Annotated in this window: 205 protein-coding genes and 1 pseudogene (2 of these 206 running past the window's edge); 105 read left to right on the forward strand and 101 right to left on the reverse strand. The window is 61.9% G+C overall.

The genetic code is table 11. The features are described 5' to 3' along the window. From hflC to cfaB, 7 genes are all read left to right on the forward strand, one after another. Positions 1–837: the 3' portion of a protease modulator HflC gene (gene hflC, locus ACZRMO_RS05815; protein ID WP_463972216.1), read on the forward strand. It extends 153 nt beyond the left edge of the window; only the last 837 of its 990 coding nucleotides appear in the window; the start codon falls outside the window, past its left edge; its stop codon occupies positions 835–837. Beyond that, positions 834–1868, forward strand: a complete 1035-nt coding sequence (gene hflK, locus ACZRMO_RS05820; protein ID WP_463972217.1) for a protease modulator HflK — start codon at positions 834–836, stop codon at positions 1866–1868. The genes hflC and hflK overlap by 4 nt, the downstream gene beginning before the upstream one ends. Further along, positions 1865–3751: a heavy metal translocating P-type ATPase gene (locus ACZRMO_RS05825; RefSeq protein ID WP_463972218.1), complete on the forward strand. Its 1887-nt coding sequence runs from the start codon at positions 1865–1867 to the stop codon at positions 3749–3751. The genes hflK and ACZRMO_RS05825 overlap by 4 nt, the downstream gene beginning before the upstream one ends. A 106-nt stretch (positions 3752–3857) precedes the next feature. Then, a complete protein-coding gene (bufA2, locus tag ACZRMO_RS05830) occupies positions 3858–4109 on the forward strand; it encodes a BufA2 family periplasmic bufferin-type metallophore (protein ID WP_207040262.1) in 252 nt (83 codons plus the stop codon). 60 nt (positions 4110–4169) lie between these two features. Further along, positions 4170–5015, forward strand: coding sequence for an MNIO family bufferin maturase (gene bufB, locus ACZRMO_RS05835; RefSeq protein WP_463972219.1), 846 nt, complete (start codon positions 4170–4172; stop codon positions 5013–5015). After that, the gene (locus ACZRMO_RS05840; protein ID WP_463972220.1) at positions 5006–5815 is read left to right on the forward strand and encodes an HvfC/BufC family peptide modification chaperone; all 810 of its coding nucleotides are present in this window, start codon (positions 5006–5008) and stop codon (positions 5813–5815) included. The genes bufB and ACZRMO_RS05840 overlap by 10 nt, the downstream gene beginning before the upstream one ends. 64 nt (positions 5816–5879) lie before the next feature. Next, positions 5880–7064: a C17 cyclopropane fatty acid synthase CfaB gene (gene cfaB / locus ACZRMO_RS05845; RefSeq protein WP_463972221.1), complete on the forward strand. Its 1185-nt coding sequence runs from the start codon at positions 5880–5882 to the stop codon at positions 7062–7064. 150 nt (positions 7065–7214) lie between these two features. Here the strand turns inward: cfaB and cls are convergent, their stop codons facing one another. Continuing rightward, on the reverse strand, positions 7215–8654 hold the full coding sequence (gene cls / locus ACZRMO_RS05850) for a cardiolipin synthase (protein WP_463972222.1): 1440 nt from the start codon (positions 8652–8654) through the stop codon (positions 7215–7217). Between the two features lie 130 nt (positions 8655–8784). On the opposite strand from cls, the gene ACZRMO_RS05855 reads away from it, so the two are divergent. Then, positions 8785–9306, forward strand: coding sequence for a DUF3617 domain-containing protein (locus ACZRMO_RS05855; RefSeq protein WP_257782906.1), 522 nt, complete (start codon positions 8785–8787; stop codon positions 9304–9306). On the opposite strand, the gene ACZRMO_RS05860 is transcribed toward ACZRMO_RS05855, so the two are convergent. Genes ACZRMO_RS05860 through folE2 form a run of 7 tightly spaced genes read right to left on the reverse strand, consistent with a single transcriptional unit; the run spans position 9303 to position 14922 of the window. After that, positions 9303–10640, reverse strand: coding sequence for a dihydroorotase (locus tag ACZRMO_RS05860; RefSeq protein WP_463972223.1), 1338 nt, complete (start codon positions 10638–10640; stop codon positions 9303–9305). The two genes, ACZRMO_RS05855 and ACZRMO_RS05860, sit on opposite strands and share 4 nt — an antisense overlap. A gap of 3 nt (positions 10641–10643) precedes the next feature. Next, complete coding sequence (locus ACZRMO_RS05865) at positions 10644–11204, reverse strand: gamma carbonic anhydrase family protein (protein WP_348055711.1); 561 nt, start codon at positions 11202–11204, stop codon at positions 10644–10646. Next, on the reverse strand, positions 11201–11614 hold the full coding sequence (hisI, locus tag ACZRMO_RS05870) for a phosphoribosyl-AMP cyclohydrolase (RefSeq protein ID WP_463972224.1): 414 nt from the start codon (positions 11612–11614) through the stop codon (positions 11201–11203). Before hisI ends, ACZRMO_RS05865 begins: the two co-directional genes overlap by 4 nt. Continuing rightward, a complete protein-coding gene (locus ACZRMO_RS05875) occupies positions 11611–12489 on the reverse strand; it encodes a metal ABC transporter substrate-binding protein (protein WP_463972225.1) in 879 nt (292 codons plus the stop codon). The genes hisI and ACZRMO_RS05875 overlap by 4 nt, the downstream gene beginning before the upstream one ends. 11 nt (positions 12490–12500) lie before the next feature. Further along, entirely contained in the window at positions 12501–13367 is an 867-nt protein-coding gene (locus ACZRMO_RS05880; RefSeq protein ID WP_207040271.1) for a metal ABC transporter permease, read from the reverse strand. Beyond that, entirely contained in the window at positions 13367–14035 is a 669-nt protein-coding gene (locus ACZRMO_RS05885; protein ID WP_463972226.1) for a metal ABC transporter ATP-binding protein, read from the reverse strand. Before ACZRMO_RS05885 ends, ACZRMO_RS05880 begins: the two co-directional genes overlap by 1 nt. Further along, a complete protein-coding gene (folE2, locus tag ACZRMO_RS05890) occupies positions 14032–14922 on the reverse strand; it encodes a GTP cyclohydrolase FolE2 (RefSeq protein WP_463972227.1) in 891 nt (296 codons plus the stop codon). The genes ACZRMO_RS05885 and folE2 overlap by 4 nt, the downstream gene beginning before the upstream one ends. A 128-nt stretch (positions 14923–15050) precedes the next feature. On the opposite strand from folE2, the gene ACZRMO_RS05895 reads away from it, so the two are divergent. After that, positions 15051–16253, forward strand: a complete 1203-nt coding sequence (locus ACZRMO_RS05895; RefSeq protein WP_463972228.1) for an N-acetylmuramoyl-L-alanine amidase — start codon at positions 15051–15053, stop codon at positions 16251–16253. Here the strand turns inward: ACZRMO_RS05895 and ACZRMO_RS05900 are convergent. Then, positions 16250–16618, reverse strand: a complete 369-nt coding sequence (locus ACZRMO_RS05900) for a glutamine synthetase (protein ID WP_463972229.1) — start codon at positions 16616–16618, stop codon at positions 16250–16252. The genes ACZRMO_RS05895 and ACZRMO_RS05900 overlap by 4 nt on opposite strands. A 126-nt stretch (positions 16619–16744) precedes the next feature. On the opposite strand from ACZRMO_RS05900, the gene dksA reads away from it, so the two are divergent. From dksA to ACZRMO_RS05920, 4 genes are read left to right on the forward strand one after another with little or no spacing between them, the layout of a single operon-like run. Further along, positions 16745–17149, forward strand: coding sequence for an RNA polymerase-binding protein DksA (dksA, locus tag ACZRMO_RS05905; RefSeq protein ID WP_257782897.1), 405 nt, complete (start codon positions 16745–16747; stop codon positions 17147–17149). Positions 17150–17174: 25 nt separating this feature from the next. After that, positions 17175–18383, forward strand: a complete 1209-nt coding sequence (gene zigA, locus ACZRMO_RS05910; RefSeq protein WP_463972230.1) for a zinc metallochaperone GTPase ZigA — start codon at positions 17175–17177, stop codon at positions 18381–18383. Next, a complete protein-coding gene (locus ACZRMO_RS05915) occupies positions 18383–19027 on the forward strand; it encodes a DUF1826 domain-containing protein (protein ID WP_463972231.1) in 645 nt (214 codons plus the stop codon). The genes zigA and ACZRMO_RS05915 overlap by 1 nt, the downstream gene beginning before the upstream one ends. Before the next feature lie 44 nt (positions 19028–19071). Further along, positions 19072–20034: a CobW family GTP-binding protein gene (locus ACZRMO_RS05920; protein ID WP_463972232.1), complete on the forward strand. Its 963-nt coding sequence runs from the start codon at positions 19072–19074 to the stop codon at positions 20032–20034. Here the strand turns inward: ACZRMO_RS05920 and ACZRMO_RS05925 are convergent. Beyond that, on the reverse strand, positions 20028–20423 hold the full coding sequence (locus tag ACZRMO_RS05925; protein ID WP_017737585.1) for a DUF3301 domain-containing protein: 396 nt from the start codon (positions 20421–20423) through the stop codon (positions 20028–20030). The genes ACZRMO_RS05920 and ACZRMO_RS05925 overlap by 7 nt on opposite strands. Positions 20424–20540: 117 nt before the next feature. Between ACZRMO_RS05925 and pdxY the strand changes: the two genes are divergently transcribed. After that, on the forward strand, positions 20541–21413 hold the full coding sequence (gene pdxY / locus ACZRMO_RS05930) for a pyridoxal kinase PdxY (RefSeq protein WP_026136886.1): 873 nt from the start codon (positions 20541–20543) through the stop codon (positions 21411–21413). A gap of 155 nt (positions 21414–21568) precedes the next feature. On the opposite strand, the gene ACZRMO_RS05935 is transcribed toward pdxY, so the two are convergent. Next, positions 21569–22045: an acyl-CoA thioesterase gene (locus ACZRMO_RS05935; RefSeq protein ID WP_017739034.1), complete on the reverse strand. Its 477-nt coding sequence runs from the start codon at positions 22043–22045 to the stop codon at positions 21569–21571. A gap of 291 nt (positions 22046–22336) precedes the next feature. On the opposite strand from ACZRMO_RS05935, the gene ACZRMO_RS05940 reads away from it, so the two are divergent. Continuing rightward, positions 22337–24100, forward strand: coding sequence for a cation:proton antiporter (locus ACZRMO_RS05940; protein ID WP_124526986.1), 1764 nt, complete (start codon positions 22337–22339; stop codon positions 24098–24100). Between the two features lie 139 nt (positions 24101–24239). On the opposite strand, the gene ACZRMO_RS05945 is transcribed toward ACZRMO_RS05940, so the two are convergent. From ACZRMO_RS05945 to uvrD, 8 genes are all read right to left on the reverse strand, one after another. Then, positions 24240–24647 (reverse strand): SMI1/KNR4 family protein, encoded by a 408-nt coding sequence (locus ACZRMO_RS05945; RefSeq protein ID WP_017739032.1) that lies wholly within the window; start codon positions 24645–24647, stop codon positions 24240–24242. 119 nt (positions 24648–24766) lie between these two features. Continuing rightward, positions 24767–26224: a surface lipoprotein assembly modifier gene (locus ACZRMO_RS05950; RefSeq protein ID WP_463972233.1), complete on the reverse strand. Its 1458-nt coding sequence runs from the start codon at positions 26222–26224 to the stop codon at positions 24767–24769. Positions 26225–26358: 134 nt separating this feature from the next. Further along, entirely contained in the window at positions 26359–27120 is a 762-nt protein-coding gene (locus ACZRMO_RS05955) for a Slam-dependent surface lipoprotein (RefSeq protein WP_463972234.1), read from the reverse strand. Between the two features lie 88 nt (positions 27121–27208). Continuing rightward, positions 27209–30322: a TonB-dependent receptor domain-containing protein gene (locus ACZRMO_RS05960; protein WP_463972235.1), complete on the reverse strand. Its 3114-nt coding sequence runs from the start codon at positions 30320–30322 to the stop codon at positions 27209–27211. A gap of 144 nt (positions 30323–30466) precedes the next feature. Next, positions 30467–31441 carry a FecR family protein gene (locus tag ACZRMO_RS05965; RefSeq protein WP_463972236.1) on the reverse strand — a complete coding sequence of 325 codons (975 nt, stop codon included), beginning with the start codon at positions 31439–31441 and terminating at the stop codon, positions 30467–30469. 43 nt (positions 31442–31484) lie between these two features. Next, positions 31485–31982 (reverse strand): RNA polymerase sigma factor, encoded by a 498-nt coding sequence (locus ACZRMO_RS05970; protein WP_124526981.1) that lies wholly within the window; start codon positions 31980–31982, stop codon positions 31485–31487. 174 nt (positions 31983–32156) lie between these two features. After that, positions 32157–33029, reverse strand: a complete 873-nt coding sequence (locus tag ACZRMO_RS05975; RefSeq protein ID WP_124526980.1) for a Tim44 domain-containing protein — start codon at positions 33027–33029, stop codon at positions 32157–32159. 284 nt (positions 33030–33313) lie between these two features. Continuing rightward, positions 33314–35497: a DNA helicase II gene (uvrD, locus tag ACZRMO_RS05980; RefSeq protein WP_463972237.1), complete on the reverse strand. Its 2184-nt coding sequence runs from the start codon at positions 35495–35497 to the stop codon at positions 33314–33316. A 246-nt stretch (positions 35498–35743) separates the two neighbouring features. On the opposite strand from uvrD, the gene ACZRMO_RS05985 reads away from it, so the two are divergent. From ACZRMO_RS05985 to ACZRMO_RS05995, 3 genes are all read left to right on the forward strand, one after another. After that, positions 35744–38617 carry a putative bifunctional diguanylate cyclase/phosphodiesterase gene (locus ACZRMO_RS05985; protein WP_463972238.1) on the forward strand — a complete coding sequence of 958 codons (2874 nt, stop codon included), beginning with the start codon at positions 35744–35746 and terminating at the stop codon, positions 38615–38617. A gap of 162 nt (positions 38618–38779) precedes the next feature. Continuing rightward, on the forward strand, positions 38780–39646 hold the full coding sequence (hexR, locus tag ACZRMO_RS05990; protein ID WP_017739023.1) for a transcriptional regulator HexR: 867 nt from the start codon (positions 38780–38782) through the stop codon (positions 39644–39646). A gap of 208 nt (positions 39647–39854) precedes the next feature. Further along, positions 39855–40052, forward strand: coding sequence for a PA3496 family putative envelope integrity protein (locus ACZRMO_RS05995; protein WP_463972239.1), 198 nt, complete (start codon positions 39855–39857; stop codon positions 40050–40052). Here the strand turns inward: ACZRMO_RS05995 and ACZRMO_RS06000 are convergent. Beyond that, positions 39982–40956: a LysR family transcriptional regulator gene (locus ACZRMO_RS06000; RefSeq protein WP_463972240.1), complete on the reverse strand. Its 975-nt coding sequence runs from the start codon at positions 40954–40956 to the stop codon at positions 39982–39984. The two genes, ACZRMO_RS05995 and ACZRMO_RS06000, sit on opposite strands and share 71 nt — an antisense overlap. A gap of 196 nt (positions 40957–41152) precedes the next feature. On the opposite strand from ACZRMO_RS06000, the gene ACZRMO_RS06005 reads away from it, so the two are divergent. Further along, positions 41153–42568, forward strand: a complete 1416-nt coding sequence (locus ACZRMO_RS06005; RefSeq protein ID WP_003213442.1) for an acetyl-CoA carboxylase biotin carboxylase subunit — start codon at positions 41153–41155, stop codon at positions 42566–42568. An 11-nt stretch (positions 42569–42579) separates the two neighbouring features. Beyond that, positions 42580–44388, forward strand: a complete 1809-nt coding sequence (oadA, locus tag ACZRMO_RS06010) for a sodium-extruding oxaloacetate decarboxylase subunit alpha (RefSeq protein ID WP_463972241.1) — start codon at positions 42580–42582, stop codon at positions 44386–44388. Between the two features lie 126 nt (positions 44389–44514). Here the strand turns inward: oadA and ACZRMO_RS06015 are convergent, their stop codons facing one another. Continuing rightward, positions 44515–45729, reverse strand: a complete 1215-nt coding sequence (locus ACZRMO_RS06015; RefSeq protein WP_463972242.1) for an autotransporter outer membrane beta-barrel domain-containing protein — start codon at positions 45727–45729, stop codon at positions 44515–44517. 269 nt (positions 45730–45998) lie between these two features. Between ACZRMO_RS06015 and ACZRMO_RS06020 the strand changes: the two genes are divergently transcribed. Next, positions 45999–47324, forward strand: coding sequence for a type II toxin-antitoxin system HipA family toxin (locus ACZRMO_RS06020; RefSeq protein WP_463972243.1), 1326 nt, complete (start codon positions 45999–46001; stop codon positions 47322–47324). Next, the gene (locus ACZRMO_RS06025; protein ID WP_463972244.1) at positions 47321–47599 is read left to right on the forward strand and encodes a helix-turn-helix domain-containing protein; all 279 of its coding nucleotides are present in this window, start codon (positions 47321–47323) and stop codon (positions 47597–47599) included. Before ACZRMO_RS06020 ends, ACZRMO_RS06025 begins: the two co-directional genes overlap by 4 nt. A 3-nt stretch (positions 47600–47602) precedes the next feature. Here the strand turns inward: ACZRMO_RS06025 and ACZRMO_RS06030 are convergent, their stop codons facing one another. Then, the gene (locus ACZRMO_RS06030; RefSeq protein WP_124526973.1) at positions 47603–48427 is read right to left on the reverse strand and encodes an amino acid ABC transporter permease; all 825 of its coding nucleotides are present in this window, start codon (positions 48425–48427) and stop codon (positions 47603–47605) included. Then, a complete protein-coding gene (locus ACZRMO_RS06035) occupies positions 48424–49245 on the reverse strand; it encodes an ABC transporter substrate-binding protein (protein WP_463972245.1) in 822 nt (273 codons plus the stop codon). The genes ACZRMO_RS06030 and ACZRMO_RS06035 overlap by 4 nt, the downstream gene beginning before the upstream one ends. Positions 49246–49357: 112 nt before the next feature. On the opposite strand from ACZRMO_RS06035, the gene ACZRMO_RS06040 reads away from it, so the two are divergent. Beyond that, the gene (locus ACZRMO_RS06040; RefSeq protein WP_463972246.1) at positions 49358–50254 is read left to right on the forward strand and encodes a homocysteine S-methyltransferase family protein; all 897 of its coding nucleotides are present in this window, start codon (positions 49358–49360) and stop codon (positions 50252–50254) included. 114 nt (positions 50255–50368) lie between these two features. Here ACZRMO_RS06040 and ACZRMO_RS06045 read toward each other — a convergent pair whose 3' ends face one another. Genes ACZRMO_RS06045 through ACZRMO_RS06055 form a run of 3 tightly spaced genes read right to left on the reverse strand, consistent with a single transcriptional unit; the run spans position 50369 to position 52144 of the window. Next, a complete protein-coding gene (locus ACZRMO_RS06045; RefSeq protein WP_463972247.1) occupies positions 50369–51052 on the reverse strand; it encodes a GNAT family N-acetyltransferase in 684 nt (227 codons plus the stop codon). A 10-nt stretch (positions 51053–51062) separates the two neighbouring features. Further along, entirely contained in the window at positions 51063–51509 is a 447-nt protein-coding gene (locus tag ACZRMO_RS06050) for an N-acetyltransferase family protein (RefSeq protein ID WP_463972248.1), read from the reverse strand. Further along, positions 51506–52144 (reverse strand): FMN-binding negative transcriptional regulator, encoded by a 639-nt coding sequence (locus ACZRMO_RS06055; RefSeq protein WP_463972249.1) that lies wholly within the window; start codon positions 52142–52144, stop codon positions 51506–51508. The genes ACZRMO_RS06050 and ACZRMO_RS06055 overlap by 4 nt, the downstream gene beginning before the upstream one ends. An 87-nt stretch (positions 52145–52231) precedes the next feature. On the opposite strand from ACZRMO_RS06055, the gene pdxR (ACZRMO_RS06060) reads away from it, so the two are divergent. Continuing rightward, positions 52232–53788 (forward strand): MocR-like pyridoxine biosynthesis transcription factor PdxR, encoded by a 1557-nt coding sequence (gene pdxR, locus ACZRMO_RS06060; protein ID WP_463972250.1) that lies wholly within the window; start codon positions 52232–52234, stop codon positions 53786–53788. Here pdxR (ACZRMO_RS06060) and ACZRMO_RS06065 read toward each other — a convergent pair. The 5 genes from ACZRMO_RS06065 to aspA form a co-directional block, all read right to left on the reverse strand. Continuing rightward, the gene (locus ACZRMO_RS06065) at positions 53768–58378 is read right to left on the reverse strand and encodes a dermonecrotic toxin domain-containing protein (RefSeq protein WP_463972251.1); all 4611 of its coding nucleotides are present in this window, start codon (positions 58376–58378) and stop codon (positions 53768–53770) included. The two genes, pdxR (ACZRMO_RS06060) and ACZRMO_RS06065, sit on opposite strands and share 21 nt — an antisense overlap. 133 nt (positions 58379–58511) lie before the next feature. Next, positions 58512–63107 carry a dermonecrotic toxin domain-containing protein gene (locus ACZRMO_RS06070; protein WP_463972252.1) on the reverse strand — a complete coding sequence of 1532 codons (4596 nt, stop codon included), beginning with the start codon at positions 63105–63107 and terminating at the stop codon, positions 58512–58514. 105 nt (positions 63108–63212) lie between these two features. Then, positions 63213–64190, reverse strand: coding sequence for an asparaginase (locus ACZRMO_RS06075; RefSeq protein WP_463972253.1), 978 nt, complete (start codon positions 64188–64190; stop codon positions 63213–63215). Positions 64191–64267: 77 nt separating this feature from the next. Then, positions 64268–65713 carry an alanine/glycine:cation symporter family protein gene (locus ACZRMO_RS06080; protein ID WP_463972254.1) on the reverse strand — a complete coding sequence of 482 codons (1446 nt, stop codon included), beginning with the start codon at positions 65711–65713 and terminating at the stop codon, positions 64268–64270. Positions 65714–66093: 380 nt separating this feature from the next. Then, positions 66094–67518: an aspartate ammonia-lyase gene (gene aspA / locus ACZRMO_RS06085; RefSeq protein WP_017739004.1), complete on the reverse strand. Its 1425-nt coding sequence runs from the start codon at positions 67516–67518 to the stop codon at positions 66094–66096. A 182-nt stretch (positions 67519–67700) separates the two neighbouring features. On the opposite strand from aspA, the gene ACZRMO_RS06090 reads away from it, so the two are divergent. From ACZRMO_RS06090 to ACZRMO_RS06120, 7 genes are all read left to right on the forward strand, one after another. Further along, on the forward strand, positions 67701–68630 hold the full coding sequence (locus ACZRMO_RS06090; RefSeq protein WP_124526963.1) for a LysR substrate-binding domain-containing protein: 930 nt from the start codon (positions 67701–67703) through the stop codon (positions 68628–68630). Positions 68631–68820: 190 nt separating this feature from the next. Further along, positions 68821–69186, forward strand: coding sequence for a helix-turn-helix domain-containing protein (locus ACZRMO_RS06095; RefSeq protein ID WP_256659315.1), 366 nt, complete (start codon positions 68821–68823; stop codon positions 69184–69186). Beyond that, positions 69183–70487 (forward strand): type II toxin-antitoxin system HipA family toxin, encoded by a 1305-nt coding sequence (locus ACZRMO_RS06100; RefSeq protein ID WP_124526961.1) that lies wholly within the window; start codon positions 69183–69185, stop codon positions 70485–70487. Before ACZRMO_RS06095 ends, ACZRMO_RS06100 begins: the two co-directional genes overlap by 4 nt. 196 nt (positions 70488–70683) lie before the next feature. Continuing rightward, positions 70684–71175 (forward strand): 5-(carboxyamino)imidazole ribonucleotide mutase, encoded by a 492-nt coding sequence (purE, locus tag ACZRMO_RS06105; protein WP_003176980.1) that lies wholly within the window; start codon positions 70684–70686, stop codon positions 71173–71175. Positions 71176–71186: 11 nt separating this feature from the next. After that, positions 71187–72272 carry a 5-(carboxyamino)imidazole ribonucleotide synthase gene (locus ACZRMO_RS06110; RefSeq protein ID WP_015886586.1) on the forward strand — a complete coding sequence of 362 codons (1086 nt, stop codon included), beginning with the start codon at positions 71187–71189 and terminating at the stop codon, positions 72270–72272. 105 nt (positions 72273–72377) lie between these two features. Then, positions 72378–72623, forward strand: a complete 246-nt coding sequence (locus tag ACZRMO_RS06115; protein WP_017739000.1) for a GlsB/YeaQ/YmgE family stress response membrane protein — start codon at positions 72378–72380, stop codon at positions 72621–72623. 81 nt (positions 72624–72704) lie between these two features. After that, the gene (locus ACZRMO_RS06120) at positions 72705–73241 is read left to right on the forward strand and encodes a DUF3299 domain-containing protein (RefSeq protein ID WP_463972255.1); all 537 of its coding nucleotides are present in this window, start codon (positions 72705–72707) and stop codon (positions 73239–73241) included. Between the two features lie 102 nt (positions 73242–73343). Here the strand turns inward: ACZRMO_RS06120 and ACZRMO_RS06125 are convergent, their stop codons facing one another. Continuing rightward, positions 73344–74243: a D-hexose-6-phosphate mutarotase gene (locus ACZRMO_RS06125; protein WP_463972256.1), complete on the reverse strand. Its 900-nt coding sequence runs from the start codon at positions 74241–74243 to the stop codon at positions 73344–73346. A 56-nt stretch (positions 74244–74299) separates the two neighbouring features. Further along, positions 74300–74704 (reverse strand): acyl-CoA thioesterase, encoded by a 405-nt coding sequence (locus tag ACZRMO_RS06130; protein WP_003176975.1) that lies wholly within the window; start codon positions 74702–74704, stop codon positions 74300–74302. A 243-nt stretch (positions 74705–74947) separates the two neighbouring features. On the opposite strand from ACZRMO_RS06130, the gene ACZRMO_RS06135 reads away from it, so the two are divergent. From ACZRMO_RS06135 to ACZRMO_RS06180, 10 genes are all read left to right on the forward strand, one after another. Next, positions 74948–76237, forward strand: coding sequence for an MFS transporter (locus ACZRMO_RS06135; protein ID WP_463972257.1), 1290 nt, complete (start codon positions 74948–74950; stop codon positions 76235–76237). A gap of 346 nt (positions 76238–76583) precedes the next feature. After that, positions 76584–77570 (forward strand): phosphate ABC transporter substrate-binding protein PstS, encoded by a 987-nt coding sequence (locus tag ACZRMO_RS06140; RefSeq protein ID WP_017738996.1) that lies wholly within the window; start codon positions 76584–76586, stop codon positions 77568–77570. A 430-nt stretch (positions 77571–78000) separates the two neighbouring features. Next, positions 78001–80034 carry an ABC transporter permease subunit gene (locus ACZRMO_RS06145; protein ID WP_463972487.1) on the forward strand — a complete coding sequence of 678 codons (2034 nt, stop codon included), beginning with the start codon at positions 78001–78003 and terminating at the stop codon, positions 80032–80034. Between the two features lie 15 nt (positions 80035–80049). Next, positions 80050–81720 carry a phosphate ABC transporter permease PstA gene (pstA, locus tag ACZRMO_RS06150; RefSeq protein WP_463972258.1) on the forward strand — a complete coding sequence of 557 codons (1671 nt, stop codon included), beginning with the start codon at positions 80050–80052 and terminating at the stop codon, positions 81718–81720. Positions 81721–81906: 186 nt separating this feature from the next. Further along, positions 81907–82740: a phosphate ABC transporter ATP-binding protein PstB gene (pstB, locus tag ACZRMO_RS06155; RefSeq protein WP_017738993.1), complete on the forward strand. Its 834-nt coding sequence runs from the start codon at positions 81907–81909 to the stop codon at positions 82738–82740. A gap of 70 nt (positions 82741–82810) precedes the next feature. Beyond that, positions 82811–83572, forward strand: a complete 762-nt coding sequence (phoU, locus tag ACZRMO_RS06160) for a phosphate signaling complex protein PhoU (RefSeq protein WP_017738992.1) — start codon at positions 82811–82813, stop codon at positions 83570–83572. A 168-nt stretch (positions 83573–83740) separates the two neighbouring features. Continuing rightward, entirely contained in the window at positions 83741–84649 is a 909-nt protein-coding gene (locus ACZRMO_RS06165) for a response regulator (protein ID WP_463972259.1), read from the forward strand. Between the two features lie 187 nt (positions 84650–84836). Further along, positions 84837–85160 (forward strand): type II toxin-antitoxin system RelE/ParE family toxin, encoded by a 324-nt coding sequence (locus ACZRMO_RS06170; RefSeq protein ID WP_463972260.1) that lies wholly within the window; start codon positions 84837–84839, stop codon positions 85158–85160. A gap of 3 nt (positions 85161–85163) precedes the next feature. Further along, a complete protein-coding gene (locus ACZRMO_RS06175; RefSeq protein WP_448185717.1) occupies positions 85164–85463 on the forward strand; it encodes a helix-turn-helix domain-containing protein in 300 nt (99 codons plus the stop codon). Between the two features lie 63 nt (positions 85464–85526). After that, positions 85527–86189 carry a M23 family metallopeptidase gene (locus ACZRMO_RS06180; protein WP_463972261.1) on the forward strand — a complete coding sequence of 221 codons (663 nt, stop codon included), beginning with the start codon at positions 85527–85529 and terminating at the stop codon, positions 86187–86189. Between the two features lie 3 nt (positions 86190–86192). Here ACZRMO_RS06180 and ACZRMO_RS06185 read toward each other — a convergent pair whose 3' ends face one another. The 3 genes from ACZRMO_RS06185 to phoB all read right to left on the reverse strand — a co-directional run bounded on the left by ACZRMO_RS06185 (position 86193) and on the right by phoB (position 89896). Further along, positions 86193–87533 carry a hemolysin family protein gene (locus ACZRMO_RS06185; protein ID WP_017738989.1) on the reverse strand — a complete coding sequence of 447 codons (1341 nt, stop codon included), beginning with the start codon at positions 87531–87533 and terminating at the stop codon, positions 86193–86195. A gap of 302 nt (positions 87534–87835) precedes the next feature. Beyond that, positions 87836–89122, reverse strand: a complete 1287-nt coding sequence (gene phoR, locus ACZRMO_RS06190; RefSeq protein ID WP_463972488.1) for a phosphate regulon sensor histidine kinase PhoR — start codon at positions 89120–89122, stop codon at positions 87836–87838. Positions 89123–89206: 84 nt separating this feature from the next. After that, entirely contained in the window at positions 89207–89896 is a 690-nt protein-coding gene (phoB, locus tag ACZRMO_RS06195; protein WP_003231714.1) for a phosphate regulon transcriptional regulator PhoB, read from the reverse strand. A 153-nt stretch (positions 89897–90049) separates the two neighbouring features. On the opposite strand from phoB, the gene ACZRMO_RS06200 reads away from it, so the two are divergent. Beyond that, complete coding sequence (locus tag ACZRMO_RS06200) at positions 90050–90427, forward strand: COG4315 family predicted lipoprotein (RefSeq protein WP_305431876.1); 378 nt, start codon at positions 90050–90052, stop codon at positions 90425–90427. Between the two features lie 140 nt (positions 90428–90567). On the opposite strand, the gene ubiA is transcribed toward ACZRMO_RS06200, so the two are convergent. Beyond that, positions 90568–91458: a 4-hydroxybenzoate octaprenyltransferase gene (gene ubiA / locus ACZRMO_RS06205; protein WP_017738986.1), complete on the reverse strand. Its 891-nt coding sequence runs from the start codon at positions 91456–91458 to the stop codon at positions 90568–90570. Continuing rightward, a complete protein-coding gene (locus ACZRMO_RS06210) occupies positions 91458–92021 on the reverse strand; it encodes a chorismate--pyruvate lyase family protein (protein WP_463972262.1) in 564 nt (187 codons plus the stop codon). Before ACZRMO_RS06210 ends, ubiA begins: the two co-directional genes overlap by 1 nt. A gap of 196 nt (positions 92022–92217) precedes the next feature. Between ACZRMO_RS06210 and ACZRMO_RS06215 the strand changes: the two genes are divergently transcribed. The 3 genes from ACZRMO_RS06215 (at position 92218) to ACZRMO_RS06225 (ending at position 94037) form a co-directional block, all read left to right on the forward strand. Beyond that, complete coding sequence (locus ACZRMO_RS06215; protein WP_015886569.1) at positions 92218–92385, forward strand: rubredoxin; 168 nt, start codon at positions 92218–92220, stop codon at positions 92383–92385. 36 nt (positions 92386–92421) lie between these two features. Then, positions 92422–93570 carry an NAD(P)/FAD-dependent oxidoreductase gene (locus ACZRMO_RS06220; RefSeq protein ID WP_463972263.1) on the forward strand — a complete coding sequence of 383 codons (1149 nt, stop codon included), beginning with the start codon at positions 92422–92424 and terminating at the stop codon, positions 93568–93570. 191 nt (positions 93571–93761) lie between these two features. After that, on the forward strand, positions 93762–94037 hold the full coding sequence (locus ACZRMO_RS06225; protein WP_003213368.1) for an HU family DNA-binding protein: 276 nt from the start codon (positions 93762–93764) through the stop codon (positions 94035–94037). Between the two features lie 484 nt (positions 94038–94521). On the opposite strand, the gene ACZRMO_RS06230 is transcribed toward ACZRMO_RS06225, so the two are convergent. Next, complete coding sequence (locus tag ACZRMO_RS06230) at positions 94522–94698, reverse strand: hypothetical protein (protein ID WP_463972264.1); 177 nt, start codon at positions 94696–94698, stop codon at positions 94522–94524. A 68-nt stretch (positions 94699–94766) separates the two neighbouring features. Here ACZRMO_RS06230 and ACZRMO_RS06235 point away from each other — a divergent pair, with 68 nt between their 5' ends. Further along, positions 94767–95360, forward strand: a complete 594-nt coding sequence (locus ACZRMO_RS06235) for a type III secretion effector protein (RefSeq protein ID WP_463972265.1) — start codon at positions 94767–94769, stop codon at positions 95358–95360. Positions 95361–95450: 90 nt separating this feature from the next. On the opposite strand, the gene ACZRMO_RS06240 is transcribed toward ACZRMO_RS06235, so the two are convergent. The 13 genes from ACZRMO_RS06240 to tssA form a co-directional block, all read right to left on the reverse strand. Next, positions 95451–96050 (reverse strand): hypothetical protein, encoded by a 600-nt coding sequence (locus tag ACZRMO_RS06240; RefSeq protein WP_463972266.1) that lies wholly within the window; start codon positions 96048–96050, stop codon positions 95451–95453. A gap of 103 nt (positions 96051–96153) precedes the next feature. Next, complete coding sequence (locus ACZRMO_RS06245) at positions 96154–96600, reverse strand: hypothetical protein (RefSeq protein WP_463972267.1); 447 nt, start codon at positions 96598–96600, stop codon at positions 96154–96156. Positions 96601–96612: 12 nt separating this feature from the next. Continuing rightward, positions 96613–100950 (reverse strand): RHS repeat-associated core domain-containing protein, encoded by a 4338-nt coding sequence (locus tag ACZRMO_RS06250; RefSeq protein WP_463972268.1) that lies wholly within the window; start codon positions 100948–100950, stop codon positions 96613–96615. Positions 100951–100962: 12 nt separating this feature from the next. Further along, complete coding sequence (locus ACZRMO_RS06255; RefSeq protein WP_463972269.1) at positions 100963–101394, reverse strand: DcrB-related protein; 432 nt, start codon at positions 101392–101394, stop codon at positions 100963–100965. 15 nt (positions 101395–101409) lie between these two features. Then, positions 101410–103350 carry a type VI secretion system Vgr family protein gene (locus tag ACZRMO_RS06260; protein WP_463972270.1) on the reverse strand — a complete coding sequence of 647 codons (1941 nt, stop codon included), beginning with the start codon at positions 103348–103350 and terminating at the stop codon, positions 101410–101412. Between the two features lie 159 nt (positions 103351–103509). Next, on the reverse strand, positions 103510–106173 hold the full coding sequence (gene tssH / locus ACZRMO_RS06265) for a type VI secretion system ATPase TssH (RefSeq protein WP_463972271.1): 2664 nt from the start codon (positions 106171–106173) through the stop codon (positions 103510–103512). Further along, the gene (tssG, locus tag ACZRMO_RS06270) at positions 106166–107209 is read right to left on the reverse strand and encodes a type VI secretion system baseplate subunit TssG (RefSeq protein WP_463972489.1); all 1044 of its coding nucleotides are present in this window, start codon (positions 107207–107209) and stop codon (positions 106166–106168) included. Before tssG ends, tssH begins: the two co-directional genes overlap by 8 nt. After that, positions 107173–109032, reverse strand: coding sequence for a type VI secretion system baseplate subunit TssF (gene tssF / locus ACZRMO_RS06275; protein WP_463972272.1), 1860 nt, complete (start codon positions 109030–109032; stop codon positions 107173–107175). Before tssF ends, tssG begins: the two co-directional genes overlap by 37 nt. Next, positions 109029–109544, reverse strand: a complete 516-nt coding sequence (gene tssE, locus ACZRMO_RS06280; protein ID WP_005792513.1) for a type VI secretion system baseplate subunit TssE — start codon at positions 109542–109544, stop codon at positions 109029–109031. The genes tssF and tssE overlap by 4 nt, the downstream gene beginning before the upstream one ends. A 78-nt stretch (positions 109545–109622) precedes the next feature. Further along, on the reverse strand, positions 109623–110111 hold the full coding sequence (locus ACZRMO_RS06285; protein WP_017735732.1) for an Hcp family type VI secretion system effector: 489 nt from the start codon (positions 110109–110111) through the stop codon (positions 109623–109625). A gap of 144 nt (positions 110112–110255) precedes the next feature. Beyond that, positions 110256–111752, reverse strand: coding sequence for a type VI secretion system contractile sheath large subunit (gene tssC / locus ACZRMO_RS06290; RefSeq protein ID WP_017735733.1), 1497 nt, complete (start codon positions 111750–111752; stop codon positions 110256–110258). Positions 111753–111754: 2 nt separating this feature from the next. After that, positions 111755–112261: a type VI secretion system contractile sheath small subunit gene (gene tssB / locus ACZRMO_RS06295; protein WP_003195557.1), complete on the reverse strand. Its 507-nt coding sequence runs from the start codon at positions 112259–112261 to the stop codon at positions 111755–111757. A gap of 54 nt (positions 112262–112315) precedes the next feature. Next, positions 112316–113335 (reverse strand): type VI secretion system protein TssA, encoded by a 1020-nt coding sequence (gene tssA / locus ACZRMO_RS06300; protein ID WP_463972273.1) that lies wholly within the window; start codon positions 113333–113335, stop codon positions 112316–112318. A 394-nt stretch (positions 113336–113729) separates the two neighbouring features. On the opposite strand from tssA, the gene tagH reads away from it, so the two are divergent. The 13 genes from tagH to ACZRMO_RS06365 all read left to right on the forward strand — a co-directional run bounded on the left by tagH (position 113730) and on the right by ACZRMO_RS06365 (position 131121). Continuing rightward, a complete protein-coding gene (gene tagH, locus ACZRMO_RS06305) occupies positions 113730–115001 on the forward strand; it encodes a type VI secretion system-associated FHA domain protein TagH (RefSeq protein WP_463972274.1) in 1272 nt (423 codons plus the stop codon). Between the two features lie 54 nt (positions 115002–115055). Then, positions 115056–115565 carry a type VI secretion system lipoprotein TssJ gene (gene tssJ / locus ACZRMO_RS06310; RefSeq protein ID WP_463972275.1) on the forward strand — a complete coding sequence of 170 codons (510 nt, stop codon included), beginning with the start codon at positions 115056–115058 and terminating at the stop codon, positions 115563–115565. 18 nt (positions 115566–115583) lie between these two features. Next, on the forward strand, positions 115584–116918 hold the full coding sequence (tssK, locus tag ACZRMO_RS06315) for a type VI secretion system baseplate subunit TssK (RefSeq protein WP_463972276.1): 1335 nt from the start codon (positions 115584–115586) through the stop codon (positions 116916–116918). A gap of 6 nt (positions 116919–116924) precedes the next feature. Next, complete coding sequence (locus tag ACZRMO_RS06320) at positions 116925–118214, forward strand: DotU family type VI secretion system protein (RefSeq protein ID WP_463972277.1); 1290 nt, start codon at positions 116925–116927, stop codon at positions 118212–118214. Further along, on the forward strand, positions 118211–121711 hold the full coding sequence (gene tssM, locus ACZRMO_RS06325; protein WP_463972278.1) for a type VI secretion system membrane subunit TssM: 3501 nt from the start codon (positions 118211–118213) through the stop codon (positions 121709–121711). The genes ACZRMO_RS06320 and tssM overlap by 4 nt, the downstream gene beginning before the upstream one ends. Beyond that, the gene (gene tagF / locus ACZRMO_RS06330) at positions 121708–122361 is read left to right on the forward strand and encodes a type VI secretion system-associated protein TagF (protein ID WP_463972279.1); all 654 of its coding nucleotides are present in this window, start codon (positions 121708–121710) and stop codon (positions 122359–122361) included. Before tssM ends, tagF begins: the two co-directional genes overlap by 4 nt. Beyond that, positions 122362–123081, forward strand: a complete 720-nt coding sequence (locus ACZRMO_RS06335; RefSeq protein ID WP_463972280.1) for a PP2C family protein-serine/threonine phosphatase — start codon at positions 122362–122364, stop codon at positions 123079–123081. It begins immediately after the preceding gene. Beyond that, positions 123078–126020, forward strand: a complete 2943-nt coding sequence (locus ACZRMO_RS06340; RefSeq protein ID WP_463972281.1) for a serine/threonine-protein kinase — start codon at positions 123078–123080, stop codon at positions 126018–126020. The genes ACZRMO_RS06335 and ACZRMO_RS06340 overlap by 4 nt, the downstream gene beginning before the upstream one ends. Continuing rightward, on the forward strand, positions 126020–126724 hold the full coding sequence (locus tag ACZRMO_RS06345) for an ABC transporter ATP-binding protein (protein WP_463972282.1): 705 nt from the start codon (positions 126020–126022) through the stop codon (positions 126722–126724). The genes ACZRMO_RS06340 and ACZRMO_RS06345 overlap by 1 nt, the downstream gene beginning before the upstream one ends. Next, entirely contained in the window at positions 126724–127902 is a 1179-nt protein-coding gene (locus ACZRMO_RS06350) for an ABC transporter permease family protein (RefSeq protein WP_463972283.1), read from the forward strand. Before ACZRMO_RS06345 ends, ACZRMO_RS06350 begins: the two co-directional genes overlap by 1 nt. Further along, positions 127895–129604: a formylglycine-generating enzyme family protein gene (locus ACZRMO_RS06355; protein ID WP_463972284.1), complete on the forward strand. Its 1710-nt coding sequence runs from the start codon at positions 127895–127897 to the stop codon at positions 129602–129604. Before ACZRMO_RS06350 ends, ACZRMO_RS06355 begins: the two co-directional genes overlap by 8 nt. Positions 129605–129687: 83 nt before the next feature. After that, the gene (gene tagQ / locus ACZRMO_RS06360; RefSeq protein ID WP_207040331.1) at positions 129688–130623 is read left to right on the forward strand and encodes a type VI secretion system-associated lipoprotein TagQ; all 936 of its coding nucleotides are present in this window, start codon (positions 129688–129690) and stop codon (positions 130621–130623) included. 123 nt (positions 130624–130746) lie between these two features. Next, on the forward strand, positions 130747–131121 hold the full coding sequence (locus ACZRMO_RS06365) for a hypothetical protein (RefSeq protein ID WP_003195530.1): 375 nt from the start codon (positions 130747–130749) through the stop codon (positions 131119–131121). Between the two features lie 119 nt (positions 131122–131240). On the opposite strand, the gene ACZRMO_RS06370 is transcribed toward ACZRMO_RS06365, so the two are convergent. From ACZRMO_RS06370 to exbB, 6 genes are all read right to left on the reverse strand, one after another. After that, positions 131241–132641 (reverse strand): aminoacyl-tRNA deacylase and HDOD domain-containing protein, encoded by a 1401-nt coding sequence (locus ACZRMO_RS06370; protein WP_463972285.1) that lies wholly within the window; start codon positions 132639–132641, stop codon positions 131241–131243. A gap of 77 nt (positions 132642–132718) precedes the next feature. Further along, positions 132719–134794, reverse strand: a complete 2076-nt coding sequence (gene recG, locus ACZRMO_RS06375) for an ATP-dependent DNA helicase RecG (RefSeq protein ID WP_257781775.1) — start codon at positions 134792–134794, stop codon at positions 132719–132721. Between the two features lie 8 nt (positions 134795–134802). Continuing rightward, complete coding sequence (locus ACZRMO_RS06380) at positions 134803–135723, reverse strand: LysR substrate-binding domain-containing protein (protein ID WP_463972286.1); 921 nt, start codon at positions 135721–135723, stop codon at positions 134803–134805. A 185-nt stretch (positions 135724–135908) separates the two neighbouring features. Next, positions 135909–136655 (reverse strand): TonB family protein, encoded by a 747-nt coding sequence (locus tag ACZRMO_RS06385; RefSeq protein ID WP_463972287.1) that lies wholly within the window; start codon positions 136653–136655, stop codon positions 135909–135911. Continuing rightward, positions 136652–137077 (reverse strand): TonB system transport protein ExbD, encoded by a 426-nt coding sequence (gene exbD / locus ACZRMO_RS06390; RefSeq protein ID WP_017735752.1) that lies wholly within the window; start codon positions 137075–137077, stop codon positions 136652–136654. Before exbD ends, ACZRMO_RS06385 begins: the two co-directional genes overlap by 4 nt. 6 nt (positions 137078–137083) lie before the next feature. Next, the gene (exbB, locus tag ACZRMO_RS06395; RefSeq protein WP_463972288.1) at positions 137084–138073 is read right to left on the reverse strand and encodes a tonB-system energizer ExbB; all 990 of its coding nucleotides are present in this window, start codon (positions 138071–138073) and stop codon (positions 137084–137086) included. 187 nt (positions 138074–138260) lie between these two features. Between exbB and ACZRMO_RS06400 the strand changes: the two genes are divergently transcribed. After that, the gene (locus tag ACZRMO_RS06400) at positions 138261–139112 is read left to right on the forward strand and encodes an SDR family oxidoreductase (protein ID WP_463972289.1); all 852 of its coding nucleotides are present in this window, start codon (positions 138261–138263) and stop codon (positions 139110–139112) included. Positions 139113–139237: 125 nt separating this feature from the next. Here the strand turns inward: ACZRMO_RS06400 and ACZRMO_RS06405 are convergent, their stop codons facing one another. The 7 genes from ACZRMO_RS06405 to ACZRMO_RS06435 form a co-directional block, all read right to left on the reverse strand. Continuing rightward, entirely contained in the window at positions 139238–139960 is a 723-nt protein-coding gene (locus tag ACZRMO_RS06405; protein WP_463972290.1) for a hypothetical protein, read from the reverse strand. A gap of 73 nt (positions 139961–140033) precedes the next feature. Next, positions 140034–140777, reverse strand: coding sequence for a hypothetical protein (locus ACZRMO_RS06410; protein ID WP_463972291.1), 744 nt, complete (start codon positions 140775–140777; stop codon positions 140034–140036). A 56-nt stretch (positions 140778–140833) separates the two neighbouring features. Beyond that, positions 140834–141214 carry a RidA family protein gene (locus tag ACZRMO_RS06415; RefSeq protein ID WP_003176922.1) on the reverse strand — a complete coding sequence of 127 codons (381 nt, stop codon included), beginning with the start codon at positions 141212–141214 and terminating at the stop codon, positions 140834–140836. Between the two features lie 39 nt (positions 141215–141253). Then, positions 141254–143359: a bifunctional GTP diphosphokinase/guanosine-3',5'-bis pyrophosphate 3'-pyrophosphohydrolase gene (spoT, locus tag ACZRMO_RS06420; RefSeq protein WP_017735756.1), complete on the reverse strand. Its 2106-nt coding sequence runs from the start codon at positions 143357–143359 to the stop codon at positions 141254–141256. Between the two features lie 60 nt (positions 143360–143419). Then, the gene (gene rpoZ / locus ACZRMO_RS06425; RefSeq protein ID WP_017735757.1) at positions 143420–143683 is read right to left on the reverse strand and encodes a DNA-directed RNA polymerase subunit omega; all 264 of its coding nucleotides are present in this window, start codon (positions 143681–143683) and stop codon (positions 143420–143422) included. 167 nt (positions 143684–143850) lie between these two features. Beyond that, positions 143851–144471 carry a guanylate kinase gene (gene gmk, locus ACZRMO_RS06430; RefSeq protein ID WP_124526918.1) on the reverse strand — a complete coding sequence of 207 codons (621 nt, stop codon included), beginning with the start codon at positions 144469–144471 and terminating at the stop codon, positions 143851–143853. A 10-nt stretch (positions 144472–144481) separates the two neighbouring features. Continuing rightward, positions 144482–145345 (reverse strand): YicC/YloC family endoribonuclease, encoded by an 864-nt coding sequence (locus ACZRMO_RS06435; protein ID WP_017735759.1) that lies wholly within the window; start codon positions 145343–145345, stop codon positions 144482–144484. 176 nt (positions 145346–145521) lie between these two features. Between ACZRMO_RS06435 and rph the strand changes: the two genes are divergently transcribed. Beyond that, on the forward strand, positions 145522–146244 hold the full coding sequence (gene rph / locus ACZRMO_RS06440; RefSeq protein WP_017735760.1) for a ribonuclease PH: 723 nt from the start codon (positions 145522–145524) through the stop codon (positions 146242–146244). A 23-nt stretch (positions 146245–146267) separates the two neighbouring features. After that, positions 146268–146636: a DUF4870 domain-containing protein gene (locus tag ACZRMO_RS06445; protein ID WP_463972292.1), complete on the forward strand. Its 369-nt coding sequence runs from the start codon at positions 146268–146270 to the stop codon at positions 146634–146636. A 58-nt stretch (positions 146637–146694) separates the two neighbouring features. On the opposite strand, the gene ACZRMO_RS06450 is transcribed toward ACZRMO_RS06445, so the two are convergent. Then, positions 146695–147474: an exodeoxyribonuclease III gene (locus tag ACZRMO_RS06450; RefSeq protein ID WP_003195493.1), complete on the reverse strand. Its 780-nt coding sequence runs from the start codon at positions 147472–147474 to the stop codon at positions 146695–146697. An 82-nt stretch (positions 147475–147556) separates the two neighbouring features. Here ACZRMO_RS06450 and pyrE point away from each other — a divergent pair, with 82 nt between their 5' ends. Next, positions 147557–148201, forward strand: coding sequence for an orotate phosphoribosyltransferase (gene pyrE / locus ACZRMO_RS06455; RefSeq protein WP_057723313.1), 645 nt, complete (start codon positions 147557–147559; stop codon positions 148199–148201). 203 nt (positions 148202–148404) lie between these two features. On the opposite strand, the gene argB is transcribed toward pyrE, so the two are convergent. The 4 genes and pseudogenes from argB to coaBC form a co-directional block, all read right to left on the reverse strand. Further along, on the reverse strand, positions 148405–149310 hold the full coding sequence (gene argB, locus ACZRMO_RS06460; protein WP_017735763.1) for an acetylglutamate kinase: 906 nt from the start codon (positions 149308–149310) through the stop codon (positions 148405–148407). A gap of 22 nt (positions 149311–149332) precedes the next feature. Beyond that, positions 149333–150751: pseudogene (locus ACZRMO_RS06465) on the reverse strand (phosphomannomutase/phosphoglucomutase); the annotation flags it as partial. Between the two features lie 240 nt (positions 150752–150991). Then, a complete protein-coding gene (dut, locus tag ACZRMO_RS06470) occupies positions 150992–151447 on the reverse strand; it encodes a dUTP diphosphatase (RefSeq protein ID WP_463972293.1) in 456 nt (151 codons plus the stop codon). Positions 151448–151452: 5 nt separating this feature from the next. After that, complete coding sequence (coaBC, locus tag ACZRMO_RS06475) at positions 151453–152661, reverse strand: bifunctional phosphopantothenoylcysteine decarboxylase/phosphopantothenate--cysteine ligase CoaBC (protein WP_463972294.1); 1209 nt, start codon at positions 152659–152661, stop codon at positions 151453–151455. A 145-nt stretch (positions 152662–152806) separates the two neighbouring features. Here coaBC and radC point away from each other — a divergent pair, with 145 nt between their 5' ends. Next, on the forward strand, positions 152807–153481 hold the full coding sequence (radC, locus tag ACZRMO_RS06480) for a RadC family protein (protein ID WP_207040342.1): 675 nt from the start codon (positions 152807–152809) through the stop codon (positions 153479–153481). Positions 153482–153509: 28 nt separating this feature from the next. Here radC and ACZRMO_RS06485 read toward each other — a convergent pair whose 3' ends face one another. Next, a complete protein-coding gene (locus ACZRMO_RS06485) occupies positions 153510–155102 on the reverse strand; it encodes an ABC transporter substrate-binding protein (protein WP_463972295.1) in 1593 nt (530 codons plus the stop codon). A gap of 458 nt (positions 155103–155560) precedes the next feature. Between ACZRMO_RS06485 and rpmB the strand changes: the two genes are divergently transcribed. After that, complete coding sequence (gene rpmB / locus ACZRMO_RS06490) at positions 155561–155794, forward strand: 50S ribosomal protein L28 (protein ID WP_019410280.1); 234 nt, start codon at positions 155561–155563, stop codon at positions 155792–155794. 11 nt (positions 155795–155805) lie between these two features. Next, complete coding sequence (gene rpmG, locus ACZRMO_RS06495) at positions 155806–155961, forward strand: 50S ribosomal protein L33 (RefSeq protein WP_003176906.1); 156 nt, start codon at positions 155806–155808, stop codon at positions 155959–155961. Between the two features lie 125 nt (positions 155962–156086). Here the strand turns inward: rpmG and ACZRMO_RS06500 are convergent, their stop codons facing one another. After that, positions 156087–156449, reverse strand: coding sequence for a cupin domain-containing protein (locus ACZRMO_RS06500; RefSeq protein WP_463972296.1), 363 nt, complete (start codon positions 156447–156449; stop codon positions 156087–156089). Between the two features lie 230 nt (positions 156450–156679). On the opposite strand from ACZRMO_RS06500, the gene ACZRMO_RS06505 reads away from it, so the two are divergent. Together ACZRMO_RS06505 and ACZRMO_RS06510 are read left to right on the forward strand one after the other, a co-directional pair. Beyond that, positions 156680–158173, forward strand: coding sequence for an aldehyde dehydrogenase (locus tag ACZRMO_RS06505; RefSeq protein WP_463972297.1), 1494 nt, complete (start codon positions 156680–156682; stop codon positions 158171–158173). A gap of 157 nt (positions 158174–158330) precedes the next feature. Next, on the forward strand, positions 158331–159473 hold the full coding sequence (locus ACZRMO_RS06510) for an MFS transporter (RefSeq protein ID WP_463972298.1): 1143 nt from the start codon (positions 158331–158333) through the stop codon (positions 159471–159473). Between the two features lie 125 nt (positions 159474–159598). On the opposite strand, the gene ACZRMO_RS06515 is transcribed toward ACZRMO_RS06510, so the two are convergent. Both ACZRMO_RS06515 and ACZRMO_RS06520 read right to left on the reverse strand, forming a co-directional pair. Beyond that, positions 159599–161158: a phospholipase D family protein gene (locus ACZRMO_RS06515; RefSeq protein WP_463972299.1), complete on the reverse strand. Its 1560-nt coding sequence runs from the start codon at positions 161156–161158 to the stop codon at positions 159599–159601. A 62-nt stretch (positions 161159–161220) separates the two neighbouring features. Then, positions 161221–162645 (reverse strand): aminotransferase-like domain-containing protein, encoded by a 1425-nt coding sequence (locus ACZRMO_RS06520; protein WP_463972300.1) that lies wholly within the window; start codon positions 162643–162645, stop codon positions 161221–161223. 166 nt (positions 162646–162811) lie between these two features. Here ACZRMO_RS06520 and ACZRMO_RS06525 point away from each other — a divergent pair, with 166 nt between their 5' ends. Then, positions 162812–163036, forward strand: a complete 225-nt coding sequence (locus tag ACZRMO_RS06525; RefSeq protein WP_463972490.1) for a DUF1127 domain-containing protein — start codon at positions 162812–162814, stop codon at positions 163034–163036. On the opposite strand, the gene ACZRMO_RS06530 is transcribed toward ACZRMO_RS06525, so the two are convergent. Beyond that, positions 163037–164329, reverse strand: a complete 1293-nt coding sequence (locus ACZRMO_RS06530; protein ID WP_463972301.1) for an NAD(P)/FAD-dependent oxidoreductase — start codon at positions 164327–164329, stop codon at positions 163037–163039. It lies immediately after the preceding gene. Positions 164330–164444: 115 nt separating this feature from the next. Between ACZRMO_RS06530 and ACZRMO_RS06535 the strand changes: the two genes are divergently transcribed. Continuing rightward, positions 164445–164798: a YkgJ family cysteine cluster protein gene (locus ACZRMO_RS06535; RefSeq protein ID WP_124405656.1), complete on the forward strand. Its 354-nt coding sequence runs from the start codon at positions 164445–164447 to the stop codon at positions 164796–164798. 144 nt (positions 164799–164942) lie between these two features. Here ACZRMO_RS06535 and ACZRMO_RS06540 read toward each other — a convergent pair whose 3' ends face one another. Beyond that, positions 164943–165431 carry an Lrp/AsnC ligand binding domain-containing protein gene (locus tag ACZRMO_RS06540; protein WP_003176896.1) on the reverse strand — a complete coding sequence of 163 codons (489 nt, stop codon included), beginning with the start codon at positions 165429–165431 and terminating at the stop codon, positions 164943–164945. 155 nt (positions 165432–165586) lie between these two features. Here ACZRMO_RS06540 and dadA point away from each other — a divergent pair, with 155 nt between their 5' ends. From dadA to ACZRMO_RS06570, 6 genes are all read left to right on the forward strand, one after another. Then, complete coding sequence (gene dadA, locus ACZRMO_RS06545; protein WP_463972302.1) at positions 165587–166888, forward strand: D-amino acid dehydrogenase; 1302 nt, start codon at positions 165587–165589, stop codon at positions 166886–166888. Next, complete coding sequence (locus tag ACZRMO_RS06550; protein ID WP_463972303.1) at positions 166860–167213, forward strand: RidA family protein; 354 nt, start codon at positions 166860–166862, stop codon at positions 167211–167213. Before dadA ends, ACZRMO_RS06550 begins: the two co-directional genes overlap by 29 nt. 76 nt (positions 167214–167289) lie before the next feature. Beyond that, positions 167290–168363, forward strand: a complete 1074-nt coding sequence (gene alr, locus ACZRMO_RS06555; protein WP_463972304.1) for an alanine racemase — start codon at positions 167290–167292, stop codon at positions 168361–168363. Positions 168364–168479: 116 nt separating this feature from the next. Continuing rightward, positions 168480–169028, forward strand: a complete 549-nt coding sequence (locus ACZRMO_RS06560) for a cupin domain-containing protein (protein ID WP_003176893.1) — start codon at positions 168480–168482, stop codon at positions 169026–169028. A gap of 181 nt (positions 169029–169209) precedes the next feature. Beyond that, positions 169210–169620, forward strand: coding sequence for a c-type cytochrome (locus ACZRMO_RS06565; protein WP_026136673.1), 411 nt, complete (start codon positions 169210–169212; stop codon positions 169618–169620). Between the two features lie 137 nt (positions 169621–169757). After that, the gene (locus tag ACZRMO_RS06570) at positions 169758–171680 is read left to right on the forward strand and encodes an acetyl-CoA hydrolase/transferase C-terminal domain-containing protein (protein ID WP_463972305.1); all 1923 of its coding nucleotides are present in this window, start codon (positions 169758–169760) and stop codon (positions 171678–171680) included. A 138-nt stretch (positions 171681–171818) separates the two neighbouring features. On the opposite strand, the gene ACZRMO_RS06575 is transcribed toward ACZRMO_RS06570, so the two are convergent. Both ACZRMO_RS06575 and rep read right to left on the reverse strand, forming a co-directional pair. After that, positions 171819–172391: a xanthine phosphoribosyltransferase gene (locus ACZRMO_RS06575; protein WP_124526902.1), complete on the reverse strand. Its 573-nt coding sequence runs from the start codon at positions 172389–172391 to the stop codon at positions 171819–171821. A gap of 57 nt (positions 172392–172448) precedes the next feature. Then, positions 172449–174458: a DNA helicase Rep gene (gene rep, locus ACZRMO_RS06580; protein WP_017737724.1), complete on the reverse strand. Its 2010-nt coding sequence runs from the start codon at positions 174456–174458 to the stop codon at positions 172449–172451. Between the two features lie 255 nt (positions 174459–174713). Between rep and ACZRMO_RS06585 the strand changes: the two genes are divergently transcribed. Continuing rightward, a complete protein-coding gene (locus ACZRMO_RS06585; protein WP_207040354.1) occupies positions 174714–176378 on the forward strand; it encodes a putative bifunctional diguanylate cyclase/phosphodiesterase in 1665 nt (554 codons plus the stop codon). Positions 176379–176522: 144 nt separating this feature from the next. Here ACZRMO_RS06585 and ACZRMO_RS06590 read toward each other — a convergent pair whose 3' ends face one another. Next, positions 176523–177926, reverse strand: coding sequence for a NorM family multidrug efflux MATE transporter (locus ACZRMO_RS06590; protein WP_463972306.1), 1404 nt, complete (start codon positions 177924–177926; stop codon positions 176523–176525). 152 nt (positions 177927–178078) lie between these two features. On the opposite strand from ACZRMO_RS06590, the gene ACZRMO_RS06595 reads away from it, so the two are divergent. Both ACZRMO_RS06595 and ACZRMO_RS06600 read left to right on the forward strand, forming a co-directional pair. Then, on the forward strand, positions 178079–178996 hold the full coding sequence (locus tag ACZRMO_RS06595; RefSeq protein ID WP_463972307.1) for a LysR substrate-binding domain-containing protein: 918 nt from the start codon (positions 178079–178081) through the stop codon (positions 178994–178996). Between the two features lie 180 nt (positions 178997–179176). Beyond that, positions 179177–181153, forward strand: coding sequence for a methyl-accepting chemotaxis protein (locus ACZRMO_RS06600; protein WP_463972308.1), 1977 nt, complete (start codon positions 179177–179179; stop codon positions 181151–181153). 42 nt (positions 181154–181195) lie between these two features. Here the strand turns inward: ACZRMO_RS06600 and pdxR (ACZRMO_RS06605) are convergent, their stop codons facing one another. Further along, the gene (gene pdxR, locus ACZRMO_RS06605) at positions 181196–182695 is read right to left on the reverse strand and encodes a MocR-like pyridoxine biosynthesis transcription factor PdxR (RefSeq protein WP_463972309.1); all 1500 of its coding nucleotides are present in this window, start codon (positions 182693–182695) and stop codon (positions 181196–181198) included. Positions 182696–182800: 105 nt separating this feature from the next. Here pdxR (ACZRMO_RS06605) and ACZRMO_RS06610 point away from each other — a divergent pair, with 105 nt between their 5' ends. Continuing rightward, complete coding sequence (locus ACZRMO_RS06610; RefSeq protein ID WP_463972310.1) at positions 182801–184030, forward strand: benzoate/H(+) symporter BenE family transporter; 1230 nt, start codon at positions 182801–182803, stop codon at positions 184028–184030. A 10-nt stretch (positions 184031–184040) separates the two neighbouring features. Here ACZRMO_RS06610 and ACZRMO_RS06615 read toward each other — a convergent pair whose 3' ends face one another. Both ACZRMO_RS06615 and ACZRMO_RS06620 read right to left on the reverse strand, forming a co-directional pair. Continuing rightward, on the reverse strand, positions 184041–185549 hold the full coding sequence (locus ACZRMO_RS06615) for a YifB family Mg chelatase-like AAA ATPase (RefSeq protein ID WP_463972311.1): 1509 nt from the start codon (positions 185547–185549) through the stop codon (positions 184041–184043). A 217-nt stretch (positions 185550–185766) separates the two neighbouring features. Beyond that, positions 185767–186030, reverse strand: a complete 264-nt coding sequence (locus ACZRMO_RS06620; RefSeq protein WP_124526893.1) for an accessory factor UbiK family protein — start codon at positions 186028–186030, stop codon at positions 185767–185769. A 422-nt stretch (positions 186031–186452) separates the two neighbouring features. Here ACZRMO_RS06620 and glnK point away from each other — a divergent pair, with 422 nt between their 5' ends. The 3 genes from glnK (at position 186453) to sutA (ending at position 188847) form a co-directional block, all read left to right on the forward strand. Further along, positions 186453–186791, forward strand: coding sequence for a P-II family nitrogen regulator (gene glnK, locus ACZRMO_RS06625; protein ID WP_002555808.1), 339 nt, complete (start codon positions 186453–186455; stop codon positions 186789–186791). A 34-nt stretch (positions 186792–186825) separates the two neighbouring features. Further along, complete coding sequence (locus ACZRMO_RS06630; RefSeq protein WP_017736993.1) at positions 186826–188163, forward strand: ammonium transporter; 1338 nt, start codon at positions 186826–186828, stop codon at positions 188161–188163. 348 nt (positions 188164–188511) lie between these two features. Further along, positions 188512–188847 (forward strand): transcriptional regulator SutA, encoded by a 336-nt coding sequence (gene sutA, locus ACZRMO_RS06635; protein ID WP_463972312.1) that lies wholly within the window; start codon positions 188512–188514, stop codon positions 188845–188847. Positions 188848–189041: 194 nt separating this feature from the next. On the opposite strand, the gene ACZRMO_RS06640 is transcribed toward sutA, so the two are convergent. The 6 genes from ACZRMO_RS06640 to lptM are packed head-to-tail and all read right to left on the reverse strand — an operon-like array spanning position 189042 to position 193624. Next, positions 189042–189737 carry an HAD family hydrolase gene (locus tag ACZRMO_RS06640; RefSeq protein WP_463972313.1) on the reverse strand — a complete coding sequence of 232 codons (696 nt, stop codon included), beginning with the start codon at positions 189735–189737 and terminating at the stop codon, positions 189042–189044. Further along, complete coding sequence (gene xerC, locus ACZRMO_RS06645; RefSeq protein WP_124526891.1) at positions 189734–190633, reverse strand: tyrosine recombinase XerC; 900 nt, start codon at positions 190631–190633, stop codon at positions 189734–189736. Before xerC ends, ACZRMO_RS06640 begins: the two co-directional genes overlap by 4 nt. Before the next feature lie 2 nt (positions 190634–190635). Next, positions 190636–191352, reverse strand: coding sequence for a DUF484 family protein (locus ACZRMO_RS06650; RefSeq protein ID WP_017736988.1), 717 nt, complete (start codon positions 191350–191352; stop codon positions 190636–190638). Between the two features lie 13 nt (positions 191353–191365). Beyond that, positions 191366–192196 carry a diaminopimelate epimerase gene (gene dapF, locus ACZRMO_RS06655; RefSeq protein ID WP_463972314.1) on the reverse strand — a complete coding sequence of 277 codons (831 nt, stop codon included), beginning with the start codon at positions 192194–192196 and terminating at the stop codon, positions 191366–191368. A 3-nt stretch (positions 192197–192199) separates the two neighbouring features. Further along, complete coding sequence (gene lysA, locus ACZRMO_RS06660) at positions 192200–193447, reverse strand: diaminopimelate decarboxylase (RefSeq protein WP_463972315.1); 1248 nt, start codon at positions 193445–193447, stop codon at positions 192200–192202. 9 nt (positions 193448–193456) lie between these two features. Further along, positions 193457–193624, reverse strand: a complete 168-nt coding sequence (gene lptM / locus ACZRMO_RS06665) for an LPS translocon maturation chaperone LptM (RefSeq protein ID WP_017845169.1) — start codon at positions 193622–193624, stop codon at positions 193457–193459. A 238-nt stretch (positions 193625–193862) separates the two neighbouring features. On the opposite strand from lptM, the gene cyaY reads away from it, so the two are divergent. The 3 genes from cyaY to rnk all read left to right on the forward strand — a co-directional run bounded on the left by cyaY (position 193863) and on the right by rnk (position 194961). Beyond that, complete coding sequence (cyaY, locus tag ACZRMO_RS06670; RefSeq protein ID WP_027608321.1) at positions 193863–194195, forward strand: iron donor protein CyaY; 333 nt, start codon at positions 193863–193865, stop codon at positions 194193–194195. Between the two features lie 2 nt (positions 194196–194197). Beyond that, on the forward strand, positions 194198–194416 hold the full coding sequence (locus tag ACZRMO_RS06675; RefSeq protein ID WP_463972316.1) for a DUF1289 domain-containing protein: 219 nt from the start codon (positions 194198–194200) through the stop codon (positions 194414–194416). 131 nt (positions 194417–194547) lie between these two features. Next, positions 194548–194961 carry a nucleoside diphosphate kinase regulator gene (gene rnk / locus ACZRMO_RS06680; protein ID WP_124526885.1) on the forward strand — a complete coding sequence of 138 codons (414 nt, stop codon included), beginning with the start codon at positions 194548–194550 and terminating at the stop codon, positions 194959–194961. Here rnk and ACZRMO_RS06685 read toward each other — a convergent pair. The 3 genes from ACZRMO_RS06685 to ACZRMO_RS06695 form a co-directional block, all read right to left on the reverse strand. Further along, complete coding sequence (locus ACZRMO_RS06685; protein WP_463972317.1) at positions 194958–197798, reverse strand: class I adenylate cyclase; 2841 nt, start codon at positions 197796–197798, stop codon at positions 194958–194960. The two genes, rnk and ACZRMO_RS06685, sit on opposite strands and share 4 nt — an antisense overlap. Positions 197799–197967: 169 nt before the next feature. After that, complete coding sequence (locus ACZRMO_RS06690) at positions 197968–198222, reverse strand: TIGR02647 family protein (protein WP_014720451.1); 255 nt, start codon at positions 198220–198222, stop codon at positions 197968–197970. Between the two features lie 96 nt (positions 198223–198318). Further along, a complete protein-coding gene (locus tag ACZRMO_RS06695; RefSeq protein ID WP_010207441.1) occupies positions 198319–198603 on the reverse strand; it encodes a hypothetical protein in 285 nt (94 codons plus the stop codon). Positions 198604–198729: 126 nt separating this feature from the next. Between ACZRMO_RS06695 and ACZRMO_RS06700 the strand changes: the two genes are divergently transcribed. Beyond that, positions 198730–199389, forward strand: a complete 660-nt coding sequence (locus tag ACZRMO_RS06700) for a glutathione S-transferase family protein (RefSeq protein WP_463972318.1) — start codon at positions 198730–198732, stop codon at positions 199387–199389. A gap of 109 nt (positions 199390–199498) precedes the next feature. Here ACZRMO_RS06700 and argH read toward each other — a convergent pair whose 3' ends face one another. After that, positions 199499–200893 carry an argininosuccinate lyase gene (argH, locus tag ACZRMO_RS06705; protein ID WP_207040368.1) on the reverse strand — a complete coding sequence of 465 codons (1395 nt, stop codon included), beginning with the start codon at positions 200891–200893 and terminating at the stop codon, positions 199499–199501. A 502-nt stretch (positions 200894–201395) separates the two neighbouring features. Here argH and ACZRMO_RS06710 point away from each other — a divergent pair. The 7 genes from ACZRMO_RS06710 (at position 201396) to ACZRMO_RS06740 (ending at position 207784) form a co-directional block, all read left to right on the forward strand. Then, positions 201396–202142 carry a LytR/AlgR family response regulator transcription factor gene (locus ACZRMO_RS06710; RefSeq protein ID WP_463972319.1) on the forward strand — a complete coding sequence of 249 codons (747 nt, stop codon included), beginning with the start codon at positions 201396–201398 and terminating at the stop codon, positions 202140–202142. A 138-nt stretch (positions 202143–202280) separates the two neighbouring features. Beyond that, a complete protein-coding gene (gene hemC / locus ACZRMO_RS06715; RefSeq protein WP_017736979.1) occupies positions 202281–203222 on the forward strand; it encodes a hydroxymethylbilane synthase in 942 nt (313 codons plus the stop codon). Then, a complete protein-coding gene (locus tag ACZRMO_RS06720; protein WP_463972320.1) occupies positions 203219–203977 on the forward strand; it encodes a uroporphyrinogen-III synthase in 759 nt (252 codons plus the stop codon). The genes hemC and ACZRMO_RS06720 overlap by 4 nt, the downstream gene beginning before the upstream one ends. An 18-nt stretch (positions 203978–203995) precedes the next feature. Beyond that, complete coding sequence (locus ACZRMO_RS06725) at positions 203996–205111, forward strand: uroporphyrinogen-III C-methyltransferase (RefSeq protein WP_463972321.1); 1116 nt, start codon at positions 203996–203998, stop codon at positions 205109–205111. A 5-nt stretch (positions 205112–205116) separates the two neighbouring features. Further along, positions 205117–206358: a heme biosynthesis HemY N-terminal domain-containing protein gene (locus ACZRMO_RS06730; RefSeq protein ID WP_463972322.1), complete on the forward strand. Its 1242-nt coding sequence runs from the start codon at positions 205117–205119 to the stop codon at positions 206356–206358. A gap of 237 nt (positions 206359–206595) precedes the next feature. Beyond that, positions 206596–207111 carry a disulfide bond formation protein B gene (locus tag ACZRMO_RS06735; protein ID WP_463972323.1) on the forward strand — a complete coding sequence of 172 codons (516 nt, stop codon included), beginning with the start codon at positions 206596–206598 and terminating at the stop codon, positions 207109–207111. Between the two features lie 214 nt (positions 207112–207325). After that, positions 207326–207784 (forward strand): Rsd/AlgQ family anti-sigma factor, encoded by a 459-nt coding sequence (locus ACZRMO_RS06740; RefSeq protein WP_017736974.1) that lies wholly within the window; start codon positions 207326–207328, stop codon positions 207782–207784. 54 nt (positions 207785–207838) lie between these two features. Here the strand turns inward: ACZRMO_RS06740 and ACZRMO_RS06745 are convergent, their stop codons facing one another. Then, positions 207839–208516, reverse strand: a complete 678-nt coding sequence (locus tag ACZRMO_RS06745) for an FKBP-type peptidyl-prolyl cis-trans isomerase (RefSeq protein ID WP_463972324.1) — start codon at positions 208514–208516, stop codon at positions 207839–207841. 192 nt (positions 208517–208708) lie between these two features. Here ACZRMO_RS06745 and ACZRMO_RS06750 point away from each other — a divergent pair, with 192 nt between their 5' ends. Continuing rightward, entirely contained in the window at positions 208709–209863 is a 1155-nt protein-coding gene (locus ACZRMO_RS06750; RefSeq protein WP_463972325.1) for an AlgP family protein, read from the forward strand. Here the strand turns inward: ACZRMO_RS06750 and ACZRMO_RS06755 are convergent. Beyond that, positions 209860–210321 (reverse strand): TIGR02444 family protein, encoded by a 462-nt coding sequence (locus tag ACZRMO_RS06755; protein WP_463972326.1) that lies wholly within the window; start codon positions 210319–210321, stop codon positions 209860–209862. The genes ACZRMO_RS06750 and ACZRMO_RS06755 overlap by 4 nt on opposite strands. 50 nt (positions 210322–210371) lie before the next feature. On the opposite strand from ACZRMO_RS06755, the gene ACZRMO_RS06760 reads away from it, so the two are divergent. From ACZRMO_RS06760 to ACZRMO_RS06770, 3 genes are all read left to right on the forward strand, one after another. Next, on the forward strand, positions 210372–212282 hold the full coding sequence (locus tag ACZRMO_RS06760) for an ATP-binding cassette domain-containing protein (RefSeq protein ID WP_463972327.1): 1911 nt from the start codon (positions 210372–210374) through the stop codon (positions 212280–212282). Further along, on the forward strand, positions 212282–212836 hold the full coding sequence (locus ACZRMO_RS06765; RefSeq protein ID WP_463972328.1) for a mechanosensitive ion channel domain-containing protein: 555 nt from the start codon (positions 212282–212284) through the stop codon (positions 212834–212836). The genes ACZRMO_RS06760 and ACZRMO_RS06765 overlap by 1 nt, the downstream gene beginning before the upstream one ends. A 71-nt stretch (positions 212837–212907) precedes the next feature. Beyond that, positions 212908–213540 (forward strand): LysE family transporter, encoded by a 633-nt coding sequence (locus tag ACZRMO_RS06770; RefSeq protein WP_463972329.1) that lies wholly within the window; start codon positions 212908–212910, stop codon positions 213538–213540. 179 nt (positions 213541–213719) lie between these two features. Here ACZRMO_RS06770 and ACZRMO_RS06775 read toward each other — a convergent pair whose 3' ends face one another. Genes ACZRMO_RS06775 through ACZRMO_RS06790 form a run of 4 tightly spaced genes read right to left on the reverse strand, consistent with a single transcriptional unit; the run spans position 213720 to position 216863 of the window. Next, positions 213720–214460 carry a penicillin-binding protein activator LpoB gene (locus tag ACZRMO_RS06775; RefSeq protein ID WP_463972330.1) on the reverse strand — a complete coding sequence of 247 codons (741 nt, stop codon included), beginning with the start codon at positions 214458–214460 and terminating at the stop codon, positions 213720–213722. Between the two features lie 3 nt (positions 214461–214463). Further along, positions 214464–215051 (reverse strand): penicillin-binding protein activator LpoB, encoded by a 588-nt coding sequence (gene lpoB / locus ACZRMO_RS06780; RefSeq protein ID WP_124526873.1) that lies wholly within the window; start codon positions 215049–215051, stop codon positions 214464–214466. A gap of 35 nt (positions 215052–215086) precedes the next feature. Continuing rightward, complete coding sequence (locus ACZRMO_RS06785) at positions 215087–215458, reverse strand: YcfL family putative periplasmic lipoprotein (RefSeq protein ID WP_017530843.1); 372 nt, start codon at positions 215456–215458, stop codon at positions 215087–215089. Between the two features lie 16 nt (positions 215459–215474). Continuing rightward, positions 215475–216863 carry a COG3014 family protein gene (locus tag ACZRMO_RS06790; protein ID WP_463972331.1) on the reverse strand — a complete coding sequence of 463 codons (1389 nt, stop codon included), beginning with the start codon at positions 216861–216863 and terminating at the stop codon, positions 215475–215477. Between the two features lie 257 nt (positions 216864–217120). On the opposite strand from ACZRMO_RS06790, the gene ACZRMO_RS06795 reads away from it, so the two are divergent. Together ACZRMO_RS06795 and ACZRMO_RS06800 are read left to right on the forward strand one after the other, a co-directional pair. Then, entirely contained in the window at positions 217121–219016 is a 1896-nt protein-coding gene (locus ACZRMO_RS06795; protein ID WP_463972332.1) for an FTR1 family protein, read from the forward strand. Positions 219017–219218: 202 nt separating this feature from the next. Further along, positions 219219–219674 carry a YaiI/YqxD family protein gene (locus tag ACZRMO_RS06800; protein ID WP_124526870.1) on the forward strand — a complete coding sequence of 152 codons (456 nt, stop codon included), beginning with the start codon at positions 219219–219221 and terminating at the stop codon, positions 219672–219674. Here the strand turns inward: ACZRMO_RS06800 and elbB are convergent. Continuing rightward, positions 219671–220336, reverse strand: a complete 666-nt coding sequence (elbB, locus tag ACZRMO_RS06805; RefSeq protein ID WP_463972333.1) for an isoprenoid biosynthesis glyoxalase ElbB — start codon at positions 220334–220336, stop codon at positions 219671–219673. The two genes, ACZRMO_RS06800 and elbB, sit on opposite strands and share 4 nt — an antisense overlap. Before the next feature lie 116 nt (positions 220337–220452). Between elbB and ACZRMO_RS06810 the strand changes: the two genes are divergently transcribed. Next, the gene (locus ACZRMO_RS06810) at positions 220453–221688 is read left to right on the forward strand and encodes a sterol desaturase family protein (protein WP_463972334.1); all 1236 of its coding nucleotides are present in this window, start codon (positions 220453–220455) and stop codon (positions 221686–221688) included. Here the strand turns inward: ACZRMO_RS06810 and ACZRMO_RS06815 are convergent. Further along, on the reverse strand, positions 221669–222304 hold the full coding sequence (locus ACZRMO_RS06815; protein WP_463972335.1) for a DedA family protein: 636 nt from the start codon (positions 222302–222304) through the stop codon (positions 221669–221671). The genes ACZRMO_RS06810 and ACZRMO_RS06815 overlap by 20 nt on opposite strands. Before the next feature lie 209 nt (positions 222305–222513). On the opposite strand from ACZRMO_RS06815, the gene hemB reads away from it, so the two are divergent. Beyond that, a complete protein-coding gene (hemB, locus tag ACZRMO_RS06820) occupies positions 222514–223527 on the forward strand; it encodes a porphobilinogen synthase (RefSeq protein ID WP_463972336.1) in 1014 nt (337 codons plus the stop codon). Between the two features lie 18 nt (positions 223528–223545). After that, entirely contained in the window at positions 223546–225768 is a 2223-nt protein-coding gene (gene ppk1 / locus ACZRMO_RS06825) for a polyphosphate kinase 1 (RefSeq protein ID WP_463972337.1), read from the forward strand. 163 nt (positions 225769–225931) lie between these two features. On the opposite strand, the gene ppx is transcribed toward ppk1, so the two are convergent. Next, on the reverse strand, positions 225932–227434 hold the full coding sequence (gene ppx / locus ACZRMO_RS06830; protein WP_017736956.1) for an exopolyphosphatase: 1503 nt from the start codon (positions 227432–227434) through the stop codon (positions 225932–225934). Positions 227435–227883: 449 nt separating this feature from the next. Here ppx and ACZRMO_RS06835 point away from each other — a divergent pair, with 449 nt between their 5' ends. After that, positions 227884–228540 (forward strand): DUF1120 domain-containing protein, encoded by a 657-nt coding sequence (locus ACZRMO_RS06835; RefSeq protein ID WP_463972338.1) that lies wholly within the window; start codon positions 227884–227886, stop codon positions 228538–228540. A gap of 131 nt (positions 228541–228671) precedes the next feature. Then, on the forward strand, positions 228672–228855 hold the start of the coding sequence (locus ACZRMO_RS06840) for a fimbria/pilus chaperone family protein (protein ID WP_463972491.1). It continues 506 nt past the right edge of the window; only the first 184 of its 690 coding nucleotides appear in the window; its start codon is at positions 228672–228674; its stop codon lies off the right edge, out of view.

Genomic DNA, 228855 nt, shown 5'->3' on the forward strand with positions numbered 1-228855 from the left:
CAAGTGCGCTCCGGCGAAGCCACGGTGATTACCCGTTTCGGCAACCCGGCGCGGGTGCTGTTGGAACCGGGCCTGGGCTGGCGCTGGCCGGCGCCGTTCGAAGCAGCGATCCCGGTGGACTTGCGCCTGCGCACCACTTCCAGCGGCTTGCAGGACGTGGGCACCCGCGATGGCCTGCGCATCATCGTGCAGGCGTACGTGGCGTGGCAGGTGCAGGGTGATGCCGACAATGTGCAGCGCTTTATGCGCGCGGTGCAAAACCAGCCGGATGAAGCGGCGCGGCAGATCCGTACCTTTGTCGGCTCGGCGCTGGAAACCACGGCGGCCAGCTTTGACCTGTCGAGCTTGATCAACACCGATGCCAGCCAGGTGCGCATCGCCGATTTCGAGGCGCAGCTGCGCCAGCAGATTGATCAACAGTTGCTCACCACTTATGGCGTGCGCGTGGCCCAGGTCGGTATCGAAAGGTTGACGCTGCCGTCAGTGACGCTCACCGCCACCGTCGACCGCATGCGCGCCGAGCGCGAGACCATCGCCACCGAACGCACCGCCGTGGGCAAGCGTGAAGCGGCGCAGATCCGCTCTGCCGCCGAGCGCGACGCGCGCATCGTGCAGGCCGATGCCACCGTGAAAGCCGCCGATATCGAAGCGCAATCGCGGGTTGAAGCCGCGCAGATCTACGGCCGCGCCTACGCCGGCAACCCGCAGCTGTATAACCTGCTGCGCTCGCTGGATACCTTGGGCACGGTGGTCACACCGGGCACCAAGATCATCCTGCGTACCGACGCCGCGCCGTTCCGTGCGTTGGTGGATGGGCCCAAGGACGTCCAGCCATGACCGAGCGTGACAGCCCGGACAGCCCGTGGATCCAGGCCGGGCGCCTGACCTTCATGGCGCTTTACGCGGTGACTGTGTTGGCCGCGTTGGCCTGGGCGTTTTCCAATGTGCGCCAGATCGACCCGCAGAACCGCGCCGTGGTCCTGCACTTCGGCGCCCTCGACCGTATCCAGAACGCTGGCTTGCTGCTGGCCTGGCCGCAACCGTTCGAGCAGGTGGTGTTGTTGCCGGCTGCCGACCGCGTGATCGAACGGCGGGTGGAGAACCTGCTGCGCTCCGAGGCGGCGACCCAGGCCGACCGCGTGGCCAGTTTTGCCACGCCGTTGAGCGATGCCCTGGCCGGTTCCGGTTACCTGCTGACCGGCGATGCGGGCGTGGTGCAGCTGGATGTGCGGGTGTTCTACAAGGTCACCGAGCCTTACGCGTTTGTGCTGCAGGGCGCGCATGTGTTGCCCTCCTTGGATCGCCTGGTGACCCGCAGCGCCGTGGCACTCACGGCGGCCCGCGACTTGGACACGATCCTGGTGGCGCGCCCCGAGCTGATCGGCACCGACAACGGCGCCGCCGAGCGCCGCGAACGCTTGCGTGGTGACTTGGTGCAAGGCATCAACAAACGCCTCGCCGAGTTGGCCGCGACGGGCTTGGGCTTGGGTATCGAAGTCACCCGCGTGGATGTGCAATCAAGCCTGCCAAGCCCGGCGGTGAATGCCTTCAACGCCGTGCTGACCGCCAGCCAACAGGCCGAAAAAGCCGTGGCCAATGCGCGCACCGACGCCGAAAAACTCACCCAGGCCGCCACCCAGCAGGCCGACCGCGTGGTGCAAGTCGCCCATGCCCAGGCCAGCGAGCGGTTGGCCAATGCCCAGGCGCAAACCGCCACCGTCGCCAGCCTGGCCCAGGTGAAAGACCCGGGCTTGCTGCTGCGCCTGTACCGCGAACGGCTGCCGAAGATTCTTGGCCAGGCCGGCTCGGTGACCACGGTCGATCCGAAAGACGACTCCCGCTTGATCATTCAGGGAGCCGAACAATGAGCGCACCCATGCTGACCTCCGCCGAACAGCGCAGCGCTGCGCGGCAATTGACCCTGGCCATGTTGGCCCTCGGCTTGTTGGTGTTGGGCCTGGTGTGGCGCTGGTTGGCGCCGGATCAGACTGGCGTTAGCCAACTGTTGCTGGGTGTCGCGTCGCTGTTGGTGGCCGTGCCGGTGATGCGTTCGGCGTGGTACAGCCTGCGCTTTCCCAGCCTGCATGGGATCACCGACCAACTCATCGCCCTGGCCATGCTCGGCGCCTGGGCCACCGGCGACCTGCTGACCGCCGCGTTGCTGCCGATCATCATGATCTTTGGCCACGTGCTCGAAGAGCGCAGCGTGATCGGCTCCCAGGAGGCGATCCACGCCCTCGGCAAACTCACCCGCAGTCACGCGCGCCTGGTGCAGGCCGACGGCAGCATTGTCGAGGTGGACAACGGCACGCTGCACACCGGCGATATCGTCGAAGTGCGCGCCGGTGACCGTGTGCCCGCCGATGGCGTGGTGCTGTCCGGGCAAGCGAGCCTGGACACGGCGCCGATCACCGGGGAGTCGGTGCCGCTGGAGGCGAGTGTGGGCGTGCAGGTGTTTGGCGGGGCGATCAACCTCGACGGCTTGCTGCGCCTGGAGGTGACCCGCACCGGCAATGAATCGACCTTGGGCAAAGTCATCGCGCTGATGCAGAACGCCGAGCGCTCCAAGCCGCCAATCACGCGGCTGCTGGAGCGTTACGCCGGCAGTTATATGGTGTTGGTGTTGCTGCTGGCGGCGGTCACCTGGTTTGTCACCAACGATGCGCAGGCGATGCTGGCGGTGTTGGTGGCGGCGTGCCCGTGTGCGTTGGTGCTGTCGGCGCCGGCCACGGCGATTGCCGGGATTGCGGTCGCGGCGCGCCATGGGATTCTGATCCGCAGCTCGGCGTTTCTGGAAGAACTGGCGGACTTGACCTCGCTGGTCGTGGACAAGACCGGCACCCTGACCTTTGGCACCCTGCGCCTGCAATCCATCGAAACCACGGCACCGGATCGGCAAGTGTTACTCAACCTGGCGGCCAGCCTCGGTTCGGCCAGCAGCCACCCGGTCAGCCGCGCATTGGCGGGGTTGGCCACGCAGGAACAGCTGCAGGTGCTGACGGATATCCGTGAGCGCCAGGGCCTTGGTGTGGTGGCGCAGACCGCACAGGGCGAAGCGGCGCTGGGGCGGCCGGAGTTGTTCGAGCAACTGGGGATTGCCACCACGCCAGCCCCCAACCATGACGGCCCGATTGCCGGGCTGGCGTTGGACGGGCAGTTCCTCGCCTGGCTGCTGCTGGCCGACAGCGTCAAACCCGAAGCCCGCCAGGCGCTGCAAGAACTGCGCGACCTTGGCCTGGGCCGTCAGTTGCTGCTCACCGGCGACCGGCAAAGCGTCGCCGACAGTCTGGCGCTGGACGTGGGCATCAGCGATGTCGAGGCGCAGGCGCTGCCGGAAGACAAGCTCAACCGCGTGCTGGGGGAGATCGGCAGCGGTTTCCGCCCGATGGTGGTGGGTGACGGCATCAACGATTCCCTGGCGCTCAAGGCCGGCGTGGTTGGCGTGGCGGTGGGCGCGGGCGGCGCGGATATCGCGTTGGCCTCGGCGGACGTGGTGCTGATCGGCAGCGACCTGCGGCGCCTGGGCACCTGTGTGCGCTTGAGTCGCCAGTGTCGGCAGACGTTGCAGGTCAATGTGATCATCGGCCTGGGTTGGACGCTGGCTATCGTGGTATTCGCCGCCTTCGGCTGGCTGGGCGCCGCCGGGGCGATGATTGCGGCGGTGTTGCATAACCTCAGCACCTTGCTGGTACTGGGTAATGCCGGGCGTTTGCTGCGTTTTCAGGAGCCTTTGTCGAAGCTCGAAGAATAAATTTTCGCGGGCGCTGTAACGCCAGGCGGGGACCTCTCTCTAGTGGTGTGTCGAGACTGAACAATCCGTGCAGACCGACACCCCTACTGTTATGAGGAATACAACAATGAACATCAAAAACGCCGTTTCCGGTGCTGCCCTGGCTATCGCTGCCGCCACTATGTTTGCCGGTGTTGCCACCCAGGTACAGGCTGCCGACGCGAATGTTCACTGCTACGGCGTGACCTCCTGCAAAGGCATGAACGACTGCAAGACCGCTGAAAACGCCTGCAAAGGCCAGGCTGTCTGCAAGGGCCACGGCTTCAAGGCCATGACCAAGGCCGCGTGCGATGCGGCTGGCGGTAAAGTCGGCGAGTAATCGAGTGCACCCGCAGCGGTTGCCGCGCGCCGCTGCGGACACTTTGCCCAGGAGCGTCTTATGTCCACTGCCCTTGCAAGCCTCGGTTACGGCCTGGGTCTGCGCAGCGAGTACTACCAGCAGATCCTTGAACAGTCGCCGGCCGTGGATTGGTTCGAAGTGATCTCCGAAAATTACCTGGTGCCGGGCGGCAAAGCCTTGTACTACCTGGACGCCATCGCCGAGCGTTATCCCCTGGTGATGCACGGTGTGTCCCTGTCCATCGGCGGGCCCCATGCCCTCGATCTCGATTACTTGAAACAGATCAAGCAGCTGGCCGAGCGTATCCAGCCAGCGTGGGTGTCCGATCACCTGTGCTGGAGCCGTGGCAGCGCGCACCAATTGCATGACCTGTTGCCCTTGCCTTACACCGAAGAAAGTCTCTACCACGTGGCCGCCCGCGTGCGCCAAGTGCAGGACGTGTTGCAGCGTCCGCTGGTGCTGGAAAATGTCTCCAGCTATGTGCGCGCCAAGGCGGATGAATTTACCGAGTGGGAATTCCTCAATGCCCTGGTCCACCTGTCGGGCTGCCAGTTGTTGCTGGACGTGAACAATGTGTATGTCAGCTCGCGCAACCATGGTTTCGACGCCTGGACGTTTATCCGCAACCTGCCGCCGCAGAGCATCCGCCAACTGCACCTGGCCGGGCATATGGACTACGGCGATTATGTGGTCGATACCCATGACCACCCGGTGTGCGATCCGGTGTGGGCGCTGTATCAGCAGACGCTGGAGCACTTGGGGCCGGTGTCGACGTTTTTGGAACGCGATGATCATTTCCCGCCGTTCGAAGAGTTGCTCACCGAACTGGGCAAGGCCCGTGAACTGGGGGCCATCGCCCTGGCCAGGAGGCCGCTATGCGCCTGACCGATTGGCAGTTGGCCTTTGAACAGCATTTGTTAACCGAAACCCCGGTGGCCAACAATGGCTTTGCCGCGACGTTGTTGGGTGGGCCCACGCTGGATGTGGACACTGGCCTGGCGATCTACCACAACGCCTACATGGCGCGGTTGCAGGAAGTGTTGCGGCATGACTTCGCTGCTATCTGGTATTGGCTCGGGGATGAGGAGTTTGCGTCGCTGGCCGAGGCTTATGTGCGCCGCTACCCGTCTGCCCATTACAGCCTGCGCTGGCTGGGCGAACGCTTTGCAGCCTTTATCGTTGAACACTTGATGGAGGAGCAAAGCGCGCCGCTGGCCGAGTTGGCGCGGTTCGAGTGGGCGTTCACCCTGGCCTTTGATGCAGCCCAGGGCGCGCCGCTGAGCCTGGATGACATGGCGCTATTGCCGCCCCAGGATTGGCCGGGTTTGCAGGTCACCCTGGCGCCCTCGGTGCAGCAGATGCTTTGCCACTTCAATACGCTGGCGATCTGGCGAGCGGGTAAGGAAGAAGCGGATTTTCCCGGTAGCGCGGCGTTGGAATCGACGCAGATTTGCCTGGTGTGGCGCCACCGCAACGTGTGCCGTTACCGCAGCCTGGAGCCCAAGGAGGCCTGCGCCCTGGCAGGCATGGTGGCCACCGGCTGGACCTTTTCAGAACTCTGTGAGCACTTGGCTATCACTTATGCAGAGGACGCACCGCTGAAGGCCGTTACATGGTTGAAACAGTGGATCGAAGAGGGGTTGCTTGAACGCCGCGCCCATAGCGATGGGCTATCAGATCGATAGCCTCCTACTTGTCTCGGGATGGTCTACCCTCTTTTCAGACGTCTGAAACAAGGGGGGACTACTCATGCTCGCGCAACTTCCACCGGCCTTACAGAATCTTCAGCTGCCGCTGCGTCTTCGACTCTGGGATGGCCATGAATTCAACTTGGGCCCTGAGCCCAGTGTGACCATCGTGGTGAAGGACCCCACGGTCGTGCCTCAGCTGACCCATCCGACGCTCAATTCACTGGGCGAAGCCTTTATCGAGGGCAAATTGGAGCTGGAAGGCTCTATCAGCGAAGTGATCCGGGTGTGTGACGAGTTGAGTCATGCCCTGGTCGAGGACGACGAAGAGACGCGTCCGGTGCGCTCGATCCACGATAAGGCCACAGACGCAGCGGCAATTTCCTACCACTACGACCTGTCCAACGAGTTTTACCAGCTGTGGCTGGACCAGGACATGGCGTACTCCTGCGGTTACTTCGAAACCGGCAGCGAATCCATCGACCAGGCCCAACAAGACAAATTCCGCCACCTGTGCCGCAAGTTGCGCTTGCAGCCGGGCGAGTATTTGCTCGATGTCGGCTGTGGCTGGGGTGGGCTCGCACGGTTTGCCGCGCGGGAATTCGGGGTCAAGGTGTTTGGCATCACCCTGAGCAAAGAGCAGTTGGCCTTGGCCCGCGAGCGCGTGAAAGCCGAAGGCCTGGACGACCAGGTGGACCTGCAACTGCTCGATTACCGCGACCTGCCGCAAGACGGCCGCTTCGACAAAGTGGTGAGCGTGGGCATGTTTGAACACGTCGGCCACGCCAACCTGGCGCAGTATTGCCAGACCCTGTTTGGCGCGGTGCGTGAAGGCGGCCTGGTGATGAACCACGGCATCACCGCCAAACACACGGACGGCCGCCCAGTGGGCCGTGGAGCCGGTGACTTTATCGAGCGCTACGTGTTCCCCAACGGCGAGTTGCCGCATTTGGCGATGATGACCGCCGAGATCAGTGAAGTCGGGTTGGAAGTGGTCGATGTCGAAAGCTTGCGCTTGCACTACGCGCGCACGCTGGACCATTGGAGTGAACGTCTGGAGGACAACCTGGAAGCGGCGGCGAAGATGGTGCCGGTGCAGGCGTTGCGGATTTGGCGGTTGTACCTGGCGGGGTGTGCCTATGCGTTTGCGCGGGGCTGGATCAATTTGCATCAGATCCTGGCGGTGAAGCCGCATGCGGATGGCAGCCATGAACTGCCGTGGACCCGAGAAGATATTTACCGCTGATCTTTCGAACACACTGAAGATCTAAATGTGGGAGCTGGCTTGTGTGGGAGCGGGCTTGCTCGCGAATGCGGTGTATCAGTCGGCTCATCTTGTACTGACACACCGCATTCGCGAGCAAGCCCGCTCCCACAGTTTTTACCGTGTTGGCTGTTAGAGGATCGGCGAGATCAAGCGCGCCACCCGCATACCCAGCTGTTGCAGGCGCCGGGTCTCGCGGCTTTCCTCCTGGCTGACCTCGTGGGCCAGGGCAAAGTCGTCCAGCAGCATCTGTTCCACTTCGCGGGCGAAGGCTTCGTCCACCGTCAGCAACATCACTTCAAAATTCAGCCGGAATGAACGATTGTCCATATTCGCACTACCGATGGCGCTGATTTCGCTGTCCACCAACACCACCTTCTGATGCAAAAAACCTGGCGTGTAGCGGAACACACGCACGCCGGCGCGTACCGCTTCGATCGCATACAGGCTGGAGGCCGCGTAGACGATGCGGTGGTCAGGGCGCGACGGCAGCAGCAGGCGCACATCGACCCCGCGCAATACGGCCAGGCGCAGGGCAGCGAACACCGCTTCGTCGGGGATGAAATACGGGCTGGTGATCCACACGCGTTCGGTCGCCGCGTGGATGGCTTCGACGAAGAACAGCGAGCAGGTTTCATACGGGTCGGCCGGGCCGCTGGCGAGCAGTTGGCAAAGCACGCCGTCTTCCGGGTAGGCGTCCGGCAGGATCAGCGGCGGCAGCTCCCGCGCAGCCCAGAACCAGTCCTCGGCAAACGACTCTTGCAGGCACGCCACCACTGGGCCAGTGACTTGCACATGGGTGTCGCGCCACGGCGCCAGCGGCGGTTTTTTGCCGAGGTATTCATCGCCGACGTTATGCCCGCCGACAAACCCGGTAACGCCGTCCACCACGACGATCTTGCGGTGGTTGCGGAAGTTGACCTGGAAACGGTTGAGCCAGCCGCTGCGGGTGGCGAATGCCTTGACCTGCACCCCGGCGTCGCGCAGGGATTGCACATAACGATGGGGCAGGGCATGGCTGCCAATGCGGTCATACAGCACGTAAATGCTTACGCCTTGGGCGGCTTTTTCCTGCAGCAGGGCGTGTAACTGCCGGCCAAGCTCGTCGTCATGGATGATGAAAAACTGGAACAGCACCGCAGTTTTGGCATTGCGAATCGCCGCGAAAATCGCACTGAAGGTGGCGTCGCCATTGATCAACAAACGCACTTCGTTGTTGGCCAGGCACGGCATGCGCCCCAACTTGGGCATGGCGCGCAGGGACGCGTAGGCGCTGGAGTTGCGTGCGGCGAGGGCTTCTTCGACCCACGGGCGCCAGTTCAATTCGGTGATGGCGGTGTGCATTTCCTGGTTGGCCTGGCGCCGCGCCTGGATGTAGGCGTCAAAGGTGCTGCGGCCAAAGATCAGGTAGGGGATGAGCGTGAGGTAGGGCATGAACATCAGCGACAGGGCCCAGGCGATTGAGCCTTGGGCGGTCCTGACGGTCAGCACCGCGTGGATCGCGGCGAGCGTCCCGAAAAAGTGCAGCGTGGCGATGAAGTAGGCGAGCAGGTGCGGGCCAAAGAAATCCATGGACGACGAGACTCCAGACAATCCAATGCCTAACAGACCATGTCTGGTGCCGAATGTCGCTATTTTATTTGCCGTGCAACACTGGCGGCTTTGCGGCGTCTAACGCCGACAATTACCCAGGAGTTACCCGATGAATGCACGTCTGCTCTGTTTGGCCATGGTCACTGGTTTGGCGCTGCCCGTAGCAGCACAGGCACAGATGCTGGCGCCGGGCTTGTGGGAATTGACCACCAGCAATATGAAAGTGGATAACCAGGACCTGCCGGACTTGTCGCTGATCCTCGGCCAACTCAAGCAACAGATGACCCCCGAACAGCGCGCCATGCTGGAAAAACAGGGCATCACCATGGCCGGTAAAGGCGTGCAGGTGTGCCTCACCCCAGCGCAGGTCGCCTCTGACTCGATCCCCCTGACCGACCCGCAATCGGGCTGCAAACAGGAAGTGACCGACAAGACCGGCAACCAGTGGAAATTCCGTTTCAGTTGCCCGAAAGCCCAGGGCACTGGTGTGGCCACTTTCCAGAGCCAGAAAGAATTCAGCACCAGTGTCAACGGCACCTTCAATGCCACCGGCATTCAGCAGAAGGGCAGCCTGGACACCCACGCCCAATGGCTGGGCACCGATTGCGGCACGGTCAAACCCCGCGCTTAACGCAGAAAATGCAGGGGCAAGCCCTGGCAACTGTTGACCACCTGGCCGTTGTGCCACGCCAGGTGGCCGGACACCAGGGTGGTGCTGACACTGTGCCGGAAGCTACGCTCGGCAAAGGGCGTCCAGCCGCAGCGGCCGAGGATCGCTTGGCTGCTCACGGGTTTGCCTTCCGGTTCGGGCTGGATCAGCACCAGGTCGGCCCAATAGCCTTCGCGCAAATAGCCGCGATCAGGAATGGCGAACAGGTCCGCCACGCGGTGGCTGGTCTTCGCCACGAGGGTGGTCAGGGGCAAATGCCCATCGGCCACCAACTCCAATAACGCCGGCAGCGCATGCTGCACCAGGGGCAGACCCGACGGCGCCTCACGATATTCCAACTGTTTTTGTGCCCAGGTATGCGGCGCATGGTCAGTGCCGATTACATCCAGACGATCACTCAACAAGGCCAGGCGCAGGGCGTCGCGGTCGGCGCGGGTCTTGATCGCTGGGTTGCATTTGATCTGGTGGCCGAGGCGGTGATAGTCGCGGTCATCGAACAGCAAATGGTGCAGGCAGACCTCGGCGGTAATGCGTTTTTCGGCCAGGGGTTTGTCCTCGAACAGCGCCAGTTCGAGGGCGCTGGTCAAGTGCAGTACGTGCAGGCGGGTGCCGTGGCGTTTGGCCAATTCCACCGCAAAGGAGGACGAGCGATAACACGCCTCGGCATCGCGGATCAGCGGGTGGGCGACGGCGGGGATGTGTTTGCCGAAGCGCTCGCGCAGGCGCAGTTCGTTGGCCTGGATGCTCGGCGTGTGTTCGCAATGGGCCAGCAGGATCGTTGGCACTTCGGCAAACAGCCGCTCCAGGATGCGCGGATCGTCCACCAGCATATTGCCGGTGGAGGCGCCCATGAACACTTTTACCCCGGCCACTTCGCAGGGGTCGAGCGCCGCAACGATGTCGAGGTTGTCGTTGCTCACGCCAAAGTGAAAGCCGTAGTTGGCCACCGAGTGCAGCGCGGCACGGCGCTTTTTATCGGCGAGGGCTTCGAGGTTGAGGGTCGCGGGGTTGGTGTTGGGCATGTCCATGAAACTGGTGATGCCGCCAGCCACCGCCGCGCGGGATTCGCTGTAGAAGCTGCCTTTGTCAGGCGCGCCGGGTTCGCGAAAGTGCACCTGGTCATCGATCATGCCCGGCAGCAACCACTGGCCCTGGGCGTCGATGGCCATGGGCGCGTTGCAGCCTTCGATGCTGCTGGCGATCTTCTCGATGCGGCCATTGGCGACCAGCACATCGGCGTCGAATTCCTGGCCTTCATTCACCAGGCGGGCATTGCGGATCAGCAGGCGGCTCATGGTTCAGAACTCGTTTTGCAGGGCTTTGTAGCCGCGCACCAGGTCGACATTGGTGCGTGCCACGTCTTCGGAAAACTCCGAGGCGCTGATGCTCACCGGCGGGAATTGCGACAGGTCGGTGTTGGGCCCGATGCGGGTGGTGGAGGGTACGTAGAACGCATCCGGCAAGTCGCGGCCGTCCACCACCGAGTTGTGGCGCACCACGCAGCCGTCCCCCACGGCGCAGTTGAACAGCACGCTGTTGAAGCCGATAAACACGCGGTCGCCGACGGTGCAGGGGCCGTGGACGATGGAGCGATGGGCGATGGACGTGAACTCGCCGATGGTCACCGCGGCGCCGGATTTGGAGTGGATGACCACGCCGTCCTGGATATTGGAGTTGGCGCCGATGGTGATCGGGTCCATGGCGCCGCTGGCGTCGACTTCGTCGGCGCGGATCACGGCGTAGGGGCCGACGAAGACGTTCTCGCCGATGATCACCTTGCCGCAGATGATTGCGGTTTTATCGACGTAGGCCGATTCGGCAATCACTGGCAGATCGCCGGAAGGGTTCTTGCGGATCATGCTGAGGCTTCCGTAATGATGTGGACGTGGTCGCCATCGATGGCGTTGTAGAAGCAGGTGGGCCGACCCGTGTGGCAGGCGGGGCCTTGTTGATCGACGATCAACAGCACCGCGTCGCCATCGCAATCCAGGCGGGCTTCCACCAGTTGCTGCCAGTGGCCGGAGCTTTCGCCTTTGCGCCACAGCCGCTGGCGCGAGCGCGACCAGTAGCAAACGTGGCCGGTGGCCAGGGTTTCGTTAAGGGCCTGGCGGTTCATCCAGGCCAGCATCAATACGTCGCCGCTACCGTGCTGCTGGGCGATGGCGGCGATCAGGCCATCGCTGTTCCACGGCAGGGCATCGAGCAGGGGTTCGAGGGGGAAGCGGCTGCCCAGGGCAGCCCCTTCCAGGTCGAGCATGCTCAGGGTCATGGCTTGGCCAGGGCGGCGCACAGGGTGTTGAGGTTGTATTCGAACAACCCGGTAAAGGTGCTGGCCGGGCCTTCGGCGGCGAGGGCGTCGGAGTACAGCGTGCCGCCGATCTGCGCGCCGCTTTCGTCAGCGATCTGCTTGAGCAGGCGCGAATCCTTGATGTTTTCCATGAACACGGCCTTGACCTTGTCTTTGCGGATCTGGGTGATCAGCGCGGCGACTTCGGCGGCTGACGGCTCACGTTCGGTGGACAAACCCTGAGGCGCGAGGAACACGATCCCGTAAGCCTGGCCCAGGTAACCAAAGGCGTCATGGGAGGTGACGATGCGGCGGTTGCCCGGCGGCAACGCGCCGAACTTGGTCTTGGCTTCGGCCAACAGGCGGTAGATTTCCTTCAGGTAGGTTTGGCTGTTGCGCTGGTAGTCGGCTTTGTTGGCCGGGTCGGCGGCGATCAGGGCCTTGGTGATGTTGTTCACATAGATTTCGGCGTTGGCCAGGTTGTGCCAGGCGTGCGGGTCGGGGATGGTTTCGCCGTCCTCGTCCATGGTGTGGGAAATCACGCCTTTGCTGGCGGTCACCACGGTGGCTTTGGTTTCGGTGCTGGTCACCAAACGATCCAGCCACGGCTCGAAGCCCAGGCCATTCTTGATGATGACGCGGGCCTTGAGCAGGGCCTTGGCATCGTCCGGGGTGGGTTCGTAGGTGTGGGCGTCGGCGTCTGGGCCGACCATGTTGCTGATCTGGATGTGCTCGCCACCGATCTGGTGGGTGATGTCATCGAGAATACTGAAGCTGGTGACGACCTGGAGTTTATCGGCCGCCTGGGCCATCGACAGCGGCAGCAGAAGGCTGAACAGCACGAGTAAAGCGCGCATCGGGAAACACCTCATTGGGATGACAGCAAAGGCGGGCGGCGCAGCAAGCCGTGCACCGGACCGAAGACCACGGACAGCAGATACCCGGCGCCCGCCACCAGCACGATGGCCGGGCCGCTGGGCAACGAGTAGTAGAACGACAGCAACAAACCCAGCCATACCGACAGGCATCCCAGCACCGCCGATACCGCGATCAACACCGGCAAGCGCCGGCTCCAGAAACGTGAAGCGATGGCCGGCAACATCATCAAACCCACCACCATCAGCGCGCCGATGGCCTGGAAGCCGATCACCAGGTTCAGCACCACCAGCGTCAGGAACAAGCCGTGGGCGAGTGGGCCGAGGCGGCTGACGGTTTGCAGGAACAGCGGGTCGAGGGTGTCCAGCAGCAGCGGTTTGTAGATCAGCGCCATGGCGAACAGGCTGAACCCGGTGACCCAGAGCATGCCGGTGAGGGTGGTCTCATCCACCGCCAGGGCAGAGCCGAACAGCAGGTGCAGCAGGTCCAGGCGCTTGCCGGCGAGGCCGAGGATCAACACGCCAGCAGCGAGGGAGATGGGGTAGATGGCGGCGAGGCTGGCGTCTTCGCGCAGGCCGGTGCGGCGGGTGATCCACGCGGACAGACCGGCCATGCCCAAGCCAGCGCCGAGACCACCGATCGTCAGCGCGGGCAGGCTGAGGCCGGCGAACCAGAAGCCGAGGGCGGCGCCGGGCAAGATGCCGTGGGCCACGGCGTCGCCGATCAGGCTCATGCGGCGCAGGATCAGGAACACGCCGAGCGGCGCGGTGCTGCATGCGAGGACAAGGCCGCCGATCAGTGCGCGGCGCATGAAGACAAAATCGACGAAGGGCATCCACAGGTGGGCGGCGAAGTGCATCAGGCCACCTGCATTTGCGCTTGGGGGCGGATCAGCTCTTTGCTGTTGCCGAACAGGCAGCCGGTGCTTTTGATCTGTACCACTTGCTGGGTGTGCTGGCGCACCGAGGCCAGATCGTGGCAGACCACGATCAGCGTGCGGCCGGCGTCATGCCAAGCGTGGATATGTTTCCAGCACAGCGCCTGGCCGTCTTCGTCGAGGGCGGCGTGGGGTTCGTCAAGCAGCAGCACCGGTGCTTCGGCCAGGCTCATGCGGGCGAGCAGGGCGCGTTGCAGTTCGCCGCCGGACAAGGCCATCAATGGGCGATGTTGCAGGCCGCTGAGGCACCAGTCTTCCAGCACTGCTTCAAGGCGCTGGCTGCGTTGTTGGGGCGAGAGCTTCGTGCCCCAGAAGCCAGCGGCGACCAACTCTTGCAGGCTGATGGGGAACTGGCGGTCGAGGTGCTGTTGCTGGGGCAGGAACGACAGGCCGCCACGCCGTGGAATGTCCACGCTGACTTTGCCCGCCAGCGGCTTTTGCAGGCCGGCGATGACTTTGAGCAGGCTGCTTTTGCCGGTGCCGTTGGCGCCGATGATGCCGGTGAGGCTGCCTGGTTGTAGCGTGAGGTCCAGGGCGGGTGTCAGCGGTTGGCCCGGGGCGCCCCAGCGTAATGCGGTGCAGGTGATCATTCAGGGTGTCTCGTCCAGCGGCTTTCAGCCACGGCATCGTGCGCGTGCAGGCTTTCGGCGTGGATCACTTTCAAGTGGAAGGCTTTGACGGCATCCGAGCGTTTCAAGGCGAGGTTCAGGCGGCGGGCGGCGTCTTCGCAGAACATCAGGTTCTGCCCGTTGGCCAGGGCGAAGGCTTGTTCGTCCGCGCGTTTTACGGCGGTTTGTACGGCGGTGCCGAGGGCGGCTTCGGCGTGGTCGATCAGGTCTGTGAACGGCAACTGGTTGCCTTGCAGGTGCACGTGTAATTGCGCACTGCTGCGCTGGCTGTGGGGCGTGGCGATGATGCCGCTGGCGCTGCCCAGCCAGTTCAGCACGTCTTCATGCTTGAGTGGCGTGTTGCTGAAGTCGTCGAGAAATTGCTGCTGAATCAACTGCCTGGCGAGGGCGGCGGAGCAAGGGCAGGTTGACGAGTAGGTAACGTCAATTTTTAGTTCCACGTGGAACATCTGGTTTTCCAGGCGCGCTTCGAGGCTCACCGGGTAGGCTTTCCAGCCAGCCAAAGGGCTGATCAACGCCGCGCGTTTGAGCAGCAAGTCGGTGTGGATGCGCAGGTAGGCGTTCTTAGATAAACCTTCATGTGTGTCGAGGAAACGCTGCAGTACATTACGCAGAAGTGCAGGCGTAAGCGGCTGCTGCTCAAGCGCTTCCAGCGCCAGGTACAGGCGCGACATATGGATGCCACGGGCTTCGCCGTCGTCCAGGCTGACACCGGCATCGGCACGGGCGCTGAGGCGTTGGCCGTCGATCAGAATCGGCAGGGCGATGCCGCACATGCCTACCCAGTCGAGTGGCAAGGCTTGGCGTGAAGCCTGCGCGGCGATATCCGGCAGAGTCAGCGCATTCATAAGCAGGTCCATCGTTGGCAATAATTAGACATGTTATAGTATAACAATAGAGTCGACGATGAATATTCTGCTCCTGCCTTTTTTCAGCCCTGTCGAGTACGGACGCTCCTTTATCTGCGGTATTTGTCATGCACAGACGTCAGCTCCTTAACCTGCTCCTGGTCAGTCCACTGTTCACCTTGCCGTTTGCGGCCTACGCCACGCAGATCAGCAATGCGCGCCTGTGGCGCTCGGCGGACAAGCTGCGCTTGGTGTTCGACCTCAGCGGGCCGGTGCAGTACAAGACCTTTTCCCTGACCTCGCCGGAGCGCTTGATCATCGACCTGAGCGGTGCCGGGCTCAGTGGTGATTTTTCGCAGTTGGCCTTGAAGAACAGCGGCATCACGTCGATCCGCTCGGGGCACTTCGGCAAGGCGGACACACGCATCGTGCTGGACCTGGCCGCGCCGATGCAGCTCAACAGCTTTCTATTGCCGCCGCAGGATGGCCAAGGTCATCGCCTGGTGCTGGACTTGACCAGCAGCACCCACGCGCCTCGGCAAATCGCCGCTGAGCCCGCGCCCATCACGGACAAGGTGCATCCCAAGCGCGACATCATCGTGGTGGTCGACCCCGGCCACGGCGGCAAAGACCCAGGCGCCATCGGCTCCAAAGGTCAGCGCGAAAAAGACGTGGTGCTGTCCATCGCCCAGTTGCTGGCCAAGCGTTTGAAGCGTGAGAAGGGCTTTGACGTGAAGCTGGTGCGCAACGACGATTTCTTCGTGCCGCTGCGCAAGCGTGTGGACATTGCCCGTCAGCACAAGGCCGATATGTTTATCTCGGTGCATGCGGATGCCGCGCCACGGCTGACGGCGTCGGGGGCGTCGGTGTATGCGTTGTCGGAAGGGGGCGCGACGTCTGCCACGGCGCGCTTCATGGCGCAGCGTGAGAACGGTGCGGATTTGCTGGGCGCCACCACGCTGCTCAATCTCAAGGACAAGGACCCGATGTTGGCGGGGGTGATTCTGGATATGTCGATGAATGCCACCATCGCCTCCAGCCTGCAACTGGGCAGCTCGATCCTGGGCAGCCTGGAAGGCATCACCACCCTGCATCAGAAGCGCGTGGAACAGGCTGGATTCGCGGTGCTCAAGTCACCGGACGTGCCGTCGATCCTGGTGGAGACCGGGTTTATCTCCAATACCCGCGACGCTGAACGCCTGGTCACGGCGCGGCATCAACAGGCAGTCGCGGATGGTTTGTTCGACGGGTTGAAGAAGTACTTCCAGAAGAACCCACCGATGAACAGCTACATGGCCTGGGTCCAGGAACAGAAGGCCGGTCAGGTCTAGCAGCCGGTAATCCGGCTGCAGGTGAACTTGGCGCTGGAGCCACCGGAGCTGGAAAACCGGTTGATCGTGGTCCAGCCCACACGCCGCGTGTAGCCCACCCACGCCTCACCGTCCGAGGCCAACCCGGTAAAGAACGTCAGTTGCCCATAACGGCTGTTGGTCTGTGCCCAGCGGCGTTTGCCGATCACCTCGAAACCGCGCAAATACGTGGTGCTGCCGACGGTCGCCACGCTGTAGGCGTTGCCTTGCGGGTCCACGCAGGCCAGCAGGTTGGCGCTGCGCGTGCACGTCGCCAGCAGGCTCGGCACTTGGGCGCAGGCCGGGCCTGCCACGGCCAATAACAGGGCGCACGCCAGGTATTTCATAGGGTTTCTCAGGGCTGGAAAGTGCTCAAGCATTGCGCCCTTCGTCGCGGGGAGCAAGGGGGATTGGCTTATTTGTATTGTTATACTATAACATAAAAGCACAGCCTGATCCGTGAACCGCTCCCCATGACTAGACAAGACCTGCTGGCCCAACCGCCCGCCGACTACATGAACGAAGCCCAGCAGGGCTTCTTCCGTGAACTGTTGCTGGCCCAGCGCAATGAGCTGCAAGCGCGTATCGACGCCGAGTTCCAGTTGCTGCGCGAGCAGGAACCCAACAGCGACCCCGCCGATGTGGGCAGCGCTGAAGAACAACGGCAATGGCAACTGCGCCTGCTGGAGCGCGAAAAGAAGCTGCTGGACAAGATTGACGACGCCTTCGAACTGCTCGCCCGTGGTGAATACGGCTGGTGCCGTGAAACCGGCGAGCCCATCGGCCTACAGCGTTTATTGCTACGTCCTACCGCCACCCTGTGTATCGAAGCCAAAGAACGTGAAGAGCTGCGCGAACGCCATAAACGGGCGATTTGACCGGCCACCTGATGAGGAATACCTGATGCCCAATCGTCTCCCCGTTACTGTGTTGTCCGGTTTTCTCGGCGCCGGTAAAAGCACGCTGCTCAATTACGTTCTGCGCAACCGCGAAAACCTGCGGGTGGCGGTGATCGTCAACGACATGAGCGAAATCAACATCGACGGCAGCGAGGTCCAGCGTGACGTCACCCTCAACCGCGCCGAAGAAAAGCTGGTGGAGATGAGTAACGGCTGCATCTGCTGCACCTTGCGTGAAGACTTGCTGCTGGAAGTGGGAAAACTCGCCAAGGAAGGTCGTTTCGATTACCTGCTGATCGAGTCCACCGGCATTTCCGAACCGCTGCCCGTGGCAGAAACCTTCACCTTTCGCGATGAAAACGAACAAAGCCTGGCCGACATCGCCCGCCTGGACACCATGGTCACGGTGGTCGATGGCATGAACTTCCTGCTCGACTACCAGGCCGCCGAAAGCCTTGCCTCACGCGGCGAAACCCTCGGCGAAGAGGACGAGCGCTCGATCACCGACCTGCTGATCGAACAGATCGAATTCGCCGACGTGATCCTGATCAGCAAGATCGACCTGATCAGCAGCCGCGAACGCGAAGAGCTGATGGCGATCCTGGAACGCCTCAACGCCCAGGCCGAAATCATCCCGATGGTCATGGGCGAAGTGCCGCTGCACAAGATCCTCAACACCGGCCGTTTCGACTTCGAACGTGCGGCCCAGGCCCCGGGCTGGTTGCAGGAATTGCGCGGCGAACATGTGCCGGAAACCGAAGAATACGGCATCGCGTCCACCGCTTACCGCGCGCGCCGGCCGTTCCATCCACAGCGCTTTTTCGATTTTATCGACCGCCCTTGGGTCAACGGCAAACTGCTGCGCTCCAAGGGCTTTTTCTGGCTGGCCAGCAAGCACCAGGATGCCGGCAGCTGGTCCCAGGCCGGTGGCCTGATGCGCCATGGTTTTGCCGGACGCTGGTGGCGCTTCGTGCCCAAAAGCCAGTGGCCACAGGACGAAGAAAATGTCGCGGCGATCATGGGCAACTGGCAACTCAGCACCGGCGACTGCCGCCAGGAACTGGTGTTTATCGGGCAGAACATCGACTTCGCCGCCATGCGCGCCGAACTGGACGCCTGCCTGCTCAACGATGAAGAAATGGTCCTGGGCGTCGAAGGTTGGCGCTTACTGGCCGACCCTTTTGGCCCTTGGTATGAGGAGGCAGCCGCCTGATGCTCGCCCCGGTAATCCCCCTGCGTCCCGTGATTCGCCAGACCCGCGGCGAAACCCCGCTGGCCCTGTCCGACATCCTCGAAGACGGCGTGAACCTGGCGCTGTGGCAGCGCCAGTTGCCCCTGCACATCGCCGAGTTCGGCGCCTTGCTGGTGTCCCTCAACGAACCGTTGGCCGATTCGATGGTGATCGAGCTCGACAGCGAGGATGCCATGCCGAACTTGCAGGACCTGGCGTCCAGTTGTCGTGATCTTGAAGGCTACGAGGGCTTTATCGCCGATGTCTCGTGGCTGGTCAGCGCGTTTGCCTGCCTGCTGGGCGCCAAGCGCATTGGCGTGCGCCTGCGCCTGTTGGACAAGGCCATGTGCCCGCGTTTTCACGTCGATCATGTGCCGGTTCGGCTGATCACCACCTACGCGGGGATTGGCAGCCAATGGTTGCGTGAAGGGGTGATGGACCGCCGCCAGTTGAGCCAGGCAGACGCCGAACCCAGCGAGCGCATCGAGCAGATCCACTGCGGCGAAGTCGCGCTGCTCAAGGGCACCAAATGGCACGGTAACGAAGGCCATGGCCTGATCCACCGTTCGCCCGCGTTAAAAACGGACGAGCGCCGCTTGATCCTGACGCTGGATTGGCTCGCATAACCGCGTAGGATCAAACCCTCTACACGGCCTGAACGATGCGTTCCATGTTGCAGAACATTCCCACCCACGTGATTGCCGGTCCTCTGGGCGCCGGCAAGACCAGCCTGATCAAGCACCTGCTCGCCCAACGTCCGGCCAACGAGCGTTGGGCCGTGTTGATCAACGAGTTTGGGCAGATTGGCCTGGACGCAGCGCTGCTGACCCTGGATGACGACGGCATTGCCCTCGGCGAAGTAGCCGGCGGCTGTTTGTGCTGTGTGAATGGAGCACCGTTCCAGGTCGGTCTGGGCCGCTTGCTGCGTAAGGCCAAGCCGGATCGGCTGTTTATCGAACCGTCGGGGCTGGGCCATCCCGCGCAGTTGCTCAAGCAACTCAAGGCGGCGCCTTGGCAGGACGTGCTGGCGGTTCAGCCGTGCGTGCTCGTATTGGATGCGCAGGCCCTGGCGGCTGGCAAGCCCTTGCTGCAGGCGCAGCAAGAAGCGCTGGCCGGTGCGGGGTTGTTGGTGTTGAACAAGGATGAAGGGCTGGACGCCGCACAGCGCCAGGCTGTCGAACGGCAATTGCCTGATTGCCCGCATTACTGGACGCGTCAGGCGCAGTTGCCTCTGGCGCAGCTGCCAGGCCTGAATGCGAAGGCGGGCAGCGCTGTGGATAACTTTGCAGTGCCCAAAGGGCTGGCGCAAATGCCGGCGATCTGGAGCGATCCTGCGCTGCCAATCTGCCTCAGCCAAGCGCAGGAGGGTGGTTGGAGCATCGGCTGGCGCTGGCATCCGAGCCAGCAATTCGACACTCAGCGCTTGCAACAGTGGTTGGAAAACCTTGAGTGGCGCCGCGCCAAACTGGTTATCCACAGCGGCGAAGGCTGGACCAGCGCCAACGCGGTGGATAACAGCCCACTCACCTGGCAACCCAGCGAATGGCGTCGCGATTCACGTATCGAATTGATCTTCAGCGCGCCACAGGACGTGGCAGTGCTACAGGCCGCGCTGGCCGCCTGTCGTCAGTGACGGTTCTTGCTGGCGTGGTCCTGGCGCCATTGGCTGAGCTCGATCACGTCGGCGCTGGGCAGCGGCGTCTTGATCTCGAACGGGTAGGGCGCCAGTTCGATCTGCGCGCTGTGGGCGCCGAATTGGGTGATGGTCCCCGGATGACGGCTTTCGCCGGTCACGGTGAATTCGAAATTGTAGATGCGTGCCAGGCGCCGGCGGCCCTTGGCATCCTTCACAAACCCGATGCGCTTGAGCGCCACGGCGCCGTCGAGCAGTTCGATGTCGAGCTTGGCGCAATGCTGCTTGACCCGCTCCAGCGCGCGCTCGCGCAGGCCGTGGTTGTGCCACACCCAGGCAGCGCCGGTCGCCAGCAGCATCAACACGAAGATATTTCCCAGGGTCAGCATGCGAAAAACTCCAACAAAGTGAGAGCAGCTTAACTGTGTCGCCGGTCTGTCGTACAGGCTGCGTTTAGTCGCATACTGCGCGGCCAGAATTTCAACGGCTTTACGGAAATCCCCTGCATGAAACGCACACCTCATCTGCTTGCGATCCAGTCTCATGTGGTCTTTGGCCACGCCGGAAACAGCGCCGCCGTGTTCCCCATGCAGCGCGTCGGGGTGAACGTCTGGCCGCTGAACACGGTGCAGTTCTCCAACCACACCCAGTATGGCCAGTGGGCCGGCGAAGTGTTGGCGCCGCAGCAAATTCCGGCGCTGGTGGAAGGCATTGCGGCGATTGGCGAGTTGGGCAACTGCGATGCGGTGCTGTCCGGCTACCTGGGCAGTGCCGACCAGGGCCGCGCGATTCTGACCGGTGTGGCGCGCATCAAGGCCATCAATCCCAAGGCCCTGTACCTGTGCGACCCGGTCATGGGCCACCCGGAAAAAGGCTGCATCGTGCCTCAGGAAGTCAGTGATTTCCTGCTGGACGAAGCGGCGGCCATGGCGGACTTCCTGTGCCCCAACCAACTGGAACTGGACAGCTTTGCCGGGCGCAAGCCGCAGTCGCTGTTCGATTGCCTGGCCATGGCCAAGGCCTTGCTGGCACGCGGGCCGAAGGCGGTACTGGTTAAACACTTGGATTATCCGGGCAAGTTGCCGGAAGGGTTCGAGATGCTGCTGGTGACTCACGACGGCAGCTGGCACCTGCGCCGGCCATTGCTGGCGTTTCCGCGTCAGCCGGTGGGCGTGGGCGACCTGACGTCGGGGTTGTTCCTGGCGCGGGTGTTGCTGGGCGATAGCCTGGTGGCGGCCTTCGAGTTCACCGCGGCGGCGGTGCATGAAGTGCTGCTGGAAACCCAGGCGTGTGCGAGTTATGAGCTGGAGTTGGTGCGGGCGCAGGATCGTATTGCGCATCCGCGGGTGCGTTTTGAAGCCACGCCGATAGGCCTGTAACTACACAAAACCCAATGTGGGAGCTGGCTTGTGTGGGAGCGGGCTTGCTCGCGAATACGGTGGTTCAGTTGAAACATCTTTGACTGACACACCGCTTTCGCGAGCAAGCCCGCTCCCACATTTGACCCGGTTTACACCCTGGGATTGTCAGCGCTTCAGCCTTTGATTTCCTGATACCGCTTTTCCAGCTCCTGGCGAATCTGCCGGCGCTGTTGCGCCTGCACGAAGCGGCGCTTGTCTTCGCTGTTGTGCGGCTGCAACGGCGGCACGGCGGCCGGCTTGCGTTGGTCGTCCACGGCCACCATGGTGAAGAAGCAGCTGTTGGTATGACGCACCGAGCGTTCGCGGATGTTTTCGGTGACCACCTTGATCCCCACCTCCATCGAGGTGTTGCCGGTGTAGTTGACCGACGCGAGGAAGGTCACCAGCTCACCGACATGGATCGGCTCGCGAAAAATCACTTGGTCTACGGACAAGGTCACTACGTAGCGGCCGGCATAACGGCTCGCACAGGCGTAGGCCACTTCGTCGAGGTACTTGAGCAGGGTGCCGCCGTGGACATTGCCAGAGAAGTTGGCCATATCAGGGGTCATCAGCACCGTCATCGACAGTTGGGCGTTTCCGGGTTCCATAGCACACTCACGGGTTGTAGGCATTGGTTGGGGGGCACCTCTGCGGGTGCTGGAATCTTTGCAGCGCCATCCATAACGGGACGCAGGTGGGCGGCTTGCCGTCACGCCTGGGCCGATCTGTTTCCATATATTGCACCGGCTTTCTGCCGGAAGTCGCGGTGTTAACCTGCAAAAGCCCGTCTCAGGGCATTTCTTACGATTTAGGCAGACTTTTCCTTCCGCTCTTTGCGACTTTCCAAAGGCGCGTACGGAAGTGGGAAAAGCGCCGGTACCTTCAAGGAGCCCCTCGCCATGCACGCCATCAGCTTTATCCAGGACCTGGCCGTGATCATGCTGGTTGCAGGGGTGGTCACCATCCTGTTTCACCGCCTCAAGCAGCCGGTGGTGCTGGGCTATATCGTCGCCGGCTTTATCATCGGCCCCCACACTCCGCCATTCGGCCTGATCCACGACGAAGACACCATCAAGACCCTCGCCGAGCTGGGGGTGATCTTCCTGATGTTCTGCCTGGGCCTGGAGTTCAGCCTGCGCAAGCTGTTCAAGGTCGGCGCCACGGCGTTTATCGCGGCGTTCCTGGAGATCATCCTGATGATCTGGATCGGCTACGAGATCGGCCAGTGGTTCGACTGGAACACCATGGACTCGCTGTTCCTCGGCGCGATCCTGGCGATCTCTTCCACCACCATCATCGTCAAGGCGCTCAATGACCTGAAGATGAAAAACCAGCGCTTCGCCCAACTGATTTTCGGTGTGCTGATCGTCGAAGACATCCTCGGCATCGGCATTATCGCCTTGCTGTCGAGCATCGCCGTCAGTGGCACGGTCAGCTCCGGCGAGGTGTTTTCCACGGTCGGCAAGCTCTCGCTGTTCATGATCGTCGCGCTGGTTATCGGCATTTTGCTGGTGCCGCGCTTGCTGGCCTACGTGGCCAAGTTCGAAAGCAACGAGATGCTGCTGATCACCGTGCTCGGCCTGTGTTTCGGCTTCTGCCTGCTGGTGGTCAAGCTGGAATACAGCATGGTGCTGGGCGCGTTCCTGATTGGCGCGATCATGGCCGAATCCCGCCAGTTGATTAAGATCGAGCGCTTGATCGAGCCGGTTCGCGACATGTTCAGTGCGATCTTCTTTGTGGCGATCGGCTTGATGATCGACCCGCAGATCCTCCTGCAATACGCCTGGCCGATTGCGGTGATCACGGTGGCGGTGGTGCTGGGCAAGATGTTGTCCTGCGGCCTTGGCGCATTTATCGCCGGCAATGATGGCCGCACCTCACTGCGGGTGGGCATGGGGCTGTCACAGATTGGTGAGTTTTCCTTCATCATCGCGGCGCTGGGGATGACGCTGCAGGTGACCAGTGACTTCCTGTACCCGGTGGCAGTGGCCGTTTCGGCGATCACTACGCTGCTCACGCCCTACCTGATTCGCGGCGCCGACCCACTGTCGTTGAAGATTGCGGCGGTGATGCCCAAACGCATGAGCCGAGTGTTTGGCATGTATGGCGAATGGCTGCGCAGCATTCAGCCCCAGGGCGAGGGCGCGATGCTGGCGTCGATGATCCGCAAGATCATCCTGCAAGTGGGGGTGAACCTGGCGCTGGTGGTGGCGATCTTCTTTACCGGCAGCTTTTTTGCAAAGCGCATCGGTGGTTACCTGGAAGGCTGGATCAGTGACCCAAGCTGGCAAAAGGCGTTGATCTGGGGCGGGGCGTTGCTGTTGTCGCTGCCGTTCTTGATTGCGGCGTATCGCAAGCTCAAGGCGCTGTCGATGCTGCTGGCGGAGATGAGCGTGAAACCGGAAATGGCCGGGCGCCATACCCAGCGCGTGCGGCGGGTGATCGCCGAGCTGATCCCGATCCTGTCGCTGCTGGTGATCTTCCTGCTATTGGCAGCCTTGTCGGCCAGTATTCTGCCGACCAACAAGTTGCTGGTGCTGATCGCCGTGGTCACGGCGGCGGTGGCGGCCGTGCTCTGGCGCTGGTTCATCCGCGTGCATACGCGGATGCAGGTCGCCTTGTTGGAGACGCTGGATAACCATAAGGATACGGCGGAGCACTAGCCTGTGGCGAGGGAGCTTGCTCCCGCTGGAGTGCGCAGCACTCCCATGCAGGCGCTGGGTTCTTTCAGTATGATCTCGGTCGCTTGTATTGGGGCTGCTGCGCAGCCCAGCGGGAGCAAGCTCCCTCGCCACACAGGACTCAGCTTTCCAGCCAGACGTCCCGCGCCCAGTGCCACACCGATTCCCAGGTTTCTTCGGTGACCAGCTCTTCTTCGCCGGACCACAGCACCACGGTGCCGTCTTCTTCGACGCAGTAGTAGTCGTCGCCGTCCTGGCAGATCGGGATCATGCTGCGATCAACGCCGGCATCCCAGGCGTTGGCGGCCACGTCCGGCAGGTAGGTGTGGGACTGCGGGTCGGTGACGGTCACCGGCTCCAGGCTGCCGTAGACCACGTCGCTGACGGTCAGCAGGAACTCACGGAAGACAAACGGGATGTCGATGAACAGTTGTTCTTCGATTTCCACCAGTTGGTCTTCGTCAGGCAGCTCCAGAGGAACCGGGACCGGTTCGTTGGCTTCACGCAATTGTTCGATGATTTCTTCCACGGCCGGGATCCTCTTGCTGATGGCGCGGTTTATAGGGGCGTTTTATACAGTAGCTCGCTATAAGTGCAACCGTGAAATAGATATCTCAGCGCAAGCACAATCCCTGTGACAGCGGCGGACTAGAACTGTTTCTCCAGTTTTAGGCTGATGCTGTTTTTGTCGTAGGAATAAATCCAGTCGATATTGCTCTGCACCTTGTTGTATTTGACCGTAAGGCTGGGCACCACGTCGTACACCGCCAGCCGTGGCGCACGCAGGATGAAGGTGTAGCCTTGCTCATCCTCATTGCGTCGGCCATCGACGATTGCGCTGTAGGCATCGTATTGGCGCTTGCGGTACGAGGCGAACAGCACGGCGCTCACGCCGATGTCGAAGTCCTTGGCGACGCCCAGGCGCACACCTTTTTGCAGGTACGCGGCGACGCGGTCCCGGGCGTTGCGTTCGGTGATATCGACGCCGCCGAACAGCGTCCATTGCCGGGGCAATACTTGCCACAGGGTGGCGTAGACCGAGCTGATACCGCCGTCGAGGTTGCTGTTGATCTGGTGTTTGTACGTCATGTCCTTGTACTCGCCTTCGAGCTTGAACATGCGCGTGGCCGACAGCGTGTGAATCCACTCGCCGCGCAGGCCCCAGGCGCTGTACATGGCGTTGTCGCCAATGGTGTTGAACTCGTAGGACGGCCCGAAGGCGTACTGGTTACGCGCGTCGTGGTAGCTGTAGCCGGCGTTGTTGATCACGGTGGCTTCGTTGTACTTGCTCTCTTTTTCGTACGCTTGGCCGTACAACAATGAACGCACGAACAGCCCGTGATGGCCGCTGATGGCGATGCGTTTGTTGAGCGTGGCTTCGTAATCCTGGCCGTGGGCCGACACGGCCTTGGGCAGGGTTTGCTTGACCACGTAGGTTTCTTCAGCGGTCTGGTAGCGGTAAGTCACGCTGCCTTCGGAGGACTGGTTGAGGTTATCGCTCCAGGTCGGGCCGATGGCGAACGAGCCTTGCCAGTCTTCGCGATGGTCGAGGGCCTGGATAAAGCTGTCGACGGTCTTGCCCAGGCCCATGGCCTGGGCGTCCGACGGGCTGAGGCTGCTGCTGATCTGTGCGAACACGGCCTTGGAGTCGCGGTCCTTGCGGTTCTCGAACTGCACCCGCGCCAGTTCCAGGCGCCCGGGCAGGAAGTCGGGCTGGATGGCCAGCAGGTCCTGGTAATAACGTTCGGCGCTGTCCAGGTCGCCATCGGCACGGGCCAAGCCGCCGTTGGCGTAGGCGGTGAGCATCGGGTCGTGGCCGGGCAGGGCGGTGTAGCGCTTGAGGTAGTTACGGGCGTTTGGCCATTGCTGACGCTCGACACTCAGGTACACCGCGCGGCCCAACTCGTCGAGGTTGTTACCGACGGTGTAGGTCTGGCCGTCGATGGTCAGCGACGGCGCGGCACCGTCACCTGGCAGTTCATCCTTGAGCAACTCGCGCTCTTGCTTGTTGGCGCGGTACTCGATGCTCTGGTTCAGACGCAGGCTGGTGTCCTGGTCGGCGGCGAACACCGTCGGGGCCGTGAACAGCAGCAGGGAAAAGGGCAAAACATGAAACGTGAGGGATCGCTTGCAGTAGGGCTGGGGCATTACCGGGCTCTCGGGATCGCTTCAAAACGCCAAAAGCAAGTGCCTGGAGGCCAGGCACTTGCTTCGTGGTGCTACGTCAGTTCAAGCCGCTGTTACTTGGCTACGCCGCCGAAAGCGGTGTCGTAGTCGCGGTTGGTGAACTTGGCGATACCGGCCAGCGACGCGGTAGAGCCTGCGCCGAAGAAGCTGCCTTGGGTGGTACCGGCTGCCAGTACGGCGCTGGTGGTCGGGTTCTGGGCAATGGCGCTGCCGCTGAAGCCTGCGGTCGCGGTGTTGATGTTGGCCGAAATCCCGACTTTCAGCGCGGCGTTGGTCAGCGAACCGGTCAAGGTTGGCGAGGCGGTGCCGAAGGTGGCGGTCAGGTCGCCGGACAGCAGGTTAGCCCCGGAGTAGTTGTTGATGCCCTGTACCGCGTAGGTCACGCTGGTGGTTGGCAGCACACGACCGGTGGTGTCGCCGGAGTAGTACACGACGCGAGTCGGGTCGTTGTTGGTACCGTTCTGCGACCACTCGCCGTAGTACACCTGCTGGCTGGCGACTTGTTTGAAGTCGAAGTTGCCCAGTGCAGAGTGGGAGGCTGGCATCATGGCCGGGGTGATGGTGGTGACACCGTTGGCGTCAGTTGGGACCATGCCTTTAAGGCCGGCAAACGTCACTTTTGCACCGTTGTAGAAGGCTTTTACGCCCACGGCGGGTTGGCCTGCGGCACCTGGGTGATTGGTGGTGCCGGTGCCGCTGGAGCCATCGACAACGATAGTGCCATCGTAACTTTGGCCGGAAGAAGTATCTGCTTGAGCAACGCCAGCCAAACCAAGAAGAGCCACTGCCAGTACGGTGTAGTTAAAAGTTTTCATTTCATTTTCCATTGAGTGAAGTTAATTAAGTCAACACGTAGAGCATTTGCCAATTTCTTCTTTAGCCTCCCATGGTGCACCTCATAAGTTAGAACGTAGTGGTAAAGCCGAGTTTTAATGTACGCCCCGGCGCGGGCATGGCCGAGCGTGTCAGCGGGTCGACATAATAAAGATTGCTCAAGTTAGTGCCGGTCAGTTCGATCGAAGCATCATCGGTCAACTTGTAGTTGATGTAAGCGTCGTACGTGACAATCTTGTCCCATGACATCGGCGTGTTGATGTAATAACTGACCATGGGGTTGTTCGGGTAATTCTTGTTAAACTTGTTCTCGTGTTGGCGGTAATAAATGGCGCGCCCACCCACTTCCAACTTGCGATTGAAGAACCGCCCGCCGAGCCCGAGGTTGGCCGACCACTCCGGTTGCGACATGCTCACCAGATAACCGCCGACGAAGCCGTCATCCACGCAGTTTGGCGTACTGCCATCCGGGGTAATGGTGATTGCCGATTTCTCATCGCAGACCCGGTTCTTCAACACATGGGCGACGCTCAGGTCGGTGAAGAAGCGCCCAGTGTCATAACGCCCTTGAAACTCAAGGCCGGAGGTCGTCTGCTTTTCAAGGTTGCTGAACATCAGTTCCGGGCTGCGTTCAATCACGTTTTTGGTGGTGTTGTGGTAATAGGTCAGTTTGACGTCGGCGCGTTCACTGCCGCCCCACCCGGCCAGGTTGTGGATATACGCGGCTTCATAGTTATAGGCGTGTTCCGGCTCGAGCCCCCATGGGTTGATAGAAGAGGAGAAGCCCAACGTACTTTCAAACATGCTTGGGTAGCGGATGGCCTCACTGTAGCGAATGTAAAACCGGCCGTTCTCGGACGTATAGAAAGTGCCGGACAGTGTCGGCGCCCATGCGCTGTCTTTCTGATGTTTGGCACTGACGTCTTTCTGGTAGCCAATACCGGTATCGCTCACGCCGCACGACACCACATTCTGGCCTGCGTTGGCCGCCAGGATGCACGGGTCGTTATAGCGGGCGAGGCGGCCTTTATCATCCGCATTCCACACCGCCCGAAGTTGGGTGTCTTCAATCCGCGGTGTTTCTGCCTGCAACTGGTTTACATCAATGACGCGTAACTCTGGCGGAATGCCAAACAGGTCAAATACGGCATTGAGGTCTGCCACTTTCTTGTCAACGGCAGCGTTCCATTCAGCGTCCGTCAGTGTTTTACGGGTGGTGTAATCCACGCGATAGGCCGTATTGACCCATTGGGTGGTTGCGCCGCCTTGGTCTTGAGTCTCTTTCAGGTAGTCGTCAAACGCCCAATACGAGGAATACCGTGCGCCAGCCGTGAATTTGGCAAAGCTGACGGGGCGCCACTCGAAGTTGAAGTTGTACTCCTTTTCTTCCCGACGCCCCGCGCGCGGGTTCATGCGCAAGGTGTCGAAGATCGCCGCGTCGTAATAATTGTCCTTTGAACTCAACTTTTCATGCTGGTAACTGGCGCCGAGGGTCAGGTCCAGGCTGTCGATCAACTTGAGTTTGTTGCTGACGGTCACACCGGCCCGGTTGTGTTGGGCGTTGGCCACGGCCGTGTTTCTGAAAATCGGGTCGGCGGCGCTGGTGGCGTTGGGCACGCCGCCACTGGAGTAGGTGTCGCTTTGGGTATTGGTGGCCCAGAGGTTGGAATAGAAATCCACCCAGGGGTTGCCCTCGGGCTTGAGGTTGTATTCCAGGTTGTAGGCCTTGCTCTGCACATGACTTAGCGGCCATTGCGGTACGCCGCTGGATTCGGCGTCGTATTGGTCGCCGGGGCGGAAGAACGAAATGCGTGACGGCAGGATTTCGCCGTACAGCGAATCGGTGTCGCGGTAGCCGAATTCCAGGGATTGGTCGTCGTCGATCTTCAGCTTGGCCTTGGCCAGCCAGGACTCCATCTTGCTGGAGGTATTGGGCACTTCATCCCCCGGCTTATAGATGTTGGCCAGGTTGGGGATGTAGTCGAACTGGCCGTTGACCTGTTTACCGGTGGCGTAGAACCCGCTCTTGTTCTTACCCGCGTAGTGGTTGCCTTTTTCGCGATAGGCGTAGGCGGCGAGCAGTTCGAATTTTTCCTGGCGGGTGCCGAGGGCCAGGCGGTAGGCCGTGTCGCCGCCGTTGATCAGGCTGTTGTCGCGACTGGTGCGCGGTTGTTTGTACAGCGACGGGTCGTAGTAGGAAGAAATCGGGATGTACTGGTAGTCGGCAGGCGGGCTTTGGCCGGTCATCAAGTGCGGCAGCTTGGGCGACACTGAGTTGTTGCTGCCTTCCATCTTCAGCTCGCCGCCGAACTCCTGGCCTTCCTTGAGGATGTCATCCACGTTCAAGGTGTTGGCGACCACCGCACCACCCACGCCGCTGTAGACGTTGCGCTCCAGGTTCGGGCCCTTGAGTACCTTGATGCTGCCGATCAGGTTGGGGTCGATGTAGTTGCGGTTGTTGGCGCCCATGTAGCCGCGATACACCGTCAGCGCCTGTTCGGTGCCGTCGATGGTCAACGGCACACGGCCGGGGCCCTGGATACCGCGCACGTTGGGGTCCAGGGCGCCGCTGTTGCGGCCGTCACCGCTGTAGACGTTGAGCATGCCCTTGAACATGTCGGCGGGGGCGGCGCCTTTGTAGCGTTCGATCTGTTCCTTGCCGGAATACACCGAGGACACGTCCAGATCGTAGATGTCGTTGTAGCCCTTTTCGTCGCGCGACTCCTTGCCGTCCAGGCCATGCACGTAGATCGGGTGCAGGTCGCCTTGCTGGATACCGCTCATGCCGGGCGCGGGTTGCACCTGGATGATCGGCCGCTCGGGCTGGTTGCCGAGGCTGTAGGTCAGCGCCTGGTTGGCGAGCAGTTGTTGCAGCGCGGCTTCCAGGGACAGCCGGCCCTTGACCGGGTTGCCGTAGGTGCCGGTGAGGTCATTGCTGCCCAGGTAGACCTCGACGCCCGCCTGGCGCGCCAGCAGCACCAGGCCTTCGTCCAGCGAGAGGGCGGGTACGTCGAAGTCGTGGTAACCACCTTGGGGTTGTACCTGTGCAGCGTTGCTGACCGGGCGGGTTTGCACCGGGTTGATGGCGGCGGCGTCGGCGGCCAGCGCGAACACGGCGAGCTGGATGCCCAGGCTCAGTCGCGTGCGATGTGCTGCCTTGCGCTTCTTGTTGTTCTGTTGCATCTGCAAAACCGGCCTCACTAAAGCAAATAAGAGTTATTCACATGTAGTAGAAACGCAGCAGCAGCGAAAACGCGATAGATCGTTATGATCTATGTATCTGGTTTTATATATTCATGATGTCAAAAGGCCCGCAAACGGGGCCTTTCAGTAGATCAGCGTCAGCCCAGGCAGGTCGAGAATGCGCCCATGGGCTTGCTGTGCGAGGTGTTTGAGGGCGTTGTCGAGATTGTCCAGGCGCATCACCGCGCTAATCCGCACCGCACTCAATGTGTCGCCTTTGACCACTACCAGCCCCGGCCGATAGCGATTGATGCGCGCCACCGCGTCGCCCAGCGGTTCGCGTTGGAACACCAGGCGTCCTTCCTGCCAACTGGCCAGTTCATCCGGGCGCGTGGTGAGCGGCAGCAAACCGGCCTTGGGGCTGAACCGCAGGCTGTTGCCTTGCTCCAGCAGGGCGGAGCCGGCCGCATCATCGCGTTGGGCGGGCGTCAGGTTGACCTCGACCTTGTGCTGCAAAACTCCGACCCAGCCTTCGCGATCCTGACCGACACCGACCAGATAGCGTGTGCCGCGTGCAGTGATGTCGGCGCCGGGCGCGCGCACGGTAAAGGGGCGGCGCTCCTGATCATTGATCGGTGAGGGGGTGAACACCGCTTCGCCCTGGCTCAGGCTGACCAAGCGGGTTTGCTCGTCATAAGTGACGTTCAGGATACTGTGGCTGCCCAGTTCAACCTGGCTGCCATCCGCCAGGGTGATGTGGCGAACTTCGCCAAAACCGGTGTGATAGTCGCTGTTCAGCGCTTGCAGCCAGAAGGGCGGCGCGAGCAGCATCCAGCAGCCCAGCGCGGCAGCACCGATGGCGCTGGCGCAGGTATTGCGGGTCCAGAGCGTGCGCGGCGGGCGTTGCGGTTTTACATAGCCGGGGTGGCGTTTGAGCGAGGCGGTGGCGCGCCAGGCACGGTCAGCCCGGCCGGCAGCGGCGGCATGTCTGGGGTCGGCTTCCTGCCAACGCTGAAAAGCTTCTAGCTCACGCGCCGACAGCTGGCCTTGTCGATGACGCATCACCCAATCGGCAGCTTTGCGCTCCAACGGGTCGGTCGTTTGTGGGGGAGCATTCACGGTTCTGACTGTTTACCTTCTTGCTTTTCAAGATACCCAAGGTCTAGCCCTCTTGGTCTGGATCAAGCGCCTTGCCAATCTTGGCCAGCGCCATCGCCATGTGTTTTTGTACAGAGCTTGTGGATATCCGTAAATAGCGGGCGGTCTCTTTGTGCGTCATGCCTTCCACCCGGCACAGCATGAAAATATCGCGGGTGCGTTCTGGCATGCGTTCCAGCAGGCTTTCCAATTGCTCCAGGGCCAGGGCGTCGAGCGCTTGCTCTTCCGGGCCGCTGGCTTCGTCCACCAGGGTGTCGAAATAGGCGGCGGCGTCGCTGTCGAAGCGCTTTTCACCATAGCGTCGATGGTGGTCGATCATGAGGTTGTGCGCGACGCGAAACAGGTATGACGGCGCACACAGGATGCGTTCCATGTTCTCCAGCTGGGCGATGCGCAGGAACGTGTCCTGCACCAGGTCCGAGGCCAGGCTGGGGGTGCATTTCTTCCGCAACAGGTATCGATGCAGGGCGGATGCATGTTGATTGAAGAGTTTTTCCAGCACGGCGGCACGTTCCTATGCTCGGGCAGAACCGGGAGAGGGCACGAGTATAGTGAGAATGTTTCTCATTAATCCAGTAAAAACAACAAAGCATTTTTGACAGGCAAAAAAAGACCCCGGCGGTGTATTTCACTACACCACCGGGGTCGTTTACTGCGCGCTCAAGGCGCCAGGTGATCAGCCGTTCTGGCGGATACCAGCGACCAGCCAAGGCTGGTTTTCGCCTTGTGGGCGTTCCATGTTCCAGCTTTCGCTGAACACTTCGCCCTGGTCAAAGCGCGAGTTTTTCGACACGCCGCTGAAGGTCAGGGTGGCGATGGTCTTGTCGGCGCGATCATCCACGCCTTCCAGTTGTACGCGCAGGTCGTCGATGTAGGTCGACTGGAACGCGTCGCCCAGCTCAGCGCGTTCGCGCTTGAGGAACTCCAGCAGTTGCGGGGTCACGAACTCGGCGATCTTGTCCATTTCGTTGGCGTCCCAGTGTTGTTGCAGGGACTGGAAGTGGCTGCGGGCCGCTTCGACGAAACGCTCTTCGTTGAACCATGCCGGAGCGTTGATCACTGGGCGGGCAGCAGCAGGGGCTGCGGAACCACCGAAGATCGAACCCATGGCAGGCTTTTGCTCGAACACTTCACGCTGCATCGGCGCGCCGGCTGGAGCCATGTGCTCCTGCTGCTTGCGGCGACGGGCGGCGATAAAGCGGAAGATCACAAAGGCGATGACCGCCATGATCAGGATGTCGAAGATCTGCATGCCCTGGAAGCCGCCGCCCATGAACATGGAAGCGAGCAGGCCACCGGCGGCGATGCCGGCCAGAGGGCCCAACCAGCGCGAAGCACCGCCGGCCTTGGCAGCAGCGCCAGCAGCACCGGCTGCGCCTGCGGTAGCGGCTGCACCGCCCATGCCGCCAGCGGAGGGAGCCATTTGGCTGGTTTGGTGAGTCGGTGCTGCGCCCGAACTTTTGCCGCCACCGAAGCGCTTGGCGTTGGCGTCGAGGCTCATCGTGAGGCCGATGCACAACGCCATGGCGATGCTAAGAAAACGTTTCATAAAGGGAATTCCCATTTGTGGATTGCACGCGCGCCATGTTGCACAGGTGTCGTGACAGTGGCTAGCGACATAATGTTTCGGGCTTTTGCGTAAGACGAAATCTGAATGGTCTGTAGGACGTATTACAGATATTGGCCCGCCCTCGCTAAAAACAAGGGCAGCCCCACCGATCGTTCCCACGCTCCGCGTGGGAATGCAGACAGTGACGCTCCGCGTCACGACGTTGGTGCGGGACGCAGAGCGCCCCAGGCAGCGTTCCCACGCAGAGCGTGGGAACGACAGGGTCAGATGGCTTCGAGCTTCGCGTAACCCATCATCAGCCACTTGCTGCCTTCGGCGAAGTTCACCTGCACCCGTGCCTGGGCGCCGGCGCCTTCGAAGTTGAGGATCACGCCTTCGCCGAAGATCGCATGCTTGACCTGCTGGCCGAGGCTGAACGCGGTTTCCGGGATTGCGGAGCCGGCAAACAGGTTGCTGGCGCTTTGCTGCTGGCCGCCGCCGAACGGGCGGCTGACGCTGTTGGACAGGCGCACTTCCTGGATCAGCCCCTTCGGCACTTCACGTACGAAGCGCGACACCTTGTTGTAGGTCTCGCTGCCGTACAGGCGTCGGGTCTCGGCGTAGGTCATCACCAGGTTCTGCATCGCCCGGGTAATGCCCACGTAGGCCAGGCGGCGTTCTTCCTCAAGGCGGCCGGGTTCTTCCAGGCTCATCTTGTGGGGGAACAGGCCTTCTTCCATGCCCACCAGGAACACATACGGAAACTCCAGGCCCTTGGCGCTGTGCAAGGTCATTAGCTGGATGCTGTCTTCATGCTCGTCGGCCTGGGTATCACCGGCTTCCAGGGAGGCATGGCCGAGGAAGGCGGCGAGCGGGGTCAGCTCCTCTTCGTTCTCGGTGTTTTCGAACGCGCGGGCGGCGCTGACCAGTTCCTCAAGGTTTTCTACCCGAGCCTGGCCTTTCTCGCCTTTTTCCGCTTCGTGGTAGGCAATCAACCCGGACTGCTCGATCACCGTCTGCGTCATTAAATGCAGGGGCATTTCCGAACACTTGGCGGCGAGGTTCTCGATCAGCTCGACAAACACCCCCAACGCCCCGGCCGCGCGACCGGTCAGGCCTTTGTTGGCGATGAGCAAGCGCATGGCCTCCCACATCGACACATCGGCGTGGCGTGCGTGATCGCGAATCGCCTCGACGGTTTTTTCGCCGATGCCGCGCGCCGGGATGTTGATCACCCGCTCCAGCGCCGCATCGTTGCCGCGACCTTCCAGCAAACGCAGGTAGGCCATGGCGTTCTTGATTTCGGCGCGCTCGAAGAAGCGCTGGCCGCCATAGATGCGGTACGGGATGCGTTCGCGCAGCAAGGCTTCTTCCAGCACCCGCGACTGGGCGTTGGAGCGATAAAGGATGGCGATATCGCTGCGCGCCAGGCCGGTCTTCAGTGCGCTTTCAATGGTTTCCACCACGTAGCGCGCTTCATCGTGCTCGTTGAACGCGGCGTACAGGTTGATCGCCTCGCCTTCGCCGCCGTCGGTCCACAGCTCTTTGCCCAGGCGCCCGGTGTTGTTGGCGATCAAGGCGTTGGCGGCCTTGAGGATCCCGGCGGTGGAGCGATAGTTCTGTTCCAGGCGGATGGTGATCGCGTCCGGGAAATCTTCGGAATACTGGTAGATGTTCTCGATTTTCGCGCCACGCCAGCCGTAGATCGACTGGTCGTCATCGCCCACCACCATCAAGCTGTCGCCGCCCTTGGCCAGCAGGCGCAACCAGGCGTATTGCACGGCGTTGGTGTCCTGGAACTCGTCCACCAGGATGTGCCGGAAGCGTTTCTGGTAATGGGCCAGCAAGCCGGGGTTGTCACGCCACAGGTCGAGGGCGCGCAGCAGCAGCTCGGAGAAGTCGATCACGCCAGCGCGTGCGCAGGCCGCTTCGTACGCTTCATAAATGCTGCGCATGGTCGCCAGGAACAGATCGCCGCTGGCCTGGATGTGCTGCGGGCGCAGGCCTTCGTCTTTCTGGCCGTTGATAAACCACTGCGCCTGGCGCGCCGGCCAGCGTTGTTCGTCCAGCCCCAGCTCGCGGATCACCCGCTTGACCAGGCGTTGCTGGTCATCGCTGTCGAGAATCTGGAAGGTCTGGGCCAGGCCCGCTTCCTGCCAATGCGCCCGCAACAGGCGGTGCGCCAGGCCGTGGAAGGTGCCCACCCACATGCCGGCCGGGCTGATGCCCATCAACTGCTCGATGCGATGGCGCATCTCGGCAGCGGCCTTGTTGGTAAAGGTCACCGATAGGATCGAATGGGGGGACGCGTTTTCGACCTGGATCAACCAGGCGATACGGTGCACCAGCACTCGGGTTTTACCGGAGCCAGCACCGGCCAGGACCAACTGACGGCCAACGGGGGCTGCTACGGCCTGGCGTTGGGCATCGTTGAGGGAGTTCAGCAAAAGGGAGAGATCATCGCGCATCGGCGCATTCTATGGCCCTCGGGGGAGTGGGGCAAACCCCAATGCCGGATGGTCGATAATTCTGTTGGGGCTGATGACCGGTCGGTCATAGGGTGCAGACCCCGGACCGCCTTGCTCGAGCTGTCTGGCACCGAGGTTTGCGGGTAAATATCCGCTGGTTTTTATGACGTAGAGCAGTTTGGCCCACGCGCAGGCTTGTGTATGCTCCGTGCACGTTTCGGGCTCACCATTATAAGAACACTGCCTATGACCCTCAGCACCGACCTGCTCAGCCCCTCGGCGGCGCCCGCGCAGGTTATCCGCAAGCACTACGCCACCGAGATGGCGGTCGAACGCACACGCCTGCTGTATCAGGGCTCGTTGTTGCCCACCTTATTAATGTTGGTCAACGGCCTGGTCTGCGCCTGGCTGTTGTGGAACCCCAAACAGTACCTGCTGGACAGCATCTGGCTGGTCTGGCTGCTGGCGCTGGTGGCGATGCGCGTGATCCAGGTGGCGGCGTTTGATTCGGCCATGCCCAGTCGCCAGGCCCAGCCGGTGTGGCGGCGCATGTTCATGCTCGGTTCGGCGGTCAGTGGCCTGACCCTGGCCACTGCCGCCATCGCCCTGGTGCCGGTGGACAGCTTTATGCAGCAGGCCTGGGTGTTTGGCCTGATCGGCGCCGCGACGTTGTCGGCCAGCGTGGCCTACGCCGTGAGCTTGCCGGCGTTCCTGTCGTTTGCCTTGCCGTGCCTGGTGCCGGCGATCCTCTATCTCTTCTGGAACGGCGCCCCGCAGCAGCAAGGCTGGGGCGTGCTTGGCCTGATTCTGCTGGCGTCCTTGAGCGTGGTGGCGTGGCAGGTCAACCGCCTGATCCAGCGCGGGCTGTTGCGGCGCTTCCAGAACCAGGCGCTGATCGAGCACTTGCAGCAGGCGCAGCAGCGCAGCGAGCAGTTGAATCAAGAGCTGGTGCGCGAAGTCGAACAACGCCGCCAGATCGAGCAGGAATTGCGCGAAGCCCAGACCGGCCTGCAAGACCGCGTGGCCCAGCGCAGCCAGGAACTCGACGCCGCCAGCCTCGCCCTGAACAAAAGCGAAGCGCGCCTGGCCATGGCGCTGCAAGCCAGCGAGCTGGGCCTGTGGGACTGGAACCTGCAAACCGACGAGGTCCACCACACCCAGCTCAAGGAATTGTTCGGCCTGGAGCCCGAGTACGTCACGGCGATGCTCAGCCACCTCAAGCCACGTTTGCACCCCGACGACTTGCCGCTGCTCAAGCGTGCGCTGGTCGAGCATCTCAAGGGCCGCAGCGAGGACTATCAGGTCGAATACCGCGTGCGTCACGGCGACGGCCACTGGGTCTGGATCGAAGACCGTGGCCGCGCCGTCGAGCGCGCGCCCAGCGGCCGGGTCACACGCATGCTCGGCACCCGTCGCGACATCAGCGCCAGTAAAGTCCTCGAAGAGCAGCAGCGTCTGGCGTCGACGGTCTTCGAGGCGGCCAGCGAAGGTATCGTGATTCTCGACCCGGACTACAAGCTGATCGCGGTGAACCAGGCCTTCAGCCGCGTCACCGGTTTTGACATCGATGACATGCTCGGGCGCAACGTCGTCGAATTGCCCAGCAGCCGCGACGCGCGCCGCCACTTTCCGGTGATCCGCCAGGCGTTGCTCAGCCATGGCACCTGGCAGGGCGAACTGGTGGAAACGCGCAAGAACGGCGAGTTGTACCCGCAGTGGCTGCAATTGAATGTGGTGCGTGATGTTCGGGGAAAGGTCAGCCATATCGTGGGCTTCTTCGCCGATCTCTCCGCGCGGCGCGAATCCGAAGAGCGCATGCGCTACCTCACCCACTACGACGAGCTGACCGGCCTGGCCAACCGCTCGCTGTTCCGCGAGCGCCTGCGCGAAGCCCATGCGCGGGTGCGCCAGGGCGGGCGCAGCCTGGCGTTGCTGCATATCAACCTCGACCGTTTCAAGCTGCTCAATGACAGCTTGGGGCATGAAGTCGCCGACCAACTGTTGCAGAAAATGGCGCGTCGCTTGATCAATGCCTTGCCGGAAGCGGACACCATTGCGCGCCTCTCCGGCGACGAATTTGCCGTGCTGTTCGACGCCTACGGCAGCCTGTCGAGCCTGGCGCGGGTGGCCACGCGGTTGCTGGCCAAGCTACGCGTGCCGGTGACGGTGGACGGGCATGAGTTGGTGGTCAGCGCCTCGATGGGCGTCAGCCTGCTGCCGGATAATGCGCGGGAAATTTCCGCGCTGGTCAGCCAATCGAACATGGCCATGCAACACGCCAAGCACCTGGGCGGCAACAATTTCCAGTTCTACACCGACAGCCTGCAAGCCAGCACGCTGGAGCGCTTGCAGCTGGAAAACCAACTGCGCAAAGCCATCGAAGACCGCCAGCTGACGGTGTTCTACCAGCCGAAACTATGCCTGGCCACCGGCAAGCTGAACGCCGCCGAAGCGCTGGTGCGTTGGGAGCATCCGCAGTGGGGCATGGTGCCGCCGGGTGAGTTTATCGGCCTGGCGGAAGAGACGGGCCTGATCGTGCCGCTAGGCGAATTTGTGCTGCGCCAGGCCTGCTGGCAGGCGTGCGAATGGCAGCGCCAGGGGCTGGCGCCGATCCGGGTGTCGGTGAACCTGTCGGTGCATCAGTTGCGCCAGGGCAAACTGGTCAGCCTGGTGCGCCAGGTCCTCGAAGAAACCGGGCTGGACCCGCAATATCTCGAGCTGGAACTGACGGAAAGCCAGCTGCTCGACAGCGTTGAACACATCATCGCCACCTTCCAGCAGTTGCGCGACCTGGGGGTGAAGCTGGCCATCGACGACTTTGGCACCGGCTATTCGTCCCTCAGCTACCTCAAGCGCATCCCCGTGGATTACGTGAAGATCGACCAGACCTTCATCCGTGGTCTTGGCCAGGGCCGTGAAGATGCGGCCATCACCCGGGCAATCATCGCCATGGCCCATGGCTTGGCGTTGAAAGTGGTGGCCGAAGGTGTGGAAGATCGGCAGCAGTTGGACTTCTTGCGGCAGGAGCGTTGTGACGAAGTGCAGGGTTATCTGATCAGCCGGCCAATGCAGGCAGAAGGGTTGGCAGATTTGTTACGGAAAAATGCAGATTTTCCTTAATGACGGCGGGGCCGCCCCGATGGCTACAAAGCGCCTGCCCTTTGAATCAGAGGGCAGCAGGGCGATTTAGTGATGCATCAGACGGGCAAAACGACAATTCTTGTAGTATAACTACAAGCTTGCTACATCCCTGGCACCTGCCAATAACAAGAGTCCTGCCCTTTGAACCTGTTGCAACATATCGCCCAGTCGCGCCACCTGTTACGTAAATCGGAACTCAAGGTTGCCGACCACGTGCTGCTTGATCCTGCGGCCGTGATGCACAGTTCCATGGCCGACCTGGCCCACAGCGTGGGCATCAGCGAGCCGACCATCGTGCGCTTCTGCCGTGCCATCGGTTGCTCCGGGTTCCAGGACCTGAAACTCAAGCTGGCCCAGAGCCTGGCCGCCGGCGCGAGCTTCGGGCAGTTTGCGATCCACGAAGACGATTCTGTCGCCGACTACAGCCTGAAAATCTTCGACACCACGCTGCACACCCTGATGGAAGTGCGCGAGAAACTCGACCCGATCGAGCTGCAAAAAGCCGTGACTGCGATGTCCCAGGCCCAGCGTGTCGAGTTCTATGGTTTCGGCGCTTCGGGTGCGGTGGCGGCCGACGCCCAGCATAAATTCTTCCGACTGTTGCTCACGGCAGCGGCCTACAGCGACCCGCACATGCAGGCGATGTCGGCGGTGACGTTGAAACCCACCGACGTAGCGATCTGTATTTCCCAGTCCGGGCGTTCCAAGGACCTGCTGATCACCGCCAACCTGGTGCGTGAAAGCGGCGCGACCCTGATCACCCTGTGCCCGAGTCAGACGCCGTTGGCGGAGCTGTCCACCGTCAACCTGGCGATTGATGTGCATGAAGACACCGAGATCTACACGCCACTGACCTCGCGTATCGCCCACCTGGTGGTGATCGACGTGCTGGCAATGGGCGTGGCCATGGCGCGCGGGCCGAGCCTGGTCAACCACCTCAAGAGCGTGAAGCGCAGCTTGCGCAGCCTGCGGTTGTCGCCCAAGTCCGTCAAAGCCCTCGACGACTGATCGGTTGATGATCGCTCCCACGCTCCGCGTGGGAGTGTCTCTTGCGACGCTCTGCGTCGCGAGACGCGGAGCGTCCGGGGCTACATTCCCACGCGGAGCGTGGGAATGATCAGTGTGGGAAGATTCATCTTCCTGTCATGCGCTCGCCGCCAAACCGTAACCGCCAGCGCCCATCCTGAACTCCCGTACTCGCATTGGGAGACTCGAAATGGCCCGTCCCTACGAAGACAGCAACAGCGCCGTCAAAACCCGCCGTCAGCAGGAAGACCAGCGCCGCATGGCGTTCCGTCGCGCAATCGAAGACCGTTGTGAAGAACGCCAATTGCTCCAGAGCATCAGTGACTACCCGGAGCTGCATTGGCAGGCACCCGTGGCATCCCAGCGAAACGCTCAGCCAGCACGCTGATCTGTGCCCGTTCGCTGCGGATAAAGCCCAGGAACGCATGGGCCACCGGTGACAGGCGCTTGGCCTTGGCCTGCACCAGGCACCAACTGCGGTACAACGGCAGCTCTTCCACCGGCAGCTCCTTGAGCCCGCCGCTGGCCAGTTCCAGGTTCACGGCGTGGCGCGTCAGCAAGGCCACGCCCAAACCTGCGCTCACGCATTCGCGTTGGGCCTCGGCCGACGACACTTCCACCGTCTGGGTGAAGTGCACGCGTTTCTCCTTGAAGTACTCCTCGCAAGCCATCCGCGTGCCGGAACCCTGCTCGCGTACCAGCAGCGTGTAAGGCTCCAGGTCTTGCAGGCGCAGCGGGCCTTGCAGGCTCAAGGGATGATCGAGGGGCGCCACCGCGACGATGGGATTGTTGAGGAACGGCAGGAACTCCAGGCCCATGTCCTGGGGCACCATGGACATGATCACCAGGTCGTCGCGGTTGTCGGAAAGCCGGCGAATCACCTGGGCGCGATTGACCACGGTCAGGTGCAGCTGCACTTCGGGATGCTGGCGCTTGAACGCGGCAAACAGGTGGGGCACGAAGTACTTGGCGCTGGATTCAATCGCCAGCTTCAACTGGCCCTGCAACGAGCCCTGCATGTCCGACAGCTGCATGTCGAGGTTTTCCAGGCGCCCGAAAATGTCGCGGCTGGCGCGCTGCAAGGCTTCGGCGGCCTCGGTCATGTAGAGCTTTTTGCCGACGTAATCGAACAATGGTTGGCCGATCAGCTCTTCCAGCTGGCGAATTTGCAGGCTGACGGCGGGTTGTGTGAGGGACATTTCCTCGGCGGCGCGGCTGTAGGAGCGCAAATCGCACACTTCATTGAAGATCTGCAATTGACGCAATGTCATACGCATCAATGACTTACGCATTTTTACCGTCCTTTCGCCCAAAGCTGTCCGGCCAACTATAAGTCTTTACTTATGCACGACCCAATAATTATTGATTTTTGTTAATCCCTCCACGGGCTTAGTGTGTGTCTCGCGACTGTCATGAAACATTTGGTCACGCGCCGACCCGGGTCTAGCGGGTCGAAGAACGCAGCAATCGGCTCAAGGGAATTTCCAAGTGATAAAAAAGATCCTGATCGCCAACCGTGGTGAAATTGCCGTACGAATCGTGCGTGCCTGCGCCGAGATGGGCATTCGCTCGGTCGCGGTCTACTCCGACGCCGACCGTCACGCGTTGCACGTCAAACGTGCCGACGAAGCCCACAGCATTGGTGCCGAGCCCCTGGCCGGTTACCTGAACCCGCGCAAGCTGGTGAACCTGGCCGTGGAAACCGGTTGTGACGCACTGCACCCTGGCTACGGCTTCCTGTCGGAAAACGCCGAACTGGCAGACATCTGCGCCGAACGTGGGATCAAATTCATCGGCCCGTCCGCTGAAGTGATCCGCCGCATGGGCGACAAGACCGAAGCGCGCCGTAGCATGATCAAGGCCGGTGTACCGGTCACCCCGGGCACCGAAGGCAACGTCGCCGACATCGCTGAAGCCCTCACCGAAGGCGACCGCATTGGTTACCCGGTGATGCTCAAGGCCACCTCCGGTGGCGGCGGTCGCGGTATTCGCCGGTGCAACAGCCGTGAAGAACTTGAACAAGCCTTCCCCCGCGTCATCTCCGAAGCCACCAAGGCTTTTGGTTCGGCGGAAGTGTTCCTGGAAAAATGCATCGTCAATCCCAAGCACATCGAAGCGCAGATCCTCGGTGACAGCTTTGGCAACGTGGTGCATCTGTTCGAGCGCGATTGCTCGATCCAGCGCCGTAACCAGAAGCTCATCGAAATCGCGCCAAGCCCGCAGCTGACCCCGGAACAGCGCGCCTACATCGGCGACCTGTCGGTGCGTGCCGCCAAGGCCGTGGGCTACGAGAACGCCGGCACCGTGGAGTTCCTGCTCGCCGAGGGCGAGGTGTACTTCATGGAGATGAACACCCGGGTGCAGGTGGAGCACACCATCACCGAAGAAATCACCGGGATCGACATCGTTCGTGAGCAGATCCGCATCGCCTCGGGCCTGCCGCTGTCGGTGAAACAGGAAGATATCCAGCACCGTGGTTTCGCGTTGCAGTTCCGCATCAACGCCGAAGACCCGAAAAACAACTTCCTGCCGAGCTTCGGCAAGATCACCCGTTACTACGCGCCCGGCGGTCCCGGCGTGCGCACCGACACGGCGATCTACACCGGCTACACCATCCCGCCGTTCTACGACTCCATGTGCCTGAAACTGGTGGTATGGGCGTTGACCTGGGAAGAAGCCATGGACCGCGGCCTGCGTGCCCTGGACGACATGCGCCTGCAAGGCGTGAAGACCACTGCCGCCTATTACCAGGAAATCCTGCGCAACCCGGAATTCCGCAGCGGCCAGTTCAACACCAGTTTCGTGGAAAGCCATCCTGAGCTGACCAACTACTCGATCAAGCGCAAACCCGAAGAGCTGGCCCTGGCCATCGCCGCCGCCATCGCCGCCCACGCAGGCCTGTGAGGAATACAACAATGTCCAAGAAAATCTTTGTCACCGACACCATCCTGCGCGACGCCCACCAATCGTTGCTGGCGACCCGCATGCGCACCGACGACATGCTGCCGATCTGCGACAAGCTCGACAAAGTCGGCTACTGGTCCCTGGAAGTCTGGGGCGGCGCAACCTTCGACGCCTGCGTACGCTTCCTCAAGGAAGACCCGTGGGAGCGCCTGCGTAAACTGCGCGCCGCGTTGCCTAACACGCGCCTGCAAATGCTCCTGCGTGGCCAGAACCTGCTGGGCTACCGCCACTACAGCGACGACGTGGTCAAAGCCTTCGTCGCCAAGGCCGCAGTCAACGGTATCGATGTGTTCCGCATCTTCGACGCGATGAACGACGTGCGTAACCTGCGCGTGGCCATCGAAGCGGTAAAAGCGGCGGGCAAACACGCCCAGGGCACCATCGCCTACACCACCAGCCCGGTGCACACCGTCGAGGCGTTCGTGGCCCAGGCCAAGCAGTTGGAAGCCATGGGTTGCGACTCCATCGCGATCAAGGACATGGCCGGCCTGCTGACCCCGTACGCCACCGGCGAACTGGTCAAGGCGCTGAAAGCCGAGCAGACCCTGCCGATTTTCATCCACTCCCATGACACTGCGGGTTTGGCCGCGATGTGCCAACTCAAGGCCATCGAAAACGGTGCCAGCCACATCGACACCGCCATCTCCAGCTTCGCCTGGGGCACTAGCCATCCAGGTACCGAGTCGATGGTCGCCGCCCTTAAAGGCAGCGAATTCGACACCGGCCTGAGCCTGGAGCTGCTGCAAGAGATCGGCCTGTACTTCTACGCGGTGCGTAAGAAATATCACCAGTTCGAGAGCGAATTCACCGCTGTCGACACCCGTGTGCAAGTCAACCAGGTGCCGGGCGGGATGATTTCCAACCTGGCCAACCAGTTGAAAGAGCAGGGCGCCCTCAACCGCATGAGCGAAGTGCTGGCCGAGATCCCACGCGTACGTGAAGACCTCGGCTTCCCGCCGCTGGTCACGCCGACGTCGCAGATCGTTGGCACCCAGGCGTTCTTCAACGTGCTGGCCGGCGAGCGCTACAAGACCATCACCAACGAAGTGAAGCTCTACCTGCAAGGCGGCTACGGCAAGGCGCCGGGCACCGTCAACGAGCAACTGCGTCGCCAGGCCATCGGCAGTGAAGAAGTGATCGACGTGCGCCCGGCTGACCTGCTCAAGCCGGAAATGACCAAGCTGCGCGGCGAGATCGGCGCGTTGGCCAAGTCCGAAGAAGACGTGCTGACTTACGCCATGTTCCCGGACATCGGCCGCAAGTTCCTCGAAGAACGCGACGCCGGCACCCTGGCGCCGGAAGTATTGCTGCCGATTCCTGAGGCGGGCGGCGTTGCCCGTGCCGGTGGCGAAGGCGTGCCGACCGAATTCGTCATCGACGTGCACGGCGAAAGCTACCGCGTGGACATCACTGGTGTTGGCGTGAAGGCCGAAGGCAAGCGCCACTTCTACCTGTCCATCGACGGCATGCCGGAAGAAGTGGTGTTCGAACCGCTCAACGAGTTCGTCGGCGGCGGCAGCAGCAAGCGCAAGCAAGCCAGCGAGCCAGGCCATGTCAGCACCGCGATGCCGGGCAATATCGTCGATGTATTGGTCAAGGAAGGCGACGTGGTCAAGGCCGGTCAGGCCGTGCTGATCACCGAAGCGATGAAGATGGAAACCGAAGTGCAGGCAGCCATTGCCGGCAAGGTGACCGCCGTTCATGTGGCCAAGGGCGACCGGGTCAACCCTGGCGAAATCCTGATTGAAATCGAAGGCTGATCCAGCCTTCGACACTACCGCTTAATCCTCGGGGGGGCAGGTGCCCCCCTTTTTTTTGCCCGGAATGATCGTTCCCACGCTCCGCGTGGAAACGCCGCCCCGGACGCTCTGCGTCCCACTCTAGAACTAGAAGCGCATCCGCCACTGCCCCATCAGGCCCTGGTTGCTGCTGTGGGTGCCGTTTTCGCCGAGGTAGGCCAGGCCGACGGTGTGGTTTTCCGACAGTGCCAGGTCCAGGCCGGCTTGCAGGCTGAGGCTGTTGCGATCCAGGGAGGAGCCCTGAATGGTGAACGCATCAATACCGCTCTGGCGAAAGGATTGGCGCACCTGGCTATCAACGTCACCGTAGAGGTGTTTCCAGCCTGCACTCAGGTGGGGTGTGAGGCTCATCTGGTTATCGAACCGAATCTGCTTGGCCAAGCGTAGGCCAAAGGTGCTGCTCAGGTTTTGCTGGGTTTGCGCATCGACGTTCAGCGCAGCCGGCCCGCCTTTCTCCCTGAAACTGTCACGGCTGTAGCGCTGGTAACCAAGCCCGGCAAACGGCTCGATACTCAGGCTGCCAGTACCCAGTTGGTAACCCGCTTCGCCGAACACATTTTGGCCTGTGGCGCTGTAGTTGCCCTTGAGCGTGTCCTTGTAGCTGAGGATCTCGACGCCGCGCCGGTTCTGCCCGTTGTGGCTGCTGTAGATCGCCCCCAGGCGCAACGCCAATGGGCCGTCCTGGCGCACGGCGTAGCCGCCCAGGTGCCAGCTGTCCAGATCGGCGGTGAAGCGTTGGGTGTCAAAGCGACTACTGGACTTGGCCCCCAGCACCCCGACCCGCCATGCATGATCGACTGCCCAGTCTGCGCCCATGAGTACGCCCTGGTTGGCCGTGTTCAGACCGGCACTGCCGCGCTGGCTATCGAGGCCGCCTTCACTGCCGAGGTTCTTGACCCAGAAGTGACCGTCGGTGTCGGTGGGCAGTTCGCGCAAGGTCGAGAGCACGCGGCTGCTGAGCTGCTGGGTGGTGGTCTGCGTTGCAGCCGCCAGGTTTGCGTTCTGGCTGCCTGCCAACTGTTCAAGCGCGGCGCCGAACGCATTCGGTTGCTGCGCGAGTTCGGCGTTGAGCTTTTCCAATGCCTTGATCTGCTCGGGGGTCAACTGGCCGGATTCCAACAGTCGAACCAGCGCCGGTTCCAGTACCTTCGCCACCTGCAAGCCGTTGTACGTGGTGGCTTGTTGGGTGAAATAGCCGTCGATGGGCGCGCGTTCGATTTCGCCGCGTGCTTGCGCATGGGGAAGGCTGGCGGCAAGCGCAAGGCTGATGAAAAATGCAATTCTGCGGGGGGGTATGGGCATGAATTCCCGACCTCTTGTGGATGAGGCCTGGAATTTAGCGAGATGGCGGGGGGATAACTGTCAGGGCAAGGGCTCCTGGTGTGCGGGAGTTGTCTCTATTGATCTGCAATTGGCGTAATTTGCATTTTATTGCATGAGCGTGCACTGATCATTCGTAATTATGCATTTTAATGCAATTCAAGGATGTGCCAAGCGAGGTTGTCTGCACTATATTGCATTGCATCAACGCCTATTCGACTTAAGAACGCATTAAATTGCAGGTGTACCTCATGCTCAACCTGACCTTGCAGATCTTCACCGAAGGACAATGGCAGGACGCAATGCTGCTGACATTCGATACCCCGCAACAGGGCTTCGACAGTCGCTGCAGCTTTGGTTATGACCAGCTCTATCTGGTTGATCATCTCGACGATCTCGCCACACCCTTCGCGACGGCGGTGAGTGCAAGGCTTCCTTTGCAATGGGAGGGCTGTCGAACGCAGGGTGCACCGGCGTTTCTCCATGACATTGCACCCGCGGGCGCCGCCAAGCGGTTTCTGATGGCACATATTGGCCAGGAAAAGCCGGACGACATCAACGCCGACCTGTTTTTGCTGATGCGTAGCACGCCAGCGCCCATCGGCCATATGCGGATCAAAGAATCGGTTGCCGCGTTGGACAGTCGCCCACCCATGGGCTTTTCACGTCAGGAGGTGATTCAGCGGGACAATCGTTTCCTGGAATACGCCTATGAACAGGGCGCGGCCATTGGTGGCGCCACCGGGGCCGGGGGGGAGGCACCGAAGCTGCTGCTGACGGAAAACCAGGGCGGCCTGCTGTTCCCGGATGCCGTGTTGGATGACGAGCAGGTCCGTCAGCACTGGTTTGTGAAATTCGCACGCAACAAGGGTATGCAGCTTGACCAAGACATCCTGCGCAGCGAGTACCACTACTACAAAGCCTTGCAGGTGTTGGGCATCGACACGGTCGCGGCGCAAGGACTGGCCTTGGAAGAGGCCAGCAAGCCAAGCTTGTGGATGCAGCGTTTTGATCGAAGCGTTGGCCGACAGGGCGTCGAGCGCCACGCGGTGGAATCCATTTACTCCGTGTCTGGCGTCACTGTCCCTGGAAGCGCCATGGGGCATCGCGAGGTGATTGAGCGGCTGGTCGGGTTATGGGGCCAGGCAGGGCAAACCCAGGAAGTACCGGGGCTGGTGGCGGAGTACCTGAGGCGCGACCTGTTGAACAAGATCCTGGGCAACTCTGACAACCACGGGCGCAATACCTCGATCATTCGCCAGACCAACGCCCTGCGCCTGGCCCCCATCTATGACTTGGCGCCCATGGTGATGGACGACGAAGGGATCACGCGCACGACTAAATGGCCCAAAGAGCTGGAGCGGGCGGGCGAGGTGGACTGGCGAGGTGTGTGTCATTTGCTGGGCGACGTGGTCGACAGTCAAACACTGTTCGAAAACCTCAGGGACGCCGCGCAACAGTTCTTGGCATTACCCGACATCCTCAGCGCCAGTGGCTTGCCAGCGGTCACGATGAACCATCCCGCGATTGCCCTGAAAAACCTGCCGCAACGCCTGCACGAATGGGGATTGAAATGAGCCTGAGCATTGAAGAGCGCACGCTGCTGATCGACAGTATCCAGGCCGCCTTGGCCGACGGTACGCTGCAAATCGGCGAGGCCGTGCGCCGCCTGCGTACCGAAGTCACCGGCCTGCATCAAAGCCAGTTCGCCAAGATGTGCAAGATTTCTGTGCGTACCTTGGTACATATCGAACATGGTGAGGGTAATCAGACCCTCAAATCCCTGAATGCCGTGTTCAGGCCGTTCGGCATGCAAATGGGCGTGGTCAAGCTGCGCCGTCACTACAGCTGAGCATCAGCTACGGCGCACATACCCCTTGCCATAATGCCGTTCCATCCGGGCCTGGATCAGTTCCAGGCCCAACGACAGCACCCAGTAAATAATCGCAGCGGTGGTCAGCATCTCGATATAGCGATAACTCGACCGGCCATAGGACTGCGCCAGGAACATAACCTCCCACACACCCATCACCGAGATCAGCGACGAGTCCTTGAGCATCGAGATGAACTGATTGGTCGCTGGCGGAATGATGGTGCGCATGGCCTGGGGCAGGGTCACGTGCCAGAAGATCGCACTGTCGCGCATGCCCAGCGCCAGGGCCGCTTCGCGCTGGCCGTGGGCGACGCCGAGTATGCCGGCGCGGAAGATTTCGCTCAGGTAGGCGCCGTAGTTCAGCGACAACGCGATGATCCCGGCCACGATGGCGCCCGGCACCAAGCCCAATTGCGGCAGGCCGAGGTAGATCAGCAGGATCTGGATCAGCAATGGCGTGCCGCGAAAGAACGACGCATAGAAACTGGCGATGCCGAAGGCCACGGCGCTTTTTGACAAGCGTCCCAGCGCGGTGACGAAACCCAGTACCGACGAAATCACGATGGAACACAGGCACAGGAACAACGTCAGCGCCGCGCCTTGCAGGAAGCCGTTGGGCGCCAGGTGCAGGCCGACCAGGTTGGGCAGCTTGTCGAGGATGATCGAGAACTTCAGGTCAAAGCTCAGGAAGAAACTGGCGAACAGGCACAACAGCGCGGCCCAGGTGAGGTACAGGCGGGTGCGAAAGCCAAACAAGCGCTGCACGCGCGACTCGCTGACCTTGGGTGGTGTAGGAAACGCTGTCATTGGCTGATGTCGGCGCCGATCCATTTTTGCGACAGCTGGCTCAAGGTGCCGTCCTGTTTCAGCTGGGCGAAGACTTCACGCACCTTGCTGTCCCACTGTGGGTCGCCTTTTTCGATGGCCACCGAGTTGGGTTCCGAATACAGCGCCTCGCCGGCCAGTTTGAAGCGCTTGTCTTCGTTCAGGCGCGGTTGCGCGGTGACCAGGTTGGTGAGGATCGCATCCAGGCGCTTGCCGGCGCCAAGGCCGAGGTCCTGGAAGGCCACATTGTCGGTGTCGTACGGGGCGATTTGCACGTTGTCGAATGGGTACTGCAACTGGGTGTCTTCAGCGCCTTCGATCACCAGGTTTTTGTTCAGGTAGCTTTCATAGCTGGAGGCGCTGGTGAGGCCGACTTTCTTGCCGCTCAAATCCTTGGCGCTGTGGATGCGATCATCCGTAGCGTTGACCACGATCACCGCGGGCGACGCGTAGTACTTCACCGGGAAATCGAACACCTCGGCGCGGGCCTTGCTCGGGGTCATGGAGCAGATGCAGATGTCGTAGCGCCCGCTCCAGCGGCCGGCGGCAATCACGTCCCAGGACGGGGTTTCCAGGCGCAGTTTCACGCCGAGTTTTTGCGCAACGGCCTTGGCGACATCAACGTCGAAGCCATCCAGTTGGTTTTGCTCGTTCAAGAAGGAAAACGGCGGGTAGCTTTCCATCAACACGCCCACCAACTCTTTCTTTTGCTCGATGCGGTCCAGCGTGGTGCCGCCGAAGGCTTGGGTAGAAGCAGCCAGAATCGTCAGGCCCAGGGCCAGCAGCGGTTTGAGTTTCATGAAGAACACCGTTAGAAAAAAGAGTTGTTATGTACTGAATTGAACGTATTAAATAGTTATAAGAACGACTCTCATAGTGAGTTATTTTCATAAGCTTATGAGTAAAAAGCATATGGCCAACGCAACAGTAATTCTCGATGGCGGCATGGGCCGTGAACTGCAACGCCGTGGCGCGCCGTTCCGGCAGCCGGAGTGGTCGGCGCTGGCGTTAAGCGAAGCGCCGCAGGCAGTGGAAGCGGTGCACGCGGCTTATATCCAAAGTGGCGCCAACGTTATCACCAGCAACAGCTATGCCGTGGTGCCATTCCATATCGGCGAGGCGCGCTTCGCCGCCGAAGGCCAAGCCCTGGCGGCGCTGGCGGGTGAGTTGGCGCGGCGTGCCGTGGATGCTTCCGGCAAGGCCGTGAGTGTGGCCGGTTCGCTGCCGCCGCTGTTTGGCTCGTACCGTCCCGACCTGTTCGAGCCACAGCGCGTCGCCGAATTGCTGACACCGTTGGTGCAAGGGCTGGCGCCGTTTGTCGACCTGTGGCTGGCGGAAACCCAGAGCTCCATCGTCGAAGCGCGCGCCATCCAGGCTGGGCTGCCAAAGGACGGCAAACCGTTCTGGCTGTCGTTTACATTGAAGGATGAAGACACCGACGACGTGCCGCGCCTGCGCTCCGGCGAACCGGTGGCGGACGCGGCCGAAGCTGCGGCGCAGTTGGGTGTGCAAGTGCTGCTGTTCAATTGCAGCCAGCCGGAAGTGATCGGCGATGCAATTGATGCCGCGCGCCAGGCGTTCGCGCGGCTGGGCGTGCAGATTGAGGTGGGCGCTTATGCCAACGCTTTCCCGCCGCAACCCAAGGAAGCCACGGCCAACGATGGTCTGGACCCGTTGCGCGATGACCTTGATCCTCCGGGTTACCTGCAGTGGGCGGCGGATTGGCAGGCGCGCGGTGCCAGCCATCTGGGTGGATGCTGCGGGATTGGGCCGGAGCATATTGCGGTGTTGGCGCAGAAGCTGGGCTAGTCCAGCCAGCAGAGATCCAACTGTGGGAGCGGGCTTGCTCGCGAAGGCGGCGTGTCAGTCACTGAATGTGCTTCTGAACCACCGCTTTCGCGAGCAAGCCCGCTCCCACAGGGGTTATGTGTTGTCTGCGGGACGGCACTCGGCCAGGCTTTTCAGCTGGCCCGAGCCAGCCTGATTTGCCTCCGACAACCATTCCTCAAACCCTGCCCCAACCGCCGGCCATTCCGCGTCGATGATCGAATACCACGCCGTATCCCGGTTCTGCCCCTTCACCACCATGTGCTGACGGAACACCCCCTCAAAGCTGAACCCCAAGCGCTCCGCTGCGTACCTGGAACGGTCGTTGGCGTTATTGCACTTCCATTCCAGCCGACGATAACCCTGCTCAAATGCATGCTTGGCCAGCAAATACACCGCCTCGGTGCTTTTGGGCGAGCGCTGCATCGGCGCGCCGAAGGTGACGTGGCCGATCTCGATACGACCCTGGGCCGGCACAATGGACATCAGGCTGAGAATGCCTTGTACCTGGCCGCTCACGCGGTCGATCACGCTGAAAAAATACGGGTCGCTGTGGGCGGCGTGGTTGTTCAGCCAGTCATTGAATGCGCTGCGCTCGGGGAAAGGTCCGTAAGGCAGGTAGTCCCACAATTTGGGGTCGGCGCCAGGGCCTTGCAGGGCTTGGAACAGATCGTCGCCATGGCGCGCCGGGTCGAGTTTTTCCAGGCGGATAAAGCGCCCTTCAAGCAGTTGCACGGTCGGCGCCGGGACGCCTTTCCAGTCGGCGAGGGAAGTGGACATGCTGCGCTCCTTAAAGGCCTTTGCGAAATTGGATAAAGCCGGGACGTTCGGCGATGCGCTCATAGAGTTGGATCGCGGTGGCATTGGTTTCGTGGGTCAGCCAATGCACCTTGCAGCAGCCATCGGCCTTGGCGGTGGCGTAGACGAACTCAATCAGTTTGCGCCCCACGCCGGTGCCGCGTTGGCTCGGGTCCACCAGCAGATCCTGCAGGTAGCAGGAGTTTTCGATGCTCCAGTTGGAGCGGTGGTAGATGAAGTTGACCATGCCCACCGCCTTGCCGTCCTGCCAGGCCAGCGCCGAATGGGTCGGTTCGCTGGCGTCGATCAGGCGCTGCCAGGTGCTTTGGCTGACCGCGTCCGGCAATTCGGTGTTGTAGAACTTCAAGTACGCCTGCCACAGCGGCAGCCAAGCGGCGTGATCGGCGGCGCTGACTTGGCGGATGTCGATCGAACTCATTCTGCAACTCCTTGGGGAATAAAACGGGCGAGGGTCTGGTCGCGCACATCCGTGCTGGCGGCCAGGCCTTCGCGTACCCCGGCGATGTCGGCCGGGCTGCGGTTCTGGCTGAGTTTGCGCTGGCCGATCAGGCGCTCGATGGGCAATGCGAAACCGACAATGGCCTTGAGCATGCCGTCAATGTAGTCGACGGGGGCATCGCTGACTTTCCACGGCTGGGCGCGGTTGCCTTCATGGCGATCGGTAAGGGCGCTGACCACGGCGAGCAGGCGTTCGGCGTCAGTGAACACCTCGGCCTTGCCGTAGGCGTGTACCGCGATGTAGTTCCAGGTCGGCACCACTTTGCCGTGCTCGGCCTTGGCCGGGTAAAACGCCGGGCTGATATACGCCTCGGCACCGGCACAGATAATCAGGGCTTCGCTGCCGTTTTGCAGGTCGCGCCATTGCGGATTGGCCTTGGCCAGGTGCCCGTAAAGCGTGCCGTTCGGGCCTTCATCAGGGTTGAGCAGCAGCGGCAGGTGGCTGGCTTGCAGGCCTTGTTCGCCAACGGTGACCAACTGCGCCAGCCGTGTGTGCTGGATCAGTTGCTGCAGTTCGGACAAGTCTTCAACGGCAAAGGCGCGAGGTATGTACATGGAAATTTTCCTTGGCGAATGCCTGCATCCTAGGCAGGCTAATGGTTCGTTGTAAGAGCCATCTAGGGTAAATTTCATAGGTCCAATATGCCGACCAGCACGCCCCCGTTGTCGTTCAACCCCGCCGGTATCCACCTCGATCGTCGCCAGGGCCTGACGCGCCAGCTCTACGAAGCCTTGCGTCAACGAGTGCTCGACGGGCGCCTGGCCAGTGGCACGCGCCTGCCCGCCACCCGTGACCTGGCGGCCGCACTGTCGATCTCGCGCAACAGCGTGGTGCGCGCCTACGACCAGTTGTATGCCGAGGGATTTATCGAAAGTCGGGTGGGCGACGGTACGTATGTGGCCCTGCTACCCCCGGCAAAAAAACTATCCACAAAAGTATCCACAGGGTTATCGACAGGCTTATCCCCAGCCTTATCCACAAATTGGCTGGATTTGCCGGTCAATTCGCCCCGCGAAGTTATCCACAGGGCCGCGCTGGGGCGGCTGGAAAACAACCATCTGCCCCAGCCGCCGGCCGGCCCGCCCAAGGCATTTCGGGTGGGGGTACCGGCGTTCGATCTGTTTCCTTTCGAGGTCTGGGCCAAGCTGAACGGGGCGTTTTGGCGCAAACCGAATCTTGGGCAGCTGTGCTACGGCGATCCAGCAGGCGACCTGCGCCTGCGCAGCCTGATCGCGGCTTACCTGCGCAGCTCCCGGGGCATGCAGTGCAGCGCTGAACAAATAGTGATCACCAGTGGCGCGCAGCAGGCCATCAGCCTTTGTGCACAGCTGCTGGTAGAGCCCGGCGACGGTGTCGCTGTGGAAAACCCTGGCTACCGGGCCGCTGGTCATGCGTTCGCCCTGGCGGGCGGCCAGCTGCATGGGGTGCCGGTGGACGGCGAGGGCATCGATTGCCAGCGTCTCAATGCGCTGGAGGATTGCCGCGTGGCTTATGTCACGCCGTCCCATCAGTATCCGTTGGGCGTGGTGATGAGCCTGGCGCGGCGCCTGGAATTGCTGGCCTGGGCCGAGCGCACCCACGGCTGGATCATTGAGGACGACTACGATGGCGAGTACCGCTACAGCGGCGCGCCGCTGTCGCCGCTGGCCGCTTTGGACCGCACCGGCCGGGTGCTCTACGTCGGCACCTTCGGCAAGGTGGCGTTTCCTGCATTACGCCTGGGTTACCTGGTGCTGCCGCCAGGCTTGGTGGAGGCTTTCTCCCAACGGCGCGCGGTGGACATGCGCCACTCCGAAGTCAGCACCCAGGCGGTGATGGCCGAGTTCATGGCCGCCGGGCATTTCCAGCGGCATATCCGGCGCATGCGGCGGGCGGCTTTGAGCCGGCGCAACACGTTGCTGGCCGGGTGGCCGATCGGCTTGGCCGGTGTGGGCGAGCTGCCGAGCGTCGCCGCCGGGCTGCACATGACCGTGCGGGTGGACAGCCTGGCCCGCGAACAGCAACTGCTGGAGCAGGCCCGTGCCGTCGACGTCGAAGTCAACGGCTTGAGCAGTTACTGGCTGGCCCAATCCACCACGCCACAGGATCAGCGGGCCGGCCTGGTGCTGGGGTTTGCGGCGGTGCCCGAGCCCGCGATCATCCAGGCGCTGCAACGCCTGCGCACGGCTTGGCAAGGCTCACCCTCGGAAAAACAGTGACCTGGCCAACGCCGGGCTGATCTCGCTGCGGTAAATCGCAATTTGGTCGCGATCAGTGCTGCGTTCAAAGGCACCGCCGAGTTTCTGTTGTTCGCGCGTCTTGAGGTGGCCCGCGCTGAAATCCTCGGCCGCCGCCTGCAGCGACGGGTAGTGGAAATGCGCGTACCACAGCACGGCGTTGTTCTGTGCGTCTTGAATCTCATACTCCTCCAGGTAGTCCTTGCCAGGACCCTTGAGGCGTCGACGGGCGCCGACCTTTTTGATCAACACTTGGCCCTCGCTGTGCAACCACTCCAGCCGTGCAGCGGTGGGCGGCTGCTGTTTGGTCATGCTGACGCGGGTACTCTTGCCCAGTTTGAACAGCCGTGCGGCGCCATCGGAGAGGTTTTTGTTGAGGGCCGCGGCGACGGGGCGGTCGGTGCCGGTGAGGTTGAGTTGAGTCAGTGCGCTGTCGATGTTGCTTGCTGCGGTTTCCAGCCGTGCGGCGTATTGCTGGAACATCTCTTCGATTTCCACTGGGATGCGCCCAGTCTTGCGCGAGTGGCCCAGGGTACGCCGGGTCGCCGTCGGTTCTTCATCCAGCAGGGCTTGGCCAGCGTTGACGCTGGTGGCAAGGTCGATCTTCTGTGGCGATTTCGGCTGGTCGGCCGGTTGTTCCCGCTCAACCCATTCCCCCGGGGTTTTCTCGTGGAAGGTCGCGATGATCTTGCCGGTCATTGGCGCTTTAATGTCCACCAGGCTGCTGTCGGATTCGCGGGGCTCGCCCACCACCACGCCTTTGAAGCGGGTCTTGATGATCTTGCGCTGGGGTGTCTCGGGCGCTTTGGATGACCCTGGCTTGGGTTCAAGGGCCTTTCTTTCGCGCAGCAACCGCACCAGGTCCTGGGTGGCGCGTTGAGTGAAGTCATCAAGGTGCTGGCGCAAGCTCTCCAACGGCTCGCGCAGCAGGTGTTCGGGGTAGTCGGCGTGCAGGTCGAGCAGGCGCTGGTCGCCCAGGCTGAACTGCTCGACCAGGCTGTTGAGCAGCTCGATACGCTGGTCCAGGGGGCTGCCGTTGATCTGGTTAAGCACCTCGATAAAGCTCTGCACACTGAGGTCCAGGCCGTCGACGATGCGATTGAGGCGGTAGCGTGCGGTGTCTTGCCCTTCACCCTCAGTAGTGGAGCTGCACAGGTAGCGGGCGATGGTGATTTGCAGTGCCTTGAGGTCGGTGACGCGAATGTTCGGCAGGGTTTGCATGGTGCCCTGGATCACTTTCGCACCAGCGGCGCCGAGGCCATCCAGCTCGCGAAAACGCGACTCCACGTACTGCATGCGACGGATCATTTCTTCGTTCATGTTCGACATGGTTTGCGCGACCTCGGCCTGGGCCTTGGGATCGACCTGAACGTCGGCCTCCAGCGCATCCACCGTGGTCACCAACAGTTCGCGAAACGGCCCGATGCGTTCCTCGACGGCGGAGCGGGTCAGTAAAAGTTGCTTGTTCAGGTAGTCGACCATCACGCTTTGATAGTTGGGCACGCTGTCGATGATGCCCAAGGAGCGCAATTGGCGGATCGGCACGTCATAGGCCTCCAGGCGATCGTCCACCTGGGTGATGAAGGCCTCGCGGCGCATGTCCGTCGAGGGGCCGGGTTCGGAGCCGATGGCCGAGAGTGACGCGGACAGTTGTGCCTGGGCGCGGTCTTCATCGGCATTGAAGGCGTTGAGCTCTTTGCGCAGGTTCTGGATGCGCGAGGGTTTCTGCTCCTGGGCGGCGCGGCGCCGGTTCCTGAAACCGCCGCCGCGCAGGCGCAGGCGTGTATCCACGAACCATTGGCCGGCCAGGTTGCTGATCAGCAGCGGGCCGGTGCGTAAGGGGGCGTGGGGATCAACGATCAGCACATTGTCGTTGGCATCCAGCGTCACCTCGAACCAACGCGCGCCCACGGGGGCATACCATTTCTGTTCCAGGGGGTAGAGGTGCAGATGCACGCCGGCATTTTTGTTTTGCTCGCCCAACCCAATGGGTTTGGCTGTCGCGAAACTGTTCAACAGGTTGCCCAGGCTGGTGGGGGGGCGTTGTATGGCGCCGCTGATGTGCAAGGGGCCTTCGTGCAGGGTAGGTAATTGGTTGCTGGTCAGTGTGGTCTGCTGGGTGAGGGTGATCGGCTTTTCGATCAGCGTCGGTCTTTTGCCCGGGTACTCGGTCTCACCTTCGCCAAGCGGTGTGAACGCTTCACGAATAGCGTCGGATGTGGGATGACGGAGCGCGACATGTAGGGCCAGCGCCATGCCCAGGTTGAGGAACATGTCCACCAATGCGGTCCAGGGTGCATGAGCCTGGGGCTCGTCGACCGCCTGTTTGGCTTCTTGCAGGTCGTCCATGATCTGCCAGATCCAGGCGGCAATCCCTGCGGTGCGCCCGAGGAAGGGCAGGGCCACATTGAAAATCTGCCAACCGGTGCGGCGAAACGTGTCCCAGCGCTTTTGCACATTCGACACCGATTGCCGGGTCGCCAGTTCGACTAGCGCGTTGGCATTGGCGGTGTACAGGGAGGCGAGTGCGTCGTCGACCAGCACTTCATCGCTCAATTCGATGGGACCGCTCATGTACAGCAGGGTGGCAGGCTCGACCAAGGCGCGCACGGCGGTCCACGGCGATGGCAGGGTGTCGGGGAACACGTACTGGGCGTAGTTGAAGCGCTGCTCTTCGGGCAGCCAGGCCAGCACTGATTCACGCAAGGTATGGCTGTGCTTGATGGCGTAGAGCAGGTTCTGGCGCGAAGGATATTGCAGCAGCATCGGCTGCAACAGCGGGCGATAGAGAATGCAGGGGCCGGCTTGGTGGCTTTGCGGACCGATCACGTACATGTTGGCCACAATGTCCTGGCTGTGGCCGGGGCGCAGGGTAGGAATGAATGCCAGCGGCCGGATCACGACGGGGTGCCCGTCGACCTGGCGATCATGGGCGTCGACCCGCATCACGGCGTCCACGTAGCGATAGCCGCGTTCATCCAGGCCGTTAAGGCCCTGCATCTTCAGTTGCAGGGCGAGCAGGGGTAACTGCACGCGCAGGTGCGCGGTGTAGAGAATTTTGCGGTGCGTGGCGTCGGGCGCGTCGCCGAGCAGTTTCTGCTTGATCAACGCTGGGTAGCGTGCGCCGATATCGAGGTCTTCGATCACGCCCTTGAGGTAGTCATACGTCAGCCAGTCCGGCGCATCCGTGCCGTTGCTGGTGACACTCGCCACACCGCTTGGCAGGCCGGTAAGGTTCTCCAGCGCGAGGTCAATCAGGCCGCGGCGTGTGACATCCGGCGGCCCGGGCACCACGAACGTGCCCCACACTACTGGGGTCTGGATCACCACTTCCACCTTGTCCAGGTTCAGGTTCGCGCCCTGTTTGTGCAGCTTGATGCGGCTGTACAGCTGTTCGCGGGCGTAGTCGCGGATCGGTGCGATGTCATCGCGAAAGGTGCGGCCGTGATAGTGCGTATGCAGTTGTGCCAGGTCGATCATGTAGCGGCTGTAGGCGGCCACTTCCAGGTCTGAAGCAGCGGCCAGCCAGTGGGGCAGGTGTTGATGGATCTCCCGAATGCTGGACAGGCGATGTTCGCTCAAGTCCTCGACGCTGGGCATGACCCGCGCCACGGTGGGACGGCGCAATGGTGGCTCCACGGCCTCTCCATCGGGTATGCCAAGGCTGCCAATGGCTTCGATCTGCAGGCCAATCAGCGCACAGGCCAGGCTCTCGAAGAAATCCGATGCCGGTTCGTACAGGCGCCATTTCACCTTGGCCTCGGCGCGAATGTAGGTCAGTTTGGCCGGCAGGGCGGCGGCCAGTTGTTCCAGTGAGTCATAGCGCTCGTAGCCGGCGACCAACGAGTGGGTCAGGATCATCTGACGCTTGCCGCGGGTGCCGATCAGCACCGCCATGTCCAGCAGGCCCACGTGTTCCTCGTGGTCGGGCAGCACCGAGTCGATGTCAATCAGGTACGCGTGCGAGGCATACGGATCCATGGCTGTGCGGTTTGCCAGGTCGGGGGAGTGGTAAAGCGTGCGGGCCATGGCGCATTCGTCGTCGTCCCAACCCTCCACGGAGGTGACGTTCCACACTTTACGCAAGGAATGGGCGAGCACCTGCCAACGCAGGCCGGTGTTGTTGTAGGACGCGTTCCAGTAATCCAGCTGCTGTTCCTGGAAAGCGCTGTACAGCAGGCCGGCCAATTCGTTGATCAAGCGTGCGATGCCGTCGATTTTCACCGGCAAATGCACCGGCGGCCGCGCGTTCGGCTGGATCGTCAGGAAGTGTTCGCCGTCCAGGTAGATTACCGGCGCCGGCCCCAATGCCTGGCGGGCGAGGATGGTGGTGAGGGATTCGATCAGCGGCTCGACGGCTTCAATCGCCTCTTCACTCACCTGCCAGCGCGGCGTCACGACCATCGTCAGGTCTGGGTTGAGATTGAGTGTGGGGTACTGCTCCATCAGCGCCGTGCGCAGGATCGCGGCGGCGACTTCTCGACTGGAAGGCCCTGTGGTCAGTTGGGTCAGCAGTGCGTAGGCCGTGGTGGGGCGGTTGTTGTGGTTGGTCGGTAGGTTGTTGCTCGGCACGTTCAGCTCCTTTGCATTCATCAGCCCGGCCGGACGGCGACAGGCGGGACTACCGCAAGGTAATCACTGAGGGTGCAGCGCTGGCGGTAGATAAGTAGGAGGCCCACTCCCGGCGAAGGAGCGGGCAGGAACCTCAGTTGTCGCTGTCACCAAAAAACAGCCTGCGGGCGGCTTCCAGGCTGATTTCACTTCGATAGAAGGCAATTTTCTGCTCATCGCTCAAACCCTTCGGGCTGTCGGCCGCAGCGCCCAACTGGTGTTCCGCTTCGGTTTTCAGGCGGGCTGAAAGGTAAGTCCTGGCGGGCGTCCAGGAGGTGCTGTAGTGGAAATGCGCGTACCAGAGGACTTTATGGGTGCTGCTGTCGGTCAGGATGTACTCGCCCAGAAAGTCGGGTACCGGGCTTTTCAAGCGACGACGATTGATGGTTTTTTTGATGGTGATCGAGTTGCGCAGCTTCAGCCATTCGACGGCGGAGGCTGTTGGTGGGCGCTGTTTGAGTAATTTCAGCACGTGCTCGTTGCTTTTGTTGTACAGGTCGGTGATCGCTGTCTTCAAGGCTTTGTTGACCCAACTGGCTGGCAGGTTTTCGCTCTCGGTCATATTGCTTTGCGTCAACGCGGTATCGATGGCATTGACCGCCTGTTCCAGACGCTTGGCGTGCTGGTGGAACAAATGCTCGATGCCGATGGGGTTGCGCTCGGGCTGGTCTATCAGGGTGCCGGCGCGGGTGAGAAAGGCCGGCAATTGGTCGATCAGAGTCTGGCCGTGGCGAATACTGGCCTGTAGGTCGATCACCACTGGGCTGATCGGGGGTGTCTTGATACGTTCGACCCACATCCCCGCGGTTTTCTCGTGGTAGGTGGCCACCACCTTGTGGGAGATCGGCGAAAAGATATCCACCAGGCCGGTGTCCAAGCCCACCGAACTCAAGCGCGGCTCGCCGATCAACTGGCCGCTGTAGCGCGTGCGGATAAAGCGCTTCTGTGGGCGCGGTGGCGTCGGCGGTGGGCTGGGGCGGCTTCTCAGGCTGTCGCGTTCGGCGCTCAGCAGTGCCAGGTTACCGATGGCGCGCCGGTTGAATTCATCCAGCTGATCGCGCAGGCGCTGTACGGGTTCACTGAGGATATGGGCCGAGTAATCCTCCTTGAGGTCGACCAGGCGCTCGTCCACCAACCGAAACTGTTCGATCAGGTTACTCAAGCTATCGAAGCGTTCATCCAGGCGGGTTTCGCTGCGTTCGTCCAGGGTGTCGCGCAGGCATTGGATCGCTACCCCGGCGGTATCGACGATGCTGTCCAGCGCCGCCCAGGCCTCCGGTTGCGTGCTTTCGGTCTGCGCCTCCAGGCACAGGTTGCGGCTCAGGGCGACCTGGAGCGCCTTGAGCGCATCGCTGTCATAGGCCGGCAGAGTGCCTTTGATCGTGTTGATCAAGCGCAGGCCTTCACGTTGCAGTTTGCGCAGTTCGACGAAACGCCCCTGCATGTATTCCAGGCGCTGGATCATCTGCTGGTTCAGCGTGCTCATGGTGTGGGAGTCTGCAATGTGACGAACCTCAGGCTCTTCGGCCTGGTGGTCGATCTGATCCAGTACGGTGCGCAATGTGGGCGTGAAGTCGGTCAGGGCATCGCGGATGTCCGCACGGGTGAACTCGGTTTGTGCCTTGAGGTAATTCAGCGCTTTTTGCGAATAGTCTGGAATGGGCGCATGCACGTTCAGCTCCTTGAGTTTCTGCAAGGCACCCTCATAGTCGTCGCGTTGGGTACGCAGGGTGTCGAGGTAGGTTTGGCGCAGCACTGGCGCAGACGATGAGGTGGCACTCTCCATGGCCTGGCGAGCCTGTTGCAGGTCACTCTGCCCTTGTTTCTTGTCGCTTTCGAAGTCGCTCAATTGCCTGCGCAATTGTTCCGCGCGTTGTTCGGCCAGGCTCTTGGCCTTGCGCACCATGGTTTTGGGGCCGCCGCCGCGCAGGCGCAGGCGAACATCGACGAACCACTCACCCTTGCGGTTACTGATCAGCGCCGGCCCTGTACGCTCGGTATGGGTGGAGTCGACGATGAGCACGGTGTCGTTCTCGTCCACCTGCACCTCAAACCAGCGTGTGCCGACGGGGGCGTAGTATTTGCCGGCGTCGGCATACAGGTGCAGATGGGCCCCCGGGGTAGTGATGGGGTCGTTGAGAGAGGCGGGTCGATCGACCTTGAAGCGGTCAAGCACGACGGCCAACTGACCCGGCGAGCGGTTGGTTGCGCCGCTGGTGTGCAGGGGCTGGGCGTGCGGAACGGGCAACTCGTCGGTGCTGATGTCGGCCAGTCTCTGTACCGTCAGCACTTTGGTCGGCACTTGTTTGCGCGGCGCGGCAGGTCGTTTGGCCGGTGGTTCCGGTCGCGAGCGCGGGCCGCCCCGGGCGATGCCGTGCAATGCCACGGCCATGCCCAGGTTGAGCAGTAGTTCGCTCAAGGCCTCCCAGGGTGACTGATGCTCGGGGCGGTCGGCGGCATCCACTACCTGTTGCAGTTGGTCCATGATCTGCCAGATCCACGCTGCAGTACCGACCGTGCGCCCCAGGAAGGGCAGCGCCGCATTGAAGATCAGCCAGCCGGCACGTTTGAGCGTCTCCCAACGCGCTTCGGCATTCGACACCGATTGACGGTTGGCCAGCTCGGCCAGCGCGTTGGCGTTGGCAGTGAACAGATGGGCCAGGATATTGCCCTCCAGTGCGTGTTTGCTCAGGCTCATCGGCCCGCTCAGGGTCCAGAGCTTGAGCGGGTCCACCAGGAACTCGGCCGCGGCCCAGGGCGAGGGCAGCGCGCCGGGGAATACGTAGCGGGTGTAGTCCTGACGCACGTTGTCAGGCAGCCAGGCCAGCACCGACTCGCGCAGCCGCGACGATTGCTGCACGGCGTACAACAGATTGGCCGGCGACGGGTACTGGATCAGCGGAGGGTCCAGCAGCGGGCGGTACAACAGGCACGGCCCGGCTTCCGGGTCTTGGGGGCCGATCACATACATGTTCGCCACTTCGTCCTCGGTGTTGTCCGTGCGGCGCAAGGGTACGAAAGCCAGGGGCCGCAAGCCGATGCGCTGGCCGTCCACCTGACGGTCGATGGCGTTCTCCTGCATCAATGCAGCTATATAGCGGTAACCGCGCTCGTCGATGCCGTACTGGTCGCGGATCTTGCACTGCAGCGCCAGCAGCGGTAGCTGGATGCGCAGGTGCTGGCTGTAGAGCTGCTGGCGGCGGGCGGACTCTTGGGCGTCGCGCAACAACTTGGTATTGATCAGGTCCGGGTAGCGTCGGCCAATATCGATTCGGCTGATCAGCGTCTCCACATAACTCACCGTCAGCCATGTGGGCAGGCCATTGCTGTTGTGGGCGCGCAGGGTCTTGTCGCCCAGCGGCACGGCGATCAGGTTTTGCAGGGCCAGTTCGGCCAGGCTGAAGACGCTGGTGTCGATTTGCCCCGGCACCGCGAAGGTGCCCCAGATCACAGGGCTTTGAACCACCAGCTCGATTTTGTCGAGCATCAGCGTGGCGGCGTCGGCATGGTCCTTGAGCATCTCGCTGCGCAACTGGCCGAGGGCATAGGCCTGGATAGGCTCGATGGCGTCCAGGTAGGTCTTGCCCTCGTTGGCGCGATGCAGCGCCGCCAGGTCTTTGAGGTGGCGGGAGAAGGCGTTGAGGTCAGAGTTGTTCGCCTGGCTCAGCCAGTCAGGCAGAGCCTGCTGAAACCATTGCAGGTCGTCTTCCGAGGCGGCGGCCTCGCTGCTGGGCGGCGCAGCCAGGGGGGCCTGGCTGGCGGAACCGCCGCGTATGTCGGAGAAGTCGAGCGCGCCGATGGCGTCGATCTGCACTGCGATCAGCGTGCAGGCCAAGTGGTCGAAGTAGTTGCCTTGGGGTTCCACCAGCCGCCACTGCAGTGTGTTGTGCGTGACGGTGGCGTCTACCAGCGTGGGGAGCGATTGGCCCAACTGGTCCAGGCTGCTGAATTTCTCGAAGCCTTGCAGCAGCGAGTGGGTCAGGATCACGTCCTGCGCGTTCTGCTTGCCAATCAGCACCGTGACCAGGTGTTCGTTGAGGTGGCTGATCGTGCCCTCGGCATCGATCTCGTCGACATCCAGCAGATAGGCGCGGGTACCGTAGCCGTCAGTCTTGCGTCGGTCTTCCAGGGCAGGGGCGCGAAACAACTGGCGCGCCATCAGGCAGTCCTGGTCGGTCCAGCCTTGCACCTGGTCCACGTTCCAGATCTCGCGCAAGGTGTTCGACAGTTGGTGCCAGTGAGGGCCGCTGCCGTTGGACTGGTTCCAGTAGCTCACCTGCAGGTCCTGATAGCCGCGAATCATCACCGGTGCCAGCACATTGATCAGGGCGGCGATCTCGTCGATGCGCACCGGCAGGTGCACAGCCGGTTCGACGACGGGTTGGCGGGTGAGGAAGTGCTCACCTTCGAGATATATCGTGGGCACGGCCAGCACGGCTTGTCGCGCCAGGACGTCACTGAGTGCCTGGTAGTGCGGCGCGGCGGCGATGATCTGGTCGTCGATGAGTTCCCAGGAGGGTGTGCCGACCAGGGTGGTTTCGGGGTCGATGTTCAGCGCGGGATAACGTTCCTGCAACTGCTCGCGCAATAGGCTCGCGGCCACTTCGTGAAAGGTCGGCCCGGCGGACAGTTGGGCGACCACGGCGATACTGGGGTCGGGTGGGGTGGGGTTGGACGGGGTTGAAGTCATGGACAGCTCCTGACGTGCCTAGGGTTGGAAACGACCCGAGGGCATGCCTCGGGTGTTGCCATGCTAGGAAGCGCAGGAGCGGGAGGGCGGTGATTATGTAGGGGCTTAGCCCAACTCACCGCACAGGTTGGTTTCCACCAGGCGGCGGACCTCGGTAGCGTTCAGGCCCGCACCGAGCAGGGCATTGAGCTTGCCAAACGCCGCTTCACGGGTCATGCCGCCACCCGACAGCACACCCACGCCACGCAGGCGGCTACCGGCTTCGTAGACATCCAGCTCGACGCCGCCTTCATGGCATTGGGTGATCGCCACCACGACCACGCCTTGGGCCTGCGCGCGCTCAAGGCTGGCGAGGAACTCAGGGTTGTCGCTGGGGCCGGTACCACTGCCGAAGCATTCGAGGATCAACGCTTGAATGCCGCTGCCGATCACCGCGTCCAGCTGCGCCGCGCCGATACCCGGAACCAGCGGCAGCACGCCGACGTTGGCCAGGGCCTTGGGCTGGCGATAGTCCAACGCTGCCGGGATGGACTCGGCACGGGCCACGCCACCCTGGCGATTCAGCGCCGCGAATGGGTTGCGGCCGAAGCTGCGGATCTTCGCGCAGGCGGTGGGCGCCATCATCGCGCCGTGGAAGTGCAGGTGCACACCCGCCGTCAGGCCTGCGCCCAGAGCTAGCAGCGCGCCGCTGACGTTTTCCCAGGCATCGCTGTCCGGCACGCCGGCTGGCAACATCGAACCGGTGAATACCACAGGGACCGGGAGGCCCAGCAGTTGGAAACTCATGGCCGCCGCGCTGTAGGCCAGGGTGTCGGTGCCATGCAGGATCAGCACGCTGTCGCAGCCGCCGTCCACCGCGTCAATCACCGCGGCACGTAAACGCTGCCAGTAGGCCGGGTTCATGTTGGCGCTGTCGATCAGCGGGGTCATTTCCTGGAAGCGCCACGCGGGCAAAGTCTGGTTGGCAAGCTCTGCGCGCATGCGGGCTTCGAAGCCAGAAGCCGGAGCCAGGCCATTGGCGCTGGCCTGCATGCCGATGGTACCGCCGGTGTAGAGCACCATGACGTTGTTGGATGCTGACATTGAGATTCTCCTGAACGAAAAACGCCGCCGGGCCCAGAGCATGCCCAAGGCCGGGCGGCGTGTCACTGCTTAGCGTTTCAGCGTTGCGTTTGAGCGTTCAGCTCTGCCGATGGCGCCGCTTCCGGTTTTACCGGGTTGGCCGGCCAGGCCTTGCGGTCCAGGTCCAGGTCAGGGAACTGGCTGGAGTCGAACACCGGGGTCTTGATGCCTGCCGCACGCTGGTTGTCGTAGTCGTTCAGGATGCGCATGGCGATCTTGAACAGGAACGCCAGGGCGAACAGGTTGACGAAGGCGAGCATGGTCATGGTGATGTCGGCGAACGCGAACACGGTGCTCAGGTTCTCGATCGAGCCCCAGAAGATCAGCACCAGCACCAGCGTGCGGTAGCCGATCAGCACCTTGCGGTTGTTGCCCACCAGGAAGCGCAGGTTGCTCTCGCCGAGGTAGTAGTTGTACATGATCGAGGTGAACACGAACAACGCCAGGGCCACGGAGATGAACATGCGGCCCCAGTCACCCACTACCGCTGCCAGGGAGTTCTGGGTCAGGGCAATGCCGTCGCCTTCAAAGCCTGGGGTGTAGAAGCCGGAGAGCAGGATCAGCAACGCGGTGCAGGTGCAGATCACGAAGGTGTCGAGGAACACGCTGAACGCCTGGACCACGCCCTGGGCAATCGGGTGCTCTACGGAAGCCACCGCCGCCACGTTAGGCGCACTGCCCAGACCGGCTTCGTTGGCGAACACGCCGCGCTTCACACCCATGATGATCGCGCTGCCCACCAGGCCACCGAAGGCTTGGTCGAGGCCGAAGGCGCTCTTGACGATGGTCATCAGCATGGCCGGGACGTGGTCGAATTGCAGCACGATCACGTACAGGGTCACGGCGATGTAGACCAGGGTTTTGACTGGCACCAGCAGGTCGGCAATCGACGCGATGCGCTTGATCCCGCCGATGAACACCAGGCCCAGCAATGCCGCGAGGGCCAGGCCGGTGTAGGTGGTGTCGAGGCCGAAGGCGTTGTTCAGTGAGTGCGTCACGGCGTGGGCTTGCAGGCCGTTGAAGGCAAAGCCGAAGGTCACCAGCAGCAGGAACGCCATGACCATGCCCAGCCAGCGCTTGTGCAGGCCGTGCTGGATGTAATACGCCGGGCCACCACGGTAGGTGCCTTCTGCGTCGGTACGCTTGTACAGCTGGCCGAGGGAGCATTCGATAAAGCTCGACGACATGCCCACCAACGCGGTGACCCACATCCAGAACACGGCGCCCGGGCCACCCAGGGTTACGGCAATGCCGACACCGGCGATGTTGCCGGCACCTACGCGGCCAGCCAGGCTGAGCATCAGCGCCTGGAACGAGCTGAGTTGGTCGGAGCTGCTCTTGAGGCTGTCTTTAAACACCGAGAACATGTGGAAAAAGTGGCGCAGCTGTACGAAACGCGAGCGAATCGTGAAATAACCGCCGAGCCCGACAATGAGCACGATCAGTACTTTCCCTGAGAGGAAGTCGTTGATGACTTCGAGCATGGAGTGTTCCTCGCTGATTTTTCTAATGGCAAACGCAGGACGGTGCGACGCCGTCGCTTAGCACCAGGCAGTGCGCGACAGTTCGACCCCAATCCTTTTGCGGGTTGTTATTCATGCGGTTTCGCGTGTGTACCCGGGCCTCGTTACCGACGGCCGCAGCGCGAAGAGGGGCGGCACTATACCTAGGAGCGCGTGATCCGTCTGCACGGGGCGATTAAAGGTTTCAGCAGGGTGGCGGGCTTGCAGGGCGATATTGGAGTTTTTATGGGCGTCATTTCACAACCTTGAGGCAAAAAAAAGGGCCTGAAGAACGAGCCTTCAGGCCCTCAAAAGGTGAGAGGTGTCTAGTCCCTCAACCTGGTGAGCGGTGCAACAAACGCTTAGGCCTTCAGCGGGACCAAACGTGGGGCAATCATGTTTTCCGGGCGCAGGATGTCGTCGAGCATGGCGTCGTCGAGCAAGCCTTCTTCGCGCACCAGTTCCAGCACGCCGCGGCCGCTTTCAAGGGCGATACGGGCGATGCGGGTGGCGTTTTCATAGCCGATGTACGGGTTCAGCGCGGTGACCAGGCCGATGGAGTGCTCCACCAGTTCGCGGCAGCGCGCTTCGTTGGCGGTGATGCCGACGATGCAGTGTTCGCGCAGCATGTCCATGGCGCGTTGCAGCAGGCGGATCGAGTCGAAGATCTTGAAGGCGATCAAAGGCTCCATCACGTTCAGTTGCAGTTGGCCGCCTTCGGCTGCCATGGTCAGCGCCAAGTCGTTGCCGATCACTTGGAACGCCACCTGGTTCACCGCTTCCGGGATCACCGGGTTGACCTTGCCGGGCATGATCGAGCTGCCTGGCTGACGCGCTGGCAGGTTGATCTCGTTGATCCCGGTACGCGGGCCGCTGGACAGCAGGCGCAGGTCGTTGCAGATCTTCGACAGCTTCACCGCAGTACGCTTGAGCATGCCGGAGAACAGCACGAAGGCGCCCATGTCGGAGGTGGCTTCGATCAGGTCGGCAGCCGGTACCAGCGGCTGGCCGCTGATGGTGGCCAGGCGTTGTACGGCCAGGGCCTGGTAACGCGGGTCGGCGTTGATGCCGGTACCGATGGCGGTGCCGCCCAGGTTCACTTCGGTCAGCAGTTCTGGCGCCAGGGTTTTCAGGCGGGCCAGGTCTTCACCCAGGGTGGTGGCGAAGGCACGGAATTCCTGACCGAGGGTCATCGGCACGGCGTCTTGCAATTGGGTGCGGCCCATTTTCAGCACATGGCCGAACTCGACGCCCTTGGCGGCGAAGGCCTGGATCAGGCTGTCGAGGCTGGCCAGCAGCGCGTCATGGCCCAGCAGCAGACCCAGGCGGATCGCGGTCGGGTAGGCGTCGTTGGTCGACTGCGCCATGTTCACGTCGTTGTTCGGGTGCAGGTACTGGTACTCGCCTTTCTGGTGACCCATGGCCTCCAGCGCGATGTTGGCGATCACTTCGTTGGCATTCATGTTGGTTGAAGTGCCAGCGCCGCCTTGAATCATGTCCACCACGAACTCTTCGTGGAAATCGCCGCGGATCAGCCGGGCACAGGCTTCGCTGATGGCAGCGTGCTTGGCTTCACTGAGCTGACCCAGCTCGCGGTTGGCGTCTGCCGCCGCTTGCTTGACCATTGCCAGACCGACCACCAATTTCGGGTAATGCGAAATCGGAACGCCCGAGAGGCGGAAGTTGTTCACCGCTCGCAGGGTCTGGATGCCGTAATACGCTTGAGCCGGTACTTCGAGTACGCCAAGCAGGTCTTTTTCGGTACGGAAAGATGCAGCGGAGGACATGACGGAAATCATCTCGATATGGACCCGGAACTGGCCGGAACGCTGCGAATGCTAGGCTTGTGTGAGTTTTTGGGCCAATGCTGTTCAGCACTGGGCTATGCATAAACGGCATAATGCAGGTGTGACCCGGCTATCATGGCGGGCGTGTGTACCAAAATGGTGCGTACCCGTGGAGGGAAGTGATGAACCTTGAGAGCAAATGGCTGGAAGACTTCAGCGCCCTGGCGGCCACCCGCAGCTTTTCCCAGGCGGCGGAACGGCGCTTTGTCACCCAGCCGGCGTTCAGCCGCCGCATCCGTAGCCTGGAGGCTGCGCTGGGCCTGACCCTGGTCAACCGCTCGCGCACGCCGGTGGAATTGACGGCGGCGGGGCAGTTGTTCCTGGTGACCGCGCGCACCGTGGTCGAACAGCTCGGTGAAGTGCTGCGCCATTTGCATCACCTGGAAGGCGGGCAGGGCGAAGTCATGCAAGTCGCGGCGGCGCACTCCCTGGCGCTGGGCTTCTTCCCGCGCTGGATCGCCCAACTGCGCAACGAAGGCCTGAACATCGCCACGCGGCTGGTGGCCACCAACGTCGGCGACGCGGTGCACGCCCTGCGCGAAGGCGGTTGTGACTTGATGCTGGCGTTCTATGACCCGGATGCGGCCATGCAGATGGACGCGGAAATCTTCCCCTCCCTGCACCTGGGCAACACCGAAATGCTCCCGGTGTGCGCCGCCGATGCCGATGGCAAGCCGTTGTTCGACCTGGAAGGTGAGGGCAGTGTGCCGTTGCTGGCCTACAGCGCCGGTGCGTTCCTCGGGCGGTCGGTGCACCTGCTGCTGCGCCAGCGTGCCTTGCGCTTTACCACCGTGTACGAAACCGCCATGGCCGATAGCCTCAAGAGCATGGCGCTGGAAGGCCTGGGAATTGCCTGGGTGCCGCAGTTGAGCGTGCGTGCCGAGTTGGCACGCGGTGAACTGGTGGTGTGTGGCGGTCCGCAATGGCATGTGCCGCTGGAGATTCGTTTGTATCGCTGTGCGTTGGTGCGCAAGGCGAACGTGCGGTTGTTGTGGCGCAAGTTGGAGGGTGGGGCGGCGCAGAGTCCTGTGGGTGAGCGTGGTTTAACGTGATTATTTTAAAATTGGATAGTTTACTGCTCATTATGTGTCTTTAAGTCATATTTTGATCATGTTTCTATCCAAAAAATAGGGCTCTATACATCGACTTACATGTCGCCGGTTTATTGGCTAGGATACTGTTCAATAAGTGGTAGAAAGTCACCTATCGATCAGGAAGCCAGACAAAATGCGGATGACAACGATGAGTGAGCAAGCCATCGCAGAAGTGATTGGCTCGCGCCTCGAAGCCCTGAGGGTGAAGAAGAACCTCAATCAGGAGACCGTTGCTGAAGAAGCGGGCATTTCCCGGACTACGTTGCGCCAGTTGATGGCGGGCAAGGGCACCTTGCTCAACCTGATTGCGGTATTGCGCGTGATCGGGGAATTGGATCGGTTGAGTTCCCTGGTCGAGGAGGTGCGTTCAAGTCCCATCCAGATGGCAAAGATGGCCGGGAAGCAACGTCAACGCGCCTACACCCTCCGCAAGCCTCGATCCGCAAACTCGTCAGTCACGGGCCAGAAAAAGCTCATCACGCCTGACGCCGCAGAGAAGGACACGACTTGGTGATCGCACAAATCTATTTATGGGGCCTCTACGTTGGCGCGCTTAATTGGGATGAGGCAAGCCTGGTTGGCGAGTTCGAGTTTTCTCCCGAGTTCGTCGCCACCGGGTTGGAAATTTCGCCTATCCATATGCCTGCCCGTGTTGGTTACACCTACGCATTCACCAACCTGAACCGGGAAACCTATAAAGCGCTTCCGGCGATCTTTGCCGACTCGCTCCCGGATGATTTCGGCAATGCCCTGATCGATGCCTGGTTGGCCCAGCAAGGCCGCGACAAGCGTTCCTTCACTCCGGTAGATCGGCTGCTGTATCAGGGCAATCGCGGCATGGGCGCCCTGGAATATCGGCCGGCCATGAAGACAGAGGCTAACGAGGCCGAAAGTATCGAGATCGAGGCGCTGGTCCAGTTGGCTGGCGAAGTCCTTGCGGGGCGTGAGAGCCTGGAGGATCGCCTGACGTCCAACGATCCCACGGTGGATGATGCCGCGTTGCAGCGATTGATCCAGGTCGGCACCAGTGCAGGCGGTGCGCGTGCGAAGGCGATCATTGCGATCAACGACGAAGGACATGTCCGGTCGGGCCAAGTGACGGCGCCACAGGGGTACAGCTACTGGCTGCTAAAGTTTGACGTTGCAAAAAACACCGACGTACTTGCGGATAGTCAAGGATTTGGTCGGATCGAATACGCGTATCACCTGATGGCCAGGCAGGCCGGTGTGGTGATGACCGAATGCCGTCTGCTCGAAGAGGGCGGGCGCGCCCATTTCATGACCAAACGATTCGATCGCACGGATGATGGCGAGAAAATTCATACCGCTACGCTGTGTGCGCTGGATCATGCCGACTACAAAAAGCCCGGTGAGTATTCGTACGCTGAGGCGCTGAGCGTGTTCAGGGTGTTGAAGTTGAGTCGTCGGGAGGCAGAGCAGTTTTTCCGGCGGATGGTGTTCAACGTTATCGCCCGAAACCAGGATGATCACACCAAGAACATCAGCTTTCTGTTGGATACAGACGGCACCTGGTACCTGTCACCTGCCTATGACGTGACTTGGTCCTATATGCCCGGTAATTTCTGGGTCGATAGCCATCAGATGAGCGTAAACGGTAAGCGCGATAACTTTGTGCTGGAAGACTTGCTCAGTGTTGCAAGTCAGATCAAGGGTCTTAAAGCTCGGCAGATCATCCGTGAGGTGCGCGAGGCCGTCGTGCAATGGCCGGTGATCGCGGCAAAAGTAGGGGTGTCGCCGACCATGATTGATGCCATTACCAAGACCCATCGTCTAAGCTTCGTCGCTGACTCCTGAGTCAATAAAACCGCCACTTTGCCCCGCTAGACAGATGGTCATCCAAGGGGCTGTTTATCTGCATTATTACGGTATACTGCGCGGCCTTCGGCCGGTCCAACCGGCCTTAATTCGTACAACAAGCCACGCCGGATTTCCCGCGTGGCTTGTTGTTTTTTGACGCGCCTGCGGGCGCCCAGAGAGAAGAGGCACGACGATGAGTGCATTGGTTGGCGTGATCATGGGCTCCAAGTCCGATTGGTCCACCCTTAGCCACACCGCCGATATGCTGGAAAAACTCGGCATTCCGTATGAAGTGAAAGTGGTCTCTGCCCACCGCACCCCGGATTTGCTGTTCCAGTATGCCGATGAAGCAGAATCCCGTGGCATCGAGGTGATCATCGCCGGTGCCGGCGGTGCAGCGCACTTGCCAGGCATGTGTGCGGCCAAGACCCACCTGCCGGTGCTTGGCGTGCCGGTGCAGTCGGCAATGCTCTCGGGCGTGGATTCGCTGTTGTCCATCGTGCAGATGCCGGCTGGCATTCCGGTGGCGACCCTGGCAATCGGCAAGGCCGGCGCGATCAACGCCGCGTTGCTGTCCGCCAGCATCCTGGGCGCCAAGCACCCGCAGTTCCACGCGGTGCTGAAGAAATTCCGTGCTGAGCAGACAGACAGCGTGCTGGACAATCCAGACCCACGCATCGCCTGAGGTTGTTGACGATGAAAATCGGTGTAATCGGTGGCGGCCAACTGGGCCGCATGCTGGCCCTGGCGGGAACCCCGCTGGGGATGAACTTCGCTTTCCTGGACCCGGCGCCGGACGCTTGCGCGGCTGCGTTGGGTGAACACCTGCGGGCTGACTACAGCGACCCGGACCACCTGCGCCAACTGGCTGACGAAGTTGACCTGGTGACCTTCGAGTTCGAAAGCGTGCCGGCTGAAACCGTGGCCTTCCTTTCGCAGTTCGTGCCGGTGTACCCGAGCGCCGAAGCCTTGCGCATCGCCCGTGACCGCTGGTTCGAGAAAAGCATGTTCAAGGACCTGGGCATCCCCACCCCGGCCTTCGCCGATATCCAGTCCCAGGCGGACCTGGACGCCGCCGTTGCCAGCATCGGCCTGCCGGCCGTGCTGAAAACCCGCACCCTGGGTTATGACGGCAAGGGCCAGAAAGTCCTGCGCACGGCCGCTGACGTGGTCGGCACCTTTGCCGAGCTGGGCAGCGTGGCCTGCCTGCTGGAAGGCTTCGTGCCGTTCACCGGTGAAGTCTCGCTGATTGCCGTGCGTGCCCGTGATGGCGAAACCCGCTTCTACCCGTTGGTGCACAACACCCACGACAGCGGCATCCTCAAGCTGTCCGTGGCCAGCACCGACCACCCGTTGCAGGCCCTGGCGGAAGATTATTCCAGCCGTGTGCTCAAGCAACTGGATTACGTCGGCGTGATGGCGTTCGAGTTCTTTGAAGTGGACGGTGGCCTCAAGGCCAACGAAATCGCCCCGCGCGTACACAACTCCGGGCACTGGACCACCGAAGGCGCCGAGTGCAGCCAGTTCGAAAACCACCTGCGGGCGGTCGCGGGCTTGCCGCTGGGCTCCACGGCCAAGGTCGGCGAAAGCGCGATGCTCAACTTCATCGGTGTAGTGCCGCCAGTGGAAAAAGTCATCGCCATCGACGACTGCCACCTGCACCATTACGGCAAGGCCTTCAAGGCCGGGCGCAAGGTCGGCCACGCCAACCTGCGTTGCAAGGACCGGGCGACGCTGCAAGCGCAGATCCTCAAGGTTGAAGCGCTGATCGCCGAGCAATAAGCCAAGTCCGACGGGAACCATTGGTGATCGTCGTCTCTCTGATTGCAGGATGCCAAAGCCTGACTAGGCTTTGGCATAGCTCACCTACATTCAGAGGGAAATGCCATGGGTATCATCGGAACCATCTTTATCGGCCTGATCGTCGGCCTGCTGGCGCGTTTCCTCAAGCCTGGCGACGACAGCATGGGCTGGATCATGACCATCCTGCTGGGTATCGCCGGCTCCCTGGCGGCGACCTACGGTGGCCAGGCCCTGGGTATCTACCAGGCCGGTCAAGGGGCGGGCTTCATCGGCGCGCTGATCGGCGCGATCATCCTGCTGGTGATCTACGGCCTGATCAAAAAGAAATGATCTAAGCGACAAAGCCCTCTGCGCTGCGCAGGCGCAGAGGGCTAGAATGCCGGCACCGTTTTCCTTGCCGAGCTGCTCCCCATGCGCCGTCTTCTGTTGACTCTCCTCTTGCTCGGCTCTGGCCTTGCGCACGCCGGCGAACTGCCGGAAACCGACTGGCTCGACCTGATGCCGCTGTCGGACCAGAAAGCCCTCGAAGCCATGCCCGAGATCGACCACAACTCCCCCGAAGCCCAAGGCACGTTCACCGAAAAAGGCGGCCTGAAACAGAGCAAAGGCTTGCCGGCGGTGATGTATTCGACCAAGACCGTGGGTGCCATGAACGGCAAGAACATCCGTATCGGCGGCTACCCGGTGCCGCTGGAAACCGACGCCAAGGGCCGCAGCACGCTGTTCTTCCTGGTGCCGTACCCAGGCGCGTGCATCCACGTGCCGCCACCGCCGCCTAACCAGTTGGTGCTGGTGCGGTATCCCAAGGGGTTGAAGCTGGATGATATCTACACGCCGTTGTGGGTGACGGGGACGTTGAAGGTGGAGAAGGTCAACAATGATTTGGCGGACGCGGCGTATGCGCTGGATGCGGGGAAGGTAAGGGTGGTGAAGGAGTCTGATCTCTAAAGCCCAGCACAAATCAATGTGGGAGCTGGCTTGCCTGCGATAGCTGTAGTGAATTCACCATTGCTATCGCAGGCAAGCCAGCTCCCACAGTTTTGATTGGGTTTACAAGGCAGTACCGGTGATGCTCACACTTAAGGTGTGGCTTTGGCCTGGCGCCAACTCAACAACATCATCCAGCACATTCGCCGTCTCGATGCACAGCATGCCCGTCCAGCCATCATCGGCCATGTCATCAAAGGCCTTGGCGCGCTCGGTCCACGGGTTCCAGATCACGGTGGACTTCGAGCCCTCGCTGGTGAGCTGGATGCGACGCTGCCAGTCTTTATCGACGATGCTCAACTGCGCCGGCGTATCGAGGTAGATGCGATCCGTCTCGGCGGTGAAATGCAGCAAGCCTGATTGGTTTTTCTCGGTCCAGCCGTCAGCGGTATCGATATACGCCGTTCCGTCCAGCCCATCGACTTGCACGTTGCGCACATCGCTCACGGCAAAGTACGTATGCAGCGCCTGGCTGAGGGTCACGGTGTCGGTGCCACGGTTGTGGCTGGTCAGGCGGATGTGCAGTTGCTCGTCCAGCAGCAGGCTCAGGGTCAGGTCGACTTGATGGGGCCAGCCGGGGAAGCCACCTGCGGGCACTGGCAGTACCAGGTCAACGCGCAAGACGTCGCCTTCAAGCTCGGTCGCGGCCAATTCCCACAATGTAGTACGCACAAAACCATGGGCACCGGCAGGCTGCTCGCTCTGGCGCATCGCCTTGACGCTTTGCGGGTTGCGCTCAAACACGCCAAACCACGGCCAGCACACCGGTACGCCGGTACGAATGCCCTTGCCCTGCTTGAACACCGCTTCGGGGTTCGGCCAGATCAGCGGCTGCTCGCCATCACGTCCGTAACTGAAGATGTGCGCGCCCTGGTGGGCCACCATCAACTCAGCGCCGTTGTGGCGGATGCGCCAGCAGTCCAGCTCATCGATTTTCACGGTTTCAACGTGGGGCACAGGCATAACAACACTCTCAATGGCATGCAATGGGGCAATTGACCGTCAAAACCCGGCGAGGTTTAACGGGCGCGGGACGGAACCGAGCGCGTACGGCCACTGCCGTCGATGGCAACGAACACAAATACCGCCTCGGTGACCTTGCGCCATTCGCTGGACAGCGGGTCGTCGCTCCACACTTCGACCATCATCTGGATCGAGCTGCGGCCGATCTCCAGGGCCTGGGTATAAAAGGACAGCTGCGCGCCCACGGCGACCGGCACCAGGAACGCCATGCGATCGATGGCCACGGTGGCCACACGTCCACCCGCGACCTTGCTGGCCATGGCGGTGCCGGCGAGGTCCATCTGCGCGACCAGCCAGCCGCCGAAGATATCGCCAAAGCCGTTGGTTTCACGCGGAAGCGCGGTGATTTGCAGGGCGAGGTCGCCTTGCGGGATAGGATCTTCTTGTTCGAGTTCGATCATGCCGGGTATGCCTCTCAAGACTGCGGGTTCTTGCGCGTGCGTGGCCCGAGTATATCGACACCCTTGCGTCGCGACGACCGTCTGTAGTTGATTTGGTCGGCTATTCGCCGCTGTATCGCGGCTTTTTACCGCAACTGTGCTTGTGGTGTGCTTTTGCAAGCGATTTGCTATCTTTCCCAACCCGTCCTGGCCCTGCCAGTACAGCGGTTCTGCCGTCCTGACTACTATAAGAGAAGCCTTGCCATGTCCTCCGTGCCCGCAAGCAGTGCGCAACCTTCGCGCCCGCTGACCCGCAACGACTACAAAACCCTGTCGCTGTCTGCCTTGGGCGGGGCGCTGGAATTTTATGATTTCATCATTTTCGTGTTTTTCGCCACCGTGGTCGGAAAACTCTTCTTCCCGGCGGATATGCCCGAATGGCTGCGCATGATGCAGACCTTCGGCATCTTCGCCGCCGGCTACCTGGCGCGCCCCCTGGGCGGCATCATCATGGCGCACTTCGGTGACCTGCTGGGCCGCAAGAAGATGTTCACCCTGAGCATTTTCATGATGGCCGTACCGACCTTGATCATGGGCCTGCTGCCGACCTACGCGCAGATCGGCCTGTGGGCGCCGATCCTGTTGCTGCTGATGCGCGTGATCCAGGGCGCGGCGATTGGTGGCGAAGTGCCGGGCGCGTGGGTATTCGTCTCCGAACACGTACCGCCGCGCCACATCGGCTACGCCTGTGGCACCCTGACCAGCGGCCTCACTGCCGGCATCCTCCTGGGTTCGCTGGTGGCGACGGCCATCAACACCCTGTACACCCCGGTAGAGGTTTCGGATTTCGCCTGGCGCATCCCGTTCCTGCTCGGCGGCGTGTTTGGCCTGTTGTCGGTGTACCTGCGTCGCTGGTTGCATGAAACGCCGATCTTCGCCGAGATGCAGCAACGCAAGACCCTGGCCGCCGAGCTGCCGCTGCGCGCGGTACTGCGTGACCACCGTGGCGCCATCGTGTTGTCGATGTTGCTGACCTGGCTGCTGTCGGCCGGCATCGTCGTGGTCATCCTGATGACCCCGACCGTGTTGCAGACTGTCTACCACTTTGCACCGACCATCGCCCTGCAAGCCAACAGCCTGGCCATCGTTACCCTGAGCCTGGGCTGCATCCTCTCCGGCGCCCTGGCTGACCGTTTCGGCGCTGGCCGCGTGCTGGTCGTCGGTTGCCTGTTGCTGCTGTGCAGCTCGTGGACGCTGTACCACAGCCTGGTCCAGCACCCGGATTGGCTGTTCCCGCTGTACGCCCTGACCGGTTTGTTTGTCGGCACCATCGGCGTGGTGCCCTACGTGATGGTGAAAGCCTTCCCACCGGTGGTGCGCTTCAGCGGTTTGTCGTTCTCCTACAACGTCGCCTACGCGATTTTCGGCGGTCTGACGCCGCTGGCGGTGTCGTTGTTGATGAAGGAAAGCCCGATGGGCCCTGCTTACTATGTCGCCGCGCTGTGCGTGATGGGGATGTTGGTGGGTGGGTATCTGTGGAAGCGCTCCCGCTAAGGCCTTGAAAGCGATGATCGTTCCCACGCTCCGCTGATCATTCCCACGCTCCGCGTGGGAATGCCACGCCGCCCCGGACGCTCTGCGTCCGCTCTTAACGTCGTGACGCGGAGCGTCACAGGATGCATTCCTACGCGGAGCGTAGGAACGATCGCATTACAGAGTATTTCTGAAACACCGCCGCTCCTGCCCCGAACCCCCGTGTTTACGAACCTTTCCCCGCCTTGCCGTGTTTAAAGCCAATACTGGCCTTTCATCTAATTGTCATATTCCAGACATAGAGTGTTCACACGGCCTACCGATACTTGGCCCCGATCCAACTATCCCTATCTGCTAGGAGTAAGGCATGAAACTGAAGCGTTTGATGGCGGCCATGACTTTTGTCGCTGCTGGCGTTGCGACTGCTAACGCGTTCGCCGCTGTTGACCCAGCTATCCCGAGCTACACCAAAACCACCGGTGTATCGGGCAACTTGTCCAGCGTTGGTTCTGACACCCTGGCCAACCTGATGACCCTGTGGGCCGAGTCCTACAAAAAAGAATACCCGAACGTAAACATCCAGATTCAGGCCGCTGGCTCCGCCACCGCGCCACCTGCGTTGACTGAAGGCACCTCCAACCTGGGCCCGATGAGCCGCAAGATGAAGGACACCGAACTGGCTGCCTTCGAGCAGAAGTACGGCTACAAGCCAACCGCTATCCCGGTTGCCGTGGACGCCCTGGCTGTCTTCGTACACAAAGACAACCCGATCCAGCACCTGACCATGGAACAGGTCGATGCGATCTTCTCCTCGACTCGCCTGTGCGGTGGCAAAGCTGACGTTAAAACCTGGGGCGACCTGGGTGTGACCGGCGACCTGGCCAACAAGCCAGTGCAACTGTTCGGCCGTAACTCGGTATCCGGCACCTACGGCTACTTCAAAGAAGAAGCCCTGTGCAAAGGCGACTACAAGCCAAACGTGAACGAACAACCAGGCTCGGCTTCGGTCGTGCAGTCGATCAGCTCCTCGCTGAACGGTATCGGTTACTCGGGCATCGGCTACAAGACTGCAAGCGTGAAGACCGTTGCCCTGGCCAAGAAAGGCAGCACTGACTTCATCGAAGACAGCGAAGAAAACGCCCTGAACGGCAAATACCCGCTGTCGCGTTTCCTCTACGTTTACGTCAACAAAGCCCCGAACAAGCCTCTGGCTCCGCTGGAAGCTGAGTTCGTGAAACTGGTTCTGTCCAAACAGGGCCAGGAAGTTGTCGTGAAAGACGGCTACATCCCACTGCCAGCCAAAGTTGCCGCCAAGGCCCTGGCTGACCTGGGTTTGAAAGAAGGCGGCAAGTAAGCCTTCGGTAAAGCTGCCTTGAGCCGGGTTTATACCAAGGCTCAAGGCCCGGGCGGGGTCTGCAGGACCTGGACCTCGCCTCCTAATTTTTAGTCCGCTGCCAGCTCTGCTACGCGGCGGATTTCTTGCGTCACTGCATTGTCATCTTTCTGTCATACAGGATCGCTAGGGTGTGCGCATGAATGATCTGGCCAATTCCACCATGACGACGACTTCTCCTCCCAAGCGCATTGATTTCAATACGCCTGAGCTGCAACGCAAGCGCCGCATTCGCGCGCTCAAAGATCGCCTGACCCGTTGGTATGTATTGATCGGCGGTCTCGCCGTCCTCGGTGCAATCACGCTGATCTTCTTCTTCCTTGCCTACGTGGTTGCGCCGCTGTTCCAAGGCGCCTCGCTGACCAAGGAAGACGCACTGACCCCGGCCTGGATCCAGGACGCCGGCAAGCCGTTGATGATCTCGCTCGAAGAGCAGAACCAGGTCGCCATGCGGGTTTCCGACAAGGGCCAGGCACTGTTCTTCAATGTGGACACCGGCGCCGAGCTCAAGCGTGTCGACCTGCCGTTGCCGGCCGGTAGCCAAGTGGTCTCCATCGGTGAAGACCAGCCTGGCAGCCCGCTGGTGATCCTGGGCTTGTCCAATGGCCAGTCCATGGTGTTCCGCCACACCTATAAGGTGTCCTACCCGGACGGCAAGAAAACCATTTCGCCTGCGATCGAATACCCCTACGGCGAAACACCGATCGTCCTCGATGACGCCGGTCGCCCGCTGGAGCACGTCGCGCTCAACGCTACGGATTCCACCCTGGTGGTCGCCGGCTCTGCGGGTTCGCACCTGAACGTGCTGTCCCTGAGCCGCGAAGAAAACATGATGACTGGCGAAGTCACCAGCGAGCAGAAGCGTATCGAGCTGCCGCAAATGACCGAGCCGGTGAAGGCAATCTTCATCGACCCGCGCCAGCAATGGCTGTACGTGATCAACGGCCGAGCCCTGGCCGATGTGTTCAACCTACGGGACAAGAGTCTCAACGGTCGATACAAGTTATTGGAAAGTGGCGATGCCGAAATCACCGCCAGCACCCAACTGGTGGGCGGTATCTCGCTGATCGTCGGTAACTCCAAAGGCGGCCTGGCCCAGTGGTTCATGGCTCGCGACCCGGATGGCGAGCAACACCTCAAGCAGATCCGCACCTTCCAGATGGGCACCGCGCCTATCGTTGAAATCAGCGCCGAAGAACGTCGCAAAGGTTTCACCGCCCTCGACGCCTCCGGCAAGTTCGGCGTGTTCCACAGCACCGCCCACCGCACCTTGCTGGTGGACCCAGTGGTCGATGGCCAAGGCGTATTCGGCCTGTCGCCACGGGCCAACCGCGTAATCGTGGAAGCCGGCGGCAAGCTGCAACCGCTGCTGCTCGACAACCCGCACCCGGAAGTCTCGTGGAGCGCGTTGTGGAGCAAGGTCTGGTACGAGAACTACGACGAGCCTAAATACGTCTGGCAATCGACCGCCGCCAACACCGACTTCGAACCCAAGATGAGCCTGGCGCCACTGACCTTCGGTACGCTGAAGGCGGCGTTCTACGCCATGCTGCTGGCCGCACCACTGGCCGTTGCCGCTGCCATCTACACCGCTTACTTCATGGCCCCGAGCCTGCGCCGCAAGGTCAAGCCGGTGATCGAACTGATGGAAGCGATGCCGACGGTGATCCTCGGCTTCTTCGCCGGCCTGTTCCTCGCGCCGTATGTCGAGGGGCATCTACCGGGGATTTTCAGCCTGTTGATGCTGTTGCCGATTGGCATCCTGGTGGCCGGTTTCATCTTCAGCCGCCTGCCTGAATCGATCCGCCTGCGCGTTCCCGATGGCTGGGAAAGCGCGATCCTGATCCCGGTGATCCTGTTTGTGGGCTGGCTCTCGCTGTACATGAGCCCGTACCTGGAAACCTGGTTCTTCGGCGGCGACATGCGCATGTGGATCTCCCACGACCTGGGGATTACCTACGACCAGCGCAACGCCCTGGTAGTCGGCCTGGCCATGGGTTTTGCGGTGATCCCGAACATCTACTCCATCGCCGAAGACGCCGTGTTCAGCGTACCGCGCGGCCTGACCCTGGGCTCGCTGGCCCTGGGGGCCACGCCGTGGCAGACCATGACCCGCGTGGTGATCCTGACCGCCAGCCCGGGCATTTTCTCGGCCCTGATGATCGGCATGGGCCGCGCCGTCGGCGAGACCATGATCGTGCTGATGGCCACCGGCAACACCCCGGTGATGGAGATGAACCTGTTCGAAGGCCTGCGCACGCTGGCGGCCAACGTCGCGGTGGAGATGCCTGAGTCGGAGGTGGGCGGTAGTCACTACCGTGTGCTGTTCCTCTCGGCGCTGGTGCTGCTGCTGTTCACCTTCATCATGAACACCCTCGCCGAGCTGATCCGTCAGCGTCTGCGCAAGAAATACTCGTCGCTTTAAGAAAGGTAGAAGTCTGTGAAACAGAACTCCCTGAATGGATGGTTCAAGAGCGGCGCCCCAGGCGTCTGGATCAGCGGTGGCGCGGTGTCCATCGCGGTCATCATGACCATTGGTTTGCTGGCCGTGATTGCCGTACGTGGCTTGGGCCACTTCTGGCCGGCCGACCTGATCCAGGCCAACTACAGCGTGCCGGGCCAGGCAAACCATATCGTCATCGGCGAAGTGGTGCAGAAAGAAGAAGTGCCCCGCGAGCGCCTGAAAAGCGCTGGCCTGCCCGTACCGGACCAAGGCCCGGAATTCATGACCCGCGAGCTGATCAAGGTCGGCAACCGGGACTTGAACGGCAACGACTTCACCTGGATCGTCGGCGAGTGGCTGAAGGACCAGACCAAGCCGGTCGAGCTGATGGCCATCGAGCGCCGCGAGTGGGGTAACTTCTACGGCACCCTGGTCAACGTCAAGCAGGATGGCAAGGTCATCGCCGAAGGCGAGGCCGCGTGGCCGGAGCTGCAAGCCCGCGTCGACCGTGTGAACAAGCTGGCTGCCCAACTCAAGAGCCTGGAAAAAACCGATATCGGCGCGATCAACGCCGGTCTCGAACGCATCCGCCTGCACGGTCGCAAGCTGGAGCTGGAAGGCAAGCTCGACGCTGCCGCCCAGGCCGACATGGACGCCGACCGCGCCGAGCTGAATGCCCGTTACCAGGACATCGAAGCGCGCCTGGCCGACCTGCACACCCAGTTCAACCGTGACGCGCTGACCGCCCGTGACGGCAACGGCAAGGAAGTGGAGATCGGCATCGGCAAAGTGGTGCACGCCTATCAGCCGAACGCCATGGGCACCTTTACCAAGATCGGCTTCTACTTCAGCAAGGTCTGGGAATTCTTAAGCGATGACCCACGGGAAGCCAACACCGAAGGCGGGATCTTCCCGGCCATCTTCGGCACCGTGATGATGACCCTGATCATGGCGATGATCGTGACCCCGTTCGGCGTGCTGGCGGCGGTGTACCTGCGTGAATACGCCAAGCAGAACACCCTGACGCGCATCATCCGTATCGCCGTGAACAACCTGGCGGGCGTACCGGCCATCGTCTACGGCGTGTTCGGCCTGGGCTTCTTCGTGTATGTACTGGGTGGTTCGGTGGACCGCCTGTTCTTCGCCGAAGCCCTGCCGGCGCCGACCTTCGGTACGCCGGGCCTGCTGTGGGCCTCGCTGACCCTGGCGCTGCTGGCGGTGCCGGTGGTGATCGTGGCCACTGAAGAAGGGCTGGCGCGGATTCCCCGCACCGTACGTGAAGGCTCCCTGGCACTGGGCGCGACCAAGGCGGAAACGCTGTGGAAGATCGTGCTGCCCATGGCCAGCCCGGCGATGATGACCGGCATGATCCTCGCCGTGGCCCGCGCCGCCGGTGAAGTGGCGCCGCTGATGCTGGTAGGTGTGGTGAAACTGGCGCCGTCGCTGCCGCTGGATGGCAACTACCCGTACTTGCACCTGGACCAGAAGATCATGCACCTGGGCTTCCATATTTATGACGTCGGCTTCCAGAGCCCCAACGTCGAAGCGGCACGGCCACTGGTGTACGCCACCGCCTTGCTGCTGGTGCTGGTGATTGCCACGCTCAACTTGTCGGCAGTGTGGATTCGTAACCACCTGCGTGAAAAATACAAAGCGTTGGACAGTTAAGCGGGCTGGACACGGTCAATGTGGGAGCTGGCTTGCCTGCGATACAGGCGACTCGGTTTGGCAGGAACACTGCGGTGATGCTATCGCAGGCAAGCCAGCTCCCACACTGGACCGCGTCAGACACAGAATTTGAGTAAGCCGCCCCGGCGGTTCAACGAAACGAATTGGTAGCACAGGGAGCATCCCATGCAACATGAAACCCACACCCACGGCATCAACATGTCTGCCCTGGGTCGCGATAAGCAGAGCCTGAGCCTGGCCCAGGAAACCGTGGCAATCGAAGTGCCGGGCCTGAGCCTGTACTACGGTGAAAAACAGGCGCTGTTCGACGTCAGCATGAACATCCCCAAGCAGCGCGTGACCGCCTTCATCGGCCCGTCGGGCTGCGGCAAGTCCACGCTGCTGCGTACCTTCAACCGCATGAACGACCTGGTGGACGGCTGCCGCGTTGATGGCGCCATCAACCTCTACGGCACCAACATCTACCGCAAGGGCGAAGACGTGGCCGAGCTGCGTCGCCGCGTGGGCATGGTGTTCCAGAAGCCGAACCCGTTCCCCAAGACCATCTACGAAAACGTGGTCTACGGTCTGCGCATCCAAGGCATCAACAAGAAACGCATCCTCGACGAAGCGGTTGAGTGGGCCTTGAAAGGCGCGGCGCTGTGGGACGAAGTGAAAGACCGTCTGCACGACTCGGCCCTCGGCCTGTCCGGCGGCCAGCAACAACGTCTGGTGATCGCGCGCACCATCGCCGTGGAGCCGGAAGTGCTGCTGCTCGACGAACCGTGCTCGGCACTTGACCCGATCTCGACGCTGAAAGTCGAAGAGCTGATCTACGAACTCAAATCCAAGTTCACCATCGTCATCGTGACCCACAACATGCAACAGGCAGCGCGGGTTTCCGACTACACCGCGTTCATGTACATGGGCAAGCTGGTGGAATTCGGTGATACCGATACTCTGTTCACCAATCCGGCGAAGAAGCAGACCGAAGACTACATCACCGGTCGCTACGGCTAGTCAGCCGTGGTTCTCATTGCACTGATGCTGCGGTTCTCCGCACCTTACCGGACGCTCCAAGGACGCCAACATGATTAGCAAAGAAGGCCTTACCCACCACATCTCCGCGCAGTTCAACGCCGAGCTTGAGGAAGTGCGCAGCCACCTCCTGGCGATGGGCGGTCTGGTGGAGAAGCAAGTCAACGACGCCGTGACCGCGCTGATCGAGGCCGATTCGGGCCTGGCCCAGCAAGTGCGTGAGATCGATGACCAGATCAACCAGATGGAACGCAATATCGACGAAGAATGCCTGCGTATTCTGGCCCGTCGCCAACCGGCGGCGTCCGACCTGCGTTTGATCATCAGCATCTCCAAGTCGGTGATCGACCTGGAGCGCATCGGCGACGAAGCCACCAAGATCGCCCGCCGTGCCATCCAGCTGTGCGAAGAAGGCGAAGCCCCGCGCGGCTACGTGGAAGTGCGCCACATCGGCGACCAGGTGCGCAACATGGTGCGCGACGCGCTGGACGCCTTTGCTCGTTTCGACGCCGAGCTGGCGTTGTCGGTGGCCCAGTACGACAAGATCATCGACCGCGAATACAAGACCGCGCTGCGTGAGCTGGCCACCTACATGATGGAAGACCCGCGCTCTATCTCGCGGGTGTTGAGCATCATCTGGGTGCTGCGTTCGCTGGAACGTATCGGCGACCACGCACGCAACATCTCGGAGCTGGTGATCTACCTGGTCCGTGGCACCGACGTGCGGCACATGGGCCTCAAGCGCATGAAGGCCGAAGTTGAAGGATCGGTCGATCAAATCCCTAATGTTCCGGGCGAAGCTGACGATAAGTAAGATTGCCCGAGAAATAAACGCCCGGCCTTTGGCCGGGCGTTTTCGTTTGTGGCCTCCGAATTTTTTGCGCAGCGGAAGCAATAAAGTCCGACTGTGACTACCGAGTTTTGGCAAAATGCCACCAGTCAGGCGTCTTGCGTGCCGAAGTTTTTATAGGATGAAGGGTCGATGAGTAAAGTCAGTGTATTGGTGGTGGATGACGCCTCGTTTATCCGCGATCTGGTGAAGAAGTGCCTGCGCAACTACTTCCCCGGGATCAAGCTTGAAGACGCGGTGAACGGCAAAAAGGCCCAGGCCATCCTGATGCGCGAGACGTTCGACCTGGTGCTGTGCGACTGGGAAATGCCCGAGATGTCCGGCCTGGAGCTGCTGACCTGGTGCCGTGAGCAACCGCACCTCAAGGCCATGCCGTTTGTGATGGTGACCAGCCGTGGCGACAAGGAAAACGTGGTCCAGGCGATCCAGGCCGGGGTTTCCGGTTACGTCAGCAAGCCGTTCACCAACGAGCAACTGCTGAACAAGGTCAAGCAGGCCCTGCACAAGATCGGCCGCCTCGACGCCCTGGTCGCCAGTGCGCCGACCAAGATGAACTCGGCCTTTGGCAACGACTCCCTGAGCGCCCTGACCGGCGGCAAAGCCGAGGCCGTACGTGCAGCCCCGGTTGCCGCCGCAGCCCCTGCGCCCAGCAAAGGCCTGCTCAACAGCCCGCCGGTACAAGCACCTGCCGCAGCACCAGCGGCCGGCCGTGGCCAAGGCCAACTGCGCCTGTCCAGTGGCACCCAGCAATGCGTGATCAAGGGTTTGAGCATCAAGGAAGCGCTGTTGGTGGTGCGTCGCGGTGAGGTCCTGCCCCAGGTACTGGAAAGCGCCGTGCTCGACCTGGAACAAGGCGACAACGCCGAAGTCGCGCGCCTCAACGGCTACCTGCACGCCGTTGTCGCCCACGAGCCCAAGCCCGACAGCGACTGGCTGCAACTGACCTTCCGGTTTATCGACCAGGACGCGCAGAAGCTCGACTACATCTCCCGCCTGATCGCCCGTGGTACTGCGCAGAAGCATTTTGTGCCGGGTGCGTAATCCCCTGAATATTGGGAATCGACCGACGGTCTGATTCCCGGTACTTGGCTTGATTTATATCTATTTCGATATAGTCTCTCGATAACGCCTCCGCGATATCGAGCCTTCGCTATGCCTTGAAACAAACCATCACTACCTCTGGCTGAATCGTCGATTACGCTTTTTCTTTCCAGGAAAGGAGAAGCCAATGCCAAGGCACAAGGATGTGGTGTTTTTAGGAAGCTCGCTCAAAGATCTGAAAGCGTTCCCTCTCGATGCCAGAAGGGCAGCAGGTTTTCAGTTGGATCTCTTGCAACAGGGTGAGCAGCCTTTTGATTGCAAGCCGATGAAAACCATTGGTAGGGGCGTCAGCGAGATTCGGATTACGGAGGCGTCGGGAGCGTTTCGGGTGTTCTATGTGGTCAACCGGCCTGAGGCTGTTTATGTGCTGCATGCGTTGCGCAAGGCCACACAGAAAACCGAAGCACGGGACATCGAACTGGCTCGCGCCAGATTGCAGGAGTTGAGTTGAGCCATGACCCATCAAAAAGTTTACGGTGAACGTTTCAGCTGTGTTTGGGACGCGCTGGAAGATACGCCCCAGCAGGCCGCCAATATGCGGCTGCGTTCAAAATTGCTCTTGGAACTGTGCCAGACCATTCGCAGCTGGGAGCTTTCTCAAAAAGATGCGGCACACAGATTGGGCATCAGCCAGCCCCGTCTCAACGACGTCCTCACCGGCAAGATCGACAAGCTCTCTCTGGATGCCTTGGTCAACCTGTCGGCAGCAGCCCAGATGAACGTAGATATTTGTTTCACCGGGCTCCCGGCCTGAGGTTCACTCAGCTTTGTCATGATCCCTTGCTAGCCTGCCGTTTCACCTCGGCAGGTTCACACCATGCTCATGCGCTGCTTGCTGTGCTGCGGGCTGGCCACGGTTGCCATGTCGGCCCAGGCCATGACCGTCTACAAATCCGTTGATGCCAACGGCAACGTGTTCTACAGCGACCGGCAAACCCCCGGCGCGCAGGCGTTCGTGATCCAGGAGCGCAAGCCCGCGCGCCCGCTGCTCGACAGGCCCACGCCGGTTTATCCACAACAAGCCTACCGCTACCCGCTGCCCTGGCGCGGCGGTCCGTTCCGCCTGAGCCAAGGGCCCAACGGCAGTTTCAGCCATACCGACAGCAAAAGCCGCTACGCCATGGACATCGCCATGCCCGAAGGCACGCCGATCATTGCGGCGCGCGGCGGTATGGTCGTGAAGACCGAAAGCCAGCAGGTAGGGCGCGGCAGTGATGCGTCGGGGAATTTTGTGCGGGTGCGCCATGATGACGGCACCGAGGGCGTCTACCTGCACCTCAAGCAAGGGTCGGTCAGCGTGCAGGTGGGGCAGCGTGTGGCGGTGGGAAGCCCGCTGGCGCTGTCGGGTAATACCGGCAACAGCAGCGGGCCACACTTGCATTTCGTGGTGCAGCGCGCCACCGAGGCGGGGCTGGTGTCGATCCCGTATGAGTTCAACCAGCCGGTGGGCGCTTTGCCCAACTTCGCGTTGGGCAATTGAGGGTCAGTCCAGCAACAGGACCTTCGCCAGGACGATCTTCGGCCCTTTCATCTTCTTGATGATGATCCGCAAGCCTTCAACTTCCAGCACTTCCTCTTCTTCCGGCACCCGCTTGAGGGTGTCGTAGATCAGGCCGGCCAGGGTTTCTGCTTCGATATGGTCCAGGTCAACGCCCAGCAGGCGCTCAACCTTGAACAGCGGCGTGTCGCCACGTACCAGCAACTTGCCTGGCTGGTAGGCGAGGATGCCGCGTTCGGCCTTGCGGTGTTCGTCCTGGATGTCGCCCACCAGCACTTCCAGCACGTCTTCCATGGTCAGGTAGCCGATGATCTTGCCGTCGGCTTCCTCCACCAGAGCGAAGTGCGCGCCGCCTTTGCGGAACTGCTCCAGCAACTGCGACAACGGCATGTGCCGCGACACGCGCTCCAGCGGGCGGGTCAGCTCGGCCAGGTTGAACGACTCGGGGATGTGGTCCAGGGCTGCCAGCTCCAGCAGCAGATCCTTGATGTGCAGCAGGCCGACGAATTCGTTGCGCACCGCGTCATACACCGGGTAGCGGCTGAATTTGTGGCGGCGGAACAGCGCGAGGATTTCCTTGAGCGGGGCGTTGAAGTCCAGGGTGACCAGGTCTTCCCGGGAGTTGGCCCAGTCGACCACTTCCAGCTCGCCCATTTCCACGGCCGAGGCCAGTACACGCATGCCTTGGTCGCTGGGGTCCTGGCCACGGCTGGAGTGCAGGATCAGCTTGAGCTCTTCGCGGCTGTAATGGTGCTCATGGTGGGGGCCGGGCTCGCCTTGGCCGGCGATCCGCAGGATCGCATTGGCGCTGGCGTTGAGCAGGTAGATCGCCGGGTACATGGCCCAGTAGAACAGGTACAGCGGCACCGCCGTCCACAGCGACAAGAGCTCGGGCTTGCGGATGGCCCAGGACTTGGGCGCCAGCTCACCGACCACGATGTGCAGGTAGGAAATCACGAAGAACGCCGCGAAGAACGACACGCCCTTGATCACTTCCGGCGACTCGACGCCCACGGCGCCCAGCAACGGCTCGAGAATGTGCGCAAACGCCGGCTCACCGACCCAACCCAGGCCCAGGGAGGCGAGGGTGATACCCAGCTGGCAGGCCGACAGGTAGGCGTCGAGCTGGCTGTGTACGGTGCGCAGGATCTGCCCGCGCCAGCCGTTGGTGTGGGCGATGGCCTCGACCCGCGTGGAGCGCAGTTTGACCATGGCAAATTCTGCCGCAACGAAGAAACCGTTGAGCAGTACCAGGACCAGTGCAAAAAGAATCATGCCGAAGTCGGCGAAGAGTGTGGCGAGGGTGATACCAGGGGAAGGGTCCATGATGGGGTTTTGCAGGTTCCGTGTGTTCAATTAAGGGGTGGCAGGTGAGCCGCAAAAGCGGGCGCAAGTCGGCCAATGTAGCGGCTGATGGGGCGCTTGCCTAGTGGCTGCTGCCGGGTGGGGCTTGGAATGTGTCTTTGAAATCGATGCAAATCCCATTGTGGGAGCGGGCTTGTGTGGGAGCGGGCTTGCTCGCGAAGACGGTTTCTCAGAAAAGGATGTGCTGACTGATACACCGCCTTCGCGAGCAAGCCCGCTCCCACAAAAGCCAGCTCCCACTTTAGCCCGGTGTTGAGTTTGGGTTATTCGTCGGTACTGAGGACGCGCGAGCGGGTTACCTGCGACGGCGGGAAATGGCAGGTAAACGTGCTGCCATGGCCCAGCACGCTGCTGATCTCCAGGCGCGCACGGTGGCGCAACAGCACATGCTTGACGATCGCCAGGCCGAGCCCGGTGCCGCCGGTGTTGGAGTTGCGGCTGGAATCGACGCGGTAGAAGCGCTCGGTCAGGCGCGGCAGGTGCTTGGCGTCGATGCCGATGCCGGAGTCCTGCACGCTGAGGTGGGCGCCTTGTTCATCGGCCCACCAGCGGATGCGGATGGTGCCCTTGTCCTGGGTGTACTTGACGGCGTTGAACACCAGGTTTGAAAACGCGCTGCGCAATTCGCCTTCGCTGCCCTTGAGCAAGACCTGCGGGTCGGCTTCCAGGGTGATCTGCTGGCCACGCTGGCCGGACAGGGCCTGGGCGTCGTTCTTGATGGTCTGCAACAGGCTTTGCGCGGCCACCGGCTGGTTGTCCGACGGATAATCCGTGGCCTCGAGCTTGGCCAACAGCAGCAGGTCGTTGAGCAGGGTCTGCATGCGTGAACCCTGCTGCTGCATTTGTTGCAGCGCGCGGCTCCAGCGCGGGTTGATCTCGTCGACGTTGTCCAGCAGCGTCTCCAGGTAGCCGCAGATCACCGTCAGCGGTGTGCGCAATTCGTGGGAGACGTTGGCGACGAAGTCTTTGCGCATCTGTTCCAGCTGATGGATGCGGGTCACGTCGCGCACCAGCATCAGGTGCTCGTTGTTGCCGTAGCGCGTCAGGTACAGCTGGATGCGCACGCGGTCGTTGGTGGGCGAGGGGATTTCCAGGGCTTCTTCGTAGTTGTCCTGCTCGAAGTATTCCTTGAAGCGCGGATGGCGCACCAGGTTGGTCACCGGCTGGCCGCTGTCCTGGGGCGTCTTCAGGCCCAGCAGGGTTTCGGCGGCGCGGTTCCACCATTCCAGGTTGCCGTCGCTGTCGAGCATGATCACCGCGTCTTTCAGCGCAGCGGTGGACTCCTGCACCCGGTCGATCACTGCTTGCAGGCGTCCGCGTACCCGTTGGTCGCGGCGTTGCAGGTGGTAGATGCTGTCGAACACTTCGCCCCACAGGCCGTAGCCGTCGGGTGGCGCTTCGTCGGGTTTGTGCTGGCGCAGCCATTCATGCAGGCGCAGCAATTGCTTGAGGGTCCAGCCCAGGTACAGGCCGATGCCGATGGCCAGGCTCCAGCCGTAGTAACCGCTGATCAGGCCTACCAGCAGGCAGCCGGTGACCAACAGGAGCATGTGGCGGATCAGGGTGCCATGCCAGTTTTGGTTCACTTGAACATGCGTCCTTGTCAGCTGTTTAAGTCAAAAAAAGCGGCTGGCTCAGCCCTTGGTGGAGAACCGGTAGCCAGTGCCGCGCACGGTTTGTACCAGATTCTCGTAGGCATCGCCCAAGGCTTTGCGCAGGCGACGGATATGCACGTCCACGGTGCGCTCTTCCACATACACGTTGCCGCCCCAGACCTGATCGAGCAGCTGGCCGCGGGTATAGGCGCGTTCCTGGTGGGTCATGAAGAATTGCAGCAGGCGGTATTCGGTGGGGCCCATCTCGGCCGGTGTGCCGTCGATGGTCACACGGTGGCTGATGGGGTCCAGGATCAAGCCGCCGACTTCAATCGGCGCTTCGCCATCGGTCGGGCCGGCGCGGCGCAGTACGGCTTTCAGGCGCGCGACCAGCTCACGTGGGGAAAACGGCTTGGTGATGTAGTCATCGGCGCCGACTTCCAGGCCCTGGATCTTGTTGTCCTCTTCGCCCTTGGCGGTGAGCATGATGATCGGGATATCCCCGGTCAGCTCGTCACGCTTGAGGCGACGGGCCAGCTCGATGCCGGAGGTGCCGGGCAGCATCCAGTCGAGCAGGATCAAGTCCGGCTTGCGGTCGACGATAATGGCATGGGCCTGCTGGGAGTTCTCTGCCTCCAGGCAGTCGTAGCCGGCCATTTCCAACGCAACGGCGATCATCTCGCGGATGGGCGCTTCGTCGTCAACGATCAGAATGCTCCTGCCAACCATGCCTAAATCCTCTTGTCATTTAACTGTCTTGCGCCGCATTAGATAACGGAATTATTGCAGTCGTGTGACAGTAATTTAGTCGCTTGGGCAATCCGCGTCTCTCTGGACTACGCTTTGGGTCCGAATCCTGACAACCAAAAAAGGAAGGTTCCGATGACTTACCGCACTGTTTCCTGGAAAGCCCTGTTGGTAACGGCGGCGTTGACGCTGCCGACCCTGGCGTTCGCGATGGACCCGGCAATGACCAAAGACGGGATGTTGGTGGATCACAAAGGGATGACGCTCTACACCTTCGACAAGGATGCCGATGGCAAGTCAGTGTGCAAGGACCAGTGCGCGACGAATTGGCCGCCGCTGAAGGCTGAGTCCACCGACAAGCCGATGGGCGATTGGACGGTGATCACCCGCGACGACCAGACCAGCCAATGGGCTTACAAAGGCAAGCCGGTGTACACCTACAAGGATGATATGAAGGCTGGGGACAAGACCGGGGATGGCAAGGGTGGGGCGTGGCACGTCATCAAACCTTGAGCCCGAGGCGCCGCTAAAAGCATCGCGGGCAAGTCGAATCGTCGCACCGCCGCTCCCACATTTTGATTTGTGAATACATTCAAATGTGGGAGCGGGCTTGCTCGCGAAGGCGTCAGTCCAGTCACTACAAAAAACCGCCCTCACCGCAACCCGTAATCCAGCACTATCCCGACAAAAATCGCCAACCCCGCCCAATGGTTATGCAGGAACGCCTTGAAGCACTTCAGCCGATCCCTGTCCCGCGTGTACCAGAACTCCCACGCAAAACAGCCCGCCGCGGCAACCAATCCCAAGTGGAACCAGCCCCCCAACTCAAACCGCGCGCCCGCCAGCAACAGGCACACCAGCGCCAGCCCTTGCAAGGTCAGGATGATCACGCGGTCCGCATCTCCAAACAGGATAGCCGTGGACTTCACGCCGATCTTCAAGTCGTCGTCGCGGTCGGTCATGGCGTAATAGGTGTCATAACCCACCGTCCACAGCAGGTTGGCGATATACAGCAGCCACGCAGTGGCAGGCAGGCTGCCGGTCTCGGCGGTAAACGCCATGGGCATGCCCCAGGAAAACGCTGCACCCAGCACCACCTGCGGGTAATAGGTGTAACGCTTCATGAACGGGTAGCTCGCCGCCAGCGCCAGGCCGCCGAGGGACAGCAGGATGGTGCTGGCATTGGTCAGCAGCACCAGCAGGAAACTGATGCCCATCAGCACGGCAAAAAATACCAGGGCCTCTTTCGAGCTGATCTTGCCGCTCACCAGCGGGCGCTGCTCGGTGCGTTTCACATGGCCGTCGACCTTGCGGTCGGCCCAGTCGTTGATCACGCAGCCGCCGGCACGGGTCAGCACCACGCCGAGCACGAAAATCACGATGTTGAGTAAAGACGGCGAGCCCTTGCCGGCGATCCACAGCGCCCACAACGTCGGCCACAGCAGCAGGTAGATGCCGATGGGCTTGTCCATGCGCGTCAACTGGATGAAATCCCACGCCCTGGGGTTCAGGTGGTTCAGGGATTTGAGCAGACGTTGATACATCAGCAGTTCTCCGGGTGGGCATGCAACGCGTGCCAGAAGCTCGGTAAGAAGATTTCCGCGACCAAAACACTCAAGGCCCCGCGATCGAAACGCGAGCGGCGGCCCCACAGCCCGTCGACCTGATCGGCGCTTGGCAACCAGTGGCGCGGGTAATGGCACACCTCGATCGCCTGGCGGGTGAACGCCTGGTCGCAGAACAGCAACTCGCCCAGGGACCGGCTGCCCAGTTCATCCATGTGCAGCCCGTCACCCTGCAACGCACTGCGCGACGCCACGCTACGGGCAAACACCCAGGGCTGGCCTTGCCCGCGCAAATACACTTCGCGCACCCAACCGACGGTGGCCGGCGCGAGCCCCAGGGCGGCGCATTCGTCGTCCCGCAGCGGCTGCCAGCCTTCGAACAGCGGCGTCACGCTGAAACCGTCCCTGGACAGCCACGTCAGCCGGCGCGTCAGCGAGTCTTCGTTGAACAGCCAATTGATGGTCAGGGGCGCAGGCATTGGGCGCAGAAGGCTCTGGGTCAGCCATTGGCAAGCATCGGGAAGGGCGATTGAGTGCGGCACGGTGAGTCAGTATTGGCAGCAAAAGAGGCGGCGAGCTTACCATGGCACCCCGGGTTTTTGCCGGGATGGGCCGGCCGTTTGCGTCGATCATGCTTGCATCTGCGCGCCCCGATCAGTACAAAACGCCCTGAGCCGTACGGCAACGCTGGATCTATCGACCGTCGGCCAAGAGGCCTGGACCCTGAGGAAGCAAGTAATGAAGAAGTGGCAATGTGTAGTCTGCGGCCTGATCTACGACGAGAAAGACGGCTGGCCGGATGACGGAATCCTGCCTGGAACCCGTTGGGAAGACGTCCCGGAAGACTGGCTGTGCCCGGACTGCGGCGTGGGCAAAATGGATTTCGAAATGATCGAAATCGGTTAATTCTTAAGCAACGAAACGTATTACAAGGAGAAGGGAATGAACGCACCTGTCGTGATCATCGGCACCGGATTGGCCGGCTACAACCTGGCCCGGGAGTTTCGCAAGCTCGACAGCGAGACCCCATTGCTGCTGATCACTGCGGATGACGGTCGCTCCTACTCCAAGCCCATGCTCTCCACCGGTTTTGGCAAGAACAAGGACGCCGATGGCCTGAGCATGGCTGAACCTGGCGCCATGGCCGAGCAACTCAAGGCCGAAGTGCGCACCCATACCCGCATCAGCGGCATCGACCCGGGCCACAAGCGTTTGTGGATCGGCGAGGAGGCGGTGGCCTATCGCGACCTGATCCTGGCCTGGGGCGCAGAAACCGTGCGTGTGCCGGTGGAAGGCGATGCGGCTGAGCTGATTTTCCCGATCAATGACCTGGAAGACTACGCGCGCTTTCGCGCCGCTGCGGCCGGCAAGCGCCGCGTGCTGCTGCTTGGTGCCGGCCTGATCGGCTGCGAGTTCGCCAATGATCTGATCCTTGGCGGCTACGAGATCGACCTGGTGGCACCGTGCGAGCAAGTCATGCCGACTCTGCTGCACCCGGCCGCAGCCGCTGCGGTGCAGGCTGGCCTGGAAGGCCTTGGCGCGCGCTTCCACCTGGGCCCGGTGCTCAACCGCTTGCAGCGCAGCGCTGACGGCCTGGAAGCGCATCTTTCAGACGGCGAAGTGATCCACTGCGACCTGGTGGTCTCGGCCATCGGCCTGCGTCCACGCGTGGACCTTGCTGCCGCCGCCGGCTTGCAGACCGGTCGCGGGGTCACGGTAGACCGCCACCTCAAGACCTCCCACGCGAATATCTACGCCCTTGGCGATTGCGCCGAGGTCGATGGCCTCAACCTGCTGTACGTGATGCCGCTGATGAGCTGCGCCCGCGCCCTGGCCCAGACGTTGGCCGGCAATGCGACGGCGGTCAGCTACGGGCCAATGCCCATTACCGTGAAAACCCCGGTCTGCCCGCTGGTGGTTTCGCCGCCGCCACGGGGCAGCGAAGGCGTGTGGAGCGTTGAAGGCCAGGGCGCCAATATCAAGGCCCTGTGCCGCGACGCCAGCGGCCGCCTGCTGGGTTACGCGCTGACCGGCGGTGCTGTCATGGACAAACTGGCCCTGAACAAAGAACTTCCACCGTTGCTGGCGTAAATAGCGGTCGTTCTGTCGGAATCAGCACGTTCCTACCCCCAGAAAGGTCGCCGCGACACTGGCGCAGCGTCGGTGGGCATGCCATCCTCACTCCCGTCTGCCGCAGAGTAGAGCCTGCGGCGCCTTGGGCGCTGCTCCGTTAGAGAGCAGCACGGACATAACAACAAAAAACCGTCAAAGAGGCTTCACTCATGCGTAAACCAGAACTCGCAGCCGCCATCGCTGAAAAAGCGGATCTCACCAAAGAACAGGCCAACCGCGTCCTCAACGCCGTTCTCGAAGAAATCACCGGCGCCCTGCACCGCAAGGACAGCGTCACCCTGGTTGGCTTCGGCACTTTCCTGCAACGCCATCGCGGCGCCCGCACCGGCAAAAACCCGCAAACCGGTGAGCCGGTGAAAATCAAGGCCAGCAACACGGTTGCGTTCAAACCGGGCAAGTCGCTCAAAGACAGCGTCAACCCGTAATAGCGGTATCGCCTCGAAGGGAGGCAGGGTGGTAGAAAAAAATGGGCACACCGACTGGGTCGGGTGCCCATTTTTTGTTGGAGTAAGGAAAGTGGATCTTACTTTTATATACACTTTTATTTTTTGAATAGAGGGGTATTGCACTTTTTTTTTATTTGTCTGAGTACGTTTTTTAAAGGTCGGAACCGATTTGTGTGAAATACCAATTAGACAGCGAGGTTGCAGGAAGCACCCATTAAACTGAATTTATGAGGTGTAGTGATGAAATTGTCTGATCGGCAGCATACTCCAGTGCAGATTCCATCGGTTCAACCAGGTACTCAAGGGGGCAGTGTTCCGGCGGCTCCCGGCAAGCCGCAGAATGCTGCGAGCCATTCGGAGGTTGAGCGCGACTTGGGTAATGAGAGCGGGCGTTCTTCTCAATATCCAATGGCGAGTGAACAGGAGGTGCAAACTAGGCATAAACGCTTTATTTCAAAGTTTTTCAAGCCACGGCCACCAAAGTCAACGCCACCGCCACCGAAGCCAACGCCACCGCCACCGCCACCGAAGCCAACGCCACCGCCACCGCCACCGAAGCCAACGCCACCGCCACCGCCACCGAAGCCAACGCCACCGCCAACGCCACCAACGCCAACGCCACCGCCAATAAAGCCGACAAAGCCAAAACCAGTGGGGGGGCCAAATGGAGCGAACGATGCCGTCAACAACGCGAACACAATTTCCAGCTTGCACAAAACAAATGCGTTTAAGCCAATTTCAAGTAACCTCGCCGCTGACGCTCGCAATTCATTTATATCTCATAGTGTAAACGCGCTGGTTGGTTTGCCCTTTAGCGTTGTGGAACATATGGCATCTAAAGAGATCAGGGATAGAATTGACGCGCAAGCTAAAATGCCGGGCGCAGAAAAGAAGGATGCACAGGGTGTGACAACTACTAACGATCCTGCCGCCACAGAACAGCAGAAGTTAGAGGCTCGCCTTGAGAGTTCCGAAATAAAAACAGAATTAATGTCCAATTCCATAATTTCCATTAATGGAGGAGGGGACTCCAAAGCGGTAGGTAAAAATCCTAACGCTGCAACAGATGTTGACTCGCGCTTGAATGCCCTTGAAGGCAGGATGAACACTATAGAAAACCAGATGAAAGACATCACCAAGCGATACAATCTTATCTATGATCCATATGTAGCACCGGAGTCATCTGAAACACCGACTGCCGCCTCTCGCATGGAGACCGTTGAAAAGCGCTATAAACACATGAACCAGCAGCTCAAGCTGCTGATAACGGTTCAGAAATCCAAAATGGAGGACGCTGAATAAGTCGTTGGTCCCATTAGGATAAGTGAATTAAAAATGGGCACGCCGACGGGGTCGGGTGCCCATTTTTTGTGGCTGTCTGCTGGCCTTGCCTCAGCCGTACAAGTAGTCAAAAAAACGTGCGTAATTGTCCACGCCCAACAACGGGCTGACCTCCTTGTTGAGTAACTTCACGAACTTGCTGGAAAGCTCATCGTCGTCATTGTAGATATCAAAGATGTCGAATTTTCCATGGACGATCTCGACAGTCTTGGCGAACGCGAGCAGGAAGTCAGCGAGAGAGTCGGCAATCTTGAACGGCGCTACGGCATCGTAGCTCGCCAATACCGGTGTGCCTGGCATGTCGGTCACTGCGATAACGGGCTTGCCTCCGCCGATGTCATCCATGAACACCAGATGTTGCGCAGGCCAGTTCCCGTTCAACGCCGTTTTGTTGGATTCGCCTGCCCACCTGTAGCCGACCTGGCCTTCTTCCAGCGCGTCCAGGTTAAAAAAACAGATGGGCGTCAAGCCCGTTTCGACTTCCACATCGACCGGCTCGCACAGGTCGTAAAAGTAGTCCGTCTCGGCAGAACGGGCGAGAGTTTTCGGCCATTTGGCGTTTGTCTGGGCGTTCTTTTCGAAGCTACCTTCGATATCAAATTTCTTGTGGACGCGGCGCAGTTCTTTAAATGCGTTATCAAGGGCGCTCATGTGCTTCTCTAATGGAAACCTATTTACGGCATAAAGGGGACGGATTTATTTGGGCTGTAAAGATAGATGGGCCGGTAAATAAATCAGTCCCTTTACCGTTAATTTATTCTGGGCTCTTCAGCTGTGCTGGTGGCAACTTTTGCACCTCCCGACGTATGGCGGCGTAAATATTTTCTACGGGCTCTGATAGATGTATCGGGAGAGCGTCAAATATTTCCTTCACGGCTCGTTCATGATAGGCAAGGTATTTTTCATAACTCGTTGGGTCTTCATTGATGGGCTCATGAGGCATTTTCAAAGAATAGCTGACTGTTTTATTTCTTTTCGACACTTCAGGTCCCATGATTTTGAGATCCGTTAAGTCAGCCATGCTGGAGTCTTTCAAGCTCAGCCAATAGTTGTCGCCATATTTTTTGTCGAATTCCTCGGTGTCGACTATTCGACGTTCCAATTGTTCACGAATAATCCGGCTAACGAGGTGCGAGACATAAAATACAGCGCTAGGTTCTGGGAACAGGCCGCCGATAGCGATAGGGAATGGGGTGCGCATTATTTACCTCTTCTATTTGCCGCAGAGCGATTTAGGGCCTTTATAGCTTTTTCTATTGCCTTCGGGAATTTGGCCACCTGTTTTTTCGAAGTGGGCGTCCAATTTCGCCGTTTCAATAGTCTTCGCTGCCTGGGTCGAACTTATACCGCTTTCCAGAACAGTTCCCTTGATCGTTTTTCCAGGGTTTAGACGTTCTAGTTTTTCTACCTGCTGATGAAGCCTGGTCGGGTCGCCGCTGGATTTTGTCACGCGGTTCATATCGGCCTTGCCGTATTTGTACAGCTCACCATCTATTCGAATCTCATAGACGCCAAAATTACCTACGGCCCCGTTGGTATTCAGATTGATCAGCCCCCATGGATCAATCCATGAAATAGGATTAGGTGCGTACTTGTAGAGGTTGATCCCCCCCACCAACCCCATCGGGTCCGGCGTAGTAAACCGCCCCACATCCGGATCATAAAACCTGAACGTATTGAAATGCAGCCCTGTCTCCCGATCCAGATACTGCCCCTGAAACCGCAGGTTCTGTTCCTCGATGTAGTACGGCTCCCGCACCTCCTCCAGCGTGTTGCCCCACACCCGATAAGTCGCCCGCCAGACGTCATGCCCATCCGCTTCGGTGAGTTGCTCCGGCAAGCCATTCAGGTCGTTGTGGTAGTAGCGGATCTTCTGCAGCGGCCCCGTGCCGTCAACCCGGGCCAAGGGTTCGTAGCCTTCGTCCTGATAGACATACAGACTGGTCTGGCTGTGCCTGTGCTCCTGCAACAACCGCAGGCCATCCCACACGAACCGCGTTTCCCCCAGCGGATAGCCGTCGCTGCCGTGTTCGGTTTTCCCGATACGCCGGCCTAACGGGTCGTAGGCCATTCTGACCACGCTGCCGTTGTCATTGCGTACTTCGATCAGTCGGCTTTCAGCATCATAGGCAAAGCGTTGCACGCCCCGCGCGGCACTGCGTTTTTCAATCGTGCGGCCGAACGCATCGTAGCGATAACGCTTGTCCTGATAGGTCAGCAGTTTGTTATGTACCACCAGCCCAGCGCCCGCCTGCGGGCCGTCGAGCAGGTTGGCGGCCGCGTCGTAGGCGAAGGTTTCGCGCTGGCCGTGCAGGCTGTCCTGGCTGGCGATGATGCGGCCGGTGGCGTCGTAATGCAGCAGTTGGCGATGTTGCGCGGTGGGTTGCTGGTCGAGTTTGCCGATCAGGTTGTCGGCGGGGTCGTACTCGAACTGTTTTTGCGCCGCAGCAGGTAGCAGGGACGGCTGGCTGGCGTGGCGGCGCTGGCGTGAGCGCAGGCGGCCGCTGCGGTCGTATTCGCTGCGGGTATTGAGCTGGCCTTGGGTGCGCAGCACTTCGCGGTGCAGGCGATCGCGTTCGAAGTCGCTGATGACCTGGCCGTCGAGGTTGATCTGGTGCAGGTGGCCGCTGCCGTAGCGCAGGCGATTGAGCGAGCGACCGTCGGGCAGTTGGCTCTGGATCAGGTTGCCCAGCTCGTCGTAGTGGTGGTTCAGGTCGCCCGCCGCGCTTTGTTCGCACAGCAGTTGGCCGAGGGCATCGTAGGCAAAGCCCAGGGCTTGGGTGTTGCCGTTCAAGTTGGTGAAGGTCACGGCGGTAAGTTGATCCACCGCATCGTAGGTGTAGTCGGTACGGCCATCGTCGGTGGTCTTGGCGATCAGGCGGCCAACCGCATCGCGCTCCAGCGCATGGACGATGGGGGCGGGCGGAGTTTCGGGGACTACCGCCAGGCCACTGCCGTGTGGCGCGGGAACTGCGGTCACCGCAATCACGTTATTCAGTGGGTTATAGCTGTAGCGCTTGGCGCTGCCGTCAAGGTCTTGCTGTTCTGTCAGCCGATCCCCGGCATCCCAGGCAAACCGGTAGCGCTCGCCGTTCTCGTTGATCAGCGCTTGCAGCCGCCCGTAGCTGTCATAACCGAACTGCACCTGTCGGCCGTGGGCATCAGTGCGCTGGCGAACCTGGCCGCGACGGTTGTGCTGATAGAGCGTGGTGTGCCCGGCCGGGTCGGTGTAACCCACCAGCTGCCCGCTGATGTCGCGCTGGTATTGCTCGGTGCGCCCGTCCGGCAGTTGGCTGCTGAGCAGGCGGCCTTGGGCGTCATAGCTGAACAAGGTGCGCTCGCCGAGGGCGTCAGTGATCACCTGCAAATTGCCGCGCGCGTCGTAGCCAAAGCGGGTTGGATAGCCCGAGCAATCAACGTGTTCCACCAATTGCCCGAACGGATTCCAGCGCAGCTTTTTGCTTTTGCCAGTGGCGTCGATGATTTCCACCGGCTGGCCGTGGTCGTCGTAGCGGTAGCGGGTGACGTAGCCCAGCGGATCGGTTTCGGCGATGCAGTTGCCACGCGGGTCGTAGCGGTACTGCCAACTGTTGTTGGCCGCGTCGGTTTCCACCAGCGGCAAGGCCCAATGCTCCAGCCACAACGTCGAATCACTGCGCCCCAACGGGTCACTCTCGCCGATCAGATTCCCGGCCTCGTCATAGCTGTACTCATAACGCCCACCCTGCGGATCGGTGGCGCTGAGCAATTGGCGCTCGTCGTTCCACTCGAACAGCCAGGTCTGGCCGAGGTTGTCGCTGTACTGGATGATCTGGTGCTGCGTGTTCCACAAGCGGGTGCTGACGCGCTGCAAGCCATCGGTGATGCGCGTGAGCCCAGCCTGCAGGTCATAGTCGAACTGGTAAGCGTCGCCTTCATCGGTCCAATGCCGGACCACACGCCATTCCAGGTTTTCAACCAACGCCCATTCGTAAAAACACCGTAACCCGGTCGGCAGTTGATGCTCCACCATCCGCTGGCCGTTGTCGTAGGCAAAACGCCGCTGTACCTGACCGGTCGCGTCGCGCACTTCAGCAAGGCTCCCGGCCATGTCGTAGCCGTAGCTGACCAACACTTCGCGGCGTTGATCGGGATACACAAGCTCGATGCGCGCCAATCGGCCTTGCTCACGAACCAGTTCAACCTGCACCAGATCGAACGTATCGCGCAGCCGTACCAGATGCCCGGCTTCGTCGTAGTCGACGTAGATACGGTTGTCGTTACGATCACCCAGTTGGCTCAGGCGCAGCCGCGCCGGGTTGGCAGTGGGCTCGAACAACCGGTACAGGCCATCGTCGCTTTCGATCAGCAACTGCCCATTGAGGTGGCGGCGCACTGCGAGCCCTTCACCAGCGCTGAATACCGCGCCGCCCAAAGGAATCGAACCCATGTCGATCGGCCGACCCTGCTCGTCGGTGTAGACCAATGTCTCACCGCCATCGGGATGGGGCAGGATCTCGACGCACACTTCATAAGCCACGCTCCAGCCTCTGCCGAACAGGCTGCCCGAGCGTTCATCGCGGCTGTTGTAGACCCGTTGCCAGGCAATCGGCAGGATGCCGGGGAGCACAAAATCCAGCTCCTCGACATCGCCCAGCACTTTCGCGCCAGTGGCAGCGTGGACTGGGTTCGACGAGCCCATCGCCGCATTCGCCATCGCGCCCATCGCACTGCTCACGGCCATCGATGTCGCACCGCTGATCAGCATGCACGGCAGCTTGCTGAAGAACTTGCCCTTGCCACCCTTGAGCATCAACAACGCCGTCACCGCCAACCCCACGCCCGGCGTCTTGCCGCTGCGGATCTCACGCACCACCACCGAACCGCCGCCGATGGTCACGTTGGACGAGATCAGCCCCGACGACACCACCGTCGCATCGCACGTACTGCGATCACCGCTGCGCACCGCCGGCTGGCCGTTGACCGTGACCTTGTCCGAGCCCTCGGCCAGAAACTGCGGCGGCATCGGCGGGTGCTTCATGCACACCACCAGGTCCAGCGGTTTGGGCACTGCGCCTGGCGCCGGCGTGGCGACGGTGGGGCGCCACATCTGCGAGAAGAAACTCTCGGCCATGTCCAGGTAACCGGGCTCTGGCGCGGGTTCTTCCAGCTCGGTGCCGGCCGGCGCGACGTGGGAGCTGATCGCCCCGGCGGCGCGGGCGGCGGGGGTGTTATTGGTCAGGGTGTTAGTGGAACCGGTGAGAATGTTCGCCTGTACCGTGGGCGGGAACAGGGCGTTGCTGAAACTCTCACATAAATTCGATAAGCCTTTGTCCGCCCCCGTCTTGCTCATGGCCAGCCCGACAATCGTGCCCACCACCGCGCCCAGCAGGAAGCAGCCAAGCCCGCCAGTGGCCACGGTTATGCCGGTGGCGGCCACCACCGCAGCGGTCGCCACGGCGGTGATCGCAATATTGGCCGCCACCTCCAGCACACCGCCGAGGATGTCGGCCATCATCGAGGTGTGGGCGAGCGCGTCGCCCATGCGGGCCGCCCATAGCGCGTCAGACATGCAGGCGACTCATCAAAGGGCGTCGAACGATAGCGAGTTTTTGATCAATGCCCAATGCGCTGCCTCGGCATCGCCGAGCTTTTCGGCTTTCACATAGCTCAACGCGAGCATCTTGCGTGTGCCCGGCAACACCAGCGCCAACTGGTACTGGAACACCTTGTCATTGCCCTTGTTGAACTGGCTGCGCAACTCGATGCCTTCGATTTCTTGCGCCGCGCCCAAACGCACGCCAACGCTCGGCTGGCAGCGCAAATCCTGCACCTGTTGCTCCAGGCGCTTGAGCTGGTCGGCGAAGTTGCTGTGCAGGGTTTCGCCCTCGGCCAAGAGGCTGCGACTGATGATCAGGGAAGTGCCCAGTTCAGGGAACTTGAGGATATTGATCGTCGCGTCCTGCAACTCGGCGGCCGGCAGTTGGAATTGGAATTCGTTGATTCGATACGTCATCGCAAACAGGTCTCGTCAGGAGCTTTTGGGCGTTGGAAACGCGGCGTTGATATTGGCGTCGATGCTGGCTTTCACGCCCTGGCCATCGGGCGTTGCGCCAGCGCCGCCGCCGTTGTTCAGGTGCAGCACACCGCCGGTGTTGAACTCGGCATCGCCGCTGGCATAGAAGCTGATCTGCACGCCCGTCAGGTTGATCTGCCCGCTGGCGTTCAACTCCAGGATGCTTTCACCGCACACCAGGCGCAGGTTTTCGCCCACTTCGATGACGTAGCTCTGGCTGATGCTGTCGGTCTTGCGCTGGCCCACCGAGAGGATGTCTTCCTGCTTGACGATGCGCAGGCGGTTGTTGCCGATGGTCACCGTCTCGTTGTGGCCGATGCTCTTGTTGCGGTCATGTCCCACCGAGTGGCTCTCATCCACCTCCACCACGATGTCCTGGTTACGCTCGGCATGGATGTACAACTGCTCCAGGCCCTTCTTGTCCTCCATGCGGATTTCATTGAAGTTGGCCGGCGTGCCGCCCTTGCTGGAGCGGCTTTTCATGCCGCTTTGCGTGGCGTTCTCCGGCAAGTCGTAAGGCACCGTCTGTTCGGCGTTGTACACGCGCCCGGTGATGATCGGCCGGTCGGGATCACCCTCAAGAAAACTCACAATCACTTCCTGGCCGATCCGTGGGATCTGCATCGAGCCCCAGTTCTTGCCGGCCCAGGATTGCGACACACGAATCCAGCATGAGCTGTTTTCGTTGGATTGGTCGTGACGGTCCCAGTAGAAGTGCACCTTCACGCGGCCGTACTGGTCGGTCCAGATTTCCTCGCCCTTGGGCCCCACCACCAGCGCGGTCTGCGGGCCTTTGACGATGGGCCGGTGAGTGCTGGCCAGCGGGCGGAAGCTTTGCTGGGCATCGATGCAGTTCAGGCTGCTGCTGAACTGCGCCGCGCCCGAGCCGCCGCCGCTTTCCAGGCTCTCCTGGGTGATGTGGTAGCGAATGCCGACGATCAGGTATTCGCGGTTCTGGTCCTGGCGACTGAAGCCGGTGAGGCTGAACAAGTGCCCCGAGCCCAGGCCTCGCGCATTGCCGCTGAACTCGATCTGTTCATGCAGGGTTTGCAGGGCTTCGATGCGGGTGCGCGCGTAGTGTTCGCCGTCCTGGCTTTGCACATAGGTGCCAGGGTAGTCGTACAGCGGATAGTCGCCGGCGGTGTGCGGGCGCGGCATGGCTGAGCGCACGTCGATGCTCGCGCCGGGGCGTTGGAAGTCGTAGTCATTGAGCTCCAGCGACCCCGGTTGCACTTGCTGCGCCAGGTGCCAGTTGTGCATATGGTCGCGTTCGCGCTGCTGCTCGTCCTTGGGGTAATACGGGATCGACGCGTAGCCCGGCACCGTGGTGTGGGCGCCATAGGCGTCGGCCAGCACCAGCACATGGCGGTCCTGTTCATGGCGGAAGAAGTAGTAGATGCCTTCCTGTTCCATCAAGCGGCTGACGAAATCGAAGCTGGTCTCGCGGTACTGCACGCAGTATTCCCACTCGCGATACGGGCGGCTCAGGGCGTCTTCGAAATCCGAAAAACCCAGGTCGCGAAACACCTGCTTGATGATCTGCGGGATGCTCAGGTTCTGGAAAATCCGGCAATCCGAGGTGCGGCTCAGCAGCCAGAACCACGGGCGCAGCACCACCTGGTAACTGGCGAACTGGCCCTGGTCGATGTCCTGGCTGCACCGCGCGACGATGCCGTGGAAGTGCCGCTCACCGCCGTCCGCCAATTGCAGGCCGACGCTCATGGGTTTGCCGAGCAACTGGTTGAGGTCGATGTTGGCGTCCAGGGACGTCAGTTGCAGCTCATAGTTGAACAGCCGGCCCAGCTCCTCACCGCCGCCCATGGCATTGAGCAGCAGCACATCCGGCCCGAGGGGGCTGGTGATCTTGGCCAGGCGTGAGGCTTGGTTGAATAGCATCGGTTGTCCTGTAAATGTCGGAATACCTGAGGGAACCGGATCAAAACTGTGGGAGCGGGCTTGCTCGCGAATGCGGTGAGTCAGTCGCCGGATGTATCAACTGACACACCGCATTCGCGAGCAAGCCCGCTCCCACAATTTGAACCGCGTTCCGTCAGGTCAATCGTTGTCGCTGAAGGCGTAGTGCAATTCGTTATCCCGACTACTGATCCGCACCCCCGCCAACGCCTTGCCTTCGAGCATGCGCGTGAGGAATTCACGGCTCATGTCCGGCAGCAAACTGTTGGTCAGGATCGTATCGATCATGCGCCCGCCGCTCTCAGTCTCGGTGCAGCGCGAGACGATCAGGTCGACCACCGCATCGTCATAGTCGAAGGCCACCTTGTGCGTGCTTTCCACCCGCTTCTTGATGCGGTTCAACTGCAGGCGGGTGATCGCCTTGAGCATCTCGTCGCTCAGCGGGTAGTACGGAATCGTCACCAGGCGCCCCAGCAGCGCCGGCGGGAAAATCTCCAGCAGCGGCTGGCGCAACGCCTTGGCGATCTCTTCCGGCTCCGGCACGTTCGCCGGGTCCTTGCACACGTGGGAAATCAGCTCGGTGCCGGCGTTGGTGGTCAGCAGGATCAGGGTGTTCTTGAAGTCGATCACCCGGCCTTCGCCGTCTTCCATCACGCCCTTGTCGAACACCTGGAAGAAGATCTCATGCACGTCCGGGTGGGCTTTTTCCACCTCATCCAGCAGCACCACGCTGTAGGGTTTGCGCCGTACCGCTTCGGTCAGCACGCCGCCTTCGCCGTAGCCGATGTAACCCGGTGGCGCGCCCTTGAGGGTCGACACGGTGTGCGCTTCCTGGAACTCGCTCATGTTGATGGTGATCACGTTCTGCTCGCCGCCGTACATGGCTTCGGCCAGGGCCAGGGCGGTTTCGGTCTTGCCCACGCCAGAGGTACCGGCCAGCATGAACACGCCAATCGGTTTGCTCGGGTTGTCGAGGCCGGCGCGGGAGGTCTGGATGCGCTTGGCGATCATCTGCAAGGCATGGTCCTGGCCGATGATGCGTTTTTTCAGGTGCTGGTCGAGGTTGAGCACCGTCTCCAGTTCGTTGCGCGCCATGCGACCCACCGGGATGCCGGTCCAGTCGGCGACCACCGAGGCCACGGCCTGGTAATCCACGGTGGGCAGAATCAGCGGGGTTTCGCCTTGCAGGGCGCTGAGGCGCTGTTGCAGGTCGACCAGTTGCGCACGCAATTCATCGTTGCCGCTGTCCACGGTGCCGACGGTTTCGCGCAGGGTCGCGCGGGTGGCGAGCAGTTCATCCACCAGGGCCTTCTCTTCGGCCCAACGGCTTTCCAGGGTGGCAAGACGCTCACGTTCAGCGCTCAACAACGCTTCGCTGTTGGTTTGCCGCGCACCAATGGCAATGCCGATGGCATGTTCGCGGGCGATGATTTGCAGCTCGGTTTCCAGCGCTTCGATGCGGCGGCGGCTGTCGTCCACTTCCGCCGGCAGCGCGTGCAGGCTGATGGCGACGCGGGCGCAGGCGGTGTCCAAAAGGCTGACGGATTTGTCCGGCAACTGGCGTGCGGGAATGTAGCGGTGGGACAGCTTCACCGAGGCTTCCAGGGCTTCGTCGAGGATCTGCACCTGATGGTGTTTTTCCATGGTCGAGGCCACGCCGCGCATCATCAGCAGCGCCTTGTCTTCCGACGGTTCGGCGACTTGCACCACCTGGAAACGGCGGGTCAGCGCCGGGTCTTTCTCGATGTGTTTCTTGTACTCGGCCCAAGTCGTGGCAGCCACGGTACGCAAGGTGCCACGAGCCAGGGCGGGCTTGAGCAGGTTGGCCGCGTCACCCGTGCCGGCAGCGCCACCGGCGCCGACCAAGGTGTGGGCTTCGTCGATAAACAGGATGATCGGCTTGGGCGACGCCTGCACATCTTCGATGACCTGGCGCAGGCGCTGTTCGAACTCGCCTTTCATGCTCGCACCAGCTTGCAGCAGGCCGACGTCGAGGCTGCGCAGTTCTACGTCTTTCAACGCCGGCGGTACGTCACCGGCGACGATGCGCAGGGCAAAACCTTCGACCACGGCGGTCTTGCCCACGCCGGCTTCGCCGGTGAGGATCGGGTTGTTCTGGCGGCGGCGCATAAGGATGTCCACCAGTTGGCGGATCTCTTCGTCGCGCCCGACAATCGGGTCGAGCTTGCCGCTGCGTGCCTGTTCGGTCAGGTCGACAGTGAAGCGTTTGAGGGCTTCCTGCTTGCCCATGGCACTCGGCGCCATGGCGCCGCTGGCTTCGCCCGGAACGGCACCGGCATTAAAACCATCGCTGGCGCTCAGGGCGTTTTCCGGCGAGTCGCCGACGTATTCGTCAAAGCGCTCGCTCAGGGCTTCGGCCTTGATCTTGTCGAACTCCGCCGACAAACCCAGCAATGCATGGCGCAGGCTTGGCGTCTTCAAGATGCCCAGCACCAGGTAGCCGGTGCGCACCTGGCTTTCGCCAAACATCAGGCTGCCGTAGACCCAGCCGCGCTCCACGGCTTCTTCCACATGGGAGGACAGGTCGGTGATCGACGTCGAGCCGCGCGGCAGGCGGTCCAGGGCTTCGGTGAGGTCACGGGCCAGGCGCGCCGGCTCGACGTTGAACTGGCGGATGATGCGGTGCAGGTCCGAGTCCTGCAGTTGCAGCAACTGGTGAAACCAGTGGGCCAATTCCACATACGGGTTACCGCGCAATTTGCAGAACACCGTGGCGGCTTCGATGGCCTTGTAGGCCACGCTGTTGAGTTTGCCGAACAGCGCGGCGCGACTGATTTCACCCATGCTCTGGATTCCTTGAGGTGGTGGCGTGATCGGCGTAATGCCGGGCCAGGATTAGGTCGTTGGCGTCTCGCTCGGGTTGACCGAGCCAGGTGTTGAAGCCCAGGCGGAACTGCCCATTGAGTTGCAGCGCCGGCACTTCGGGTTGTTGCAAAACCAGGTTCAAGTCCCAGTCCAATTCATGGCCCAGGTACTCGGCGACCCACGCCACCAGCTCGTTGAACGGCTGTTGGCCGGGCAACATGCCCATATAGTCATCGAGGCTGAGCGGGCCGAGGCGGATGCGGAATTTATGCTGGCGGTCCCACACGTGGCTGCCCAGGCAAAAATCCACGCCCAGGCGGTTGGCGCTGACGCCGACGCGGCTGCGTTCAGGCAGTTCCAGCCATTGGCCGACGTACTCTTCGATGGCCACCGGCAAGCCGAAATACTCGCCGAGGATCGCCTTCAAACCGTCCGGGTAGCGGGTTTGCGCCGACAGGTGGCCGCTGTAGTGCAGCTTCGCGGTGTCGGGGATCAAACCCTGATTCAACAGGCTCGGCATGCCACGGCCACTCAAGGCGGCGAGGCGGGCGGACCAGTAATCATCGTGCGGGCGGTCGTGGCTGACCGTCGGCCGCGCCTCGGCCCAGGCCCGGTAAAACAGGCTGAGCAGGCGATGGTGGAACACGTCCAGGAACTGCTTGCTGGTGCTGTCGGCGTTGTTGCGCTGACGCTCGCGCACGTACTCGGTGATGTGTAGCGGCAGCGGGCCGTTGGGGCCGCCGAGGCCGAAAAAGAACTGCTCCAGGCGCGCGGGCTTGCCGTCGCCGCCGGGCTCTACCGACGCCAGTGTGGCCGGGGCGAAGGTGCAATCGGCCTGCTGCCCCAGGCGCAACGGATCGTCCGCCAGGCGCAGGGAATGGCCCAGGCGCGGCAACTCCGGCGATTCGCACTCGATCCGTCGCAGCGCCTGGAAGAAATCGTATTCCCAGGGCTCCTGATGCATCGCATCCAGGGTCTTCACAGGGTTGGCCGCCGGCCGGGCTTGGCTTTCCAGCGCATGATCTCGCCGCGTTCGGTGGTGCGGATCACCGTTTCGGTAAAGCTGTTGATCGACACGTAGCGCGCGAGGAAGCGCTCCAGCACCGCACCGAGGAGGAACACGCCGGTGCCGCGAAACGCGTTTTCATCAAACTCCAGGGTGATCTCCAGGCCGCGACCAAACACAATCGGGCCGGGCATCGGCAGGCGGCGGGTCACGGCTTTGCTGCTGACTTCGCGCAGGCCTTCGATCTGTAATTGCAGCGCTGCGTCGTTGCTGTCGCCGTACAGGCGCAGCAGTTCGCGCAAGGCGCCGGCGCCCTGGCCTTGTTCGCTTAGCGAGAGGTAGTTGAGCGACAGCTGACTGATCAGGCGCCAGGCCTTGGCGTCATGCGCGTGGCTGGCGCGCGGGCGGCTCGGCCCCGCGACGCAACGCACGGCCAGCACCGGTGCGCTGTCGGCGAGGGTGAAGTCGGTCTTGCCATTGCCCACGCTCATGAACAGCGGCAGGTCGCGGTTGGTGCACAGCGCGGTGACGCCGAGCTGACGCAAGTCGTGGCCGTACGGCGCCTGGCGGCTGTCCACCAGGCTGACGAAGGTTTCGCTGCCCACATAGGTGGAGCGCGGGCCGTTGCGGCGCTGGTCGCTGGACAGCACGCGGGGTTCGCGGCGCACCGTGTAATACGCCTGATCGCGGCCGTAGCGCGACGGATCGCGCACCGCATAGAACGGCAAAAACGGCTGCTCCGGCCCGGTGCCGTGGCCCGTCAGGCCGCTCAGGGAATGAATCTCGAAATCCATCGGCCGCGTGCGGTCGGCGATCACATGGTGTTCGTTGACCCGGTCGGACAGATGGATACGGTCCACGCGTTTCGGGAACAGGTTGATCGCCGGCGTGCAGAACGGCAGGAACTGTGCCGCGCCGACGCTGCCTTCCAGGCTCGGCTCGTGACGGTCGAACAGCACGATCAGTTCCAGTTCCTGGCCGTCGCAGCGTTTGACCGCGCGGCTCAGCTCGGCGAACTCGACGAACAGATAGCGGTGGGGCAGGGCGAAGTATTCCTGCAACAGGCGATAACCCTGGAACGCCCGCGCCACTACCGGCATGGCCGCGTCGGCGTCGTCAAAACCACGGGAACGCAGCGCTTCTGGCGCCAAGCGCTCGACCCAATCGCCACCGGGTTTGCGCGCGAACACCGCGCAGGCATTGCCGAGCAATTGTTCGTAGAGACGAAACGGTTGCTCATCCGCACCACTGAGGTACAGCGGCAGCGTGTCCAGGTCGAGGCTGTGGAACGGCAGTTCGGCACCGGTGCGCAGGGTCAGGCGCAGGCCGGCCTTGGCCTTCGGTTCGCTGGCGGCCAGGCGCCCGAGCACGGCGGCAGGGTTGCCAAAGTACTCGGCGTTGCTCACTTGCAGCGGCCACAACGTCACCGGGTGCGCGGTGCGGTACTCGCAGCAGGTCTGGGTTTCGCGGCCCAACGCAGCACGCAGGACGGTGTCGCGGGGCAGGGGGAAACCGCTGGCCAGCGAGCCTTCGTCCGGGTCGGTCTGCAATTGCACCACGGTCATCGACGGTGTTGGCGCCAGGTAGTGCGGGTAGGCGATTTCCAGCAGGTTGTGGGTGAAGGTCGGGTATTCGGCGTCGAGCTTGAGCTGCACGCGGGCAGTCAGGTAGGCGAAGCCTTCGAGCAAGCGTTCGACGTACGGGTCGGCGCAGTCCATACCGGACAGGGTCAGCCGACTGGCGATCTTCGGGTATTCCTTGGCGAACTCGGCGGCGCTTTCGCGCACGTGGTGCAGTTCCTGGTTGTACAGCTCCAGCAGGCGCGGGTTCATGGGCGTCTCCGCTGGTCGGCATTGACCACGCGCACGTGGCCGGATTCCAGGTCGAGGTCGGTTTGCAGCAACAGGCGCAACGGCACAGGCTGCGCCCACAGGTCGCCTTCGATCTCGAAACTCAGCGCGTTGTGATTCATCTCGCCATGGCCGACGCGGGCTTTGACCCGCAAGGTGTGGCGCAGGATGCGCGGTTCAAAGGTGGCGATAGCCTGGTAGATCAACGCTTCCAGGGCCTTGATATCGACGCTGGACACACTGTTGCCCGCCAGCGCCGGCAGGCCGTAGTTGACCACCGAGGTACCGGCCGGGGTGTGCAGCGTGGCATCGGCATCCAGCAACGACGTGGTGTTGAGCAGCCACGCCAGGTCGCGCAGAACCGAGGCTTTTAATTGGGTCAGGGACAGCACGCGTTTGTCGGCGCTTTCCTTGGGATTGGTTGGATCGTCATCGGTCAACCGGTCCAGCAGGGACGGTTGCAGACGGTCGCGGGAAGCGATTTCAGTGACCACCAAAGCAGCTCCACGGACGGGTTGTGAGAGGGACAATTGAATTGCGGCCGTGGCGCTGGGCCACGGCCACAAGGGCTATCAGCGCTTGGTGTTGGAACGGATATTCCAGCCAAACTTGATCGCGCCGCCGTCTTTGGTGCCGTCGGCTTTCTGCGGCTGGTAGTCGACCATCACCTGGGCGAAGTTCAGGGTGACGTTCTCGGTCAGGCGATCATCGGAACCCGAGCCGCCAGTGCTCAGGGACGTGACCAGCACTTCTTCCAGGTTGATCACCATGTACTCGACCTGGCTTTCACCACCGGCCTTGCGCACGGTGAGCTTGACCTTGTCGATGTGCTTGCCGCTGGCGCAGTGCATCATCAGGTTCGGCGAGGCCTTGTCGACGTACTTGGTCAGCGACAGGTCCTGGATATTCACCTTGCCTGCGCCGCCGCCACCGCCTACGTGCATGTTGCCGGACTGGGCCATGCCCCAGCTCCAGTTCAATACGTCGATTTCGTCCTTGTGGGCCTTGTCCATGGACTCGCCCTTGATGTCGCCGATCTTGATGAAAATATCAACAGCCATGTTTTCTCCCTGTGTGGCGTGGGCCACTGAATTTGTTGATCGTCCCCACGCTCTGCGTGGGGACGCATCCTGTGACGCTCTGCGTCACTGGGACGCGGAGCGTCCCGTGCGGCATTCCCACGCAGAGCGTGGGAACGATCATGCTTAGGCGGATTTTGCCGAAGGCAGCTTCGATACCAAACGCAGCGACACGGTCAGCCCTTCCAGCTGATAGTGCGGGCGCAGGTAGAACTTGGAGTTGTAGTACCCCGGGTTGCCTTCCACTTCTTCCACGATCACTTCGGCCGCTGCCAACGGGTGCTGGGCCTTGGTGGTTTCGGTGGAGTGGGCCGGGTCACCGTCCACGTAGTTCAGGATCCAGTCCTGCAACCAGCGCTGCATCTCGTCCTTCTCTTTGAAGGAACCGATCTTGTCGCGCACGATGCACTTCAAGTAGTGGGCGAAGCGGCAAGTGGCGAACAGGTACGGCAGGCGCGCGGCCAGGTTGGCGTTGGCGGTGGCGTCCGGGTCGTCGTATTCGGCCGGTTTCTGCAACGACTGCGCGCCGATGAACGCGGCGAAGTCGGTGTTTTTCTTGTGCAGCAGCGGCATGAAACCGTTCTTCGCCAGCTCCGCTTCACGGCGGTCGCTGATGGCGATTTCGGTCGGGCACTTCATGTCCACGCCACCGTCATCGGTAGGGAACGTGTGGGCCGGCAGGTTTTCCACTTCACCGCCGGACTCCACGCCACGGATGCGCGAGCACCAGCCGTAGTGCTTGAACGAACGGTTGATGTTCACCGCCATCGCGTAGGCAGCGTTGGCCCAGGTGTACTTGGAGCTGTCGGCGCCGTCGGTGTTTTCTTCGAAGGCGAAGGCTTCCACCGGGTCGGTCTTGGCGCCATACGGCAGGCGCGCGAGGAAGCGCGGCATGGTCAGGCCGATGTAGCGCGCGTCTTCCGATTCACGCAGGGAGCGCCAGCCGGCGTATTCCGGGGTGGTGAAGATCTTGGTCAGGTCGCGCGGGTTCGACAGTTCCTGCCACGAGCCCATGCCCATCACGGTCGGCGAAGCCGCAGCGATGAACGGGGCGTGCATGGCGGCGCAGACTTTCGACAGCTCGCCCAGCAATTCCACATCCGGTGGCGACTGGTCGAAGTAGTAGTCGCCCACCAGGCAGCCGTAAGGTTCGCCGCCAAACTGGCCGTATTCTTCTTCGTACATCTTCTTGAAGATCGGGCTCTGGTCCCACGCGGTGCCCTTGAATTTCTTCAGGGTCTTGTGCAGGTCCGGCTTGGAGATGTTGAGCACGCGGATCTTCAGCTGCTCATCGCTCTCGGTGTTGTTGACCAGGTAGTGCAGGCCACGCCAGGCGCTTTCCAACTGCTGGAAATCCTGGTGATGGATGATCTGGTTGACCTGGGCGGTGAGCTTGGCGTCGATGGCGGCGATGATCGATTCAATCGACTTGATCGCGTCGTTGGACACCAGGTCTGTCTGCGCCAGAGCCTGTTCGGCCAATGTGCGCACGGCGGTTTCCACGGCTTCGCGGGCACGCTCGGTCTTGGGCTTGAACTCTTGCAGCAGCAGGTTGGCGAACTCGCTGGCTTCCTCGGTGGCACCCAGGATTGGCGCGCCTTCGCGGGCGGTATTGTCACTCATGATTACTGCTCCCCTGCAGGCTTGGGCGCGCTGGCAAGTGCTTGCAGCAATGCCGGGTCCTTGATCGCCTTCATGATGATTTCTTCAGCGCCGGTCTTGCCGTCCATGTAGGTCAGCAGGTTGGCCAGTTGGGTGCGGGCTTCGAGCAGCTGGTTCAGCGAATCGACCTTGCGGGCCACGGCGGCCGGGCTGAAGTCGTCCATGCTTTCGAAGGTGATATCCAGGCTGAGGTTGCCTTCGCCGGTCAGCTCATTCGGCACATGGAACGCTACGCGCGGCTGCATGGCCTTGAGGCGCGAGTCGAAATTATCCACGTCCACTTCAAGGAACTTGCGGTCGGCCACCGGCGCCAGAGGCTCGGCGGGCTTGCCGGCGAGGTCGGCCATCACGCCCATCACGAAGGGCAGCTGGACCTTTTTTTCGGCGCCGTAGAGCTCGACGTCGTACTCGATCTGCACCCGAGGCGCGCGGTTGCGCGCGATGAATTTCTGAGAACTTTGCTTCGCCACGTTGCTGCTCCTGGTCGCTTGAGCGACGGTGTTGTTACTGCACGGCCGGGCGGTTTACTCGCCGTCCGGGCCGCGCAGGTTTTCAAATTGGGACATGCCGTCGGGAATCAGATTGCGCACGATTGCCGCAAAGTCGGCGTGCACCAGATTCTTCGCCCGGTTCAACAGCACCGGCAGCGGGCTCGAAGGCTCGTGCCGGGTGTAGTACGCAAGGATCTTGTCGAGGCTGCGCAGCACGTCATCGCGGTTGGCGATATCGCCCGCTGGGCGCGGTGCTGCGGGGGCGGCGGCGGATTCGACCGAGGGGGCATTGTCTTCACTGACGGCCTCGGGAACGCTGCTGCTATCGGTGCCGGGCACCGCTTGGTTGAGTATTTGCAACGCTTGCTTGAGCGGTTGCTTCAAGGCGCTGAGGTCCACGCCCTGGGCGGAACCGACCTGTTCGTTGACCTGTTGCTCGATGGCTTCGCAGGCCGCACGCGCGGCGCTCAACGCATCGCGGGTGGCTTGCAGCTGCTCGGGGTCGCTGTCGAGGAACGCGGCGTTGAGCTGCTGGGCGCCGAGTTGTTCATCGGCAAACGACTGCAGGCCGCTGGCGTTCAGCGCCGCGCGCAGGCTCACCGGGCCGAAGGTGCGCGAGCGCGTGAGGATGCTTTCGCGCAGCAGGCGGATGTTCGTGTCGCAGGTCAGGCCGGTGAGGGCGTTGATGCGGACGGTGGGGTCGTTATCGTCGTCGGCGTCCAGGCGCGGATGCAACTCGGCCCAGTAGTCGCGCAGCAGTGCGTTGATCAACGAGAGGGCTTGCGCCAGCCCGGCTACACCCTGGAGGGCGAGGGCACTTTGCAGCAGGAAATGGGTGATGCGCAGGTCTTTGCTGCGCTGCAGCAAGTCGAGGCTTTGCTGCTGGATGTCGCGCCATTGTGGTGGCTCAGCGGGCAGGATCGAGTCGCCCATGCTGCGCTCGGGTTGGCCCTTGGCGGCACGCTCTAGTTGAAGAAAGTCCGCGTCATATTCCATGTCTTCGCCACACGGCGAATTCGCGGAAACGGCGGCGAGCAGCAACGGCACATCCACTGAATTTGATCTCCTTATCAGCCCGTTAGATGGCGGGCAACGCATGCATTAGTTGCGCGAGGAACTTTGCATGTTTTCTCGGTCATATAAGCAAGATGCCACTAGTGTGCCATCATGGTTATCTGAGAAGTTGTGCATTTTTGGTGTAGTACTTACGCCTTGTCAAGGTAAGCTATTCGCCCTCTGTGACAGATGTGCGGTGCTTAACAACTCTGCGCGACTGGTGGGTCTAACGGCACGCCGGGACAGGATTTTTGTCATGGAGCCCGGTTAAGATCAGCAATTGTGCGGGTGTTGCAAGGTTTTACGGTGGGTTGCACGACCTTATGGAGAGACTTTCTGGAACTAGCGTCCAGGAAGTAGAGCGCGCGCGAAGTATCAGCAAGGAGGCAAGATGTCGCTGTGTTTGACTATCACTAGTTATCACAAGATTACCCCAGGGCAATGCGCCGAAAAGTCCATGGATCAGGGCGTGATGGCTATTGGCCGCAGTTTGGATAATGACTGGGTATTGCCTGACCCTGAGCGTCTCGTCTCCTCGCAACATTGCGTTATTCAGTACAAAGATGGCCGTTATTATTTAACCGATAACAGCACCAACGGTGTGGAGTTGGTGAACGCCGGCATTCGCCTGCGCCGGGGCAACAGCGAGCCCCTGCAACATGGCGAGTTGATCCGCATCGGTGACTACGAGATCCAGGCGCGTATCGACTTCAACGTGCAGGCCAGCGACAGCCAGCCATTTGCCGCCGATGCCGCGAACAGTTTTGAAGCGCTGATGGGCGCCGTGGCGAGCCAGCCGGTGATCGCGCCGCAGTTCCAGGGCGCCTCGTCGATGGACACCCTGCCGGACCTGTTCGACTTCCTCAGCCCCAGCGCCGTACCGCCGCCGACCGTGGCCGATCATGTGCCCAGCGAGCAGCACGACTTCCGCCCGCCGACCCCTGTAGCCAACGAAAAACCCGTGATGTCGGGTGCGGTGATCCCGGATGACTGGGACCTGTTGGCCGACGCGCCCGCACCCGCGCCCGTCGTTGCGCCGGTTATCCAGCCGCCGCCGGTGGCCGATACCGCGCCACAAGCCGACCTGCTGCAAGCCTTCCTGCGTGGCGCCGGTCTCGACCGGTTGCGCCTGGACACCGCCGATGCCGCTGCCCAGATGGAAAACATCGGCCGCAGCTACCGCCTGATGGTCGAAGGCTTGATCGATGTATTGCGTGCCCGCGCCAGCCTCAAGGGCGAGTTTCGCATGCAGCAGACGATGATCCAGCCCGCCGAAAACAATCCGTTGAAATTCGCCCCGAACGCCGACGAAGCGTTACTGCTGCTGCTTCGCCACGGCAACCAGGCGTTTATGGCGCCGGACGCCGCCGTGCGTGACAGTTTCAACGACCTGCGCGCCCACCAACTGGCGGTGATGGCCGGGGTGGAAGCGGCGATCAAGCACCTGCTCACGCGCTTTGAACCGGCGCAACTGGAAGAGCGCATGGGCAAGCCCGGCGGCTTGTCGAGCCTGTTCAACGGTTCGCGCCAGGCCCAGTACTGGCAGCAGTTCACCGAGCTCTACAGCAATATTTCCCGCGAGGCCCAGGACGATTTCCAGGACCTGTTCGGCCGCGAATTCAGCCGCGCCTACGAAGACCATAGCGCACGACAGCGTCGCTAAAAACCGCACCACATGGATTTAACGGATAGCTAAGTACGTCATTGAGGACGCAGGATGATTCCCAGGTTTTTACTCGCAGTCGCCACCGTGCTGCTGCTGACGGCGTGTGCCAAAGACGCCGTCGCGCCCGCCGCGGCCCCGGAGGTTGAAGCGGACACCGCTGCCATCGAGCTGCACTTTCACGCGATCAGCGGGCTCAACCCCGGCGCCAATGGCCAGGCCGCACCGGTGCGGGTGCGCATCTTCGAGCTGAAAAACGCCGCCACCTTCGCCCGCTCCGATTACTTCGCCCTGGCCGACCGCGCCCAATCTACCCTCGGTCTGGACCTGCTCGACCAGGACGAAGTGGTGGTGCAGCCCGGTCAGCAACTGAGCATTCAGCGCGACCTCGACCCGTCCACCCGCCAGATCGGTTTGCTGGTGGGCTACCGCGAACTGGACCGCGCGCAATGGCGCACGGTGATCAACGTACCCGCGCGCCAATACACCGAATACCAGATCAGCCTCGATGTGCGTGCCGTGCGCGCCGACGTCGTGGTCTCCCCATCCAGCCCAGCCCAATAACAAGCAATCGGAGCCCCCATGTCCTGGAACAATCGCGTGGTCTGGTCGGAAGGCATGTTCATCGGAACGCAGCACTTCCAGCAGCATGACCGTTACCTGGAAAACCTGATCGACGCCCGCAGCCGCCCGCTGTCCGCTGGTAGCTGGGGCTTCTCCGAGTTGCTGATCGACCAGGGCCTGCTGGCCCAGGGCAAGCTCGCCATCGTCTCGGCACGCGGCCTGTTGCCCGATGGCACGCCGTTCAACATCCCCCAAGATGACCTGGCGCCGAGCCCGCTGAATATCGACGACAACCTGCGCGACGGCCTGGTCTACCTGGCCCTGCCGCTCAAGCGTGCCGGCGCGCGCGACACCGTGGATGAGGGCGAAGCCCTGGAAGCCGCGCGTTATGTGAGCCAGGTGCGCGAAGTGCGTGACGACAACGCGCCGTTCGAAAACCGTGCGCCGGTGGCCGTGGGCTCTCGCGCCCTGCGCCTGCTGAGCGCGCAAGACGGCATCAGCGACTACGCCGCCATCGGTCTGGTGCGCATCAAGGAAAAGCGCGCCGACCGCGCACTGGTACTCGACGACACTTACATCCCACCGGTGCTGGACGTGGCTGCGAGCAAACCGCTGGCGGCCTTTCGCAGCGAACTGCTGGGCCTGCTGCACCAGCGTGGCGAGGCATTGGCGGGCCGCGTAGTCGCTTCGGGCGCCGGTGGTGCGTCGGAGATTGCCGACTTCATGCTGCTGCAACTGGTCAACCGCGCGCAGCCGCTGATCCAGCATTTCAACCAGTTGAGCCCGCTGCACCCGGAGCGTTTCTTCAGCGAACTGGTGAGCCTGGCCGGCGAATTTTCGACCTTCTCCACTTCTGGCCGGCGCCCGCAGGAATACCCGCAGTACCAACACGACGACCTGGCCCTGAGCTTCGCCCCGGTGATGCTCGCGTTGCGTGAAGCCCTGTCGATGCTGATCGACAGCAAGGCCACGCCGATCCCGATTGTGGAGAAGGCCTACGGCATCCACGTGGCGATGCTGGCCGACAAAACCCTGCTCGACAGCGCCAGTTTCATCCTGGTGGTGCGCGCCGACGTGCCCGCCGAAACCCTGCGCGCGCGCTTCGGCCAGCAAAGCAAAGTCGGCTCGGTGGAGCACATCCGCGACATGGTCAACCTGCAACTGCCGGGCATCAGCCTGCTGCCGTTGCCGGTGGCGCCACGGCAGATCCCGTATCACGCCGGTTCCACCTACTACGAGCTGGATCGCGGCAGCGAGCATTGGCAGCAACTGAACAATTCCGGCGGTTTCGCCTTCCATATCGCCGGGCAGTTCCCGGGCTTGAACCTGGCCTTCTGGGCGATCCGAGGATAATCCGCGATGCACCCCAATGATGACGATCGCACCCAGTTCATGCCGCGTCCCGGTGGCCGTGCGCCGGAGCCTGCGCGTGCCGAGCCTGCGCCCTTGTCGGTGCCGGCCGCGCCGATGCTCACCGGCAAAAGCCAGGGCCTCAACCCCCTGGAAAGCGCCGCCGGCCCGTTGCTGGCGCTGCTGACCCGCCTGCGCAATACCATCGCCCACCCGGCGCCGGCCAGCCTGCGTGCGCAATTGCTGGCGTACCTGCGCCAGTTCGAAGAGCGCGCCGAAGCGGCCGGCATCGCCCGCAACGAGGTGCTGCTGGCGCGCTACGCGCTGTGTACTGCCCTCGATGAAGCGGTGCTGAGCACGCCGTGGGGCAGCACCAGTGACTGGGGCAAGCAGAGCCTGCTGATCACCGTGCACAACGAAGCCTGGGGCGGCGAAAAAGTCTTCCAGTTGCTCGACCACTGCCTGCAAAGCCCGCGGGAACGCCTGTACCTGCTGGAGCTGCTGTACCTGTGCCTGTGCCTGGGTTTCGAAGGCCGTTACCGTGTGATGAGCGACGGGCGCAGCCAGTTGGAAGCCTTGCGCGAGCGAACGGCGGCGGCGATTCGCAGTGCTCGTGGCGAACACGAGCGTGAGCTGTCGCCGCATTGGCGCGGCGTGACGGTGGCGCGGGATCGCCTGGCGCAATTCATGCCGCCGTGGATCACCGTGGCCATCGGCGTCGCGCTGCTGCTGGCGCTGCTGTTTGGCTTGCGCCTCAAGCTGGCGGCGGATGCCGAGCCGGTGTTCAAGAATATCCATGCCCTGGGCGAGATCCCGGTGCAGGCCATCGACCGCCCCGTGGCGCAGCCGAAAGTCATCGAGCGGCCACGCCTGGCGGGCTTTTTGGTGGACGACATCAAGGCCGGTCGCGTGGCCGTGGAAGATGCGGTGGACCGCTCCGTGGTGACCATTCGCGGTGACGAACTCTTTGCTTCCGCCAGCGCCAGCATTGTCGATGACTACCAGCCGCTGATGCTGCGCATCGCCGATGCCATCCGCAAAGTGAAGGGCCAGGTGCGCGTCACCGGGCACAGCGACAACCGCCCGATTGCCACGTTGCGCTTCCCGTCCAACTGGGCGCTGTCCGAGGCGCGGGCCAAGTCGGTGCTGGATATCCTGGCGGCCAAGACCGGCCAGGGCGAGCGCTTCAGCGCCGAAGGGCGCAGCGACACCGAGCCGCTGGCCACCAACAGCACAGCCGAAGGCCGCGCCCGCAATCGTCGGGTTGAAATCACCGTATTGGCGGAGGGCGTCGAGTGAAGGCGTTGTTCAGTTTCATGATTCGCTGGGTGATCCCGTTGCTGGGGCTGATCGCCCTGAGCCTGATCATCTGGTTTGTCGGGCCGTTGCTCGACGTGTTGGTGCCCGAGGGGCGCCGTTGGGCGCTGATCATCCTGGTGTTCGGCGTGTGGATTGCCTACCGCGTATGGCGCATCGTCCAGGCGCAGCGACAAGCCGCCGAAGTGATGCGCAGCCTGGCCGCCGAAACCCCGGCGGATCCCAACAGCGTGGCCACTGCCGAAGAACTCAGCACCCTGCGCCAGCGCATGGACGAGGCCCTGGCCCTGCTGAAAAAAGCCAAGCTCGGTGGCGATGAACGGCGCAACCTCTACGAGCTGCCGTGGTACGTGATCATCGGCCCACCGGGTTCGGGCAAGACCACGGCGCTGGTCAATTCCGGCCTGCATTTCCCGCTGGCCGCGCAGTTGGGCGCCGGCGCGGTACGCGGCGTCGGCGGTACGCGCAACTGCGACTGGTGGTTTACCGACCAGGCCGTACTGCTCGACACCGCTGGCCGCTACACCACCCAGGACAGCAACTCCACGGTGGATAAAGCCGCGTGGCTGGGCTTTCTCGACCTGCTGAAAAAGCAGCGTTCGCGCCGGCCTATCGATGGCGCCTTTATCGCCATCAGCCTGTCGGACCTGCTGCTCGGCAGCGACGCCGAGCGCGCCGCCCACGCCGCTGCCATCCGCCTGCGCATCCAGGAGCTGTACACCCAGTTGGGCGTGCGTTTCCCCATCTACCTGATGCTGACCAAGCTCGACCTGGTGCCGGGCTTCATGGAGTACTTCGACAACCTGAGCAAGGAAGAACGCGCCCAGGTGTGGGGCATGACCTTTGCCCTGGACGACGGCAAACACAGCGACAGCCCGCTGGCCCACTTGCAAAGCGAATTCGCCGGGCTGGAACAACGCCTCAACGAACGCCTGGTGGAACGCCTGCAACAGGAACGCGACCCGGCGCGGCGCGACCTGATCTACGGCTTCCCGCAGCAGTTCGGCGCGTTGAAGGATTGCCTGCAAAGCTTCCTCGAAGGCGTGTTCAAACCCAACGCCTTTGAAGAGCGCGTGCTGCTGCGCGGCGTGTACTTCACCAGCGGCACCCAGGAAGGCAGCCCGATTGATCGCCTGATCGGTGCCATGGCGCAGAGCATGAACCTCGACCGCCAACACCTGGCGCGGCAGAGCGGCACCGGGCGCAGTTACTTCATCGAAAAACTGTTCACCGCCGTGGCGTTTGCCGAGCGCGGGCTGGTGGGGGTGAACCCCAAGGTCGAACGGCGGCGCAAGTGGATTGCCCGGGGTGTGCTCGCGGCCACCGTGGCGTTGGTCGTGGTAGTCAGCGGCCTGTGGTGGGTGAGTTATCGCGCCAACCAGGCCTACATCGCCCAGGTCGATCAGAAGGTCGCCCCTCTGGGCCAGGCCGTGCAGAACCTGAGCCCGGCGCAACGCGAAGTGCTCGCTGTGCTGCCGCTGCTCAACGCGGTGAGGAACCTCGCCGGGGACTCGCCGAATATGTCCGAAGGCCTGGGCCTGTATCAGGGCGACATGCTTGAAGCCGAGTCGGCCAGCGTCTACCGCAAGCTGTTGATCGCCGTGTTCGCGCCGCGTTTGGTGACGCGGATCGAGGAGCAACTGCACGGCGGCGGCAATTCCGACTTCCTCTACGAAGGCCTCAAGGCCTACCTGATGCTCGCCGACAGCGAGCATTACGACCCGGAATTCATCAAGGCCTGGATCGCCCTCGACTGGGACCGCAACCTGCCCCGCGACCTGCCCGCTGACCAGCGCCAGGCTCTGGCCGGGCACTTGCAGGCGCTGTTCGAGCGTCATCCGCCGACTGCGCGGCTTGATCCGCGCTTGATCGACGACCTGCGCCGCCAACTGCAACAACTGCCGGTGGCCCAGCGCGTGTACGACCGGGTCAAACGCCAGAAGCTGCCCGAAGGCATCCCCGACTTCCGTCTCAACGAAGCAGCCGGTCGCGATGCGGCGTTGGTGTTCAGCCGTAAAAGTGGCAAGCCGCTGGGCGAGCCGCTGAGTGGCTTCTTCACCGCCAAGGGTTATCGCCAGGCGTTCCTGTTGAGCAGCCTGAACCAGACCGGCACCCTCGCCGAAGAGCAGTGGGTGCTGGGCCATGAACAGGCCGATCAGCAGAACGTGATCAGCCTCGCCGGGGATGTGCGCCGCCTGTATTTCCAGGACTATCAGCGCCAGTGGGATGCGTTGCTCGCTGACATCGACTTCGTGCCCATCACCAGCGTCGCCCAGGCGGCCGATGTGCTGCGGGTGATTTCCGGTCCGACCTCGCCGCTGAAAAAGCTGCTGGTGGCGGTGGCCAAGGAAACCGATCTGCAAGCCGAAGAACGCCAGTTGGCGGCCAAGGGCGTGCCGGTGGAAGGCGGTGTGGACAAGCTCAAGGAACGCCTGGGCAACCTGCTCGGCCAGGAGCAGCCAAGCGCGAATACAGCGCCGGCAACGGATGATCCGGTGACGGCGCACTTTGCCGAACTCAACAGCATCGTCAGCAAGAACGACGGCGAACCGGCGGCCATCGACGGCTTGCTGGCCGACATGAACGCGCTGTATGTGCAGGTCAGCGCCATGGTCGGCGCCAGCGGCGATGCCTTGCTCGGCGAGGCGAAGAACCAGGCGGCGGCTGCGGCCACGCGGGTCAGCCTGAATGCCGAACGCCAGCCACCGTTGGTGCAGGGCATGGTCAAGTCGGTGGTCAATTCCACCACCAACAGCATGATGGGCGGCGTGCGCAACCAGTTGAATGCAGCGTGGATGAGCGAAGTGGTCAACGTGTATCGCCAGTCGCTGGCGGGTCGTTACCCGATGTCGCCGGGCAGTGCGCGGGACGCGACGCTGGATGATTTCGGCATGTTCTTCGGCGTCGGCGGGGTGATGGACAACTACTTCCGCAAGTACTTGCAGCCCTACGTGGACACGTCCGCGCAGACTTGGCGCTGGCAGCCGGGTGCGGCGCAGAAGCTGGGGATTGCACCGGGGGTGCTGCAAACCTTCCAGCGTGCCGCGACGATTCGTGATGCGTTCTTCCGCGCTGGCGGCACCCAACCCATCGTGCGTTTCGAGCTCAAACCGGTGTCGATGGACCCGACCATCACCCAGTTCCTGCTCGACCTCGACGGCCAGCAACTGAGCTACGACCACGGCCCCAGTCGTCCGGTCGCCATGCAATGGCCGAACCCCGGCAGCATCGGCGTGGTGCGCCTGTCGATCATGCCGCCTGCCGCCAGTGGCCGTTCCGGCGTGACCCTGGATGGCCCATGGGCGTGGTTCCGCCTGCTGGAGCAATCGGACCTCAGCGCTGGCAACTCGCCGGACCGCTTCAACCTGCGCCTGCGTGTGGATGGCGCGAGCATCGCCTACGAGTTGCGTGCCAACAGCGCGTTCAACCCGTTCAAGAGCCGCGTACTCAGCGGCTTCAGCCTGCCGGAGCGGCTATGACGACGGTGGGTTTCTACGGCAAGTTGGCCAGCCGTGGCGACTTTGTCAGCCGCACCTTGCCCCAGAGTTTTGTCGGCCCGTGGGACAGCTGGCTGGCGGCGGGTTTGCTCGCCAGCCAACAGCGCCTGGGGGGCGACTGGCTCAACGTGTACCTGGTCAGCCCGCTGTGGCGCTTTGTGCTGGCGCCGGGCGTGTGCGGGCCGGATGCGGCGGCGGGCGTGGTGATGCCGAGCATTGATCGGGTCGGGCGCTATTTCCCGTTGGCGGTGGTCACGTTGCTCGACCACGACACCAACCCGGCGTCCCTCGTCGGCGGGCCGGACACCTGGTTTGAACAGGCCGAAGAGTTGCTGCTTAGCACCCTCGACAGCGGTGCGACCTTTGAAGGGTTCAACGCCGGCATCGACGCGCTCGGTGTGCCGCTGACCGAACTGCGTGCGGTGGACAGCCGTTTCGCCGGCCTGCAACGGGTGGCCGCGACCTTGCCCCACGGGCGCATGAACGCGCTCGCCGAACAGGCCTGCGAAGGCGCGAGCCTGTGGTGGGGGCGCGGTTCTGAACGGATTGCTCCAGGTTTATTGCGGTGCCAGGGCTTGCCTGCCACCGACGATTTTGCGCAGTTTTTGCTCGGACAAGAAGGTGTGGTGTAGATGGGCGCAACGTACAAATCCGCGAGCAAAAGCCATGTGGGCATGGTGCGTCAGGTCAACGAAGACGCCTGTCTGGACCTGCCGGAAAACCGCCTGTGGGTGGTCGCCGACGGCATGGGCGGGCACGCGGCGGGGGATTACGTCAGTAGCCTGATTGTCGACAGCCTGCGCACAGTGCCGCTGGGCCGTTCCCTCGACGAATACTCGGCGGCGCTGCGCAACGACCTGATCCGCATCAACGCCGCCGTGCGTGAAGAAACCGCCAACCGTGGCGTGACCCTGATGGGCAGCACCGTGGTGCTGCTGGCCGCGCGCGGCTTGCGCGGCGTGTGCGTGTGGGCCGGCGACAGCCGCCTGTACCGCCTGCGCGACGGCGTGCTGGAGCGCATCTCCCGCGACCACAGCTACGTGCAAGACCTGCAAGACAGCGGCCTGCTCAGCGAAGCCGATGCCCGCGTGCACCCGCGCGCCAATATCGTCACCCGCGCCATCGGCGTCGAAGCCCAACTGGAGCTGGCGGTGGTCGACCTGCTGATCGCCCCCGGTGACAGCTACCTGCTGTGCAGCGACGGCCTCAACAAGACCGTCGAAGACCACGAAATCCGCGAGGTGCTCAGCCATGACGCCCCGGACGAAATCGTGCGCAGCCTGGTGCACCTGGGGCTTAACCGGGGCGCGCCGGACAACATCACCACGATCGTCGTGAAGGTCTGCCCATGAATATCCTGATCCCTGGCTACGACATCCACGGCGAGATCGGCGAAGGCGCCATGGCCAGCGTGTACCTGGCGACCCAGCGTTCGTTGGAGCGCAAGGTGGCGTTGAAGGTGATGGCGGCGGCGCTGGCGGCCGACCCAACCTTCTGCGAGCGGTTCCTGCGCGAGGGCAAGACCCTGGCGCGCCTGTCGCACCCGCACACGGTGACCATCCATGACATCGGCAACGTCGGTGAGCTGTATTACATGGCCATGGAATACCTGCCCAACGGCACGCTCAAGGAGCGCATCGCCGCCGGCATGACCCCGGAACAGGGGGTGACGCTGATCCGCCAGATCGCCTCGGCGCTGGGTTATGCCCACGCGCAAGGCTTGGTGCACCGTGACGTCAAGCCGGCGAACATTCTGTTCCGCGCGGACGGTACGGCGGTGTTGTCGGACTTCGGCATCGCCAAGTCCCTGGACGACCGCACCCAGTTCACCCAGGCCGGTTTTGCCGTGGGCACGCCGAGCTATATGAGCCCGGAACAGGCGCGGGGCCAGGAGATCGATGGCCGCGCCGACCTGTATGCGCTGGGCGTGGTGCTGTATGAAATCCTCGTCGGCAAGCTGCCCTACAGCGGCACCGACGCGCTGTCGACGGCACTGGCGCACCTGACCGAGCCGTTGCCGGAATTGCCGGTGCACCACGGCCGTTATCAGAACGTGCTGCGCAAACTGTTGGCCAAGGACCCCGCCGAGCGTTTCCCGGATGCGGCGGCGCTGTTGCTGGCGCTGGATCAATTGCCGATGGATTCGCCGGAGGCCACCTTGGTGCGGCCGCTGCCGATCCCGATGAGTTTTGACCTGGCGGGGATCACCCCGGAGTCCATCGAGATCCCCACCGACAAACCCCAGCCGCTGCGCCAACCGGTGGTGCCGCCGACCCAGCACAGCGAACAGCGCCGTGGCCCGGTGCTGGCGCTGGCGGCGGTTGCCGTGGCCGTGGCGTTGGCGATTGGTGGTGCCAGTTACTGGTGGTTGAGCGGCAGTGATGCACCGGATGCCAAGCCGCCCGTTGCGGCCGTACCTACCGTGACCCCGCCGCCCGTTGCCGACGTGGACGGCGGCCAGCGCCCGCTGCTGATGGCGGGCAAGAAAACCCTGTTCCAACGTGTGCTGAGCAAGCCCGGCGCCAAGCTTTCCAGCGACGCCGGCAGTGCGCCGGGCAAAGCCTTGCCGGCGTTCTCCGTGCTCTACGTGTACCAGCGCAAGGACGTCGATGGCAGCCCTTGGGTGCGCGTCGGCGCCGCCACCGATGGGCGCAGCGACGGTTGGTTGCCGGCGGCCCAGGTCAGCGACTGGAAGCAGAGCCTGGTGCTCAAGTTCACCGAGCGCTCGGGCCGGGCGCCGGTGATGTTCCTGCGCCAATCGGCCGAGGTGGAAAAGCTCTTGGCCGATCCCGCCGTCGCCAAAGGTGCCTTGGCCAAGGCGCAGAAAAACAGCGACGACAACAGCCAGGTCCTCGCCCTGGAACCGACCGCCAGCGCCGTGCCGCAGAACCAGTTCTACCTGCTGCCGATCTTCGATTCCAAAGAGAGCTTTGACGAAAACGGCCAGCCGGTGCAGTTGCTCAATGTCGCGTCCATCGACCCGGGCACCCGCGCCGCCAAGCCTGTGGCCAACGCCGATGCGTTCCGCACCGCCGTGGTGTTGGTGGTTGATACCACCGTGTCGATGCAGCCCTATATCGACCAGGTCCGCGACGTGGTGCACGAACTGCAAACCCGCATCGCCGAGCGTGGCGAGTTGGACAGTGTGAGCTTCGGCATGGTCGGCTTCCGCAGCAGCACCAAGAAGACGCCGGGCCTGGAATACGTGTCCAAGACCCTGATCACCCTGGATCAAGGCCGCGATCCGCAACGCTTCCTCGACATGGCGCGGCAGGTCAAGGCGTCCACCGTCTCCAGCCATTCCTTCAACGAAGACGCGTTTGCCGGCGTGATGCAGGCCGTGGATGGCATGGATTGGTCGGGCTACGGCGGGCGCATCATCCTGCTGGTCACCGACGCAGGTGCGCTGCGCAAGAGCGACCCGTTCGCCGCCACCCAGATGAACGAAGCCGAAGTGCGCCAGGCGGCGTTGGGCAAGCAGATCAAGATCTACGCCCTGCACCTGCGCACCGACGCTGGCAAGGCCACACACGCCGGTGCCGAAAGCCAATACCGCATCCTTACCGCTGATGCCAACCCGCAGATCGGCGACCTCTACACGGCGGTGCCCGGCGGCGATGTGCGCAAGTTGGGCGAGCGTGTGGATGAGATCGGCACGGTGTTCGCCAACCTCGTGCACCAGGTGCGCAGCAACACGCCACAGCCGTCGCCATTGCTGGGCAGCGCGCCGAGCCTGGCGGACAAATCCGCCGCCGTCGGTTATGCCATGCACATGGATTTCCTCGGCCGCAAAACCGCCAGCCAGGCACCGCAGCTGGTCAGCGCCTGGACCGCCGACCGCGACCTCACCAACCCGGCGCTGCCAGCGTTTCAGGTGTGCGTGATGCTGACCAAGTTGCAGCTCAACGACTTGCAGCAGTCGCTGAAACTGATCGTCGACGCGGCGCGCAAAACCCAGTCCTCGCCGAAGGATTTCTTCCAGGAAATCGCCAGCGCCTCGGCCTACATGAGCCGCGACCCGCAAGCCTTGCGCAAGGGCGGCAACCTGGCGGATGGCGGCCTGCTTGGCGAGTATCTGGAAGGCCTGCCGTACCGCAGCAAGTCGCTGAACATGACCCAGGACTTGTGGCTGTCGTTGAGCGTGGCCGAGCAGGAAGACTTTATCGACGAGCTGGATTCGAAAATCCGCCTCTACGAAACCTTCCACAACGACCTGGCCAACTGGGTGCGTTTCGGCGATGCCGAGCCGGGTGACGCGTTGTACCGCGTGCCGTTGTCGACGTTGCCGTGATGCTGGACCTGAACGCGGTGCACAAGAGCCGGGGCGTCGGTAGCCAGCGCTATAGCCTGGTGATCCCGGCGCTGCACCTGCGTGCGGGTGAGCAGGTGGCGATTGTCGGGCCGAGCGGCTGCGGCAAGAGCACCTTGCTGGATGTGCTCGCGCTGGTGTTGGCGCCGGATCAGGTGGGGCGGTTTGAATTCCATCAGCAGGACATTGCCGGGCTGTGGCGCGCGGATCAGCAATCGAGCCTGGCGGCGCTGCGCAGCCGGCACCTTGGGTATGTGCTGCAAACCGGCGGCCTGCTGGGCTTTTTGGATGTGCGCGGGAATATCGCCCTGTCCCGGCAACTGCTGGGTTTGCCGGATGACGGCAGCGTGGCGCGCCTGGCCGAGCAACTGGAAATCAGCGATCAGTTGGCGAAGAAGCCCGCCGCGTTGTCGGTGGGCCAGCGCCAGCGCGTGAGTTGCGCGCGCGCCCTGGCCCACGCGCCGCAATTGGTGTTGGCGGATGAACCCACCGCGTCCCTTGACCCGTTGAATGCCGAACGCGTGATGCACGCGCTGTTGGCCCAGGCCCGCGAACACCGCGCTGCCTGTGTGATCGCCACCCATGACGAACCGCTGGCCCGCGCCAGTGGCTTGCAGGTGCGGCGCATCAGTTGCCGCCGCGATGCCGACGGCGGCGTCACCGCCACCCTCGGGGAGGTGTGCTGATGCGCAGCGGTCTGGTGGCGTCCCTGGCCTGGCAGGACTACCGCAATGACGCGTGGCTGTCGGCGTGTTCAGTGCTGGCGCTGGTGGCGGTGATCGCACCGTTGCTGGTGTTGTTCGGCCTGAAATTTGGACTGGTTAGCAGTTTGACCGAACGTTTGGAAAACGACCCCGCCACCCGTGAAATTATTCCGCTGGGCGGTGGTCGATTCAGCAGCGCATTTATCGAGCAGTTGGGCGAGCGCAGTGACGTGGCCTTCGCGGTCCCGCGTACGCGGCAGATTGCGGCGACGGCGCAGGTGGGCGCGTTGACGTTGGAGATGCTGCCGACGGCGCCGGGTGATCCGCTGTTGAGCGGTCTGCCGATGCCCCAGGGTCTCGACCAGATCGTGCTCAGCCACACCGCCGCCGAAAAGCTCGCGGCGCGGCCCGGGGATTGGCTGGAAACGCTGTTTGCACGGCAAGTGGCGGGGCGTGTCGAGAGCCAGCGCACGCGCGTGCAGGTACTGGCGGTATTGCCGCTGGAGGCCTTTACCCGTGACGGTTTGTTTGCCGATCTGCGGCTGTTGGAAGCGGCGGAAGATTATCGCGACGGCCGAGCGGTGCCGGTGTTGGGTTGGACGGGTGAGGCGGTGAGTGACCAGCGCATCTATCCGGCGTTTCGCTTGTACGCCCGCAGCCTCACCGATGTTGAAACATTGCGGGTGTTTTTCGCCGGACAGAACCTGTTGGTTTCGACCCAGGCACACACCATCGCCCAGGTGCAGTCGTTGAGCCGCAACCTGTCGATCGTGTTCTGGGTGATCTGCGGCTTGGCGTTGGCGGGGGCGTTTGCGGCGATCTTCGCCGGGGCGCTGGCCGCCGTGGCGCGTAAGCGTCGGGAATTGTCGGTGTTGCGCCTGTTGGGGTTTTCCACCAGCGCGCTGTTGTTGTTTTTGGTGCTGCAAGCGCTGTACAGCGCAGGTTTTGCCGCCGTGCTCAGTGCCGGGCTGTATGGCCTGGCCGAGGCGGGTTTGAATCAACTTTTCGTGCAGGTGCCGGGCGAGTACGCCAGCCACCTGTTGGCGCGTCATTACGGCCTGGCCCTGGTTGCAGTCATGGGCGTCAGCGCCGTGGCGGCGTTGTGTGGTGGTTGGCGAGTGGCGCGGATCCAGGCTTCTGAAGGAATCAGAGATGTATAAGTTACTGGGCGCCGCCGTGGCGCTGAGCCTGGCCTCGATGGCCTGGGCGGATGAAGCGAGTGACAAACTCGACAATCCAAAACCCTTGGAAGGCGACGTCAGCCTGCCGTTGCCGTGTGACGGCAACATGGTGTTCCGCTACGCCTACGTGCTGGCCCAAGGCACCCTGGACGACCGCGAGATCAGCCTCGGCTACCCCTTTGCCGAGGGCGAGGCGGGTTATCAGCAGTCGTTTATTTCCGGCTACCGCCGCGACTTTATCAACGGCCAGTTCACCCTCAAGGATCTGCCCAAGGCATGGAGCAAGGTCATCACGCCGTTGATGCCGAAGACCGACGCCAAGACGCCGCTCAAGCCGATGCTGTACTTCATCGGCAAGTACGAAGTGACCGCCCGCCAGTACGCTCAGGTCATGGCCCAGGCGCAATCCTTGGCCAGCGGCGAACCGGCGCCGGCCTGTGATGCGCCCAGCGGCATGGCCGGGCGATTGCCCAAGGTGAAGTTGTCACGCTTTGAAGCTGAGCGCTTCTCGGCGGTGTACAGCGCGTGGCTGCTGAAATACCACCGCGACTTGCTGCCGGTGAGCGGGCGCGGTTCGTCGGCGGAGGATGGTGGCGTCGGTTTTGTGCGTTTGCCCACCGAAATCGAATGGGAATTCGCCGCGCGCGGCGGCCAGGCGGTGAGCCGTCAGGACCTGGAAGGCCGCCTGTTCCCGCGCCGCGCCGAAGGCAGTGACAGCGACGGCCCGCTGGGCGATTACGCGGTGTTCAACCAGGTCGCTGGTGGCACCGGCCAGGCTGCACGGCTGATGCCCATTGGGACGAAATTGCCCAACCCCATCGGGATGTTCGACGTGATCGGCAACGCCGCCGAGATGGTCCAGGAATCCTTCCAACTGGTGCACGCCGGACGTCGCCAGGGCACCTATGGCGGCTTTGTGGTCAAGGGCGGCAACTACCTTGAAGGCGAGGGCACGCTGTTTACCGGCATGCGCCGCGAGTACCCATTGTTTGGCGCCGACGGCACCGAGCAAAGCAACGAGACCACCGGTTTTCGCGTGGCGATTGGCGCGTTGTCGGCGCCGCGTTCGCGCTACAAGGAACTGTTTGCGCAGTGGCAGAAAGAAGGCCGCCTGGCCGCGCTGACCGACGCCATCGACGACGCCCAGGACCCGACCAAGCGCCTGGACAGCATCATCGCCGCCAGCGCCGATCCCAAGCTGCAAGCCGAGCTGGGGCTGGTCAACGAAGAGCTCAAGCGCAACGTCTCGCTGATCGCCCAGCAACGCGAAGAAGCGGCGGGCAACCTGATCCAGTCGGCGGCGTTGGTAGCCGAAACCATCGGCAACTACAACATCCGCCTGGCCAATTTGCAGAAGAGTCGCCAGCAGGCCGTGGACAACAAGGACGAAGCCAGCGCGCAGCTGTTTGCGATGGCCATTGCCAACGGCCGCAGCGCCCTCGACGGCGCGGTAGCGATCTACATCGACAACCTGGCCACCGGCACGCGCTACACCGATGCGGTGATCCAGGCGCAGTTTCAACGAATCAAGGAAGAGTTGGATCGCAAGCCGGTGCTCGGCAAGAGCCTGGTGACGCGCGCGACACTGTTCGTCCGCCATGTCGGCAACTACCGCAAGCAACAGCGGGCCGACCCGGCGACGATTTTGAAGGAATTGCTCGCAGCGAGCGGTCAGCGATGAGCGCTGGCTGTATGGCGAGCTTGGAAGGGACTCAGGCGGCGTTGGGCCGTGCTGGGCAAGTCAAACTAAAAGAGAACACACCTATGCTTTTTTCCCGTAAGGCGGTTTCCAAGCGTCACTTGTTGTTGATCGCGGCCGGCTTCAGCACCGTGCTGACCGGTTGCGCCACGTCGCCGGCGTCCAAGGTCGCGTCGAGCACCAAGGTCGAGTACTACCCGAACTGCTACGAGCCGGTGCAGCACCTGCGCAGCACCGATTCGGACATGACCAAGTCGGTCGTCACCGGTGCCGCCCTCGGCGCAGCCGGTGGTGCACTGCTGGGCGCCCTGACCGGCGACTCCGACAAGCGCGGCCGCAACGCGGCGATCGGCGCAGCGGGCGGCGCCCTGGCGGGTGGCGCGGCGGGTTACTACACCGAGCGTCAGAAGCAGATCAGCGATGACAACCAGCGCATTGCGTCCTACGCCACTGACGTCAACAAAAGTGCGTCCGACATCGACCGCAGCACCGCCTACGCCAAGGCGTCGCAGCAGTGCTACCAGAGCGCGTTCACCAAGCTGGTCAACGACCGCAAGGCCAAGACCGTCAACGACACCGAAGGCCGCAAGCGCCTGGCAGAAATCGTCGCGGGCCTGAAGGAATCCAACGACCTGATCGTTGCGGTCAACGGCAAGGCCGCCGAGGACCTGAACAACTACAACCAGGCGTACGAAAAAGACCTGCAACAGGTCAGCGTGCAACGTGCCGATGTGGTCACCGTCGCCACGGCCGACACCGCAGCGGTGGTCGCACCGGCGGGTAAAGCCAACAAAGGCAACAAAGTCGTCAAGCCACCGAAAAAGCCACCACTGCCAGTAGTGCCGCGTGAAGCCGTCGATACCGAGAAAAGCTTCCAGACCGTGAAAGTCAGCCAGGCTGAAAGCAAGAAGGTCGCCAGCGCCGGTAAAGCGCAGATCGAAGGCACTTGCCGCGATCCGAACCTGACCGACTGGGCGCCGGTACCTTGCCCTAACGTTTAAGTAACATGCTGCTATAAGCGTCAAACGCCAGCCGATCTTCCGCTAATGCGCCAGATCGGTGGCGTTCTTTTTGCAAATCGTTACACTGCTGCGGCCACTCAATAATTACCCGAGGCCGTGTGCATGAAATTTCGTCTTCTCCTGTGGGTGCTGGGCCTGATGATGGGCAAAGCCAGCCGCACCAACCCTGCCTTCCAGCAACAGCTGGGCGATAAAGACCTGGCCTTCCAGTTGCAGACCCTCGACGGCAAGGTTGCCCGTCACTTCATCGTCAAAGACCAGCGCATCACCAGCCGTTCGGGTGTTCACCCGGCGCCGGCGTTTGCGATTGCGTTCAAGGATGCCGCCTACGGCTTCGCCACGATGCAGGCGAAGAACAAGCAACTGGCGTTCATGACGGGGATTCAGGACAAGTCGATCCAGATCAAGGGCAACCCGGCGCTGGTGATCTGGTTCCAGGGGTTGACCAAGTATTTGAAGCCGAAGAAAAAGAAGTAGGCTTGATCGTTCCCACGCTCTGCGTGGGAACGCATCCTGTGACGCTCCGCGTCACGACTTCAAGGGCGGACGCGGAGCGTCCAGGGTGGCATTCCCACGCGGAGCGTGGGAACGATCATTCAGGCCTGACTGAACTGCGAGGCCAATTCACGCAACAGCACCTCGGCATCCAACACCTTGCCCACCACTTCCTCCGCCTTGTCCCGGGTCAAGCCCAGGCGCTCAAGCAGTTCATCGGGAATGGCTTCGTCCGGCCCGGAACCGATGCCACGGCTGCGCAGCAAGCGCACGGCCAGACACACCAGATTCGGATACTCAGCGTATTGGCCGTCGTAAGTCGGGTCGTGCTGGAAGCGCAGGGCCGTGGACAACTCGTCCGGCATGTCCCAGTAGCGCATCAGCCAGGCGCCGATCTGTTCGCGGCTGATCCCCAGCAGGTGCTGTTCCACGTAGCTGTGGCACAGGTGCGGGTTGACCTCCAGGTGGCGGCAGATCAGCGAGAAGTGCGGCGGGAACACGTGGGCCAGCAGCAGGTAGCCAAAGTTGTGCAGCAGGCCGGCGAGGTAGGTCAGGCCGGCTTCCGGGCGCTGGGCGCGGGGCATGGCGCGGGTCAGGCCTTCGATCACGGCGGCGGTGTAGATCGACTGGTGCCAGTACGGCGTGGACTGGTGCGGGTGGTCCTTGGGCAGGCTCAGGGTCTTGCCCAGGGCCAGGCCCAGCGCGAGGTTGATCACCAGGTCGAAGCCCAGCACGCGGACGATGGCGTCTTCCACTGAACGAATCTTGCCCGGCGAAGCGTAGTACGGCGACGCGGCCCAGCTCACCACTTGGGCGGCGAGGGCGGGGTCGGTTTCCACCACGCCGGTGATGTCATCGATGGTGGCATTGGGGTCGACGCGCAGCTTGATGATCTTCTGTGCGGTGTCGGCAAGCGGCGGAATCTCGATGGTCGCTTCCAGGCGTTGCTGGATGCGGCGGGCGGTGAACGCCTGCATCGCCTGGGTGATTTCCTCACGGTCATCGTTGGGGCGGTCGAGGTTCGGGCGGATGTTGCTCAGGGGCTCGCCGAACTGGGCGGCGCTGGCCTTGGTGAGCATGCTTTTGAAGTGCTCGCTGGCGATCTCCAGCAGCAACCCGGCTTCACCCGAATGCACCAGCAGGCTTGGTTCGTTGAGCAGGCTGCCTTCGTACAGGCACGGCGAGCTGGTCAGTGCCGGCAAGCCGGGCAGCAGGGCCAGGTCGTGCTTGCCCAGCATGCGCTCGACGCGCTCTGGCGACACGGCTGTAAGACGGCGCCCGGTGAGTTCGGCGAGGCGGTTGAGGTCGAGCAGTTGGTTCTGCGGGAACAGCACCATCAGAGCGCCCACCGCATCTTCCAGCAACACCGCTTGAACCTTTCGTGCAGGGTTCAAGCCTGGGTGTTCGGTGACTTCCGTGTAGGGGATGGCGAGCTTTGCGAGCAGAGCCTGAATGACCGGCGGGGCGGTCAGTGGGGCTGTGGCGAGGGCAACTTCTGACATGGCCTGATCCAATTTCTTACAGTCAACGGAGTATAACCAGCTTGGTACATCTGTTGGTCGTATAAGTGAGTCAGGCGTCACACTTGGCCGTATTGCTGCCCATGTCTAAGCCAGCGGTCCAGCAGTGGGCTGACGTGTTCCGGCCAGCGCTCCAGCAAGGCTTGCGCGGCATCGCGCACGGCGGGCAACAGGTCGGCGTCGCGCATCAGGTCAGCGACCTTGAATTGCAGCAGGCCGGTCTGGCGCGTGCCAAGCATTTCGCCGGGACCGCGCAGTTCGAGGTCTTTTTCGGCGATGACAAAACCGTCGTTGGTTTCGCGCATGATGCCCAGGCGCTGGCGGCCGATTTGTGACAGCGGCGGGTGATAGAGCAGCACGCAATGGCTGGCGGCGCTGCCCCGGCCAACGCGGCCGCGCAATTGGTGCAGTTGGGCGAGGCCCAGGCGCTCGGGGTTTTCGATGATCATCAGGCTGGCGTTGGGCACGTCCACACCGACCTCGATCACCGTGGTGGCCACCAGCAGTTGCAGGTTGCCGGCCTTGAATTCGGCCATCACCGCGGCTTTTTCGGCGGGCTTCATGCGGCCGTGGATCAGCCCGACCTTGAGTTCGCCAAGGGCGCTGGTGAGGTCTTCATAGGTGGTTTCGGCGGCCTGGCAGGTCAGCTCTTCGGACTCTTCGATCAGCGTGCACACCCAGTACGCCTGGCGGCCTTCGGCACAGGCGCCGCGCACGCGTTCGATCACTTCGACGCGGCGGGTGTCGGTGACCAGCACGGTGTTGACTGGGGTCCGGCCGGGGGGCAGTTCGTCGAGGATCGAGGTGTCGAGATCGGCGTAGGCGCTCATCGCCAAGGTGCGTGGGATCGGTGTGGCGGTCATGATCAACTGGTGCGGGTTCATGCGCCCGCCCACGCCTTTCTGGCGCAGGGCCAGGCGCTGTTGCACGCCGAAGCGGTGCTGTTCGTCGATGATTACCAGGGCCAGGTTCTTGAACTTTACTTCGTCCTGGAACAGCGCGTGGGTGCCCACCACCATTGGTGCGCCGCCGGCGATCTGCTCCAGCGCGGCTGCGCGGTTCTTGCCCTTGAGCTTGCCGGCCAGCCACGCCACTTCCAGGCCCAGGGGTTCGAGCCAGCGCTTGAAGGTGATGAAGTGCTGCTCGGCGAGAATCTCGGTGGGTGCCATCAGCGCCACCTGGTAGCCGGCTTCCAGGGCTTGCAGGGCGGCGAGGGCGGCGACTACGGTCTTGCCGGCGCCTACATCGCCCTGGATCAGGCGCAGCATGGGTTCTTTCTGGCTGAGGTCGTAGGCGATTTCATTGCCGACGCGCTGCTGCGCACCGGTCGGCGCAAAGCCGAGGTTGGCCAGGTATTGCGCGGGCAGCTTTGTGGCCTTGGGCATTGCGGGCGCGCGCAGGGAGCGCATGCTTTCGCGCAGGCGTTGCTGGGACAGTTGGTGCGTGAGCAGTTCTTCAAAGGCCAGGCGGTGCTGGGCCCAGTGGTGTCCGAGGGCCAGTTCGTCCACATCGGCGTCGGCTGGCGGGTGATGCAGGTAGCGGATTGCATCGTCCAGCGGTGCCAGTTGGTAGTCGCGGGCAAGCTCCAGCGGCAGCCAGTCGGGCAGGCTTTTTGGGCCGAGCATCGTCAGGGTCTGCGTGCACAGTTGGCGCAGGCGCTGTTGCGTCAGGCCTTCGGTGAGCGGGTAGATCGGCGTTAGGGTGGTGTCTACCGGAGGCGGTTCGTCGCCGGTGATGGCGCGGTATTCCGGGTGGTAGATCTCCAGACCCGAAGCCCCGGGGCGCGCTTCGCCGTAGCAGCGCACGCGGGTGCCGCGCTTGAGGCCTTCCTTCTGCGCATTGCTGAAATGGTAGAAGCGCAGGCTCAGGCCGCCGGTGCCGTCTTGCAGGCGCACCACCAGGCTGCGGCGCTTGCCCATGACGACATCGGCGCCGCTGACGGTGCCTTCGACCACCGCATCCTGCCCAGGGCGCAAATGGCCGATGGGCACCACGCGGGTGCGGTCCTGATAGCGCAGGGGCAGGTGGAAAAGCACGTCCTGGAGGTTCTCCAGGCCGACCTTGGCCAACTTCTCGGCCATGGCTTCACCGACACCCTTGAGTGCCGTCACCGATACCTGCGACAGCTCAGTCATACGCGGGCTTAGCTCGCAACGGGCGGCTTGGCCACCGAGCACAGGCGGATCGAGTCGGCGAGGATGTCAATGGCTTTGGGCCGTGGGAAGCTGGCGCGCCAGGCGATGGCCACGGTGCGGAACGGCACCGGTGGCGTCAGCGGGCGCACTTCGATCACGCCGGGGGCGTAGTGATGGCTGTCGACTGCCGACAACGGCAGGATCGAAATGCCCAGGCCGGAGGCGACCATATGGCGGATGGTTTCCAGGGAGCTGGATTCTACGGTGGTGTGCTTGGCGCCGTCGTTGCCCTTGGTCAGGGTCGGGCAGGCTTCCAGTACCTGGTCGCGGAAGCAGTGGCCTTCGCCGAGCAGCAGCAGGCTCTTGTCGTTGAGCAGGGCGGCGTCAATGGTGTCTTTTTTGGTCCACGGGTGGTCGGCCGGCATCAACACCTGGAACGGCTCGTCGTAGAGCGGCAGGGTCAGCACATCCGCCTCGTTGAACGGCAGGGCGATGATGACCGCGTCCAGCTCGCCGTTGCGCAGTTTGTCGCGCAGCACGTGGGTGAAGTTTTCTTCGATATACAGCGGCATCTGCGGCGCGACGCGGTGCAGTTGCGGGATCAGGTGCGGGAACAGGTAGGGGCCGACGGTGTAGATGGCGCCGACTTTCAGCGGTGCGGTCAGTTGGTTCTTACCGGCCTGGGCCAGCTCGCGAATGCTTTGCGCTTGCTCCAGCACCTTCTGGGCCTGGGCAACAATGCCTTCGCCCACTGGGGTGAGGCGCACGGCGCTTTTGCTGCGCTCGAAAATCAGCACACCGAGTTCGTCTTCAAGCTTTTTCACGCCTACCGACAGCGTCGGCTGGCTGACGTGGCAACGCTCGGCCGCGTGGCCGAAGTGTTGTTCTTGGGCGAGCGTCACGATGTAGCGTAATTCGGTAAGAGTCATAGCGAGCGTCCATGAGGTTGCGGGTCAAGCATAACGGCTGCAATCGATAGACGCACGTTATCAGAAGTTTGTTGGGGATTGAGCGGGGAATGCCGGGGATTTTGTGGGAAAGGGACTTTTTGTGGCGACGAAACAAAATGTGGGAGGGGGTTTGCACCCTCTCCCACATTGTTTTGCACAACTGTTTAGCGGCGTTTCTCGATGTTGTACACGAACGGTGCAACGATCTCGATGGTGCCGCCCTTGAGCATGTCGGCCGGCGGCTTGGGCAGTGGCTGGGCACGACGGATCATGTCCAGGGTGGCACGGTCCAGGTCGGCATTGCCGGAGCGGCCCACCAACTCGTAGGACAGCACGTTGCCTTCACCATCGACCACGAAGCGCAGGCGGTTCAGGCCTTCCTTGCCACGGGCCTGGGCGCCGGGCGGGTACTTCTTGTACTTCTGCAAATGCGCCAGCAGGGAGCCTTCCCAGGATGCCTTGGCTGCCACCTGTTGGGGCGACGGGCCAGGTACGGGCTGGGCCGATTTCTCCGCAGGCGCGTTGGTCGGTGGCGCGTCGCTCGGCGGCTCTTCGGAAGGTTTTTCCTTGGGCGGCTCGACCTTTTTCTCCACCGGCTTGGGTGGCTGCGGTTTTGGTTTGGGCTTGACCGGCTTGGGCACCTGGATCGTCGGCTTGGGTGCTTCGGCCAGTTTCGGCAATGGCAGTTCTTCTACCGGTGCCGGCGGTTGCGGCGGCGTGATCACCTTCGGCGGGGCCGGAGGTGGCGGCGCGGGCATCGGTGCCAGGTCGATGACCATGGCAGCCGGCGGCAACTGCACCGTGTGCGGCGCGGACCATTGAAGCGCGATGATAATCGCGACGGCATGCACGCCCAGCACGACAGCGAGGCTTGTGCCATAACGCGTCAGTTTGTGGCGCGTCGTGATCATTTCTTGGCTGCCGTCTCTAGTCCGACCAGGCCTACCTTGAGGTAGCCGGCTGCCCGCAGGGCATCCATCACGCTCATCAAGTCGCCGTAGTCCACGCCCTTGTCGGCCTGGAAGAAGATCGTCGTATCTTTCTTGCCTTGGGTCTTGGCGTCGAGCACCTGGCCGAGGGTTTCGGATTTGACTTCTTCTTCGCCCAGGAACAGACGCTGGTCCGCCTTGACGCTGAGGAACACCGGTTTCTCTGGCCGCGGCGCCGGCTTGGCGCTGGAGGCGGGCAGGTCGACCTTGATATCCACGGTTGCCAGCGGTGCGGCCACCATGAAGATGATCAGCAGCACCAGCATCACGTCGATAAACGGCGTGACGTTGATTTCGTGGTTCTCGACGAGTTCGTCGTCGCCTTGATTCAAATGCAGGCCCATGGCCGATTACCCCACTTTCACCATGTGCGGTTGCGAGCTGCGCTCGGTAGGCAGGTGATCGAGGTCGCGGCTGACCAGCAGCAGGACTTCCGCCGACGCGTCCGATACCTGGGCCTTGTAGCCGGCAATCGAGCGGGCGAAGACGTTGTAGATCACTACCGCAGGGATCGCAGCAACCAGGCCCAGGGCAGTAGCCAGCAGGGCTTCGGCGATGCCTGGGGCAACGACGGCGAGGTTGGTGGTCTGAGTTTTGGCGATGCCGATGAAGCTGTTCATGATGCCCCATACGGTGCCGAACAGACCGACGAACGGTGCGGTGGAACCGATGGTTGCCAGCACGCCGGTGCCGCTGCTCATGTTGCGACCGCAGGCAGCCACCAGGCGCTCAAGACGGAAAGCCACACGTTCCTTGATGCCTTCTTTTTCACGGGTGTTGGCCGACAGGCGCATTTCTTCCAGGGCGTCGTGCACCAGGGTGTTGGCCAGGGTGCCCTTCTTGGTCGCGCTTTCGCTGGCTTCCTTGAGGGTGGTGGCTTTTTTCAGGTGGACGATTTCAGTGCGCAGGCGACGCTTGGCGCCCAGCAGCTCGAAGCCCTTGGCGATCCAGATGGTCCAGGTAATGATCGAGGCGATGGCCAGGCCGATCATCACGGCCTTCACGACGACGTCAGCATTCTGGTACATGCCCCAAGGCGACAGGTCATGGGCCATGCCCAGGGTGTTGTCTTCTTCCAGGACGACGCCGGTTTCGTCAGCGGCTGCCGGGTCTGCAGCCAGGGCCGGATCGGTGGCGGCCGGTGCAGCTGCTGGAGCGGCTGCCGGAGCAGCGGCAGGTGCTGCAGTGTTGTGTTCGGCAGCGGCAGCGGCAGGGGTTGCCGGGGCGGTGGCGTCGGCGAAGGCTGCGGTCGGAGCCAGCAGGACGCTGAACAACAGCGCGGCAATCGCGCGCCAGGCGCGGGACGTGGTTGGCGAAGCGGGGGTTGTATTACGTGTCATGCTGGCCGGACCTGAGAAGAAAAAATGGGTGATCGTCCATCAAGACCCAGGGGCCGAGGACAAATGGGGGCTTATTATTGCAAGTAATTCTTGTTAACAGAAGTAATACAGTAACTTTATTTGTCCTTTTTCTGGCCGCTGGTCAGCTGTGAAGGCTAATCTAGACCTTTGAGAACGGAGTTTTGTGATGTCTGCGCCTTCTGTTGTGATTGCCGGTTGCGGCGATGTGGGTAGTCGGCTGGCTAGCCAATTGCTGGCCTCGGAATGGGAGGTCCATGGCCTGCGTCGCGATGTTTCGCGCCTGCCCGACGGGGTGATCGGCATTGCCGGTGACCTGTTCAACAAGGACTGCCCGGATACCTGGCCGATTGGCGGAGTGGATTACCTGGTGTATTGCGCTGCCGCGACGGACCACGACGAGGCCGGGTATCGCGCGGCTTACGTGCAGGGCTTGAAGCATGTGCTGGAGTGGTTGGACGACTACGGGCAGGCGCCGAAACACCTGCTGTTTGTCTCCAGCAGCAGCGTGTACGGGCAGCAGAACGGTGAGTGGGTTGATGAATCGTCCGACACCCAGGCGCAGGGCTATTCCGGGCAAGTGATGCTGGAAGCCGAGCAAGTGGCGCTCGATAGCGGCATCCCGGCAAGCATCGTGCGCTTGACCGGCATCTACGGCCCGGGCCGTGAATGGCTACTGACCCAAGTGCGCCGGGGCTACCGCGTGGCAATCGACCCACCTTTATATGGCAACCGCATTCATGCCGACGACGCGGCGGGCTTGCTGGCCTTTTTGCTGCGGCATGTGGAGCAGGGCGGCCAGTTGGACAAGGTCTATATCGGCGTTGACGATGCACCGGCGCCGTTGGCGGAGGTGGTGGGTTGGTTGCGTGAGTATCTGGGCGTGACGGAATGGGCGGATGACGCCAGTGTGAGGCGTGCGGGGAGTAAGCAGTGCAGTAATGCGCGGGTGAAGGCTCTGGGCTGGAAACCAACTTACCCGAGCTATCGTGAAGGTTATGCGGCCATCCTAAAGGGCTGAAACGCGGTCAAAAATGTGGGAGCGGGCTTGCTTGCGAATGCGGTGGATCAGTCGACATCTTCAGTGACTGGCACTCCGCATTCGCGAGCAAGCCCGCTCCCACATTTAGATCTGTGTTTGGCCGCCTATTGTTTTTCCAGCAACCATTGGCGCGGGCCGGGCGTGAACTGGGGTACTTCATCGGCCTGTGCCGTATTCAACGCCTGGAAAATTCCCATCCGCTTACCTTTGCGCACGAAGATCCATGTGTCGCTAGCGCCAGCGCCGCTCAGGACCAGGGTCTCATTGCCAGAGCCCTGGGATCGGCAGTCACCGTCCAGGCACAGTGTGTACCTGTCTGCTTTCCCAAGCCCTGAAACACGACCCCCGGCGGTGAACATCGCCGTCGTGCCTTTCCCCGGGCCCTCGACGATACTCCACTCTCCCGCCATATAGGCTGCATTGAGGGCGTTCACGAAGGTGTTGACCCAGTTGCCCCCTGTTTTAACCATTTCGGGTGGGCGATTGAACGCATGCTGCGATGTGTGCTGGCTGGCCTCTTGGGTCAGCTGCTTGCCGTCCAGTCGCAGCTCGTCGGTATGACCATCGCCGTAGTCCACAGTCCACGTGTCAGCAGCTTTTCTCAGCAGTTGGCCCTCAGCCATCTCAAAGCCGTTACGCACTTGTGCCTTGCCCATCCGAGTGTCGATGTGCCATTCCAGGGGTGTGCCGTGGATGTTCAATGGTTGGCCCAGCGAGGTGGCGTCAATGATCGGCTGGTTGATCCATATCCCGTCGATATCCGTTTCTGGCGGTGTATGCACACAGCCACCCAGCAGCAAAAGGCCGATGGTAAGTAATGCGCGCATGGGGCAATCCTCTGGTGGGCTAACCAGGGCGCAGACTAAAGAAAAAGGAGCCTCTCGGCTCCCTTGTTCTGTATCACTGTCTTTCCAGCAGCCACTGCCGAGGCCCCGGGGTAAATGAAGGCACTTCATCCGCCTGTGCGGTATTCACCGCCTGGAAGATTTCCAGCTGTCCGCCCTTGCGCACAAAAATCCACGGGTTGCCCTGGCCGTTCAGTTGCAGCCAGATGCTGTCATAGCCGCCGCTCATGGAGGCGCAATCACCCGCCAGGCACAGCGAGTACTGATCAGCGTTGGGCAGGCCGACGACCTTGCCGTTGGCCTGGAACTGCACGATGGCGCCGTTGCCGAAGCCGTCGGTGATCTTCCAGTCGCCACCCAGGTATGCCGCATACAGCGCCCGTTCGAAGTTGGCGCCCAGTGGCGCGCCTTCCGGGGCTGGTTCTGCGGGGCGGGCGAACAGCTGCTCAGGCTCATTGTCGTTGGCCGCTTGCAGCAGTTGTTTGCCTTTGCGCTTGAGTTCGGTGGCGGAGCTGCCGTAGAAATCTACACTCCAGGCGCCCGATTGCTCGCCGAGCAACTTGCCTTCCGCTACTTCAAAACCGTTGTAGTAGCGCGCCTGCGCTGCCTTGGTGTTGACCTGCCATTCGAGGTTCGGGCCAAAGCTTTGCAGGGCTTCGCGCAAAGGGCCGCCCTTGGCTGCCGCATCGATGGCGACCTGGTTGATCCAGGTGCCGCTCACATCCAGGTCGGCGGGGTTGCTGGCGCAGCCGCCGAGCAGCAGGGTGAGCAATGATGAGGCTACAAGCGCTTTGCGCATTACGAAATCCTTCTGAAACAGAGTCGGCGCAGCCGGTGGGGGCTGCGCCGGGTGTTTTACTCGATGACCAGAATCGCGTCCATCTCAACCTGCGCGCCCTTTGGCAGAGCGGCTACGCCGATGGCGGCGCGGGCTGGGTAAGGTTGTTCGAAGTACTTGCCCATGATCTCGTTGACCTTGGCGAAGTGGCTCAGGTCGGTGAGGAAGATGTTCAGCTTGACGATGTCCTTGAACGAACCGCCAGCGGCTTCGGCAACGGACTTGAGGTTTTCGAAGACTTGCACGGTCTGTGCTTCGAAGCCTTCAACCAGTTCCATGGTCTTTGGGTCCAGCGGGATCTGGCCGGACATGTAGACGGTGTTGCCCGCCTTGATCGCCTGGGAGTAGGTGCCGATGGCGGCCGGGGCCTTGTCGCTGGTGATAACAGTCTTGGTCATTTATGACTCCTTGTAAGAGACAGTGGCTTATTTGAAGGACTACGCACGCATGCGGGTGATACGAATCACACCGGTCAGGGCGCGCAGCTTCTTGATCACGCGGGCCAGGTGCACGCGGTCGTGCACGCTGACCACCAGCTGGACCACGCTGATGCGTCCATCGCGCTCGTCCATGCTGATTTTTTCGATATTGCCGTCGGCCGCATTGACGCTGCTGGCCAGCAGGGCGATCAGGCCGCGCTGGTGTTCCAGCTCGACACGCAGCTCGACATTGAATTCGCCGGTGACATCCTTGGCCCATGAAAGCTGGATGCATTTTTCCGGGTTGTGGCGGATCTCGGTGATGTTGCGGCAGTTGTCCAGGTGCACCACCATGCCTTTGCCCGCCGACAGGTGCCCGACAATCGGGTCGCCCGGGATCGGCGTGCAGCACTTGGCGTAGCTGAGCACCAGGCCCTCGGTGCCGCGGATTGCCAGCGGGCCTTCGGGGCTTGGCAGTTGCTCGCCTTCGCCAAGCAGGCGGCGGGCGACCACGTAGGCCATGCGGTTGCCCAGGCCGATATCTTCCAGCAGGTCTTCGATGGTTTCCTGGCGGTACTCGTGGAGCATCGCTTGCACGCGTTCGGCCGGGATCTTGTCGAGGGCGCTGTCGAAACCGTTGAGCACCTTGTTCAGCAGGCGTTCGCCCAGGCTAATGGACTCGGAGCGGCGCTGCAGTTTCAGGGCGTGGCGGATATGTGTACGCGCCTTGCCGGTGACCACGAAGTTCAGCCACGCCGGGTTCGGGCGCGCGCCCGGTGCGCTGACGATCTCCACCGTGGAGCCGCTTTGCAGCGGCTCGGACAGCGGCGCGAGACGGCGATTAATCCGACAGGCAATGCAGCTGTTGCCCACGTCGGTGTGCACGGCGTAGGCGAAGTCGACCGCCGTGGAGCCTTTGGGCAGCTCCATGATCCGGCCTTTGGGCGTGAACACGTAGACCTCGTCCGGGAACAGGTCGATCTTCACGCTTTCGATGAATTCCAGGGAGTTGCCGGCCCGTTGCTGCATTTCCAGCACGCCTTTGACCCACTGGCGCGCGCGGGCGTGGGTGCCTTTTGGCTGCTCGTCGCCGCTGGACTTGTACAGCCAATGGGCCGCGATGCCGTTGTTGGCCATCTCTTCCATCTCGCGGGTGCGGATCTGGATCTCGATCGGTACGCCATGCATACCGAACAGCGTGGTATGCAGCGACTGGTAGCCGTTGGCCTTGGGAATCGCGATGTAGTCCTTGAAGCGGCCCGGCAGGGGTTTGTACAAATTATGTACAGCGCCCAGCACGCGGTAGCAGGTGTCCACCTTGTCGACGATGATCCGGAACGCGTACACGTCCATGATCTCGTTGAAGGCCCGGCGCTTGCCGCGCATCTTCTTGTAGATGCCGTAGATGTGTTTCTGCCGGCCACTGACTTCGCCCTCGATCTCGTCGATCGCCAGGCAATGGCTCAGGGACTCTTCGATCTTGTTGACGATTTCCTTGCGATTGCCCCGGGCGCGCTTGACCGCCTGGTAGATGCGCGCGGAGCGCATCGGGTGCATGGCCTTGAAGCCGAGGTCTTCGAATTCGATACGAATGGCGTGCATGCCCAGCCGGTTGGCGATGGGCGCGTAGATTTCCAGGGTTTCCTTGGCGATGCGCCGGCGTTTTTCGCCGGACAGCACTTCCAGCGTGCGCATGTTGTGCAGCCGGTCGGCCAGCTTGACCAGGATCACGCGGATATCGCGGGCCATGGCCATGGCCATCTTCTGGAAGTTTTCCGCCTGGGCTTCGGCCTTGGTCTCGAAGTTCATCTGGGTCAGTTTGCTGACCCCGTCGACCAGTTCGGCCACGGTCTCGCCAAATTGCGCGCTGAGCGCTTCCTTGGCGATGCCGGTGTCTTCGATCACGTCATGCAGCATCGCGGCCATCAGGCTCTGATGGTCCATGTGCATGTCGGCAAGAATATTTGCCACCGCAAGGGGATGGGTGACATACGCCTCGCCACTGCGGCGGCGCTGGCCGTCGTGGGCTTGTTCGGCGTAGAAATACGCTCGGCGGACCAGGTTGACCTGGTCTGGGCCGAGGTAGGTCGATAAGCGATCGGCGAGGGCGTCTATGCTCGGCATAGGAATGACTCCTGCCGCATGCGTTGACCCCGCGCCGTGCTACGTCGACCAGGCATAGGCTTAGACGGCCTCGTTGGACTCGTCCTCGAACGCTGCAAACAGCGGTTCGTCTTCAACGATTTCAGCGTTGGCGATGAACTCGTAGCTCATCAGGCCTTCAGCGATTTCACGCAGGGCTACAACGGTAGGCTTGTCGTTTTCCCACTGAACCAGGGGCTCTTTGCCGCCAGTGGCCAGTTGACGGGCACGCTTGGTAGAGAGCATGACCAGTTCAAAGCGGTTTGCCACGTGGTCTAGGCAGTCTTCAACGGTTACGCGGGCCATGATATTCCTCGGAGCGGATGCAAGATGCGCGCTGCCCGGTTGGGCGAGCGGACTCAACAGTTTAAAAAATCACCAGCGTTTAGGGAAGCGCTGATTTTTCGCAGGCCTTGGTAAAACCGCTGCAAGTGCCAATGTAAAGCCCCTGCAGCGGTTTTGGGAAGAGCCAATCAGCCGAGCAGTTCAGCCAGTAATTTGCCGAAACGCTGCTGTTGGCGCTTTTGCTGGAGCTGATTGGTGCGGAAAATCGCCTTCAAATCCTCCAGCGCGTGGGAAAAGTCGTCGTTGATGATCAGGTAGTCGTAGTCGACGTAGTGGCTCATTTCGCTGACGGCTTCACGCATGCGGCCTTCGATGATCTCGTCGCTGTCCTGGCCACGGTTGGTCAGGCGCTGGTGCAAGGCTTCGAGGGACGGCGGCAGGATGAAGATCGAGCGCGCCTGGGGCATCAGCTTGCGCACTTGCTCGGCGCCCTGCCAGTCGATTTCCAGGATCAGGTCGTGGCCTTCGTCCAGGGTCTGCTGCAGGTGGCTTTGCGAGGTGCCATAGAGGTTGCCGAACACTTCGGCGCGCTCCAGGAAGTCGCCGTGTTCGATCATCTTGACGAACTCGGTGCGCTCGACGAAGTGATAGTGCACGCCGTTCACCTCACCCGGACGCATGGCGCGGGTGGTGTGGGACACCGAGATGCGGATCTGCTCGTCAGCGTCGGTCAAGGCCTTGACCAGACTGCTCTTGCCCGCGCCCGAAGGGGCGGAAATGATGTAAAGGGTGCCGGTGCTGTGGGTCATGGAAGTTGCCTTACTCAATATTCTGTACTTGTTCGCGCATCTGCTCGATCAACACTTTGAGGTTGACCGCAGCCGTGGTGCTGCGCGGGTCAAACGCCTTGGAGCCCAGTGTATTGGCTTCGCGGTTGAGTTCCTGCATCAGGAAGTCCAGGCGCCGACCGGCGGCACCGGCGGACTTGAGTACGCGGCGTACTTCAAGGATGTGGGTGCTCAGACGGTCGAGTTCTTCGGCGACGTCGCTCTTTTGCGCCAGCAAGACCATCTCCTGCTCCAGGCGCGTCGGGTCGAGGTCGGCCTTCATGTCGGCGAAGCGGTCGAGGACCTTCTGGCGCTGGGTCGCGAGCATCTGCGGCACCAGTTCGCGCAGGGTCACCACGTCTTCTTCGATCGACGTCAGGCGCTCGTTGATCAGGCGGGCCAGTTCGGCGCCTTCGCGCTCGCGGCCGGCCTTGAGCTCTTTCAAGCCCTGGGTGAACAGGGCGAGGGCTTCGGCGTTGAGGGCTTGCGGGTCGGTGGCATCGGCCACCAGCACGCCGGGCCAGGCCAGCACTTCCAGCGGGTTCAGTGCGGCGGGTTGCTTGATCAGGCCGGCGATGGTCTCGGCGGCGGCGACCAGTTGCGCAGCGCGGTCGCGGTCGATCTGCAAGGCTTTGCCGGTGGTTTCCTCGGTAAAGCGCAGGGTGCATTCCAGCTTGCCACGGGAGATGCCTTGGCGCAGTGCCTCACGGACGGCGCCTTCGAGGTCGCGGAACGATTCCGGCAGGCGCAGGTGCGGTTCCAGGTAGCGGCTGTTGACCGAGCGCAGCTCCCAGCTCAGGGTGCCTTGGGCGCCGGCTTTTTCGACGCGGGCGAAGGCGGTCATGCTGTGCACCATGGAGGTACCTCGCGTTGCAGGTTAAGAAGGCGCAGGATTGTAGCGCAGTGGGGCGAGCACGCCCAAACAATGGGCAACAGCGCGACCATTCGTAACTGATTTTTTAGAAGTGCCCCGAATCCGCCTGCGGCTCTATAATGCTCGGCAGTTTTTCGTCCTCAGTACAGGTATCCCCTATGAAACGTCCAAGTGGTCGCGTTGCCGATCAGCTCCGCTCGATCCGCATCACCCGCAACTACACCAAACACGCCGAGGGATCTGTACTGGTCGAGTTTGGCGATACCAAGGTGATCTGCACCGTCAGCGTCGAAAACGGCGTGCCGCGTTTCCTTAAAGGCCAGGGCCAGGGTTGGCTGACCGCCGAGTACGGCATGCTGCCGCGCGCCACCGGCGAGCGTAACCAGCGTGAAGCCAGCCGCGGCAAGCAAGGCGGGCGCACCCTGGAAATCCAGCGCCTGATCGGCCGTTCCCTGCGCGCAGCCCTGGACATGTCCAAGCTGGGCGACGTGACCCTGTACGTCGATTGCGACGTGATCCAGGCGGATGGCGGCACCCGCACGGCATCCATCACTGGCGCCATGGTAGCCCTGGTCGATGCGCTGAAAGTGATCAAGAAGCGTGGCGGCCTGAAGGGCGGTGACCCGCTCAAGCAAATGATCGCCGCCGTATCGGTGGGCATGTACCAGGGCGAGCCTGTGCTGGACCTGGACTACCTGGAAGACTCGGCCGCCGAGACCGACCTCAACGTGGTCATGACCAGCACCGGTGGTTTCATCGAAGTGCAGGGCACCGCCGAAGGCGCGCCATTCCAGCCGGCCGAGCTGAACGCCATGCTGGCCCTGGCCCAGAAAGGCATGACCGAAATCTTCGAACTGCAGAACGCCGCACTGGCTGACTGATAACTGCCTCAAGGAGAAGCGCCATGAATGACAGCCAAATGCCGGTGCCTACGCCTTCCTACGAAGTGCGCCAGGGGGCAATGTTGTGCCATCTCGCGGCGTTTCTGGGGTTTGTGTTCCCCTTCGGCAGCGTCGTCGGGCCGCTGATCCTGTGGCAGATGAAGAAAGAATTGGACCCGTTCATTGATGATCAGGGCAAGGAGGCGCTGAACTTCCAGATCACCGTGGCCATTGCCTGGATCGTGTGCATCGTGCTGGCCTTCGCGGTCATTGGGTTCTTCCTGATGACGGCGTTGGCCATCGCTGGCATAGCGCTGACGATCATCGGTGCGATAAAGGCCAACAAGGGGGTTGCCTATCGCTACCCCTTGACCTGGCGACTGATCAAATAATGAGCGCCCACAAAAAAACCGACAGCGATGTCGGTTTTTTTGTACCTGGAAAAAGACCTCAGATGGTCAGTGTCCAGTCGTAGTCCACGATCAGCGGCGCGTGCTGCGAGAAGCGCGGCTGGCGTGGCAAGCGTGCGCTGCGCACGAACCGGCGCAGACCTGGGGTCAGCAGCTGGTAGTCGAAACGCCAGCCCAGGTTGAGCATCTCAGCCTGTTCGTTGTCTGGCCACCAGCTGTACTGGTCGCCTTCGCGGCTGACTTCGCGCAGGGCATCGACATACCCCATGTTGCCGACAATCTCGTCCATCCAGGCCCGTTCCGGCGCCAGGAAACCCGGGGATTGCTGGCTGTCGCGCCAGTTCTTGATATCCAGCTTCTGTTGCGCCACGTACAGCGAGCCACAATAAATGTACTCGCGACGTTTGCGTCGCTGTTTATCCAGGTAACGGGCGAAGTCGTCCATTAGCTTGAACTTCTGGTTCAAGTCTTCATCGCCGTTCTGCCCCGAAGGAAGCAGCAAGGTCGCGATGCTGACCTTATCGAAATCGGCTTGCAGGTAGCGCCCGTAGCGGTCGGCTGTCTCGAAGCCGAGGCCGCTGATGACCGCCTTGGGTTGCAACCGCGAATACAAAGCCACGCCACCTTGGGTGGGCACTTCGGCATCGCAGGCATAAAGGAAGTAGCCATCCAGTTGGAAGGCTGGGTCGTCCAGTTCAAAGGCGGAGGCGCGGGTATCCTGCAGGCAGATGACGTCGGCATTCTGGGCTTGCAGCCAACTGAGCAAACCACGCTCGACTGCAGCCTGAATACCATTAACGTTCACACTGATGATCCGCATAAATGGCCCCAAAAATCGCGTGCGTGTATGATACACGCCGTCTAACTAATTAGCTAAATCCGTGGTATCTGAGGCTTTTTTCATGCAGGCGTATCAACGCGATTTCATTCGTTTTGCCATCGATCGCGGCGTTTTGCGCTTCGGTGAGTTCACTCTCAAGTCCGGGCGCACCAGCCCGTACTTCTTCAATGCAGGCTTGTTCAACTCGGGTTCGGCCCTGGCTCAGCTGGGTCGTTTCTACGCGGCGGCCATCGTTGAAAGCGGTATTTCCTTCGACGTACTGTTCGGCCCGGCCTACAAGGGCATCCCCCTGGCCGCCGCAACTGCCGTGGCGTTGGCGGAACATCATGGGCAGGATCTGCCGTGGTGCTTCAACCGCAAGGAAGCCAAGGCCCATGGCGAAGGCGGCAGCCTGGTGGGCGCGCCGCTCACCGGCGATGTGCTGATCATCGACGACGTGATCACTGCTGGTACCGCTATCCGTGAGGTGATGCAGATCATCGCTTCCCAGGACGGCGCCAAGGCGGCTGGCGTGCTGATTGCGCTGAATCGCCAGGAGCGCGGCAACGGTGAGTTGTCGGCGATTCAGGAAGTGGAACGCGATTTCGGCATTCCGGTGGTGAGCATCGTGTCGTTGAACCAGGTGTTGCAGTTCCTGGAAGATGATCCGCAGCTCAAGCAGCATTTGCCGGCGGTCAAGGCGTACCGCGAGCAGTTTGGCGTTTGACCCAGTAAGCCCTGTGGGGTGGGCTTGTGTGGGAGCGGGCTTGCTCGCGAATACGGTGTTTCAGAAACATATCCGCTGACTGACACTCCGCTTTCGCGAGCAAGCCCGCTCCCACAAGGGGATCTCCACTGGTCTGCAGGTTCGGTGCACATAAAAAAGGCCCCGCTCAATCAAGTTGAGCGGGGCCTTTTTGTTTGCAGCGCTTACGGACGCTTGCGGTTACTGATCAGCGTGCCCACACCGGTATCGGTGAAGATTTCCAGCAGGATTGCATTCGGTACCCGCCCATCGAGGATCAGCGAGCTGCCCACACCGCCTTGCACCGCTTCCAGTGCGCAGCGGATCTTCGGCAGCATGCCGCCGTAGATGGTGCCATCGGCGATCAGCTCGTCCACTTGTTGCGTGGTCAAGCCGGTCAATACCTTGCCTTCCTTGTCCATCAGGCCAGCGATGTTGGTCAGCAGCATCAGCTTTTCAGCCTTCAGCGCTTCCGCCACCTTGCCTGCTACCAGGTCGGCGTTGATGTTGTAGGACTCGCCGTTGGCGCCCACGCCGATAGGCGCAATCACCGGGATGAAGTCACCCTTGACCAGCAGGTTCAGCAGATCGGTGTTGATACCGATCACTTCGCCCACCTGGCCGATGTCGATGATTTCCGGCTGGGTCATTTCCGGCGTCTGACGAGTGACCGTCAGTTTTTTCGCGCGGATCAGCTCCGCGTCCTTGCCGGTCAGGCCGATGGCGCTGCCACCGTGGCGGTTGATCAGGTTGACGATGTCCTTGTTCACCTGGCCGCCGAGGACCATCTCCACCACGTCCATGGTCTGCGCGTCGGTCACGCGCATGCCATCGATGAAGTGACTCTCGATCGACAAACGCTTGAGCAAGTCGCCGATTTGCGGGCCGCCACCGTGGACCACTACCGGGTTGATCCCCACGGCTTTCATCAACACGATGTCGCGGGCAAAGCCGGTTTTCAGCTCTTCGCTTTCCATGGCATTGCCGCCGTACTTGATCACCAGCGTCTTGCCGACATAGCGTCGAATGTAAGGCAACGCTTCGGAAAGGACCTTGGCGGTGTTGGCAGCGGCTTCGCGTTCGAGGGTCATTCAGGGCTCCGGTGCAAAAAAATCAGAACGGTAATTGGAGATCAGGGGCAACACGTTTCAACTGGGCGTGGAACACGTCCTTGATGCGCTGCAACTCGGCCTCGGTATCCGCCTCGAAACGCAGGACCAGCACCGGTGTGGTGTTGGACGCGCGAACCAGGCCCCAGCCTTGGGCGTAATCGACTCGCACACCATCAATGGTGGTCAGGTTGGCGCCTTCGCCCCATTGCGCATCGTGCAGTGCGTCAATGATGCTGAATTTGCTCTCCTCGGTCACATGGATATTGATCTCTGGCGTAGAAATATCATTCGGGAAGGTCTGAAACAGCTCTTCGGCAGTCGATTTCTCTTTGCTGAGGATCTCCAGCAGACGAGCGGCGCTGTAAATACCGTCGTCAAAGCCGAACCAGCGCTCCTTGAAGAACACGTGGCCGCTCATTTCGCCGGCCAGCAGGGCGCCGGTTTCCTTCATTTTCTTTTTGATCAACGAGTGGCCGGTCTTCCACATTAGCGGGCGGCCGCCATATTCCTTGATCAGCGGGGTGAGGCGGCGGGTGCACTTCACGTCGAAGATGATCTCGGCGTTTGGGTTACGTGCCACGACGTCACGGGCGAACAGCATCAGCAGGCGATCGGGGAAGACGATTTCGCCGGTTTCGGTCACCACGCCGACACGGTCGCCGTCGCCGTCAAAGGCCAGGCCGACGTCGGCGCCGGTTTCCTTGACCTTGGCGATCAGGTCCACCAGGTTCTCTGGCTTGCCCGGGTCTGGGTGGTGGTTGGGGAAGTTGCCGTCAACGTCGCAGAACAGCGGGATCACTTCGCAGTTCAGGGCTTCGAGCAGTTGCGGGGCGATCACGCCGGCCGCGCCGTTGCCACAGTCCACCACCACTTTGAGGCGGCGTGCGAGTTTGACGTCGCGGGTGATTTCATCCGAGTAGCGCTGCAGGATGTCGACCTTGGTGATGCTGCCCTTGCCGCTGGTCAGGTCATTGGTCTTCAGGCGGGTGTGCAGGGCCTGGATCTGCTCGTTGGCGAGGGTATCGCCGGCGATGACGATCTTGAAGCCGTTGTAGTCCGATGGGTTGTGGCTGCCGGTGAGCATCACCCCGGACTTGCCGGCCAGTACGTTGGCGGCGTAGTACAGCGCAGGCGTTGGCACCAGGCCGACGTCGCTGACATGGCAGCCGCTGTCGGCCAGGCCCTGGATCAATTGCTCGACCAGCTCAGGGCCGGACAGGCGGCCGTCACGGCCCACCGAGACGTTCGGCTCATCCTGGGCCAGGCTCTGGGCGCCGATGGCGCGGCCGATCCAGTAGGCGGTTTCGGCGGTCAGGGTCTTGGGCACTACGCCACGGATGTCATAGGCGCGAAAGATGCTGTCGGGGAATGTCGGGGCTACTCGTGCGGTACTCATCGCGGGGGGAAACTCCATCTGAAGGGGGCAAGGCTGGCCGTAAAGCGGCTGACCGGCAGGCTCAAACTGAAGGGTATGACGGCTTTTTTGGTGCAGAGTTCGTGGTGCAAAAGTGCCATCGGCGCAGTGGCTCCGTGCTTTTCTCTGCGTAATGCATTGATTTTGCTGGGGAAATATCGCTGATTGGAACCGCGCATTCTTCATCCTGAAAAGCCATGCGGTGGCGTCGGGCCGGGCTGGGGTGCCCGGCCTGATTCAGCTTAGTCAGTGGCTGCCGGAATGGCCAAAGCCGCCTGCGCCGCGTTGTGTTTCAGCAAATTCCTCGACCAGTTCGAAGTGCGCCTGCACCACTGGCACCAGTACCAGCTGGGCGATGCGCTCGCCAACGACGATGTTGAAGGCGGTCTTGCCACGGTTCCAGCACGACACCATCAGCTCGCCCTGGTAGTCCGAGTCGATCAGGCCGACCAGGTTGCCCAGCACGATGCCGTGTTTGTGGCCCAGGCCTGAGCGCGGCAGGATCAGTGCCGCCAGGCCAGGGTCGCCGACGTAGATCGACAGGCCAGTCGGAATAAGAATGGTCTGGTCCGGCTCGAGGACGGTGTCTTCCTTGAGCATGGCGCGAAGGTCCAGGCCGGCGGAGCCTGGGGTGGCGTAGGCTGGCAGCGGGAAATCGGTACCGATGCGGGGGTCGAGGATCTTGGTTTGCAAAGCGTGCATGGAAATTAAACCTGGTTCAGCCGTTGGGCGATAAAAGAGATCAGTTGGCGGGCAATCTTGCCCTTGCTGGTCTGGGAGAAAAGGGTCGCGTGCAGTTCGCGGTCGATCACGCTGCAAGCGTTTTCCTCGCTGTTGAAGCCGATGCTCGGGTTGGCGACATCGTTGGCGACGATCAGATCGAGGTTTTTGTCTTTCAATTTGCGTGCGGCGTAGTCCAGCAGGTGCTCGGTCTCGGCGGCGAAGCCGACACTGAACGGGCGGTCGGGACGCGTGGCGATGGTGGCCAGGATGTCCGGGTTGCGCACCATTTGCAGGAGCAGGCCGTCGCCGCTCGTAGGGTCTTTCTTGAGCTTTTGCGGGGCGACGACTTCCGGACGGTAGTCCGCAACCGCTGCCGAGGCGATAAACAGGTCGCAGGGAATGGCTGCCTCGCAGGCCGCAAGCATGTCCCGGGCGCTGACCACGTCGATTCGCGTGACCCGATCAGGGGTGGGCAGGTGCACCGGGCCGGTGATCAGGGTGACACGTGCGCCTGCCTCGACCGCCGCTTCTGCCAAGGCAAAGCCCATTTTTCCTGAGCTATGGTTGGTGATGTAGCGCACCGGGTCGATGTTTTCCTGGGTTGGGCCGGCGGTGATCAGCACGTGCTTGCCGGTCAGGGCCAGGTGCTGGAAGCACTCCGCGGCACACAACGCCAGGTCGGTGGCTTCAAGCATGCGGCCCATGCCGACGTCGCCACAGGCCTGGCTGCCGGACGCTGGGCCGAACACCTTGAGGCCGCGGCTTTGCAGGAGTTGGGTGTTGGCCTGGGTGGCCGGGTCGCGCCACATGGCCTGGTTCATGGCTGGGGCGATGGCCACGGTAGCGTCGGTGGCCAGTACCAGGGTGGTCAGCAGGTCATCGGCGATGCCTTGGGCCAGGCGGGCGATCAGGTCAGCGGTAGCCGGGGCGATCAGCACCAGGTCGGCCCATTTGGCCAGCTCGATATGGCCCATGGCGGCTTCGGCTGCAGGGTCCAGCAGGTCGAGGTGAACCGGGTGGCCGGATAGCGCTTGCATGGTCAGCGGGGTGATGAACTCACTGCCGCCGCGTGTCATGACCACGCGCACTTCGGCGCCCTGGTCCAGGAGCCTGCGAACCAGTTCTGCGCTCTTGTAGGCGGCAATGCCGCCGCCGACGCCGAGAACGATGCGTTTCCGATACAGACGCTGCATTGGTTTGCCTTTCCAGTTCAGTGATGCCAGTTCAGTGACGCCTGTGATGCCCCCTCCCCAGGGGAAATCACATGCAAAAAAGAGGGCTTACGATAACACAGCGCCCGCCAGGCAACAGCGGCGCACATGCGGAGAGGGAGGTGGGATGAGTATTCGGGACTGGCCTGTGGCGGAACGGCCACGGGAGAAACTGTTGGAATGGGGCGCGGCAAGCCTGTCTGACGCCGAGCTGTTGGCGATCTTCCTGCGCACCGGGGTTTCCGGCAGAAGTGCGGTGGACTTGGCGCGGCATCTGTTGGCGCAGTTTGGCGGCTTGCGCCCGCTGTTGGAGGCCGGCCAGGCATTGTTCAGTCAGCATCTGGGCTTGGGGCCGGCGAAGTTTGCGCAGTTGCAGGCGGTGCTGGAGATGGCTCGACGGCATATGGCAGAGCGCTTGCGCAGTGAATCGGTGCTGGAAAGCCCGGTCGCCGTACGTGATTACCTCAAGGCGTTATTGCGGCATGAGCCCCATGAGGTCTTCGGCTGCCTGTTTCTCGATTCGAAACATCGGGTGCTGGGGTTCGAGGCGTTATCCCAAGGCACTATCGATACCGCCGTGGTCTACCCTCGGCAGGTGGTCAAGCGGGCCCTGGCCTACAACGCCGCGGCGTTGATCCTGTGTCACAACCACCCTTCAGGCAGCCTTGAGCCCAGTGCTGCTGATCGAAAATTGACCAAGTTGCTGCAAAAGGCCTTGGAAGTGGTGGATGTGCGGGTGCTGGATCACATCATCGTCGGGGATGGCGATCCATTGTCGATGGCGGAATACGGCTGGATGTAACCCCGCCCCAGGAGGGCGGGGCGAGTGCTCAAGGCTTGACGCTGACCTTCGAGAAGTCCTGGCGGCCGAACGGGCTCACCTGGTAGCCCTCTACCGTTTTGCGCGCGAGGGCAAACGCGGTCGGGTGCGCCAGCGGCAACCACAACGCCTGCTGCTGGATCTGCGCCTGGGCCTGCTGGTACAGCTTGCTGCGCACCCCTTGTTCGTTGGTGGTCTTGCCGGCGCTGATCAGCTTGTCCAGGGCCGGGTCGCAGTAGCGGGCGAAGTTGGTGCCGGATTTCACCGCCGCACAGGAGAACTGCGGCGTCAGGAAGTTATCCGGGTCGCCGTTGTCGCCGGCCCAGCCCATGAACAGCAGGTCGTGTTCGCCAGCCTTGGCGCGGCGAATCAGCTCGCCCCATTCGATCACGCGGATCTCGGCCTGAATGCCGACCTTGGCCAGGTCGGCTTGCAACAATTGCGCGCCGAGGTTGGGGTTGGGGTTCAGCAGGCTGCCGGTGGGGCGGGTCCAAATGGTGGTCTTGAAGCCGTCCTTGAGGCCGGCACGGTCCAGCAGCACCTTGGCTTTCGCGAGGTCCTGTGGATAACCCGGCAGATCCTTGGCGTAGCCCCAGGTATTGGGCGGGTATGGGCCGTTGGCGGCTTCGGCGGTGCCTTCAAATACGGCCTTGAGGTAGCTGGCCTTGTCGAAGGCCAGGTTGATCGCCTGACGCACTTCGGGCTTGTCCAGCGGCGGGTGCTGGCTGTTGATGGCGACGAAGGCCGTCATGAAGGCCGGGGTTTTCTCGACCTTGAGTGCCGGGTCTTTTTCGGCCTCGCCCACATCCAGGGGCTTGGGTGACAGGGCGATCTGGCATTCGTCGCGGTGCAGTTTCTGCAGGCGCACGTTGGCGTCCGGGGTGATGGCGAAGATCAAGTTATCCACAGGTGGTTTGCCGGCGAAGTAATCCGGGTTGGCCTTGTAGCGCACCACGGCGTCTTTCTGGAAGCGGCTGAAGATGAACGGCCCGGTGCCGATTGGCTGGCTGTTGAGCTTCTCCGGGGTGCCGGCCTTGAGCAGCTTGTCGGCGTATTCGGCTGGGTAGATCGAGGCAAAACCCATGCTCAGGGCGGCGAGGAACGTGGAGTCGGCGTGATCCAGGGTGAAGCGCACGGTCAGCGGGTCGAGGGCGTCGATCTTCTTCACCAGCGTCGGCAGTTGCAGCGACTGTGCGTGGGGGAAGCCGCTCTGGGCGATCTTGTGCCATGGGTTGGCCGGGTCGAGCATGCGTTCAAAGCTGAAACGCACGTCTTCGGCGGTCAGGGTGCGGCTGGGGGTGAAGTACTCGGTGCGGTGGAACTTCACGTCCGGGTGCAGCTTGAAGGTGTAGGTCAGGCCATCTGGCGACACTTCCCAGCTGTCCGCCAGGCTGGGCACCAGCTTGCCGCTCGCTGCGTCGTAGTCCACCAGGCGGTTCATCAGCACGTCGGCCGAGGCGTTGGTGGTGGTCAATGAGTTGTATTGCACCACATCGAACCCTTCGGGGCTGGCCTCGGTGCAGACGCTCAGGTTGCTGGCGGCAGAGGCCAGCGGGGCGATAAAGAGAGGGGCTAGCAATAGCGGTAGGGCAGCGAGGCGCATGTTCGGTTTCCTTTGCAGATCGAAGGCCCATCTGCGAGTGCAGTCTGGAAAAGTCCTACCGTAGAGGTCTGATTGGTAAATGACTAGTCCATTTTTGCCTGTGCTTTTGCTTCAAATGCTGTTTTCATGGCGCCTCAGCGCGTTCCGCTGCGCACTTTGCCGTGCGCGTGGGCGCTGTAAATCATTCGGTGCGACGAGCGGTCGGCTGTGACAGCGGCCCCTCCTGGCAACGGTTCAGGTGTGTTTTGCCTAGATTTACGCCGGTAAAAACACACGGGCTGTTGTTGCACTAGGGTCTTTCTGGTATAAAGCAGCGCTCTTTTCTAGGGGCCCGGTTCCTTCGCTTGTAGGTGTAGCCGGTAAGACCCTAAAGAAACGCGGCGCCTGGCGCCAAATGACTGAGAGATTAAGCGGCCAACCCATGCCGGGTTGGGCATGTGGTTTTAGAGGGCTGAGGCATGTCGAGAGTATGTCAAGTTACCGGTAAGGGTCCGGTGACTGGGAATAACATTTCCCACGCAAATAACAAAACCCGTCGTCGTTTCCTGCCAAACCTGCAGCATCACCGCTTCTGGGTTGAAGAAGAGAAACGTTTTGTTCGTCTGCGCGTATCTGCTAAAGGCATGCGCATCATCGACAAGCGTGGCATCACTGTCGTGCTGGCCGAAATCCGCCGCGCTGGCAAGATCTAAGGAGCTCTATCATGCGTGAATTGATTCGAATGATCTCTAGCGCCGGTACTGGTCACTTCTACACTACCGACAAGAACAAGCGTACTACCCCGGACAAGCTCGAAAAGAAAATGTTCGACCCGCGCGTTCGCAAGCACGTGATCTACAAAGAAGGCAAAATCAAGTAATTGATTTTCTTCCTTGTGAAAAAAAGCCCGTATCTCACGATGCGGGCTTTTTTTTGCCTGGAATGATCGTTCCCACGCTCTGCGTGGGAGCGCCGCTTCGGACGCTCCGCGTCCCGCCGTCTTGATCAGGCTTTCTGTTCAAATACCACGTAGATCTTGCGGCACGGCTCCAGTACCTCCCAGGTGCCGCTGAAACCGGCCGGGATCACGAAGCGATCGCCGCTGCGCAAGGTCTTGGCGTTGCCGTCTCCATCGCGCAGTACCGAAACGCCCTGCACAATCTCGCAGTATTCGTGCTCGGTGTAGTTGACCTTCCACTGCCCGACTTCACCTTCCCAGACGCCTGCGCTCATCTGGCCGCATGGGCTGTTGTAATGGTTGTAGATCGTTTGCTCAGGGTCGCCCTTGAGGATTTTTTCGGCGGCGGGGCGGTAACGGTCTGCGAGGGTCTTGGCTTGGCTGAAGTCGACGATGTCCTGGATGCTCATGTGCGTGTCCCGTCTGGCCTGCGGTTGGGGAGCCCAAAGTCTATGTTTATTAAAATGAACATCGCAAGGGCGTTTACCGGCGTTATGTCAAATATATTGAAACATCCCCAGCCGCTGGTTTAGGGTGGCAGCTGCCTTGAGCCGAACAGCAGGCTGGCCGGGCAAGAATTCTTTGAGGCTGCCGGGGGACATCGCCTGGCCCTTGTATTCAATAAGAGGAGGACACTCGCATGACCACCCTGACCCGTGCCGACTGGGAACAGCGCGCCAAGGACCTGAAGATCGAAGGCCGCGCCTACCTCAATGGCGAGTACACCGACGCCGTTTCCGGCGACACCTTCGAATGCATCAGCCCGGTCGATGGCCGCCTGCTGGCCACTGTTGCCAGCTGTGACGCCGCTGACGCCCAGCGCGCCGTGGAAAATGCCCGCGCCACCTTCAATTCCGGTGTCTGGTCGCGCCTCGCGCCGGCCAAGCGCAAAGCCACCATGATCCGTTTCGCCGCGCTGCTCAAGGCCAATGCCGAAGAGCTGGCGCTGCTCGAAACCCTGGACATGGGTAAACCGATCAGCGACTCCCTGAACATCGACGTGCCCGGCGCCGCCAACGCGTTGAGCTGGAGCGGCGAGGCCATCGACAAGATCTACGATGAAGTCGCGGCCACCCCTCACGACCAGCTAGGCCTGGTGACCCGCGAGCCAGTCGGCGTTGTCGCCGCCATCGTGCCGTGGAACTTCCCCTTGATGATGGCCTGCTGGAAGCTCGGCCCGGCGCTGTCCACCGGTAACTCGGTGATCCTCAAACCGTCCGAAAAATCCCCACTGACCGCCATCCGCATCGCTGCCCTGGCCGTTGAAGCGGGTATTCCAAAAGGCGTATTCAACGTACTGCCGGGCTACGGCCACACCGTGGGCAATGCGTTGGCGCTGCACATGGATGTCGACACACTGGTATTCACCGGCTCCACCAAGATCGCCAAGCAACTGTTGATCCGCTCCGGTGAATCGAACATGAAGCGCGTGTGGCTGGAAGCGGGCGGCAAGAGCCCGAACATCGTGTTCGCCGACGCCCCGGACCTGCAAGCCGCCGCCGAATCCGCCGCAGGCGCCATCGCCTTCAACCAGGGCGAAGTGTGCACCGCCGGTTCGCGCCTGCTCGTCGAGCGCTCCATCAAGGACAAATTCCTGCCCCTGGTGATCGAAGCCCTCAAGGGTTGGAAGCCAGGAAATCCGCTGGACCCGGCCACCAATGTCGGCGCGCTGGTGGACACCCAGCAGATGAATACCGTGCTGTCCTACATCGAAGCCGGCCACGCTGACGGCGCCAAACTGGTTGCGGGCGGCAAGCGCACCCTGGAAGAGACGGGCGGCACCTACGTCGAGCCGACGATTTTCGACGGTGTGACCAACGCGATGAAGATCGCCAAGGAAGAGATCTTCGGGCCAGTCCTGTCGGTGATCACCTTCGACAGTGCCGAAGAGGCCATCGCCATCGCCAACGACACCATCTACGGCCTGGCCGCAGCGGTGTGGACAGCGGATATTTCCAAGGCGCACCTGACCGCCAAGGCCCTGCGCGCCGGTAGCGTGTGGGTCAACCAATACGACGGCGGCGACATGACCGCACCGTTTGGTGGCTTCAAACAGTCGGGTAATGGCCGCGACAAGTCGCTGCATGCGTTCGACAAATACACCGAGCTGAAATCCACCTGGATCAAGCTGTAACTTTCAGGGCTCACCGCAGGTAAAAATGTGGGAGCGGGCTTGCTCGCGAATACGGTGTATCAGTACCAGATGAGCTGGCTGACCCACCGCATTCGCGAGCAAGCCCGCTCCCACAGTGTTTTAGGTGTTCTTTAGAATTATCCACAGGAGCGTGGAAATGCGTTGGGCGACTTATTTCGCCGTCCTGGCGTCGGTACTCAGTGTCGGCCTGGCGTTGGGTGTCAGCATGCCGCTGGTGTCCCTGCGCTTGGAAGGCTGGGGCTACGGCAGCTTCGCCATCGGTGTGATGGCCGCGATGCCGGCCTTCGGCGTACTGCTGGGCGCGAAGATTTCCAGCCGCATGGCCTCGTGGCTGGGCACTGCCAACCTGATGCGCCTGTGCCTGTGGGCCGGCGCGGTGTCCATCGGCTTGCTGGCGATTTTGCCCAGCTACCCGGTGTGGCTGGTGCTGCGGCTGATGATCGGGGTGATCCTGACCATCGTGTTTATCCTCGGCGAAAGCTGGATCAACCAATTGGTGGTGGAGCAGTGGCGTGGCCGGCTGGTGGCGTTGTATGGCTGCAGCTATGCCCTGAGCCAGTTGTCCGGGCCATTGCTGTTGGGCGTGATCGGCACCGACCACGATTACGGTTTCTGGGTCGGCGTTGGCCTGCTGGTGGTCGCGCCAGTGCTGTTGTTGGGGCGCTCCGGCGCACCGACTGCCGAGTCGTTCAGCGTGACGTTCGCCGACCTGTGGCGCTTCTGTCGGAGCCTGCCAGCGATTGCCTGGGCGGTGGCATTGTTCGCCGCGTTCGAGGCGATGATTCTGACACTGCTGCCGGTGTATTGCCTGCAACAGGGCTTCACCGCCGAAATTGCCCTGGCGATGGTCAGTACCGTGGTGGTCGGCGATGCGTTGCTGCAATTACCCATCGGCGCACTGGCGGACTACCTGCCGCGACGCTCGCTGTTCCTCGCGTGTGCGGTGCTGTTGCTGGCGTCGAGCCTGGCCATTCCGCTGCTGCTGCACACGCCGCTGATCTGGCCGGTGTGGGTGGTGTTCGGTGCCAGTGCTGGCGGTTTGTTTACCTTGTCGCTGATCCTGATCGGCGAACGCTACCGCGACGATGCACTGGTGCGCGCGAATGCCCATGTGGCGCAGTTGTGGGGCATCGGTTGCCTGATCGGGCCGTTGGTCGCGGGGGCGGGGAGCCAGTGGATCAGCGGGCATGCGTTGCCGTGGTTGATGGCGGCGGGCGCGTTGGGCTTGGTGTTGTTGCTGCTGCGCCAAGGGGCGTTCGGTGCAGCACAGCCAGCCTGATTTGAAATGCGGTGAAAAATGTGGGAGCGGGCTTGCTCGCGAATGCGGTGTTTCAGAAGCACATTCAGTGACTGACACTCCGCATTCGCGAGCAAGCCCGCTCCCACATTGGATCCTCGCTGTTTTTAGAGCATGCGTTCCAGGCCGACCGATGTGGCGAACCATGCATTGAAGCGCCGCCACCAACTGCCCGGCTCACGGGTCAATGTGTGCAGTTGGCCATCATCCTCCGTCACCCACACCACTTGCCCATCCTGCAACTTCGCCTCATAACTCAACGCCGGCGCCATGCCCTGCAAGGCCAGGTTGCGCACGTGCTCTGCCAATTCAGGACTGTCCACCAGCACACCCACCTCGGTGTTCCACAGCACCGAACGCGGGTCAAAGTTGAACGAGCCGATAAACGATTTCTCCCGATCAAAGATCATCGCCTTGCTGTGCAGGCTTGAATCCGAGCCCCGGTATATGCCGCGCCGAAACAGGTGGGGCCCGCTGCCGCCGCCATCGCCCGGCTGGCGGCGCAGCTCATAGAGCTTTACCCCATGTTCCAGCAGCGCTTTGCGGTACGGCGCATAGCCGCCGTGCACGGCCGGTACGTCGGTGGCTTCCAGGGCGTTGGTCAGCAGGCTCACTGACACCCCCGCGTCCGCGCGACCGGTCAGGTACACCAGCCCAGGCTCGCCCGGCACAAAGTACGCCGAGATCATCATCAGCTCGTGGCTGACCCCTTCCAGTTCCGGCGCCAGTTGGGTGGTCAGCAGCAATCGAGGGTCGGGCTCGGCGGTGGCCAGTACTTTACTCGGCGCATCCCACAGCGCCTGGTTCCAGGCCCAGATCAGCTCGCGCCGCCAGATGTCCATGCGCGGCTGGGTCTGGTAGGTGCGCAGGCGGTTGTACAGCGCGTGGTTCTGCTGGCGTGATTCGGCCAGCGACGCTTGCAGGCGCTCGCGCACGGCGGTCAGGTCGCCTTTGGATGGCGCGTTGGAGACGAAGTCGTCAATCGGCTTGCTCAGGGCGCTGTTCCAGTACTGGTCGAAGCTGTGCCCGAGCTGTTCGGCCACCGGGCCCACGCTGAGCATGTCGATGTCGGTGAAGTTCAGGTTGGGTTCGGCGTCGAAATACTCATCACCCAAATTGCGCCCGCCGACGATGGCGACACTGTTGTCGGCCAGCCACAGCTTGTTGTGCATGCGCCGGTGTTGCAGCGACAAGTTGAACAGGCGCCCCATCGCCCGCGTCACGCCGGTGCTGCGCCCCAGGTGCAGCGGGTTGAACAGGCGAATCTCGATCTTGGGGTGGGCGGCGAGGGTGGCGATGATCTGGTCGAGGCCGTCGCTGGTGGTGTCGTCCAGCAGGATGCGGATGCGTACGCCACGGTCGGCAGCCTTGAGCAGCTCATCCACGAGCATGCGCGTGCTGATGCCGTCGTGGACGATGTAATACTGCAAATCGAGGCTGGTCTGGGCATTGCGGATCAATTCCGCGCGGGCCATGAAGGCTTCGCTGCTGTTGGGCAGCAGGCGAAACCCGGAGCGGCCCTGATAAGGCGCGGCCTGGGCCTGGATCGAGCGGCCGAATGACGATTGCGCGGCGGGCAGGGCGTCGCTAGGGATGCGCGGTGTCGTCACCGTGGCGCAGCCGCCCAGGGCGCCCAGCAGGAGAAGCGGGAGTAGCCGTCGAATCATCAAGGGAGTCGCTTCCGGGTCAGGGCGGTTGTAGGCATATGACGGCCATTTCCCGCGAAAGGTCAGTCCACCGTGTCGGCCAGCAGCTTGATCGCGGCGGCGCCGACCTTGCGCACCGCTTCTTCAATCTGCGGGGTTGGCTTGGCAGCGTAGTTCATGCGCAGGCAGTTCCGGTACTTGCCGGAAGCCGAGAAGATACTGCCCACGGCCACCTGTACGCCTTGTTCCATCAGGACCCGGTTGAGTTTCAGCGTGTCAAAGCCGTCTGGCAGCTCGATCCACAGCATAAAGCTGCCCTGGGGACGGCTGGCCCGTGTACCCGCAGGGAAGTAACGACTGACCCAGTCGAGCATCAAGTCGCGATTGCGCTGGTATTGGGTGCGCATCCGCCGCAAATGCGGTTCGAAATGACCGCTTTTGAGAAACTCGGCAATGGCGATCTGCGGTTGGGTCGCGGTGGAGCCGGTGCTGATGTATTTCATGTGCAGCACCCGTTCCAGGTAACGCCCTGGCGCTACCCAACCAATGCGCAGGCCCGGGGCGAGGGTTTTCGAGAACGAACTGCACAGCAGCACGCGGCCATCTTCGTCGAAGGATTTGATCGTGCGCGGGCGCGGGTAGCTGTAGGCCAATTCGCCATACACATCGTCTTCGATGATCGCCACGTCAAAGCGCTGGGCCAGGGTCAGCAGTGCCCGCTTGCGTACCTCCGGCATGATATAGCCCAGGGGGTTGTTGCAGTTGGGGGTGAGCTGGATGACCTTGATCGGCCACTGCTCCAAGGCCAGTTCCAGGGCTTCGAGGCTGATGCCGGTGATCGGGTCGGTGGGGATTTCCAGGGCTTTCATGCCCAATCCCTTGAGGGTCTGCATGGCGCCGTGAAAGCTCGGCGAATCCACCGCGACAATATCCCCGGGCTCACAAATGGCGTGGATGCTGGCGGACAGTGCCTCATGGCAACCGGTGGTGATCACGATATCGTCGGCGGTCAGTTGGCAACCGGAGTCCAATGACAGTCGGGCGATCTGCTCGCGCAATTCCATACAGCCCATGATGTTGTCGTAATACAGCCCCGGCAGATCCTGGCGACGGCTCACGCGGGCCAGGCTGCGCAGCAAGGGCTTGAGGGTCGGCGACAGTACATCCGGCATGCCGCGCCCCATCTGTATGACATCTTTGCGCGGGACGGCGCGAATCAGTTCCAGCACCTGGTCCCACTGGGAAATATCCACCGGGCGTTGGGCCGGGCGCCCGATTTCCGGTAGCGCCGGCAGCTCGCGGCCGACCGGCACAAAGTAGCCGGACTTGGGCTTGGGCATCGCCATGCCATTGTCTTCCAGCAAACGATAGGCCTGTTGCACGGTGCTCAGGCTGACCCCGTGTTCCATGCTCAAGGCCCGTACGGAAGGCAAGCGATCGCCGGGGCGATAGAAGCCTTGTTCGATGCGGGTGCCCAGCAGTTCGGCGAGGTTCACGTAGAGGGTCATGGTGGTCGCTCCCAAGAGACCGGTACAGATGGAGCGAAAATACAGGATTCAGGACCCCATAGGCAGTGTCTGTATGGATTTAATAAAAATTGATTGAGTCTGTAATGGTTTTGCCTGCGCGCCCATCCTAGTCACTCATGGCAACAGGCAAATGAGGGGCAACACGATGAGCGGCATGAGCGATGTGCGGTTGGCGTTACACAGTCAGGAATTGGAAGCGGGGCAGGGGCGCACGCTGGCGGCGCCGGCCAACAGCCGCTGGAGCCTGTTCTGGCATCGCCGCCACACCCGCAAGGCCTTGCTGGAGCTGACGGTCGAGCAGTTGCAGGACATTGGCCTCAGCGCAGAGCAGGCGCGCCAGGAAGGGGGCAAACCGTTCTGGCGCGGGTGATCACACCAGCTCTTTGAACCGGTGCCAGAGCATGCCCAATGCCAGCAGCGGCGAGCGCAGATGCTTGCCGCCGGGGAAGGTGATGTGCGGCACCTGGGCGAACAGGTCGAAGCGCCCCTGTTGCTGGCCACTGATGGCTTCGGCCAGCAGTTTGCCCGCCAGGTGCGTGGCGTTGAGGCCGTGGCCGGCATAGGCCTGGGCGTAATACACGTTGGGTTGGTCAGGCAGCCGGCCGATCTGCGGCAGGCGGTTGGCGCCGATGCCGATCATGCCGCCCCACTGGTAGTCGATCTTCACCTCGGCCAGTTGCGGGAACACCTTGAGCATTTTCGGACGCATATAAGCGCCGATGTCCTGCGGATCTCGGCCCGAGTAGTGGCAGGCACCGCCGAACAGCAAGCGACGGTCGGTGGACAGGCGGAAGTAGTCCACCGTCACCCGCTGGTCGCACACGGCCATGTTCTGAGGCAACAGTTGCGCGGCTTGGGCTTCGCTCAACGGTTCGGTGGCGATGATGTAGCTGCCGGCCGGCAGCACTTTGCCACTGAGTTGCGGGTTCAAGCCATTCAGGTAGGCGTTGCAGGCCAGCACCAGGGTCTTGGCGCGTACGTTGCCCTGGGCAGTGTGTACGTTGACCTCGGGGCCGTAGTCGATGCGCGTCACGGTGGATTGCTCAAACAACTGCACGCCCAGTTGCTGCGCGGCGGCGGCTTCACCCAACGCCAGGTTCAGCGGGTGCAGATGGCCGGAGCCCATATCGATCATGCCGCCCACATAACGCTCGGAGCCGATCACGCTGCTCATCTCGCCAGCGCTCAGCAGGCGTACTTCGTGGCGATAGCCCAGGCTGCGCAATTCTTCGGCGTCTTCGGCCAGGCCGTGCAGGTCGCGGGGCTTGTTGGCGAGGTCGCAGTAGCCCCAGGTCAAATCGCAGGGGATCTGGAAGCGCTCGACGCGCTCGCGCACGATCTCCACGGCTTCCAGGCCCATCAGTTTCATTTGGCGCACGCCGTCGGCGCCGATCACGTTGGCGAACTGGTCCAGGCCGTGGCCGACGCCACGGATCAACTGCCCACCGTTGCGCCCGCTGGCGCCCCAGGCGATCTTGCGTGCTTCCAGCAGCACCACGCGAAAACCCCGTTCGGCCAGTTCCAGGGCGGTGTTCAACCCGGAAAACCCACCGCCGACCACGCACACATCGGCCGTGACTTCGCCGGTCAACGCCGGGTAATCGGGTTGCGGCACGCTGCTGGCGGCGTAGTAGGACGTGGTGTGCCGGGCGCTGGCGGTCATGGGGAGCATCCCTGTTTGGAAAATTTGACGCAGGATACAGCGGTCGGACGAAGCTGTCTGCGCAGGGCGTTTTGCGGCAGAATCCACGTCTATTCGCCGTTCGGTACGTGTTTCGATGAGTTGCAACAGTCAGAAAGTCAGTGCGCTGCGCCGGCAGATTCCTTCGTTCGAGTGCGTCCCCGGTTGCCACGATTGCTGTGGGCCAGTGACCACCTCGCCCGAGGAAATGTCGCGCCTGCCGCGCAAGACCGCAGCCGAGCAGGACGCGGCCATGGATGAGCTGAACTGTGTGCACCTGGGGCCCAACGGCTGCACGGTGTATGACGAGCGGCCGTTGATCTGCCGATTGTTTGGCACCACCAAGACCTTGCCGTGCCCCAATGGGCGCCGGCCGGTGGAGTTGATTCACCCGCGGGTGGAAAAGCAGATCCATGAATACATGGCGAGCACGCGGCAGGTGCTGGTCTGACTGGTGTACTCGGATTAAATGTGGGAGCGGGCTTGCTCGCGAATGCGGTGTGTCAGAAACACATTCAGTGACTGGCACACCGCTTTCGCGAGCAAGCCCGCTCCCACACAAGCCAGCTCCCACAGTTGACCGAGTTTTATCTGGTTAATCGGGGATCGGCAGGTTCAGGCTCTCTTTCACCTCTTCCATCACGATATAGCTCTTGGACTCCCGCACATGGGGCAGCTTGAGCAGGATATCGCCGAGCAATTTGCGGTACGAGGCCATCTCGGAAATCCGCGCTTTCACCAGGTAGTCGAAGTCCCCTGACACCAAATGGCACTCCAGCACGTGGGGCAGTTTCAGCACCGCGCGGCGGAACTCCTCAAAGGTGTCGCCGGACTTGTAATCCAGGCTGATCTCGACAAATACCAGCAAACTTCCCTTCAAATGCTGGGGATTGAGCCGCGCGTTGTAGCCCATGATGATCCCCTCACGCTCCAGCCGGCGCACGCGCTCGGTGCACGGCGTGGTCGAGAGCCCAACCTTTTCCCCCAGCTCCGTGAACGAAATGCGCCCATCGGTTTGCAGGATGCGCAGGATGTTGCGGTCGATCTTGTCCAGCTCCCGCTTGGTCTGGGTGTTGGTACGCATAGGGGATACGCCTCTGTGAAAAGGGTTTTTGCCGAGAATTGTCGCCAAATATAGGCGGTTATATAGTGAAATGCACTGGCAATAGTTTTTTACACTGCGCTCATCATTGCTCGAATAACACACGTCGGCGGTCAAGCCGCGATGAGGATATAAAAATGCGCGTTCTGGTCTTGGGTAGCGGCGTCATTGGGGTGACCAGTGCCTACTATTTGGCGCGGGCCGGCTTTGAAGTGGTCGTGGTCGACCGTCAGCCCGCCGCTGCGATGGAAACCAGTTTCGCCAACGCCGGCCAGGTGTCCCCAGGCTACGCCTCGCCATGGGCCGCGCCAGGCGTGCCGCTCAAGGCCATCAAGTGGTTGCTGCAGCGCCACGCGCCGCTCGCGATCAAGGCCACCGCCGATATCGATCAATACCTGTGGATGGCGCAGATGCTGCGCAACTGCACCGCCAGCCGCTATGCCGTGAACAAAGAGCGCATGGTGCGCCTGTCCGAGTACAGCCGTGACTGCCTCGACGAACTGCGCGCCGAAACCGGTATTGCCTACGAAGGCCGCAGCCTGGGGACTACCCAGCTGTTCCGCACCCAGGCCCAGCTGGATGGCGCCGCCAAAGACATCGCCGTGCTGAAAGAGTCTGGCGTGCCGTTCGAACTGCTCGACCGCGCCGGCATCGCCCGTGTAGAGCCAGCCCTGGCCAGTGTCACCGATATCCTCGCCGGCGCCCTGCGCCTGCCGAATGACCAGACCGGCGACTGCCAGATGTTCACCGCGCGCCTGGCCGAGATGTGCAAGCAACTGGGCGTGGAATTCCGCTTCGAACAGGACATTCAGCGCCTCGACTACGCCGGTGAGCGCATCAACGGCGTGTGGATCGACGGTAAGCTGGAAACCGCCGACCGCTATGTGCTGGCCCTCGGCAGCTACTCGCCGAAACTGCTCAAGCCGCTGGGGATCAAGGCGCCGGTGTACCCGCTCAAGGGTTACTCGCTGACTGTGCCGATCACCAACCCGGCGATGGCGCCGACGTCGACCATTCTCGACGAGACCTACAAGGTCGCGATCACCCGTTTCGACAACCGCATCCGCGTTGGCGGCATGGCGGAAATCGCCGGTTTTGACCTGTCGCTGAACCCGCGCCGGCGCGAAACCCTGGAGATGATCGTCAACGACCTTTATCCTCAGGGCGGCGATTTGAGCGAGGCCACCTTCTGGACCGGCCTGCGCCCGACCACACCCGACGGTACGCCGATTGTCGGTGCCACGCCGTTCAAGAACCTGTTCCTGAACACCGGTCACGGAACCCTCGGTTGGACCATGGCCTGCGGCTCGGGCCGCTTGCTGGCCGACCTGATGGCGAAGAAAACCCCACAGATCAGCGCCGCAGGCCTCGATATTTCCCGTTACGGCAACCACCAGGAGTCCGCAAAACATGTCAATCCAGCGCCAGCTCACCAATGAGCGCATGAGCCAGATCGTTGTCCACAGCGGTACCGTGTACCTGGCCGGGCAAGTCGGCGACGACATGAATGCCGGGATTGAACAGCAGACCCGTGAAACCCTGGCCAATATCGAGCGGTTGCTGGACCTGGCCGGTACCGACAAGACACGGTTGCTGTCGGTGACGATCTACTTGAAGGACATCGATGCTGATTTCGCCGGCATGAACGCGGTGTGGGACAAGTGGTTGCCCAAAGGCGTCGCCCCGGCCCGCGCCACGGTTGAAGCCAAGCTGTGCGAACCGGAAATTCTGGTAGAGCTGTCCATCGTGGCCGCGCTGCCGTAAACCCAGATCCTCTCCCGGTGCCGACGATATTGGGCGGCACCGGTTTTTTCACTCTGCTGCCTAGAAGCCTGCCGCCATGCGTCCTGCCCGTGCCCTGATCGATCTCCAAGCCCTGCGCCATAACTACCAATTGGCCCGTGAAGTCACGGGGGCCAAGGCCCTTGCCGTGCTCAAGGCCGATGCCTACGGCCATGGCGCCGTGCGCGTGGCCCAGGCGCTGGAAGCCGAGGCCGACGGCTTTGCCGTAGCGTGTATCGAAGAAGCGTTGGAGCTGCGCGCCGCCGGCATTCGTGCGCCGGTGTTGCTGCTGGAGGGTTTTTTCGAAGCCAGTGAGCTGCCGCTGATCAACGAGCATGATCTGTGGTGTGTGGTGCATTCGTTGTGGCAGTTGGACGCGATCGAACAGGCCCGGCTGAGCAAACCGTTGACCATCTGGCTCAAGCTGGATTCGGGCATGCATCGCGTCGGCCTGCATCCCAAGGACTACCACGAGGCGTACCAACGCCTGCTGGCCAGCGGCAAAGTCGCCAAGATCGTATTGATGAGCCACTTCGCCCGCGCCGATGAGCTCGATTGCGTGCGCAGCGATGAGCAAGTGGCCGTATTTGAAGCGGCGCGTCAGGGCTTGTCCGCTGAGGTCAGCCTGCGCAACTCGCCGTCGGTGATGGGCTGGCCGAACGTGACCAGCGACTGGGTACGCCCCGGCATCATGCTGTACGGCGCCACGCCGTTTGGCGAAGACCAGGCCGTGGCCGCACGTTTGCAGCCGGTGATGACCCTGGAATCGAAAGTGATCTGCGTACGCGAACTGCCGGCCGGCGAGCCGGTGGGTTACGGCGCGCGGTTCATCACGCCCAAGCCGATGCGCATCGGTGTGGTGGCCATGGGTTATGCCGACGGCTACCCGCGCCATGCGCCGACCGGTACGCCGGTGTTGGTGGCCGGGCAGCGCAGCCAATTGCTGGGTCGCGTGTCCATGGACATGCTGTGCGTCGACCTGACGGACGTGCCCCAGGCCGGCCTCGGTGCAACGGTGGAACTGTGGGGCAAAAACATCCTCGCCAGCGACATCGCCGTCGCGGCTGACACCATTCCCTACCAGATCTTCTGCAACCTGCGCCGGGTGCCAAGGCTCTATTCCGGCGACTGAGCGCCAGGCACGAACGTCGCTATCCGGGATTTAGGCCCAAGTGTTGTAAATACTGAACGCTGTCGCCATGATAACGCTCAATTACAACAAAGCCTGAATCCTAGGAGGCTCCTGCATTGGACGTCGGCGAACGACTGCAATCCATCCGTAAACTGAAGGGTCTTTCCCAGCGCGAGCTCGCCAAGCGCGCGGGTGTCACCAACAGCACCATTTCGATGATCGAAAAAAACAGCGTCAGCCCCTCGATCAGCTCCTTGCGCAAGGTGCTGGGCGGCATCCCCATGTCCATGGTCGAGTTCTTTTCCGAGGAGATCCTCCAGGAAATACCGACGCAGATCGTCTATAAAGCCAATGAGCTGATCGACATCTCTGACGGCGCCGTGACCATGAAACTGGTAGGTCGGGCGCACCCAAGCCGGGCGATTGCGTTTCTCAACGAAATCTACCCGCCGGGCGCTGACACGGGCGAAGAAATGCTCACCCATGAAGGCGAAGAAACCGGGATTCTGGTGGAGGGTCGCCTGGAATTGGTGGTCGGTCTTGAAACTTTTGTGCTCGAAGCGGGCGATAGCTACTACTTTGAAAGCACCAAGCCCCATCGTTTTCGCAATCCGTTCGACGTGCCGGCGCGACTAATCAGCGCAGCCACACCTGCGAACTTTTAAGAAAAGAGGCGTGCTGCCAGCGTTGCAGACACACCCACAGCTGTATCCGTGAAGCCGAATCTCCCTTTATTTAATAGGGTTGTTTCGGCCAGGCGGGCTAACCGTTATACTTTCGCCGCCTGCGAAACCGTGGCCGCAGGCGTGAATAGCCACCATTGAGGGTGAACGCGTGAACCTAATTATGAAAATGCTGGCTGCACCAGCAACCGTACTGGCCCTATGGGCTGTCAGCGCTCAAGCTGCGACCAATGACGACATTGCCAAGCGCCTGGAGCCTGTCGGCCAGGTGTGCGTCCAGGGCCAGGAATGCAAGGGGATGGAAGTCGCTGTTGTCGCTGGCGGCGGCGGGGCAAAAACCCCGGACGAGATCATCGCCAAGCACTGCAACGCCTGCCACAGCACTGGCCTGTTGGGCGCGCCGAAAATCGGCGATACCGCTGCCTGGAAAGAGCGCGCCGATCACCAGGGCGGCCTCGACGGCATCCTGGCCAAGGCGATCACCGGTATCAACGCCATGCCGCCAAAAGGCACCTGTGCTGATTGCTCGGATGACGACCTTAAAGGTGCCATCAAGAAGATGTCCGGGCTCTAATCCGCCGATCTTCGCCAAAAATGCCGCTTACGAGCGGCTTTTTTGTGCCCGCGATTTTTGTTTCAGGGCTGTTCTTTGCAGCAAACACCCGCCACTCTCTGTCCAACCCCTAATCACGGAATGTTCAGGAGGGTCGGATGGTGCAGTTGTGTTCAATCGAGCAGGCAGTTGACGACGTACTGGCGCGCTTGCCGGCGCATATTCACATGGGCATGCCCTTGGGGCTGGGCAAACCCAACCTGTTCGTCAATGCGCTGTACCGGCGCATCGCCAAGCTGCCGGAGCGGGCGCTGACGATCTACACCGCACTCAGCCTGGGCCGCCCACCGCTGGGCGACGGCTTGCAGAAGCGTTTTCTCGAACCCTTTATCGAGCGGGTGTTTGGTGATTATCCCGAGCTGGATTTTCTCGCCGACCTGCGTAAAGACAGCCTGCCCAACAACATCCACGTGCAGCAGTTCTTCATGCAGCCCGGCAGCCTGCTCCATAGCGCCTCGGCCCAGCAGGATTACGTGAGCAGCAACTACAGCCACGCCGCCCGCGATATCAACGCTGCCGGCCTGAACCTGGTGGCGCAACTGGTGGCCAGCAGCAGTGAACATCCCGACCGGTTGAGCCTGAGCTGCAACCCGGACATCACCCTCGACCTGCTGCCGATGATCGCCAAGCGCCGCGACGCCGGCGAAACCATTCTGATCGTCGGCCAGGTCCATACGGATTTGCCCTACATGCCCGGCGATGCCGAGCTGGGCATGGACGCGTTTGATTACCTGATCGACGAAAAGGACAGCACCACGCTGTTCTCCACGCCGAATATGCCGGTGGGGGTCCAGGATCACTTTATCGGCCTGCATGCCAGCACGCTGGTGCGCGATGGCGGCACCTTGCAGATCGGCATCGGCTCCATGGGCGATGCGCTGACCGCTGCGCTGTTGGCGCGTCAGGCCGACAACGAAGCTTATCGCTTGCTGCTGACCGACCTCGATGTGTACCAATGGGCGCCGCTGATCAGCCATGAAGGCGGCGTCGATCCCTTCGCCCGTGGCCTCTATGGCTGTAGCGAAATGTTCGTCAACGGCCTGCTGGTGCTGGCGGATGCCGGGATTGTGCGGCGTAAGGTTTACCCGGATGTGGCGACCCAGGAGCAGGCCAATGCTGGCCTGCTCGATGAGGCGGCACAATCTGATGGCGTCTCGATCCACGGCGGTTTCTTTCTCGGCCCGCGCAGTTTTTACCAGCGCCTGCAGGAAATGACCCACAGCAAACGCCTTGAATTCAACATGACCCGCATCAGCTACATCAACGAGTTGTACGGCCAGGAACAACTCAAGCGCCTGCAACGCCTGGATGCGCGGTTTATCAACAGCGCGATCATGGTGACCTTGCTCGGCGCCGGTGTGGCTGACCAGCTGGAAGATGGCCGCGTGCTCAGCGGTGTCGGCGGGCAGTACAACTTCGTCGCCCAGGGCCATGCGCTGGAAGGTGCGCGGTCGATCCTGATCCTGCGCAGCTGGCGCGAGTCGGCGGGGGAGGTCAGTTCCAATATCGTCTGGGACTACGGCCACTGCACCATTCCCCGGCACCTGCGGGATATCGTCATCACCGAGTACGGTATCGCCGATTTGCGCGGTCAGACCGATGCCAAGGTGATCGAGGCGTTGCTCAATATCACCGACTCACGTTTCCAGGGCGATTTGATCGAGCAAGCGCAAAAGGCCGGCAAGTTGCCCAAGGATTTCCAGTTGGATGTGCGATTTGCCGACAACACGCCGCAGCGCCTCCAGGCGATTCAGGCGCGGCATTCGCGGTTGTTTCCGGAGTATCCGCTGGGCAGCGATTTCAGCGATGAAGAGCGGGATCTGTTGCGCGCGTTGAATTGGCTCAAGAGCAAATTCAAGCTGACGGAGATTTTGGAGTTGGGCAAGGCGGCGTTGGATGCGCCGGAGCCGGAGGTGTTTCCCGGGCACTTGAAGCGGATGGGGTTGGATAAGCCGGAAGGGCTCAAAGAAGATCTATATCAGCGTTTGCTGCTGGCGGGCTTACAGGCCACCGCACACTAACAGGCAATACACAACCAAATGTGGGAGCTGGCTTGCCTGCGATAGCGGAGTGTCAGGCGACATCAATGTCGCTGTACCACCGCGATCGCAGGCAAGCCAGCTCCCACATTTTTAACAGTGCCCGCTCAGGAGTAGTGCTTACTCGATGAAGGTCACCACACCACCCGCCAGCGACTTCACCCGCGCCAGCGATTCAACCCGATAACCCTGCGCATCCAGCTCCGCACGGCCACCCTGGAACGACTTCTCGATCACGATCCCCAAGCCGGCAACGGTGGCACCGGCCTGCTTGATGATCGAAATCAGCGCCTGGGACGCCTTGCCGTTGGCCAAAAAGTCATCGATTACCAGCACGCGGTCGCTGCTGGTGAGGTGGCGCGGGGAGATCGCCACGGTGCTTTCCACCTGCTTGGTGAACGAGTAAACGGTCGCCGACAGCAGGTTTTCAGTCAGGGTCAGGGACTGGTGCTTGCGCGCGAAAATCACCGGTACGCCCAGGTTCAGGCCGGTCATGATCGCCGGCGCAATGCCCGAAGCTTCGATGGTGACGATCTTGGTGATGCCCGAGTCCTTGAACAGCGCAGCGAATTCGTCGCCGATCAGTTTCATCAGCGCCGGATCGATCTGGTGGTTCAGAAAGGCGTCGACCTTGAGTACCTGATCGGAAAGCACGATGCCTTCTTCGCGAATTTTCTTGTGCAGTGCTTCCACGAAAGCTTCCTCTGTTGACGCAATGCGCGCCGAAAGTAGATTAAAAAGTAGTCGATTCTAGCGCTTTAACATCGCGCGTATGTCCGCCAAGGCGGTGTTGCCGCGAACGGCCTTCACCTCGGTCGGGGTGTCGTCATTGCCTTCCCAGGCCAGGTCGTCCGGCGGCAGTTCGTCGAGGAACCGGCTGGGGGCACAATCGATGATCTCGCCGTATTGCTTGCGCTTGGCGGCAAAGGTGAAGGCCAGGGTCTGGCGGGCGCGGGTGATGCCCACGTAGGCCAGTCGGCGTTCTTCTTCGATGGTGTCAGCTTCGATACTGGAGCGGTGTGGGAGGATTTCCTCTTCCATGCCCATGATGAACACGTAGGGGAATTCCAGGCCCTTGGAGGCATGCAAGGTCATCATCTGCACACCTTCGGCGCCGTCTTCCTCTTCCTGCTGGCGCTCCAGCATGTCGCGCAGCACCAGCTTGCCGATGGCATCTTCGACGGTCATCTCGCCGTCTTCGTCTTTTTCCAGGGTGTTCTTCAGCGCTTCGATCAGGAACCAGACGTTGCCCATGCGGTAATCCGCGGCCTTGTCACTGGAACTGTTGGTGCGCAGCCAGTTTTCATAGTCGATGTCCATGACCATGCTGCGCAGGGCGCTGATCGGGTCTTCGCCGGCGCACTGCTCGCGGACCTTGTCCATGAAGCGCTTGAAGCGCGACAGGCGGTCGGTGAAGCGGGTGTCCAGGTGTTCGCCGAGGCCGATTTCATCGGTGGCGGCGTACATCGAGATCTTGCGTTCGGTGGCGTAGTTGCCGAGCTTTTCCAGGGTGGTGGAACCGATTTCGCGGCGCGGCACGTTGATCACGCGCAGGAAGGCGTTGTCGTCGTCCGGGTTCACGATCAGCCGGAAGTAGGCCATCAGGTCTTTCACTTCCTGGCGTCCGAAAAAGCTGTTGCCGCCCGACAGGCGATACGGAATCTGGTGATGCTGCAGCTTCAGCTCGATCAGCTTGGCCTGGTAATTCCCGCGATACAGGATCGCAAAGTCGCTGTAGGGCCGGTCGGTACGCAGGTGCAAGGTCAACAACTCGACGGCCACGCGTTCGGCTTCGGCATCTTCGTTACGGCAGCGGATCACACGGATCTCGTCGCCGTGGCCCATCTCACTCCACAGTTGTTTTTCAAACTCGTGGGGGTTGTTCGAGATCAGCACGTTGGCGCAGCGCAGGATGCGGCTGGTGGAGCGGTAGTTCTGCTCCAGCATCACCACTTTCAGGGACGGGTAGTCGTCCTTGAGCAACATCAGGTTTTCCGGGCGCGCACCGCGCCAGGCGTAGATCGACTGGTCGTCGTCGCCCACCACGGTGAACTGGTTGCGTTTACCGATAAGCATTTTCACCAGCAGGTACTGGCTGGCGTTGGTGTCCTGGTATTCGTCCACCAGCAGGTAGCGCACCTTGTTCTGCCACTTCTCCAGAATGTCAGCGTGCTCTTCGAACAGCTTCACGGGCAGCAGGATCAGGTCGTCGAAGTCCACCGCGTTGAACGCCTTGAGCGTGCGCTGATAGTGGGTGTAGACGATGGCGGCGGTCTGTTCCTTGGGATTACGCGCGTTTTCCAGGGCCTGGGGCGGCAGAATCAGGTCGTTTTTCCAGGCGCCGATCATGTTCTTGATCTCGTCCACGCCGTCGTCGCCTGCGTATTCCTTCTGCATGATGTCGGTCATCAACGACTTCACATCGGTCTCGTCAAAGATCGAGAAGCCTGGCTTGTAGCCCAGCCGCGCGTGTTCCTTGCGGATGATGTTCAGGCCCAGGTTGTGGAAGGTACACACGGTGAGGCCACGGCCTTCGCCACCCTTGAGCAGGGTGCCGACGCGCTCTTTCATTTCCCGCGCCGCCTTGTTGGTAAAGGTCATGGCGACAATGTACTGGGCGCGGATGCCGCAGTTCTGGATCAGGTGCGCAATCTTGCGGGTGATCACGCTGGTCTTGCCGGAGCCAGCACCGGCGAGCACCAATAGAGGGCCGCCGACGTAGTTCACGGCTTCTTGCTGCCGGGGATTGAGTCGGGACATACAGAATTCAGGGAGTCGTTATTCAAAAGGGCGGGCATTTTAACAGGCTGGCAGGATTCTGCTCTGTCAGAACGACAGTGTGACGTACCACTCGATCTAAATTTGCCGGTTTTGATACTTTGCCGCAGGATGTCAGGGCAATTGAGACTAATGTTTACAACCTGCGTGTTTGATAACCCCTATCATTGGTGATTATCAGGCCGCACGTCATAATGCCCGCCGCCAACGAATTCTTGCAGAGTCTAGGGAGCTAGCTTGTCTACGCCTGTCGAACCCTTGCGTTTGCTGCTGCTGGCCGATGAGCCCGCGTGGGCAGCGTTGTTGCGCGAGTGCCTGGCGCCGATGGGCGATGGGGCTGTGCTGATCAGCGCGCCAAATTGGGATTCCGTAAGTCGTCTGTTCGATGACGACCACGGTGCCGTGCTATTGACCACGCCAGGCCTGCAACCTGGCCCCGGCCGTTGCAGCTTGCCGTGCGTATTGCTGCTGGAGCAGGAACCGCTGGTTTCACCGCTGGGGGTCAGCGACTGGCTGGTGCAGACCGCCTTGGACGCCGACACCCTGCGCCGCTGCCTGCGCCACGTTCGCGAACGCGGCGTGCTGGAAACCACCCTGCAACGCCTGGCCGAACAGGACCCGCTCACCGGTATCGCCAACCGCCAGGGTTTCCAGACCCTGCTGGCGGCGCGGCTGGCCGAGAACGAAGGCCGCGGCCTGGCCCTCGGTCACCTGGACCTCGACAACTTCCGCCATGCCAACGACGCCCTCGGCCACCAGGCCGGCGACCGGTTGATCCTGCAAGTGGTCTCGCGGCTCAAGAGCCAGTTGGAGGCCGGCGACCAACTGGCGCGCCTGGGCAGCGATGAATTCGCCTTGCTGATCGACACCCGCCGTGCGCCCCAGCGCGCCGAGTGGATGGCCGAGCGCATCACCGAAGTCATGGCCGAACCCTATTGGGTCGATGGCGAAAGCCTGCTGATCGGTTGCAGCCTGGGCGTGGCGCACGCCCGTGCCAGCGCCGGCGCCGACCCGCTGATGTGGCACGCGCATATCGCCATGCAGCAAGCCAAAAGCACCCAAGGCTGCACCTTTCATATCTTCAACGAACGCATCAACCGCAACGCGCGCAGCCTGGCGGACCTGGAAAGTGAACTGCGCCGGGCCTTGCGCCGTGACGAACTGGAGTTGCACTACCAGCCGCGCCTGGACCTGGACGACGGGCATATCGTCGGCCTGGAAGCCCTGGTGCGCTGGCGTCACGGCGAACGTGGCCTGTTGCCGCCCAGCGAATTCGTGCCCCTGGCCGAGCAAAGCGGCCTGATCGTACCGTTGGGCTACTGGGTGATTTCCCGCGCCCTGCGCGACATGCAGGACCTGCGCGAACGCGGCCTGCCGCCGCTGCACATGGCGGTCAACCTGTCGTTTCGCCAGTTCCAGGACAGCCAATTGCTGTCCACCCTCAGCCGGTTGATTGCCGAACGTGGCGTGGAAGCGCAATGGCTGGAATTCGAACTGACCGAAACCGCGGTGATGCGCCGCAGCGACCTGGTCAAGCAGACCATGGACGCCCTCGGCCGCCTTGGCGTGCGCTTTTCCCTGGATGACTTCGGCACCGGTTTCTCATCGTTCGTGCACCTCAACAGCCTGCCGATAGCCTTGTTGAAGATCGACAAGAGCTTTGTCGGCGGCATGGAAGAGCGCGAAGAGAACCGCAAGCTGGTGCACGCGATGATCAATCTGGCCCACAACCTCAACCTGGAAGTGGTGGCCGAGGGCGTGGAAACCCCTGAGCAGTTGGCGTTGTTGCGGTTGTTTGGGTGTGACCAGGCCCAGGGTTATCTGATCAGCAAGCCGTTGCCGTTGCCGGAGTTGGTGGAATACCTCACCTATGGAAAAGGCCGAGAGGCTTTACTGGGTTGAATGGCGACGCCGATCGACTGTGGGAGCGGGCTTGTGTGGGAGCGGGCTTGCTCGCGAAAGCGGTGGGTCAGTCAATGAATTTATATCTGATTCACCGCTTTCGCGAGCAAGCCCGCTCCCACAGGTTTTGACCGCGTCAGACCTTTAATCCGCCTGGGCGGCTTGAAATGTAGCTTGAACCTGCGGCTCCCGCCGAATCATCCGCTTCATCTTCGCCTCAAACGCCCACGTCAGGCTCACCGCCGCACACGCCAGCCCCAGCGCCAGGCCCCACCACACCCCGGTCGGCCCCCAGCCCAGGGTGAACGCCATCAGCCACGCCGCTGGCGCGCCGATCAGCCAATAACAACCCAGGCCCACCAGGAACGTGGTCTTGGCGTCCTTCAGCCCACGGATACAACCCATGGCGATGGTCTGCACACCGTCGAACAACTCAAACCACGCGGCCACGGCCAACAGGCTGACGGCCAGCACGATCACGTCGTGGAACGCCGGGTCATTGTGGTCAAGGAACAGCCCGATCAGCGGGTCGGACAACAGCCAGAACACGGCGGCAAACCCGAGCATCACCGTTGCCCCAAAGCCGATGCCGACCCGGCCGGCCAGGCGTGCTTGCAGCAACTGCCCGGCGCCGTAGTGCTGGCCGATGCGCATGGTCACCGCGTAGGACATCCCCGCCGGCACCATGAACGCCACCGAGACAATCTGCAGGGCGATCTGATGCGCCGCCAACTGCGTGCTGCCCATGGTGCCCATGCACAGCGCCGCGAAGGCGAACAACCCGACCTCTACCGCATAGGTGCCGCCAATCGGCAGGCCCAGGCGCCATAGCTCGCGCAGGTAGGTGGTGTTGAGGCGCAGCAGGCCAGTGCCCAGCGGGTAAGCGGCATAGGCACGGTTGCTGCGGATGTACCACATCAGCGCCAGGGCCATGCCGTTGGCGACGATGGCCGTGACCAGGCCGATGCCCATCAAGCCCAGTTTTGGCAGGCCGAACATGCCCTCGATCAAGGCATGGTTGAGCAGGTAGTTGATGACCGTGCCGCACAGGCTGATGACCATCACCGGCGTGGCTTTGCCGATGGCACTGGTGAAGCCGCGCAAGGCCATGAAACTCAGGTAGCCGGGCAGGGCGAAGGGCAGGATCGTGAGGAATTGCCCCGCCGCCTGCACGTTGGTTTCGGTCTGGCCAAACATCAGCAGCACCGGCTTGAGGTTCCACAGCAGCAACGCCGCCGCCAGGGCCATCAGCATGGCGAGCCACAGCCCGGCCTGGGTCAGGCGGGTGGCGCCTTCGATATCGCCCGCGCCGTGACGAATCGCCACCAGGGTGCCCACGGCGGCAATCACACCGATGCAGAAAATCGCCACGAACGAATAGCTGGCCGCCCCCAGGCCGCCGCCGGCCAGGGCTTCGGGGCTCAGGCGAGCCATCATCAGGGTGTCGGTCAACACCATCAGCATGTGCGCCAACTGTGAGGCAATCAACGGCCCCGACAGCCGCAGAATGGCCCAGAGTTCGGTACGTGCTGGATGCTGCATGATCATCACGCTCAAATAGTCAGAGGGTTGTGGAAGGGTTGATTCTCGGCGCTCTCGGCCGATTGCACAAAGGGATAAAAGCGATGGTTCACATGATAAAAACTCATGCCTGATCTATTCTGGTAGGGTTTCGCTATCCTGCTGTCGGAGCGTTCCTCATGTCCCGTCGTCTTCCTCCTCTTTACGCCCTGCGGGCCTTTGAAGCCGCGTCTCGGCATAACTCCTTCACCCGTGCGGCGGAAGAACTGTCTATTACGCAAAGTGCGGTGAGCCGGCATATCCGCACCCTTGAGGATCACTTCGCCTGTCGCCTTTTCCAGCGCAGTGGCCGCACCTTGCAGCTCACTGAAGCCGCGCGCCTGTTATTGCCCGGCGTGCGCGAGGGGTTTGCGGCACTGGAGCGCGCCTGCCATACCTTGAACGCCGAAGATGACATCCTGCGCATGAAGGCGCCTTCCACCCTGACCATGCGCTGGTTGCTGGCGCGGCTCAGTCGTTTCCGCGCCTTGCAGCCGGGCAACGAAGTGCAATTGACCAGCGCGTGGATGAACGTGGATGAGGTGGATTTCAACCAGGAGCCCTTCGACTGTGCGGTGTTGTTGAGCTACGGGCATTTCCCGGCGGATTGGGACGCGTGCTACCTGTACCCGGAGCTGTTGATCCCGGTCGGCGCCCCCAACTTGCTGGACGACGGGCCGTGGGACGCTGCACGCCTGGCGACGGCCGAGCTGTTGCATCCCACGCCCGACCGCCGCGACTGGCGCAGTTGGCTGGAGCGTATGGGCTTGTCGTCGCAGGTATCGCTCAAGGGCGGGCAGGTGTTCGACACCCTTGAACTGGGCATGATCGCCGCCGCGCGAGGCTACGGCGTGTCCATGGGGGATTTGTTGATGGTGGCCGAAGATGTGGCCCAGGGGCGCTTGAGCCTACCGTGGCCCACCGCCGTGGCCAGTGGGGAAAGTTACTACCTGGTGTGGCCGAAAACCCGCCCCGGCGGTGAGCGGCTGCGGCGCTTGGCGGACTTCCTGCAAAGCGAGGTCAAGGCCATGGAATTGCCCGAGGTCGAGCGCCTGTGAGCATGCGTGCAATACCGTTCGTGCAATCGTTTGCGCGATAACCCTGTGAATCGCTCAAGTATTGCCCGCGCACGCCGAAGTAGGTGTGTTGGAACCATCGTGCCCCAACGCTTCCCACTAGATAAATTGCCGAGCAGCGCTATGAGATCAGGATGATCCTGGCCTCGGCCAGGAGCTGTCATGTCTCAACCTCGCGCCCGGATTGCCTCCCAGCTAGGCCTCGCGCTCGCCGTGATTCTGGCTGTCGTCATCAGCGGCAGTACCGTGTTTGCCTTGCGTTCCCTCGACTCCGCCAACCTCGACACCCGCGAGGAGCACCTGGCCAGCGAAGCGCGCCTGCTCGCCGACCAACTCAATACCTTCCACAGCACCTTGCGCGAAAGCACCCAGCGTTTGAGCGGGCTGTTTGAAAAGCGCTTCGGCGCCGGTTTGAGTGTGCGTGCCGACCAGCCAGTCACCGTGGCCGGCGTACAGACCCCGAGCCTGTTCCTGGGCAGCGACCTGTTGAACAACGATTTCGCCGAAGTCGATGAGTTCAAGGACACCTCGGGCGGCGTGGCCACAGTGTTTGTGCGCAATGGTGAGGACTTTATCCGCATCAGCACTTCCCTGACCAAACAGGATGGCAGCCGCGCCATCGGCACTGTGCTGGATCACCAGCATCCGGCCTATCAACGCCTGCTGGCCGGGCAGAACTACGTCGGTCGTGCGGTGTTGTTCGAACGTTCCTACATGACCCAGTACACGCCGGTACGCGACGGCGCAGGCAAAGTCATTGCCGTGCTGTTTGTGGGCTTTGATTACACCGACGCGCAGAACGCCCAGTTCGACAACCTCAAGCGCTTCCGCATCGGCCAGACCGGTTCCCTGGCCTTGCTCGATGAGCAGAAGAAGTGGCTGGTGCCACCGGCGGGCGTGCAGGCGTTGGACCAGGCGATCCCGGTAGTGCTCGATCTGGCGAAAAAGCCGGGTGCCGGGCGATTCTGGAGCGACAAGAACGAAGACTTCTACAGCGTCGCGGTGCCGTTCGAGGGCGGCCCGTGGTCGGTGGTGGCAAGCATGCCGAAGGCTGAGATCCGTGCCGTCACCTGGGCCGTGGGGATTCGCCTGGTGATCGGCAGCGTACTGGCGATGTTGCTGGCGGTCGGTGCGGCTGTCTGGCTGTTGCGCAGCAAATTGCAGCCATTGAGCGACCTGGTGCGCCAGGCCGAGGCCTTGGGTGCCGGCGATTTGAGCGCGCGCTTGAACGTGTCCAGCCATGACGAAATCGGCCAACTGGCGCGTAGCTTCAACCAGATGGGTGAAGCGTTGTCGACCATGGTTTCGCATATCCGCAAGGCATCCGAAGAGGTCAACAGCCGGGCGCAGGCGTTGTCCGGGTTGTCTGGCGGTGCCTATGAAGGCATGGAGCAGCAGTCGGGCGAGATCACCAGCATGGCCGGCGCCGTGGAAGAGTTCAGCGCCACCTCGCTGAACATTGCCGACAACATGGGCAATACCGAGCGCCTCGCCCAGGAAAACGCCCAGCAGACGCGCATCGGTCGCAACTCGATGCAGGAGGCCTCGTCGTCCCTGGAACATATCGCCACCGCGCTGAACAGCACGGCCACGGTGATCAACACCCTCGGCCAGCGTTCCCAGGAGATCGGCGGAATTGTCGGAACGATTACCGCCATCGCCGACCAGACCAACCTGCTGGCACTCAACGCCGCCATCGAAGCCGCCCGCGCCGGTGAGCAGGGCCGTGGGTTTGCCGTGGTCGCCGATGAGGTGCGCAACCTGGCGTCGCGCACCCGCCAGGCCACCGACGAAATTTCCGGGATGATCCAGAGCATCCAGCAGGAAACCGGCAACGCCATCACCACCATGGAACACGGCAATGTGCTGATGCAGGAAGGCCTGTCGCGCAACGCCGACGTGGCCTCGGCCCTGGCCCGCATCGACGAGCAAAGCCGCTCGGCGGGGCAGCAGTTTGCCGCGATTACCACGGCAACCCAGGAGCAGAGCAGCACGGCGACGTTGCTCAGCAGCAACTTGCAGAGCATTGCGCTGGCCAACAGCGAGCAGCGTGAAGTGGTGTCGAACCTGGCGATTACGGCCAGGGAGTTGGAGACGTTGGCGGCTGGCTTGCGCCAAGAGGTCGACCGCTTCCGTTGACGCTAAACAAGGCGTGCCCGGCTCCTCGGAACCGGGGCTTGCCTAGGGTTTTTTCAGCGCACCGGCCAAGCGCACCATTGCGGTTTCGATTTCATGGGCGTTCAAGGACGAGTAGCCCAACAGCCAGCCCTGCTTTTTTCCGTCGCCAGCATATAACCGGCTGAGGCCGGGCAACTGCACACCGGCACTGGCGGCTTGGCGAATGGTGGTTTCTTCTGGCCAGCCTTCGTGCAGCAAACAGGGGATTTGCAGCCCGCCCGGCGGGCGACAGGCTGTCACCACACCGTGCAGATGCTTGCCGATAGCCTCCAACATGATCGTTTGGCGTGCGCCGTAGAGTTTGCGCATGGCCCGTACGTGGGCGTTGTAATGCCCGTCCTCCATAAAGCGCGCCAGCGTCAGTTGCAGGATCTGCGGCGTGTGGCCGTCCATCATGCTGCGGGCGTAGGTGAAGGCTTTGACCAGTTCGGCTGGCAGCACCATGTAGCCCATGCGCAGGCCGGGGTAGAGGGTCTTGCTGAAGGTGCCGATGTAAAGCGTGCGCCGGTACTTGTCCAGGCCCTGCACGCAGGCGGTGGGTTTGCCTTGGTAGTGAAACTCGCTGTCATAGTCGTCCTCGATGATCCACTTGCCTTGTGCCGCTGCCCAGTTGATCAACTCAAGACGACGTTCCAGGGTCAATGTGGCGCCGGTCGGGTATTGGTGGGAGGGCGTCACATACACGCAGGGGGCGCCGCTGCGGTCGGCGTGCAGCAGGTCGGTGCGTATGCCCTGTTCATCCACATCGATCGGCACCACCCTGGCCTCGGCGGTTTCAAACGCTTTTTTGGCGCCGAAGTAGCCTGGGTTTTCCAACAGGATCGGCTTGCCGACGTCCACCAGCAGCTGTGCGCAAAGGAACAGCGCCTGGCGCGTGCTGCTCAGCACCAGGACCTGGTCCGGCGAGCACTTGGCACCACGTTCAAGGTTCAAGTAGGTGGCGATGGCTTTGCGCAACGGCTCTGCCCCTTGCGGGTCGCCGTGCAACAGCACGTTGCTGCGATGGTCCTTCATCACCTGGCGTTGCAGGCGCTCCCAGACGGCTGTCGGAAACGTCCGGGTTTCCGGCAGGCCGGTGGCAAACGCCTTGATGACCTGTTGATCGTTCACGCCACCGCTGTCGAGGATCATTTGCCCGCGCTGGCTCAAGCCGGCACCGTCTGCCACCTGGCTGCTTTTGGCTTCCTTGGCCTTGATGCGTCGGCGTGAGGCGCCGCGCAATTCTGCGCCGATGGCATCGCACACATAACTGCCAGAGCCTGCGCGCCGCACGATGAAACCATCGCGGTGTAACTGCACGTAGGCGTTTTCCACCGTGTCGCGGGCAAGCCCCAGTGATTTCGCCAATACCCGCGTCGCCGGCAGTTTCAATCCGGGCGCCAGTGCGCCGTCGAGGATCAGCGCCCGCAATGCGCGCTGAATTCGCTGATGCAGGTCCAGCAGGCGGAATTCAGCATCATTGAGCCGCATTTGCAGCGTTTCCAGCTCGAATGTTTTTGCCATGCGGTCTGCTCATCCTTGATGAATTGGCCGGTAGAGGCAGGCCAGTCTCTCCGTAGACTTTAACGCTTGCCGCTATCACCTATCCACCGCAAGGAGCAAAGCCCCATGTCCTCTTCGCTATCGTCGCCGCTGCGCTGGCGCGACCTGTTCCACCCGGTGATTGCCGGGCTCATTTCGGTGCTCGTCAATTATGGCGGCACCTTTATCCTGGTGTTCCAGGCGGCCAGGGTTGCGGGGCTCAGCCCTGAGCTGACGGCATCGTGGGTGTGGTCGGTGTCGATTGGCGTTGGCGTCACCGGGTTGTATCTGAGTTGGGCAAACCGCCAGCCGATCATCACCGCGTGGTCGACACCCGCCGCGGCGTTTCTGGTGGTTGCGTTGTCCACGACGCCCTACGCCGAGGCGGTCGGTGCGTACATGCTGTCAGCTGCCGCCTTTGTGTTGCTGGGGTTGTCGGGCTGTTTCGAAAAACTCATCCGCTTGATTCCGCCCGGCATCGCCGCCGCGCTGCTCGCCGGTATCTTGCTGCCGTTCGGGGTCGGCGCGTTTGCGGGCATGAGCCTCGACCCAGTGTTGGTCGGGTTGCTGATTTCCGCTTACATCCTGCTCAAGCGGTTTACCGCACGTTATGCCGTCGTAGGCATTTTGGTGCTGGGGCTGGCGTTTTTGTTAACGCAGGCGCGTGTGGATCTTTCGGGGCTATCGCTGCAATTGGCGGCGCCGGTGTTCACCCAGCCGGAGTTCTCGCTCAATGCGCTGCTCAGCGTGGCACTGCCGTTGTTTCTGATCACACTGACGGGGCAGTACATGCCGGGCATGCTGGTGCTGCGCAACGATGGCTTCAAGATCAGCGCCAACCCGATCCTCACGGTGACGGGGCTGGGCTCACTGTTAATGGCGCCTTTTGGCTCCCACGCGTTCAACGTGGCGGCCATCACTGCCGCCATCTGTACCGGCAAGGAAGCCTCGCAGGACCCATCCAAGCGCTGGATCGCGGGGGTTGCCGCAGGTGTGTTCTACATCCTCATCGGAGTCTTCGGGGTGACGCTGGCCGCGGTGTTCATGGCGTTCCCGGCCACCTTCATTACGACGCTGGCCGGGCTGGCCCTGCTCGGTACCATCGGCGCCAGCCTGGCCAGCGCCATGGCTGATGCCAAATCCCGTGAAGCATCGCTGATCACCTTTCTGGCGTGCGCCGCCAACATCACCCTGTTGGGCATAGGCGGGGCGTTTTGGGGGCTGTTGATCGGGCTGGCAGCGTATGTCCTGCTCAATGGCCGCCTGCCAAGGAGAAAGGCGGCAGCAGACGTTTCGATCAAGGGCTCCACGCGATAAGGCTCGCCTATCAGTGATCAGCCTGGCTGCACGCTGCTGGCCGGTATTGCAGGGCTTCGGCAATGTGTTGGCGACCGATAGTCTGCACGCGCTCCAGGTCCGCCAGGGTGCGCGCGACTTTCAGCAGCCGGTGCGCGGCGCGCAGGGACAGGGTCAGCCGCTCGCACGCGCTTTCCAGCCATGCTTCATCTGGCTTGGAAAGCGCGCAATGCTGGCGCAACCCAGGCAAATCCAGGAATGCATTGGCGCAGCCCTGGCGGTTTTGTTGGCGCTCCCGGGCCTGGGCCACCAGTGCCGACGCGGTGGCCGTGTTGTCGCCGGTTTGCGGCGCCGGGTTCAACGCGGTGGTCTCCCGGGCGACGGTCAGGTGCAGGTCGATCCGGTCCAGCAGCGGCCCGGAGAGTTTGTTGCGATAGCGCTGGACTTGCTCCGGCGTACAACGACAGCGCCCGCTGGGTTCGCCCATGTAGCCACAGGGGCAGGGGTTCATCGCGGCCACCAATTGAAAGCGCGCGGGGAAGCTCACTCGGTCGCGGGCGCGGGAGATGACGATGTGCCCCGACTCCAAAGGTTCGCGCAGAACCTCCAGCACCTTGCGATCAAACTCCGGTAACTCGTCCAGAAACAAAACGCCGTGGTGCGCCAGGGTGATTTCCCCTGGCTGCGGCTTTGTTCCGCCGCCGACCAAGGCCGGCCCTGACGCCGAATGGTGGGGCTGACGAAACGGGCGATGCGGCCAATGGCTCAGGGGCGCCAGGCTGACCACGGATTGAATCGCCGCCACTTCCAGCGCTTCCTGTTCGCTCAGTGGCGGCAACAAACCGGGCAGGCGGCTGGCGAGCAAGGTCTTGCCCGTTCCGGGAGGCCCGCTGAACAGCAGGTTGTGTGCGCCTGCTGCCGCAATCAACAGGGCGCGCTTGGCCGCGAGTTGGCCCTGCACTTCGCTCAAGTCCGGGTAGGGCTTGTTCAAGTACAGCAAGCCATCGGACCTGTAAGGCTCAATCGGCTGGTGCCCGTTCAGATGCGCCACGACCTGCAACAGGTGATCCACCGCAATCACCTTCAAGCCCGACGCCAGGCACGCCTCCTCGGCATTCGCCCTGGGCACTATCACGGTGCGCCCGGCCTTGCGTGCCGCCAATGCCGCTGGCAATACACCCTTCACCGCACGTACCGCGCCGGACAGCGCCAGTTCGCCCAGGCACTCCACCTCATCGAGCATCAGCGCCGGCACTTGCACACTGGCGGCCAGAATGCCCAGGGCAATCGCCAAGTCAAAACGCCCGCCGTCCTTGGGCAGGTCAGCGGGCGCGAGGTTGAGGGTGATGCGGCGGGCAGGGTATTGCAGCGCGCTATTGAGGATGGCGCTGCGTACGCGGTCCTTGCTTTCCTTGACGGCGGTTTCGGGCAGGCCCACCAGGGTGAGCGACGGCAAACCATTGGCCATATGCACTTCGACGGTGACCGCCGGGGCTTCGACGCCGACCTGGGCGCGGCTGTGGACGATGGCGAGGGACATGATCGTTCCTTGAAATGGAGAGGCCGCTTCCTGCGGGTTTTTCAAGGGTAGACGAGGAGTGAAACTATCGATGGAGGGAGGTTTTACAGAACGTATCTGGAGGACGATGCAGATCAAATGTGGGAGCGGGCTTGCTCGCGAATGCGGCGGGTCAGTCAGCACATCAGTAACTGACAGACCGCCTTCGCGAGCAAGCCCGCTCCCACATGGACCGCGTTTATTCAGCAGGTGGCGGTGTGAGTCGCGCTTCCAGTTCGGCGACTTTCGCTTCCAGGCTCTCCAGCCGCGCACGTGTGCGGGCCAGCACGACCATCTGGCTGTCAAACTCTTCCCGGCTCACCAGGTCGAGCTTGCTGAAGCCGCTTTGCAGCAGCGCCTTGAACTGGCTTTCGATTTCGTTGCGGGGCAGCGGGGTTTCGCCGCTGAACAGGCGAGAGGCGTGGCCGCTCAGGGCGTCGAGGAGGTCTTTGGGCGCGAGCATGGGAAATATTCCGAGAAACTGTTGGCCGGCAGTGTATCACGCGGCGTCTATAGTCTTTTTTACCGCCGCCAGCGCACGCTTTTCGCGCAGCGCGCCGCACACCGGCGCACTGTTTTTGTGCGCATTGCCGTCGTCAAAACACCCCGCAGCTGGGCAAACGTGGGCAAAGGACTGATTTCAGTGATTTTTACGGAGCTGGCAAGGTTTCTGCTTAGACGATCATGACCCATGCACTGATGCAGTCGCTGTGACGAATGCAGTGCGCCGACGGATCAGGGGTACAGGTTTCGTCACCAGTGGATCGCTGGCGTCACAAAGGCAATTGCCTTCGCGACGACGCGTTACAAAGCCAGGCACTGCGCTTAGACTTGAGACGGGTTTGTTTTCCTGGGGCAAGTCCACCAATTCGGGAGAGAGTTTTCATGAAGCTAGTCACTGCCATCATCAAGCCGTTCAAGTTGGACGATGTACGCGAGTCGTTGTCCGAGATCGGCGTGCAGGGCATTACCGTTACTGAGGTCAAAGGCTTCGGTCGGCAGAAGGGTCACACCGAGCTGTATCGCGGCGCGGAATACGTGGTCGATTTCCTGCCGAAGGTGAAGATTGATGTCGCCATTGACGACAAGGATCTTGACCGGGTTATCGAGGCGATAACCAAGGCGGCCAACACCGGCAAGATCGGTGACGGCAAGATCTTCGTGGTCAATCTGGAACAGGCTATTCGCATCCGTACCGGCGAAACCGATACCGACGCAATCTAAGCCGCCAAACCCCAACGCCCCAGGAGAAAACAATATGACTCTGCGTAAATTCGCAGGGCTCGGAGCCCTGTTGTCCATCGTAATGCCAAGCCTGGCCATGGCGGCAGACGAAGTGGCTGCTCCAGTCCTCAACTCCGGCGACACCGCCTGGATGCTGACCGCCACCGCACTGGTGCTGTTCATGACTATCCCTGGCCTGGCGCTGTTCTACGGCGGCATGGTCCGCTCCAAGAATATTCTGTCGGTGATGATGCAGTGCTTCGCCATCACTGGCCTGATCAGCATCCTGTGGGTTGTCTACGGCTACAGCATCGCGTTCGATACCACCGGTATGGAACAGGGTGTGGTCAACTTCAACTCCTTCTTCGGCGGCATGGGCAAGGCGTTCCTGGCGGGCGTAACCCCGGCCAGCATCACCGGGCCTGCGGCATTGTTCCCTGAGGCGGTGTTCATCACCTTCCAGATGACCTTCGCCATCATCACTCCGGCCCTGATCGTCGGTGCCTTCGCTGAGCGCATGAAGTTCTCCGCGATGCTGATCTTCATGGCTATCTGGTTCACCCTGGTCTATGCGCCGATTGCACACATGGTCTGGAGCGGCAACGGTGGCCTGATGTGGGACTGGGGCGTGCTGGACTTCGCCGGCGGCACCGTGGTGCACATCAACGCCGGTGTGGCTGGCCTGGTGGCGTGCATCGTGCTCGGCAAGCGTAAAGGCTTCCCGACCACCCCAATGGCACCGCACAACCTCGGTTACACCCTGATCGGTGCAGCCATGCTGTGGATCGGCTGGTTCGGCTTCAACGCCGGTTCCGCCGCCGCGGCCAACGGCACTGCCGGCATGGCGATGCTGGTCACCCAGATCGCTACTGCTGCTGCGGCGCTGGGCTGGATGTTCGCCGAGTGGATCACCCACGGTAAGCCAAGCGCACTGGGCATTGCCTCGGGCGTGGTAGCCGGCCTGGTGGCAATCACTCCGGCCGCTGGCACCGTAGGCCCGATGGGCGCCCTGGTGATCGGCCTGGTTGCCGGTGTGATCTGCTTCTTCTGCGCCACCAGCCTCAAGCGCAAGCTGGGCTACGACGACTCCCTGGACGCATTCGGCGTGCACGGTATCGGCGGTATCGTCGGTGCGATCCTCACCGGTGTGTTCGCAGCCCCTGCATTGGGCGGCTTCGGCACTGTGACTGACGTGGCTGCACAGGTCTGGATCCAGTGCAAAGGCGTCGGCTTCACCGTGATCTACACGGCGATCGTGACCTACATCATCCTCAAGGTGCTGGACATGGTCATGGGCCTGCGGGTCACCGAAGAGGAAGAGGCTGTTGGCCTCGACCTGGCGCAACACAACGAACGCGGCTACAACTTGTAAGTACGCGAAAAAAAGATGCCCGGCTTGCCGGGCATTTTTTTGTCTGGTGTTTGTGAGAGAGAGCACACGGCGCGTCCCTGCATGCGAATGTCTTACAGGCATGTAGGCGTATTCGGCACTTTGTTTTTTCCCAGAGCGCGCTAGAATGCGCGCCGATGGGCGCAAAACTGTATTTATCTGGGCGAGCAGCGTGATCATGGCGCTGCTTGTGAAGTCCTCGCCACCTTTCACGGTGATGGGGCATAAGCCACTGGTTATCCAGTGGATGTTGATTTTTTTCCGGCGGCCTCGACAGGGGATGAAGCTGGGCTATAACTAATCTGCTTTTCGCAAGTCATGAGGTAGAACATGAGCGACGATGATCTGGAAAACGACGACCTCGAAGTAGGTGATGACGACGAGACCGATGAAGGTCTTGACGCTGCAGCCGTTGACGACGGTGCCGACGAAGCCGAAGACGGTGGCGGTGACGACGCAGCACCGAAAGCCAAAGGCAAAGCCAAGGCCGCTGTTTCGGTAGACGAACTGCCAAGCGTTGAAGCCAAGAACAAAGAGCGCGATGCGTTGGCCCGTGCGATGGAAGAATTCCTCGCTAAAGGCGGCAAAGTGCAGGAAGTCGAGGCCAACGTGGTGGCCGATCCACCGAAGAAGCCGGATAACAAGTACGGCAGCCGACCTATCTGAGGTCAGCCACCTGCTTGTAAGAAAAGCCCGCCGTCGCTGCGGGCTTTTTCATGCCCGGAATAAATTCCTAAGGCCCACCGCATACCAAATGTGGGAGCGGGCTTGCTCGCGAATGCGGTCTGTCAGTCACTGATGTGCCGACTGATACACCGCATTCGCGAGCAAGCCCGCTCCCACAGTTTTGATCTTCGCTGTTACTGCCAGCTGCGCAGCAACTCTGGCAATTGCGCCAGGTTACGAATCTCGCCATCCGGGCGCTTATCCGCATCCCACACCTTACCCATCGGGTTAAACCACACCGCCCGCAGCCCCGCCTGTTGCGCCCCGGCAATGTCATCCCCCGGATGATCACCGATATGCACCGCCGCACTGGCGTCCACCCCACCGCGCTTCATCGCCTCCTGAAACAATCGCGCATCCGGCTTGGCGATGCCGATATCTTCGGCGCGCAGGGCAAAATGGAAGTAATCGGCCAGCCCGACACGCTGCACATCGGCATTGCCGTTGGTGATGACCCCCAGCAGGAAGTGCTGGCGCAGCGCCTGCAACATCGGCTCGGCTTCAGGGAACGGGGTGAGCTGATGGCGCGCATGGATGAACGCTTCAAAGCACACATCGGCCATTTGCGTGGCCTCGGGCTGCGGATAACCGGCTTCTTCAAAGGCGTGGGTCAACACCCGGTGACGCAGGATGCTGATGCGGTGTTTCAGCTCGGGATCGCGCGCCAGCACCTGTTGGCGCAGGTTGGCGAAATGCTCCAGCGGCAACTCGCCGACCTTGGGTGCATGGGTGGCCAGCCATTCGCGCATCGACGCTTCGGCGTTGATGATGACGGGTACGTTGTCCCAGAGTGTGTCGTCCAGGTCGAAGGTGATCAGCTTGATACTCATGAGTCGCCGCCCTTGATGCGTTTGGCCCGTGGATGGGCGCTGTCGTACACCGTTGCCAGGTGTTGGAAGTCCAGATGGGTGTAGATCTGCGTGGTCTTGATGTCGGCGTGGCCGAGCAGTTCCTGCACGGCGCGCAGGTCCTGGGACGACTCCAGCATATGGCTGGCAAACGAGTGCCGCAGCATGTGCGGGTGCAGGTTCTGCCCCAGCTCGCGCTCGCCAGCGGCCTTGACGCGCAACTGGATGGCACGCGGCCCCAGGCGCCGGCCCTGCTGGCTGACAAACACCGCATCGTCGGCCGGGTTGGTCAGCAGGCGCAACGGCAGCCACAGTTGCAGGGCTTCCCGGGCTTTGCGGCCCACCGGCAGCACGCGGGTCTTGCTGCCCTTGCCGAGTACCTGCACCAGGCCGTCCGCCAGGTCCAGTTGATCCAGGTTCAGGCCGGTCAGCTCCGACAGGCGCAGGCCCGAGGAATAGAACAGCTCAAGGATCGCCTGGTCGCGATGGGCGAGGAAGTCGTCTTCGACCGCACCATCGAGCAATTGCAGGGCACGGTCGGTGTCGAGTGTCTTGGGCAGGCGCCGTTCGCCCTTGGGCGGCGACAGGCCGTTGGCCGGGTCGTGGTCGCACAAGCCTTCGCGATTGAGGTAGTGATAGAGCCCGCGCACCGCCGACAGCAGGCGCGACAGGCTGGGAGACGATTGGCCGGCCTGGTGCAGGCGTGCGATCAGGCTGCGCAGGCTCTGGATATCCAGGGCTTTCCAGCTGCTGATCTGTTGTTTTTCGCAGAACGCCAGGACCTTGTTCAAGTCCCGCCGGTAGGCTTCCAGCGTATGGGGCGACACCTGGCGCTCGTTGCGCAGGTGAGCGCAATAAGCGTCCAGTTGCCGTTCCATGGCTAGCGCACCGCGCGCAGGGCGGTGGTGAAGCGCGGCAAGACGCGGCCCAGCACTTCGGCGATGTAGGTCAGGAACAACGTGCCCACCGAGCTTTTGTAGTGCGCCGGATCACGGCTGGCGATGGCCAGCACGCCATGCAGGCCTTGATGGCTGAGGGCGACGACGGCGGTGGAGCCGATCTGCTGGCGCTGTTCGGCGCCGAAGAGGAAGTCCAGCTCATGCTCGCGCAAGGTGCCGCTGATGGTCTTGCCTTCGGACAACAGGCCACCAATGGCGGTTTGCGCATCGCTGCCGCTGACCCAACGGCCCACCGGCATGGGGTTGTCGCTGAACAGGATCAGGCTGACAAAGGGCACCTGGAAATCCTGGCGCAGGCTGTCCTCCACGGCGATCACCGTTTCTTCCAGGCTGGTGGCATCCATCAGTGCGAGGATCAGGCGCCGGGTTTTCTCGAACAGGCGGTCGTTGTCGCGGGCCACGTCCATCAAATGCGAGAGCTTGTGGCGCATTTCGATATTGCGCTCGCGCAGGATCTTCATCTGTCGCTCCACCAGCGACACGGTGTCGCCACGCTGGTGGGGGATGCGCAGGGCCGGCAGCAGTTCTTCGTGCTGGACGAAGAAGTCCGGGTTAGCCTCAAGGTACGCCGCGACGGCAGCGGCCTCCAGACTGTCGCTCGGGGATGCTTGTGCGGGTACTTGAGGCTTATCGGTCATTAGCTGGGCTCACTCATAGACGGACCTGTCCTTCGTATACACGCGAGGCCGGCCCGGTCATCAGCACCGGGTGGCCTGGGCCTGCCCATTCGATGGACAAACGTCCACCGGGCAGGTCGATCAGCAGCGGCGAATCCATCCACCCCTGGCTGATCGCGGCTACGGCCGCGGCGCAAGCACCGGTGCCGCAAGCCTGGGTTTCGCCGGCGCCGCGCTCCCAGACGCGCAATTGCGCGCGGGAACGGTCGATCACCTGTAGGAAGCCTACGTTGACCCGTGCCGGAAAGCGCGGGTGGTGTTCGATCTTCGGCCCCAATTCATGCACGGGCGCGTTATTGATGTCGTTGACCCGCAGCACCGCATGGGGGTTACCCATGGACACGGCGGCCAGGTCGACGATCTGGCCGTCGACATCCACCGCGTAGCTAGTAGCTTGCTCGGTGGCTTCGAACGGAATCTCTGCCGGCACCAGGCGTGGCGCGCCCATGTTGACGCTGATCTGGCCGTCGCTGCGGATGTCCAGCTCGATCACGCCGCTCTTGGTCTCGACGCGGATCTGACGCTTGGCGGTCAGGCGCTTGTCCAGCACAAAGCGGGCGAAGCAGCGCGCACCGTTGCCGCACTGTTCCACTTCGGAACCGTCGGAGTTGAAGATCCGATAACGGAAATCCACCTCCGGGTTGCTCGGTGCTTCAACGATCAGCAACTGGTCGAAACCAATGCCGGTATGCCGGTCACCCCATTGTTTGGCGTGCTTGGGCAGGATGTGCGCGTGCTGGCTGACCAGGTCGAGGACCATGAAGTCATTGCCCAGCCCGTGCATCTTGGTAAAACGCAGCAGCATGGCTTACTCCGGCAGCAGGCTTTCGCCAGCATACAACTCGGCTACCGTCTCGCGGCGACGCACTTCAAACGCTTGATCACCGTCCACCAGCACCTCGGCGGTACGGCCGCGGGTGTTGTAGTTGGAGCTCATGACAAACCCGTAGGCACCGGCCGAATGCACGGCCAGCAGGTCGCCTTCTTCCAGGGCCAGCTGACGATCCTTGGCCAGGAAGTCGCCGGTCTCGCAGATCGGGCCGACGATGTCGTAGGCGCGGGCTGCGCTGTCGCGCGGCGTCACGGCGGTGACATTCATCCAGGCCTGGTACAGCGCCGGGCGGATCAGGTCGTTCATCGCCGCATCGACGATAGCGAAATCCTTGTGCTCGGTGTGCTTGAGGTACTCGACCTGGGTCAGCAGTACGCCGGCATTGGCGACGATATAGCGGCCCGGCTCGAACATCAGCGTCAGGCCGCGGCCTTCGATGCGCTCGCGCACGGCCTGGATGTAGTCGGCGATCAGCGGCGGCTCTTCGTCGCGATAACGCACGCCCACGCCGCCACCGAGGTCGATGTGGTGCAGGTAGATGCCGCATTCGCCGAGACGATCGACCAGCGCCAACAGGCGGTCGAGGGCGTCGATGAACGGTGGCAGGGTGGTCAGTTGCGAGCCGATATGGCAGTCGACGCCCAGTACTTCCAGGTTCGGCAGTTGGGCGGCGCGGATGTACACGTCCTCGGCGTCGGCAATGGCGATGCCGAACTTGTTCTCTTTGAGACCGGTGGAAATGTACGGGTGGGTGCCGGCATCGACGTCCGGGTTGACGCGCAGGGAGATCGGCGCGCGAACGCCCATCTCGGCGGCAACCACTTGCAGGCGCTCCAGTTCGTCGGTGGACTCGACATTGAAGCAATGCACGCCGACTTCGAGGGCGCGGCGCATGTCTTCGCGGCTCTTGCCGACGCCGGAGAATACGATCTTGTCAGCCTGGCCGCCGGCGGCCAGTACACGTTCCAGCTCGCCACGGGAGACGATGTCGAAACCAGCGCCCAGACGCGCCAGGACATTCAGTACACCCAGGTTGGAGTTGGCCTTGACCGCGTAGCAAACCAGGCTCGGCGTGCCTTCCAGCGCGTCGGCAAAGCTGCGGTATTGGGCTTCGATATGCGCACGGGAGTACACGTAGGTCGGGGTGCCAAAACGTTCGGCAATCGCGGACAGCGCCACGCCTTCCGCGAACAGCTCGCCGTCCCGGTAGTTAAAAGCGTCCATGGATTTCCCTTAGTAGGTGTCGTGCTTATGCGCTTTGGCAGGCTTTTGCGACGATTGCGCCTGTTCATTCGGGTCTTTGCTGTCATCGGGCAGGTACAGCGGGCCTTTTTGACCACAGGCACTAACGAGGCAAGCGACCGCGACGAGCGCAGCAAGGGAAGAGATCAGGCGCTTCATGGCGAAATCCTTGAATATGCATTAATTGCGCCCGAGTATACCGACCACCTGCCAGCTTGCCTATGCGCTGAAATACCCGTCCGACGGGGGTTTGCCGAGACGGCTGCGAAGCGGGCTACGCTGGCTGGGGATATTTCATACCGCCAATCGCGATGGCATCGGTATCCTTTGCAATCGGCGGGGCTCGTCCGTATCGTGCGGCGCTTGAGCAAAACCAGACACTTTTGAGGTTGCCACAATGAGTTTGACCGAAGCCCGTTTTCACGACTTGGTGGATGCTACCCAGCAGGCGCTGGAAGATATTTTCGACGACAGCGGCCTGGACGTGGACCTGGAAAACTCGGCGGGCGTGCTGACCGTCAAATTCGAGAGCGGCCAACAGCTGATCTTCAGCCGCCAGGAGCCCCTGCGCCAACTGTGGCTGGCGGCGCGTTCCGGTGGCGTGCACTTCGACTACGACGAAGAAAGCGGCAAATGGCAGTGCGACAAGAGCGAAGAGCTGTTGGGCGAAATGCTTGCGCGCCTGGTCCACGAGTACACCGGCGCCGAGCTGGATTTCGACGAGATCTGATCGTGACGCAGCCCACACCTGTACGCCCGCCCAAGCCGCTGTTCAGTAATGTCAGCCCGGCGGTGCCGTCACCTTGTATCAGTTTGTGTCGCCTGGACGAGGCAAAAGTCTGTCTCGGATGTTTTCGTCACGTCGAAGACATCCGTGAATGGCGCTCTGCCGACGATGCCCGGCGCCGGGTGATCTGCGCCCAGGCCGAGCAGCGCAGGGCCAGCGCCTGAGGTCGTCTTGTTTATTTGTGACGCTGTGGTAGTGTCCGGCTACGCCTCAACTCATCGAGGCCCGTGAGAACCCCGCCTTTTCCTGGCGGGGTTTTGCTTTTTTGTGCAGAAAAAAGGAGTCTGCCTGAATCATGACCACCGCACCGTCCATCATCCTCACCCGTCTTGACGTGCAGCGTCTGGAGCAACTGATCGACCGCCTGGGCGACGAGTCTCCTGGCGTCGCCGCGTTGCAAGCCGAACTCGACCGCGCCGAAGACGTGGTTGGCCACGATGAAGTGCCTGCGGGTGTCGTGACCATGAACTCCAGCGTGCATTGCCGTGAGCAAGGCAGCGGCAAGGACTACCACCTGACCCTGGTCTACCCGAAACACGCGAATGCCGATGAAGGCAAGATCTCGATCCTCGCGCCGGTGGGCAGCGCGCTGCTCGGCCTGCAAGTGGGCCAGCACATCGATTGGCCAGCACCGGGTGGCAAGACCCTCAAGCTGGAGTTGCTCAGCGTTGAAGGCCAGCCCAAAGATGGCGGCCCTTTCCCGCTCTAAACCTGGTTCAGCGCCGCGTTGAGCGACAGCTCCAACTCGGCCTTGTAGCGCAGGTACAGATTGCTCGGGCTTTGCCCATCGCCGAGTAGGCCCGACAGGTCCAGATCCGTGATGTAGCAGCGGTAGCGCTCGGTTTCCCGGCGCTGCCCGACGATCTCCTGGGCGACCACCGCAAACAGCTGGTCGCCAAATTCCAGTTCGCAAAACTCCCGCTGATTGCAGTACAGGGTCACGCCCACCTGGCCGGGTGCGGCCTTGCCGATAATCGCCTGCACGTCATAGAACGGTTTGTTCGCCGAGTTCTGCGGTGCCGGCCGGGGCTCGACAGTGCGCGCGCGGTTGCTGCCCGACGGTAACAGTTGGTAGTACAAGACCTGCACTTCACCCAAGGGTTGTTGTGTGTCCAGCGGTGCCAGTGCTTCGCGGCGGAAGAGGATCGATTGCAGGAAACGCTGCAACGGCGCCAGCAGGCTCTGCTCATCATGGAACGGCAAGCGCTGCTGCCAGAGTGCATTGAACTCATCCAGCACATACAACTCGGCCACGCCTTCGTTGATCCGGTAGAACACCTGCACGCAATCGGCCATGCCCATGGGCAGCAGCAAGGCCAGGTCATGGTCTTCCAGGGCCATGGCGTCCAGGTGCAGCGGGCTGTAGCTCGCCAACTCTTCACTGAGGTAGGTGATCAGCGCGTCCTGGGTTGGCAGCGGTACGTGAGTGGCTTGGCCCGGGACCAGTTCCATCACGTGGTAGTGCTGCTGCACCTGCAACAGGTAGCGGTGGTTGCCCTGGCCGAGCAGCAGGTTCTGTGCGGTGTCGAAGATTTCTTCGACGCGCTGGGCAATGAACTGCGCACGGTTGTGACAGAAACAACGCACCCGCAGACGTGGCAAGTGGTCCGAGGGCAGTTGGTTGAGGTGGTCGCGCAGGCAATCGAGCAGGGCGTGGGGGCCGTCGTAGCGGCTGACCAGCACTTCGTTCCAGCTATTGAGCGTGACCTGGTCCAGGGTTAGTACGAGGTTGTCGCGCACCCCGGCGTAGCTCAAGGAGTCGGTGCGCTCGGTGGTCATGAGGATGTTCAAGTCACGGTGATGCTTGAGCGGGTCGACGCCGACGTTGATCAGCAACAACACCTCTTCCGGCACCGCCGCGCGCAGCAGGCGTTCTTCATCGACGCTGGCCAGGGGCAGGGCGATGCTCTGTTGCAGGCTGCCCAGCAGGTTGAACAGCTCGAATTCGGTCATGTCGCTGGTGCCTGGGTGCAAGGCCAGGCGGGTGCTGCTGTCGATCACGCCGTTGCGATGGCACCAGGTGAGCATTTCCAGCAGGTCGCGGCTGCGCTTGATCGGCGCGAAGTGTTCCGACTCCTGGGCCGTGAGGTTGCCGTTGTACAGGCCCCAGTAGTGCTGGCCGGGTTCCTTGCGGTTGGGCGATTGCACCAGGGTCAGGGTGTCTTCGGCCAGGTCCGGGGCGATGCCGGGGTTGATGAACTCGACTTTGCCGGCCTTGCGCTCAAAGGCCGCATACAGGCGGCGGCCCAGCACATTGAGGTCGCGTTTGTTGACCAGGCTGGCGGTTTGTTCGGTGCGGGCGAACTGGGTGAGGAAGCGGTAGCTGTAGTTCAGCTCGCTGACCAGGGCGCGGCGCTCGGAGGCGACCTGGCGCACTTTCCATTGGCTGCGGCTGTCCAGCAGGGCCAGTTGGCGCTGGTCCCAGCCCCATTCCTGGGCAAGGCGCTCCAGCAGCAGGCGTTGCCAGCTGGTGGTGCGCTGGCCGGCGCTGAGCTTGCGGTTGACCTTGAGGTACAGGGCGCGCCGCACCAGTTCCAGGCGCTCGGGTTCGTTGCGCGCCTTGAGGTATTCCTCGATGCGGCGGTAGACCACGATGTACGGGTCGAGCTCATCCAGGTCCATCTGGTTGGCGAACACCGCCCGCTTGAAGCGCAGGCTCAGGCAGTGCACATGGGGGTGCTCGCTGGCGTAGACCTCGGTCAGCAGCAGCTTGAGCACCGACTTGTAGGGCGATTCGATGCCCTTGAACAGTTGCCATAGCCCGGCGCCGATGAATTCTCCGGGGGGAATGCGCGCCAGGTGGCCCAGGTCGAGGGTTTCATCGGCGCGGATAAACCGCTTGGAGATCAACGTGTGGGTGAACTCGGCGTAGCGGGCTTCTTCGTACACCGGCACCAACCACCAGATCGGCGTGCGCCCGGCGAGCCAGATGGCGGTGCGGTAGAACTCGTCCAGCAGCAGGTAATGCTGGGTGGTGCCGCAGTCGTCGGAACTGAGCTGGGCGTCGCGTTCCCCGAGGACAAAGCGGGTCGGCTCGATCAGGAAAAAATGCGCCTCGGCCCCCATGCTCAGGGCCCAGGTTTCCAGGAGCTGGCATTTCTTGCGCAGCTCGGCCAGTTCGTTTTCGCCGAGGTCCGGCGCGTGGCACACCCACACGTCCATATCGCTCTGGTCGGCCTGGGCCAGGGTGCCGAGGCTGCCCATCAGGAACAGGCCGTGGATCGGTTGCAGTGGGTTGCCGTGGCGCGGCTTGTAGGAAAACGAGCGGGTCAGGCGCTGGGCTTCGGTCAGGGCCTGGGCGTCGGGTTCGAAGTTCGACAGCCCGGCGGGCGTGCTGCCGGAGACATAGCCGGGCAACAACGGGTGATTGACGTGAAAGAACAGCGGCAGCAGGGTCAACACGCTTTGTTGGCGTGGGGTCAGCCCTTCGACGGCCCGGGTCATGCGGCCTGCGTTGAGGGCCATGAAACGCGCGCGCAGCTGGGCCAGCACCTTGCGGTCGATGCCTTCGTCCAAGTCTGGGCGGATTTCGTGGGTGCGGGTCATGTCGGACTCGGTGGCGCGCAGGGCCCGACGTGGGCGGCCGTGTTGGAGTTTACAGCCAGTAGCGTAGGAGGTTTAGAAGGTAATCGGTTTTTGGCGTCAGAACTTTAACCGTTTCACAGCAACGCCCCCGGAATCCGCATTGGGCGGACTCCATGGGCGGGATCAGGTGTCAGGCGGCTTCTTTGGTGTTGGCAGTGGTGAGGATGGTCAGCAGGGTTTGGGCCTGCTCCGCAGCGTCACGACCAAGGCTGGTCAGGTAGCCGCCGTCCGGCTGGTCGATAAGACCTTTCGCGTGGAGGCGCTTGGCAGCGGCGATAGCAGTGGGGGCGGCGGTCTGGTGGACTTTCAGACCTTCCTTGGTGCTGTCTAATGGGAAGAGTACAAGGATTTCCAGTTCGGCAACCAACTCAGGGGTATACGACATACGGACTCCAGACTTTCTAAGAATTTATTAGAGGCTAGCAGGCCATAAGGTGAACGCACTTTGCCGAACTGTCCAGTGTGTTGCCGCGTGTTGGATTTATTGCTTTTCCGGTGGCAGTTCCGGCAGGGCGCGCAGCGCAGTTTCATACCATTCGGTATTGAAGGCGCGGTCCTCTTCCAGCAGTGCATCGATCTCGACGGCAAGCACGTGGGCCATCAGTTGCAGGATCTCTTCACGCTCGTAGCCGACCAGGGTCAACTTGTTGAAGGTGGCCTTGGCCGCGGGTGGGTTTTCGCTCTCGATCTGGTTTTCGATGGCTTCGATCAGGGTGGTTTCGGCGAATTCTTCTTCGTCGTTGTCGATATCGGTCGGCTCGCTCATGGCAGGCTCCTCAAGGAAAGGGCGTCAGTCTACCCCCATTCAGGCGGGTGATGCTGCTGGTCAGGTGGGGCCTTCGGATCTATAACTCATGCAGCCAACCCCACACTCGGCCTGGAGGCAGTCGCAATGCTCAAGCTCTACGGATTTTCGGTCAGCAACTACTACAACATGGTCAAGCTGGCCCTGTTGGAGAAAGGCCTGACTTTTGAAGAGGTGCCTTTCTACGCGGGCCAGACGCCTGAGGCACTGGCCGTGAGCCCCCGAGGCAAGGTGCCCGTGCTGGGGGTCAAGCAGGGCTTTATCAACGAGACCAGTGTGATCCTCGAATACATCGAGCAAACCCAGGAAGGGCGTGCGCTGCTGCCGGCGGACCCGTTCCAGCGCGCCCAGGTGCTGGCGCTGTGCCGGGAAATCGAGCTGTACATCGAATTGCCCGCCCGCGCGTGTTTCGCCGAGGCGTTTTTTGGCATGCCGGTACCGGAGGCGATCAAGGAAAAATCCAAGGCCGAGCTGTTGCTGGGGATGGGGGCTTTAGGTCGGCACGGCAAGTTCGCGCCTTATGTGGCGGGGGAGAGCTTCACGATTGCGGATCTGTATTTCATGTACAGCGTGAACCTCGCCTGCGGGGTGGGCGAGAAGCTGTTTGGCCTGGATTTTCTGGCTGATATGCCGGCGGCCAAGGCGTTGCTGGACAAGTTGCATGCACTGCCCAATGCGCAGAAGGTTGCGGCGGACAGGGAAGCGGCGATGCCGGCGTTTATGGCGATGATTGCTGCCAAGAAGTAAATATTTGCTGCCTGGGAGGCAGTCATCGCGGGCAAGCCCGCTCCCACAGTTGACCGAGGTGTCTTGATGACCCGGGTCTCCTGTGGGAGCTGGCTTGCCTGCGATGCTTTTAGCGGCTGGCGAGCAGGGCCTGACCGCGCACAACGGCAGCCTTCACCTGCGCCGGCGCAGTCCCGCCAATATGGTCACGCGCATTCACCGAACCTTCCAGGGTCAGCACGGCAAACACATCCTGTTCGATCTGGTCGCTGAACTGGCGCAGCTCTTCCAGGCTCATTTCCGCCAGGTCCTTGCCGGTGTCCACGCCGTATTTTACGGCATGGCCAACGATTTCGTGGCAGTCACGGAACGGCAGGCCACGGCGCACCAGGTAGTCGGCCAGGTCGGTGGCGGTGGAGAATCCGCGCAGCGCCGCTTCACGCATGATCGCGTGCTTGGGCTTGATCGCCGGGATCATGTCGGCAAACGCGCGCAGCGAGTCGCGCAGGGTGTCGGCGGCGTCGAACAGCGGCTCTTTGTCTTCCTGGTTGTCCTTGTTGTAGGCCAGAGGTTGGCCTTTCATCAGGGTCAGCAGGCCCATCAGCGCACCGAACACGCGGCCGCTCTTGCCACGTACCAGCTCCGGCACGTCGGGGTTTTTCTTTTGCGGCATGATCGAGCTGCCGGTGCAGAAGCGGTCCGGCAGGTCGATGAACTGGAACTGCGCGCTGGTCCACAGCACCAGCTCTTCGGAGAAGCGCGACAGGTGCATCATCGCGATGCTGGCGGCGGCGCAGAATTCGATGGCGAAGTCACGGTCGGACACGCCGTCCAGGGAGTTGCCGCCCACGGCGTCGAAACCCAGCAGTTGCGCGGTGTATTCGCGGTCGATCGGGTACGTGGTGCCGGCCAGTGCGGCGCTGCCGAGCGGCATGCGGTTGGCGCGCTTGCGGCAATCCACCAGGCGCTCGTAGTCGCGGCTGAGCATTTCGAACCAGGCCAGCAGGTGGTGGCCAAAGGTCACGGGCTGTGCGGTCTGCAGGTGGGTGAAGCCGGGCATGATGGTGCCGGATTCACGCTCGGCCTGTTCCAGCAGGCCTTTTTGCAGGCGGGTGATCTCGGCCAGGATCAGGTCGATCTCATCACGAATCCACAGGCGGATATCGGTCGCGACCTGGTCGTTGCGGCTACGGCCGGTGTGCAGTTTCTTGCCGGTCACACCGATACGGTCGGTGAGGCGGGCCTCGATATTCATGTGCACGTCTTCCAGGTCGACGCGCCAGTCGAACGTACCGGCTTCGATTTCACCGCGGATGGTGGTCAGGCCATCGATGATGCTGTCGCGCTCGGCGTCGGTCAGCACGCCGACCTTGGCCAGCATCGTGGCGTGGGCGATCGAGCCCATGATGTCGTGGCGGTACAGGCGCTGGTCGAAGGTGACGGAGGCGGTGAAGCGGGCGACGAAGGCGTCGACGGGTTCACTGAAGCGGCCGCCCCAGGACTGGTTGGTCTTGTCGGTGCTCATGGATTCGCTCGTGATCTGCTTTAAAGAGGCTTGGAGGTGTGCCGGCGATAATAACAGGGTTGCCCGTGGAGGCGGTGCTACGGGTGGTCGGCATTTTTATTTGCACGAAGGGTGGCAAAGTGCCTTGCCGCCGGACGCGTCCGGGAAGAGACTGGACTCGGGTGTTTATTGAAACGATATTTGACGATAGAGCAATGTCGTCGCAGTGAGCGTCTACAGTTGCACTGATAGAGCGTGAATGCACCAAAGCCGGGTGATGCGGTCAGAGCCCAGGCTATTCATTCAGAAGGGGGGTATTCGGATTGTGTATCAGCAAACCCTACGACGATGCCCGAAGTCAGAAGGTCTTGGGCGCAATTGAACAGGTCCGGGTAAATATGGGTGCCACTGTCAGGGCACTTTTTGCCGCTCGCGCTAGTCTTAGCGTGGATCGCTGTGACGCAAGTCACCGCACCTGTCTACGTTATCCTTGTGCGAGACTCACGCAGGAATCCAGCGCAATATGAATGTCCTGATCGTTGAAGACGAACCCCAAGCCCGCGAGCGACTGAGCCGTTTGGTCAGTGAACTCGAGGGTTATACAGTCCTTGAACCGAGCGCCACCACGGGCGAAGAAGCGTTGACGCTGATCGACAGCCTCAAGCCCGACGTGGTCTTGCTCGATATTCGCCTGCGGGGCCTTGATGGCCTGCAAGTCGCCGCCCGCCTGAGCGAACGCGAGTCGCCGCCGGCGCTGGTGTTGTGCGCAGGGCCGGAAGATTTCCCCGCGCAGACCCTGGAAGCCAGTGGTGTCAGCTTCCTGGCCAAGCCGGTCGAAGCAGGCGCCCTGCTCAAGGCCCTGAAAAAGGCCGAGCGCCCCAACCGCAGCCAACTCACCGCCTTGACCCAGCCTGCCGCCCAAAGCGGCAACGGGCCGCGCAGCCATATCAGTGCACGTACCCGCAAAGGTATCGAGCTGATTCCACTGGATCAGGTGGTGTACTTCATTGCCGACCATAAGTACGTGACCCTGCGTCACGAGGCCGGTGAAGTGCTGCTCGATGAGCCGCTCAAGGCCCTGGAAGATGAGTTTGGTGATCGCTTTGTGCGTATCCACCGCAACGCGCTGGTCGCCCGTGACCGTATCGAGCGGCTGCAACGCACGCCGCTTGGGCACTTTCAGTTGTTCCTGAAGGGGCTCAATGGCGATGCCTTGATCGTCAGCCGACGCCATGTCGCCGGCGTGCGCAAGATGATGCAGCAGCTTTAGCCCAAGGGCTTTGGCGCTGCCTGCATTCCATATCCCGGTGCGACGCGGCCAGGGAGGCCCCGCACTTGCTGATTCAAATCAAAGCGTATTTGCCTGAGCTGTTATTATCTGCCGTATCTATTCAGTACGGATTGATCCATGTCCTCTCGCGAAATCCGCATCGCCACCCGTAAAAGTGCCCTGGCCTTGTGGCAGGCCGAATACGTCAAAGCACGCCTTGAGCAGGCCCACCCAGGTCTCGTGGTGTCCCTGGTGCCCATGGTCAGTCGCGGCGACAAGCTGCTCGACTCGCCGTTGTCGAAGATCGGCGGCAAGGGCCTGTTCGTCAAGGAACTGGAAACCGCGCTGCTGGAAAACGAAGCCGACATCGCCGTGCATTCGATGAAAGATGTGCCCATGGACTTCCCCGAAGGCCTGGGCCTTTTTTGTATCTGCGAGCGCGAAGACCCGCGCGATGCCTTCGTTTCCAATACCTACGCATCCCTGGATGAATTGCCCCTGGGCAGCATCGTCGGCACCTCCAGCCTGCGTCGCCAGGCGCAGTTGCTGACCCGTCGCCCGGACCTGCAGATCCGCTTCCTGCGCGGCAACGTCAACACGCGCCTGGCCAAGCTGGATGCCGGTGAATATGACGCGATCATCCTGGCCGCAGCCGGGCTGATCCGCCTGGGCTTCGAAGACCGCATCACCTCGGCCATCAGCGTCGAAGACAGCTTGCCAGCCGGTGGCCAGGGCGCCGTGGGCATTGAATGCCGCACCGCCGACAGTGAGATTCACGCACTGCTCAAGCCCCTTGATCATCACGATACCGAAGTGCGCGTCACCGCCGAACGTGCCTTGAACAAGCACCTCAATGGCGGCTGCCAGGTGCCTATCGCCTGCTACGCCGTGCTCGAAGGGGAAAACCTGTGGCTGCGCGGCCTGGTGGGCGACCCGGACGGCGGCACCTTGTTGACCGCCGAGGTGCGTGGCCCGCAACGTGACGCGGCGGCGCTGGGTATTCAGGTCGCCGAAGCGCTGCTGGACAAAGGCGCCGGCGCCATCCTCGAAAAAGTCTACGGCGAGGCCGGCCCGCAGTGACCGACTGGCGTGTGCTGCTGACGCGGCCTGCCGAGGAGTCGATGGCCCTGGCGGCCTCGTTGTCCCAGGCGGGTATCTTCAGTAGCAGCCTGCCGTTGCTGGACATTGAGGCGTTACCCGTTAGTGCTGAGCAACAGGCGATCTTTCGTGACCTGAGCCGCTTTTGCGCGGTGATCGTGGTCAGCAAGCCCGCTGCACGCCTGGCGGTGCAACAGCTGGACCAAGCCTGGCCGCAGCTGCCGTGGTTCAGCGTCGGCGCGGCCACGGGCCAGGTACTGGCCGATCACGGGCTCAACGTTCACTATCCCGAAACCGGCGACGACAGTGAGGCCTTGCTTGCACTGCCGGCCTTGCGCGAGGCTGTTGCACGGCCCGATGCCCGCGTGTTGATCCTGCGCGGCGAAGGCGGTCGCGAGTTGCTCGCTGAGCGTTTGCGCGAGCAAGGTGCTAGTGTCGTCTATCTGGAGTTGTACCGTCGGTTCCTGCCGAGCTATGCCGCCGGGACGCTGATGCAACGCATCCAGTTGGAACGCTTGAACGGCCTGGTGGTCAGCAGTGGGCAGGGTTTTTTGCACCTGCAAGCCCTGGCCGGTACCGATTGGCCAGAGGTGGCACAGTTGCCGTTGTTCGTGCCGAGCCCGCGAGTCTATGAGATGGCGCGGGCTGCTGGCGCAGAAAAAGTTGTGGATTGTCGCGGTGCGAGTGCCGCGGCTTTGTTAGTGGCACTGCGCAGCCATAGCGCGACCACTCTCTGATACGCAAAGGACGGATACGTGAGCGAAACAGCCTTGCCCAAAGAAGAAACCCAACCCGCAGTTGATGCGCCGGTTGAGTCAGCGGCCACCGCGCCACGCCGTGGCAATGGCCTGGCGATCGTGGCCTTGTTGCTCGGCGCCGCCGGGGTTGCCGCCGGTGGCTGGGGGATCTGGCAGGTCCGCGCCCTGCAAGCCAGCAGCCAGCAACAGCTGAGCCAGGTGCGCACGCTGGATGAACAGGCCCAATCCCTCAAGCAGAGCCAGCAACAGTTGGCCGCACGCCTGGCGCAGTTGCCTGGCGCGGAGGAGCTTGAAGAGCGCCGCCGCCTGGTAGCCCAGTTGCAGGGCGATCAGCAGCGCCTCAGCCAGCGCCTGGAAACCGTCCTGGGCGCCAGCCGCCAGGATTGGCGCCTGGCGGAAGCCGAGCACCTGATCCGCCTGGCCAGCTTGCGCTTGTCTGCCTTGCAGGACATCAACAGTGCCCAGTCGCTGGTCCAGGGTGCTGACGAGATCCTCCGTGAACAGAGTGATCCGGGCTCCTACGCCGCGCGTGAACAGTTGGCCAAGAGCCTTGCGGCACTGCGCAGCACCGAGCAGCCGGATCGCACCGGGCTGTACCTGCAACTGGCGGCACTGCGCGACCAAGTGGTGCAACTGGCCGCGATTGCACCGGAATACCAGCTCACCGAGCCGGCCTCCCAAGGGCGTCCGACCACCGATACCGAAAGCCGCTGGAGCCAATGGTGGGAGCAGATCTCGCGCTACTTCCGCATCGACTTCAACCCTGACGACAACATCCGCCCATTGCTGGCCGGCCAAGGCTTGAACCAGGTTCGCCTGGCCCTGAGCCTGGCGCTGGAGCAGGCGCAATGGGCTGCGCTGAACGGCGAGGCGTCGGTCTACAGCCGCTCGCTGGGTGAGGCGCGCAGCGTGCTGCAAGACAACTTCAACCAGGACAACCCGCAAAGCAAAGCGATGCTGGCGCGTATCGCCGAGCTTGAGCCCAAGGCCGTGTCGGTGGTGACACCCGACCTGGCGGCGAGCCTGGCAGCGGTGCAGGCTTACCTTGAGCGTCGCCACTTGTCTGCTGACGAAGCCAAGGCGTCGGCAGGCAAACCGGCCACCCAGGAGTAAAGCCGATGAAGCGTTTCTATGTGGTCCTCGTGCTGGCGATTGCAATCGCCCTGGCACTGGCGGTGGGCATCTCGAAACACACCGGCTACGTGTTGATTACCTATCCCCACGTGCTGCATTACGAATCGAGCCTGTGGGCGACCTTGGTGGCGGTATTTGTCATCGGCCTGGCGATCTACCTGGTGCGCCTGCTCTTGAGCCTGGTGACCACCTCCGGTGGCGTGGTCAACCCATGGTCGCGCCGTAACCGCAGCCGCCGTGTGCAGATCGCCATCGAGCAAGGCCAGATGGACCTCGCCGAAGGCCGTTGGGCCAGTGCCGAGCGCCACTTGCACCGTGCTGCCGAAGCGGAACGCCAACCATTGCTCTACTACCTGGGTGCCGCGCGTGCGGCAAACGAACAGGGGCGCTATGCAGAGGCCGACGGCTTGCTGGAGCGCGCCCTGGAGCGCCAGCCCCAGGCCGAACTGGCCGTCGCCTTGAGCCATGCGCAATTGCAACTGGACCGTGGCGACACCGAGGGCGCCCTCGTCACCTTGCAGGCCATGCACGAACGTCACCCGCACAATGCCCAGGTGCTGCGTCAGTTGCAGCGCTTGCATCAGCAGCGTGGCGATTGGTCGTCGGTGATCCGCCTGCTACCTGAGTTGCGCAAGGACAAAGTGTTGCCCGCCGCCGAACTGGCCGAGCTGGAGCGTCGCGCCTGGGGTGAGAACCTCAGCCTGGCAGCCCAGCGTGAAGAGCAGGGCGAAGCTGGCTTGCAATCCCTTGAGCGAGCCTGGCAGCAATTGACCTCCGCCCAGCGCCAGGAGCCGCAGTTGGTGCTGGCCTATGCTGAGCAATTGCGCCAGTTGGGCGCCGACGCCAAGGCCGAAGAGGCGTTGCGTGGCGCGATCAAGCGCGGTTACGACAGCCACTTGATCCGGCTCTATGGCTTGCTGCGTGGCAGCGACCCGGCGCGGCAACTGAAGTTTGCCGAAGGCTGGCTCAAGGACCATCCAGGCGATGCGAGCCTGCTGCTGACCCTGGGCCGCCTGTGCCTGCAAAACAGCTTGTGGGGCAAGGCGCGGGACTATCTGGAAAGCAGCCTGCAGGTGCAGCGCAATCCCGAAGCCTGTGCCGAACTCGCGCGCCTGCTGGCCCAACTGGGCGACACCGAACGCAGCAACCAGCTGTTCCAGGAAGGCCTGGGCCTCTTGGACAATCGCTTGCTGGCCTCGCCGCTGCCCGTACCTGCTCGGGTCTGATGTAGGACCGGATGTAAGGGTTGGCGCAGATGCTTCTGACAGCCAACCCTTCAAACCAGCGCAATTCCTCGGCGCAGCGGGATTCGTAACAAACTCCTACGTGGCGCTTCGTTATGTCCTCCATGCTCTGGCGGAATGTCTTCACGCTTTCGCGGAATCGTCTGCTCTAGTGCGTATTGAAAGGGGTCAGGCCTTTCCTCTACCGTAGCGACCTATCTTCTGCGGTACGGATAAGTAATGTCTTTGGCCCCCTCACGCACCTTGTTTTTCCTGGCGTTCATCGCTGGCGCGCTGACGTTGGGTGTGTCTTTTTACCTGGAATATGGTGCGCTGCTGCGCCCCTGCTTCCTGTGCCAGGTACAGCGGGTGTTTCTTGCCACGTTCATGCTGATCAACTTGATCGCGGCCATCCATAACCCCAAGCGTTCCGTGGCTGGCCTTTACGGGCTGGCAGGCATGGGCTGCGCCTTGCTGGGGGCCTTCACCGCTGCGCGCCAGGTGTTGCTGCAAAGTATCCCGTCGGGCGCGGCCCCGGAGTGTTGGCCGAACCTGCAGGACATGCTGGAAAGGCTGTCCGTCTGGCAGGCAGTCCAGGCTATTTTCAATGGCACTGTCGATTGCGTGGAAATCAACTGGACGCTGTTCGATTTGAGCCTCCCGGAGTGGAGCCTGCTGTTCTTTATCGTGATGCTTATCCTGGGTGTAATGCCGTTTTCGCGGCTGTTGCCCAGCCTGCATTTGCGCCAGGGCTAGCACCTGAATCAGTTCAATGGTTGTAGGACGGGATTAAACACTTGTATGAACTTTCTCTCCTGCGTACCTTGAAGCCATAGTCATGCGGGCATAATCTGGCCCGCATGCGTTATCGAAACCGTTTGTCCGATGCGCCTTGTCCGGCTGCGGCTTTATCCTTGAAGTGTTGCGCGGGCACCAGGCGGCAGCGCCCCTATAGGGAAGAGAGATCATCATGCTGGAAAGTTGTCAGAATGCTCAGGAACGCTGGGGTGGGGTGCACAAGCTGATCGACAGCTGGTTGAAGGCACGTCATGAACTGGTTCGGGCCTTTGATGCGCTTGGCGCCAAGCCCGAGGCGCTGGCTGAGAACCGCGAGCCGTTGCAGGACTTTTGTGGTGTGTTGGTGGACTACGTGTCAGCCGGCCATTTCGGCGTCTACGAGCAACTGACCAAGGAGGCAGAAGCCTTCGACGATCAGCGTGGTCTGGATCTCGCTGAAACGATCTATCCACGCATCGATGTGATCACCGAGAAGCTGTTGGTGTTCACCGACCTGTGTGATGCCGGCAACTGTGTGGCCGAGAAATTCAAAGAGTTGGGCGGCCTGCTTCACGAGCGTTTCGAACTGGAAGACTGCCTGATCGAAGTACTGCACAACGCCCATAAGGAAGAACCTGCTACCCAGGCTTGATCCCGAATGGCGAAATAAAAAAACGGTGCGCATGGCGCACCGTTTTTTATTGGCTCAATGGCGGGTGGCGAGCAGTTCGATCTCAAAGACCAGGGGTGTGTAAGGTGCGATCAACTCGCCGGCACCGTCGGCACCATAGGCCTGGGCCGAAGGGATGACCAGCCGCCATTTTGCGCCGGTAGGCATTTGTTGCAGTGCGCTGGTCCAGCCACTGATCACGCTGTCCAGGCGAAACCATTGGGGCTGCGCGCTCTGATCGAACACCGTCCCATCGGGCAGCCGTCCGACATACTTCACTTGCACCTCATCCGTTGCCAGCGGCTTGGCGCCACTGCCGGGTGCCAGCTCTGTGAGCAGGATGCCATCGGCCAATTCGCGTACGCCGCTGGCGGTTTTTTCCTTGGCTAGAAACTGTTGTTCTGCGGCGAGTGCTGTTTCACTTTGAGGCGCCTGTGCATCGGCTTCGCTCTGTGCTTCGTGCTGGGCGAGAAGCTGTTCGATACGTGCGTTGTCGAGCGCCAGCGGCTTGCCTTGATAGGCTTGCTTGAGCCCGTCGATCAAGGCCTGGATCTGCAGGTCGGGAACTTCCTGGCGCAAGCGTTCACCGAGGCTGGCGCCCAGGCTGTAGGCGAGGTCGTGCCTGTTCTGGTCAGTGGTTTTGGGCGGCGATTGTTCGCTCGCATTGGCCGCCGAAATCGCCAGGCCAAGCACAAGAAAAAGGTAACGCGACATGGGCATCCTCCCGCCGAAAGTGCGACGGATTATGCCAGTGTGAGTGGGTAAAAAGTGCCGCGTATTTTCGTTATAACGATAAGAATTTTCGCACGGTGCAACGCCAGGCAAACGATACTGTCAACATGCCCTAGCGGCGGTAAGAGCAGAGGGCTAGTATGAGCCGCACCCACGTCAGCCAGGAGGTAAACCATGTCGGCCAAACAGAAGCCTGTAAATACCCCGTTGCATTTACTCCAACAACTTTCGGGCAGCTTGCTCGAACACCTGGAAAGCGCTTGTTCCCAAGCCCTGGCCGATGCAGAAAAACTGCTCGCCAAGCTGGAAAAACAACGCGGTAAAGCGCAAGAAAAGCTGCACAAATCCCGCACCAAACTGCAAGACGCTGCCACTGCCGGCAAGGCCAAGGCACAAGCCAAAGCCAAAGACGCTGTCAAAGAACTTGAGGACCTGCTGGACGCCCTCAAGGATCGCCAGGCTGAAACCCGCGGCTACATTTCCCAACTCAAAAAAGACGCTCAAGAAAGCCTGAAACTGGCCCAGGGCGTTGGTCGTGTGAAAGAAGCCGTGGCGAAAGTATTGGGTGCTCGTACACCTGCAAAAGCCGTTGCGGCAAAGGCGCCAGTTAAAGCTGCTGCCAAGCCAGCTGCCAAAACCGCTGCTGCGAAACCAGCCGCCAAGCCAGTTGCCAAAACTGCTGCTGCAAAACCAGCCACCAAGCCGGCTGCCAAAACTGCTGCTGTAAAACCAGCCGCCAAGCCAGCTGCTAAAACTGCTGCTGCAAAACCAGCTGCCAAGCCAGTAGCTAAAACCGCTGCTGCAAAACCAGCCGCCAAGCCAGTTGCTAAAGCCGCTGCTGCAAAACCAGCCGCCAAGCCAGCTGCCAAAACCGCTGCTGCAAAACCAGCTGCCAAGCCAGTTGCTAAAGCCGCTGCTGCAAAACCAGCCGCCAAGCCAGTTGCTAAAGCCGCTGCTGCAAAACCAGCTGCCAAGCCAGTTGCTAAAGCCGCTGCTGCAAAACCAGCCGCCAAGCCAGCTGCCAAAACTGCTGCTGCAAAACCAGCCGCCAAGCCAGCTGCCAAAACCGCTGCTGCAAAACCAGCGGCTAAGCCGGCTGCCAAACCTGCTGCTGCCAAACCAGCGGCTAAGCCAGCTGCCAAACCTGCTGCTGCAAAACCAGCCGCCAAGCCAGCTGCCAAACCCGCTGCTGCAAAGCCTGCTGCTGCCAAACCAGCACCGGTCAAGCCAGCTGCACCTGCTGCTACCGCGGCCACCGCTCCAACCGCATCGGCCAGCAGCACGCCTGCACCGCTAGCGCCAAGCTCTACCCCAACCAGCGCTTCCTAAGTGCCGGTGGCCATGACGCGCAGCAGCTGCAGCGCGTCATGGTCAAGGTTGGCGGCATCCTCAGCCGCCAGTCCTTCCAGCCACTGTTGTTGACCTTCCCCTATCGGCCATGCCTGCGCCAACGCTTCCAGTCGTGTCAGCAGTTCCCGCTCGGCCTCCAACTCCAACGCCTTGATCCGTTCACGCAGCGCTGCCAATGGCTGATCCTGCTGCGCCATGACGCGCCATTGCACGCGCATGCTTCGTAACGGTTCGATCACCTGCGTGCGCCATGGGCGAGCCAGTTGTTGCAAGGCCTGCACGCGGTCAGGCGCAGCCACTACACCGCGCTGCTCCAACCAGGCACCACAGAGCAACACGCACACATCCGCGCCTTGTTCCTGCAAGCGCAGGCAAGCGGCTTCGACGCCCGGCCGGGCGTAAGTCGAGAGGGCAAAGCTCCACAGGTCAGCGCACATATTCACACCCAAGCCAGCGGCCAACGAAGCTGGTAGACTCCGCCGCCATTATGATCCGACTTCAAAGCCTAACATTACAGCGTGGCCCGCAACGTCTTCTCGAAGACGCCGAGCTGACCCTGCACGCCGGTCACAAAGCCGGCCTGATCGGTGCCAATGGCGCCGGCAAATCCACGTTGTTCGCCCTGTTGCTGGGTGAGCTGACCCCGGATTCCGGGGACTGCTTGCTGCCCGCCGACTGGCGCATCGCCCATATGCGCCAGGAGATCGACACCCTGGACCGCATCGCGATCGACTACGTGCTCGATGGCGACCTGCGTCTGCGCCAGGTGCAACACGACCTGGCCGAGGCCGAGAAAGCCCAGGACGGCGCCGCCCAGGCGCGCCTGCACTCGGAACTCGACAGTGCCGACGGCTACACCGCCGACGCCCGTGCGCGCAAGATGCTCGCCGGCCTGGGCTTCACCAACGAGCAGATGGATCGCCCGGTCGCCGACTTCTCCGGCGGCTGGCGCATGCGCCTGAACCTGGCCCAGGCGCTGATGTGCCCGTCCGACCTGCTGCTGCTCGACGAACCCACCAACCACTTGGACCTCGATGCGATCCTGTGGCTGGAGGACTTCCTCAAGAGCTACCAGGGCACCTTGCTGCTGATTTCCCACGACCGGGATTTCCTCGACGCCGTGGTCGATAACATTGCCCACGTCGAACAGAAGAAAATCACCCTCTACCGTGGCGGCTACACCGCGTTCGAGCGCGCCCGTGCCGAACGCCTGGCCCAGCAACAGCAGGCGTTCGAGAAGCAGCAGGCGCAACGTGCGCACATGGAAAGCTACATCGCCCGGTTCAAGGCCCAGGCCACCAAGGCCCGCCAGGCCCAGAGCCGGATCAAGGCCCTGGAGCGCATGGAAGAACTGTCGGCGGCCCACGTCGATTCGCCGTTCGACTTTGTGTTCCGCGAGTCGGTGAAAATCTCCAGCCCGTTGCTGGACCTCTCGGATGCACGCCTGGGTTATGGCGAAAAAACCATCCTGGAAAAAGTGAAGCTGCAACTCACGCCGGGTGCGCGCATCGGTTTGCTTGGCCCCAACGGCGCGGGCAAATCGACGCTGATCAAGAACCTGTCCGGCGAGCTGCAACCCCTGGCCGGTCGCCTGACCCGTGGCGAGAACCTGGTGGTGGGCTACTTCGCCCAGCATCAGTTGGACTCCCTCGACGCCAAGGCCAGCCCGCTGTTGCACCTGCAACGCCTGGCGCCGACCGAGCGCGAACAGGTCCTGCGCGACTTCCTTGGCGGCTTCGACTTCCGTGGCGCGCGTATCGATGAGCCGGTGCTGAATTTCTCCGGCGGCGAAAAAGCCCGCCTGGCCCTGGCGTTGATCGCCTGGGACCGGCCGAACCTGTTGCTGCTCGACGAACCGACCAACCACCTGGACCTGGAAATGCGCCTGGCGTTGACCATGGCCTTGCAGGAGTTCAGCGGTGCGGTACTGGTGGTGTCTCACGATCGCCACTTGCTCAAGAGCACCACCGACAATTTCCTGCTGGTGGCCGACGGCAAAGTCGAAGAGTTCGACGGCGACCTCGACGACTACGCACGCTGGCTGACGGATTACCGCCTGCGCAACGCGCCGGTCAGCAACACCCCGGTCAACCCGGACAAGACCGACAAGAAAGCCCAGCGCCAGGCCGCTGCCGCCTTGCGCCAACAACTGGCGCCGCACAAGCGTGAAGCCGACAAGCTGGAAGCCGAACTGGGCAAGGTGCATGAGCGCCTGGCCAAGATCGAAACCAGCCTGGGTGACAGCGCCGTGTACGAAGCCGCCCGCAAGGATGAACTGCGCGACCTGCTGGCCGAACAGGCCAAGCTCAAGGTGCGTGAAGGGCAATTGGAGGAAACCTGGATGGAAGCCCTCGAATTGCTCGAAACCCTGCAAGCGGAGCTGGAGGCGCTGTCCTGATGGAAGCCTTGCAGTTGCCGCTGCCGCCGCAGTGGGTCGAGCCGATCTGGGTCGGCGTGCAAATCCTGCTGATCCTGCTGGCCGGCTACCTGGCGCAGCGTTTTGTCGCCAAGGGCCTGACGCGCCTGGGGGAACGCTACCCGTTCCCGCCGCAACTGCTGATGCCGCTGCGCGGTGGCTTGCGCTGGCTGATCATGGGCAGCGCGCTGATCTTTGTGCTGGAGCGCGTGGGCGTGTCCGCCACGGTGCTGTGGACCGCTCTGTCGGGTTTTGTCGCCGTGGCGGCCGTGGCGTTTTTTGCCATGTGGTCGGTGCTGTCCAACCTGTTGTGCGCGATTCTGATCTTTACCGTCGGGCCTTTTCGCATCGGCGACATCGTCGAGCTGGTGGACACCGTGGACAAACCGGGCGTGAAAGGCCGGGTGGTGGCGATCAACCTGCTGTACACCACGCTGATCGAAGTGGCAGAAGCCGGTACCGACAGTGCGATGGTGCAGGTGCCCAACAGCCTGTTCTTCCAACGCTCGGTGCGCCGCTGGGTCAGCCCCGCGTAAAAATTCTATAGCCAGGCCTCGGTCGTCGGAGTTAGCTTAACGCTCACGACGAATTTGAAACGAGGTGTGTAATGGCACTCGATACATGGCTGGCCTTTTTCGTGGCCAGTTGGGTCATCTCCCTTTCCCCTGGTGCAGGCGCCATCGCCTCGATGTCCAGCGGCCTGCAATACGGTTTTGCGCGCGGCTACTGGAACGCCATTGGCCTGCAAATCGGCCTGGCGATGCAGATTGCCGTGGTCGCGGGCGGCCTGGGTGCCATTCTGGCGACGTCTTCCACCGCGTTCTATGCGATCAAATGGTTTGGCGTGGCGTACCTGGTGTACCTGGCCATCAAGCAATGGCGCGCCTTGCCCATGGACATGACCGATGATGCCGCTGTACGCCCGGTCGGCAAGCCGATGGCGATGATGTTCCGCGGTTTCCTGGTCAATGCGAGCAACCCCAAGGCCTTGGTGTTCATGCTCGCGGTGCTGCCGCAGTTCGTGAACCCGCAGGCGCCGCTGGTGATCCAGTACGTGATCCTGGGCGCGACGATGATCTGCGTGGATATGATCGTGATGGCGGGGTATACGGGCTTGGCGGCGAAGGTGTTGCGCTTGTTGCGTACGCCGAAGCAGCAGAAGCGTATGAACCGGACGTTTGCCGGGTTGTTCGTGGGGGCCGCTGGCTTCCTCGCCAGCCTGCATCGCACCACGGCTTGACCTGAAGAAACCCAATCAAAACTGTGGGAGCTGGCTCTTGTGGCGAGGGAGCTTGCTCCCGCTGGAGTGCGAAGCGCTCCCAAGATCCTGGGGCCGCTGCGCAGCCCAGCGGGAGCAAGCTCCCTCGCCACAGCAAGCCCGCTCCCACATTGGTTTTGTGTTGGCTGTGAGACAGCTGATCAGCGCAGGATCTTCGGCGCTTCATCCCTCGGCAGGTTGTTGCGCAACACCGGTTGCCCCGGCGCTTGATAGCCGCCACCCAACTGCTCCGCCAACTGCCGAGCTACATCCTCACCCAAGGTTTTCGACACTTCCTTCACCACCCGTGGCCGGTTCAGGTTCACGCGTACGTCGCGGCTATTCACCAGCTTGGTGTCTTGCCCTTCGCCCATGGCGGTAAACGCCGAGGTGATCTCGAAGGTGCGCGTGTTGATCAGGCTGAAATCCGCCACCAGTGTCAGGCTCAGTACTGCCGAGTAGCTGTTGGTGCGGTCGATGGCGTTGAGGTCCTGGGTGAAGTCGATGTCGGACAGGGTGCCGAACAGCACGTAGTCCGCGCCCTTGAAGTTGCCGGCCTTGATGCGTTTGATCACGTCATACACGTCACCCTTGGCATCGGCGGTGTACGGCGTGCCCTGCACCAACTGGAACTGGCGCGACTTGAGGATCTCGCCCTTGATGTCGCCGCTGAATTTGCGCAGCTCAAGCTGCTCGATGTAGCTGGAGCGGCTCTCGAACTCGGCGTAGCTCGACGCGCCACTGGCGTGGTAGGCGCTGGCCTGGAAGTTGTTGCTGGCCGAAACCGCGTGGATGTATTCCTCGACCCGTGCCTGATAGGCCAGGTCGGTCACCGCGATTTTCGGTGCGGCCGAGGCGCCAAAGGCGCACAGCAGGCCGATCATGCCGATCCATGTACGCATGGCTTAGCGCTCCGTGGTCTTGCGGATTTCTTTTTCGTCCATCCACTCGGCCAGGCCGCTTTCCACGTCCACCAGTTGCAGGCTGAACTTGTAGAACACGTCCTTGTAGTCCGAGCTGCGCTTGACGATGGAGCTGATGGAGCCTTCCAGGCGGTACTTGGCGGCGACCATGTTGCCGGTCTTGCTCACCGTGGACTTCTTGTACAGGCCGCTCTGGTTCTGCAGCTTGAGCTGGTCGACCTGGCTTTGCATGTCGGTGTTGTCGCTGGCGAAGCGTGCGGTGCCGGTCTTCATCAGCTGGGTCTTGATCGACGTGGTGATCTCGCGGGTGTCGATGTACTCGCTGGTCTTGTTCTTCACGTCGTACACCTGCACCACCGGGCGGCCTTGCAGGATGCCGGACTGGGCCAGGGAGCGGGTCATGGTTTCGGCGATCATCTGCAGGTCAGTGGAGCCGAACTCGTTGGTCACGGTTTCCACGGCCTTGGTGTCGCCGTAGCTGATGTTCTTGCTGCCCAGTACCGGCGAGGTGTTGGAGCAACCGCTGGCCAGGACGGCAACCACGGCAAGGATCGAGAAGCGTGCAAACATGGGGAAATTTCTCCAGAGCTGAATAGGGGCGGGCGTCAAGGCGTCTTCACTTCAAGGCGGAAGTCCGCCGCTTGAGGCAAGTTGGCAATGGCTGGCAGGAAGGTCGCCTGGTTGGCGTACAGGTTCAGCACTTTCCAGGTGTCTTCGTCGCCCACCGGGAAGCCGTCGGCCCCCAGCCAGGCGAAGCGGTAATACATCGTCTGGTTGCTGCTGGTGATATTGCTCAGCTGCACCTTGGCGGTGAGGAAGCCGTTCTCGCGCGCCACGCGGATGGCGCCGACGGCGATGCCCTTGAACTTGCCCATCACCACGATTTTGCTCGCCGCGCTGCCAGGTTCCGGCGGCGGCGGGGTGGCGCAGCCGGCCAGCAGGACCAGCGCCAGGGCGCCGAGGATGAAATGACGCATAACGTGCTCCTTAAGGTTATTTGAGGGCGATGGCCTGGGTAGCCGGGCTTGGCACTACGTGGGCCGCCAGGCCGCCGGCGAACACCTGGTTGCCGACCACGCGCAGGGTGATCACTTGGTAGCGCTGGTCGGCCTTGACGGTGACCCGCGTGCCGCCCAGGGCGTTGGGCAGGCTGACCTGGTGCTCGCCGTGCTTGAGGCGCAGGCGCGTGACTTGGGTCAGGTCCGGCAGGGTGCGCCAGGTGCGTGTGTCGGCGCCTTCGGTGACGGCCGAGGCAATGCCCAGCACCAGCCCGGCCATGGGGTTGGTCTTGTTCAGGTTGTTTTGCGTCACGCCACGGGTCACGGCGCGCACGGTGGTGCGCAGGATGATCCCCGGCATGTCATCGCGCAGGGCGCGGCGCGACATGGCGGTGGTGCTGTTGAGTGCCGTGAGGTTCTGTTGCTGGCCATCGACGCCGATCTGCGCGAAGTGCGCGGTGGAGGTGTCGGCCTTGATCACCGGGAACGACAGCGGGGTGATGACCAGATGGCCGTCGATCGGGATCGGCAGCGGCAGTCGGATCGAATCACGCGCCGGCGCCAGGCCACTCTGCACCACGATCAGCACGTCGGTTTCATCGGTGACGAGGCTGGTTTTGTCGAGGTCGAGCAGGGCTTGTTCCAGCAGTGGCGTGTTGGGGCGCAACTCGACAGCCTTGCGGTAGCCGGGGGCGGCCAGGTCTTTTTCGCCGAGGGCTTCGTAGACGAAACCGGCGAGGTAATGGCTGAACGCACTTTGGTAGCTGTTCTTCAGGCCGACCACTTCCGGCGCGTCCAGGGCCTCCACGGGGTAGCCACGCAGGTCCTTGAACTGAGTCGTCACGCCTTGGCGTTCGGCTTCGTTCTCGCGCTTGAGGTATTCCTTGTCGCGCAGGTCGGCGATCACCGCTTCGCGTTCGTGGGTCTTCTTGATCTCGGTGCGGGCGCCGTCGAAGTCGTTCAGGGCCAGCAGGTTCAGGGCCATTTGCGTGGTCAGCATGACTTTTTCGTAGTCATAGCCTTCGTAGCGACGCACCTTGTCGTTGGCAAGGAAACTGCCGAACTGGGCGAGGTAGCGCTCGCTGTCGAACTTGACCGACTCTTCCCACTTGTAGACTTGCAGGTCGGCGTTGCGCCAGGCGGTCTGGCTGCCGCTGAGGTCGCCCTTGGCCCGCAGCAATTCACCCTTTTCGAAGAAATACAGCAGGTCCTTGTCTTCGCCGCTGTTGTTCTTCTCCAGCAGGGTCAGTGCGCCCTCGACATTGCCGCTGACCAACTGCTGGTTGGTGGCTTGCAGCTCGGTGTCGTAGCTGCGAAACATCGAGCAACCCGAAAGCAAGGTGACCGCCGCGAGCGCAAGCGGGGTAACGGCGCGAAATGCCATGCAGACTTCTTCCCTGAACGTAACCAGCTGATGTGCCAATTCCTCATTAAAACGAGGAATCAAAGACCCTTTCGCGATAACAGGGCGCGGCATTATAGGCGCCGTTGCTGGCAAAACAATGGCTTTGTGCCTGGAAGATAGAGGGGGGCGCCATCACTGATGCGACGCTATTCCCTGCGTCAAATCACTAACGCCTTGAGTCAAAGCGCTTAACGTTAAACAATATGTTACTTCGTATTTCCCTTTGAGATTCATTCATGACTGCCCCCTTCCGTTTTCTCGCCTGGTTGATGCTGCCGGCGTTGATGTCGTGCAGCTTCCCCCTGCTGGCCGCGACGACCGAGGGCGCGCCGCAAGCCCTGCATTTGTTGGACTACATTGGCGCCGACTACCCGCCGACGGTGGAGGCGGGCAAGGTTGTCGATGATTCCGAGTACCGCGAGCAGCTCGAATTTCTTGGGGTCTTGCAGGGGTTGGTGGCGGATTTGCCGGCCAAGCCCGAGCGCGCCGAGTTGATCTCCGGCGTCGATGAGTTGCTGGCGGCGGTCACTGCCCATGCGGACGGCGCGGCTGTCGCCCATCAGGCCCGGCAGTTGGGCGCAAAGCTGGCGGTGGCCTATGAAGTCAGCCAGGCCCCGGCGATCACCCCCGACCCAGTGCGTGGCGCGCCGCTTTACGCCCAGCAGTGCTCGGTGTGTCACGGCGCTGCCGGCGCTGGTGATGGCCCGGCGGGCACAGGCATGACGCCGCCGCCCGCCAATCTGACGGACGCCACGCGCCTGGATCGCCTGAGCCTTTATGCGATCTACAACACCCTCGGCCTGGGCGTCGAAGGCACCGACATGCCGTCCTTTGCCGACCAACTGGACGACCGCCAGCGCTGGGACCTGGCTACCTACATCGCCGGCTTCACCGCCGACCCGGCTGCGGCCAAGAGCGAGCAACCGTTCAACCTCGCCGACCTGGCCCGCCAGACCCCGAATGAAGTGCTGGCTGCCAGCGGCCCAGCGGCCGCCGCGACCTTTCGCGCCCAGCGCGCGCAACCGCCGCAGGTCAAGCGTGGCCCGGCGCAGTTGCTCGACTACACCGCGAGCACCCTGGACAAGAGCCTCGCGGCGTTCCGCAACGGTGATCACGAGCAGGCCTACGACTTGTCTGTCGCCGCCTACCTGGAAGGCTTCGAGCTGGTGGAAAGCTCCCTGGATAACGTCGACGCCAACGTGCGCAAGGACACCGAGAAGGCCCTGATGGCCTACCGGCAGTCGTTGCAGGACGGGCTGCCGATCGAGCAAGTGCAGCAGCGCCTGGATGTGGCCAAGGGCAAGCTGACTGAATCCGCCGGCTTGCTGGGCAGCGATGGCCTGAGCTGGTCGCTGAGTTACATCTCCGGTTTGCTGATCCTGCTGCGCGAAGGCCTGGAAGCGATTCTGGTGCTGGCGGCGATCCTCGCGTTCCTGCGTAACACCGGCCAGCAGTCGGCGGTGCGCAGTGTCAACGTCGGCTGGGGCCTGGCGCTGTTGGCGGGCTTGGCCACCTGGGCGCTGGCGGCGTATGTCATTGACGTCAGTGGCGCCCAGCGTGAACTGCTGGAAGGCTGCACGGCGCTGTTTGCCAGCGTGATGGTGCTATGGCTTGGCGTGTGGATGCACGACCGCCGCCACGCCGCCGCGTGGCAGGACTACATCAAGAGCAGCCTGGTGGGCGGCGGTGGGCGCTTCGGGTTTGCGATGCTGGCGTTCTTCTCGGTGTACCGCGAGCTGTTCGAAGTGATCCTGTTTTATGAAACCCTGTGGCTGCAAGCCGGCCCGGCCGGGCACAACGCGGTGTTGGCCGGTGGTGCAACCGCGCTGGTGTTGTTGGTGGGCCTGGCGTGGGTGATCCTGCGTGGCTCGGCGAAGCTGCCGTTGGCGCTGTTCTTCGGCATCAATGCGGCGCTGTTGTGCGCGTTGTCGGTGGTGTTTGCCGGGCATGGCGTGAAGGCGTTGCAGGAAGCCGGGATCTTCGGCACCCGGCCGGTGGCGTTCTTTGACTTTGATTGGCTGGGGATTCACGCCGATGCGTACTCGTTGAGTGCGCAGGCGGTGGCGATCCTGGCGATTGTGGTGTTGTATGGCCGCAGCCGGTTGGCCGAGAAGCGTCGCGTCACTATTTAATCGGGCACAGTCAGTGTGGGAGCGGGCTTGCCCGCGATTGCGGTTGATCGTTCCCACGCTCTGCGTGGGAATGCCGCAGGTGACGCTCCGCGTCACGCCTTCAAGAACGGACGCAGAGCGTCCAGGGATGCATTCCCACGCAGAGCGTGGGAACGATCATGTGGCCTTGCCCGCTCCCACATTGGATTTGAGGAAAATAGCTATGCGCGTATGGATCGATGCCGACGCCTGCCCTCGGGCAGCCAAGGACCAGGTGGTGAAGTTCGCCCTCAAGCGCCAGTTCGAAGTGGTGTTGGTGGCCGGGCAAAGCCAGATCAAGCCGAGCTTTTCATGCGTAAAGCTGATCGTGGTGCCCAGCGGCCCGGACGCGGCGGACGACTACCTGGTTGAGCACGCCGTGCCAGGCGAGTTGGTGATTTGCAGCGATGTGCCGCTGGCCGATCGCCTGGTGAAGAAGGGCGTCACCGCCCTCGATCCTCGGGGCAAGGAGTTCAGTCCGGCGAACATGAGTGAACGCCTGGCGGTGCGCAACCTGTTCACCGATCTGCGCGAACAGGGCCAGATGGGCGGCGGGCCACCGCCCCATGGCGAGAAGGACAAGCAGGCATTTGCCAATGCCCTGGACCGTATCCTGACCCGATTGATGCGGGCCGGTTAGTCGTTCTCGTGGGTCAACTCCAACACCCGATCCACCAGCTTGTTGATGCCTGAAGCCACCTCGCTGATGCTCTTGCCCACCATATAGGCCGGTGTGCTCACCAGCTTGCGCGCCTTGTCTTCAACGATATCGTCCACCGCGCATTCCTGGTGGGTGGCGCCCATCTTGTCCAGCGCCGCCGCCGTGTCGGCGCAGTTGCCGATGGTGCAGGTCACGCCGGGGCCGTAGATCTTCGCGGCCAGGGCAGGGGAGATGCAGATCAGCCCCACTGGCTTGCCCGCTTCGGCAAAGGCTTCGGCGAGTTCCAACACCTGCGGGTTGACGCTGCACCCAGCGCCCTCCACGGCAAAGGTGGACAGGTTCTTCGCTGCCCCAAACCCACCCGGCACGATCAGCGCATCGAAGTCGTCGGCGTTGGCTTGGCCAATGTCCTTCACCTCGCCACGGGCGATGCGCGCCGATTCCACCAGCACGTTGCGGGTCTCGGGCATCTCCTCGCCGGTAAGGTGGTTGATCACGTGCAGTTGCGCAATGTCGGGGGCAAAACATTGGACCTGAGCGCCGCGCTGGTCCAGGCGCAGCAGGGTGATCACGCTTTCGTGGACCTCGGCGCCGTCGTACACGCCACAGCCGGAAAGGATCACTGCAATCTTTTTGCTCATGGGCATTTCTCCTGGGTTCATGGCGTTAAATGTCTACTAATTTGTCACCTGTTGCCAATGGGCTCTTGCGCCGCTACACCTACTCTAGATGTAACAAAAATAGACCGGACTAGCCCATGGACTTCGTGCCTTACGCGGTACCGTTTTTCATCGCCTTGATCGTGGTGGAGCTGCTCGCCGACCGCTGGCGCGGCGAGCGCAACTATCGGGTGGCAGATGCCATCAACAGTCTCAGCACCGGTGTGCTGTCCACCACCACGGGGCTGTTGACCAAGGGCGTGGGCCTGCTGACCTACGCCTTCGCCCTCAAGCACCTGGCGCTGTTTGAATTGCCTGCCCAGAACCCCTGGACCTGGGTGTTCGCCTTTGTCTTCTACGACTTCTGCTACTACTGGCTGCACCGCATGGGGCACGAGCGCAACATCCTCTGGGCCGCGCACTCGGTGCATCACCAAAGCGAGGACTATAACCTCAGCACCGCCCTGCGCCAGACCAGCACCGGCTTCCTGCTGAGCTGGATCTTCTACCTGCCGCTGGCCGTGGTCGGCGTGCCGCTGGTGGTGTTTATCAGCGTGGCCTCCCTTAACCTGCTGTATCAATTCTGGGTGCACACGCGCCATGTGCCCAAGCTGGGCTGGTACGAGTGGTTCTTCGTCACGCCGTCCAATCATCGCGCGCACCATGCGCAGAACGCTCTCTACATGGATCGCAACTACGGCGGGGTGTTCATTATTTGGGACCGGTTGTTCGGCACCTTCCAGGAAGAAGACGACAATGAGCCGGTGATTTTCGGCGTGACCACGCCCCTGGCCAGTTGGAACCCGCTGTGGGCCAACCTGCAGTTTTATGCACAGCTATGGAGTGATGCGCGGCGCACCGAGCGTTGGTGGGACAAGCTGCGTATCTGGTTCATGCGCACCGGCTGGCGCCCGGCGGATGTGAAGGCCAAGTACCCGTTGGCCAAGCACGACTTGAGTCAGTTCCGTAAGTTCGAGGTGGCGCTGGATGTGCGCCAGCAGGTGTACATCGCCCTGCAATTTGCCGCGTATGTGGGCTTTGGCAGCTACCTGATGAATTTCGGCGAGGGTTTGCCCACCGCCGCGTTGATCCTGGGTTGGAGTGCGATGGCGCTGGGTTTGTTTACCTTGGGCGTGGCCCTGGAGAACCGCCCGTGGGCGTTGAAGGCGGAACTGGCGCGGTTGGCGCTGAACGTGCCGCTGGTGTGGCTGGCCCCGCAGGTGGGGCTGTGGCCAGCCAGCAACCTGGGCTGGCTGGGCCTGCTGAGCTACAGCCTGCTCAGCGTGATCGGCCTCTACTGCTGTAGAAGCCGGCTTACTCGACTGGCGTCTTAGCCGCTTCGACCGGGGCCGGCTCGGCGGCGAGCCGGGCCTTGGCGTCGGCACACGCCTCGCGGGCGATGCGCGCGTTCTTGATGCGGCGGCGCAGCCACAGGCCGAAGCCCAGTACCAGCAAGGCGCCCAGCACCCACAGCTCGTACTTCTTGATGCTGCCCAGCATGCCTTCCAGCACCGCGCCGAAGTGATAAGCGGCCGCGCCCAGTGCGGCTGCCCAGATCGCCGCGCCAATTCCGTTGAGAATCAGGTAGCGTAAGGGTGGATAGCCGGAAAGGCCAATCGCTACCGGCATGACCGTGCGCAGTCCGTAAACGAAGCGGAAGCTCAACACCCAGAGATCCGGATGCTTGCGGATATGCCCCAGGGCCTTGTCGCCCATCAGTTGCCAGCGGGGCTTGCGTGCCAACAATTTGCGCCCGTGTTTGCGGCCCATGTAATACCAAAGCTGGTCGCCGGCGTAGCTGCCAAAAAAGGCAACGACCACCACCAGGTTGATATCCATGTACCCACGGAACGCCAGGAAGCCTGCGAGAACCAGGATGGTCTCGCCTTCAAAGAAGGTGCCCAGGAAGAGCGCAAAGTAGCCGAAGTCATGCAGAAATTGTTGAAGCATGGTCTGGGGGTGCTGGCGAAATGAACGCGCAGCCTACGCCTTCGTGAACATTCGTGAAAGTATCGAGATGTGTCACGAAGTGAACAATTCCTACATAAACCGCGAATGCGGCTACAGGTCGCACCGATAAGCACAACTGTCATTCATTCGTCATAATGCCCGCTTATAACTGCAACGCTCGCCCGTAAACGCGGGCTCAGGAGTCTGTCGTGAGCTTTACCCCTGCCAATCGCCTGTTCCCCGCTACCCGTCTGCGTCGCAATCGTCGTGATGATTTTTCTCGCCGCCTGGTCCGTGAAAACGTGCTGACGACGAATGATCTGATCCTGCCGGTGTTTGTGCTCGACGGCGAAAATCGCCGGGAAGCGGTCGCCTCGATGCCGGGTGTAGAGCGCTTGACCATCGATCAACTGCTGATCGAAGCGGCAGGCTGGGTCGAGTTGGGCATTCCGGCGCTGGCGCTGTTCCCGGTTACGCCGCCTGAACTCAAGTCCCTCGACGCCGCCGAAGCCTGGAACCCGGAGGGTATCGCCCAGCGCGCCACCCGCGCCCTGCGCGAGCGGTTCCCCGAGCTGGGGGTGATCACCGACGTGGCGCTGGACCCGTTCACCACTCACGGCCAGGATGGCATTCTGGACAGAGAAGGCTATGTTCAGAACGACATCACCGTCGATGCGCTGGTCAAGCAAGCCTTGTCCCACGCGGCGGCGGGTGCCCAGGTGGTTGCACCGTCGGACATGATGGACGGCCGCATCCAGGCGATTCGCGAAGCCCTGGAACTGGCCGGCCACGTCAATGTGCGGATCATGGCCTACTCGGCCAAGTACGCCAGCGCCTATTACGGCCCGTTCCGCGATGCGGTGGGTTCGGCGCTGAACCTGGGCAAGGCCAACAAGGCCTCGTACCAGATGGACCCGGCCAACAGCCAGGAAGCCCTGCACGAAGTGGCGGCCGACCTGGCCGAAGGCGCCGACATGGTGATGGTCAAACCCGGGATGCCGTACCTGGACATCCTTTACCGGGTCAAAGAGGAATTCAAAGTGCCGACCTTTGTCTATCAGGTCAGCGGTGAATACGCCATGCACATGGCCGCGATCCAGAATGGTTGGTTGAGTGAAGGGGTGATCCTTGAATCCCTGACTGCCTTTAAACGTGCCGGCGCTGATGGCATTCTGACTTACTTCGCCGCCCGCGCTGCCCAATTGCTTAGAGAGCAACAATAGCCCTCACAGGAACACTCGATGAATACCGAAGGACTCACAGAAGTTGCCGTAAAAGACGCTCAGCCGGTGGTTGAACAAGTCACCGAGACCCCGCCAGAGCTGGAGCCAGCGCCGCCTGCCGTGGTGGCCGAAGTGCCAGCACCGGCACCGGTGGTCGCGGTGACCAACCTGGATGACAGCAGCCTGTACATCCACCGCGAGCTGTCACAACTGCAATTCAACATCCGCGTGCTGGAACAGGCGCTGGATGAGTCCTACCCGTTGCTGGAACGGCTGAAGTTCCTGCTGATCTTCTCCAGCAACCTGGACGAGTTCTTCGAGATCCGTGTCGCCGGCCTCAAGAAACAGATCACCTTCGCCCGTGAACAAGCCGGCGCCGACGGCCTGCAACCCCATCAAGCCCTGGCGCGCATCAGCGAGCTGGTACACGGCCATGTTGACCGCCAATACGCGATCCTCAACGACATCCTGCTGCCGGAACTGGAAAAACATCAGGTCCGCTTCATCCGTCGTCGCCACTGGACCACCAAGATCAAGACCTGGGTGCGCCGCTACTTCCGCGACGAGATTTCACCGATCATCACCCCGATCGGCCTCGACCCGACGCACCCGTTCCCGTTACTGGTGAACAAGAGCCTCAACTTTATCGTCGAGCTGGAAGGCATCGACGCCTTCGGTCGCGATTCGGGCCTGGCGATCATCCCGGCGCCGCGTCTGTTGCCACGGATCATCAAGGTACCGGAAGAGGTGGGGGGCGCTGGCGACAACTATGTATTCCTCTCGTCGATGATCCACGCCCACGCCGATGACCTGTTCCAGGGCATGAAGGTAAAAGGCTGCTACCAGTTCCGCCTGACCCGAAACGCCGACCTGGCGCTGGACTCCGAAGACGTCGAAGACTTGGCCCGCGCCCTGCGCGGCGAGCTGTTCTCGCGGCGCTACGGTGATGCGGTGCGTCTGGAAGTGGCAGATACCTGCCCGAAACACCTGTCCGACTACCTGCTCAAGCAGTTCAACCTGGCAGAGTCCGAGCTGTACCAAGTCAACGGCCCGGTGAACCTGACGCGCCTGTTCAGCATCACCGGCCTGGACAGCCACCCGGAGCTGCAATACACGCCGTTCACTCCGCAGATCCCGAAACTGCTGCAAAACAGCGAGAACATCTTCAGCGTGGTGAGCAAGCAGGACATCCTGCTGTTGCACCCGTTCGAGTCCTTCACCCCGGTGGTCGACCTGCTGCGCCAGGCCGCCAAGGACCCGCACGTATTGGCTGTACGCCAGACCCTGTACCGCTCCGGCGCCAACTCGGAAATCGTCGATGCGTTGGTGGATGCCGCGCGTAACGGCAAGGAAGTCACCGCAGTGATCGAGCTGCGCGCGCGGTTTGACGAAGAGTCCAACCTGCAACTGGCCAGCCGCCTGCAAGCGGCGGGCGCGGTGGTGATCTACGGCGTGGTCGGCTTCAAGACCCACGCCAAGATGATGCTGATCCTGCGCCGCGAAGCCGGTGAGATCGTACGCTACGCCCACTTGGGCACCGGCAACTACCACGCCGGCAACGCCAAGCTCTACACCGACTACAGCCTGCTGACGTCCGACGACGCCTTGTGCGAGGACGTCGGCAAGTTGTTCAGCCAGCTGATCGGCATGGGCAAGACCCTGCGCATGAAGAAGCTGCTGCACGCGCCGTTCACCCTCAAGAAGGGCATGCTCGACATGATTGCCCGCGAGACCCAGTTCGCCCTCGACGGCAAACCGGCGCACATCATCGCCAAATTCAACTCGCTGACCGATCCGAAGATCATCCGCGCGCTGTACAAGGCCAGCCAGTCCGGCGTGCGCATCGACCTGGTGGTGCGTGGCATGTGCTGCCTGCGTCCGGGCATTGTCGGCGTGTCGCACAACATCCATGTGCGCTCGATCATCGGCCGCTTCCTGGAGCACACGCGGGTGTTCTACTTCCTCAATGGCGGCGAAGAGCAGATGTTCCTCTCCAGCGCCGACTGGATGGAGCGCAACCTCGACAAGCGTGTGGAGACCTGCTTCCCGGTGGAAGGCAAGAAGCTGATCATGCGCGTCAAGAAGGAGCTGGAAAGCTACCTCACCGACAACACCCACAGCTGGAGCCTGCAATCGGACGGCCGCTACGTGCGCAACACGCCAACCGGCAACCAGAACCCGCGCAGTGCGCAGGCGACGTTGTTGGAGCGGTTGGGTAGCCCGATCCTCACTGTGAACTAAACCTGGTGTGGGAGCGGGCTCTTGTGGCGAGGGAGCTTGCTCCCGCTGGAGTGCGCAGCGCTCCCAAGATCTTTGGGACTGCTACGCAGCCCAGCGGGAGCAAGCTCCCTCGCCACAGCAAGCCCGCTCCCACATTTGTTTTTGCAGTGTTCTTTAGAGCGCTTTAGCGCACGTTCAGCGTGAACCCAACCCGCGTCAGCCACTCCGCTTCCTGGGCGAAGTCCGCCTGGGTCAGTTGGTTCTCATCCAGCCAGCCTTTGGGGAACACCACGTCCAGGCTATCGCCGTTGGCGCGCAGGGTCACCTGGGGCATTTCCTGGGTGCCACGGATGTGGTGGAACAGAATCGCGAAGCGCAGCAGTACGCACAGGCGGATCAGCTTGCTGCCTTCATCGCCGAACTCGGCAAACTTGTCCTTGGGAATATTGCGGCGATGGCCGCGCACCAACAGAGCTAGCATTTGTTGGTCTTCGCGGGAGAAGCCGGCGAGGTCGGAGTGCTCTATCAGGTAGGCGCCGTGCTTGTGGTAATGGTAGTGGGCGATATCCAGGCCCACTTCATGCACCTTGGCTGCCCAGCCGAGCAGTTCGCGCCATACGCCGTCTTCCAGGTCCCAGTCCTCGGCCACTTGGTCGAAGGCGTGCAGGGCTTTGCGTTCCACCCGGGCTGCTTGTTCCAGATCGACGTGGTAACGCTCCATCAGCGAGCTGAGGGTGCGCTCGCGCACGTCTTCGTGGTGATGGCGGCCGAGCAGGTCGTAGAGCACGCCTTCACGCAGGGCGCCGTCACAGTGGTCCATGCGTTGCAGTTCGAGGGCGTCGAAGATCGCTTCGAGAATCGCCAGGCCCGCCGGGAAAATGGTGCGACGGTCAGGCTTGATGCCGTCGAAGTCGATTTTCTCCGCATCACCCAGCTTGAACAGCTTGCGCTTGAGCCATGCCAGGCCTTCGGCATTCACTTCGCCGGTGCCATGGCCGCCGGCCTTGAGGGCCAGGCCGATGGCGCGGATGGTGCCGGATGAGCCGATGGCCTCATCCCACGTCAGGCGGTGCAGGGCGTGCTCGATGCTCATGATTTCCAGCCGCGCCGCCGTATAGGCCTGGGCGTAGCGCGCCGGGGTGATCTTGCCGTCCTTGAAGTAGCGCTGGGTGTAGCTGACGCAGCCCATTTGCAGGCTTTCGCGCAGCAATGGCTCGAAACGCTGGCCAATGATGAATTCGGTACTGCCGCCGCCGATGTCGGCGACCAGGCGCTTGCCCGGGGTATCGGCCAGGGTGTGGGACACGCCGAGGTAGATCAGGCGCGCTTCTTCACGGCCGGAGATGACTTCTACCGGGTGCCCGAGGATCTCCTCGGCGCGGCGGATGAACTCGCCACGGTTGCGCGCTTCGCGCAGGGCGTTGGTGCCGACGATGCGTACGGCGCCCAGGGGCATGCCGTTGATCAGTTGGGCAAACCGCTTGAGGCAATCGAGGCCGCGCTGCATGGACTCTTCATTGAGCTGGCGCTCGTCGTCGATCCCGGCAGCCAGTTGTACTTTCTCGCCGAGCCGCTCAAGGATGCGGATCTCACCGTTCTGGGCCTTGGCCACGACCATGTGAAAGCTGTTGGAGCCCAGGTCGATGGCGGCGATCAGGGACAGATTCTTGGCTTGGGATTGCGGCATGGTTTGGGGGTCTCGGTCGATAACCTTGCCATCGTGCCACGATCGACCGCTGGCGCCAACGCGTTGTGCTTCGGGAATTGCGCTGAGGCTGTCTGTGGGGCGTTCCTGTATGAAATGTCAGTGGGGTTTTTAAGTTGCTTCGGAATAAAGCCTTTGATGTTGTAGGACCGCTTAACTATGTAACTTTGTGAAATTGTTCCTGAATAATCCTACGGATGAAGTAGGAGAGTTGGTTCGGTTTTTTTGTTCTGGACTACCTTGCTTTTGTATTGGTGGGGCTACTTTATTTTACGGCTCCCACAATTATTGACGTGTTGTCTGATTCTTTAAGTGTGTGCCAAGACGACAGACTGTCACTCGGCGATTTTGCCGTGGCGTTATTTATTTATGTGTTTACATGTTCGAAGCAAAATAAATACGCCTGACTAACTTTTAGTGACAGGTCGAATATGAAAAAAATTGTTGGATTGACCCTCGGTATCGCTTGCTTGGCGGCGGCCCTCAACGCCCATGCCACTACCAGTGCCGAGTTGATTGTCAGGGGCACGATCAAGCCCGCCGCCTGCAACCTCAGCATGACCGGTGGTGGCATTGTCAATTACGGGGATATCCCTTCGGGTCAATTGCTCCCGACTGCCTTCAATCCGCTGACCGAGAGAACCACGCCCCTGAACGTCAGCTGCGGTACCTCCCCTGCCAAGTTCGGTCTGAAATTCGTTGACCTGCAGGCGGCCAGCAAGGTGCCGGGCATCCTCAGTGCGTTCGGTCCAGGCTACACCGAGGCGCACAACTTTGGTCTGGGCATTGTCTCCGGCCGCAAGACCGGTGGTTTCTCGGTCACCCTCAGGGATCTCAGGTCGTCTGGTGGGACGCTGTATCCCATTGTCCGGGTAGGCACCGGTGCCTGGCAGACCAGCGACGGCAAGGTTGCTCAGTCACCCAGTCAGCATTCGTGGCGCAGTGGTGCGACCGCCGTGCCGGCCTCGGTCGCTCAGTTGACCGGGACTATCGTGGTCAGGGCGGTTATCAACAAAGCCCAGGACCTTGACCTGAGCCGTGACGTGACCCTTGACGGGCGCGCGACACTTGAACTGAGTTACATCTAAGCGACTGAAGTACAGCCGATCAGAAGCTATTTGTTTCTTGTCGGCTGTTTTTATGTGGGCGCCTGGTTGTCGGTCGTCAACTTAAGGGTTGTGGGGAATGCTGAGTGCGCAGACTTTCAGTAATAAATTATGTGTGGCTGTTGTATGCAAGTTTGTATCTTGGGTTTTTCGGCAGTGCAGTGGCGGATGGCATGTTGCCGGAAACCACGGTGGTCGTACTTTACGAAGAACAGGGCGAGGCCACGATAAATATCAAGAATACCGATGCAGCGCCGGCGCTGCTTCATTCAGTCGTGCAGAACGTGCCCGAGGATG

This window comes from Pseudomonas sp. B611 (genome assembly GCF_055407965.1).

Coding starts and splice junctions, on each gene's coding strand:
- ACZRMO_RS06730 (WP_463972322.1), top strand. CDS start 205,117: ATGAAGCGTTTCTATGTGGTCCTCGTGCTGGCGATTGCAATCGCCCTG.
- ACZRMO_RS06750 (WP_463972325.1), top strand. CDS start 208,709: ATGTCGGCCAAACAGAAGCCTGTAAATACCCCGTTGCATTTACTCCAA.
- ACZRMO_RS06115 (WP_017739000.1), top strand. CDS start 72,378: ATGGGTATCATCGGAACCATCTTTATCGGCCTGATCGTCGGCCTGCTG.
- ACZRMO_RS06345 (WP_463972282.1), top strand. CDS start 126,020: ATGCTGGACCTGAACGCGGTGCACAAGAGCCGGGGCGTCGGTAGCCAG.
- ACZRMO_RS05880 (WP_207040271.1), bottom strand. CDS start 13,367: ATGCACTTCGCCGCCCACCTGTGGATGCCCTTCGTCGATTTTGTCTTC.
- ACZRMO_RS06595 (WP_463972307.1), top strand. CDS start 178,079: ATGTCCCGTCGTCTTCCTCCTCTTTACGCCCTGCGGGCCTTTGAAGCC.
- aspA (WP_017739004.1), bottom strand. CDS start 67,518: ATGTCCTCCGCTGCATCTTTCCGTACCGAAAAAGACCTGCTTGGCGTA.
- ACZRMO_RS05995 (WP_463972239.1), top strand. CDS start 39,855: ATGGCCCGTCCCTACGAAGACAGCAACAGCGCCGTCAAAACCCGCCGT.
- ACZRMO_RS06200 (WP_305431876.1), top strand. CDS start 90,050: ATGACTTACCGCACTGTTTCCTGGAAAGCCCTGTTGGTAACGGCGGCG.
- hisI (WP_463972224.1), bottom strand. CDS start 11,614: ATGACCCTGAGCATGCTCGACCTGGAAGGGGCTGCCCTGGGCAGCCGC.
- coaBC (WP_463972294.1), bottom strand. CDS start 152,661: ATGCAGCGTCTGTATCGGAAACGCATCGTTCTCGGCGTCGGCGGCGGC.
- recG (WP_257781775.1), bottom strand. CDS start 134,794: ATGACTGAGCTGTCGCAGGTATCGGTGACGGCACTCAAGGGTGTCGGT.
- ACZRMO_RS06615 (WP_463972311.1), bottom strand. CDS start 185,549: ATGTCCCTCGCCATCGTCCACAGCCGCGCCCAGGTCGGCGTCGAAGCC.
- ACZRMO_RS05925 (WP_017737585.1), bottom strand. CDS start 20,423: ATGCTGACCCTGGGAAATATCTTCGTGTTGATGCTGCTGGCGACCGGC.
- ACZRMO_RS06225 (WP_003213368.1), top strand. CDS start 93,762: ATGCGTAAACCAGAACTCGCAGCCGCCATCGCTGAAAAAGCGGATCTC.
- ACZRMO_RS06485 (WP_463972295.1), bottom strand. CDS start 155,102: ATGCGCCTCGCTGCCCTACCGCTATTGCTAGCCCCTCTCTTTATCGCC.
- ACZRMO_RS06735 (WP_463972323.1), top strand. CDS start 206,596: ATGTCTTTGGCCCCCTCACGCACCTTGTTTTTCCTGGCGTTCATCGCT.
- pdxR (WP_463972250.1), top strand. CDS start 52,232: ATGCCGACCAGCACGCCCCCGTTGTCGTTCAACCCCGCCGGTATCCAC.
- ACZRMO_RS06045 (WP_463972247.1), bottom strand. CDS start 51,052: ATGTCCACTTCCCTCGCCGACTGGAAAGGCGTCCCGGCGCCGACCGTG.
- ACZRMO_RS06800 (WP_124526870.1), top strand. CDS start 219,219: ATGCGCGTATGGATCGATGCCGACGCCTGCCCTCGGGCAGCCAAGGAC.
- dadA (WP_463972302.1), top strand. CDS start 165,587: ATGCGCGTTCTGGTCTTGGGTAGCGGCGTCATTGGGGTGACCAGTGCC.
- ACZRMO_RS06070 (WP_463972252.1), bottom strand. CDS start 63,107: ATGACTTCAACCCCGTCCAACCCCACCCCACCCGACCCCAGTATCGCC.
- ACZRMO_RS06025 (WP_463972244.1), top strand. CDS start 47,321: ATGAGCCTGAGCATTGAAGAGCGCACGCTGCTGATCGACAGTATCCAG.
- ACZRMO_RS06095 (WP_256659315.1), top strand. CDS start 68,821: ATGAGTGAGCAAGCCATCGCAGAAGTGATTGGCTCGCGCCTCGAAGCC.
- ACZRMO_RS06685 (WP_463972317.1), bottom strand. CDS start 197,798: ATGACCCGCACCCACGAAATCCGCCCAGACTTGGACGAAGGCATCGAC.
- ACZRMO_RS05920 (WP_463972232.1), top strand. CDS start 19,072: ATGTTGCAGAACATTCCCACCCACGTGATTGCCGGTCCTCTGGGCGCC.
- ACZRMO_RS05860 (WP_463972223.1), bottom strand. CDS start 10,640: ATGAGCCGCCTGCTGATCCGCAATGCCCGCCTGGTGAATGAAGGCCAG.
- sutA (WP_463972312.1), top strand. CDS start 188,512: ATGAGCGACGATGATCTGGAAAACGACGACCTCGAAGTAGGTGATGAC.
- ACZRMO_RS06760 (WP_463972327.1), top strand. CDS start 210,372: ATGATCCGACTTCAAAGCCTAACATTACAGCGTGGCCCGCAACGTCTT.
- lpoB (WP_124526873.1), bottom strand. CDS start 215,051: ATGTTTGCACGCTTCTCGATCCTTGCCGTGGTTGCCGTCCTGGCCAGC.
- ACZRMO_RS06220 (WP_463972263.1), top strand. CDS start 92,422: ATGAACGCACCTGTCGTGATCATCGGCACCGGATTGGCCGGCTACAAC.
- ACZRMO_RS06370 (WP_463972285.1), bottom strand. CDS start 132,641: ATGTCAGAAGTTGCCCTCGCCACAGCCCCACTGACCGCCCCGCCGGTC.
- ACZRMO_RS06255 (WP_463972269.1), bottom strand. CDS start 101,394: ATGACGTATCGAATCAACGAATTCCAATTCCAACTGCCGGCCGCCGAG.
- ACZRMO_RS06835 (WP_463972338.1), top strand. CDS start 227,884: ATGAAAAAAATTGTTGGATTGACCCTCGGTATCGCTTGCTTGGCGGCG.
- ACZRMO_RS06365 (WP_003195530.1), top strand. CDS start 130,747: ATGAAATTTCGTCTTCTCCTGTGGGTGCTGGGCCTGATGATGGGCAAA.
- ACZRMO_RS06590 (WP_463972306.1), bottom strand. CDS start 177,926: ATGATCATGCAGCATCCAGCACGTACCGAACTCTGGGCCATTCTGCGG.
- ACZRMO_RS06530 (WP_463972301.1), bottom strand. CDS start 164,329: ATGACCGCCAGCGCCCGGCACACCACGTCCTACTACGCCGCCAGCAGC.
- ACZRMO_RS06620 (WP_124526893.1), bottom strand. CDS start 186,030: ATGCTCGCGCCCAAAGACCTCCTCGACGCCCTGAGCGGCCACGCCTCT.
- ACZRMO_RS06550 (WP_463972303.1), top strand. CDS start 166,860: ATGTCAATCCAGCGCCAGCTCACCAATGAGCGCATGAGCCAGATCGTT.
- rpoZ (WP_017735757.1), bottom strand. CDS start 143,683: ATGGCCCGCGTAACCGTTGAAGACTGCCTAGACCACGTGGCAAACCGC.
- ACZRMO_RS06810 (WP_463972334.1), top strand. CDS start 220,453: ATGGACTTCGTGCCTTACGCGGTACCGTTTTTCATCGCCTTGATCGTG.
- elbB (WP_463972333.1), bottom strand. CDS start 220,336: ATGAGCAAAAAGATTGCAGTGATCCTTTCCGGCTGTGGCGTGTACGAC.
- ACZRMO_RS06770 (WP_463972329.1), top strand. CDS start 212,908: ATGGCACTCGATACATGGCTGGCCTTTTTCGTGGCCAGTTGGGTCATC.
- ACZRMO_RS06075 (WP_463972253.1), bottom strand. CDS start 64,190: ATGTCAGCATCCAACAACGTCATGGTGCTCTACACCGGCGGTACCATC.
- ACZRMO_RS06080 (WP_463972254.1), bottom strand. CDS start 65,713: ATGCTCGAAGTCATCAACGACTTCCTCTCAGGGAAAGTACTGATCGTG.
- ACZRMO_RS06570 (WP_463972305.1), top strand. CDS start 169,758: ATGGTGCAGTTGTGTTCAATCGAGCAGGCAGTTGACGACGTACTGGCG.
- ACZRMO_RS05875 (WP_463972225.1), bottom strand. CDS start 12,489: ATGCGCGCTTTACTCGTGCTGTTCAGCCTTCTGCTGCCGCTGTCGATG.
- radC (WP_207040342.1), top strand. CDS start 152,807: ATGAGTATTCGGGACTGGCCTGTGGCGGAACGGCCACGGGAGAAACTG.
- phoR (WP_463972488.1), bottom strand. CDS start 89,122: ATGCTCCTGTTGGTCACCGGCTGCCTGCTGGTAGGCCTGATCAGCGGT.
- ACZRMO_RS06165 (WP_463972259.1), top strand. CDS start 83,741: ATGAGTAAAGTCAGTGTATTGGTGGTGGATGACGCCTCGTTTATCCGC.
- ACZRMO_RS06765 (WP_463972328.1), top strand. CDS start 212,282: ATGGAAGCCTTGCAGTTGCCGCTGCCGCCGCAGTGGGTCGAGCCGATC.
- ACZRMO_RS06690 (WP_014720451.1), bottom strand. CDS start 198,222: ATGTCGTATACCCCTGAGTTGGTTGCCGAACTGGAAATCCTTGTACTC.
- pdxR (WP_463972309.1), bottom strand. CDS start 182,695: ATGGCAAAAACATTCGAGCTGGAAACGCTGCAAATGCGGCTCAATGAT.
- rnk (WP_124526885.1), top strand. CDS start 194,548: ATGACCACCGCACCGTCCATCATCCTCACCCGTCTTGACGTGCAGCGT.
- xerC (WP_124526891.1), bottom strand. CDS start 190,633: ATGGAACGGCAACTGGACGCTTATTGCGCTCACCTGCGCAACGAGCGC.
- ACZRMO_RS05895 (WP_463972228.1), top strand. CDS start 15,051: ATGCACAGACGTCAGCTCCTTAACCTGCTCCTGGTCAGTCCACTGTTC.
- ACZRMO_RS06285 (WP_017735732.1), bottom strand. CDS start 110,111: ATGGCTGTTGATATTTTCATCAAGATCGGCGACATCAAGGGCGAGTCC.
- ACZRMO_RS06795 (WP_463972332.1), top strand. CDS start 217,121: ATGACTGCCCCCTTCCGTTTTCTCGCCTGGTTGATGCTGCCGGCGTTG.
- pstB (WP_017738993.1), top strand. CDS start 81,907: ATGCAACATGAAACCCACACCCACGGCATCAACATGTCTGCCCTGGGT.
- ACZRMO_RS06215 (WP_015886569.1), top strand. CDS start 92,218: ATGAAGAAGTGGCAATGTGTAGTCTGCGGCCTGATCTACGACGAGAAA.
- rep (WP_017737724.1), bottom strand. CDS start 174,458: ATGTCCCGACTCAATCCCCGGCAGCAAGAAGCCGTGAACTACGTCGGC.
- cyaY (WP_027608321.1), top strand. CDS start 193,863: ATGAGTTTGACCGAAGCCCGTTTTCACGACTTGGTGGATGCTACCCAG.
- ACZRMO_RS06415 (WP_003176922.1), bottom strand. CDS start 141,214: ATGACCAAGACTGTTATCACCAGCGACAAGGCCCCGGCCGCCATCGGC.
- ACZRMO_RS06120 (WP_463972255.1), top strand. CDS start 72,705: ATGCGCCGTCTTCTGTTGACTCTCCTCTTGCTCGGCTCTGGCCTTGCG.
- ACZRMO_RS06710 (WP_463972319.1), top strand. CDS start 201,396: ATGAATGTCCTGATCGTTGAAGACGAACCCCAAGCCCGCGAGCGACTG.
- ACZRMO_RS06180 (WP_463972261.1), top strand. CDS start 85,527: ATGCTCATGCGCTGCTTGCTGTGCTGCGGGCTGGCCACGGTTGCCATG.
- ACZRMO_RS06400 (WP_463972289.1), top strand. CDS start 138,261: ATGTCTGCGCCTTCTGTTGTGATTGCCGGTTGCGGCGATGTGGGTAGT.
- ACZRMO_RS05935 (WP_017739034.1), bottom strand. CDS start 22,045: ATGGAACCCGGAAACGCCCAACTGTCGATGACGGTGCTGATGACCCCT.
- ACZRMO_RS05915 (WP_463972231.1), top strand. CDS start 18,383: ATGCTCGCCCCGGTAATCCCCCTGCGTCCCGTGATTCGCCAGACCCGC.
- ACZRMO_RS05955 (WP_463972234.1), bottom strand. CDS start 27,120: ATGAAAACTTTTAACTACACCGTACTGGCAGTGGCTCTTCTTGGTTTG.
- purE (WP_003176980.1), top strand. CDS start 70,684: ATGAGTGCATTGGTTGGCGTGATCATGGGCTCCAAGTCCGATTGGTCC.
- exbD (WP_017735752.1), bottom strand. CDS start 137,077: ATGGGCCTGCATTTGAATCAAGGCGACGACGAACTCGTCGAGAACCAC.
- ACZRMO_RS06020 (WP_463972243.1), top strand. CDS start 45,999: ATGCTCAACCTGACCTTGCAGATCTTCACCGAAGGACAATGGCAGGAC.
- ACZRMO_RS06695 (WP_010207441.1), bottom strand. CDS start 198,603: ATGAGCGAGCCGACCGATATCGACAACGACGAAGAAGAATTCGCCGAA.
- tssK (WP_463972276.1), top strand. CDS start 115,584: ATGTCCTGGAACAATCGCGTGGTCTGGTCGGAAGGCATGTTCATCGGA.
- ACZRMO_RS06030 (WP_124526973.1), bottom strand. CDS start 48,427: ATGACAGCGTTTCCTACACCACCCAAGGTCAGCGAGTCGCGCGTGCAG.
- ACZRMO_RS06000 (WP_463972240.1), bottom strand. CDS start 40,956: ATGCGTAAGTCATTGATGCGTATGACATTGCGTCAATTGCAGATCTTC.
- ACZRMO_RS05940 (WP_124526986.1), top strand. CDS start 22,337: ATGCACGCCATCAGCTTTATCCAGGACCTGGCCGTGATCATGCTGGTT.
- ACZRMO_RS06135 (WP_463972257.1), top strand. CDS start 74,948: ATGTCCTCCGTGCCCGCAAGCAGTGCGCAACCTTCGCGCCCGCTGACC.
- dapF (WP_463972314.1), bottom strand. CDS start 192,196: ATGCTGCTGCGTTTTACCAAGATGCACGGGCTGGGCAATGACTTCATG.
- ACZRMO_RS06170 (WP_463972260.1), top strand. CDS start 84,837: ATGCCAAGGCACAAGGATGTGGTGTTTTTAGGAAGCTCGCTCAAAGAT.
- ACZRMO_RS06015 (WP_463972242.1), bottom strand. CDS start 45,729: ATGCCCATACCCCCCCGCAGAATTGCATTTTTCATCAGCCTTGCGCTT.
- ACZRMO_RS05960 (WP_463972235.1), bottom strand. CDS start 30,322: ATGCAACAGAACAACAAGAAGCGCAAGGCAGCACATCGCACGCGACTG.
- lysA (WP_463972315.1), bottom strand. CDS start 193,447: ATGGACGCTTTTAACTACCGGGACGGCGAGCTGTTCGCGGAAGGCGTG.
- ACZRMO_RS06175 (WP_448185717.1), top strand. CDS start 85,164: ATGACCCATCAAAAAGTTTACGGTGAACGTTTCAGCTGTGTTTGGGAC.
- ACZRMO_RS06600 (WP_463972308.1), top strand. CDS start 179,177: ATGTCTCAACCTCGCGCCCGGATTGCCTCCCAGCTAGGCCTCGCGCTC.
- cfaB (WP_463972221.1), top strand. CDS start 5,880: ATGCTCGCGCAACTTCCACCGGCCTTACAGAATCTTCAGCTGCCGCTG.
- ACZRMO_RS06125 (WP_463972256.1), bottom strand. CDS start 74,243: ATGCCTGTGCCCCACGTTGAAACCGTGAAAATCGATGAGCTGGACTGC.
- ACZRMO_RS06250 (WP_463972268.1), bottom strand. CDS start 100,950: ATGTCTGACGCGCTATGGGCGGCCCGCATGGGCGACGCGCTCGCCCAC.
- ACZRMO_RS06055 (WP_463972249.1), bottom strand. CDS start 52,144: ATGTACATACCTCGCGCCTTTGCCGTTGAAGACTTGTCCGAACTGCAG.
- ACZRMO_RS06410 (WP_463972291.1), bottom strand. CDS start 140,777: ATGCGCAAAGCGCTTGTAGCCTCATCATTGCTCACCCTGCTGCTCGGC.
- gmk (WP_124526918.1), bottom strand. CDS start 144,471: ATGACCCACAGCACCGGCACCCTTTACATCATTTCCGCCCCTTCGGGC.
- ACZRMO_RS06320 (WP_463972277.1), top strand. CDS start 116,925: ATGCACCCCAATGATGACGATCGCACCCAGTTCATGCCGCGTCCCGGT.
- ACZRMO_RS06520 (WP_463972300.1), bottom strand. CDS start 162,645: ATGACCCTCTACGTGAACCTCGCCGAACTGCTGGGCACCCGCATCGAA.
- ACZRMO_RS06540 (WP_003176896.1), bottom strand. CDS start 165,431: ATGCGTACCAACACCCAGACCAAGCGGGAGCTGGACAAGATCGACCGC.
- bufB (WP_463972219.1), top strand. CDS start 4,170: ATGTCCACTGCCCTTGCAAGCCTCGGTTACGGCCTGGGTCTGCGCAGC.
- dksA (WP_257782897.1), top strand. CDS start 16,745: ATGACTAGACAAGACCTGCTGGCCCAACCGCCCGCCGACTACATGAAC.
- dut (WP_463972293.1), bottom strand. CDS start 151,447: ATGCACGCTTTGCAAACCAAGATCCTCGACCCCCGCATCGGTACCGAT.
- ACZRMO_RS06335 (WP_463972280.1), top strand. CDS start 122,362: ATGGGCGCAACGTACAAATCCGCGAGCAAAAGCCATGTGGGCATGGTG.
- ppk1 (WP_463972337.1), top strand. CDS start 223,546: ATGAATACCGAAGGACTCACAGAAGTTGCCGTAAAAGACGCTCAGCCG.
- ACZRMO_RS06435 (WP_017735759.1), bottom strand. CDS start 145,345: ATGGTGCACAGCATGACCGCCTTCGCCCGCGTCGAAAAAGCCGGCGCC.
- ACZRMO_RS06240 (WP_463972266.1), bottom strand. CDS start 96,050: ATGAGCGCCCTTGATAACGCATTTAAAGAACTGCGCCGCGTCCACAAG.
- lptM (WP_017845169.1), bottom strand. CDS start 193,624: ATGAAGCGCCTGATCTCTTCCCTTGCTGCGCTCGTCGCGGTCGCTTGC.
- ACZRMO_RS06385 (WP_463972287.1), bottom strand. CDS start 136,655: ATGATCACGACGCGCCACAAACTGACGCGTTATGGCACAAGCCTCGCT.
- uvrD (WP_463972237.1), bottom strand. CDS start 35,497: ATGCGCGATGATCTCTCCCTTTTGCTGAACTCCCTCAACGATGCCCAA.
- ACZRMO_RS06610 (WP_463972310.1), top strand. CDS start 182,801: ATGTCCTCTTCGCTATCGTCGCCGCTGCGCTGGCGCGACCTGTTCCAC.
- tssC (WP_017735733.1), bottom strand. CDS start 111,752: ATGAGTGACAATACCGCCCGCGAAGGCGCGCCAATCCTGGGTGCCACC.
- tssH (WP_463972271.1), bottom strand. CDS start 106,173: ATGGGTGAAATCAGTCGCGCCGCGCTGTTCGGCAAACTCAACAGCGTG.
- ppx (WP_017736956.1), bottom strand. CDS start 227,434: ATGCCGCAATCCCAAGCCAAGAATCTGTCCCTGATCGCCGCCATCGAC.
- ACZRMO_RS05975 (WP_124526980.1), bottom strand. CDS start 33,029: ATGAAACGTTTTCTTAGCATCGCCATGGCGTTGTGCATCGGCCTCACG.
- ACZRMO_RS06130 (WP_003176975.1), bottom strand. CDS start 74,704: ATGATCGAACTCGAACAAGAAGATCCTATCCCGCAAGGCGACCTCGCC.
- cls (WP_463972222.1), bottom strand. CDS start 8,654: ATGGATTTCTTTGGCCCGCACCTGCTCGCCTACTTCATCGCCACGCTG.
- ACZRMO_RS06755 (WP_463972326.1), bottom strand. CDS start 210,321: ATGTGCGCTGACCTGTGGAGCTTTGCCCTCTCGACTTACGCCCGGCCG.
- alr (WP_463972304.1), top strand. CDS start 167,290: ATGCGTCCTGCCCGTGCCCTGATCGATCTCCAAGCCCTGCGCCATAAC.
- argH (WP_207040368.1), bottom strand. CDS start 200,893: ATGAGCACCGACAAGACCAACCAGTCCTGGGGCGGCCGCTTCAGTGAA.
- bufA2 (WP_207040262.1), top strand. CDS start 3,858: ATGAACATCAAAAACGCCGTTTCCGGTGCTGCCCTGGCTATCGCTGCC.
- tssJ (WP_463972275.1), top strand. CDS start 115,056: ATGATTCCCAGGTTTTTACTCGCAGTCGCCACCGTGCTGCTGCTGACG.
- folE2 (WP_463972227.1), bottom strand. CDS start 14,922: ATGAATGCGCTGACTCTGCCGGATATCGCCGCGCAGGCTTCACGCCAA.
- ACZRMO_RS05825 (WP_463972218.1), top strand. CDS start 1,865: ATGAGCGCACCCATGCTGACCTCCGCCGAACAGCGCAGCGCTGCGCGG.
- ACZRMO_RS06350 (WP_463972283.1), top strand. CDS start 126,724: ATGCGCAGCGGTCTGGTGGCGTCCCTGGCCTGGCAGGACTACCGCAAT.
- ACZRMO_RS06040 (WP_463972246.1), top strand. CDS start 49,358: ATGGCCAACGCAACAGTAATTCTCGATGGCGGCATGGGCCGTGAACTG.
- glnK (WP_002555808.1), top strand. CDS start 186,453: ATGAAGCTAGTCACTGCCATCATCAAGCCGTTCAAGTTGGACGATGTA.
- ACZRMO_RS06355 (WP_463972284.1), top strand. CDS start 127,895: ATGTATAAGTTACTGGGCGCCGCCGTGGCGCTGAGCCTGGCCTCGATG.
- ACZRMO_RS06535 (WP_124405656.1), top strand. CDS start 164,445: ATGAGTTGCAACAGTCAGAAAGTCAGTGCGCTGCGCCGGCAGATTCCT.
- oadA (WP_463972241.1), top strand. CDS start 42,580: ATGTCCAAGAAAATCTTTGTCACCGACACCATCCTGCGCGACGCCCAC.
- ACZRMO_RS06815 (WP_463972335.1), bottom strand. CDS start 222,304: ATGCTTCAACAATTTCTGCATGACTTCGGCTACTTTGCGCTCTTCCTG.
- pdxY (WP_026136886.1), top strand. CDS start 20,541: ATGAAACGCACACCTCATCTGCTTGCGATCCAGTCTCATGTGGTCTTT.
- rph (WP_017735760.1), top strand. CDS start 145,522: ATGAAACGTCCAAGTGGTCGCGTTGCCGATCAGCTCCGCTCGATCCGC.
- argB (WP_017735763.1), bottom strand. CDS start 149,310: ATGACCCTCGAACGCGAAGCCGCTGCCAACACCGCCAAGGTCCTTTCC.
- ACZRMO_RS06565 (WP_026136673.1), top strand. CDS start 169,210: ATGAAAATGCTGGCTGCACCAGCAACCGTACTGGCCCTATGGGCTGTC.
- ACZRMO_RS06050 (WP_463972248.1), bottom strand. CDS start 51,509: ATGAGTTCGATCGACATCCGCCAAGTCAGCGCCGCCGATCACGCCGCT.
- zigA (WP_463972230.1), top strand. CDS start 17,175: ATGCCCAATCGTCTCCCCGTTACTGTGTTGTCCGGTTTTCTCGGCGCC.
- ACZRMO_RS06745 (WP_463972324.1), bottom strand. CDS start 208,516: ATGTCGCGTTACCTTTTTCTTGTGCTTGGCCTGGCGATTTCGGCGGCC.
- ACZRMO_RS06035 (WP_463972245.1), bottom strand. CDS start 49,245: ATGAAACTCAAACCGCTGCTGGCCCTGGGCCTGACGATTCTGGCTGCT.
- ACZRMO_RS06630 (WP_017736993.1), top strand. CDS start 186,826: ATGACTCTGCGTAAATTCGCAGGGCTCGGAGCCCTGTTGTCCATCGTA.
- tagQ (WP_207040331.1), top strand. CDS start 129,688: ATGCTTTTTTCCCGTAAGGCGGTTTCCAAGCGTCACTTGTTGTTGATC.
- ACZRMO_RS06445 (WP_463972292.1), top strand. CDS start 146,268: ATGAATGACAGCCAAATGCCGGTGCCTACGCCTTCCTACGAAGTGCGC.
- rpmB (WP_019410280.1), top strand. CDS start 155,561: ATGTCGAGAGTATGTCAAGTTACCGGTAAGGGTCCGGTGACTGGGAAT.
- ACZRMO_RS06525 (WP_463972490.1), top strand. CDS start 162,812: ATGAGCGGCATGAGCGATGTGCGGTTGGCGTTACACAGTCAGGAATTG.
- ACZRMO_RS05855 (WP_257782906.1), top strand. CDS start 8,785: ATGAATGCACGTCTGCTCTGTTTGGCCATGGTCACTGGTTTGGCGCTG.
- phoB (WP_003231714.1), bottom strand. CDS start 89,896: ATGGTTGGCAGGAGCATTCTGATCGTTGACGACGAAGCGCCCATCCGC.
- ACZRMO_RS05900 (WP_463972229.1), bottom strand. CDS start 16,618: ATGAAATACCTGGCGTGCGCCCTGTTATTGGCCGTGGCAGGCCCGGCC.
- hflK (WP_463972217.1), top strand. CDS start 834: ATGACCGAGCGTGACAGCCCGGACAGCCCGTGGATCCAGGCCGGGCGC.
- hemC (WP_017736979.1), top strand. CDS start 202,281: ATGTCCTCTCGCGAAATCCGCATCGCCACCCGTAAAAGTGCCCTGGCC.
- ACZRMO_RS06790 (WP_463972331.1), bottom strand. CDS start 216,863: ATGGCATTTCGCGCCGTTACCCCGCTTGCGCTCGCGGCGGTCACCTTG.
- ACZRMO_RS06500 (WP_463972296.1), bottom strand. CDS start 156,449: ATGAGCATCCAGGACATCGTCGACTTCAGCCAAGCCAAGACCCTCGCA.
- ACZRMO_RS06505 (WP_463972297.1), top strand. CDS start 156,680: ATGACCACCCTGACCCGTGCCGACTGGGAACAGCGCGCCAAGGACCTG.
- ACZRMO_RS06450 (WP_003195493.1), bottom strand. CDS start 147,474: ATGCGGATCATCAGTGTGAACGTTAATGGTATTCAGGCTGCAGTCGAG.
- ACZRMO_RS06090 (WP_124526963.1), top strand. CDS start 67,701: ATGAACCTTGAGAGCAAATGGCTGGAAGACTTCAGCGCCCTGGCGGCC.
- ACZRMO_RS06515 (WP_463972299.1), bottom strand. CDS start 161,158: ATGATTCGACGGCTACTCCCGCTTCTCCTGCTGGGCGCCCTGGGCGGC.
- tagF (WP_463972279.1), top strand. CDS start 121,708: ATGACGACGGTGGGTTTCTACGGCAAGTTGGCCAGCCGTGGCGACTTT.
- ACZRMO_RS06650 (WP_017736988.1), bottom strand. CDS start 191,352: ATGACCGATAAGCCTCAAGTACCCGCACAAGCATCCCCGAGCGACAGT.
- ACZRMO_RS06245 (WP_463972267.1), bottom strand. CDS start 96,600: ATGCGCACCCCATTCCCTATCGCTATCGGCGGCCTGTTCCCAGAACCT.
- tagH (WP_463972274.1), top strand. CDS start 113,730: ATGTCGCTGTGTTTGACTATCACTAGTTATCACAAGATTACCCCAGGG.
- ACZRMO_RS06185 (WP_017738989.1), bottom strand. CDS start 87,533: ATGGACCCTTCCCCTGGTATCACCCTCGCCACACTCTTCGCCGACTTC.
- ACZRMO_RS06640 (WP_463972313.1), bottom strand. CDS start 189,737: ATGAGTATCAAGCTGATCACCTTCGACCTGGACGACACACTCTGGGAC.
- ACZRMO_RS05840 (WP_463972220.1), top strand. CDS start 5,006: ATGCGCCTGACCGATTGGCAGTTGGCCTTTGAACAGCATTTGTTAACC.
- ACZRMO_RS06740 (WP_017736974.1), top strand. CDS start 207,326: ATGCTGGAAAGTTGTCAGAATGCTCAGGAACGCTGGGGTGGGGTGCAC.
- ACZRMO_RS06700 (WP_463972318.1), top strand. CDS start 198,730: ATGCTCAAGCTCTACGGATTTTCGGTCAGCAACTACTACAACATGGTC.
- ACZRMO_RS06405 (WP_463972290.1), bottom strand. CDS start 139,960: ATGCGCGCATTACTTACCATCGGCCTTTTGCTGCTGGGTGGCTGTGTG.
- ACZRMO_RS06140 (WP_017738996.1), top strand. CDS start 76,584: ATGAAACTGAAGCGTTTGATGGCGGCCATGACTTTTGTCGCTGCTGGC.
- ACZRMO_RS06260 (WP_463972270.1), bottom strand. CDS start 103,350: ATGCTATTCAACCAAGCCTCACGCCTGGCCAAGATCACCAGCCCCCTC.
- ACZRMO_RS06775 (WP_463972330.1), bottom strand. CDS start 214,460: ATGCGTACATGGATCGGCATGATCGGCCTGCTGTGCGCCTTTGGCGCC.
- ACZRMO_RS05985 (WP_463972238.1), top strand. CDS start 35,744: ATGACCCTCAGCACCGACCTGCTCAGCCCCTCGGCGGCGCCCGCGCAG.
- ACZRMO_RS05865 (WP_348055711.1), bottom strand. CDS start 11,204: ATGATCCGCAAGAACCCTTCCGGCGATCTGCCAGTGATTGCCGAATCG.
- tssF (WP_463972272.1), bottom strand. CDS start 109,032: ATGAACCCGCGCCTGCTGGAGCTGTACAACCAGGAACTGCACCACGTG.
- ubiA (WP_017738986.1), bottom strand. CDS start 91,458: ATGTATCAACGTCTGCTCAAATCCCTGAACCACCTGAACCCCAGGGCG.
- rpmG (WP_003176906.1), top strand. CDS start 155,806: ATGCGTGAATTGATTCGAATGATCTCTAGCGCCGGTACTGGTCACTTC.
- ACZRMO_RS06110 (WP_015886586.1), top strand. CDS start 71,187: ATGAAAATCGGTGTAATCGGTGGCGGCCAACTGGGCCGCATGCTGGCC.
- spoT (WP_017735756.1), bottom strand. CDS start 143,359: ATGCCGAGCATAGACGCCCTCGCCGATCGCTTATCGACCTACCTCGGC.
- ACZRMO_RS06510 (WP_463972298.1), top strand. CDS start 158,331: ATGCGTTGGGCGACTTATTTCGCCGTCCTGGCGTCGGTACTCAGTGTC.
- ACZRMO_RS06340 (WP_463972281.1), top strand. CDS start 123,078: ATGAATATCCTGATCCCTGGCTACGACATCCACGGCGAGATCGGCGAA.
- exbB (WP_463972288.1), bottom strand. CDS start 138,073: ATGACACGTAATACAACCCCCGCTTCGCCAACCACGTCCCGCGCCTGG.
- ACZRMO_RS05885 (WP_463972226.1), bottom strand. CDS start 14,035: ATGATCACCTGCACCGCATTACGCTGGGGCGCCCCGGGCCAACCGCTG.
- phoU (WP_017738992.1), top strand. CDS start 82,811: ATGATTAGCAAAGAAGGCCTTACCCACCACATCTCCGCGCAGTTCAAC.
- ACZRMO_RS06380 (WP_463972286.1), bottom strand. CDS start 135,723: ATGACTCTTACCGAATTACGCTACATCGTGACGCTCGCCCAAGAACAA.
- ACZRMO_RS06785 (WP_017530843.1), bottom strand. CDS start 215,458: ATGCGTCATTTCATCCTCGGCGCCCTGGCGCTGGTCCTGCTGGCCGGC.
- pyrE (WP_057723313.1), top strand. CDS start 147,557: ATGCAGGCGTATCAACGCGATTTCATTCGTTTTGCCATCGATCGCGGC.